Genomic DNA, 230,686 nt, shown 5'->3' with positions numbered 1-230,686 from the left:
TTCTGGAAAACAGCACGCAATTTCGTGAAGTGATTATTTTCGTCCCTAAGGAAAACTCATAGGATGCCTGCGGGTGCCTGAGACTTTCTGTTTTCAGGCTAACCGGGAATCAGAAAGACGAAGGCCCCGACCGATATTTCTATCAACCGAGGCCAACGAATGAACCAAGCAATTCAGATGTTAGCCTCTTACCCGCCATCCGGCAAGGAGAAAGGCTATGAAGCGCAACCCTCTGGTGGTGTGTCTGCTCATTATCTGCATTACGATTCTGACATTCACACTCCTGACCCGACAAACGCTCTACGAACTGCGGTTCCGGGACGGTGATAAGGAGGTTGCTGCGCTCATGGCCTGCACGTCCAGGTAAGGGCAAGCGCGGGGATTTTCCCCGCGCATCTGACTAGCAGATTCATTTTCTCATGGCACCCCTTTTACACTTCAGTTAGTGCATGTTTTTTTCGATGCACTAATAGAACCATCATTACAAACAAATTTGCCGCCTGCCGTACAGTGTGAGATCCCCCCTTTCGAACCAGAACAGGGTTTGCGCCCGGCATCGGCATAAAAGGAAACAAGCGCTCCCATAACCAAGATAAGTGCCAATTTTTTCATATAACCTCCATGGTTTATCGAATCTTATGTTCGATTTGAACGTTATACGCTGGTTTATTTTGATACCGTTGATGAGATCAAAGATCGGGTGAATTGATTAAAAATAAGCCAGATGGACGTATGGATAAGGATTATGGTTTTATTTGTCATACAAATAAATATAATAGGCGCTTCCGATGTAGACCCGTATTCTTCGCCTGTACCACGGGTCGGTTTTAGTACAGGCGTTTTCTTTAAATATCCTTCAGGAACGTTTACGCGGCATCATGCGTAGAAGTGTGTTGTCCTTCCAGAAATAGTGGTGTGCCAGTGCAGCCGCAGCGTGCAACCCGATGACAAAATATCCCAGATTCGCCAGCATTTCATGCCACGACTTTAAGCTATCAACCCGTTCGAAATTGGCCTCTGAAGCGTAAGGCATCGTCAAACCAAACGCAAACCATGGGTTACCCCGGTTATACATCATCACCAAACCAATCACTGGCAGCGCAATAAACAGGAGATAGATCACCAAATGTCCCAAATGCGCCAGTCCCGTCATCATCGGTTTTGGCTTAGGTATAATCGGCGGGGTTGGGTATTTCAGCCTTAACAAAAGACGAACCACCATCAGCACGAGAATTGATATGCCACAGGAAACATGAATCATGTTGATGAGTGGTCGATCGCTACGTGGGAAGAAACCACGAAACTCCATTGCGCAATACGCTGCGATAACCAGCAAAAAGACCAGCCAGTGAATGCTGATTTGTAACCTTGAGTATTTATTTTCCATAACATTTCCTGCTTTAAAACAATTTTCCGTTAACATAACGAGCTTTTCTTAAAATTTCATTAAATATTGTTCACCCGTTTTCAGTACGTTACGTTTCACGGCAAGAATGTAGATTGCCCATCCCGCCATCCTGGTCTAAGCCTGGAAAGGATCAATTTTCATCCGAACGTTCCTGACAGGAGAAAACCATGAGTAAAGTTGGTATTAACGGTTTTGGTCGTATCGGTCGACTGGTATTGCGTCGATTACTTGAAGTCAAAAGCAACATAGATGTTGTCGCTATTAATGATCTCACTTCCCCAAAAATTCTCGCCTACCTGCTGAAACATGATTCAAACTATGGACCGTTCCCCTGGCGCGTTGATTTTACGGAAGATTCACTTATCGTTGATGGGAAAAGTATCGCGGTTTACGCCGAAAAAGAGGCTAAAAATATTCCGTGGAAAGCGAAAGGCGCAGAAATCATTGTCGAATGTACTGGCTTTTATACCTCCGCCGAGAAATCGCAGGCGCATCTTGATGCTGGTGCGAAGAAGGTGTTGATTTCCGCCCCTGCCGGTGAAATGAAAACCATCGTTTATAACGTCAATGACGACACACTGGATGGCAACGACACCATTGTTTCCGTGGCGTCATGCACCACTAATTGTCTTGCACCGATGGCCAAAGCCTTGCACGACAGTTTCGGAATAGAAGTCGGCACGATGACGACCATTCATGCCTATACCGGCACTCAGTCACTGGTGGATGGCCCGCGTGGTAAAGATCTACGCGCTTCACGTGCAGCGGCAGAAAATATCATTCCCCACACTACGGGGGCGGCAAAAGCCATTGGTCTGGTGATCCCAGAACTGAGCGGCAAACTGAAAGGTCATGCACAACGCGTACCCGTGAAAACCGGTTCGGTGACTGAACTGGTGTCTATTCTTGGAAAAAAAGTGACTGCCGAAGAGGTGAACAACGCGCTTAAAAACGCGACAAACAATAACGAGTCATTTGGTTATACCGATGAAGAAATAGTCTCTTCTGATATCATAGGCAGCCATTTCGGGTCGGTGTTTGATGCCACGCAAACCGAAATTACCGCCGTGGGCGATTTACAACTGGTGAAAACGGTCGCCTGGTACGATAACGAATATGGCTTCGTCACACAGCTCATTCGCACCCTCGAAAAATTCGCTAAACTCTGACGCACACAGGCGGAGGAAAAAACCTCCGCCTCTTTCACTCATTACGACTGTAAATAAACCACCTGGGTCTGCAGGTATTCATGCAGGCCATGTTTGCCATCTGCGCCGCCAATACCGGATTTACGCCATCCGGCGTGGAATCCTTGCATAGCTTCGAAGTTTTCACGGTTGATGTAAGTTTCACCAAACTTCAGCCCTTTAATGGCTTTCATCGCGACGTTCAGATTTTGGGTATAGAGTGATGAGGTCAGGCCGTAATCACTGTCATTAGCCATTGAGATAGCCTCTTCCAGCGTGTCAAATGCGACCACTGGCAGCACCGGGCCAAAGGTTTCCTCGTGCATAATCGACATTTCCTGGCGAACATCCAGCAGCAATGTCGGCGGATAATAATATCCTTTCCCCTCTACTGCCTTGCCCCCCAACGCCACTCTCGCCCCCTCTTCTACTGCGCGCGCCACTTTTTGCTTGACCCTTTCCAGCGCCGCGGCGTTAATCAACGGCCCCATCGCAATGTCGTTGCGCTCAGCGGGGTTACCAAATTGCACCGCCTGCATCGCTTCACCCAGCCGATTGACGAACTGATCATAAATGCCTTTCTGTACATAAACACGTTCTGCACAGTTACACACTTGTCCACTATTAATGACGCGTGAATCAACGATGGCTTTGACTGCCAGTTCAAGATCGGCATCGTCCATTACGATAGCTGGTGCTTTACCACCCAATTCCAGACACACTTTTGTGATGTTTTTTGCTGCAGTCGCCATGATCTTTTCACCTGCAGAGACGCTGCCTGTCATACTGACCATTGCGACCTTTGGGTTACCCGCCAGTTCTTGCCCAACGGTTTCACCACGCCCCAGCACAAGGTTAAACACACCGCGTGGAAGGCCTATTTCATCGACAATTTTGGCAAAAGCAATCGCATTGTTTGGTGTAAATTCACTGGGTTTAATGACGATGGTATTACCGGTCAAAAGAGCGGGAGCCATTTTGCGGGCAATGAGGAAGAACGGGAAGTTCCACGGCAGAATGCCGGTAGTCACGCCAAGCGCACGTTTAAACAGAAGAATATTTTCTCCTGGACGATCGCTTTGAATAATCTCACCTTCATAACGCCGTGCCCACTCCGCCATGTAATCGATATAGTCCGCAGTAAAAGCCACTTCAACTTCAGCCAGCTGCTGGATCTTGCCCCCTTCTTCAACAATCAGCGCACTGATTTCACCGGCGCGTTCGCGGATCCCGGCGGAGATTTTGCGCAACCAACTGGCGCGTTCAATGGCAGGCAACGCTTCCCATTCTGGTTGTGCACGTTCTGCTGCATCGATTGCCTTACGGGCATCCTCGGCCTGACCATCGGGTATGCGGGAAATGACCGCCTCTGTAGCAGGGTTTACCACATCAATCCATGCGTCTCCACGCCAGGTAACAAACTGTCCATCGATATACATAGGATGTTGAACGGGTACTGACATGGGCGACTCCTGTGATTTATATGTTTGTTTTTGGTAAATGCATTGTTAATTAACATCAATCATCATAGAGACGGCATCGTGAAAGGACAATTCTGTGAAGGGCTTCATAAAAACAAGTGTAAAAGGAATAAAAGGCAGAAATAAACGTCAGGAGTCATGCCCGTTTGCAAACAAGTGGTTCACAAACGGGCAATTTTTAACGTAACGAGCGACTTTCCATCGCCTCGATGAGCACCGCATCGTGTTTCAGCGTTTGCCATGCCTGGATGACTTCTGCCGGAAAATCAACGTGAACAATAAAATCTCGCCCGCGGGGACCGTAGCCATCGCTATCATCGTGTAAACGCGGCAGCTCGCCAGTGAGTAGTGATAGATAACGCTCAACCGGCCATAATCCTTGTAACTGATTAATAAAGATTACACTGTCTGCGTTATTTCCTAACTGAGGAACGAATCCGGGATAACTCAACCAGCGTGGTGCATCGGGATTGTCCCCGGTCATACGGCGGAACGTCGCCATCGTGCGCCGCTGCATGGTGGGGTCCTGAACAACGATAGCTGTGTGAACTCGTTCTACGGCCTGATTCAATAGCGCGATGCTAAAGCGTGCGTTTTCACCACAGTTTGTTGACTGGTCTTCAATCCAGATTTTTTCATGCGGAATATGCCAGAACTGATGAGCGATATCCGCCAGGATGGTCGCTTCTGCTCTGCCAGTGGTGCGGATAGTGTTGTAGTGCGGATGCTGTGCGATGGCGCTATACAAAAAAGTTGTCGAGTGACCGATACCACCACTAATCAGTAAAGGAATTTGCTGATCGCGAGCAATCTTACATGCCGCGTCGATAGTCGGCATAACCGCATTGCCTGCAAGGATCACGCAATCGGCCTGATACGGCACCTCACCGGAGAAATCATCCTGCGCCAGCCACTGTCCGATAACATTTATAGCATCTATGGTTGCCGGCGAAAGCGTCGGAAACGGGGTAATGTTCATGGTTCCTCCTTATCGTTCCTTTAAGAATACTGCGTGAGATAATAGTGAGAAGCGGAGCACTCTGAAAGGAAGATGATCCTTTTTCTATCGCGCCATCGCGAACCAGACACTGGTTTTAGTCATACTGTATTTGCGGAGAAACTGTTGATAAAACATCAATAACATAATGTTCTATCATTTTTAAGTGACAGATAAGTTGGTGTGATATTTATGAAATATTCATTCTTATATTTCTCAATCAATGGGAACATTTGCAACACGCTCATTAATGGGAAATCCTTAAATTTAAATTGAATAATATCTGGCCTGAGCTATAAACTACTATCCGTCTAAGGAGACAAATTGTCCTTTTTATTCATCAACATAATACTATATGTCGAGAAACATACATGGAAAAAATGTTTCAAATTTTAGAAACCGCCTGGCCTGCCGTAAAAACAACAGGACTTACAGGTTGCGTAACCGCTCCGGAAACTGAAGATAACCTTCTTTTATTTGAGGATAAATACGCAACACATATTCCAAAAGACTATCGGCAGTTATTGTCTCATTTTGGCGCATGTCATTTTGTCGATCCTCAAATTTATACTTTGAAGGATCTGGACAGATATTACCCTCTATTTTTGCAACAATGGGAAGATTATAAAAAAGAATATCCATTATTGAACAACATTGATCCTTTTCCTGTTGGCAGTTTTGGCGATGGGAGTGTAGCTTTTCTTGACCGCAACAGCCTAAAAATTTATATTCTCATTCATGATTTTGGTATATTTTCCGATGATGTCGGTGATTTCCCTTGTGAGTTATGCTTTGAAAATTTTGGTGAGTTAGTGGAAATGCAAGTTGAAATTATTCTTTATTTACAGCAATGTGGAGTCTCATGAATAATAAAATAATCGCTCCTATTCTTACTGAAAACAAAGTGAATTCGATAGCAGAAAAATATTGTAAAAAGTATAATCTTAATGGCTCGCTGGCATACAAAATCACTGCTATTAAATTTCTTCCTGATGGTATGAAATCATACGGCCTTGATATTCCATTATGGATGGTAGTCAGAGATGTTAAAGGTTGGGATGATATGGAAATTACGATTTTTATTTCTGACAAAAACAGTGAAGTTCTTTGTTGCAGTAATATTTGGTATCCAGTATATCGTCCTCATCAAGCAGATTTGTAATAAGCACGTAAGGAGTATCTCCCTTGCTATTTTTCAGAATTCATAAAGAAAAAACCCGGCGCTAAATGCTTACCGGGTTTTAGATTTATCAGGCAAATAGCAGTGTTAACCGCTAATCTGCTCCATCGCCTGCAAAATACGCTTATCTGAAATCGGATAAGGCGTACCAAGTTGTTGAGCGAAGTAACTAACGCGCAGCTCTTCTATCATCCAGCGGATCTCTTTCACGTCTTCATCCTCACGACGTGCGGGCGGCAGTTTGTTGATCCATTGCTGCCACGCCTGCTGGACATTTTCGACTTTCAGCATCTGAGCTCGGTCGCGATGTGGGTCAACCGCCAGTTTTTCCAGCCGTTTTTCAATCGCCTGCAAATAACGCAGCGTGTCGCCCAACCGTTTGAAGCCGTTACCAGTGACGAAACCGCGATATACCAACCCGCCCATCTGCGCTTTAATGTCAGAAAGCCCCAGCGCCATGGTCATATCCACCCGCCCTTTCAGACGTTTATTGATATTGAACACCGCAGTAAGGATTTGCTCGACCTGCTTCGCAATATCCACCACCGTGTCGTTCAGTTCAGCACGGACTTTTTCATGCAGCGCAGCAAAACCTTCTTCCGTCCAGACCGGGCCACCATTGGCGTCGATCAGTTGATCCACACCGCAGGAGATACAGTCGTCTATCAGCTCCAGCACTTTGCCATACGGGTTAAAGTACAGCCCAAGTTTGGCTTTGTTTGGCAACTTCTCATGCAAATACTTGATCGGCGATGGAATATTCAGCAGCAGTAGACGGCGAAGACCGTTCCACATTGCCTGTTTTTGCTCCAGCGGGTTATCAAACAGTTTGATCGCCACACTGTCGCGCTCATCCACCAACGCTGGCCACGCCTTCACTTTGTAGTTGCCACGCTTCTGTTCGTAGCTTTCCGGCAGCTGACCAAAACTCCAGATATGTAAGCCACTCTGCTCGATACCGTCATCCGCCACGGCAGATAGCGTTTCCTGTACTTTGCCTTTCAGAGCATCTTTCAGATCTTGTAATGAGCGCCCTTCTTTTAGCTTCTTGTTTTTGTCATCCACCACGCGGAATGTGATTTTCAGGTGATCGGGCACCTGATCCCAGTGCCAGTCTTCGCGGTCAACGGTGACGCCAGTCATCCGCCGTAGCTCTCGTTCAAGGCTGTCGAGCAACGGCAATTCCAGCGGTGTGACGCGGCCTAAAAACGCTTCGGCATAGTTTGGCGCAGGTACAAAATTACGGCGTACTGGTTTCGGCAATGATTTAATCAGTGCGATGATCAGTTCACGACGCAGGCCGGGGATCTGCCACTCAAACCCACTCTCCTCAACCTGGTTAAGTAACGGCAGCGGGATATGCACAGTCACACCGTCAGCATCCGCGCCGGGCTCAAACTGATAGCTCAAACGCAGCTTGAGATTGCCCTGATGCCAGAAGTTCGGATAATCCAGCTTGCTGATCTTTTCCGCCCCTTCTTTGATCAACATGCTCTTTTCAAAGTTGAGCAAATCAGGCGTTTCGCGGCTGACTTTTTTCCACCAGCTGTCGAAGTGACGTGCTGAGATCACATCGTGGCTGATGCGCTGGTCGTAAAACTCAAACAGCGTTTCGTCATCAACCAGAATATCGCGGCGACGTGATTTGTGTTCCAGCTCTTCCACTTCGGCCCGCAGTTTCAGGTTTTCACGGAAGAATGCGTGACGCGTCTGCCAGTCACCTTCCACCAGCGCGTGGCGAATAAAGAGTTCACGACATAACGCCGGATCGATCTGGCTGTAGTTGACCTTACGCGCAGCAACAATCGGCAAACCATAAACAGTGACTTTTTCCGTTGCCATCACCGCGCCCTGCGCCCGTTCCCAGTGCGGTTCGCTGTAGGTGCGTTTAATCAAATGCTGAGCAACGGGTTCTACCCATTCAGGGTCGATACGTGCCGCAATGCGCCCCCACAGGCGGCTGGTTTCTACCAGTTCCGCCACCATTACCCATTTCGGCGGCTTTTTAAATAAGCCGGAACCGGGGAAAATGGAGAAACGCGCGTTACGTGCGCCGGTATATTCTTGTTTATCGGCATCTTTCATGCCGATATGGGAAAGTAAACCCGTCAGCAACGCAATGTGAATTTCACGATACTCCGCCGGTTCGCTGTTAACCGGAATGCCAAGTTCTTTCACCACCTGGCGCAACTGGGTGTAGATATCCTGCCATTCGCGCACGCGCAGATAGTTGAGATAATCGGTACGACACAGGCGACGGAAGGCGTTGGAAGAAAGCGCCTTTTGCTGCTCGCCAAGATAATTCCACAGATTTACAAACGCGAGGAAGTCGGATTCTTTGTCGTGGAAGCGGCGATGTTTTTCGTCCGATGCCTGCTGTTTATCCATCGGACGCTCGCGCGGATCCTGAATGGAGAGCGCGGACGTGATAATCATCGCCTCACGCACGCAGCCATGTTTTTGCGCTTCCAGCACCATACGCGCCAGACGAGGATCGACAGGCAATTGCGAAAGCTGGCGACCGAGCGGTGTCAGTTTATAGGCGCTGGCCTGTTCATCCGTGGTGATCGCGCCCAGCTCTTCGAGCAGACGCACGCCATCCTGGATATTACGTTTATCCGGTGCTTCGACAAATGGGAACGCGGCGATATCGCCCAACCCCAGCGCGGTCATCTGTAAAATAACCGAGGCCAGGTTGGTACGCAGAATCTCCGGATCGGTAAACTCCGGGCGCGAGAGGAAATCGTCTTCGGAATAGAGACGAATACAGATCCCTTCGGACACACGACCACAGCGGCCTTTACGCTGGTTGGCAGACGCCTGCGAAATGGGCTCAATCGGCAAACGCTGCACTTTGGTGCGATAGCTGTAGCGGCTGATACGCGCCGTACCTGGGTCGATAACGTATTTAATCCCCGGAACGGTCAGCGACGTTTCCGCGACGTTGGTCGCCAGCACAATACGCCGTCCGCTGTGCGACTGGAACACGCGGTTCTGTTCGCTGTTCGAAAGCCGCGCATAAAGCGGCAAGATTTCGGTATGGCGTAAGTTCAGCTTGTTCAGCGCATCGGCGGTATCGCGAATTTCCCGCTCACCACTCATAAAGATCAGAATGTCGCCAGGGCTTTCCTGACTCAGTTCGTCTACGGCGTCAAAAATCGCCTGCAACTGATCGCGCTCGGTGTCATCGGCTTCTTCAACAATCGGGCGATAGCGCACTTCCACCGGATAGGTCCGACCGGAGACTTCGATAATCGGCGCATTATTAAAGTGGCGCGAAAAGCGTTCCGGGTCGATAGTCGCGGAAGTGATAATGATTTTTAGGTCAGGACGCCGCGGCAGCAACTCTTTCAAATAGCCGAGCAGAAAATCGATATTCAGGCTACGTTCGTGCGCTTCGTCAATAATGATAGTGTCGTACTGCATCAGCAGGCGGTCTTGCTGGATCTCCGCCAGCAGGATACCGTCGGTCATCAGCTTGACCATCGTGTTATCACTTACGTGATCGCTGAAACGCACTTTGTAACCGATGCAACCGCCCGGCTCCGTTTTCAGCTCTTCCGCAATACGGTTCGCCACCGTTCGTGCCGCCAGGCGACGCGGTTGGGTATGACCGATCAGCCCTTTAATCCCGCGCCCCAGCTCCATACAGATTTTCGGTAGCTGAGTCGTTTTACCGGAACCGGTTTCCCCGGCGACGATCACCACCTGGTGATCACGAATCGCGTCGAGAATGTCCTGCTTTTTCTGACTAACCGGCAAATTGTCGGGATAAGTGATTTCCGGTCGTGCCGCTTCACGCAGCAGGACTTTCCCTGCCGCCTGGTCAATCTCTTTCGCCATCTCCTGGAAAATGGCCTGTTGTGCATCAGGATTTTTAACCTTCTTAACACCGTGCAGACGGCGAGAAAAACGCTGTCTGTCGCGCAGCATCAGCGAATCCAGCCGCTGCTGCAAGGCCGTAAAGGTCAATTTTTGTTGTTCTGTCATAACGTTAGTGGGCAGTAGGCTGCCTGATTAATTTTCTTTTAAATGATAGATATAGAGTACCACATCGCGGCTTTCTATGCGTTGTTCAATAAATTCGAACATAGGCTTCGATTTATTGCGCTATCTCTGTGGCAGGATTGTGAATAAAGTGTCAGCAAGCAACGGGGCATCGCCCATTCAAACATCTATAAGGAAACACCATGAGCAAGGTATTAGTTCTTAAATCCAGCATCCTGGCAGGGTACTCTCAGTCTAATCAGTTGTCCGATTATTTTGTTGAACAATGGCGCGAAAAGCACTCCGCTGATAAAATCACCGTTCGCGACCTGGCTGCAAATCCGATTCCGGTGCTGGATGGCGAACTGGTTGGTGCGCTGCGTCCGAGCGATGCACCGCTGACTCCGCGTCAGCAGGAAGCTCTGGCACTTTCCGATGAGCTGATTGCCGAGCTGAAAGCCCACGACGTTATCGTTATTGCGGCACCGATGTATAACTTCAACATCTCGACTCAGTTGAAAAACTATTTTGACCTGGTTGCACGTGCAGGCGTTACTTTCCGCTATACCGAGAACGGTCCGGAAGGTCTGGTAACGGGTAAAAAAGCCATCGTTATTACCAGCCGCGGTGGGATCCACAAAGATGGACCAACGGACCTGGTGACGCCGTATCTGTCCACGTTCCTTGGCTTTATCGGCATTACTGATGTGAAATTTGTCTTCGCCGAAGGGATCGCATACGGTCCTGAAATGGCAGCGAAAGCGCAGTCTGACGCGAAAGCAGCTATCGACAGTATTGTTGCTGAATAACCGGACACGATCTTGATGTGGACTGTAGATATTCAGTCCACATCTCAATCCGCTTACCTGTTTGCCCATAATTTCAGCATCGCTTTGTGCTCTTCCTTAAGCATAATCCGCGAGCGTCTGGCTCGAATATAACTAATCGCTTCATCAACGGTTTTACAATGTCCGTAACATAACAGCCATGCCGCCACTACCAGCGCACTGCGCGATAATCCCAACGCGCAATGGACCAGAACGCTGCCTTGCTCTTCGCGTAATGTTTCCAGCATCGCCACGGCCTGTCGGAGCTCCCCCTCTTCCGGAACCACCAGATCCAGCATCGGTACACAGAAATAGAGTCGATCTTTTGTCGCTCGTCCCCGAGGGAATTCAAAGGTGACGTCCAGAACCGCATTCTGTGCCGGAATATGTCGTGGAAACGCCCCTAAATAAACACCAGCAGTAATTTTGCTCACCGGCTCCAGGCGACGACAAAACCAACGCATAGACAGCCACATCCCGATGCGCCAGGGCAATGTCAGCCAGTAAACGGCGGGCGGGAGTTTCCCCTGACTATCTTTCCCTGTTGTTATCGCGCCAAGCCCACCGTACCCACGGCCAATAATGAGTAGCGATAATACTGGCCAACATAACCAGACTGACCACCATAACTGAAGCATTATCATTAGCTCCATCAACACAATGCACGAGCCCGCGCCTACGACATATGGCAGTGCTATTTTGATTCGACGTTGATCAGGTTTCTGATAATTCCAACGACGATCGACGGGCACCATCCAGTCAATCAACATACCTACCGCCAGCCCTGTGATGACATCAATAAAATGATGCTGCCAGGTCGTCAGAGTAGAAATAGCGATGAGTAAAAACCATCCGCCACAGACTTTACGCCACCTCTCAGCCAGATGCTGACGAAAGTGACGCCAAAGTAGCCAGCAGAGAATAATATGCAGCGAAGGAGACTGGTTATAAGGCAGATCAAACAGTTCAAGTTGCGAAAATAGCCATCCCGTCACCCCACTCACTTCAGGACGGATAAAACTAAACTTCAGCGGATAGAGCAAAAAACCGCAGCAGGCCATTACCGTTGCCAGAATAAGCCGGTGGACAAGTCGGCGCTGCTCAAATGTCGAGCTACAAACGAACAGCGAAAATCCATATAAAAGATCCAGACTCCAGTAAGGAAAAATAGTCCAGGGAAGAAAAGGGATCGCCGTTTCCCAACCGAATACCTGACTGGGGATATCATGGCTTTTAAGGTCCTGAACCGCGGTGAACTGATTAAGAAATCCATAGGTGAAGAAGAAAAACGGGGCCAGCAACAATAACCAGCCAGCTCCTTGTAGCAATACGTTCCGGCGTTCAGTTATCACGACGCACCGCCATCGAAACCGTAAAAATGCCCCACTCATCAATCCGTTGTGTGCATTTATCAAATCCGGCATCATGCACGAGCGAATCCATCTCCCCTTGCGAACGCACGCGCATCACCCACGGTTTACCATCTTTATGACTGGTTAACCCCCCGGCAATCAGCTCCAGTTGTGGGTGCCACGGCTGCCCGGTGTAGATGAGAATGCCACCCGGTTCGATGGCATTGGCAAGACCTGCGAGGGAGTTTTTTACCTGCTCATTTTCGGGAAAAAGCTCATACAGTCCAGAGACAATCGCCAGCGTAGGCCGCGGAGTTAACGCGCTGAGTTCCTCCGGGTTAAACGCATCGCCCTGTTCATAACGCACCCGCCCAGACATTCCCCGTTGGGCAATCATCTCTTGCCCCTGTGCAACATTTAACTCACTGTAATCACGTAACAAAATATCGCTTATGGCGGGCTCGTTTGCCAGCGCATCCAGTACATAGCGCCCATGCCCTGCGGCAATGTCAACCACGCGGACGGCTAAACCTTTGGCGTGGAGATCGGCAACGGCTTGTTTAATCAGCATTTGTAAATGGGTTTTGCGCTGGCGAATACCGCGCCAGCCAACACTGTTCAGGTAGATTTTGTCGATAAAGCGCCCGAATACGTTACTGCCTTGCGGTTGATTTTGATAGACATAATCCAGCGAACTGCCTGAATCAAAGCCGGTGCTCATTCCGAGATGCAGGCCCGCAGAGTGTGCCCCGAACAGTTTCATCGCCTTTCGCATAAAGCGATACGCCAAATCAACCGGCGATAACGGCACGGGTCCACCAGAAAGGAGCCGCCATCGATCCGCTGATGGTCCTGTGCGGTCTTCATGCTGATAATCAAATTTTTGCGACTTGTTAGCATATAAACGGCTGATAAAGCTTTGCATTTTTTCAAATGCCTGCGCCCTGTTCTCTTCACCCAACGTGTCGTGATAAAAGCCTGGCAGCAGATGCAGCTCTTTGAGAGGGCTACGTAAACGCTGATAAAAATCAATCTGCGGTTGGCGATGCACCACATAGTCATCGCCTGATATCAGAAGTTGCGTGGGGAGCGTAATCGCCGCCGCATCTCTAATAATACGTTCAGACGTTTTGTAGAGATCGAGCAAGATATTGACGGCAATCGCCCGTGTGATCAGCGGATCATTATTGAAACTCGCCACCCGTTGCCGATCGTGGGTCAGATAACGCCCTTTCACATAGGAATTAATAAAAAACAGACCACGCAGACGATGCCATAACGCCAGTCCAGGACGTGCCAGCGGCACATACAATTTAACCTTAAAGGCCGGAGATGCCAGCACCAGTCCGCGAATAGCAGGCGCATAATCATGAACCCATGTGGCAACCATCACTGCGCCGACGCTTTGCGCGATCACAACCACCTCTTCCAGTCCAACCTGGCTGTCGCTGGCAGCAAAACGGACAAATTCATCGACATCCTGCACTGAACGCGCAAGAGATGGGCTATAACCACGCGGCCCTGACGTTTTTCCATGCCCTCGGGCATCCCAGGCATAAAAAGCAGTATCTGGCATCGCCAGTTCATCAACGAGATGTTGTAGACGCCCGGAATGTTCATGACCGCGATGAAATAAGACTATGACCTTTTTCGCCCCGGGCTGTAAAGCGGGCCAGTGCCGATAAAACAACGCTGTATTATCACTGGTGGTAAAAAAATGTTCCCCAGGGATGCGTGAATTTTCCATTTTCTCTATTTTCCTTCAGTAACAGCAGTAGCGAATAAAATAAAAAAATACCGGAGCGGTGAAAATTAATGAGTCAATCCTGTCAAGGAGTCCGCCATGTCCGGGTAATAGTTTTCCACTATCTTTAACTCCAACATCTCGTTTGATGGCTGACATCACTACATCGCCGCAAAAACCACTAATACCAATTAACAAACCCGCTAATAATGCCTGTAATGTATTTAGCGGTGTCAGTAACGGTCCAATAATCAGTGACACAATCATAGTAGTGATTACGCCCCCCACCAGACCTTCCAGCGTTTTTCCCGGGCTGACTTTGGGGACCACTTTTCTTCTGCCGCAGGATTTCCCCCATAAATACTGTGCAATATCGTTTGACTCGGTTAATGCCAAAAGAAATAACACCAGTAACGCCTCGCCCTGGATATTTATGGTTGGCAACATTAACAACCAGGCGGCATGACTCAAGGCGAAAACGGTCATTATCCAGCCCCAAAAAATGGCGCTCACGGTATGCAGACAACCGGAGGGGTCACCCACAAAAACTCGCCAGGTGGCTAATATCAGAAACCCAGCCAAAGGTATAAATAACAGAAACAGCTCAAAACAATTAAAACCGATAAGCAAATAGTTAAGAGGAATACCCCAATATAACCAACGCGGAAAATGTACAGATATAAGCGTACAATATTCTTTCAATGCCAGAAAACTTATCAGCGCAAAAAACGTCAACGTCATCCAGCGTGGACCTGAAATCACCAGTGAAAAACAAATGACGATGCCCCACCAGGTACGAATACGTAATGTAACCTCCCCCCCTTTTCTCTCCGGTAACCGCCATACCAGAAAACGGTTTATCAGCGTTGCTAAAATTAACAACGCGAAAAGTGTTGCCAGAGATTTTTCCAGCATTATCTTTCAGCACTCATAAAAAGCACACTCCGACAACGATTAATCGCAGTCCAGAGAAGCAGAATTGAAGCAATGCTCCATAAAAAATTATTCCATTGCATCCATTGTGGATAAATGGCAATGGCCAGCCCCCACAGACCAAATATTAACGCGCGATCGCTTTTGCCAAATGGACCGACATAACTACGAATACCGTTAATCGTCTGCGCGAGTAAACCGCAAAACTCGGTCAATATGGTGCAAAATAACATGAGTATTACGAGTGATGCGTTACTTTCCGGTAAAAATAAAAACGGTAAATAAAGCGCAATATCGGAAATAACATCGCCTGTTTCATTCAAAATCGCCCCAAGACGTGTTTGCTGATTGCACTCACGCGCCATCATGCCATCCAGCGCATTGAGTGCCATACGGACAAAAAGCACGATGGGCAATAGCAGAAACATGCCAGGATATGGCACCAACGCCAACAACAAACCGGTGAGAAGAGAAAGTGCCAAAGCGGCAAGTGTGATCTGATTTGCAGACACTTGCAGCTTATGAAGCCAAAACATCGTCGGCCTTAACAGCGACTGAAAGAGCGGTTTTATCTGGTAGAGCGTCATTATCAATCCTTGATAATACGGTTTGCGCTATGGTGCATCAATTGCCCTGGCAGAGATATCGCAACACGCCGCTTCATTAAAAAATCAGAATATATCAAGGTACTGGGGCTCACTGTCAGGAATGATTATCCCCAATTAATCAAATAGTTAAAAATATAACGCTGTTATTCAATGCAACTCATCAAGTTTTCTCATCGCTTGTTCCCGTATTGCGCGCGTCTTACCGTTAAGCGCCAGCTGCCGAACTAAATCCAGTTCAGGGTTAACAAGCTCTAACGCCAGCAAAGGATCACGTTTCAGCCTCGCCTTCAATACATCAACTGGAAAACGGGGATTATTCATCGCCATAATCCACCACTCGGGATCAATTTCTGCCGCCAGTGCCGCAGACGGTGTATGGCGATTGTTAAGTGCGCCGAACTTGAAAAATGTAAGATTGCTTTTCGCCAGCGTACTCCACCATATACGATCCGGTTGTTTTGCCAGTACATCCAGTTGTGCTAACGCATCGGGGTCTAGTGCATAATAAACACGTAACGCTTCGTTAACCTGCGCACGAGAGCTGTTTTCCTGCTTCAGAAAAAACTTCGCCCAAATATCATTGCGTGGCATATTTTGCTGTAATTCCTTGAGGACAACAGCGGGTAAATTATCCCAACTAACTAATGCACTCTCTAAAAAGTCCCAGCCTTCCGAACGTATCAGAGAGGTGGCATTTAATAGCATCTGGTCATCAACTTCACCGTGGCTAATCAGCTCAGACAAAATCATATCAGCGCTGGTTTCATATGCTGCAGAATCTGCTTTCGGATTATTTTTTCGATGCGATAAAGCGCGATGCCAAATTTTTTGTTTCATCGCCGTACTCAGATACTGATTTTTCGCCAGATTACTCCACCCCGCAGGATCGTTGAAACGTGTCAATAACCGTTGTAAAGCAGCGTCAGAGTGAATTACCTGCATATCCCCACAGCAAAAATAGGCAGGAAATTTTTTCTCCATCTTTTTAACAAAATTAAACTGTAAGTTATCTGGCAATGCTAAAAATAACACACGTATTAGATCATCGTCATTCTCGAATTTTTGGTGTAAATATACTGCTATTTTGTCACTCTCTTGTGGCGTCATCCGCAACAATTGACCATGGTGTTTCATCTCTGCCAGCTTTGACGCTAAGCTTGTGACAACATCGTTTGATGAATCGTTCGCCAACTGCATTGCCTGATTGTAGCTGAGTTGTCCTCCAGCACCGACCTGACGAATAGAGGAATCATCACTGCGGATATAGCCATCAATAATGGATTCGGGCAATAACCACGCATCTTTATAAAGCTCCTGAATGATCATATCCCAATCTCTTTTCGCCAGAGTCATGACGATATCCAGAGGGAGATTTTCACGTAGCGCAAGATTCAACGGACCGACACCATCAGGTAGATGACTCATTCGCGTCATTATTTCGACAGAGAGCGGTTCACGGTCGAGCAACCCCAGAACAACAGGCTGGTAACCCAATTGCTGATCGGTCAACTCCAGAATCTCATTGTCAGGCATATATCTCGCCATACTTTCAATCGTTTGTTCATCATTGCTATTAATAAGTTGTTTGCGTAGGTTAGCTGAAATTCCTTTAAGCCTTGGGAGAGTTCGCATTATGGCAAGATCAAATGTCGCAATGTCTCGTCCTTCAAATGCAGCAACGTTGCCTTCATCCAGCATTTGTAATTCCTGCACTAACTCAGGAGAAGGCTTAGGGCGAAACAGCGCTTCTTTTTTCATCAGATTACAGACATTCCCTGCCATGCGAATATTGCTTCGCTTAAAAATTTCTTTCAGAGCATCTTCATCATTTATTAGGCCCCAATAATATGCATCAGGATTTATTATCATCAGCGCTTTTTTGACATTTTCAGTGTCATTTTTGTCACTCGCACGGACCATGAATTCACTATTTGTCGAAGACGCAACAACAGGTGCAATTATGTCATTGATAAATATCCCACGCGCATTAATACTCCCCTTAATCGTAGACGGATTATCGTAATATGAGTCGATAAATACCAGTCCACTTGCATTTATCGAACCGGTAATTAACAGTGGTGAATCCGTAACTATATTCGTTGCCGTCACGTTACCGAGAATAACCCATGGATTAGAAAGAGAGAAAGTGGAAATATTACCTTTGACTGTCAAATTGCCAAGAACAATCAATTTTTGATTACTCTCTATATTACCTTCTACCACTAAATCGCCACGATGCACTTTCCAGTCCGATGCAGATAAACCGAAGGGGACAAGATTCACGCTACTGTTGATAGCTTGTTCAACTTGTTGTTTATCTTCAGCGGTAGCCGCAGAAAAAAATGGTTCAATATCAACTGCATTTGCAACACATCGAAGTTCCGCCTGTACTGGAAGACTCAGCATAAACAGGGGAAGTAAACCTATCCAGCTGCAAATCCTGGGCTTAAACATATGCACTCCATGCCATTAAAAAAGAAACAAAAGGGAAATGCATCTTTCCCTTTTGTATATTCGTTATTCTCGCGAAATACCATCCAACGTAGACAACACTTCCTCAGAAAGATGCAATTTTTCAGCAGCCATATTCTCCCGTAAATGCGCAACAGAAGACGTCCCTGGGATCAGCAAAATATTCGGTGAACGTTGTAACAGCCACGCCAGCGCCACCTGCATTGGTGTTGCACCCAGGCTCGCAGCAACATCGGAAAGCGTGGAAGATTGCAGCGGCGTAAAGCCCCCGAGCGGAAAGAACGGCACGTAGGCAATGCCGTCACGAGCCAAAGCTTCAATCATTGCGTCATCAGCACGATGAGCAATGTTGTATTCGTTCTGCACACAGACGATTTCGACAATCTTGCGCGCCTCTGCAACCTGCGTCGGTGTGACGTTGCTTAGGCCAATATGTTTTACCAGGCCTTGTTGTTGCATCTCTGCCAGCACGGTCAGGCTGGCTTCTATCGATCCTTCCGCTGGGCCATGACCATCCCCCATCATAATGCGCAAGTTAACCACATCCAGTACGTCCAGCCCGAGATTACGTAGATTATCGTGCACCGCTTTTTGCAGCTCTGCCGGAGAAAATGCGGGCAACCAGGATGCGTCCTCTCCACGCCGCGCACCAATTTTAGTGACAATTGTCAGGTCGTCAGAGTAAGGATAAAGCGCTTCGCGGATAATCTGATTGGTGACGTGCGGACCATAAAAGTCGCTGGTATCAATGTGATTGACGCCCAATGCCAGCGCCTCACGCAGCACGGTTATAGCGACGTGGCGATCTCTTGGGGGGCCAAAAACCCCAGGACCTGCCAGTTGCATCGCGCCATAACCAAGACGGTTAACGGATTTTGTACCGAGAGTAAATGTATTGCTGCTCATCGCACCCTGCCCTGTAATAAAACGGATTAAGAAAAATCAGTATAGAAACGAAAAGAGATAAATAATGCGAAGGCGTAAACAAGATTACTGGATGAGTTGCTCTGTTATCCTTGAAGACACCAAAACAAAACGCCTAAAGCATCGCATCCGGCAATAAAAAACCGCAACCTGTATCAGCATTGCGGTTTGTGTATCACATGCTAAAAATTAGAACGTTTTCTTGAAGTTCAGCATCACGCCTTTATCGCTGATGCCGTCCTCTTTCCAGTGGTAAGCATCCAGATTCAGCGAACTTTCTTTGCTGCTGTACTTCACGCCGACGCTTGCCAGGCTGTTGATGCCGCCGCCCTTCTGACCGTCATCGACATTAAAGTGCTGACTGCCTGCGCCTGCCAGGCTTGCCGTACGCTGGCTCTTCGCGTAGCTCAGGTTCGGCCCGCCTTCCAGCGTAGCGCTAGCGCTCCAGCCGTCTTTACCTGCGTAATCCAGTTTCAACCCGACGATGCTGTCCACCGCCGTTTCGCTGCCACTGTTCATATTCAGGTTAAAGTCTCCGGCATTGCGCTCTTGATAGCCACCTTCCAGTGTGTGACGCAGTTTAACACCCGCATATGGCGTAACCTTCAGTCCTTCGCTCGGTTCGAAAGTCTTCGCCCCTTCGCTGCGGAACTCCAGGTACTGCTGCTTCACGTCGGTATCAGCCGTTTTGTTTGTGTTGCTAAATGCAATCGAACGGCTGCTGTCAAGGTTGTGAACGTCATAACGCAATGCGTTATTCCAGTTCATGCCGTTGTCGAAGGACATCTGATGTTTCAGGCCAAAGAACTGGCTATAACCGCCTGTAACGCCATTATCACCCGCTTTCTGCGCACCGTCGCCATCGAGGCGCGCGATACCGTACTCCAGACTCATCGTCTGGCTTTCGCTCAGGTCGATGGTTTTACGCAATGCCAGCATGTCGTACTCGGTATTGTTCCCCAGCTCCGCGCGCGGATCGCCTTTCGCAACAACGTTGAACGCCAGACCGTTACCCACTTTCGGTGCGGCATCCGCCAGCATGCTAAAGCGGTTGCTTAGCACGCGCGCTTCGCGGAATACCGTGGTCGCCTGGCTACCGCTGACCTGTTTCAGGGCACTGTTCAGTTCGGCAGTCGTGCCGACGTTCAGGCTGGTATACAGCTCGTTGTTGGTGTAACCCGCATCCAGTGCTTTCGCGACGTCATTCACCGAAGCATCGGTCGCCACATCGGTATAAGCGTTTTTGCTCATAGTGACGTCAACGTTGCCGCTGGCATCGGTGCTGCCTTTAGCGTTCCAGACAACAGTAGAGGAAACGATGTTATCCACACCGCTGATGTTTTCGCCTTTGAATACATCGTTAACGACAACGGTGGTGTCCGCAGTTCCTGCACTAAACCCGGCGTTAACACTCACGTTGTCGCCAATAACCAGGTTATTCGCGCTGAGCGTACCCGAACTCCCGTCGCTGTTGGTACCAATGGTATAGTTGCTCAGCAGTTGCGGTGCATTTGAATCGACAGGTGGCGTTGGAACATTACCTTGTGGCGGCGTGGTTGATGCCTCTGGTACGGTAATATCCGCAGTACCGTTGTGATCGTTTTGCGCCCCCGTCGTTCCTGGAGCATAAATATCGCATCCGGTGTCACACAGCAGATTAATTTCACCGTTGTTAATGATGGCTTTCGTTTGCCCACCAAACGCCCAGGAGTTATCGGCATAGACATTAATCACACCCGTTTGCGTGTTATTAATTGTCGTTTCCCGACCATTGCCCTTAATACCAATTAAACCTTCGCCGTTGGTTCCATCCAGTTGCCCCTGCTCAGTACCCACATTAATGATGCCACTGTTCACCAACTGGACAACATAGCTGGTTGTGCCGCCACTGATGCCCACTGCATTATCGCCCTGAACATTAATAACGCCAGCGTTAGCAAAGTTATAACCTCGTCCTAAATCAACCAACGGTGCAGCAGGATTAATACCATTTATCACTCCTGTTTCCGTATTCCAAATCCATTTCCCGTTACTGTTCGAGCCAGTATTTTCAGTTTTGATTGCGCTATAGCCATTTGTGGCCGTGATGGTGCCACGGTTAACCTGCGAAACAGAATCACTGGTTCTGGTTACATGAATAATCGCGTTTTCCCCGCCCGTTACCGCATTACCGCTATTTGTCAGGGTCGCGCCAGCCTCATTGAAGAACAGGAAACTTCCGTTGACGAGTGAGTGGCCATCTTCGGTCACCGTCATTTCATCGGTATTCACCACATTCTGTTGGTAGCTGTCTCCGGTAATTGAACCATTAAATTCGCCTTCATTAAAGAAGGAAACCGCGCCATTCAACGTCAGCAGATCGGTTGTTATGCTCCCTGTTTCACGGTTATATATCGTGGTTTTGCTGTTAATGCTGTCAACATCCAGGTGACCACTGTTTTCCAACCCCTGGTTTACGCTCAGTTCGCCGTTGATTGTTAGGCTGGCATCAGGTTGGTTGAATATCCAGCCATTTGCTATAACGTCGCCGTTAAGCGTTTCGTCGCCATAGTTTGCCAGGTTATTAACTGCGATAAAACCGTCGCTAGTTGTAGTTTTACTGATGCTCTCGCCGCTGCCAGACAGCTCACTGAGAATATCTTTGTCATCCGGCGTAACGCCAATGTGGGAATCACTTTCATCCATTGGATTACCGAAAAGATTAATTTTTCCATAGTTGAGAATGGTGCCGGTGCCATCTTTATAAAACGCCTGGCCAATATCAGTGTTAATATTAATAACCCCATCCTGGTCATTAATCGCCAGACCACCCTGAATGGCTCCCATCGCGAACAGTTGGTTATCTTGCTGCTTCGTCACGCCCTCATCGGCGGTGAGATTGATTGTCCCTTGGTTTACAACGGTCCCACCGTTCATCGCCAGCATGCCGAAGCCTTCATTCTTAACGTTGATGATACCGGTATTCACCGCTTTAGCATCACCGTCGCCGGTATCCGTTGAACCTGCCAACATCCCGCCCCCCATCAGATATACGGAATTGGTCTGCCAGTAAGTTTCATCAATAATATTACCGTTTTCATCTACTATTGGAACAAAGCCGTCGACATTTATCTCGCCCGCATTGGTCGCCGTTCCTTTTGAAGCGGAAACACCATAGGTTCCTGCACCATGCAAATTAATGGTTGCTCCTGTTTCATTGATTACCGATCCGTAATTACTGGCCAACAAGGCATAACCCGTGTTGTGATACCATTTGATCGGGCGCTCGTTAAATCCTCCGCTGCTAAAAGGCCGGGTAATGGATGTCAGATTGATTGTTCCTCCGGAGGCATTTTTTGCCTGCGAGTCATCGCTTCTTGCCATCATTCCAGCAAAGAAAGTGTGTGATTCAGCATCTGGCCTGATATTAATCACCCCGGCATTGACAACTTGCGCCCCCGAATTCGCCATCATTAATTCTTGAGCATCGGTTGTATTAATAATGCCGTTGTTCTGAATAACAGACTGGTTTCCCGTAGCAACAATTAACGATGCATCGAAAAAAAGATAGTCACTATCTCTCACTGAACTCTGAATCTCGGTTATCGCGTTTTCATCAAATATGACATTCCCGCCATCAGCCACCGAAATCAGAGAGAAGGATCCCAATATCTGTCGGGTATTCATTACGGAATGACCACTTATATTGACGGTATTATTTCCTGTTACCTGCACACCTTTGATAGTATGTCCACCACTATCACCAGAGATATTGATACCACCATCGAGATTGATGGTGTTGTTTGTACCCAAAACAACCACGCCGTAAAGACTGTTTTCATCCCCCAGGTAATCCGAATCGACAGTAATATTGATGTCGCCTTCCAGATCGACAGTATTGTTTTCCCCCTCGATGGTAACGCCGGTTAACGACTGGGGTGAGGTGGACGGTTGGTCCCCCATACTGGACGTCACATTAATGTTTCCCGTCAACAGCATACTGCTGTCGTTGCTCATTATGCTGATGCCCGTTCCGCCCTGGAAAGTACCGCTGCCGTCACGCTCCTGAATGACATTTATATCACCGCTCAAATTCACTTGTTCACGATCGCCGCTGATCGCAACACCCGTACCGTTCAGCGAGACATCAATCTCACCCACGGTAGTAAATTGCGCGTCATCTCCGGTGATAACGATACCGATTGAGTCTTGATCTTTTACGGTCAGTTTGCCCTGATTATTGATTGTCGTCTTACTACCGCTGACTTCAACGCCGTGCCCCGCACCGTTAACGGTAATATCACCTTTCTGTTGCAACGAAACGCGATCGCCGACAATTTTCGCCCCGACAGAGTTTTGATCAACGACCATATCACCGGTGATATCAATGGTATTATCATCACCTGTAATGGTCACCCCGGTGGACTGTTTCCCGGTGACATCCATCATATTGGTGGACAACGACAGATCATTGTTTTTACCCATCACCTCCAGCCCGGTGGAAAAATCCCCGACATGCATCGCCCCGGCCAGGGCAATGTCGCTGGCGTCACCGTTAATTTTCACCCCGGTCGCCCTGTCGTCGGCATTTAAATCTCCAACGTTGATAAAGGTACTGTTATCGCCGTTGATCTGCACACCATTAGAGTGATCGTCCGCTGCACCTCCGCTAACGTTAATATCACCCATATTAATGAATGACGCGCGATCGCCGTTCAGCAGCACGCCCGTGGAATGCGCATCCACCACCGAAATGTTGCCCTTGTTGCTGACTTCGTTATTATCACCGGTGGCATCAATGCCATGCGCGCCACCGCTGACATTGATCCCGCCTTCCATTCTGATTCTGGTTGCGTTTCCTGCAACTTTTACCGATACCGAGTTGTCGCCATCAATATCGCTTTGCCCCATGTTGTTGATAACCGCGTTGTCACCCGTCACAATGACACCCGTGCCGCCGTTAGTGATCACTGCATCACCGCGGTTATTCAGGATTGCACGATCGCCGTTAACCACGCCCGCTGTGCCGCCATCGACAACCATATGGCCGTTATTGTTAACGGTAATATCGTTTCCGGTTATCGCCACAACCACAGAATCTTTTCCCGTAGCAGAAATATCACCGTCGTTATTAAGGGCGATCCTGCTGCCGTTTATTTCAATCACCGTCGCGCCATTCAGCGCGGCATTACCGCCCTGGTCGGTGAGCACCGCATCGCTGAGGTTAAATACGTTGCTGTTCGCGGGGTCATCCACCGTTGCGCCGACGGTTTTGGTGATATAGATAATGCCGTCTTTACCGTAACACCACGTCATACCGCCAAGGTTATTCACGCCGGTAATTTCTACCGTATTGGCATCGGTGTCGACATCCCAGCCCTGCACAATAGAGGTTCGGCCATCTTCAGCCGTCAGGGTGTAACTTCCATCACTGTTTTTGCTGTAGGTAAAGGTGGCATTGCGAATTTGCAGCGTGCCTTTGTCTTCGTCGAATGTGACACTGTTATTGAAGATTTTGGGCTCTTTTGGTGGAGTGACGTCGCCACCGTCATCTGGAGGAACAGGTGTATCACCACCGTCGTCTGGTGGAACTGGTGTATCGCCACCATCGTCTGGTGGAACTGGTGTATCGCCACCGTCATCTGGAGGAACAGGTGTATCACCACCGTCATCTGGTGGAACAGGTGTATCACCACCGTCATCTGGTGGAACAGGTGTATCACCACCGTCATCTGGTTCTGAACTGTCATGATGATCACCATCATTAAGCGCCATCACCGCGGCTCCTGTAACGACTGCAACCAGGCCAGCTGCAGTCCAGCTCATTACGGCGCTGTCATCAGAATCCCGACATTCTGATGGTAATTTAGCTAACTGCTCTTTGCTAATAGAATGAATATTCGCCGGACATGTGATCTTGCTGGATTTCCGGGTGTCATCAGTTATATCCAGGATCGATGTATCAGTTGCCCATGTCTGACCGCTCAATGCCATCGCCACACACACAGACAACAATTTTTTCCTTTGCATTTATATTTCCTTAGAAATAGAGCGTTGCACGCCAGTCGACAAAAATAAAAGCGGGCCTTTTTGACGGAACGCAAGACCATGATTGGTGTTTATATTCACGAAAGAAATATAAATAAAGAACCAATCAAAAATATGTGATGTTCTAATAATTTATACTATCCGTTGAAGTCAATTCAACTTAAATGATATTTAATAAGAGGTTAAGGCATTAAAAAACAATACACCCAGTAAATACTAAATAATATAACATTTCTTACAATTATAATTACACATAAAAAACCATCAAAAATAAAATAGACACTCCCCTATATCGGACTTATAACAATTCAATAGATGCAAATAAAAATCGCCTTAGTCCAGAACTTATTTTCCCTTAAATATTCACAAAATGGCGCAACATAATGAATATGGATATGGATATGAAATTATTTTTGCAGCCATTTTCCATTAATCCCCTGCACATATTCTCCCGGCTTCGCGCGAGCAACCATTTTTTGCCCTGCCAATTTTGCTATCTCATCAGTGGATACATTATTTTGCTTTGCCAATTGTTGGTAACTCAGATTACGAGCTTCATTAATATCTTTTACTAATTCCAGCGTTTCAGCATCTGTTTTCAGCGCAACCAGATAACCATAAAATGTTTCACCTACCCGCCCCTGAGTTCTGGCTTCATCCAGAGTCAATGCCATTACATTGCTGCTTACCAGCCCAACAAGAAACGCACAAAGAAGTAATGTTTTCTTCATCATCGCCTCAGAAAAGATCGCTACGAGTCTCAAGCAGCTCTTCGACATCTTTGTCTGCCTTGATGATGATCTCATGCTCAATTTTAACGTTCATATTGATAGTGATCGGTTCCTTAGGTGCAGCGACTTCAATGCGAGGCGTACAGCCAACCAGCATAAAAGATGACGTCAACGCAGCCAGTAAAATTTTCATTGTTTTTCCTCACACTCTTTTCCTTGCGGACAGTCATTTCCCGGCAGACGTGCGTTCTGCTCCAACCATGCCTGGAGATTATCGCCAAAGCGTAAACTGCGCCACAGCGTAAAAATATTCTCTTCATGATGGTAATTAAGGTTTACCGTACCGCTTTTACCATCAACGCGACTGGTACCTGTAATGTTGGCCTGCATGGTTAATAAACCGAGATTATCTAAATTAATATTTGTCGATGAACGGCTAATTTCCATATAGCGCAACCAGTTAATTGCTGAACCCGCAGTCATATTGTCTTTCACCACCGCATCTGCGGTGTCTTTATCCAGCCGCAAGGTCATTGGCCCGCTATTTGCCAGCCAGCCATCTTTCACTATCCATTTTTCGTTGTTTAGCCATAACGGCAATGCACCACTAAATGCCCCGGACATGGCGAATTGTTTCGGATTGACGGCGCTAACCAGTTCGCTGGATGAGAGATTATTCAGCCGCAACAGCGCCGGGTCATGTTGCGGCATACGTAATTGTTTCATCAGCACGTTACCGCCTAACACATCGACGCTAACATCAGTCAACAACAATGGTTCTTCTTCTGTCCACGGATAGCGCCCTTGCAAATCAGCCGTAATATTTTTCGCTGTCACCAGATTAATCACTTCGGCAATTCGCAACGTAACGGGGCCGCGAGTCCCCAGATGCCAGGCTCCATCGGCAAAACGGAAAGGCAGGACAAAATCGACACCGTTAACCTGATTATCTGGCATCCAGGCACTACCGCCTTTCAACACACCGTGCCCTCCCGCGCGGAATCCTTGTTCAGGCGCAGCAGAAAATGCGACCTGAGCATACAGTTCGCCATCGCGTAAGTTCATCTTCCAGTCGGGTGGCACCAGCGGCTGGAATACGGTCAGTGATTGTTTAGGCCACCAGGCGTTACCGCGCAGACGAATACCGTCCCAGCGACCATTTACCCGAACCGGGCCAATCTCACCAGCATGTAAATCGCCTTTATATAGGAAATACGTCGGATCGCGTCCATCGACGCTAAATTTTAAGGTTGATGGCGGTAACACACTGCCGCCAGTGAACAGCGTTTGCCCGGCGTCCAGTGACAGCGCGCCGCTAAAGGAGGGATGCTGTGCGTCACGTACCCAGACGACGGGCTTGTCGAGAATTAATCGCGGCTTTTCTACCGTCATCGTACCGTATTGTAACTGGTCGAAACCGGTGGAGAGATCGGTCAGCGTAATCGTGCTGTCATGCCACTCACCTTTTCCTGCAACATCCCAGGTGGCATTCATCGGTGTAAAACTCCCTTTTCCCCAGTAGCGCCACTGCCAGCGGCCAGCGTCAGGGAGAAAATCATTCGCCAGCCCATCCATATGCAGCACGAAATCGCCCAGTTCATTTTCATGCGCCTGCAAAATGGCCTGCAAACGTCCGTCAACACCACGTTGGGTGACTTTTACACCCGCTAAAGGCCAGCGGATTTCATCGATGTCCAGCGAATCGATGACTCTTCCCTTCGAACGTAATAACGCGCCTGGCTCAAAGGCCAGCGTTGGGTCAGTCAGACTTCCGCTTAGCTGCGCAGGTAAGCGGGCATATAAAATGAGATCCGCCTGTTTCGCTTCACCGGTCAGCTGCAAAGGCAGCTGGCTGTTATCCATGCTTAATTTTCCAGGGCCAAAATTAAGCACCGCGTTGCCCTTACCCGCTTGCCCCTGGGTCAGCACACTCAGTCGTCCGCTGACCAGAGCGTTCTCGAGCCCTGCCTGCCAGTTGTCGACTTTGACACCCAGTCTGCCACTCAAAGGAAAACCTGCATACGGCCAGCTCCAGCGACCATCGCTTACAGTCAATTGTTGGCGAGTAATTTGCCACGGCAGATCGAGCAACGGATCGCCATTATCCCGTGCCAGCACAATCAATTGCCCGCTATTTTCCTGCCAGTCCAGCTCGGCATCCACCAGTGAAGGCTCCTGCGGCAAGTTTAACGTCGCAGTAGCATGACCACTTACAGGAAGTCCATCCGGCACTAGCGGCATAGTAAATTCCCCCACCAGTTTAACCGGCGGCTGATTTTCAAACGCGACGACATCCAGTTCGCTGACTGTAAGTTGTTGCCCTTTCAGCTGGCCTTGAAATTTAACTTTTTCGCCCTGATAACGCAGTTGCTGGATATCGGAGGTTAATGCGAGAGAGAGTTTTCCCTGCCATTCCTGCCAGGGAGAAAAAATCAGTTTATCGATATTGATCCAGGTGTTAGGCAACATGGCCTGCCACTGCGCGAGGGTTTTTGGAGCAGCTGGCGATTGCTCCGTCTGCGGCAATTTCGCCAGACAAGCAGAATCAAGTTCTACCGTACCGACGTTCAATAACCAGCGGCTGGGATGTGAAAGGCTGGCGTTGGTGATATGCGCAAGCTGACAATCTCCCACCAGATAACGGAGATCGGGGATGATTAAACCTTTACGCGTAATGCGTGGGCTTTCATCTAATGCAATACGTGTCCCGAGCGGTAGCCAGATGCCCGCCAGCGTGGGAACCCACAAGCCGAGCGTCATCAGCAGCGTCAACGGCACAAGAATAATCAGTAATAACAGCGCGAGAACGGCTTTATATTTACCCAGCATGGGTAGTTAATATCCTGATTTAGCGAAAAATTAAGCATTCAATACGGGTATTGTGGCATGTTTAACCGTTCAGTTGAAGGTTGCGCCTACACTAAGCATAGTTGTTGATGAATTTTTCAATATCGCCATGGCTTTCAATTATATTTGAAATTTTGTAAAATATTTTTAGTAGCTTAAATGTGATTCAACATCACTGGAGAAAGTCTTATGAAACTCGCCGTTTATAGCACAAAACAGTACGACAAGAAGTACCTGCAACAGGTGAACGAGTCCTTTGGCTTTGAGCTGGAATTTTTTGACTTTCTGCTGACGGAAAAAACCGCTAAAACTGCCAATGGCTGCGAAGCGGTATGTATTTTCGTAAACGATGACGGCAGCCGCCCGGTGCTGGAAGAGCTGAAAAAGCACGGCGTTAAATATATCGCCCTGCGCTGTGCCGGTTTTAATAACGTCGACCTTGACGCGGCAAAAGAACTGGGGCTGAAAGTAGTCCGTGTTCCAGCCTATGATCCAGAAGCCGTTGCTGAACACGCCATCGGTATGATGATGACGCTGAACCGCCGTATTCATCGCGCGTATCAGCGTACTCGTGACGCCAACTTCTCTCTGGAAGGTCTGACCGGCTTTACTATGTATGGCAAAACGGCAGGCGTTATCGGTACCGGTAAAATCGGTGTGGCGATGCTGCGCATTCTGAAAGGTTTTGGTATGCGTCTGCTGGCATTCGATCCGTATCCAAGTGCGGCGGCACTGGAACTCGGTGTGGAGTATGTCGATCTGCCAACCCTGTTCTCTGAATCAGACGTTATCTCTCTGCACTGCCCGCTGACACCGGAAAACTACCATCTGTTGAACGAAGCCGCCTTCGATCAGATGAAAAATGGCGTGATGATCGTCAATACCAGTCGCGGTGCATTGATTGATTCTCAGGCGGCAATTGAAGCGCTGAAAAATCAGAAAATTGGTTCGTTGGGTATGGACGTGTATGAGAACGAACGCGATCTGTTCTTTGAAGACAAATCCAACGACGTGATCCAGGATGACGTATTCCGTCGTCTGTCTGCCTGCCACAACGTGCTGTTTACCGGGCACCAGGCATTCCTGACAGCAGAAGCACTGACCAGTATTTCTCAGACTACGCTGCAAAACTTAAGCAATCTGGAAAAAGGCGAAACCTGCCCGAACGAACTGGTTTAATCTTGCCGCTCCCCTGCATTCCAGGGGAGCTTATTCAGATAATCCCCAAAGACCTTTCATCCTCTATTCTTAAAATAGTCCTGAGTCAGAAACTGTAATTGAGAACCACAATGAAGAAAGTAGCCGCGCTCGTTGCGCTAAGCCTGCTGATGGCGGGATGTGTAAGTAATGACAAAATTGCTGTAACCCCAGAACAGCTACAGCATCATCGCTTTGTGCTGGAAAGCGTAAACGGTAAGCCCGTGACCAGCGATAAAAATCCGCCAGAAATCAGCTTTGGTGAAAAGATGATGATTTCCGGCAGCATGTGTAACCGCTTTAGCGGTGAAGGCAAACTGTCTAATGGTGAACTGACAGCCAAAGGGCTGGCAATGACCCGTATGATGTGCGCTAACCCGCAGCTTAATGAACTCGATAACACCATTAGCGAAATGCTGAAAGAAGGTGCACAAGTGGATCTGACCGCGAACCAGTTAACGCTGGCGACCGCGAAACAGACATTAACTTATAAGCTGGCGGATTTAATGAATTAATAGCTGCCACAGCTCCCGGCGGCAAGTGACTGTTCGCTACAGCGTTTGCCGTTGGGTAATGCACACATCCCAATCGCCGTACCATCCAGTTGACGGGCAACAGAAAGCGAACCGCCGATCATTGCACAATTTGCTTCTCCACTACTGGACATCGACGCTTTTAAACCTGGCGCTACGTGCGCCGCAGTCGCCTGCTGAACAGGTTCACTACTACACGCCGACAATAATAAAGCGGCACACCCTACCCAAAACGCTGCTCGCATCTTTTCTTCCTCTGATCTTCAAGCCAAACGACACCGCCATAAATAATAGGCAGCACAGAGGGCGGCGTCGAGAGCTGTCCTGCGCGTTGCCCCGCATTTTTACTTTTTTATGGCTATTTTTTTGCCCTCTGTTTGATCAAAACATTCATTACGCTGATGTGGGGGACACAAAAGCGAAAATGCAGAAGAAAGCCATTTGCTAAAATTGAAAGATAACTACTGGGCGCGCAGCAATTTCGTGCGCCCCTCATTTGCGCAATGTAAGGGTGTCATATGATTACTATTGACGGTAATGGCGCGGTTGCTTCGGTGGCGTTTCGCACCAGTGAAGTTATCGCCATCTACCCTATTACCCCCAGTTCCACGATGGCAGAACAGGCTGATGCATGGGCCGGAAACGGCTTGAAAAACGTCTGGGGAGACACACCACGCGTGGTTGAAATGCAGTCGGAAGCGGGTGCTATCGCTACCGTGCATGGCGCTTTGCAGACGGGTGCCCTTTCAACATCGTTTACGTCATCGCAGGGTTTGCTGCTGATGATCCCGACGCTGTACAAACTGGCAGGCGAACTGACGCCATTTGTCCTGCATGTAGCGGCACGTACCGTTGCCACACATGCACTCTCTATTTTTGGCGATCATTCCGACGTTATGGCGGTGCGCCAGACGGGTTGCGCGATGTTGTGTGCAGCAAACGTCCAGGAAGCGCAAGACTTTGCTCTTATTTCGCACATCGCGACGCTGAAGAGTCGCGTGCCATTTATTCATTTCTTTGATGGTTTCCGCACGTCCCACGAGATCAATAAAATTGTCCCGCTGGCCGATGACACTATTCTTGAACTGATGCCGCAGGCCGAAATTGATGCTCATCGCGCCCGGGCGCTCAACCCGGAACATCCGGTGATCCGCGGTACGTCCGCCAATCCTGACACTTATTTCCAGTCTCGCGAAGCCACCAACCCATGGTACAACGCGGTCTATGACCATGTTGAACAGGCGATGAATGATTTCGCTGCCGCGACAGGTCGTCAGTATCAGCCGTTTGAGTATTACGGGCATCCGCAAGCGGAACGGGTGATTATCCTGATGGGCTCTGCCATTGGCACCTGTGAAGAAGTGGTTGATGAATTGCTAACCCGTGGCGAAAAAGTCGGCGTGCTGAAAGTTCGCCTGTACCGTCCCTTCTCCGCCAAACACTTGCTACAAGCTCTGCCGGGATCCGTACGCAGCGTGGCGGTACTGGACAGAACCAAAGAACCCGGTGCCCAGGCAGAACCGCTCTATCTGGATGTGATGACCGCACTGGCAGAAGCCTTTAATAATGGCGAGCGCGAAACCCTGCCCCGTGTCATTGGTGGGCGCTATGGTCTTTCATCCAAAGAATTTGGCCCGGACTGTGTACTGGCGGTATTTGCCGAGCTCAACGCGGCTAAACCGAAAGCGCGCTTTACGGTTGGTATTTACGATGATGTGACCAATCTGTCACTGCCGTTGCCGGAAAACACCCTGCCAAACTCGGCGAAACTTGAAGCCTTGTTTTATGGCCTTGGTAGTGATGGCAGCGTTTCCGCGACCAAAAACAATATCAAGATTATCGGTAATTCCACGCCGTGGTACGCACAGGGCTATTTTGTTTACGACTCCAAAAAGGCGGGCGGCCTGACGGTTTCTCACCTTCGCGTGAGCGAGCAGCCGATTCGTTCCGCTTATCTCATTTCCCAGGCTGATTTTGTTGGCTGCCACCAGTTGCAGTTTATCGATAAATATCAGATGGCTGAACGTTTAAAACCTGGCGGCATTTTCCTGCTCAACACGCCGTACAGCGCAGATGAAGTATGGTCGCGCTTGCCGCAGGAAGTTCAGGCCGTGTTAAACCAGAAAAAAGCGCGCTTCTATGTGATTAACGCGGCGAAAATCGCCCGCGAATGTGGTCTGGCGGCCCGTATTAATACCGTCATGCAGATGGCTTTTTTCCATCTTACGCAAATTCTGCCTGGCGATAGCGCCCTCGCAGAATTGCAGGGTGCGATTGCCAAAAGTTACAGTAGCAAAGGTCAGGATCTGGTGGAACGCAACTGGCAGGCTCTGGCGCTGGCACGTGAATCCGTAGAAGAAGTTCCGCTGCAGCCGGTTAATCCGCACAGCGCCAATCGACCGCCAGTGGTTTCCGATGCCGCCCCTGATTTCGTGAAAACCGTAACCGCGGCGATGCTCGCCGGGCTTGGTGATGCCCTCCCCGTTTCGGCGCTGCCGCCAGACGGCACCTGGCCGATGGGCACCACGCGCTGGGAAAAACGCAATATCGCCGAAGAGATCCCCATCTGGAAAGAGGAACTCTGTACCCAATGTAACCACTGCGTCGCTGCTTGCCCACACTCAGCTATTCGCGCAAAAGTGGTACCGCCTGAAGCGATGGAAAACGCCCCTGCCAGCCTGCATTCGCTGGATGTAAAATCGCGTGATATGCGCGGGCAGAAATATGTCTTGCAGGTGGCACCGGAAGATTGCACCGGCTGTAACCTGTGCGTCGAAGTTTGCCCGGCGAAAGACCGTCAGAATCCAGAGATTAAAGCCATCAATATGATGTCGCGCCTGGAACATGTCGAAGAAGAGAAAATCAATTACGATTTCTTCCTCAACCTCCCAGAAATCGACCGTAGCAAACTGGAACGTATTGATATTCGTACATCGCAGCTGATTACACCTCTGTTTGAATATTCAGGTGCTTGCTCCGGTTGTGGCGAGACGCCGTATATTAAATTGCTGACTCAGCTCTATGGCGACCGGATGTTGATCGCTAACGCCACCGGCTGTTCTTCAATTTATGGCGGTAACCTGCCCTCTACACCGTATACTACCGATGCCAACGGTCGTGGACCGGCATGGGCGAACTCGCTGTTTGAAGATAACGCCGAATTTGGCCTTGGTTTCCGCCTGACGGTCGATCAACACCGTGTCCGCATACTGCGTCTGCTGGATCAATTTGCCGATAAAATCCCGGCGGAATTACTGACTGCGTTGAAATCAGACGCCACGCCAGAGGTTCGTCGTGAACAGGTTGCAGCTTTACGCCAGCAACTCAACGATGTTGCCGAAGCACATGAACTGCTACGTGACGCAGATGCACTGGTAGAAAAATCAATCTGGCTGATTGGTGGCGACGGCTGGGCTTACGATATCGGCTTTGGCGGTCTGGATCATGTATTGAGTTTGACGGAAAACGTCAACATTCTGGTGCTGGATACGCAATGCTATTCCAATACCGGTGGTCAGGCGTCAAAAGCGACACCGCTGGGTGCAGTAACTAAGTTTGGCGAGCACGGCAAACGTAAAGCGCGTAAAGATCTTGGCGTCAGTATGATGATGTACGGCCATGTTTATGTGGCGCAGATTTCTCTCGGCGCGCAGCTGAACCAGACGGTGAAAGCAATTCAGGAAGCGGAAGCGTATCCGGGACCATCGCTGATCATCGCTTATAGCCCGTGTGAAGAGCATGGTTACGATCTGGCTCTCAGCCACGACCAGATGCGCCAACTCACTGCTACCGGCTTCTGGCCGCTATATCGCTTCGATCCTCGTCGTGCCGATGAAGGCAAACTGCCGCTGGCGCTGGATTCACGCCCGCCGTCAGAAGCACTGGAAGAAACGTTACTTCATGAGCAACGTTTCCGTCGTCTGAATTCGCAGCAGCCAGAAGTGGCAGAACAGTTATGGAAAGATGCTGCAGCTGATTTGCAAAAACGCTATGACTTCCTGGCACAAATGGCCGGAAAAGCGGAAAAAAGCAACACCGATTAAATGCACTGGATAAGGATTATCCAATTCTAAAAAAAAGCCCGGACGACTGTTCGGGCTTGTCTCATTATTTGTTGGATAAACAGTAACAAGGGTCCAACAGAAAATAATCTTTGTGACAATAAAGGCATATAACCCGCGAAGAATAACGCATCACTATTTAAATGTATAATTTTTATTTTGTATATGTCGCCAATAATATATTCACCAAACTTATCATCATTTCCGTAGAATTATTTGATTAAGGTTTTACTTAAGGCGTAACAAATGATATTTATCGGCTAACGGAACTTCTCCTTTAGGATGTTTTCACTCCCCAAAATGGGGATGAAAAGGCAAATAAAATAACTAAAGGATTTATTCAATGAAAAGCAAAGTACTGGCATTTTTAATTCCTACCCTGCTCGCCGCAGGTGCTGCACATGCAGCCGAAGTTTATAATAAAGACGGCAACAAATTAGATCTGTATGGCAAAGTTGATGGACTACATTATTTTTCTGATAATTCAGCGAAAGATGGCGACCAGAGCTATGCGCGTCTGGGTTTTAAAGGCGAAACCCAAATTAACGATCAACTTACTGGCTACGGTCAATGGGAATACAATATTCAGGCAAACAACACTGAATCTTCAAAAAACCAGTCATGGACCCGTCTGGCATTTGCCGGATTGAAATTTGCAGATTACGGTTCTTTCGATTACGGACGTAATTATGGCGTAATGTACGACATCGAAGGCTGGACCGATATGCTGCCTGAATTTGGCGGTGACTCTTATACCAATGCAGACAACTTTATGACTGGTCGTGCCAATGGCGTCGCGACTTATCGTAATACTGATTTCTTCGGTCTGGTAAATGGTCTGAACTTCGCGGTGCAGTATCAAGGTAACAACGAAGGTGCCAGTAATGGTCAGGAAGGCACCAACAACGGACGTGATGTTCGCCATGAAAACGGTGACGGCTGGGGTCTTTCCACAACATATGATTTAGGCATGGGCTTTAGCGCTGGTGCGGCATACACCTCTTCTGACCGCACCAATGACCAGGTTAACCATACTGCGGCGGGTGGTGATAAAGCAGACGCGTGGACTGCTGGGCTAAAATACGATGCTAACAATATTTACCTGGCAACCATGTATTCAGAAACGCGTAATATGACCCCGTTTGGCGACAGCGATTATGCTGTTGCTAACAAAACCCAGAACTTTGAAGTTACTGCACAGTACCAGTTTGATTTTGGTCTGCGTCCGGCAGTCTCTTTCCTGATGTCTAAAGGCCGTGACCTGCACGCTGCCGGTGGTGCAGACAACCCGGCAGGTGTTGATGATAAAGATCTGGTTAAATACGCCGATGTTGGCGCGACTTACTATTTCAACAAAAATATGTCCACCTACGTTGACTATATAATCAACCTGTTGGATGAAGATGACAGCTTCTACGCTGCCAATGGCATCTCTACCGATGATATTGTCGCTTTAGGTCTGGTTTATCAGTTCTAAATCCTCCTGCCCGCTGTTATGGCGGGCTTTTTCTGCTTATTCTTCCTCCTTTGATCTAAATTAAAAATGTGAACTCCGTCATTACACAAAAAGTGTCATCTGGCGTTACACTTTATGCGGATACTAAAACAGGAGGTTTTATGAACAGAACGATTCTTGTCCCTATCGATATTTCCGATTCAGAATTAACTCAACGCGTGATTAGCCACGTTGAGGCAGAGGCAAAGATTGATGATGCAGAGGTTCATTTCCTGACGGTAATACCTTCACTGCCCTACTATGCCTCTCTGGGTTTAGCGTATTCCGCAGAATTACCGGCAATGGATGACCTGAAAGCGGAAGCCAAATCGCAACTGGAAGAGATCATTAAAAAATTTAAACTGCCAACCGACAGAGTGCATGTCCATGTTGAGGAAGGCTCGCCCAAAGACCGCATTCTGGAATTGGCGAAGAAGATCCCCGCTCATATGATCATCATTGCTTCCCATCGACCGGATATCACCACTTATCTGCTCGGTTCTAACGCCGCAGCTGTCGTGCGTCACGCAGAGTGCTCCGTACTGGTTGTGCGCTGACACTAACGCCCGCACATTGCTGCGGGCTTTTTGATTCATTTCGCAAATGTGCTGACATTTTCCCCTCTAATCCGTACCATACACGCCACAGTTTTTATATCAGATTTCTTATGCTGGGCGTTCCGGCATGACGCATACTCTTCTGATGCCATATAACGAATTGAGTCGCTTTTAAATGTCGCAAAATCAAGAAATTAGTAAGAAAGAACAATACAACCTGAACAAATTACAAAAACGTCTGCGTCGTAACGTGGGCGAAGCCATTGCTGACTTCAATATGATTGAAGAAGGCGATCGCATCATGGTTTGCCTCTCCGGGGGTAAAGACAGCTATACCATGCTGGAAATTCTGCGCAATTTGCAGCAAAGCGCGCCAATCAATTTTTCGCTGGTGGCTGTTAACCTCGATCAAAAGCAACCGGGCTTCCCGGAACACGTTCTGCCCGAGTATCTTGAAAAGCTGGGCGTTGAGTACAAGATTGTTGAAGAGAACACTTACGGTATCGTGAAAGAGAAGATTCCGGAGGGCAAAACCACTTGCTCACTGTGTTCTCGTCTTCGTCGCGGTATCCTTTATCGTACCGCAACGGAACTGGGAGCGACGAAGATCGCGCTGGGTCACCATCGTGACGATATCCTGCAAACGTTGTTCTTAAATATGTTCTACGGCGGCAAGATGAAAGGTATGCCTCCGAAACTGATGAGCGATGATGGCAAACATATCGTGATTCGCCCTCTGGCCTACTGCCGCGAGAAAGATATTCAGCGCTTTGCCGATGCAAAAGCGTTCCCGATTATTCCGTGCAACCTGTGCGGTTCACAGCCTAACCTGCAACGTCAGGTGATTGCTGACATGTTGCGTGACTGGGATAAACGTTATCCGGGGCGTATCGAGACGATGTTCAGCGCGATGCAGAATGTGGTGCCGTCGCATCTGTGCGATACCAACCTGTTCGATTTCAAAGGCATTACCCACGGTTCTGAAGTGGTTAACGGGGGTGATCTGGCGTTTGATCGCGAAGAGATCCCTCTACAACCGGCGGGTTGGCAGCCTGAAGAAGATGAAAATCAGTTGGATGAGTTACGACTGAATGTGGTTGAAGTGAAATAACCCGGATAGCGCCCGATGCGCAAGCTTATCGGGCTACTCTTATGGAGGCCGGAGAAGACGCGGCCAGCGTCGCATCCGGCAATCCCGAAGAAGATGTTGACTCTTGCACCCTGCGATTCAACATTTCATTATTTTAATAACCGCACCCGGCACGTTTTTCCTTTAATCTTCCCGCCCTGTAACTGTTTCCATGCTTTATGAGCAACAGCCTGACGCACCGCGACATAGACATGCGCCGGATGCACGGCGATTTTGCCAATATCTGCGCCATCAAGCCCGATATCTCCTGTCAGCGCACCTAATACATCACCCGGGCGCATTTTGGCTTTTTTCCCGCCATCGATACATAACGTTGCCATTTCGGCTTCCAGCGGCACAATGGAACTATTAACTGGCGGCGTTTGCCAGTTAAGTTTTATCTGCAACATGTCAGAAATGATATTGGCCCGCTGTGCTTCTTCCGGGGCACAGAAACTGATCGCCAGACCGCTATTTCCTGCACGCGCTGTACGACCGATGCGATGTACATGAACTTCAGGATCCCACGCCAGCTCAAAGTTCACCACCAGCTCAAGCGATTTAATATCCAGACCTCGAGCAGCAACATCAGTCGCAACCAGTACACGGGCGCTACCGTTAGCAAAACGTACCAGGGTCTGATCGCGATCACGTTGCTCCAGATCGCCGTGTAACGACAATGCACTTTGCCCTACTTCATTCAGCGCGTCGCAGACAGCCTGGCAATCTTTTTTGGTATTGCAAAACACCACGCAAGAGGATGGCTGATGCAAACTTAATAACCTTTGCAACAACGGAATTTTGCCTTTGCTGGATGTCTCATAAAATTGTTGTTCAATAGGTGGCAGAGCATCTGTTGAGTCAATTTCAATCGCTAAAGGATCGCGTTGCACTCGTCCGCTGATTGCGGCGATGGCTTCCGGCCAGGTTGCCGAAAACAGAAGCGTCTGTCGAGATGCAGGCGCAAAACGGATGACATCATCAATGGCATCGCTAAATCCCATATCCAGCATGCGATCGGCCTCATCCATCACCAGCGTATTCAACGCATCCAGTGATACCGTGCCTTTTTGCAGATGATCCAACAAACGGCCCGGCGTTGCCACGATAATATGCGGCGCATGTTGCAACGAATCACGCTGCATACCGAACGGTTGACCACCGCACAACGTCAAAATTTTGGTATTTGGCAGAAAACGCGCCAGCCGACGCAATTCACCTGCCACCTGATCCGCCAGTTCACGCGTAGGACACAGCACTAAAGCCTGGGTTTGAAATAGCGACGCATCAATTTGCTGTAACAAGCCGAGGCCAAAAGCCGCCGTTTTGCCGCTGCCGGTTTTCGCCTGCACGCGAACATCTTTTCCGGCAAGGATCGCCGGAAGCGCGGCGGCCTGCACCGGCGTCATGGTTAAATAACCCAACTCATCAAGGTTCGTGAGTTGGGCGGGAGGCAAAACATTCAGGGTAGAAAAAGCGGTCACAATCTATTCTCGTGGTCATCGACGCAAAGTCAGCAGGCGCGTATCCTCGCAGATCTACGCTCACGATGCGACAATTTAATCGGTTCTTCATCGGGTGGTGGGTCAGGCATGGGTTGCGGGCGAGGGATCGGATCGGGCACTGGAACAGGATCGCCAGGAATCGGTTCAGGGACAGGAATTTGCAAATAAATAAGTGTCGTCATATTTCCCTCCGGTCATTGGGTGGACTCTTAAAGGGTAGACGCTGATAAATAACAGGCAAAAAAAAAGCCGACTCATCAAAGTCGGCGTCGTACGAATCAATTGTGCTATGCAGTAATTCAAAAAAGGAAGTAAGACAATATGGAGCGCAACGCCCATCGCTTGACGTTGCATTCACCTGCAAGAGAGATATTGCCCTGAATGGGTAGAGAGTTTATTGACTTCGCTCAAACTTTGCGGCGTTTTTGTATACAGACAGCTGGGAAAATTTCTTTTGTTACAACCATTTACTACGATGCAACCATAAAGCAACACCACCAATAAGAACAACTAACAGAATACAAAAAATTGAAAATCCGAATTGCCACCCGCCGCCAGGGATCCCACCAAGGTTGACGCCAAATAACCCGGTCAGAAAGGTACTGGGTAAAAAGACCATTGCCATCAACGACATTGTATAGGTACGACGCGCTAAATTTTCCTGCATCACCTGAGCGATTTCATCCGCCATCACGCCAGTCCGTGCTATACAGGCGTCGATTTCGTCAAGCCCGCGCCCAAGGCGATCGGCAATATCCTGCATACGACGGCGTTGGTCATCGCTCATCCACGGCAAACGTTCACTGGCAAGACGAGCATAAACATCACGTTGCGGTGCCATATAGCGACGCATCACAATTAATTGTTTGCGCAGCAGAGCCAGGAATCCACGCGGTGGAATTTGCTGATCAAGGAGATTATCTTCAAGGTCGATAATTTTATCGTGCAGCTGCTCGATAAATTCGCTGGAATGATCGGTCAACGCATCACATACATCCACCAGCCATCCCCCGCAATCGGTCGGACCCGTGCCCTCTTCCAGATCGCTTACCACATCGTCCAGCGCCAGCACTTTGCGTTGTCGGGTCGAAACAATTAACCGCCCGTCCATATATACACGCATGGCGACCAGTTGATCGGGGCGTTCATCGGTGCTGCCGTTTATACAGCGCAATGTAATCAGCGTGCCTTCACCGAGACGGCTGACTCGGGGCCGTGTGCTCTCGCCCGCCAGCGCATCACGTACGTTATTGGGAAGCAGCGGTGTTGTCGCCAGCCATTGGGCGCTATCATGGTGTACATAATTAAGGTGGAGCCAGCAGGGATGCGCTTCATCAATCACATCTGTATTTTCCAGCGGTTTAACGCCGCCTCTACCATCCAGCATCCAGGCAAATACTGCATCCGGGACATTAACGTCCGATCCCTTAATCGCTTCCACAGTGCCTCCATCATCAACGCATTATTTTGTAGTCTAGCCTTCTGGCCCTGTTACGCAACATCTCATCACCCCATTACCCTGAAATGATTAATAAAATTCTGTCTAAATTGAATACAAAAAGCAAAATGCTTTTCCGTATACAAACCGTGTGAAGTGTTAAATAGCGTCTATCATTATCAGAATTATCTGATCATATGACGTGGCTTTTTTGCGATCGGATAGCAACAAAAATTGATAAAAATAACGGGATCTCAATGATTACGCACAACTTCAATACCCTGGACTTACTCACCAGTCCTGTCTGGATCGTTTCGCCCTTTGAGGAACAGTTAATTTATGCCAATAGCGCGGCGCGACTGTTGATGCAAGACCTCACGTTTAGTCAGCTACGAACCGGTCCCTATTCCGTCTCCTCACAAAAAGAACTGCCAAAATACCTCTCCGATCTGCAAAACCAACACGATATTATCGAAATCCTCACCGTTCAACGTAAAGAAGAGGAAACAGCATTAAGCTGTCGGCTTGTTTTGCGAAAGCTGACAGAAGCAGAACCGGTGATTATTTTCGAAGGTATCGAAGCACCGGCAACGCTGGGTTTAAAAGCCAGTCGCTCGGCAAATTATCAGCGCAAAAAACAAGGTTTTTATGCGCGCTTTTTTCTGACTAACTCTGCACCAATGTTGTTGATTGACCCCTCACGAGATGGCCAAATCGTCGATGCTAACCTCGCCGCGCTCAATTTCTATGGCTATAACCATGAAACGATGTGCCAGAAACATACCTGGGAAATAAATATGCTCGGGCGACGCGTCATGCCTATCATGCATGAAATTTCGCATTTACCCGGTGGCCATAAGCCTTTGAATTTTGTTCATAAACTGGCGGATGGTTCGACTCGTCATGTGCAGACCTATGCTGGGCCGATTGAAATTTATGGCGACAAGCTCATGTTATGTATTGTGCATGATATTACTGAGCAAAAACGGCTGGAGGAGCAGCTGGAACATGCTGCCCACCATGACGCGATGACCGGATTACTGAATCGGCGACAGTTTTACCACATTACCGAGCCAGGCCAAATGCAGCACCTCGCCATCGCTCAGGATTACAGCTTATTGCTCATCGACACCGATCGTTTTAAACACATTAACGATCTCTATGGGCATTCTAAAGGTGATGAGGTGTTATGCGCCCTCGCCCGCACCCTCGAAAGTTGCGCTCGCAAAGGCGATTTGGTGTTTCGTTGGGGAGGCGAAGAGTTTGTCTTATTGCTACCAAGAACCCCACTGGATACCGCGCTTTCGCTGGCTGAAACTATCCGCGTAAGCGTGGCAAAAGTGAGTATTTCGGGCTTACCACGCTTTACCGTCAGCATTGGTGTGGCGCATCACGAAGGAAATGAAAGCATCGATGAACTGTTTAAACGCGTTGATGATGCTTTGTATCGGGCGAAAAATGATGGACGCAACCGCGTGCTGGCGGCATAAGCCGCGGATGCGTCTCGAGATCAACGACTGCGCTTAGCGTGGCGCTCCCAGTTTTCTTGCTTCGCCTGCGCCGTTTTACGTAGTGCGACGTAACACGCCCCGCTGCCGCCATGATGCGGTAGCGCGGTGCAATATGCCTGAACATCATCAAATTCGGTCAGCCAGCGCGCCACATAGCTGCGGACAATATTGGCATGCGATTTATCTTCCCGCCCTTTACCATGAATAATCAGCACATTACGCAAACCATCCGCCATGGCTTGTTGAATGAAACTGAACATCATTTTGCGGCACTCTTCCACCGGCTGGCGCAAAAGATTCAGGCTCGCCTGTTGCGGATATTTACCACTGCGCAGCTTATCCAGCACCCCATGTTGCAACCCTTCCCGCCGAAACTCCAGCGGCTGACTTAGCGGGATGATGTCGAGAAATCCAGTGGTGAGGAAATTATCAAGTTGCAGCGTGTCGATACGCTGCGGCGCACGTTGGTTACGCGTTGGATGCCAGTGGACATCTGTAGCACGTTTCAGCGGCTGGACATCTTCCATGGCGTCAAGAAACAGCGATTTGTCGTCAAGGTTCATGTTACATCCTCCCGCAATTAAGAGCGCGATATGATAACCAGACCGGGTCGGTCCAACAACGTATTACCCAAATTTCCAGTAATAAGTTCCAAATATTGCCGATATTTTAAGCAAAATGCTTATGCATGATTATTCATTCACGATATTAATAATGTAACTTATATTTTCGTGAAATCTGTCACTGAAGAAAATTGGCAACTAAAGGTTAAAACCGTTATAACACAGTCACCGGCGCAGAGGAGACCATGCCGGATTTAAGACGCGGATGCACTGCTGTGTGTACTGTAGAGTCTGGCGGATGTCGACAGACTCTATTTTTTTATGCAGTTTTAACTTTGCAGATAGCCGCATTCTCGCCGAAATTGCGTGATTAATGACGCGGTCAGTGGTGTCTGGCGACTATCACGCCGCTGAATCAAATAATAGGTCGCTTTCGGTAAAATTTCGCTAACCGGCAACATCACCAGCCCCTGTCCGTGCAAGGGATCGCAGCCCATTTCTTCAGGTAGTATGCTGAGAAAATCGCTTTTTGCCACCAGACTGATACAGGCTGAGAACGTCTCGCAGACTACGCCGACCTGTGGCGTTTGCGCCTGATCGTCAAGCAATTCACTCAAGTGTTTGTAGTAGCTGCCGTGTGGCGTCGGCATTGTCCAGCTGTAGTCCAGTAACTGTTTGATCGAACGGGCACCAATGGCGGGATGTCCCGGGCGGCAAAAGATCGCGAATTGCTTTTCCAGTAATTTCTCAAAAGTAAATTCGTGGTCGTAGGGTCCCTGATAATAGGTATTGATGGTGAAATCCAGTTCCCCCTGGCGCAATTCATTAATCATCGATACCAGTTGCCCTTCCATAATGCGTACTTTTACCTGCGGATGCTGCTGATGAAAACGAGATATGACAGCTGGCATCAGACTGCGGGAAATACTGGCCCCCATGCCGATATTAATTTGCCCTGCCAGTTGCCCTTGTCGTTGGCGAATATCCTCTTGCGCTGCGCGCAGCTCTTCAAGAATAAGACTGGCGTGCTGATAAAAACTTTCACCGGCATCAGTTAACGTCACGCCTTTACTACGGCGAAAAAAGAGTTGTGCCGCCAACCCTTCTTCCAGCTCCTGAATAGATTTACTCAGTGCCGGTTGCGACAGATTCAACATTCGGCTCGCTCCGCGAATGCTGCCCTGACGAGCCACTTCAACAAAAGCCCGAATTTGATGAATTTTTACCTGAAAAGCCATGACGCCACCGATAACCGTTATTTATCAGACCAAAGAAACTGGCATCTACTTTAATGCAGATGATTGTGTCAGGGTAATTTATGAACGGTTAAAACTGTGAAAAATCAGTTAGTGATAAGTAAAAACTATCGCTACGTGAACCGGGTCACACTTTTTACTGATGACGGGAAAGGTTATGGAGTCTTTGAATCAATTTATTAATTCGCTTGCCCCAAAATTATCGCACTGGCGACGTGATTTTCACCACTATGCAGAGTCTGGCTGGGTGGAATTCCGCACTGCCACCCTTGTTGCGGAAGAATTGCACCAGCTCGGTTATTCACTGGCGCTGGGCCGCGAAGTAGTTAATGAAAGTAGCCGGATGGGATTACCTGATGAATTCACTCTACAACGCGAATTCGAGCGCGCTCGTCAACAGGGTGCGCTAGAACAATGGATTGCGGCTTTTGAAGGCGGTTTCACTGGCATCGTCGCTACCCTGGATACCGGTCGCCCCGGTCCGGTGATGGCTTTCCGTGTCGATATGGACGCGCTGGATCTCAGTGAAGAACGGGATGTCAGCCATCGCCCCTACCGCGACGGTTTTGCGTCATGTAACGCCGGAATGATGCATGCCTGTGGTCATGATGGACATACCGCCATTGGACTTGGGCTGGCGCATACCCTTAAACAGTTCGAGTCCGGACTACATGGCGTCATCAAACTGATTTTTCAACCTGCAGAAGAAGGTACGCGTGGCGCGCGGGCGATGGTCGATGCAGGTGTAGTGGATGATGTTGATTATTTTACTGCCGTGCACATTGGCACTGGCGTACCTGCGGGCACCGTGGTGTGCGGCAGTGATAATTTTATGGCAACCACCAAATTTGACGCGCACTTCACCGGGACCGCCGCTCACGCAGGCGCAAAACCAGAAGACGGTCACAATGCCTTGTTGGCGGCAGCACAAGCAACTCTTGCACTGCATGCAATCGCCCCGCACAGCGAAGGCGCTTCCAGAGTAAACGTGGGCGTTATGCAGGCAGGAAGCGGTCGTAATGTTGTTCCCGCCTCAGCGTTGCTGAAAGTGGAAACACGCGGGGCCAGCGACGTCATTAATCAATATGTTTTTGAACGTGCACAACAAGCGATTCAGGGCGCAGCAACCATGTATGGTGTCGGCGTTGAAACTCGTCTGATGGGTGCAGCTACCGCCAGTTCTCCTTCGCCGCAATGGGTCGCATGGTTGCAAAGTCAGGCAGCTCAGGTCCCGGGGGTCAATCAAGCCATTGAACGTGTTGAAGCGCCTGCGGGTTCCGAAGATGCCACATTAATGATGGCCCGCGTGCAGCAACATCAAGGGCAAGCCTCCTATATGGTGTTTGGCACACAGCTGGCGGCAGGTCATCACAACGAAAAATTCGATTTTGACGAGCAGGTTCTCGCTATTGCCGTCGAAACGCTGGCGCGCACCGCGCTCAATTTTCCCTGGACGCGAGGTATCTGATGCAGGAAATCTATCGTTTTATCGACGATGCGATTGAAGCCGATCGCCAACGTTATACCGATATTGCCGATCAAATCTGGGATCATCCAGAAACACGTTTTGAAGAGTTCTGGTCAGCGGAGCATCTGGCTTCGGCGCTGGAGTCTGCAGGCTTCACCGTTACCCGCAACGTAGGCAATATCCCAAATGCCTTTATTGCTTCGTTTGGTCAAGGCAAACCGGTTATCGCCCTGCTGGGGGAATATGACGCCCTGGCAGGTTTAAGTCAGCAAGCAGGTTGCGCGCAACCTACATCCGCGACGCCCGGTGAAAATGGTCACGGTTGCGGACACAATTTGCTGGGAACCGCCGCCTTTGCCGCAGCAATAGCCGTCAAGAAATGGCTGGAACAATATGGGCAAGGCGGCACGGTGCGCTTTTATGGTTGTCCTGGCGAAGAAGGCGGCTCGGGTAAAACGTTCATGGTCCGCGAGGGGGTATTTGATGATGTGGATGCGGCACTCACCTGGCACCCGGAAGCCTTTGCCGGTATGTTCAATACCCGCACGCTGGCAAACATTCAGGCATCATGGCGCTTTAAAGGGATCGCAGCACATGCCGCGAATTCCCCTCATTTGGGACGCAGCGCCCTTGATGCCGTAACGTTGATGACCACTGGCACCAACTTCCTCAACGAACATATTATTGAAAAAGCGCGCGTACACTATGCCATCACAGATAGCGGCGGGATCTCGCCCAACGTGGTCCAGGCGCAGGCAGAAGTGCTTTATCTTATCCGCGCCCCCGAAATGACCGATGTGCAGCATATTTATGATCGGGTCGCCAAAATCGCCGAAGGTGCGGCATTGATGACCGAAACCACGGTTGAATGCCGCTTCGACAAAGCCTGTTCCAGTTATCTCCCGAATCGCACCTTAGAAAATGCCATGTACCGAGCCCTATCCCATTTTGGTACTCCGGAATGGAACTGCGAAGAACTGGCTTTTGCGAAACAAATTCAGGCTACGCTCACCCTCAACGATCGTCAAAACAGTCTGAATAATATCGCTGCAACCGGTGGCGAAAACGGCAAGGCTTTTGCACTACGTCATCGTGAAACGGTACTGGCGAATGAAGTCGCTCCATATGCCGCCACCGATAACGTGCTTGCGGCATCAACTGATGTCGGCGACGTCAGTTGGAAACTGCCTGTTGCCCAGTGTTTCAGTCCCTGTTTTGCCGTCGGTACCCCGCTACATACATGGCAACTGGTTAGCCAGGGGCGAACATCTATTGCTCATAAAGGAATGCTGCTGGCGGCGAAAACTATAGCAGCAACCACACTTAATCTCTTCATTGATTCAGGGCTATTGCAAGAATGCCAACAAGAGCATCAGCAAGTTACGGACACGCAACCGTATCACTGCCCTATCCCGAAAAACGTGACACCGTCACCTTTAAAATAACAACAACAACGCAAACACAACAAACGAGGAATGCCCATGAGTATGTCATCCATACCGTCGTCCTCCCAATCCGGGAAGCTCTATGGCTGGGTCGAAAGAATTGGTAACAAGGTGCCCCATCCTTTTTTGCTCTTTATCTATTTGATTATCGTACTCATGGTGACGACAGCAATTTTGTCGGCCTTTGGCGTCAGTGCGAAAAACCCGACCGATGGTACGCCGGTGGTCGTGAAAAACCTGCTCAGTGTGGAAGTATTACACTGGTTTTTACCCAATGTTATTAAAAACTTTAGCGGTTTTGCTCCACTTGGAGCGATCCTGGCGCTGGTTTTAGGTGCCGGTCTGGCGGAGCGCGTCGGCTTACTGCCAGCGTTGATGGTTAAAATGGCATCGCATGTGAATGCCCGCTACGCCAGTTATATGGTGCTGTTTATTGCTTTTTTTAGCCACATTTCTTCCGATGCGGCGTTAGTGATCATGCCACCGATGGGTGCGCTGATTTTTCTGGCGGTGGGCAGGCATCCAGTTGCAGGTTTACTGGCCGCCATTGCAGGCGTAGGTTGCGGCTTTACGGCTAATTTACTGATTGTCACAACCGACGTGTTGCTGTCGGGGATCAGCACGGAGGCTGCGGCTGCGTTCAATCCGCAAATGCACGTCAGTGTAATTGATAACTGGTATTTTATGGCCAGCTCCGTAGTCGTACTGACGATTGTTGGCGGCCTGATAACCGACAAAATCATTGAGCCACGTTTAGGTCAATGGCAGGGAAACAGCGATGAGAAACTGCAGACATTAACCGAAAGTCAGCGTTTTGGTTTACGCATAGCAGGTGTCGTATCGCTACTTTTTATTGCTGCGATTGCGCTGATGGTGATCCCGGAAAACGGGATATTGCGCGATCCGATTAATCACACCGTGATGCCATCCCCCTTTATTAAAGGTATCGTGCCACTGATCATTCTTTTTTTCTTTGTGGTCTCGCTGGCTTATGGCATCGCTACCCGCACAATTCGACGTCAGGCGGATTTACCGCATTTAATGATTGAACCGATGAAAGAGATGGCGGGATTTATCGTGATGGTTTTTCCCCTCGCCCAGTTTGTCGCCATGTTTAACTGGAGCAACATGGGGAAATTCATCGCCGTGGGGCTGACCGATATACTGGAAAGTTCAGGGCTTAGCGGCATCCCGGCGTTTGTCGGTCTGGCGTTGCTTTCCTCTTTCTTATGCATGTTTATCGCCAGCGGTTCCGCAATCTGGTCGATTCTGGCCCCCATTTTCGTACCGATGTTTATGCTACTTGGCTTTCACCCGGCATTTGCGCAAATCCTCTTTCGTATTGCCGACTCATCCGTATTGCCTTTAGCGCCGGTATCTCCTTTTGTTCCACTGTTTCTTGGATTCCTGCAACGTTACAAACCAGACGCGAAACTGGGTACTTACTATTCGTTAGTTTTGCCCTATCCACTTATCTTTTTGGTGGTATGGCTGCTGATGTTGCTGGCGTGGTATCTTGTCGGTCTGCCGATAGGTCCGGGGATTTACCCACGTTTGTCTTAAGAGAGAACGGATGCTGAGATTACTTGAAGAAAAAATTGTCACGCCACTGGGTCCACTGTGGGTGATTTGCGATGAGCAATTTCGCCTGCGGGCGGTTGAATGGGAAGAGTACAGCGAACGCATGGTGCAGCTGCTGGACATCCATTACCGCAAAGAAGGCTATGAACGCATTTCTGCCACCAACCCAGGTGGTTTAAGCGACAAGCTTCGTGAATATTTTGCCGGTAATCTTAGCATTATTGATACGCTTCCCACTGCCACGGGGGGGACGCCATTTCAGCGCGAAGTCTGGAAAACATTACGCACAATCCCCTGCGGGCAGGTAATGCATTACGGCCAACTGGCTGAACAATTGGGCCGCCCTGGTGCGGCGCGTGCCGTTGGTGCGGCAAACGGATCGAATCCCATCAGCATTGTTGTGCCTTGTCATCGGGTCATTGGCAGAAACGGTACCATGACCGGATATGCAGGCGGAGTTCAGCGAAAAGAGTGGTTATTACGCCACGAAGGTTATCTTTTGCTGTAAACATTAAACAATTTGTGCCAGCTTGTTCACACTTTTATGTAAAGTTACCCTTAACAACTTAAGGGTTTTCAAATAGATAGACATATATTTACATCTAATATCGGAATTCTCTGCTGTTAAGGTTTGCTTAGACTTACTTGCTCTCTAAAAAGATGTTAAAATTGACAAATATCAATTACGGCTTGAGCAGACCTATGATCCCGGAAAAGCGAATTATACGGCGCATTCAGTCTGGCGGTTGTGCTATCCATTGCCAGGATTGCAGCATCAGCCAGCTTTGCATCCCGTTCACACTCAACGAACATGAGCTTGATCAGCTTGATAATATCATTGAGCGGAAGAAGCCTATTCAGAAAGGCCAGACGCTGTTTAAGGCTGGAGATGAACTTAAATCGCTTTATGCCATCCGCTCCGGTACGATTAAAAGTTATACCATCACTGAGCAAGGCGACGAGCAAATCACTGGTTTCCATTTAGCGGGCGATCTGGTGGGATTTGACGCTATCGGCAGCGGTCATCACCCGAGCTTCGCGCAGGCGCTGGAAACCTCGATGGTATGTGAAATCCCGTTCGAAACGCTGGACGATTTGTCTGGTAAAATGCCGAATCTGCGTCAGCAGATGATGCGTCTGATGAGCGGTGAAATCAAAGGCGATCAGGACATGATCCTGCTGTTGTCGAAGAAAAATGCCGAGGAACGTCTGGCTGCATTCATCTACAACCTGTCCCGTCGTTTTGCCCAACGCGGCTTCTCCCCTCGTGAATTCCGCCTGACGATGACTCGTGGCGATATCGGTAACTATCTGGGCCTGACGGTAGAAACCATCAGCCGTCTGCTGGGTCGCTTCCAGAAAAGCGGTATGCTGGCAGTCAAAGGTAAATACATCACCATCGAAAATAACGATGCGCTGGCCCAGCTTGCTGGTCATACGCGTAACGTTGCCTGATTTTTCCGCATAACTCACTATCCTTCTGTCATATCATTAAATTTTTCTGATTTATTGATCTGGCAGAAGGTTCATCACTGTTTCATTCACCAGATATGGGTTAATCTTTTAATTACAAACTGCGTTGACAGTTGTTGTAAGGAGACCCTGTATGGCTATGTATCAGAACATGCTCGTTGTTATCGATCCTAACCAGGACGACCAACCAGCATTGCGGCGAGCTGTTTATTTACATCAACGGATTGGTGGCAAAATTAAAGCCTTTTTGCCGATCTATGACTTCTCATACGAAATGACCACCCTGCTCTCTCCGGACGAACGTACCGCTATGCGTCAGGGCGTCATCAGCCAGCGTACAGACTGGATCCACGAGCAGGCAAAATATTATCTCAATGCTGGCGTTCCCATTGAAATTAAAGTGGTCTGGCATAACCGTCCTTTCGAAGCCATCATTCAGGAAGTGATCAGCGGCGGGCACGATTTGGTGCTAAAAATGGCGCACCAACATGACCGTCTGGAAGCGGTGATTTTTACGCCAACGGACTGGCATCTGTTACGCAAATGCCCAAGCCCGGTGTGGATGGTGAAAGACCAGCCGTGGCCGGAAGGGGGTAAGGCGCTGGTGGCGGTGAATCTCGCCAGTGAAGAGCCGTACCATAATGCGCTCAATGAAAAACTGGTCAAAGAGACGATCGAACTGGCGGAACAAGTCAACCATACCGAAGTTCATCTGGTTGGCGCTTATCCCGTAACGCCAATTAATATCGCGATTGAACTGCCGGAATTTGATCCGAGCGTTTATAACGATGCCATTCGTGGGCAACATTTGCTGGCAATGAAAGCCCTGCGGCAGAAATTCGGCATTAATGAAAACATGACGCACGTAGAAAAAGGTCTGCCAGAAGAGGTGATTCCTGATTTGGCGGAGCACTTACAGGCGGGGATTGTGGTTCTGGGCACGGTAGGACGCACCGGTATTTCAGCAGCATTCCTCGGCAACACGGCAGAACAGGTGATTGATCATCTTCGCTGCGACCTGCTGGTCATTAAACCTGACCAGTATCAGACACCCGTTGAACTGGATGACGAAGAAGACGATTAACGACTCTTCAATAACTGACAAGGCCCGAGTTATCGGGCCTATTTTTTACTTACTGCTCTTCGCCGCCAAGGAAATAAATTCCCAACGGGATTGCCAGCAACACAGTAAAGACCAGGCTATAAACAAAAATCATTGATGACTGAATCACATACATTGATGTCGTCCACTCAGACAGCGGAATATTGTACTGTTCTATCACGCCGCCGATGGTCGCGCGAGTCACAACCGACGCCGCAATAATGAAAACCGCCAACAAACCAAAGAGAAATTTCTTCCCTTTCGCTGACTTCAGTTTCGCCATAATCATGATGTAATCCTTGTGCAGACAAATTTCTTGTTACCTAAACGTAACAATACCATGACATTTCACCGTTGTCTGCTCTGAAAACCTCACCTCTTAGCTGGATTTACAATCAACGCATTGATTAGTTAGCTAATGTTGCTACTTCCTTCCCTGACTATTGATGATCTCAATGAATTGTCGCGGTAAAATAGCCCCGCCAGGGGTTTCCGGCATGACGACAATTATCTGGAGGAGCCTGATAAAACAATGATCGCTGAACTGTTTACAAATAATGCGCTTAATCTGGTCATTATTTTCGGTAGCTGCGCAGCATTGATTCTGATGAGCTTTTGGTTTCGCCGCGGAAATCGTAAAAGAAAAGGTTTTTTATTCCATGCGGTGCAATTTTTAATCTACACCATAATTATCAGTGCTGTTGGTAGCATCATTAATTATGTTATAGAAAACTATAAACTCAAATTTATCACCCCAGGCGTTATCGATTTTATCTGTACGTCCCTGATTGCGGTTATTCTGACGATTAAGCTATTTCTGCTGATTAATCAGTTTGAAAAACAGCAGATTAAAAAAGGTCGCGATATCACCAGTGCGCGGATTATGTCGCGTATCATCAAAATCACCATTATTGTGGTGCTTGTTCTGCTTTATGGCGAACATTTCGGCATGAGCCTTTCTGGCTTGTTGACCTTTGGTGGTATTGGTGGTCTGGCTGTCGGTATGGCCGGTAAAGATATTCTGAGTAACTTCTTTTCCGGGATTATGCTCTATTTCGACCGTCCTTTTAGTATTGGCGACTGGATCCGTTCACCGGACAGAAATATCGAAGGTACAGTATCGGAAATTGGCTGGCGAATTACCAAGATTACGACTTTTGATAATCGTCCGTTGTACGTACCGAACTCGCTGTTTTCGTCAATCAGCGTAGAAAACCCAGGACGAATGACCAACCGGCGCATTACCACGACCATTGGTTTACGTTATGAGGATGCGGCAAAAGTGGGCGTTATTGTCGAAGCCGTACGTGAGATGCTGAAAAATCACCCGGCCATTGACCAGCGACAAACCTTACTGGTTTATTTCAACCAGTTTGCTGACTCCTCATTGAATATTATGGTTTATTGCTTTACCAAAACCACGGTATGGGCTGAATGGCTTGCTGCACAGCAAGACGTTTATTTGAAGATTATCGATATTGTACAGTCACACGGCGCGGACTTTGCCTTCCCCAGCCAGACGCTGTATATGGATAACATTACACCGCCGGACCAGGGTCGCTAAATCAGACATCACTGGCGTTATCCACAAGGGTAACGCCAATTCCCATCACATCAATGCTTCACAATATACATAGTCCGACTGTACGCCACATCTTCCGGGTTATTAATGGGATAACCTCTCAGCCACGGCTTGATTAATCGTCCATTGGTATATTGATAAATTGGTGCAATCGGTGCTTGCTCCATGAGGATTTTTTCTGCCGCGTTGTAATCGGCATTACGCGCTTTAACGGTATTTTCCGTTGATGCCTGGGCCAGTACTTTGTCGTATGCCGGATTGTTAAAGCGTGAAATATTTCCTGAATGCGTTGACGTTAATAATGTCAGGAAAGTGGAGGGTTCATTATAATCCCCTACCCACGAGGCTCGGATAACATCAAAATTGCCGGTGTTACGGCTATCGATATAGGTTTTCCATTCCTGATTTTGCAATTTAACATCTACGCCAAGGTTCTTTTTCCACATTGATGCTACAGCAATCGCAATTTTTTGATGGTTTTCTGAAGTGTTATACAAAAGCGTCAGCTTCAGCGGTTTTTGCGGACCATAACCAGCGGCGCTCAACAAAGTTTTTGCCTGCGCATTCAGTTCTTCCTGACTCATTTGTTCAAACGGCGAAGGTTCCGGCGTAAATCCCGCGGTAACATCTGGTGTAAAATGCCACGCTGGCTTTTCGCCCGTCCCCAACACTTTTTCGGTCATCAGGCGGCGATCTATCGTCATACTTAATGCCAGGCGAACGCGCTGATCTGCCGTCGGCCCTTTTTGCGTGTTAAACGCATAATAATAGGTCCCGAGCTGCGGCGGCGTATAAACCTGCCCCGGAATATCCTTCAACAGCTTCTGATACATATTTTTCGGGAAGGATTCGGTGATATCAATATCCCCCGCGAGGTAACGCTTAGTGGCTGCGGATTCCTGATTAATTGGCAGGAAAGTCACTTTTTGCAGCACCGTTTTGGCGTTATCCCAATAATGGGTATTCGGTACCACGACCAGTTTTTCATTGACTACGCGCTCTTTAAGAACATAAGCGCCATTACCGATCAGTTTTCCGGGTTTCGTCCACTCTTTACTGCTTTCTACGTTGGCTTTTTGCACCGGGAAGAAGGCAAAGTTAGCGGTTAAATTCACAAACCACGGCAACGGTTTATCAAGCTGGATTTTCAAAGTATGGGCATCAACTGCGGTGACGCCAAGCTGGTCAGGCGTAGCTTTACCATCAATAATCGCCTGTGCGTTGTTGATTCCCGCCAGCGCGGCAAACCATGCAAATGGCGATAGCGTTTTAGGGTCCACCAGACGTTGCCAGCTGTAGACAAAATCTTGCGCCGTTACCAGTGTGCCATCCGCCCATTTTGCGTTATCGCGCAGGGTAAAAGTCCAGATACGGTTGTCATTACTTTTCCACTGAGTCGCAACGCCGGGGACAATCTCCCCTTTCTCGTTCTGATTCACCAGTCCTTCAAACAGATCGCGAATGACCTGAATCTCTGGCAGGCCCACGGCTTTAGCGGGATCCAGCGACGCAGGCTCATCTTTAATGTGGCGCACCAGCTCCTGCTTCTCTGCCAGTACTGTGCCGCTCGGAACTTCTGCAGCATACGAAAGAGAAATGCTGCTGACCAACAGCGCACAACACGTGACTGAAACAGAGTGCTTCATAAGTTTCCCTCTAACCGACATTAAAATTGATGCGTAATTATTTGTTTCGCCTTAAAGAAATGCAAACAACTTCCATCAAAAAAGTGACAAAGGAAGCATCAAATGTTTTAAGTATCAATATATCAAATCAGATTTAGTGTAAATAATAGTCTCCAAAATGCGGTAAAGCACATAGAACTCCGAACACTACGTTCGGGCTTCGCACGTTCAAACCCGTTTTCGGTATCATAATCAGCATCTGTCGCCATTGTACGAAGAATAAAAAATGACCAAAACGTTGAAAGGAACTGAGAATACGTTAAGAGAAGAATTAAATTAATGTATCAGCAAGTAGTGCTAAACAGCACCTTTATACTTCAGCCTATCTATAAATAATGAGAATGCCGAGCCAGCATGTCGACGGTGTGGATAGTACAGGTGATAACCGGGTAAATCTGGTGTGAATTTATCCAAAACACGTATCAGTTTTTTTTCTTTAATAGCCCGCTCAACCTGATCATAAGGTAGATACGCCAATCCATGCCCATCAATTGCAGCATCAATGATCAGGTCTATCGTATTCAGTAAAAGCTGACCTTCCATGCGAACACGAACTTCACGTCCACCGCGTATTAATCTCCAGCGATTTGCTGTACCCGATGTGGGAAGATACAAATTAATTGCCTGATGATCTATTAATTGTGACACTGACGTTGGAGCACTTCGACGAGAAAAATAATCCGGTGAGCCAACAATAGCCATTGGTATATCTGGCCCGATTCGAATGGCGATCATATCTTTATCCATCTCCCCACCCAGACGGACGCCTGCATCAAAACGTTCAGAAACGACATCGGTCAAACCATAATCAATGGTAAGCTGGATATCAATTTCAGGATGCGATTTCAGGAATGTGCGCATAGCTGGTAACAATATCGTTTTTGCTGCATGTTCTACAGTAGTAATACGTATTGTCCCGGATGGGCGGTTCTGCAGATCGCTCAGGGATGTCAGGGCAGAATCTATGTCATGCAACATAGGGCCAAGAACAGACAAAAGATGCTCGCCCGCTTCAGTGGGTACAACGCTGCGCGTGGTTCGTGTCAGAAGCCGCAATCCCAATCGTTCTTCTATACGGCGCACTATCTGGCTTAAAGCTGACTGCGCCATGCTCAGGCGGGCTGCTGCGCGAGTGAAGCTACGCTCCTCTGCAACGACGACAAACGCCATCAGATCAGCGATTTCTTCACGCTTCATTCAGTATCTCCATACAATCTATTAATCATTTAAATGATAGGTCTAATCATGATTTTGGGTCTAATCAACTTAATGATCAATATCTATAGTGATATCACCAACCGTTAAAACGAACCGACAACTCCATGAGGAACGGAATGATGAATAATAAAGTCAGCTTCACTAACAGCAATAATCCAACCATCTCTTTGTCTGCAGTGATCTATTTCCCTCCAAAATTTGATGAAACCCGTCAGTATCCGGCAATTGTGGTATCTCACCCAGGTGGGGGCGTTAAAGAGCAAACGGCTGGAACCTATGCCGAAAAACTGGCGGAAAAGGGATTTGTCACTATTGCTTATGACGCATCTTATCAAGGTGAAAGCGGCGGCGAGCCGCGTCAGTTAGAAAACCCATACATTCGTACTGAAGACGTCAGTGCCGTGATTGATTATCTGACAACGCTTTCTTATGTCGACAATAGCCGAATTGGTGCGATGGGAATTTGTGCCGGTGCAGGATATACAGCCAATGCTGCAATTCAGGATCGCCGCATCAAGGCCATCGGTACTGTTAGTGCGGTCAATATTGGTTCGATGTTCCGTAATGGTTGGGAAAACAATGTGAAATCTATTGATGCCCTACCATACGTTGACGCGGGTTCAAACGCCCGAACCAGCGATATTAGCAGCGGAGAATACGCCACCATGCCACTGGCACCAATGAAGGAGTCCGATGCGCCGAACGAAGAACTGCGTCAGGCCTGGGAGTATTACCACACCCCTCGCGCGCAGTATCCAACAGCACCGGGTTACACTACTTTGCGCAGCCTTAACCAGATTATTACCTATGATGCTTACCATATGGCGGAAGTGTACCTGACTCAGCCGATACAGATTGTGGCGGGCAGCCAGGCAGGGAGCAAATGGATGAGTGACGACCTGTACGATCGAGCATCAAGCCAGGATAAACGCTATCACATTGTTGAAGGCGCAAACCATATGGATCTTTATGACGGCAAAGTCTATGTGGCTGAAGCAATTTCAGTATTAGCGCCGTTCTTTGAGGAAACTCTGTAATGAAACATATTCAAATCCGTAATAGTGATATGGCCTGGCATATTGCTGCCAATAATCTGGGAAAAGTTTCATGAAAAATGTACTGATTCTTGGTGCTGGCGGTCAGATAGCCCGCCATGTGATTAATCAACTGGCAGATAAACAAACCATTAAACAAACTTTATTTGCCCGTCAGCCAGCAAAAATCCACAAACCCTATCCAACTAATAGCAAGATTATTATGGGGGATGTACTGAATCATGCGGCACTGAAGCAGGCCATGCAGGGACAGGATGTTGTGTATGCCAACCTTACGGGGGAAGATTTAGATATTCAGGCAAATTCAGTGATCGCTGCGATGAAAGCCTGTGATGTTAAACGTCTGATCTTTGTTCTTTCCCTCGGTATTTATGATGAAGTTCCAGGAAAATTTGGCGAATGGAATAATGCAGTTATTGGTGAGCCCCTAAAACCATTCCGCAGGGCTGCGGATGCAATTGAGGCTTCTGGACTGGAATATACAATTCTTCGCCCTGCCTGGCTGACCGATGAAGATATTATTGATTATGAGCTTACCTCACGCAATGAACCATTCAAAGGTACGATCGTATCACGTAAGAGTGTCGCAGCATTAATTACAGATATCATCGATAAACCTGAGAAACACATTGGTGAGAATATAGGCATCAATCAGCCCGGGACTGATGGCGATAAGCCATTCTTCATGTAAATCAATTATATAGCTACCTTCGTACTGTACTATGTGCAGTACGATTTATTAAACTTATTAAGGTGAACTGATCAATCAGATGCGATTAACATGTGTAGAACCAGTAAGAATAAAATACGCCATGTATATAACATTACGACAATTCTAATATCTGCACATCAATGAAAATGCAAACAACTTCCGGCAAAAAAGTGATACAAGATCGATGACATAGCGTTGAAGAAAAGGATTTGATAATCCGCAAAATTTGCACAACACTGCCTGTAATACTTCCTGAACCAGAGACGATCATGACCGTAACCCGCCCACGCGCCGAACGCGGCGCATTTCCGCCCGGAACAGAACATTACGGACGTTCATTATTGGGCGCGCCGTTAATCTGGTTTCCTGCCCCTGCAGCCAGCCGCGAAAGTGGTTTGATTCTGGCTGGCACTCACGGTGATGAAAACTCTTCGGTCGTCACGCTCTCCTGTGCTCTGCGGACGTTGACACCTTCTTTGCGCCGTCATCATGTGGTGCTGTGTGTGAATCCTGACGGCTGCCAGTTGGGGTTACGGGCCAATGCTAATGGTGTGGATTTAAACAGAAACTTTCCGGCGGCGAATTGGAAGGAAGGTGAAACCGTTTATCGCTGGAACAGCGCCGCTGAAGAACGTGATGTCGTATTGCTGACAGGTGACAAACCTGGCTCTGAACCTGAAACCCAGGCGCTGTGCCAGCTTATACACCGCATTCAACCCGCCTGGGTGGTCTCATTCCACGATCCGCTGGCCTGTATTGAAGATCCCAGACACAGCGAATTAGGTGAATGGCTGGCCCAGGCGTTTGAATTGCCTCTGGTAACCAGCGTCGGTTATGAAACGCCTGGCTCTTTCGGCAGTTGGTGTGCGGATCTCAACCTGCATTGCATCACCGCAGAGTTTCCACCCATCTCCTCCGACGAAGCCAGCGAAAAATATCTCTTTGCGATGGCAAACTTGCTGCGCTGGCATCCTAAAGATGCAATTCGCCCGTTGTGAACTGAAGCGCCGGTTCCACATCTACCGCCAGCCAGGTCGGTCCGTCAAGATCGGCGAAACTGACCTGCGGCACCAGCGGTAAAGCGGCGCTAATGGCACGAGAGGTACACAACATGCAGCCCAGCATCAGACTAAAACCTTGTGCACGTGCTTCAGTCGCCAGCGCCAGCGCTTCCGTCAGGCCCCCCGTTTTATCGAGCTTAATGTTAACCATCTCATAGCGCCCTTTCAGCGCCTTCAGATTGCTACGAGTATGACAACTTTCATCAGCACAAATCGGTAACGGATGAATAAAATTCTCCAACGCCGCATCGTCCTGCGCAGGAAGCGGTTGTTCAAGCATTGCAACGCCTAAATCCGCCAATAGCTGGCAACGCGCCGCCAACCCTTCTGCACGCCAGGATTCATTTGCATCAACGATCAGCGTCGCATCGGGCACAGCGGTGCGAATTGCCACCATCCGCTCACTGATAAGATGGTTATCCAGCTTCACTTTCAGTAATTTCGCGCCTGCCTGCCAGAGTGTTGATGCACTATTGGCCATCTGATCAGGCGTACCGATGACTACCGTCTGTGCAGTGATAACTGTCCCGGGAAGCGTTATGCTGATCAAATCAGCCAGCGATTGCTGCTGTTTTCGCGCCGCCAGATCCCACAATGCACAATCCAGCGCATTACGTGCTGCGCCGGCAGGGAGAATTTTTTGCAACTCCTCCCGTGTCAGCCCTTTCTCTAATTGCGGCACGACGCTCATAATTTGCGCCATTACCGAGGCATCACTTTCTCCATAACGCGGATACGGCGTGCATTCACCGGTGCCTTTAATACCTTCTTCTTCCAGTTCAACCACCACCACGCGCGCTTCACTGCGACTTCCCCGAGCAATCACAAACGGGGTATGTAAGGGCCAGCCTTCCTCGAATACCTTAACGGTTCTCATCTTTACTCCTTGTTGTCGCGGTGGTCTGCGGATTAAGCGCAAATAGCGTTTGCTGTGTTATTGACAGTTAGCATAAACTAGGTGTGACGTTAACTATATGTAAACAGGAAAGATAATCATGTCACAAACCGTTCATTTCCAGGGCAACCCGGTTACAGTCGCCAATTCCATCCCGCAGGCGGGTAGCAAAGCGCAGACTTTTACTCTCGTGGCAAAAGATCTGTCTGACGTCACCCTCGGTCAGTTTGCGGGTAAACGCAAAGTGCTGAACATTTTCCCGAGTATTGATACCGGTGTTTGCGCCGCATCAGTACGTAAGTTTAACCAACTGGCAACCGAGATCGACAACACCGGGGTGCTGTGTATCTCTGCCGATCTGCCGTTCGCCCAGTCTCGTTTCTGCGGCGCAGAAGGTCTGAACAACGTTATCACCCTCTCCACTTTCCGTAACGCTGAATTCCTGCAAGCCTACGGTGTGGCAATTGCTGATGGCCCACTGAAAGGTCTGGCAGCGCGTGCCGTTGTGGTTATTGATGAAAATGACAATGTGATTTTCAGCCAGCTGGTGGATGAAATCACCACCGAGCCGGATTACGAAGCAGCTCTGGCTGTACTGAAAGCATAAGTTAATATGCCTGATGGTGTTGCACCATCAGGCATATTCGCGCTTACTCTTCGTTCTTCTTCTGACTCAGACCATATTCCCGCAACTTATTGGCAATCGCGGTATGCGAAACGCCCAGGCGTTTTGCCAGTTTGCGCGTGCTGGGATAATTGCGATAAAGCTGGGTTAATACCGAGCGTTCAAAACGGCTGGTGATTTCGTCCAGCGAACCTTCCATCGCATCTTCGCCCACGGCTACCGTTGTGGCGTCATAATCCGGTAACAAAATATCCTGTGGACGCAGCTCATAACCGTCCAGTTGTGTCAGTGCGCGATAAATAGCGTTCTTTAACTGCCGCACATTTCCCGGCCACGCATAACGCGTAAGTACAGTATTCAGGTCAGCGGCCAGTTTCGGACGCGGCACGCCCTGCTCGTCGGCAAAGCGGGCGACGAACAGCTCGGTTAACGGCATGATGTCCTGCGGACAGTCACGTAGCGGCGGCAGATTGAGCGTCAACACGTTCAGACGATAATAGAGATCTTCACGGAACACGCCTTTTTGCACCAGTTCGACAAGATTCTTCTGCGTCGCGCAAATCACCCGCACATCGACATGCACCTCATGGTCTTCGCCAACCCGACGGAAAGTGCCATCATTAAGGAAACGCAGTAATTTCGCCTGCATCCGTGGTGACATCTCACCTATTTCATCCAGCAGTACCGAACCACCGTTCGCCTGCTCAAAGAACCCTTTCTTCCCTTCCGGAGCATGACCAAACAGTTCACTCTCGACCGCATCTTCCGGGATAGAAGCACAGTTCAGCGCCAGATAGGGTTTGCCCGCGCGTGGGCTTGCCTGATGACAGGCATACGCAAAGAGATCTTTTCCGGTGCCGGTATCACCGGTTATCAGCAATGGCGCGCTTAGCATCGCCAGTTTCTGCGCCTGTTCGACAACATGCTTCATTTTCGGGCTGACGGCGACAATTTGACTAAAGGCGCTGACATCCTGGGCGGCGACATTTTGCAACTGACGGCCCATACGAATCGTTGATCGCAACATCACCACCGCACCGGTCAGGACGTGTTGATCATTTTCATCCTGAAGATAAACAGGCGTAATCTCCATCAGGAAATTCTGTCCATTAATAACGACATGCTCGTTATGGGAATCCTGCGGTTCGCTTTCCAGCCAGCGTAAAAAATTAAAGCCGTTAATCAATTGCGCGGCGGTATGGTTGCGCAGGCGATCCAATTTTTGCCCAAAAAGCTGACAGCTCGCCGGGTTCGCCATATCCACTTTGCTTTTCATATCGACAGAGAGCACAGGTTCAGGCAACGCTTCCAGTAACGCGCTCAACGCCAGATGCTCACGTTCAGAAGGCATCCACGGGACAGTACGGACATCGGTAACACCTGCAATACGGCGTATTTCAGCCATCAGACTGCTGAAACTCTCAAACTCCAGTTCAGCAAAATTGAGGTAGATTCGCCCAATGGGGTCAATCTCAATACCGCGTAAATCAATGCCTCTTAGCACGAGTAGATCGAGTAATTCGCGGGTCAGACCGAGTCGGTCTTCACAAAAGACTTCCAGACGCATGGGAACCTTCACCTGAAAAAAGAACAATTAATATGATGATATGACACTATTTGGATAGCAGGAAGGTTTCTGTCAACAATCATTGACACAAAGACGGAAAAACGGGCACTTCGGCGTAAAGATATCCGGTCAGCACCCGATATTGCATTATTTTTCGCTGGGCGTTTTGCCTTTTTGCAGCGTCTCTTTCACCTGACCGATAAGCTGACGACGGAAATCCCCGAGGCGAGGTTTGTCATCGTCAATCCACGGCAGAGGGCGGCAAAGCTCCATAGCTTTAATCCCCAGTCGTGCCGTCAGAAGTCCTGCACCAATCCCCTGAGCTGCCCGGGTAGACAAACGCGCAGCGAGATCTTGCGACATCCAGTCCATCCCCACTTCGCGCACCAGTTCGCTGGCTCCGGCGAAAGCGATATTCAGCAATACCAGCTTAAACAGGCGCAAACGGCTGTAATATCCCAGTTCAATGCCATACAGCGTGGCGATGCGATTGATCAAACGCAGATTGCGCCAGGCGATAAACGCCATATCGACCAACGCCAGCGGGCTGACCGCAATCATCAACGTTGATTCCGCCGCCGAACGGCTGATTTCGCGCCGCGCCTGGGCATCTAAAACTGGCTGGACCAAATGCGCATACAAACTGACCACTTCACGGTCGTTTTGCGTTTCATGGATTGAGGCATACCAGCGTTGCAGCGCTGGATGAGACTGATCAATACCCGCCTGCTGCGCCAGTTTTTCGCAAAATGCGCGGCCTTTGCCCGTGCCGTGGCTGTGCAACAAATCGCGCGCTTCGTCGCGTTCATGGGCGCGCTGTCGCAAGCGCCATAAGCGCCGCCACTCTGTTACCACAGAACCTACGCCAGCGCCGATAATCAATGCCCCAGCGGCACATCCACCCAGCGCCACCCAGTCCTGAGTTTGCCAGGCATTCATTGTCCACTGTACACCCTGCCCGACAACGCTTGCGCCAAACAGAGCCAGCCCGCCCATCACCATTTTGCGCCACAGGCTGCGTTTCGGACGTAACGCTGCATCCATTACCGCTTCAACTTGCCCCTCTTCTTCAGGCGCTTCATCGAGCGTGGCCGGGGCAAAATTTTGCGCCTGATTTTCGTCAAAGGTCTGCTGCGCCCTGAATTTTGGATTCTGATCGACCTCCAGCGGACCGTCGAAATCAATACGTGGTTTTAACGGTTCGGTCATCGCAATTTATCTCCTATTAAAAATTCCAGCGCGGCATCAAGACGAATATGCGGCAGCGGTTTGTCGACATCCATCACCTGCGGGCGAAACGCTTCAAACTGGAACCCTTGTTTGTCCCAGAACGCCTGACCGGGCAAACGCGCAGGAACTTCACCGGGATAAACGGTGAGTGGCGCACCATCGCTGAGCCGGTTACCGCGCAATGCCGGAATTTTCTCGCCGTTGACGTCAATAATGCCGCTGGTGGTCGCCTGCACCGAGGCCAGCCCCAGGCAATCCATACTAATCCCTTCAAACGCCGCATTTTGCCAGGCATCCTGAATCAGTTGTTGCAGTAATGAAACCATATTGGCGTGCTGATCGATGGTCACATGGTCCGCTTTAGTGGCAGCAAACAATAGCTTATCGATAACCGGCGAAAACAAACGCCGGAACAAGGTACGCTGCCCGTAGTGGAAACTTTGCATCAGCTGCGTCAGTGCCAGACGCATATCATTAAATGCCTGTGGCCCACTGTTGAGAGGTTGCAGGCAATCAACCAGCACAATCTGGCGGTCAAAGCGCAGAAAATGATTCTTATAGAACCCCTTCACCACCTTCTCGCAGTAATAATTAAACCGCTCGCGCAGCATTCCGGCATTGGTGTGCTTATCGGCCTGCGCCAGTTTGGACTCGCCCCAGGTATCGACATCCGGCCACGGGAAGAATTGCAGCGCGGGCGCACCTGCCATATCTCCTGGCAAGACAAAGCGCCCTGGCTGAATAAAGTGCAGCCCCTGCTGTTTACAGTGGTGGAGATAATCGGTCCACGCGGCGGCAATGTCTGCCAGCCGGTTTTCGTCGGCAGGTGCTAGCGGGTCCAGCCCTTCGCACATCATTCGCCATTTGACCGACCATTCGCCGCGCTGACCATTGAGTAAGCCCGTCATCTGGCGTGACCAGCTTAAATAGTCCTGCGCCAGCATCGGCAGGTCGAGCAACCATTCGCCGGGATAATCCACAATCTCCAGATACAGCGTGGAGGTGTCCTTGAAGTGGCGTAGCAGCGAATCGTTCGATTTAAAACGTAGCGCCAGGCGGATTTCACTGACGCCGCGCGTTGGCGTCGGCCAGGCGGGAGGATCGCCATATAACTGCGCCAGTCCTTCATCATATGTGAAGCGCGGAATGCCAAAGTCACGCTGAGGAATGCGTTTTACGCCCAGCAGGCGCTCTTCACGCACCGCGCTTAACAGCGGCAAGCGTGCTCCGGCATGAATATTGAGCAACTGATTGACCATCGCAGTGATAAACGCTGTTTTGCCGCTGCGGCTTAGTCCGGTTACGGCGAGGCGCAGATGTCTGTCGACACCCCGATTCACCAGCGCATTAAGTTCATTTTTAAGTCGCTTCATTGCTGTCCTGTGCCAGAAAGCTGTAGAAAGGATTAGATACTGGAGATAATAATGTGGGTTAATTTTGATTTATCAAATGAATAAGCGGCGTTGTTTACACCGCTCAATGAGTAATTTGTTAACCTTTGACCTTCGGCATTGCGATGTCTTTCAGGCCACCGGCGTTCTCAACGTGGGTATATCCCATCTCGCTAAGGATCTCTTTTGCCTGCCCTGACTGGCGTCCGGCATTGCAATACACTTTCACGGTGTCGTTTTTATCCGGAACGGCGGAGGCAATGCGCTCTTTTACTTCCTTCAGGGGAATATTGATGGCCCCCTGAACGTGCTCTTGCTGATACTGCTCTGGAACACGAACATCGATCCAGTGTTCAGCGGCGAAAACGGGCAGTGAAAACACCAGTGTCAGAGCAAGTAAGCCTTTTTTAAACATGTAAGCGTCCTTCTATGGATGAAAATTGCCATCCATAATATGCCTTAGCTTTAACAATTTTTGCGAAACTCCCCTCACCTTTTATAACGCTGCGCCAGTTTATTGGCAGCCCGACTTAACAGCGGTTCCAGCGCCACGGCCAGCAACATTTTCAGTGGTCGGCGAGCAACTGATTTTATCGCCCAACCAGCTACACCCGCCGGGCCATAGCGCAGTGCGGTAAGAAGTACCAGCTTGCCTGCTAATTTGAAACCAGGCTTCACCTTTTGCCCGGCCTGTTGCCAGCGAGTATTCATAACTTTCCTCACAGTTGACGGAAACGGCTACGTAACATGAAAGTATCGGAAGTGACATAACGTTCCATCTCGCGTAAACGCGTTTCACTTGCCGCCAGTTCACGGTCGACTTCATCCAGCAATTCACTGCTGGAAGGTAGCTGCTCACCAAAGGCCATGTTGTCCGGCATTGGATCAAGCGCAAATGACAAAATGATGTAAGCAACCAGGGTAAACAGCGCCAGACCGAAGAAAATCGACAGCACCACCAGGATACGCACCAGTTTTACCGGTACATCAAAATAGTTGGCAATCCCGGCGCAAACGCCGCGTACCATGCCCTGCTGCGGAATACGCCATAATTTTTTATTGAAATTAATGCCCGCCATTAGCGATCCCTCCAGTTCGGATGTTCTGCATCAAGAATAGATTCCAGCGCCTGAATACGTTCGCGCATCCGTTTTGCTTCATCAGCCAGTTGCGCTAATCGCTGCTGCTCACTTTGCGACAATTCACTGCGACCAGAACGATTGCTGTAATGCAGCCATAACCAGATCGGTAAAACAAACAGCACAAAAATGGTTAACGGAATAGCCAGAAATAGCGCGCTCATAAGGACTCCTTAGACGATGAGCGGCGGCGCGTTCGGACGCCGCCTGGATGTTATTATTGATTGTCTTGCTTCATTTTGGCTTTTAATTGTGCCAATTGTTCGCTGATTGCATCATCGGCTTTCAGTTCGGCAAACTGATCGTCCAGCGATTTTTGTTTACCGAAGCTGTGGCTTTCTGCTTCCGCTTCCATCTGGTCAATTCGACGTTCGAAAGATTCGAAACGAGCCATTGCTTCATCCAGTTTGCCACTGTCCAGCTGACGACGCACATCGCGCGACGAGTTTGCCGCCTGATGGCGTAACATCAATGCCTGCTGGCGAGCGCGTGTTTCGCTCAATTTGTTTTCCAGCTCGCCAATCTCTTTCTTCATGCGTGCCAGCGTATCGTCCACCAGCGTCACTTCATGTTCCAGGCTCTTAATCAGATCGGTCAGTTTCTGTTTTTCAATTAACGCCGCACGCGCCAGATCTTCTCTCTCTTTCAGCAGCGCCAGTTCGGCTTTTTCCTGCCATTCAACTTCACGCGCCGACGCTTGTTCTATACGGCGAGTCAGCTGTTTCTTTTCTGCCAGCGCACGCGCCGAAGTAGAACGTACTTCAACCAATGTATCTTCCATCTCCTGGATCATCAGACGCACCAGTTTCTGTGGATCTTCCGCTTTCTCTAACAGAGCGTTGATGTTGGCATTCACGATGTCGGCAAAGCGAGAAAAAATACCCATAATGTTGTCCTCTTGATTTCTGCGTTCAGGATTGTCCTGCTGAACTATTAATACAATTTGCGTGCCAATTTTTTATCTTTTTGATTTATAAAGATCTGATTGAAGAATCAACAGCAACATGCCAGGATGAGTTAGCGAATTACACTAACAAGTAGCGAATTTCATCATGGCAGAATACAAAGATAATTTACTCGGTGAGGCGAACAGCTTTCTCGAAGTGCTGGAACAGGTTTCGCATCTCGCACCGCTGGACAAACCGGTGCTCATCATCGGCGAGCGCGGCACAGGTAAAGAGCTGATTGCCAGCCGTCTGCATTATCTCTCCTCCCGTTGGCAGGGGCCGTTTATTTCCCTTAACTGCGCGGCGTTAAATGAAAATCTGCTGGATTCCGAACTGTTTGGTCACGAAGCGGGCGCGTTTACCGGTGCGCAAAAACGTCATCCAGGGAGATTTGAACGTGCCGACGGCGGTACGCTATTTCTTGATGAACTCGCTACGGCACCGATGATGGTGCAGGAGAAATTATTGCGTGTGATTGAGTACGGTGAACTGGAGCGCGTTGGCGGCAGCCAGCCATTGCAGGTGAATGTGCGGTTGGTATGCGCGACGAATGCCGATCTCCCGGCGATGGTCAATGAAGGTAATTTTCGCGCTGACCTGCTCGACCGGCTGGCTTTCGATGTAGTGCAACTGCCGCCCCTGCGCGAGCGCGAAAGCGACATTATGCTGATGGCAGAACACTTTGCCATTCAGATGTGTCGGGAAATCAAGCTGCCTCTGTTCCCGGGGTTTACGGAGCGCGCCAGAGAAACATTGCTGAATTATCGCTGGCCGGGAAATATTCGTGAATTGAAAAACGTGGTGGAACGTTCAGTATATCGCCACGGCACCAGCGATTATCCGCTTGATGACATTATTATTGATCCCTTTAAACGGCGTCCGCCTGAAGACGCTATCGCCGTTTCAGAAACCACCTCGCTTCCAACACTGCCGCTGGATTTACGTGAGTTTCAGATGCAGCAGGAAAAAGAGTTGCTGCAACTCAGTTTGCAACAAGGGAAATATAACCAGAAGCGCGCGGCTGAATTACTGGGGTTAACCTATCATCAGTTCCGCGCGTTGTTGAAAAAGCACCAGATTTAGCGAAGTTGGGCAATACAACTTGCCGGATGCGGCGTGAATGCTTTGTCCGGCATACATAATCAATACGTCGTTTGCAGGCCTGATAAGCGCAGCGCATCAGACATTATTGCGTTGGGCTATTAATCGTTCAGCGCATCCTGCAAAATTTTCATTGCCGCATCGAATTGCGCATCCGGGATGGTCAGCGGATACAGGAAACGAATCACGTTGCCGTATGCGCCACAGGTCAGCAGAAGCAGCCCCTGCGCCAGCGCGCGTTGCTGGATTTTCTGTGCAATCGCCGCTGACGGCTCGCCCGTTTGCGGATCGTTAAACTCTGCCGCAATCATAGACCCCAGACCGCGTACCGCCGCGATGGCCGGAACGCTTTCTTTGGCATCAATCAACGTGTTTGTCAGGCGCTGGCCCAGTTGATTCGCGCGTTCACAGAGTGATTCTTTGTCGATAATGTTGAGCACAGCGTGCGCGGCAGCCACCGCCAGCGGGTTCCCGGCGTAAGTACCACCCAACCCGCCCGGCGCGGGCGCGTCCATAATATTCGCGTTACCGACCACGCCCGAAAGCGGCATGCCGCCTGCGAGGCTTTTCGCCATCGTCATTAAGTCCGGCTTATCGGCGTAGTGATCCATGGCAAACAGTTTACCGGTACGCGCAAAGCCGCTTTGCACTTCATCGGCAATCATCACAATGCCGTGCTCGTCGCACAGGCGGCGAATGGCGGCAACCAGCTCTTTTGGTGCAACGTTGAAACCGCCTTCGCCCTGCACCGGTTCGAAAATAATCGCCGCCACCTGCTTCGCTTCAATGTCCGATTTAAACAAGCGTTCGATGGTGTCGAGAGAGTCCTGCGTTGAAACGCCATGTAAATCTGACGGATAAGGTACGTGATATACCGAACCGGGGAACGGGCCGAAGCCGATTTTGTACGGCGCGACCTTTCCGGTCAGCGCCATGGTCATATATGTACGACCGTGGAAGCCGCCGCTAAACGCAATCACGCCAGGGCGTCCGGTATGGGCGCGGGCGATTTTCACCGCGTTCTCAACCGCTTCCGCACCGGTGGTGAAGAACGCAGTTTTAGCCTGCCCGCTCACCGGGGCAAGGGCGTTAATTTTCTCCGCCAGGGTGACGTAGCTTTCGTACGGCACAATCTGATACGCCGTGTGGGTAAACTGTTGCAATTGCTGCTCCACCGCCGCGACCAGATCAGGGTGGCGATGCCCGGTATTCAGCACCGCAATGCCTGCGGCGAAATCGATGTATTCGTTGCCCTCTACGTCCTTCAGCGTAGCGTTTTCTGCCGACTGGGCGAAGAAGTTACACATCACGCCAACCCCGCGTGGGGTAGCAGAAAGACGACGCTGATGGAATTCATTGTTGCTCATGTTTCACACCTTTTGACTCTTCACTGTTAATCGGAAATTAAACGCCCAGACGATCGCGCAGGCTGTAATAAGCCGCGCCCATCGCGGTAAATGGCACGCGCAGCGTGCGCCCGCCGGGGAACGGGTAATGCGGCAGATTGGCGAAGGCATCGAAACGTTCGGCGTCGCCGCGCAGCAGTTCGGCAATCAAACGCCCGGCAAGATGGGTACAGGTGACGCCGTGGCCGCTGTAACCCTGCATGTAATAGATGTTGGTATCAAGGCGACCGAACTGCGGCATGCGCGACAAGGTCAGCAGGAAGTTGCCCGTCCAGCGGTAATCAATTTTCACGCCCTTCAGCTGCGGGAAGGTTTTCAGCAGTTTCGGCACCACAAGGCGCTCAACGTCATCCGGGTCGCGCGCGCCGTAGACCACGCCGCCGCCGTACAGCAGGCGGTTATCGGCGGTAAGACGGTAGTAATCAAGCAGATAGTTACAGTCTTCAACGCAGTAGTTTTTCGGGATCAGCGAACGGGCTAAATCTTCCGACAGCCGCTCGGTGGTGATCACCTGCGTGCCGCACGGCATGCTGCGTTTCGCTAGTTCCGGCTCTACTTTATCGCCCAGATACGCATTCCCGGCGACAATCACATACTTCGCCGTCACCTGACCATTGGCAGTCCGCACCACGGCTGGCGTGGTGTGCTGGATCTGCGTCACGGCGGAAAGCTCATACACGCGCCCGCCGTTCAGGCGGATGGCATCGGCTTCACCAATGGCGAGGTTTAGCGGGTGAATATGCCCACCGCTGTGATCCAGCAGCGCACCAGTGTAGCGATCGCTGGCGACCTCGCGGCGAATAGCGTTGGCGTCCAGCAGCTCCAGCTGTTTATTGCCGTAGCGTTCCCAGTTCTCTTTCTGCTCTTCCAGAGTCGCGAGCTGTTTATCATTCATCGCCACAAACAGGCCGCCGGGGCGGTAATCGCAGTCAATCTGATAACGTTTGATACGTTCGCGGATGATCTCGCCGCCTTCGAACATCATGCTGCCGAGCATACGGGCGGTGTCCATGCCGTAGCTTTTTTCGATGACGTCGATGTCGCGGCTGTAAGAGTTCACAAGCTGCCCGCCGTTGCGTCCGCTTGCGCCGAAGCCGATGCGTGAGGCTTCAAGAACCACCACGTCAAAGCCCGCTTCCGCCAGATGCAGCGCGGAAGACAGCCCGGTATAGCCGCCACCGACCACGCAAACGTCGCAGGAAATCGACTCATTCAGCGTGTCGAATGGCGCGTATTTATTCGCACTGGCGGCGTAGTAACTGCTGGTATGTTCGGTCATTTCAGGCCTCCAGGCTTATCCAGATAGTTTTCAGTTCGGTGAATTTTTCAAGGGCGTGCAGGGATTTGTCGCGACCGTTGCCGCTCTGCTTATAGCCGCCAAACGGCACGGTCATATCGCCGTCGTTGTAGTTATTGACGAAGACGGAGCCGACTTTCAGGCGGCGACTCATGCGGTGCGCGCGGGAGAGGTCGCGCGTCCATACTGCCGCGCCGAGGCCGTACTGGCTGTCGTTGGCAAGCTGTAGCGCCTGTTCTTCTGATGTGAAACGCGTGACCACCAGCACCGGACCGAAAATCTCTTCGCGGCTTAAGGACGCATTCGGGTCTACCTCCACAAAGATGGTCGGGCCGATGGCGGCAGCCAGCTCGGCGTTACGGCCATCCAGCAGCAGTTGCCCTTTGCTTTCGCCTTCCCGAATAAAGCTATGGACCGAGTCGGCGTGGGCGCAGTCGATTAAGGTGCCCATGGTGGTTGCGGGATCAAGTGGATGGCCCGGCTGCCAGTTTTGCGCCTGCTGTTTTAACAGGGCTAAGAATTCATCGGCGATGCTCTCTTCCAGCAACAAACGCGTTCCGGCGATGCACACCTGCCCCTGGTTGTAGAAAATGCCCGCAGCGGTCGCGCTCGCCGCTTTTTGCAAATCCGGACAGTCAGCGAAAACGATGTTGGCGCTTTTGCCGCCCGCTTCCAGCCAGACGCGTTTCATGTTGCTGTCGCCTGCATCTTTCAGCAGCTGTTTCCCGGTACGGGTCGAACCGGTAAAGGCGATGGCATCGATATCGTTATGACGCGACAGCGCCTGCCCCGCTTCATGACCAAAACCCGTCACCACGTTCAACACGCCATCCGGCAGACCTGCTTCTTTCGCCAGCCCGGCGAGACGAATCGCACTGAGCGGTGATTTTTCAGACGGTTTTAGGATCACGCTGTTTCCCGCCGCCAGCGCCGGGCCGAGTTTCCAGCAAGTCAGCAGCAGCGGGAAGTTCCACGGTACGATGGCGGCAATCACGCCGACCGGTTCACGCACGATCATCGCCAGCTCATGGCTACTGGTGGTCGCCACTTCGCCATACACTTTGTCGATAGCCTCGGCGTACCAGCGAATGGCGCGCGCCGCGCCGGGAATATCATCACGCAGGCTGTGACGAATCGGTTTGCCGGTGTCGAGCGTTTCCAGCAGCGCCAGTTCTTCAGCGTTAGCTTCCATTAAATCGGCGAGTTTATTCAGCACCGCTTTACGCTTAGCCGGAGAAGAGAGTGACCAGTCGCCACGTTCAAACACGCCGCGTGCTGCGCTCACCGCACGGTCAATATCGACGCTCTTGCCGCGGGCAATATTCGCCAGCGGTGCCTGGGTGACCGGATCAACGGTTTCAAAAGTTTCATTTTCCGCCGCAGCAGTATATTCACCGTTAATAAATAAGCGGGTTTCAATGGCGAGACTTAACGCTTTATCCTGCCAGTAAGCCAGATGATGAAAATTCATTATGACTCCTGTTTCACGTCTATCAGATATATGCAGTTTGTGAACGTCAGGGCGCAGAGATCCCCGGGCCGTATGCCCGTTTATTTCTGGCGACATTCTTTATAGATTGCCGGGCGCATTGCGCTTACCCGGCTTACAGAACAAAAAGATTAAAACGTGGTGGGCGTATGGGCGCTGATAATTCGGCAAATACCTGCCGACGTATTACTGAAACTGTGCGGGATGCCGGTATTAATGGCATAACTTTGCCCCGCGACGAGATGATAATCCTGACCATTAATCGTCAGAACAATTTCACCTTCCAGTACAGTGCCTATTTCCTCACCCTGATGCTTAATTCTTTCCCCAGTGGTTGTGCCCGGCTGGTAAGTTTCAAAGATCATCGCCAGCGTGCGATTCGGGTTACCGTTATGAACCAGCTTCATTGACACACCCTGACTGCCCATCTCAATTAAGTCGTCCTGATTAATGACGACCTGCGGCTCATCAGGTTTTTCCGGCTCGGAAAAGAATTCCGAGAGTGACAGACCATACACCTTCAGCAGCTTTTGCAGCGTACTGATGGCAGGGCTGACTTTATCTTGTTCTATCGTACTGATAGCACTGTGAGTCAGCCCGGAGAGTTCGGCGGCACGACGTTGTGAAAGCCCCTGCTGCTGGCGGATTTCCGACAAGCGTTTTCCTGGCGCCAGTCCCTCATCACTCATATTTGCATTTCCTTAAACTGTAGTGGTCAGAGTCGCTGTTTTTCAGCGATATGGTGCTGACAAGCGGTGATAAAGCCCTCGAACAATATACGCGAAAGCGCGTACTCGCTACTGTTCCATTCCGGGTGCCACTGTACGCCCAGCGCAAAAGGATGATTGATGACGCTAACCGCCTCAACTAAGCCATCCGGCGAGCGAGCTTCAACACGCAACCGTGGGCTAACGACCTTCGCCCCTTGTCCATGCAGAGAGTTTACCCAAAAGTTGCTACATTCAGGTAACAACGCAGACAGCAATCCCCCCTCTTCAACCTGAACTTCATGCGACGGTGCATATTGCTGCTCCACCGGCAGTTCGGGATCTTCCCGATGTTCCAGCAATTCAGGCTGTTCGCACAGCTTGCGATGCAACGAACCACCGGTTGCCACCACCAGTTCCTGTAAACCCCGGCAGATGGCGAAAATGGGGATGCGCCTTTCGAGTGCGGCATTAATTAACGCCATGCTCAGAAGATCACGCCCGGGATCGGCGTCAGGCTCATCGCCGTTTTCACCATATAGGTGCGGCTGCACATTGCTGGGACTACCAGGAAGATAAATACCATCGAGTTTCGGCAAAAGTTGTTCAAGTAACGACGGTTCCGCCAGCGCATGTGGTAGCGCAATTGGCAAGCCGCCTGCGTGGATGATGGCATTCAGGTACTTTTCTTGCAGAGTCTGGGTCGCATGACCCTTAAGCCTGTTCCTGCACATTACGACACCGATAACCGGATTGTTCATTATATTTTCCATGCTCAATCTCACAAAGTGGACTAAATTATCGCCATTACTGCGCTTTAAATGACCTTTATGTTCAATATTTTTTCAATCTAGCAGTGGGTTTTCATTTTTGCAAACTCAATTTAACATTTGACAAACATTTAGTTTGCATACAGATTCGAATAGTGGTCATTATATTTTACGCTTTGATAACGAGCGGAAAACAAACCAAAGGCGAAGAATCATGGAAACCAATATCGTTGAAGTAGAGAACTTTGTTCAGCAGTCAGAAGAGAGGCGGGGTAGCGCCTTTACGCAGGAAGTGAAACGCTACCTGGAGCGCTACCCGAATACGCAATATGTTGATGTTTTACTTACCGATTTGAATGGTTGCTTCCGTGGAAAACGTATTCCTGTTTCAAGCCTGAAGAAGCTCGAGAAAGGGTGTTATTTCCCGGCCTCGGTGTTTGCAATGGATATTCTGGGCAACGTAGTAGAAGAAGCGGGCCTGGGTCAGGAAATGGGCGAGCCGGATCGTACCTGTGTTCCTGTTCTCGGTTCCTTAACCCCTTCTGCCGCCGATCCAGAGTTTATCGGTCAGATGCTCCTGACCATGGTCGATGAAGATGGCGCTCCCTTTGACGTTGAGCCGCGGAACGTTCTTAACCGCCTGTGGCAGCAGCTGCGCCAGCGCGGATTGTTCCCGGTCGTAGCGGTAGAGCTGGAGTTCTATTTACTGGATCGCCAGCGCGACGCTGAAGGATATCTGCAACCGCCCTGCGCGCCCGGCACCGATGACCGCAATACACAAAGCCAGGTTTACTCCGTTGATAACCTCAACCACTTCGCCGACGTGCTCAATGATATTGATGAGCTGGCGCAGTTACAGCTGATTCCGGCAGATGGCGCGGTCGCTGAGGCCTCGCCAGGTCAGTTTGAAATCAATCTTTACCATACCGATAACGTGCTGGAAGCTTGCGATGATGCGCTGGCACTAAAACGCCTGGTGCGTCTGATGGCAGAAAAGCATAAGATGCACGCCACTTTTATGGCGAAGCCGTATGAAGAGCACGCGGGCAGCGGGATGCATATCCATATCAGTATGCAAAATAACCGTGGCGAGAACGTGCTTTCTGACGCGGAAGGCGAAGATTCGCCGCTGCTGAAAAAGATGCTTGCCGGGATGATTGACCTGATGCCGTCATCAATGGCGTTGCTGGCACCAAACGTGAACTCGTATCGCCGCTTCCAGCCAGGTATGTATGTACCGACGCAGGCGTCGTGGGGCCATAACAACCGCACCGTCGCCCTGCGTATTCCGTGCGGCGATCGCCATAATCACCGCGTGGAATATCGCGTGGCGGGTGCCGATGCCAACCCGTATCTGGTGATGGCGGCGATTTTTGCCGGTATTTTGCATGGCCTTGATAACGAACTGCCATTACAGGAAGAAGTCGAAGGTAACGGGCTGGAACAGGAAGGCTTACCCTTCCCGATTCGTCAGAGCGATGCCCTGGGTGAGTTTATCGAGAATGATCACCTGCGCCGCTATTTAGGCGAACGGTTTTGCCATGTCTATCACGCCTGTAAAAATGATGAGCTGTTGCAGTTTGAGCGCCTCATCACAGAAACAGAAATTGAGTGGATGTTGAAAAACGCGTAATACCCCTTGCGGGGTTGTTTCATCGGCCTGAGCGGAGCCAGGCCTGACATTTGCTGGTAATCCAGACATTTTCCGGATGTCGCGTTATGGAGCGCAGGCGGCAACGGGCTTCCGTTAACGATTAAGACTGTGACGAGGAAATGAGATGATGCCGATGATTAAATCCCCGCATGGCGAGGGAGGCTGCGTATGCGCCCCTCCTGCTACTGACTGGACTCCGCCCCCTTTGCTTCCCTTGCTAAACAGGTTTGATTTCAGGTCGACACGACCGCAAACCTTATTACGCAGGGGAGGCAGCAACTATGGCTATTAATTCACCACTAACTATTGCTGCGCAATCTGGCAAAACCCGTCTGCGAAAATCACTGAAATTGTGGCAGGTGGTGATGATGGGTCTGGCCTATCTCACGCCGATGACCGTATTTGATACTTTTGGTATTGTCTCCGGCATTAGCGACGGTCACGTTCCGGCGTCCTATTTGCTGGCGCTGGCGGGCGTGCTGTTTACCGCTATCAGCTACGGCAAACTGGTTCGCCAGTTTCCGGAAGCCGGTTCGGCCTATACCTACGCGCAAAAGTCGATTAACCCGCACGTCGGATTTATGGTCGGCTGGTCATCGCTGCTGGATTATCTCTTTTTGCCAATGATCAACGTTTTATTGGCGAAAATCTATCTCTCCGCCCTCTTCCCGGAAGTGCCGCCGTGGGTGTGGGTGGTAACCTTCGTCGCCATTTTAACCGCCGCGAATCTGAAGAGCGTCAACCTGGTTGCTAACTTCAATACCCTGTTTGTACTGGTGCAAATCTCCATCATGGTGGTGTTTATCTTCCTGGTGGTTCAGGGACTGCATAAAGGAGAAGGCGTTGGCACCGTCTGGTCACTTCAGCCGTTTATCAGCGAGAACGCGCACCTGATCCCGATTATTACCGGGGCGACGATTGTCTGTTTCTCCTTCCTCGGTTTCGATGCGGTGACCACGCTTTCGGAAGAGACACCGGACGCCGCACGCGTGATCCCGAAAGCCATCTTCCTGACGGCGGTATACGGCGGCGTTATCTTTATCGCTGCGTCGTTCTTTATGCAGCTGTTCTTTCCCGATATCAGCCGCTTTAAAGACCCGGACGCCGCACTGCCTGAAATTGCGCTGTACGTCGGCGGCAAGCTCTTCCAGTCGATTTTCCTCTGCACCACGTTTGTGAACACGTTAGCGTCTGGCCTGGCTTCACATGCCAGCGTGTCGCGTCTGCTGTATGTGATGGGGCGTGACAATGTGTTTCCGGAGCGCGTGTTTGGCTATGTGCACCCGAAATGGCGGACTCCGGCACTGAACGTCATTATGGTCGGGATTGTTGCGCTGTCGGCGCTGTTCTTTGATTTAGTCACCGCGACAGCATTGATTAACTTCGGTGCTCTGGTGGCATTTACCTTCGTAAATCTGTCGGTGTTTAATCATTTCTGGCGGCGTAAAGGAATGAATAAAAGCTGGAAGGATCACTTCCACTATTTGCTGATGCCGCTGGTTGGCGCGTTGACGGTGGGTGTGCTGTGGGTTAACCTCGAGTCAACGTCACTGACACTCGGTCTGGTATGGGCTTCGTTAGGCGGCGCATATTTGTGGTATCTGATCCGCCGCTATCGCAAAGTGCCGTTGTATGATGGTGACAGAACGCCGGTGAGCGAAACGTAATAGTCGGATGCGCGGCGCATTATCCTGCCTGAGGGTAATGCACCGCGCCATTAACTATAAAAAGATGTATGACCCGGATCACGAGTGCTATCATCCGCCCTTATGCTTAGCGCATTAACCCCAGGGGCAAATAATGAACCACGATATCCCGCTAAAATATTTTGATATTGCCGATGAGTACGCGACCGAATGCGCAGAGCCTGTCGCAGACGCTGAACGCACACCGCTGGCCCACTACTTCCAGTTACTGCTCACCCGTTTGATGAACAATGAAGAGATCAGCGAAGAAGCCCAACATGAAATGGCTGCTGAAGCGGGGATTAGTCCCGTACGCATTGATGAGATCGCAGAGTTTTTGAATCAATGGGGTAATGAGTAATTATTTCATTGCAGACGCTCGGTCAGTATCGTTGCCCGGATAAAGCGTTCACGCCGCATCCGGCTAAAAATGACACGCACTGCAGCGTGCTTTAATGGGTTTCTCACGATCGTACCGCTCTGCTCCTCGCTAAGTTGTTCTGTGAGTTATAGTTATAGAGAAATCACGGGTACGAATGTTGAACAGATGGTGACGTCACCTGTTCAACGACCAACCACACGGCCCTCATTACGACCCCTGAACACAAACGGTAATGGCAAATGTCATTAAATATTAGTAAGATAGCCTCTTTACATAAAATCCATTAATATTATGCGCCAGGTATTATCGTCTCTTTTGGTGATTGCTGGACTTGTGAGTGGTCAGGCAATCGCCGCGCCTGAATCCCCCCCGCATGCTGATATCCGCGACAGCGGTTTTGTCTATTGCGTTAGCGGGCAAGTCAACACCTTTAACCCATCCAAAGCGAGCAGTGGGTTAATTGTCGATACCCTTGCCGCCCAGTTTTATGATCGACTGCTGGATGTCGATCCCTATACCTATCGCCTGATGCCGGAACTTGCCGAAAGCTGGGAAGTTCTCGATAACGGCGCGACCTATCGCTTCCACCTGCGTCGCGATGTTCCGTTTCAAAAAACCGACTGGTTTACTCCCACTCGTAAAATGAATGCCGACGATGTGGTGTTTACCTTCCAGCGAATTTTTGACCGCAACAACCCGTGGCATAACGTCAACGGCAGCAACTTCCCCTACTTCGACAGCCTGCAATTTGCCGATAACGTGAAAAGCGTCCGCAAACTGGATAATCATACCGTTGAGTTCCGACTCGCCCAGCCGGATGCTTCTTTTTTGTGGCACCTGGCGACCCATTATGCATCGGTCATGTCGGCAGAATATGCCCGGAAGTTAGAGAAAGAAGATCGCCAGGAGCAACTCGACCGTCAACCGGTCGGCACCGGTCCGTATCAGTTGTCGGAATACCGCGCCGGGCAATTTATTCGCCTACAACGTCATGATGACTTCTGGCGCGGTAAACCGTTAATGCCGCAGGTAGTGGTGGATTTAGGCTCCGGCGGCACCGGACGTCTGTCGAAACTCCTGACCGGGGAATGCGACGTTCTGGCCTGGCCTGCTGCCAGCCAGCTATCCATTTTGCGTGACGACCCGCGCTTGCGTTTAACGCTGCGTCCTGGGATGAACGTCGCCTATCTGGCATTTAACACCGCCAAACCGCCGCTAAATAATCCCGCTGTCCGCCATGCACTGGCACTGGCGATTAATAACCAGCGCCTGATGCAATCCATCTATTATGGTACGGCTGAAACGGCGGCCTCTATTTTACCGCGCGCCTCGTGGGCCTATGACAACGAGGCTAAAATTACTGAATACAATCCGGCGAAATCGCGCGAACAGTTGAAGGCGTTGGGGCTGGAAAACTTAACGCTGAAACTGTGGGTGCCCACACGTTCGCAGGCGTGGAACCCCAGTCCACTGAAAACTGCCGAACTGATTCAGGCGGATATGGCGCAGGTTGGCGTAAAAGTGGTGATTGTGCCGGTAGAAGGTCGCTTTCAGGAGGCGCGGTTGATGGATATGAGCCATGATCTGACGTTATCCGGTTGGGCGACGGACAGTAACGACCCGGACAGTTTCTTCCGTCCTTTACTGAGCTGCGCGGCAATTCATTCACAGACCAACCTCGCCCACTGGTGCGATCCGAAATTCGACAGCGTGTTGCGTAAGGCGCTCTCCTCGCAGCAGCTGGCGGCGCGTATTGAAGCCTATGACGAAGCGCAGAGTATTCTGGCGCAGGAATTGCCCATTTTGCCGCTGGCGTCGTCATTGCGTTTGCAGGCCTATCGGTACGATATCAAAGGTCTGGTACTTAGCCCGTTTGGTAACGCCTCCTTTGCTGGGGTGTATCGCGAGAAACAGGATGAGGTGAAAAAACCATGATTATCTTCACCTTACGCCGCATTTTGTTATTGATTGTCACCTTGTTCCTGCTGACCTTTGTTGGCTTCAGCTTGAGCTATTTCACCCCACATGCGCCGTTACAAGGCGCGTCACTGTGGAATGCCTGGGTGTTCTGGTTTAATGGCCTGATCCACTGGGATTTTGGTGTTTCCAGCATTAACGGTCAACCGATTGCCGAACAGTTAAAAGAGGTCTTCCCGGCGACGATGGAACTGTGCATCCTCGCCTTCGGTTTTGCGCTGATTGTTGGCATCCCCGTGGGGATGATTGCCGGGATTACGCGCCATAAGTGGCAGGATAACTTGATCAACGCCATCGCCTTACTGGGCTTTTCAATCCCGGTGTTCTGGCTGGCGCTTCTGTTGACGCTGTTTTGTTCACTCACGCTAGGTTGGTTGCCCGTTTCAGGACGTTTCGATCTGCTCTACGAAGTGAAACCGATTACCGGTTTTGCGTTGATTGATGCCTGGCTTTCGGACTCACCATGGCGGGATGAAATGGTCATGAGCGCAATCCGCCATATGATATTGCCCGTGATCACCCTGTCGGTTGCGCCAACAACTGAAGTGATCCGACTGATGCGTATTAGCACTATCGAAGTGTATGACCAGAACTATGTTAAAGCAGCGGCGACCCGCGGTTTGTCCCGCTTTACTATTTTGCGTCGCCACGTTCTGCATAACGCGTTACCTCCGGTTATTCCTCGCCTGGGCTTACAGTTTTCTACCATGCTGACGCTGGCGATGATCACCGAAATGGTTTTTAGCTGGCCGGGTTTAGGCCGCTGGTTAATTAACGCCATCCGCCAGCAGGATTACGCAGCCATTTCCGCCGGAGTGATGGTGTGTGGCTCACTGGTCATTATTGTTAACGTGATTTCTGATATTTTGGGTGCCATGGCTAACCCTCTGAAACATAAGGAATGGTATGCCTTACGATAGCGTATACAGCGAAAAGCGCCCGCCGGGCACGCTGCGTACCGCCTGGCGCAAATTTTATAGTGACGCCTCTGCGATGGTCGGCCTGTACGGCTGCGCGGGGCTGGCTGTACTGTGTATTTTTGGCGGCTGGTTTGCGCCTTACGGCATCGATCAGCAATTTCTCGGTTATCAATTATTGCCGCCGTCATGGTCGCGCTATGGCGAAGTTTCTTTCTTCCTGGGGACTGACGACCTCGGACGCGATGTTTTAAGCCGTTTACTGAGCGGAGCTGCGCCAACCGTAGGCGGCGCATTTGTGGTGACGCTTGCCGCTACGATCTGTGGCCTGGTACTGGGCACCTTCGCCGGCGCGACGCACGGCCTACGCTCAGCGGTGCTTAACCATATACTGGATACCTTACTGGCGATCCCTTCCCTACTGCTGGCAATTATCGTTGTAGCGTTTGCCGGACCGAGTTTGTCTCACGCCATGTTTGCCGTCTGGCTGGCGCTGCTGCCTCGTATGGTACGTTCGATTTACAGCATGGTGCATGACGAACTGGAAAAAGAGTACGTTATCGCCGCCCGTCTGGATGGCGCATCAACGCTGAATATTCTCTGGTTTGCTGTGATGCCAAACATCACCGCCGGGCTGGTCACCGAAATCACCCGCGCACTGTCGATGGCAATTCTCGATATCGCCGCGCTGGGCTTTCTCGATCTCGGCGCGCAACTCCCCTCGCCTGAATGGGGAGCGATGCTCGGTGATGCGCTGGAACTGATTTATGTCGCCCCGTGGACTGTCATGCTGCCAGGTGCGGCAATTATGATTAGCGTGCTGTTGGTTAACCTCCTTGGCGACGGTGTCCGTCGTGCAATTATTGCGGGGGTGGAATAATGCCATTACTCGATATTCGTAACCTGACCATTGAATTTAAAACCGGTGATGAGTGGGTTAAAGCCGTCGACCGCGTAAGTATGACCTTAACCGAAGGTGAAATCCGCGGTCTTGTTGGCGAATCCGGTTCCGGCAAGAGTTTGATTGCGAAAGCGATTTGTGGGGTGAATAAAGATAACTGGCGTGTTACTGCTGACCGTATGCGTTTTGATGATATCGATTTGCTGCGTCTCTCCGCACGCGAACGGCGCAAGCTGGTTGGTCACAACGTGTCGATGATTTTCCAGGAACCGCAGTCGTGTCTTGACCCTTCAGAACGAGTGGGTCGCCAGTTGATGCAAAACATCCCAGCCTGGACCTATAAAGGCCGTTGGTGGCAGCGTTTTGGCTGGCGCAAACGCCGTGCCATTGAACTGCTGCACCGCGTGGGGATTAAAGATCACAAAGATGCGATGCGCAGTTTTCCCTATGAGTTGACCGAAGGTGAATGTCAGAAAGTGATGATAGCCATTGCACTGGCGAATCAACCGCGTCTGCTGATTGCTGACGAACCGACAAACTCAATGGAGCCAACAACCCAGGCGCAAATCTTTCGCCTCCTGACGCGTCTCAACCAAAACAGCAATACCACTATTTTGCTTATCAGCCATGACTTACAAATGCTTAGCCAATGGGCGGATAAAATTAACGTGCTTTACTGCGGTCAAACGGTGGAAACCGCGCCGAGTAAGGAGTTGGTGACGATGCCACATCATCCTTATACCCAGGCGCTGATCCGCGCGATACCAGACTTCGGCAGCGCGATGCCGCATAAAAGTCGCCTCAATACGCTGCCCGGCGCTATCCCACTGCTGGAACAGTTACCGATTGGGTGTCGTCTGGGGCCGCGTTGCCCGTATGCACAACGAGAATGCATTGTGACGCCACGTTTGACGGGGGCGAAAAATCATCTCTATGCCTGTCATTTCCCGCTGAACATGGAGAAAGAGTGAGATGATCGAAACGCTGCTTGAAGTGCGTAATTTAAGTAAAACGTTCCGCTACCGGACCGGTTGGTTTCGTCGTCAGACCGTAGAAGCGGTAAAACCCTTGAGCTTTACGCTACGTGAAGGCCAGACACTGGCGATTATTGGCGAGAATGGTTCGGGTAAATCCACGCTGGCAAAAATGCTGGCGGGAATGATAGAACCTACCAGCGGCGAGTTATTGATTGACGATCATCCGCTGCATTTTGGCGATTATTCCTTCCGTAGTCAGCGTATTCGCATGATTTTTCAGGATCCTTCGACATCGTTGAATCCCCGTCAACGTATCTCGCAAATACTGGATTTTCCACTGCGTCTGAACACCGATCTGGAACCGGAACAGCGTCGCAAACAGATTATTGAAACGATGCGTATGGTTGGGCTGCTACCGGATCACGTCAGTTACTATCCGCATATGTTGGCACCCGGGCAAAAACAGCGTCTGGGGCTGGCGCGCGCGCTGATATTGCGCCCAAAAGTCATTATTGCCGATGAAGCCCTCGCCTCACTGGATATGTCGATGCGTTCGCAGTTGATTAATCTGATGCTGGAGTTACAGGAAAAACAGGGCATTTCGTATATTTATGTCACCCAGCATATCGGAATGATGAAGCATATTAGCGACCAGGTGCTGGTGATGCATCAGGGCGAGGTTGTCGAGCGAGGCAGCACCGCCGATGTGCTGGCATCGCCGCTGCATGAACTCACCAAACGGCTTATTGCCGGTCATTTTGGCGAGGCATTGACGGCGGATGCGTGGCGTAAAGATCGTTAATTTTCTGAATCCTCCTTCCAGATTATTCACCTCATTCTGACAAGAGATTAAATCTTGTCAGAATGAGGTGATGGATAAAATAAAATCAAATGCGCGTGATTTAAGACGCAATCTCACTTCGCAGGAACGAAAGCTCTGGCGATATCTTCGCAGCCGACGTTTTGGTGATTTCAAATTTCGCCGTCAACATCCGGTGGGGAGCTACATTCTCGATTTTGCTTGCTGCTCGGCGCGTGTAGTAGTTGAGCTGGATGGTGGGCAGCATGATTTGGCAGTTGCCTATGATTCCAGGCGCACTAGCTGGCTTGAGTCGCAGGGCTGGACCGTGCTGCGTTTCTGGAATAACGAGATTGATTGTAATGAGGAGGCGGTGCTGGAGATTATTCTGCAGGAACTGAACCGCCTGTCACCCTCACCCCAACCCTCTCCCTGAAAGGGCGAGGGGGCCGACCGAGCCGAATAGCTGTTGTGGTGAAAACATGGAGGCGGATGATGAAGAATATTCGGCAAGGTCTGAACCACCATTCACTCTCACCCCAGCCATCGCCCTGAAAGGGTTAGGGGGCTGTATAAGCCTGTTTGTTGCTGGGGTGACAATATTTGCACAATACGGTCCCCTCGCCCCTCTGGGGAGAGGGTTAGGGTGAGGGGAAAAGCGCCCACCCTGCCCGCACCCTGCTCCGGTCGGACCTGGCAACTATAGCCACTCACAGCCAGGTTGATTATAATAACCGTTTATCTGTTCGTACTGTTTACTAAAACGACGAATCGCCTGATTTTCAGGCACAACAAGCATCAACAATAAGGATTAAAGCTATGGGTTTTCTTTCCGGTAAGCGCATTCTGGTAACCGGTGTTGCCAGCAAACTGTCCATCGCCTACGGTATCGCTCAGGCGATGCACCGCGAAGGAGCTGAACTGGCATTCACCTACCAGAACGACAAACTGAAAGGCCGCGTAGAAGAATTTGCCGCTCAATTGGGTTCTGACATCGTTCTGCAGTGCGATGTTGCAGAAGATGCCAGCATCGACACCATGTTCGCTGAACTGGCGAAAGTTTGGCCGAAGTTTGACGGTTTCGTACACTCTATTGGTTTTGCACCTGGCGATCAGCTGGATGGTGACTATGTTAATGCCGTTACCCGTGAAGGCTTCAAAATTGCTCACGACATCAGCTCCTACAGCTTCGTTGCAATGGCAAAAGCTTGCCGCTCCATGCTGAATCCGGGTTCTGCCCTGCTGACCCTTTCCTACCTTGGCGCTGAGCGCGCTATCCCGAACTACAACGTTATGGGTCTGGCAAAAGCGTCTCTGGAAGCAAACGTGCGCTATATGGCGAACGCGATGGGTCCGGAAGGTGTGCGTGTTAACGCCATCTCTGCGGGTCCGATCCGTACTCTGGCGGCTTCCGGTATCAAAGACTTCCGCAAAATGCTGGCTCATTGCGAAGCCGTTACCCCGATTCGCCGTACCGTTACCATTGAAGATGTGGGTAACTCTGCGGCATTCCTGTGCTCCGATCTCTCTGCCGGTATCTCCGGTGAAGTGGTCCACGTTGACGGCGGTTTCAGCATCGCTGCAATGAACGAACTCGAACTGAAATAATCGTTCTGTTGGTCAAGACGGGCGGCGTCCTGCCGCCCGTTATCTCTGTTATACCTTTCTGATATTTGTTATCGCCGATCCGTCTTTCTCCCCTTCCCGCCTTGCGTCAGGATAACGATTTCCTTTACGACCAAGGAGCGCCCATGGAACAACGCCACATCACCGGCAAAAGCCACTGGTATCATGAAACGCAATCCAGTACTGCGGAATATGACGTTCTGCCTCTGGTCCCGGAAGCCGCAAAGGTCAGCGATCCCTTTCTGCTCGACGTGATCCTTGATGAAGAAACGCTGTCACCCTTCCTTTCATGGCTGGTCCCTGCGCGCGTTCTTGCAGTGGAGTTGTTCCCTGACCAGCTTACCGTGACCCGTTCACAGACCTTCACCGCTTATGAACGCTTGTCGACGGCCCTGACGGTTGCTCAGGTTTGCGGCGTCCAGCGGTTATGTAACTACTATTCGGCGCGACTTACGCCGCTCCCCGGGCCTGATTCCTCCAGGGAAAGTAATCATCGGTTAGCACAAATCACGCAATATGCCCGCCAACTGGCTAGCTCGCCTTCTATTATCGACAACCGATCGCGCCAGCATCTGAATGACGTCGGTCTTACTGTCTGGGACTGTGTGATCATTAATCAAATCATTGGTTTTATTGGCTTTCAGGCGCGGACCATTGCGACATTTCAGGCTTATCTCGGGCATCCGGTACGCTGGTTACCCGGTCTGGAGATACAAAACTATGCCGACGCGTCACTGTTTGCTGATGAGTCAATACGCTGGCGAAGCAGCTATGAGGTGGAAAAACTACCTGAAGAGCACACAAAAAGTTCAACTGCAGAACTTTGCCAACTGGCCGAAACACTCTCTCTCCACCCTATTTCACTTTCCCTTCTCGAAAAGTTGCTAAACAGCACACGGGTCAATACACAGCCGGATAATCAGCTTGCGGCGTTGTTATGCGCGCGGATAAATGGCAGTCCTGCTTGTTTTGCCATCTGTATGGATTCATCAAATGAATATAAAAAAATCAGCGCCCTTCTGCGCAAGGGCGAAAATGAAATTAACCAATGGGCTGACCGTCATTCTGTTGAGCGCGCTACCGTTCAGGCGATACAATGGCTGACCCGAGCACCCGATCGCTTTAGCGCCGCCCAGTTCAGCCCTTTACTCGAACACGAAAAATCATCAACGCAGATTATTAATCTGCTGGTATGGAGCGGGCTGTGTGGCTGGATAAATCGCTTAAAAATCGCGTTGGGTGAGACATATTAACCTTGCCGCGTCAGACAGATTCGCGTAAAACTGTCAGCCGCTCTAATGGCCACCAAAATAGACAATTATGTTTCAGGACAACCCGCTGCTAGCGCAGCTTAAACAGCAACTGCATTCCCAGACGCCACGCGCTGAAGGGGTGGTAAAAGCCACAGAAAAAGGCTTTGGCTTCCTGGAAGTCGACGCGCAAAAAAGTTATTTCATTCCGCCGCCGCAGATGAAAAAAGTCATGCATGGCGACCGAATTATCGCGGTTATCCACAGTGAAAAAGAACGTGAATCCGCAGAGCCAGAAGAACTGGTTGAACCGTTCCTGACTCGTTTCGTGGGTAAAGTTCAGGGCAAAAATGACCGTCTGGCCATCGTTCCTGATCATCCACTCTTAAAAGACGCCATTCCTTGCCGCGCAGCCCGTGGCCTGAACCACGAGTTTAAAGAAGGCGACTGGGCAGTTGCCGAAATGCGCCGCCATCCTCTGAAAGGCGATCGTTCTTTCTATGCTGAACTGACACAATACATCACTTTTGGTGACGACCACTTTGTACCGTGGTGGGTTACCCTTGCGCGCCATAATCTGGAAAAAGAAGCACCAGACGGCGTCGCTACCGAAATGCTCGATGAAGGTCTGGTTCGTGAAGATCTGACCGCGCTGGATTTTGTCACCATCGACAGTGCCAGCACAGAAGATATGGATGACGCCCTTTTCGCTAAGGCGTTGCCGGATGGCAAACTTCAGCTGATTGTGGCGATTGCCGATCCAACCGCGTGGATTGCTGAAGGCAGCAAGCTGGACAAAGCCGCGAAAATTCGCGCATTCACCAACTATCTGCCTGGCTTCAACATCCCTATGCTGCCTCGCGAGCTTTCTGACGATCTCTGCTCACTGCGCGCCAATGAAGTCCGCCCGGTACTGGCATGCCGCATGACGCTCTCCGCTGATGGCACCATTGAAGATAATATCGAATTCTTTGCCGCCACCATCGAATCCAAAGCGAAGCTGGTGTATGACCAGGTCTCTGACTGGCTGGAAAATACCGGTGACTGGCAGCCTGAAAGTGAAGCAATTGCCGAACAAGTCCGTTTGTTAGCGCAAATTTGCCAACGCCGCGGCGAGTGGCGTCATAACCACGCACTGGTATTTAAAGATCGCCCGGATTACCGCTTTATTCTCGGTGAAAAAGGTGAAGTGCTGGATATCGTCGCCGAGCCTCGTCGCATTGCCAATCGTATCGTCGAAGAAGCGATGATTGCCGCTAACATTTGTGCGGCCCGCGTACTGCGCGATAAGCTCGGTTTTGGCATCTATAACGTGCATATGGGCTTTGATCCGGCGAATGCCGACGCGCTGGCAGCGTTGCTGAAAACCCACGGTCTGCATGTCGATGCCGAAGAAGTGCTCACGCTGGACGGTTTCTGCAAACTGCGTCGTGAACTGGATGCGCAACCAACTGGTTTCCTCGACAGCCGCATTCGTCGCTTCCAGTCATTTGCTGAAATTAGCACTGAACCCGGTCCTCACTTTGGCCTCGGTCTGGAGGCATACGCCACCTGGACTTCGCCGATCCGTAAATATGGCGACATGATCAACCACCGTCTGCTGAAAGCGGTTATCAAAGGCGAAACTGCGACGCGTCCGCAGGATGAAATCACTGTCCAAATGGCCGAGCGTCGCCGTCTCAACCGAATGGCAGAACGTGATGTTGGCGACTGGTTATACGCACGCTTCCTGAAAGACAAAGCCGGGACTGACACCCGTTTCGCGGCGGAAATTGTCGATATCAGCCGTGGCGGCATGCGTGTGCGTTTGGTTGATAACGGCGCTATTGCCTTTATTCCGGCACCTTTCTTACACGCTGTGCGCGATGAACTGGTTTGCAGCCAGGAAAACGGCACTGTACAAATTAAAGGTGAAACGGCTTACAAAGTGACTGACGTTATTGACGTCACCATTGCCGAAGTCCGCATGGAAACCCGCAGCATTATTGCGCGCCCGGTCGCGTAATCTCCTTTCACGGCCCATTCCTCATGAATGGGCCATTTATTTCCCCGCTCCACCTTCGTCATATCCCGGCAGATTTTTAACTGACTTTCGTTTGAAAACTGGCGTTTTTCCAAAACTGGATTACAAATAAATATATAAAAAAAACAATGCGTTTAGCCGCCGTTAATTTCATGTAAGTCATGTTGTTCCTTTTATTTAACCGCGGACTCCGCTGTTAACCGGAGGATATGCATCATGAAAACCGTTAGGGAGTCCACAACGTTGTACAACTTTCTCGGATCGCACAATCCATACTGGCGGTTAACGGAAAGCAGCGATGTTTTGCGCTTTTCTACCACCGAAACCACAGAACCTGAACGTACGTTGCAGTTATCTGCCGAACAGGCTGCTCGCATCAGGGAAATGACAGTCATCACTTCCAGTCTGATGATGAGTCTGACCGTCGATGAAAGCGATCTTTCTGTGCATCTGGTAGGACGAAAAATCAATAAACGGGAATGGGCTGGCAACGCGTCGGCATGGCATGACACACCGGCGGTTGCTCGTGATTTATCACACGGGCTTTCCTTTGCTGAGCAGGTAGTTTCTGAAGCACATTCCGCAATAGTGATTCTCGACAGTCGGGGGAATATCCAGCGCTTCAATCGGTTATGTGAAGATTACACAGGGTTGAAAGAACACGACGTCATTGGGCAAAGCGTGTTTAAACTGTTTATGAGCCGTCGTGAAGCTGCGGCATCCAGGCGCAATAACCGTGTATTTTTTCGAAGCGGCAATGCATATGAAGTCGAACTGTGGATACCAACACGTAAAGGCCAGCGGCTGTTTCTGTTTCGCAATAAATTTGTCCACAGCGGTAGTGGCAAAAACGAGATTTTTTTAATCTGTTCCGGCACCGACATTACCGAAGAGCGCCGCGCTCAGGAGCGACTGCGCATTCTGGCAAATACCGACAGTATCACCGGACTGCCGAATCGTAACGCAATGCAGGAGTTAATCGATCACGCTATTAATCAGGCAGATAACAATAAAGTTGGGGTTGTGTATCTTGATTTGGATAATTTTAAAAAGGTCAACGACGCCTATGGGCATTTGTTTGGTGACCAGCTATTACGCGACGTGTCATTGGCCATTTTAAGCTGTCTCGAACATGACCAGGTGTTGGCGCGTCCAGGTGGCGATGAGTTTCTGGTACTGGCATCCAATACCTCACAAAGCGCGCTGGAAGCAATGGCATCACGAATTTTGACCCGCTTACGACTCCCCTTCCGCATTGGTTTAATTGAAGTTTATACCAGCTGTTCAGTGGGTATTTCACTCTCTCCCGAACATGGTTCGGACAGCGCGGCTATTATTCGTCACGCCGACACAGCAATGTACACAGCGAAGGAAGGCGGACGAGGACAATTTTGCGTTTTTACCCCAGAAATGAATCAGCGGGTATTTGAATATCTCTGGCTGGATACCAACTTGCGTAAAGCACTGGAAAACGATCAGTTGGTTATTCACTATCAACCGAAAATCACCTGGCGTGGCGAAGTGCGCAGTCTGGAAGCACTAGTACGTTGGCAGTCACCTGAACGTGGGTTGATTCCACCGTTGGACTTCATTTCCTACGCCGAAGAGTCAGGGCTAATTGTGCCTTTAGGCCGTTGGGTGATTCTCGATGTCGTACGCCAGGTGGCAAAGTGGCGGGATAAAGGTATTAACCTGCGAGTGGCGGTAAACATTTCTGCACGTCAGCTCGCCGATCAAACCATTTTCACCGCCCTGAAACAGGTTCTCCAGGAACTCAATTTTGAATACTGCCCTATTGATGTTGAACTGACGGAGAGCTGCCTGATTGAGAATGATGAACTGGCACTTTCTGTTATTCAACAATTTAGCCAACTAGGTGCGCAAGTGCATCTGGACGATTTTGGTACCGGCTACTCTTCACTTTCGCAACTGGCGCGCTTTCCGATCGATGCGATTAAACTTGACCAGGTTTTTGTTCGGGATATTCACAAACAGCCTGTATCGCAGTCGCTGGTCCGGGCGATCGTCGCTGTGGCCCAGGCATTGAATCTTCAGGTGATCGCTGAAGGAGTGGAGAGTAAAAAGGAAGATGCTTTTTTAACCAAGAACGGGATCAATGAGCGGCAAGGATTTTTGTTTGCCAAACCGATGCCCGCCGTCGCCTTTGAACGCTGGTATAAACGCTATCTGAAGCGCGCATAAGTAGATGAATATATATACTTAGCGCTATATTCCGTCATTATATATCGTATTCCCGGATGATAATTAGCCGTTGCTGTTAAACACTTCTCTTTTAGCGGCAATTTTTGCATTATTCATTTTCCCCTTTTGCTATAAGGATGTCCTTGATGTCTGAATTTGATGCCCAGCGCGTTGCCGAACGTATTGATATTGTGTTAGATATCCTTGTGGCAGGCGATTACCACTCTGCGATCCATAATCTCGAGATACTTAAAGCAGAACTCTTGCGCCAGGTTGCTGAATCTACGCCAGACATCCCGAAGGCACCGTGGGAGATTTAACAATCGTGCCTTCAGGTTTTCCTATTTGAGGATGCCCGGCGCGTCAGTATTTTTTTATTTAGTATTATAACGTTATAAGAATTACAGCGATGAATTCCCGACAACAAACTATTCTACAGATGGTCATTGACCAGGGTCAGGTTAGCGTAACCGATCTGGCAAAAGCCACTGGAGTTTCTGAAGTTACCATTCGCCAGGATCTCAACACCCTCGAAAAACTGAGTTACCTCCGCCGTGCACATGGCTTTGCAGTATCGCTTGATAGTGATGACGTCGAAACTCGTATGATGAGCAACTATACGCTGAAGCGTGAACTCGCCGAGTTTGCCGCGTCACTGGTTCAACCGGGCGAAACCATCTTTATCGAAAATGGCAGCAGCAATGCCCTGCTCGCCCGGACTCTGGGCGAGCAGAAGAAAAATGTCACGATCATCACGGTCAGCAGCTACATCGCGCATTTGCTGAAAGACGCGCCTTGTGAAGTTATTTTGCTCGGTGGCGTGTACCAGAAAAAAAGCGAAAGTATGGTTGGCCCTTTGACACGCCAGTGCATCCAACAGGTGCATTTTAGCAAAGCATTTATTGGTATTGATGGCTGGCAACCTGAAACTGGGTTTACCGGTCGCGATATGATGCGTACCGATGTGGTCAATGCCGTGCTGGAAAAAGAGTGCGAAGCGATAGTCCTGACTGACAGCTCGAAATTTGGTGCTGTACATTCATACTCCATCGGCCCCGTTGAGCGATTCAATCGCGTGATTACCGATTCGAAAATACGCGCCAGCGATCTGATGCATCTTGAGCACAGTAAACTCACCGTTCACGTCGTTGACATTTAACCATTTCCCTTCTCTATGGATGATTTGCACTTTGGCAAATCATCCGCTCTAAGATGATTCCTGGTTGATAATTAAGACTATTTACCTGTTATTAACACTCTCAAGATATAAAATTATTATCAGCGATATAACAGGAAGTCATTATCACCTGCGTGATATAACCCTGCGCGCGAGCGGATTTCACGGAATAATTTCACCCGGCTTATTCTTAGCTATTATAGTTATAGAGAGCTTACTTCCGTGAATCATAAATTCAGGAGAGAGTATTATGTTTGTAACGAGCAAAAAAATGACCGCAGCTGTTCTGGCAATTACCCTGGCAATGTCTCTGAGTGCCTGTTCTAACTGGTCTAAACGAGACCGTAACACCGCAATTGGCGCGGGTGCAGGTGCATTAGGCGGTGCAGTACTGACCGATGGCAGTACGCTGGGTACATTAGGTGGCGCAGCTGTCGGTGGTGTTATTGGTCACCAGGTCGGTAAATAATCGTAAATAAATGTCGATTATCGACTCGCAATTATAATACGCTTGATTCTGTTCAGTACGAAATAACTGAATAATACACACAGTAAAATATTCGAAAGCCACGGATATATCCGTGGCTTTTTATGTTAACCGCCTGCGAGTTTTACCTTCATCCCTTTCGCTTCAAGCAGTGATTTTAATAAATCACGCTTATCGCCCTGGATTTCAATAACTCCATCTTTAACTGCTCCGCCGCAGCCGCATTTTTTCTTCAGTTCCGCTGCCAGTTTTGTCAGTTCGGCATCATCGAGATCGACACCGGTAATCAAGCAAACGCCCTTACCTTTACGTCCACTGGTCTGACGCTGAATACGCACCACACCGTCGCCTTTAGGGCGTACAGGGGCCGCTTTTGGCTCATCAATACGTCCGGTTTCCGTTGAGTAGACCAGACGGCTGTTGGAATCACTCATCATGCACTCCGCTGTAAAGAGGCGTTGATCGCTTTCAGCGTCTGCGCTGGATCTACCGATTGCGTTACCGGGCGACCAATCACCATATAATCAACACCAGCCGCCAACGCCTGTTCTGGCGTCATAATGCGGCGCTGGTCACCAGCTTCACTCCCCTGCGGACGAATGCCCGGTGTAACCAGTTTGAACTCCTGACCAAATACCTGTTTAAAGCGCACAGCTTCCTGAGCAGAACACACCACACCATCAAGGCCACATTTTTGCGTCAGTGCTGCCAGACGTTCTGCATAATCTGCAGGTGACAGTGTCACGCCAAGATCGGCCAGGTCGCTGGCTTCCATGCTGGTCAATACTGTCACAGCAATCAAAAGCGGTGCATCTTTGCCAAACGGAACCAGTGCCTCACGCGCTGCGGTCATCATACGCGCCCCACCGGAGGCGTGAACATTCACCATCCACACGCCTAAGTCAGCTGCAGCAGCGACAGCGTGCGCTGCAGTGTTGGGAATATCGTGAAATTTCAGGTCGAGGAAGATATCAAAACCACGCTGTTGAAGTTCGCGTACAAATTGAGGTCCAAACAGCGTAAACATCTCTTTGCCGACTTTCAGACGACAATCGCGTGGGTCGATCTTGTCGACAAAGGCCAGCGCGGCATCACGATTATGATAATCAAGGGCAACAACCACAGGAGAATTCGTAACAGCGCGGGAAGAAGATGAAGCAGTTAACGTCATGACCAGACCTTCTTGATGATGGGCACCGGAAGTGGCGCGAAACAGGTAAACGGCGAGCATTCTACCCGTGGAAATAAAAAATTAACAGTTGCGATTTCTCCCCTGGCAGGCTTTTCTGCGCCCGAGTTACCGGAGCACAATGGAACATCAATAATTAGTATGTTGTAACTAAAGTCGGATTTTTTTAAAAATTACAGGCCATCAAGACCGCGAATCGGTTTAATGGTTGACCAGGCCCGACAAGACGGACAATGCCAGTAGAGGGTATATGCGGTAAAACCACATTTCTGGCAGCGATAACGAGGCTTACTACGCACCTTCTCGCCAACCATGTCCCGCAGCACCATCAGACTCTCTTTGGCACGCCCTTCTTCCGCTTCATTTAAGTGGTAATCCATTAGCTTATGGAACACACGCATGGTCGGATGACGCTGAAGCTGACGCGTAATATAGACCTGTGCGGCCTCACTACCGTCGCGCGCTTCGATGATGTCCGCAAGCATTAGTTCAGCATCGGCACCGGTGTTCTCTTCCACCGCGCGCTGCAGGAATTCTGCCCATTCGGCAGTTTTACCCAACTGCTGGTAGCAGGTTTGCAGCATTTCCAGCGTTTCGCTGACCAGTTCTCTGTCCTGGGATATCACGCGTTGCAAACTTTCGACGGCTTTGGCGTATTCTCCTTTCGCCATAAATACGCGTCCCATCATGATGGATACGCGGGCGCTGTTTTTATCTGCCGCCGCACCTTTTTTTAACAAGGCCATGGCACGATCGAGATCGTCGCTGGCCATATGCTGTAGGGCTAACTCGCAGTAGAAATGAGCAATTTCGACGCGCTGCTTATCTTTACCCAGCTTCACCAGGCGTTCGGCAACATCAATTGCTTTCTGCCACTCGCTGGTAGCCTGGTAGATTTGTAGCAACTGTTGCAGCGCGCCAATGCGGAAGTCAGTTTCATCGGTCAGTTGATTGAACATGTCTTCCGCGCGGTCGTATAACCCGGCGGCCATGTAATCACGCCCCAGTTGTTGAATCGCCAACAGACGCTGTTCATAGGTCAGCGAGGCGCTTTCCATTAGGGTCTGATGGATGCGAATAGCGCGATCAACTTCGCCACGCGAACGGAACAGGTTTCCGAGCGTAAGGTGGGCTTCAACGGTACCCGTATCCTCTTTAAGCATATCGAGAAACAGGTCTACCGCTTTATCCTGTTGATTACTAAGCAGGAAGTTAACCCCCGCTACGTAATCACGCGACAAGCGGTTGGCTTCATCTTGCTTGTTTTGTTGCGCACTTCTGCGGCCCATATACCAGCCATAGGCAGCGGCTACAGGCAAAAGCAGAAACAACAACTCCAGCATAGAAAGTTATTCCTTCGCCGCTGACGAATGCGGCGCTACAGCCACGTCAGTCGCGGGTGAAAGCTGGTTTTCCAGTCGCTTTATTTTACGTTCAGCGCGCGCCAGGGAAACACGAACTCGCAGCCAGAACAGGCCGCAAATCAGCCAACCGATAGCAAACCCCGCAGCAAACAATACCGCCAGCAATGTGGAAATACGGTACTCCCCTTGCGCTAACAGATAATTAAACGTCACCTGTTGATCGTTCTGCGCACCCAACGTGACCGAAATCACGAAGATCGCTAACACCAGTAAGAAAATGAGTAAATATTTCACATTACTTCCCGTTATGTGGTTAGAGCGAATAAATTATGGTCAACTTACCGCAATAGCCCTTTAAAGTACCATTTTCGCGCCGTCTGCGAAATGGCATCCACGCGCATTGTTGATGATTTAAGGGCTAAATTCGGAAAATCAACCAGCGTTAACTTTCTTGTTCTCGTTGTGCAATTTCGCGATTTTCTTCCGCAGGTGGTGTTAATGGCCCACAAACTCGTTGCGCAAGCCACGTTGCCACCGCCACCAGCGCCCACGAAATTAACGTAGCTACCACCAGATCGCGTGGCCAATGCATCCCGAGCAGCAGGCGGCTTCCCATGACTCCGGTTGCCCAGACCAGCAAGATAGCAATAGTTAACGTTCGCCGACGCGGCCACAGCAAACCAACGGCCAGCAGCGCCCAACTGGCAGCAAACATCGTGTGACCGGAAGGAAAGGCAAACCCCGTCTCTTTCTGCCAGTGTGAACGCAAATATTGTGGGATATTATTCTCTTCAGCCAACTGTTCTTTCACTAAATTTCCGCGTTCTGCTCGCTTTAAAGTGTAGAACTCATCAACCGGAATATGATGTGTTTTTTCCAGCCAGATAACAAAAGGTCGTGGTTCCTGGACTTTGTCTTTGATCCAGGATTTAACGCCTTGTCCCACAAGGATTGCCGCCGCCAGAATGGCAAATAACATAATGGCAGCCTTAATGCGAAAACGCAGACACCAGAGAAACCAACCGAATAAAATCAAATGTGTAATGACGCCCCAGGGCTGGGTGACAGTTTCAGTAACCCAAAAAGCCGCTTTTAGTAGCCAACTTTGTTCTCCAGGTTGCCAACGCCAGCCAGATATCCATACGGCTACTGGCATAACAAGCAATAGTGCAGCTCCCACTGCGGTACGTCTGGCAATCGAACGCATGGCCTCTCCTTTTTGATAAGTCCCACAATCATAACTGAAAATGCCAGTTCCAGGAAAAATTGACAGATTTGTGCCATTCCGTGAACGATCGACGCGTCGTGATTAGGTGAACCCCTTCTCGTTATGGCAAAATAAGCCAATACAGAACCAGCATTATCTGGAGAATTTCATGCAGCTTAAACGTGTGGCAGAAGCCAAACTGCCAACCCCATGGGGCGATTTCCTGATGGTGGGATTTGAAGAACTGGCAACCGGACACGATCATGTCGCGCTAGTCTATGGCGATATTTCCGGGCATACCCCGGTACTTGCGCGCGTCCATTCCGAATGTCTGACCGGTGACGCCCTGTTCAGCTTGCGCTGCGATTGTGGCTTCCAGCTCGAAGCGGCACTGACGCAAATTGCCGAAGAAGGCCGTGGTATTTTGCTGTATCACCGTCAGGAAGGTCGTAACATTGGTCTGCTGAATAAAATCCGCGCTTATGCACTGCAGGATCAAGGTTACGATACTGTAGAGGCTAACCACCAGTTAGGCTTCGCCGCTGATGAGCGCGACTTCACTCTTTGCGCTGATATGTTCAAACTCCTTGGCGTCAATGAAGTCCGCTTGTTAACCAACAACCCGAAAAAAGTCGAAATTCTGACCGAAGCAGGGATTAATATTGTTGAACGCGTACCGTTGATTGTAGGTCGTAACCCCAATAACGAACATTATCTCGATACCAAAGCCGAGAAAATGGGTCATTTGCTGAACAAATAACCCTCTTGCATTGTGTAATTCATTTGCTTGCCGGAAGCAAAATAACCGGCAAGCAAATACTCGTTACTTCAACATATTACGAATGACATAATGCAAAATGCCGTCGTTCTGGTAGTAGGTCAACTCCGTCGCGGTGTCGATACGACAACGGCAGGGTACGACTTCCTGGCTACCATCCGCGCGCGTAAACGTCACCGGAACCGTCGCGCCGGGTTGTAGATTTTGCAGATCGACAATATCAATCTTCTCTTCCCCGGTTAGCTCTAACGTTTTACGCGTCACGCCTTGCGGAAATTCCAGCGGCAGGATGCCCATGCCAATTAAATTCGAGCGGTGAATTCGTTCAAACGATTCGGCAATCACAACACGAATACCAAGCAGACGCGGACCTTTTGCCGCCCAGTCACGGCTGGAGCCTGATCCATACTCTTTCCCGGCAATCACCGCCAGCGGCGTTTGCTCCTGCTTATAGCGCATCGCGGCATCATAAATAGAGATGACCTCGCTGTCAGGTAAATGCCGCGTCATCCCCCCTTCAACGCCAGGCACCATTTCATTACGGATGCGAATATTGGCGAAGGTGCCGCGCATCATCACTTCATGGTTACCACGCCGCGAACCGTAGGAGTTAAAGTCTTTGCGCTCAACACCCCGACCTTGTAGATATCGACCCGCCGGGCTGTCGGGCTTAATACTGCCCGCCGGAGAGATATGGTCAGTGGTGACTGAATCCCCCAGCATTGCGAGGATCCGCGCACCGTGAATATCTTCCACAGGTGCTGGTGTTGCCTGCATTTCATCAAAGAAAGGCGATAAGCGAATATAGGTTGAATCTTCCTGCCAACCGTAGGTATCGGATCGTGCGACGTTAATTTCCTTCCACTCTGCTGTGCCTTCAAAAACTTCTGCGTACTCTTTGCGGAACATTTCTGTGGAGACTTGTTCTACCGCACGGGCAATTTCTTGTGCCGAGGGCCAGATATCTTTCAGATATACCGGGTCGCCTTTACGATCGTGACCAATAGGCTCAGAAGCGAGGTTAATATTCATATTTCCCGCCAGCGCATAGGCAACCACCAGCGGCGGCGAGGCCAGCCAGTTAGTTTTAACCAGCGGATGGATACGGCCTTCAAAGTTACGGTTGCCGGACAGCACCGCACCGACGGTTAAATCGCCTTTTTTGATTGCCGTTTCGATAGGATCGGGCAATGGACCAGAGTTACCAATACAGGTGGTACAACCGTATCCCACAAGGTTAAATCCCAGTTCATCGAGATACGGTGTCAGTTTCGCTTTTGCCAGATAATCAGAAACGACTTTCGAGCCTGGTGCCAGCGACGCTTTGACCCACGGTTGCCGCTTGAGGCCCAGAGTTACAGCTTTTTTCGCCAGCAAACCTGCGGCCATCAGCACACTTGGGTTAGAGGTGTTGGTGCACGACGTTATCGCAGCAATGACCACCGCGCCATCAGGTAACTGATACTGATGTCCGTTCATAACATAATCGACCGGCTGGCGATCTTTATGCGTGGCATTCACTTCCAGTTCGTTACTGGCGGCAAATGCTTTTGGTACATCGGGCAGTGCAACGCGATCCTGTGGGCGTTTTGGCCCTGCCAGGCTCGCTTCAACGTCATTCATATCCAGTTCTAACGTACTGGTAAAAATCGGTTCATCGCCCGGGTTACGCCACATGCCCTGCGCTTTGGCATATATTTCGACCAACTCAACCTGATCTTCACTGCGCCCGCTTAAACGCATGTAATCGAGGGTGACAGCATCGATTGGGAAGAAGCCACAGGTGGCACCATATTCTGGCGACATATTGGCAATGGTGGCGCGATCCGCCAGCGGTAGTGAATCCAGCCCATCACCATAAAATTCGACGAATTTCCCCACCACGCCATGTTTGCGCAGCATTTGGGTAACGGTGAGAACCAGGTCTGTGGCGGTAATACCTTCACGTAATTTTCCGGTGAGTTTAAAGCCCACTACGTCCGGGATAAGCATGGAAACCGGCTGGCCTAACATTGCGGCTTCGGCTTCGATCCCACCAACGCCCCACCCCAGCACGCCAAGGCCGTTGATCATGGTGGTGTGCGAGTCAGTACCAACGAGTGTATCCGGATAAGCAATCCATTCACCGTCCTGCAATTCGCTCCACACTGCTTTGCCGAGATATTCGAGGTTAACCTGATGGCAAATGCCTGTGCCTGGCGGCACGACGCTAAAACGACTGAACGCCTGCTTTCCCCATTTCAGGAACACATAACGTTCGTGGTTGCGCTCCATTTCCAGGCGCACGTTTTCTTCAAATGCCTCATCATCACCAAAACGATCGACGGTCACCGAGTGGTCAATGACCAGGTCGACCGGTGAGAGCGGGTTAACCTTTGCAGTATCGCCGCCGAGGCGTTTAACCGCTTCGCGCATTGCCGCCAGATCAACAACGGCAGGTACGCCGGTAAAGTCCTGCATCAACACCCTTGCCGGGCGGTAGGCAATTTCACGGTCAGCATGAGCATTTTTCAGCCATCCCACCAGCGCGTGGATATCCTCTTCGGTAACCGAGTTACCATCCTGCCAGCGCAGCAGGTTTTCGAGCAAAACTTTGAGTGACTTAGGCAGACGGGTGATATCGCCCAGTGATTTGGCAGCAAGCGGCAGGCTGTAGTAGTGGTAAGTTTTATCTTTGGCCTGCAACGTGTCCTTACTGGCTTCTCGTAGGGTTGACGACATAGCTCCTCCTTAATGACAGGGTTGCGAAGCCCTGATTCTCTTCAGGGTGAATATTAAAGATAACACAAACATCGCGTAACGATTTGATAACAACCCAAATTGATAAAAGAGGAGAAACCTTGTGGCAAAGCAAATGAAAACCCCGCCGCAGCGGGGTCAGGGATCAGTGAGTAATGATCCAGAGGAGTTCGGCCCAGAAGAGCATCGACAGAGAAAATGCGCCCATCCAGGACCAATATTTCATATTTGTGTTGATCATAGGCTACACCCTTAACGGTTATTACTTTGTGTTGAGATAACTCAACCTGTTATTGCTGCGGTGTATTAAAAGCCCTTTAATTGATTAAAAATGGGTAATAAGAATGATGATAATTATTGTTTCGGCTGATCATCTTCACCAAACAGTTCTATAAAGGCTTGCTGCTGCGTTGTTAGTTGCCAGTCGTCTGGAATAACGACGGAACATTCCCGTTTCGTTTCTGGTTCATTGTCACTATGCTGACATAATGGTGACGACTCCAGTTGCTCCTGACCGACCATAGTTATCCCCACACTTTCCAAATCAGCAGTGCGACAACCACCCAGAAAAGTGCAGAACCAAGAAATACCGCCAGCCAGGCTTTGCGTTTTAATTCAGGGTCCCGGCGGGGTTCCTGATTTCCAGAAGGCATTGCTAACCTCATATAATCGCCATCACTTATCAGCAAGACGTTGAACGATTGGTGTAATTAATCATACGATGAGACAAATCCTAAAGAAACTTTAGTCAAAAATCCAGCGAATTTACGAATCGTCTCCAGTGAATAATTCAATCTTTTGACCTGAAATAGATATTTGAAAACTGGAGTTTGCGAGGCGGGTAATTAGACACTACTTTACAAGTAATTTACCCTATAAATATGAGGGATAAAAATATTGTGCAGCGGATACAAATAAGCAACAAAAGAGAATATATTCCGGCACCTTCTCTACATAAAAGGTGCCGGAAATAACGCAAGAAATTATTTTTCCGGCAGTTTTATATCTTTAAACATGACCTCAATTTCTTCATTGGAGCGCAATGCGACAGCCGCATCAACGACATCACGCGTTAAATGCGGTGCAAAACGCTGAATGAAATCATACATATAACTGCGCAAAAAAGTACTACGGCGAAAACCAATTTTGGTTGTACTGTGGCTGAAGATATCGTGAGCATCAACACGCACAAGATCGGGATCGGCGACCGGATCCACCGCCATGCTGGCAATGACCCCTACTCCCAGCCCTAACCGGACGTAAGTTTTAATGACGTCAGCATCCGTTGCCGTGAAGACGATACGCGGCGTTAACCCTGCGCGGTTAAAGGCAGTATCCAGTTCTGAACGTCCGGTAAAGCCGAAGGTATATGTCACCAACGGATATTGCGCCAGTTCTTCAATGGTAATGGCTTTTTTGCCTGCCAGCGGGTGATCCGGAGTGACTACAATAGCCCGATTCCAGTGGTAGCACGGTAACATCACTAAATCTTCATACAGATGCAGCGCTTCTGTGGCAATCGCGAAATCGGCATTGCCTTTAGAGACGGCATCAGCAATTTGTGTCGGCGAGCCCTGGTGCATATGCAAAGAAACGCGAGGATAACGCTCAATAAAGCCTTTGATGACGTTTGGTAACGCATAGCGTGCCTGGGTATGCGTGGTGGCGATATACAGCGAGCCTTTATCCGGCCAGGTGTGCTCTCCGGCGACCGATTTTATGGCATCGACTTTCGACAGGACTTCACGAGCGATACGAATTATTTCTTGTCCTGCTGGCGTTACCTGCGTCAGGTGCTTGCCGCTTCGGGAAAAAATTTGAATGCCTAGCTCGTCTTCCAGCATTCTGACTTGTTTACTGATCCCGGGTTGTGATGTGTAAAGTCCTTCCGCCGTTGATGAGACATTCAGGTTATGATTGACCACCTCAACAATATAGCGAAGTTGTTGTAATTTCATGTTAAACCATCCACTTAGACGCCATCAGAACATCGTTTTTTCGTCACACCTGGCGGGTGACTAATACGATTTAATAATAAAAAAGGTGCTAACTATAACCACTATATCATTTATAGCCTTAGTGTATAGGTGTGAAGAAAAAATAATATGCAATAAAAAAGGGCCGCTTTCGCGACCCTTTGTTTATAAAAACCTGACAGAATTAAAGGTTATTTTTTCCCTTCAACCCATTTGCCATCAACATAAAATGCTGACCAGCCAGTCGCCTTTCCGTCTTTTTCCGAAGAGACATATTGCTGTTTGGTTTTACGGCTAAAGCGAACCATGGTCTTATTACCTTCCGGATCCTGCTGTGGCGCATCGGCCAGATAACGCAGTTTTTCCGGCAGACGGTCGCGGAAGCGATAAAGCTCTTCCACCAGTGGCGCACGTGTTTCACGCGATTTCGGGAAGGTATTGGCCGCCAGGAACACACCGGCAGCACCGTCACGCAGCACGAAATAAGCATCTGATTTTTCGCACGGCAGCTCCGGTAATGGCACCGGATCTTCTTTCGGTGGTGCCACTTCGCCGTTACGTAAAATCTTACGCGTGTTTTTACACTCTTCGTTAGTGCAGGCCATGTATTTACCGAAACGCCCCATTTTCAGGTGCATTTCAGATCCACATTTTTCACACTCAACGATCGGGCCGTCATAACCTTTAATGCGGAATTCGCCCTCTTCGATCTCGTAACCGTCGCAGGTTGGGTTATTACCACAGACATGCAACTTACGTTTCGGATCGATGAGATAGCTGTCCATCGCCGTGCCGCATTTCGGGCAACGACGTTTTGCGCGCAGCGCGTTGGTTTCAGCGTCTTCACCTTCCAGCACGTTCAGCACTTCGTTTTCCGGCACCAGGTTGATGGTGGTTTTGCAACGCTCTTTCGGTGGCAGAGCGTAGCCGGAACAGCCAAGGAATACCCCGGTGCTCGCTGTGCGAATACCCATTTTGCGACCACAGGTCGGGCAGTCGATGCTGGTCAGAACCATCTGGTTCGGGCGCATCCCCCCCTCTTCCGGATCTTTTTCAGCTTTATCTAACTGCTGGGTGAAATCCGAGAAGAAGTGATCCAGTACAGCTTTCCACTCTGCTTCGTGATTTGCCACCTGGTCGAGGCTGTTTTCCATCTGTGCGGTGAAGTCGTAGTTCATTAACTCACGGAAATTCTCTTCCAGGCGATCGGTGACGATTTCGCCCATTTTTTCCGCATAGAAACGACGATTTTCTACTCGCACATAGCCACGATCCTGAATAGTCGAAATGATCGACGCATAGGTAGACGGACGACCGATACCGCGTTTTTCCAGTTCTTTAACCAACGATGCTTCACTGAAACGCGCTGGCGGCTTGGTAAAGTGCTGGGCTGGTGTCAGTTCAACGAGCGTCAGAGCATCGCCTTTATCGACTGCCGGTAAGATACGATCTTCATCGCCTTTACGCAGTGCAGGCATCACTTTTGTCCAGCCATCAAAGCGCAAAATACGACCGCGTGCTTTCAGGCGGAAATCGCCCGCACCAACGGTCAGCGTCGTGGAGTCATATTTCGCTGGGGTCATCTGGCAGGCAACGAACTGACGCCAGATTAACTGGTACAGTTTTTGCGCATCTGCTTCCATATCCTTCAGCGATTCCGCCATCACATTGACGTCAGAAGGACGAATCGCTTCGTGCGCTTCCTGTGAGTTTTCTTTGCTGGCGTACTGATTCGGACTTTCCGGCAGATATTTCTTACCAAAATTATCGCTGATATAACCGCGAACCATATTTACCGCGTCCTGACTCAGGTTGGTGGAGTCGGTACGCATGTATGTGATATAGCCAGCTTCATACAAACGCTGCGCCATCATCATGGTTTTTTTCACGCCAAAACCAAGACGGGTGCTGGCAGCTTGTTGCAGCGTAGAGGTAATAAAAGGAGCGCCAGGTTTACTGGTTGTCGGTTTGTCTTCACGTTCCAGCACGCTGTAGCGCGCTTTTTCCAGCAGACTTACCGCAGCCTGAGTTTGTTCTTTGTTGACCGGGCGGAACGGTTTGTCGTTCTGATGAGTCACCTGCAACGCCAACGCATCACCAGATGGCGTGGTCGTGCTGGCATCGACTTCCCAGAACTCTTCCGGTACGAACGCTTTAATTTCACGCTCACGCTCGACCACCAGGCGGACCGCCACCGACTGCACACGACCTGCAGACAGACCACGAGCGATCTTTTTCCACAGCAGCGGCGAAACCATATATCCCACCACGCGGTCCATAAAGCGACGCGCCTGCTGGGCATTAACACGATCAATATTCAGCTCACCTGGTTTGTTAAATGCCTGGCGGATCGCGTTTTTAGTAATTTCGTTAAACACCACTCGGCTATAGCGCGCATCATCACCACCAATCACTTCCCGCAGGTGCCATGCAATGGCTTCCCCTTCGCGGTCAAGGTCGGTTGCGAGATAGATGTGGTCGGCTTTTTCAGCCAGTTGTTTCAGTTCAGAGACGACCTTCTCTTTACCAGGCAACACTTCATAGTGCGCCTCCCAATTGTGCCACGGGTCAACCCCCATACGGTTGACGAGAGCGCCACGTTCATCCTTTTTAGGCTTTTTAGCCGTCTTGGTGGAGGTAGAGTCGGCACTCTTTTTGGCAGCTGAGCCACTGGTCGGCAAATCGCGGATGTGACCGACGCTGGATTTCACCACGTAGTCACTACCCAGATACTTGTTGATCGTTTTGGCTTTTGCCGGGGACTCAACGATGACAAGAGCTTTACCCATATTCACCTTACCTAATTTGATTCTTCCAGGAATGCGTCGCACGTTGATAAACCTTCCACTGGCAACGAGTTACCGATATGGACTCGCTCTCTGCGGATATCAACCCCTTGTCGTGACTCTGTTCACGAAAATTCAGGTGACTGAGTTAACAGGTCTTGGCCTACAGGCGCTATAGCACGACGGAATTTTGGTCGAATGTCAAGCAAATCTATTGCCAGATTGACGAAAGCGTCACACTGTACCTGATAAAATCCGATACGCAACTTTATTAGCATGCAAAATCCAAAGTTGCCAGTAAGGCGCTCTTGCCACCAGCGTGGTATATTTGTCTGCAAGCCATGCCTGGCGTAGACTAATGTCCTTGTTTAAGGAGTAAATAATGAACAAAGAGACACAACCCATCGACCGCGAGACGCTGTTGAAAGAGGCCAACAAAATCATTCGTGAGCATGAGGATACGCTCGCAGGGATTGAAGCCACCGGCGTCACGCAGCGTAATGGCGTGCTGGTATTTACCGGCGACTACTTTTTAGATGAACAAGGATTGCCAACAGCCAAAAGCACCGCGGTGTTTAATATGTTCAAACACCTGGCCCATGTGCTTTCAGAAAAATATCACCTGGTTGATTAAAGCAAAACGCGAGGTCTTACCCTCGCGTTTGTCTTTTACATCAATGGCTTTTGACCCCGCTGCCACCAGCGTAGCAACAATCGATCGGCGCTCTCTGCCGCGCTGCCGGTGAATCGGTCAATGAGTCGTTTACGCTGCATATAGCGTACATTGACCACTTCACGGCCTTCCATCAGGCTAAGAATAACTTCATCACTGGTGTTGATTTCATCAACCAAGCCTTTCTCTACCGCCTGTTGTCCGTACCAGTGTTCACCCGTTGCCACCTGATCAATATTCAGAGACGGACGCATACGCTTCACAAAATCTTTAAATAACTGATGCGTTTCGTTCAGCTCTTCGCGGAATTTCTCCCGCCCTTCTTCGGTGTTTTCACCCAGCAAGGTCAGCGTGCGCTTATACTGCCCGGCGGTGTGCAGTTCGATATCAATATCTTTGCTTTTCAGGAAGCGGTTAAAGTTGGGCATTTGTGCCACCACGCCAATGGAACCCACAATAGCAAACGGTGCGGAAACAATTTTGTCCGCCACACAGGCCATCATGTAACCGCCGCTGGCAGCGACTTTGTCTACCGTAACAGTTAAAGGAATGTTTTTATCACGCAGACGCTGCAGCTGCGAAGCCGCCAGCCCGTAACCATGCACCATGCCACCAGGGCTTTCCAGACGTAGCACAACCTGATCCTGCGGTTTAAATGCTGCGAGTACCGACGTTATCTCTTCACGTAGCGAGTTCACTTCATGGGCGTCCATGCTGCCTTTAAAATCCAGCACCCAGACGCGAGGTTTACTGTCAGTTGCCACCTCGCCCAGTTTGGCTTTCGCTTTTGCTGCTTTCGCTTCTTGCTTGTGCTTTTTCTTCTGCGCTTTGTGCCACTGTTTTTGCTGATGTGAGTCCATCAGCGCCGCGGCCAGTTCTTCTTTCATCTCCTTATACTGTTCGCTGAGATTGTTGACCCGTAACTCGCCACGCTGGCGTTTATTACGTTGAGCAACATTGACAATAATGGCGGCAATCGCCGCAATCGCTAGCACAACGGTAACGATTTTCGCCAAAAACAAACCATATTCAGACAACAATTCCACGAGTCCCCACCTTGGTTAAACAACGCTTTGGCTCACAGTTTACAACAGGCATGTTAAGCCGTCTCGCAGAGATGTTATTGCAGCGAAAGTATGACAAAGTATCCATTTTGCGGTGTTATCGCCCCAGGCTGATTGAAATGCCCTTCTGTTTCAGGCATAAAGCCCCAAAGTCTTAAAGTACACTGGCAGCGCGACAGACAACGTCGTTGAGGAGTAGCCATGCATTACCAGCCAAAACAAGATTTACTCAATGATCGCATTATCCTGGTGACGGGAGCCAGCGATGGGATTGGTCGTGAAGCCGCGATGACGTATGCACGCTATGGTGCGACTGTGATTCTGTTGGGCCGTAATGAAGAAAAATTACATCAGGTAGCCAGCCACATAAACGAAGAAACTGGGCGTCAGCCACAGTGGTTTATTCTCGATTTGCTGACCTGCACGTCCGAAAATTGCCAACAACTGGCACAGCGCATTGCCGTTAATTATCCACGTCTGGATGGTGTTTTGCATAATGCCGGATTGCTCGGCGATGTTTGCCCAATGAGCGAACAAAATCCGCAGGTCTGGCAGGACGTCATGCAGGTCAACGTTAATGCCACCTTTATGCTCACCCAAGCACTGCTTCCTTTATTACTCAAATCGGACGCGGGTTCACTGGTCTTTACTTCATCAAGCGTTGGACGTCAGGGGCGTGCAAACTGGGGCGCATATGCAGCGTCGAAATTTGCCACCGAAGGGATGATGCAGGTACTGGCCGATGAATATCAGCAGCGCCTGCGCGTCAACTGCATTAACCCAGGCGGTACGCGCACCGCAATGCGTGCCAACGCCTTCCCGACCGAAGATCCACAGAAACTTAAAACACCCGCTGATATCATGCCGCTCTACCTCTGGCTGATGGGCGATGACAGCCGCCGTAAAACCGGCATGACCTTTGACGCCCAACCGGGCCGTAAACCAGGAATTTCCCAATGAGTGATGAACGCTACCAACAGCGTCAGCAGCGAGTGAAAGAAAAAGTAGATGCTCGTGTGGCCCAGGCCCAGGATGAACGCGGTATTATCATCGTCTTTACCGGCAATGGAAAAGGCAAAACCACCGCGGCATTTGGTACGGCAACACGCGCAGTTGGTCACGGAAAAAAAGTGGGCGTCGTGCAGTTTATTAAAGGCACCTGGCCTAACGGCGAACGAAAACTGCTGGAACCACACGGCGTTGAATTTCAGGTGATGGCAACGGGCTTTACCTGGGATACACAAAATCGCGAATCTGATACCGCGGCCTGCCGTGAAGTCTGGCAACATGCCAAACGAATGCTGGCAGATCCTTCACTGGATATGGTTTTGCTCGATGAACTGACTTATATGGTGGCGTATGATTATTTGCCACTGGAAGAAGTGGTGAAGGCGTTAAATGAACGTCCACATCAACAAACGGTGATTATCACGGGTCGTGGTTGTCATCGGGATATTCTTGAATTGGCGGATACGGTAAGTGAATTACGCCCCGTGAAACATGCGTTTGATGCCGGTGTAAAAGCGCAGATAGGGATTGATTACTAATCTGTAAAAATGCCGGATATGACGTCCGGCATACTTTGATTAACCGTTATTATTACGTCCACCAGAGCGACGACCGCCGCTCACCTGACTGTGACGCTTAACCGCACGACGAATCTGATTCGCCTTCATACGACGACGGTCTTTTTCTACAGCGACTTTAGAGCTGGTTTCTGGCGGTAGCTCCACCAGTTCGCGCAGATAGTTAGTCTGGGCGAGATCCAGCTCTGTCCAGCCGCCGCGTGGCAGACCTTTCGGCAGTGGAATATCACCGTAACGCACACGGATCAGGCGACTTACCTGCACACCAACCGCTTCCCAAAGACGACGAACCTCACGGTTACGGCCTTCGGTCAGAGTAACGTTGTACCACTGGTTGATCCCTTCGCCGCCGCTGAACTTGATGGTTTTAAAGGCTGCCGGACCATCTTCCAGCTGCACGCCACGACTCAAATCACGCAGTTTCGCGTCGTCAACCTGACCAAATACACGCACGGCATATTCACGTTCAACTTCACGGCTTGGATGCATTAAACGGTTTGCCAGTTCACCGTCGGTGGTGAAGAGCAACAGACCACAGGTGTTAACGTCCAGACGACCTACGGCAATCCAGCGTGCGCCACGCAGTTTTGGCAGACGGTCAAACACCGTTGGACGTCCTTCCGGATCGTTACGGGTACACAACTCACCTTCCGGTTTGTAATAGGCCAGAACGCGACAAATTTGTTCAGCGGACTCACGTACCGAAATCAGGTGACCATCGATACGGATTTTCAATCCAGGGGTAATTTCAACGCGATCGCCGAGTTTAGCAATTTTGCCATCAACACTCACACGACCGGCTTCAATAATAGATTCGATTTCACGGCGAGAGCCGTGGCCGGCACGCGCCAGCACTTTCTGTAGCTTTTCGCTCATAGAGCTTCCTTTTGGTGTCGCCTTCCCAGGCGTCTGATATGCTTTTGTGCAACAGTGAGTCAGAACTTACATCTGACTCACTGATAGTAAAGTCTGTTTGAACTCTTAAGGCCTTAAGTAAACGACTCGACGTTTATCGACCTGGCTTTGAGGCGCAACATACTACACTATCTTTATGGTTAAAGCTTGTTTCGATTAACGTCGATTTGGTTACCAACCACCACCGCCTCCGCCACCCGCACCGCCGCCAGCACCACCACCGGAATAGCTTCGCCCCAACAAACTGGTATAGGCCCCGCAACTCAGGTGCGTCTGCAATGAGAATAAAACGCCACTACGGGCAATTTCCGGGGCGCTAACAGCCGCTGTGAGTGATGGGGTGATACGTTCTGCCCATTCTCTGCCAAGGTTTGCCGAGACCGCCCAACCTAACAATGCGTAATCCAGTTTCCGTGTTTCCCCTTTCCGCCGCCGCCCACTGTGTGTTGCCGCCTCTTTACGCGCAAGATAGTTAACGATAGCTTCACCGTGGGCATAACGTTGCTGCCCAGTTTGGGTAAACTTTGGCAGAAAAATATACCCTATGCCAGTGAGATAACCGGTCAGGAAAACAGCGCTAAAATAACCCGCTGGCATATACCAGTAAAAGAATACATCTCCGACATTGATATAGAGAGAATAAAAGGCCACGCCTGAACAAATCAGCGGTAAAAACAAAGTGATGATTACACAATTAACGCAAGGCTTGTCATCATCGCGGGCAAACAAAAGCTCAAGGGAACAAAATAAAAAAGGAAGAAGCCAGCAGATCATAATAAACATATCGCCCACCAGACTCATTCCTGCCCAGCCTACGGGACTCAGGTTACCGTAGAGAATAACCGCTAATATCGCCATTCCCCCCCATTGCAAAAACGCATCAGGTCGGTAAAACGAAGACTTTTTACGCGGCAGATAAAATTTCTGCATCCGTAAAAATGCACTGCGTAAGACTCTGTTGCGTCTCCCCGTAAGAACGACCTTATCGCCTTTACGAAATAACGCTTCCAGTAATAACTTCTCTGCGGGCAGTAATACCGCATTATTTCTGGTCGCGCCTTCATTAACACGAATCAGGATTTGCTGGTTCTTGTCATACTGATCTTTCAGATGAATTTTGCCTTTCACAATCAGATTTACGATATCGGCACAAAAACCTTTATCGTCGTAAACCAGCTTCGCATCGAGACGTAACATGCCGGGCGTGTAATCTGGCGGAATGACATCGGTTTCAATCACATCTACCGGCGTAAATTGCGGCCTGCGCTTCCAGAGATATAACCATCCACAAACCAGGAATAGACACGGAAACCAAATTAACAACGATGACGTGGAGGGTAAAAGAAGATGGCTGAAAATATTCGTCGTTTGTGGAGCCGGGGCATTGCTAAGTAAAGCGTGAGGCCAGCGGTAGAGTACCGTGAAATCTTCACGATAAAACGGATCGCGGGATTCAATTCTTCCGTCCTCAAGGATGCGGCCATTTCGATATGTGTCGCCCTCTTCTCCAGTAAAGAGATCGATTTCGCTAAATGGATTACCCGCGATATCAGGGAACTTGAGTGAAAATCGGGTCTTATAGATTTCAAACGGCCAGTGGTTACCAGTCACGTTCCAGATTAACAGATCTGAATCTCCCTCACGCAGGAAAGCATTTTTAACCTGATAATGAATTTGATAATGATAGTCGCCTTGAGGCAAGAAACGTTGTTTATCGCCCACGACGATACTCATTAAACCGATATGCCAGTCAAGATGCCAGGGTTCAGGAACACCATCACGGGTGACGCCAACAATATGATAGTTCAGCAGTGCAGCGTCCCCATCAGGCTGCATCCAGAGTCGTGGTAAATCACGATAAAATCCGTGCTTAATCTGCTGATTTCGCGCCTGAAAATGAATATTTTCTTTGATGTCGAGCCCCCCATCCGGTTGCAGAGTGGCTTCAACATCAAAGAGCGAGATCCCTTCTTCATAAAAAGGGATCTCCGTGTTTTTCGGATAACTCAACGAAGAGAAAAAAAGCCCAACTATCAACAGCAAAATGCAGCGATATATCCCTGCCATAGTCTTCCATCCGTGGAACGCAATTTGTTATAAGAAAGGCTTCACATCACCTACGCCTTCACGCACCACGACCGGCGTATCATCAGTAAGATCAATAACCGTTGTTGGTTTCTGCCCGAGATAGCCGCCGTGAATAATCAAGTCCACCTGTTTTTCCAGACGGTCTTTAATTTCTTCCGGATCGGATTCGGTAAATTCGCTGCCTGGCAGCATTAGCGAAGTGGAAAGCATCGGTTCGCCCAGTGCTTCAAGCAACGCCTGCGCAATCGGGTTAGAAGGCACACGCATACCGATGGTTTTGCGTTTTTCCTGCAACAGACGGCGTGGCACCTCCTTCGTCCCTTTCAGGATGAAGGTGTAGTTGCCCGGCGTGTTGTTTTTCATCAAACGAAACGCAACGTTATCCACGAATGAATAGGTCGAGAGCTCAGAAAGATCGCGACACATCAGGGTAAAGTTGTGACCGTCCGGCAGCTGGCGAATTCGACAAATACGCTCCATGGCGTTTTTATCTTCAATTTTACAGCCGAGCGCATAGCCGGAATCGGTTGGATAAACAATCACCCCGCCTTTACGCACGATCTCCACCGCCTGGTTGATCAGACGTTGCTGCGGATTATCAGGATGAATATAAAAAAACTGGCTCATAATTCCCTCTCTGTGGTGTTCTGCGGCTGTTCCCATAGCTGCCAGACGCCTTCAACGCCTGCAGGCAGCCAGAGTTTACGACCCAGTTCAATCCACGGGCACGGCTGATGAAAATCAGATCCTTGTGATGCCCATAAATGATGCTGACGCGCAAGTGTCGCCAGCTGGGTGCGTTCATTGGGCGATTGCTGGCACTGCGCGACTTCCATCGCGTCGCCGTGGTGTTCAGCAAAATGCGCAACCAATCTTTTCAGCCATTTAGCACTAAGATTGTACCGCCCAGGATGAGCTAGCACCGCCTTACCGCCAGAATGATGAATGACATCAATAGCTTGTTCTATTGTACACCACTGTGGCGGAACGTATCCGGTTTTCCCGCGCGCCAGATATTTTTTAAAGACATCCGCCATTGAACTGGCTTTGCCGCACTCCACAAGGAAACGAGCAAAATGACCGCGCGTCACCGCACCGCCCTGCGCCAGTCGTTGCGCGCCTTCCAGCGCACCTGGTATCTGCGCTTTTTCAAGTCTTTCGGCAATCAGCTGCGCCCGCTGATTGCGCCGTTCTGTCTGCTGCGCGAGGAACTCACACATTAGCGGATGAGTAATATCAATATTCAGCCCGACAATATGAATTTCATGATTTTCCCAGACCGTGGAGATTTCCACGCCGGGAATAAGATTCAGCGCCAGTCCCGAACGTGAAATTTCCTCTCTTGCTGGTGAGATTGCAGCTGTGGTGTCATGGTCGGTGATCGCCAGGGTGCCGACGCGCATCTCGACTGCACGGTGCACCAATGCTTCTGGCGTCAGGCAGCCATCGGAAGCTGTGGTATGGCTGTGCAGGTCGTAAATCACTGCGTAATTCGTGTCGCTCAAGGCGCACTCCCGTTCTGGATAATGTTTTTTGCGCCGACATCATAACGGTTCTGGCAAATATTCTGAAATGAGCTGTTGACAATTAATCATCGAACTAGTTAACTAGTACGCAAGTTCACGTAAAAAGGGTATCGACAATGAAAGCAATTTTCGTACTGAAAGGTTGGTGGCGCACTTCCTGAAACGGGCAGTGTATTCACCATGCGTAAAGCAATCAGATACCCAGCCCGCCTGATGAGCGGGCTTTTTTTTGAACAAAATTAGAGAATAACAATGCAAACACAAAAACCGACTCTTGAACTGCTAACCTGCGAAGGCGCTTATCGCGACAACCCGACTGCGCTTTTTCACCAGTTGTGTGGGAATCGTCCAGCAACGCTGCTGCTGGAATCCGCAGATATCGACAGCAAAGATGATTTAAAAAGCCTGCTGCTGGTAGACAGTGCGCTGCGCATTACAGCATTAGGTGACACTGTCACAATTCAGGCACTTTCCGGCAATGGCGAAGCCCTGTTGGCACTACTGGATAACGCCCTGCCTGCGGGTGTGGAAAATGAACAATCACCAAACTGCCGTGTGCTGCGCTTCCCCCCTGTCAGTCCACTGCTGGATGAAGACGCCCGCTTATGCTCCCTTTCGGTTTTTGACGCTTTCCGCTTATTGCAGAATCTGTTGAATGTACCGAAGGAAGAACGAGAAGCAATGTTCTTCGGCGGCCTGTTCTCTTATGACCTTGTGGCGGGGTTTGAAGATTTACCGCAACTGTCAGCGGAAAATAACTGCCCTGATTTCTGTTTTTATCTCGCTGAAACGCTGATGGTGATTGACCATCAGAAAAAAAGCACCCGCATTCAGGCCAGTCTTTTTGCTCCGAATGAAGAAGAAAAACAACGTCTCACTGCTCGCCTGAACGATCTTCGCCAGCAGCTGACCGAAACCGCGCCACCGCTGCCGGTGGTTTCCGTGCCGCATATGCATTGTGAATGTAACCAGAGCGATGAAGAGTTCGGTGGCGTAGTGCGTTTGTTGCAAAAAGCGATTCGCGCCGGAGAAATTTTCCAGGTGGTGCCATCTCGCCGTTTCTCTCTGCCCTGCCCGTCACCGCTGGCGGCCTATTACGTGCTGAAAAAGAGTAATCCCAGCCCGTATATGTTTTTTATGCAGGATAATGATTTCACCCTGTTTGGCGCGTCGCCGGAGAGCTCGCTCAAGTATGACGCCACCAGCCGCCAGATTGAGATCTACCCGATTGCCGGAACACGTCCACGCGGTCGTCGTGCCGATGGTTCGCTGGACAGAGACCTCGACAGCCGCATCGAACTGGAAATGCGTACCGATCATAAAGAGCTTTCTGAACATCTGATGCTGGTGGATCTCGCCCGTAATGATCTGGCACGCATTTGCACCCCCGGCAGCCGCTACGTCGCCGATCTCACCAAAGTTGACCGTTACTCTTACGTGATGCACCTGGTCTCCCGCGTGGTCGGTGAGCTGCGCCACGATCTCGACGCCCTGCACGCTTACCGCGCCTGTATGAATATGGGGACGTTAAGCGGTGCACCGAAAGTACGCGCTATGCAGTTAATTGCCGAGGCGGAAGGTCGTCGCCGCGGCAGCTACGGCGGCGCGGTAGGTTATTTCACCGCGCATGGCGATCTCGACACCTGCATTGTGATCCGCTCGGCACTGGTGGAAAACGGTATCGCCACCGTGCAAGCCGGTGCTGGCGTGGTACTTGATTCTGTTCCGCAGTCGGAAGCCGACGAAACCCGTAATAAAGCCCGCGCTGTACTGCGCGCTATTGCCACCGCGCATCATGCACAGGAGACGTTCTGATGGCTGACATTCTGCTGCTCGATAATATCGACTCTTTTACTTACAACCTGGCAGATCAGTTGCGCAGCAATGGTCATAACGTGGTGATTTACCGCAACCATATTCCGGCGCAGACCTTAATTGAACGCCTGGCGACAATGAGCAATCCGGTGCTGATGCTTTCTCCTGGCCCCGGTGTGCCAAGCGAAGCCGGTTGTATGCCAGAACTCCTCACCCGCCTGCGCGGCAAGCTGCCAATTATTGGCATTTGCCTCGGTCATCAGGCGATTGTCGAAGCTTATGGGGGGTATGTCGGTCAGGCGGGCGAAATTCTTCACGGTAAAGCCTCCAGCATTGAACACGACGGTCAGGCGATGTTTGCCGGATTAACAAACCCGCTGCCAGTGGCGCGTTATCACTCGCTGGTTGGCAGTAACATTCCGGCCGGTTTAACCATCAACGCCCATTTTAATGGCATGGTGATGGCAGTGCGTCACGATGCAGATCGCGTTTGTGGATTCCAGTTCCATCCGGAATCCATTCTTACTACCCAGGGCGCTCGCCTGCTGGAACAAACATTGGCCTGGGCGCAGCAGAAACTGGAACCGACTAACACGCTGCAACCGATTCTGGAAAAACTGTATCAGGCGCAGACGCTTAGCCAGCAAGAAAGCCACCAGCTGTTTTCAGCAGTGGTGCATGGCGAGCTGAAGCCAGAACAGCTCGCGGCGGCTCTGGTAAGCATGAAAATTCGCGGCGAGCACCCAAACGAAATCGCCGGAGCAGCAACCGCGCTACTGGAAAACGCCGCGCCGTTCCCGCGCCCGGATTATCTGTTTGCCGATATCGTCGGTACCGGTGGTGACGGCAGCAACAGTATCAATATTTCTACCGCCAGTGCTTTTGTCGCCGCGGCCTGTGGGCTGAAAGTGGCGAAACACGGCAACCGTAGCGTCTCCAGTAAATCCGGCTCGTCGGATCTGCTGGCGGCGTTCGGTATTAATCTTGATATGAACGCCGATAAATCGCGCCAGGCGCTGGATGAGTTAGGCGTCTGTTTCCTCTTTGCGCCGAAATATCACACCGGATTCCGCCACGCGATGTCGGTTCGCCAGCAACTGAAAACCCGCACCCTGTTCAATGTGCTGGGGCCATTGATTAACCCGGCGCATCCGCCGCTGGCGCTAATTGGTGTTTATAGTCCGGAACTGGTGCTGCCGATTGCCGAAACCTTGCGCGTGCTGGGGTATCAACGCGCTGCGGTAGTGCACAGCGGCGGGATGGATGAAGTTTCATTACACGCGCCGACAATCGTTGCCGAACTGCATGACGGTGAAATTAAGAGCTATCAGCTAACTGCAGAAGATTTTGGCCTGACACCCTACCACCAGGAGCAACTGGCAGGCGGAACACCGGAAGAAAACCGTGACATTTTAACACGCTTGTTACAAGGTAAAGGCGACGCCGCCCATGAAGCAGCCGTCGCGGCGAATGTCGCCATGTTAATGCGCCTGCATGGCCATGAAGATCTGCAAGCCAATGCGCAAACCGTTCTTGAGGTACTGCGCAGTGGTTCCGCTTACGACAGAGTCACCGCACTGGCGGCACGAGGGTAAATGATGCAAACCGTTTTAGCGAAAATCGTCGCAGACAAGGCGATTTGGGTAGAAACCCGCAAAGAGCAGCAACCGCTGGCCAGTTTTCAGAATGAGGTTCAGCCGAGCACGCGACATTTTTATGATGCACTTCAGGGTGCACGCACGTCGTTTATTCTGGAGTGCAAAAAAGCGTCGCCGTCAAAAGGCGTGATCCGTGATGATTTCGATCCGGCACGCATTGCCGCCATTTATAAACATTACGCTTCGGCAATTTCGGTGCTGACTGATGAGAAATATTTTCAGGGGAGCTTTGATTTCCTCCCCATCGTCAGCCAAATCGCCCCGCAGCCGATTTTATGTAAAGACTTCATTATCGATCCTTACCAGATCTATCTGGCGCGCTATTACCAGGCCGATGCCTGCTTATTAATGCTTTCAGTACTGGATGACGAACAATATCGCCAGCTTGCTGCCGTCGCCCACAGTCTGGAGATGGGTGTGCTGACCGAAGTCAGTAATGAAGAGGAACTGGAGCGTGCCATTGCATTGGGGGCAAAGGTCGTTGGCATCAACAACCGCGATCTGCGTGATTTGTCGATTGATCTCAACCGTACCCGCGAGCTTGCGCCGAAACTGGGGCACAACGTGACGGTAATCAGCGAATCCGGCATCAATACTTACGCTCAGGTGCGCGAGTTAAGCCACTTCGCTAACGGTTTTCTGATTGGTTCGGCGTTGATGGCCCATGACGATTTGAACGCCGCCGTGCGCCGGGTGTTGCTGGGTGAGAATAAAGTATGTGGCCTGACGCGTGGGCAAGATGCTAAAGCAGCTTATGACGCGGGCGCGATTTACGGTGGGTTGATTTTTGTTGCGACATCACCGCGTTGCGTCAACGTTGAACAGGCGCAGGAAGTGATGGCTGCGGCACCGTTGCAGTATGTTGGCGTGTTCCGCAATCACGATATTGCCGATGTGGTGGACAAAGCTAAGGTGTTATCACTTGCGGCAGTGCAACTGCATGGTAATGAAGATCAACAATATATCGACACATTGCGTGGCGCGCTGCCCGCAAACATTGCCATCTGGAAAGCATTAAGCGTCGGTGAAACCCTGCCCGCCCGCGAGCTTCAGCACGTTGATAAATATGTTTTAGACAACGGCCAGGGTGGAAGCGGGCAACGTTTCGACTGGTCACTGTTAAACGGTCAATCGCTTGGCAACGTTCTGCTGGCGGGGGGCTTAGGCGCAGATAACTGCGTGGAAGCGGCACAAACCGGCTGCGCCGGACTTGATTTTAATTCTGCTGTAGAGTCGCAACCGGGCATCAAAGACGCACGTCTTTTGGCCTCGGTTTTCCAGACGCTGCGCGCATATTAAGGAAAGGAACAATGACAACATTACTTAACCCCTATTTTGGTGAGTTTGGCGGCATGTACGTGCCACAAATCCTGATGCCTGCTCTGCGCCAGCTGGAAGAAGCTTTTGTCAGCGCGCAAAAAGATCCTGAATTTCAGGCCCAGTTCAACGACCTGCTGAAAAACTATGCCGGGCGTCCAACCGCACTCACCAAATGCCAGAACATCACGGCTGGCACTAACACCACGCTGTATCTCAAGCGCGAAGATTTGCTGCACGGCGGCGCGCATAAAACTAACCAGGTGCTCGGTCAGGCTTTACTGGCGAAGCGGATGGGTAAAACCGAAATCATCGCCGAAACCGGTGCCGGTCAGCATGGCGTGGCGTCGGCCCTTGCCAGCGCCCTGCTCGGCCTGAAATGCCGTATTTATATGGGTGCCAAAGACGTTGAACGCCAGTCGCCTAACGTTTTTCGTATGCATTTAATGGGCGCGGAAGTGATCCCGGTGCATAGCGGTTCCGCGACGCTGAAAGATGCCTGTAATGAGGCGCTGCGCGACTGGTCCGGCAGTTATGAAACCGCGCACTATATGCTGGGCACCGCAGCTGGCCCACATCCTTATCCGACCATTGTCCGTGAGTTCCAGCGGATGATTGGCGAAGAAACCAAAGCACAGATTCTGGAAAGAGAAGGTCGCCTGCCGGATGCGGTTATCGCTTGTGTTGGCGGCGGTTCAAATGCCATCGGCATGTTTGCTGATTTTATCAACGAAACCGACGTCGGCCTGATTGGTGTCGAACCAGGCGGTCACGGTATCGAAACTGGCGAGCACGGCGCACCGTTAAAACACGGTCGCGTGGGCATCTATTTCGGTATGAAAGCGCCGATGATGCAAACCGAAGACGGACAGATTGAAGAATCTTACTCCATCTCCGCCGGACTGGATTTCCCGTCTGTCGGCCCACAACACGCGTATCTTAACAGCACTGGACGCGCTGATTACGTGTCAATTACCGATGATGAAGCACTGGAAGCCTTCAAAACGCTGTGCCTGCACGAAGGGATCATCCCGGCGCTGGAGTCCTCCCACGCCCTGGCCCATGCGCTGAAAATGATGCGCGAAAACCCGGAAAAAGAGCAGCTACTGGTGGTTAACCTTTCCGGTCGCGGCGATAAAGACATCTTCACCGTTCACGATATTTTGAAAGCACGAGGGGAAATCTGATGGAACGCTACGAATCTCTGTTTGCCCAGTTGAAGGAGCGCAAAGAAGGCGCATTCGTTCCTTTCGTCACGCTCGGTGATCCGGGCATTGAGCAGTCGCTGAAAATTATCGACACGCTAATTGAAGCCGGTGCTGACGCGCTGGAGTTAGGTATCCCCTTCTCCGACCCACTGGCGGATGGCCCGACGATTCAAAACGCCACACTGCGTGCCTTTGCGGCAGGTGTGACCCCGGCACAGTGCTTTGAGATGCTGGCACTGATTCGCCAGAAGCACCCGACCATTCCCATCGGCCTTTTGATGTATGCCAACCTAGTGTTTAGCAAAGGCATTGATGAGTTTTATGCCCAGTGCGAGAAAGTCGGCGTCGATTCGGTGCTGGTTGCCGATGTGCCAGTGGAAGAGTCCGCTCCCTTCCGCCAGGCCGCGTTGCGTCATAATGTCGCACCTATCTTTATTTGCCCGCCGAATGCCGACGATGATTTGCTGCGCCAGATAGCCTCCTACGGTCGTGGATACACCTATTTATTGTCACGTGCGGGCGTGACCGGCGCAGAAAACCGCGCCGCGTTACCCCTCAATCATCTGGTCACGAAGCTGAAAGAGTACAATGCTGCGCCTCCATTGCAGGGCTTTGGTATTTCCGCCCCGGATCAGGTAAAAGCAGCGATTGATGCAGGAGCTGCAGGCGCGATTTCAGGTTCAGCCATTGTTAAAATCATCGAGCAACATATTAATGAGCCAGAGAAAATGCTGGTGGCACTGAAAGCTTTTGTACAACCGATGAAAGCGGCTACGCGCAGTTAATCCCACAGCCGCCAGTTCCGCTGGCGGCATTTTAACTTTCTTTAACGAAGCCAGAAAAATCCTAAATTCATTTAATATTTATCTTTTTACCGTTTCGCTTCCCCCTGTCAAACGTCAACTTACGTCATTTTTCCGCCCAACAGTAATATAATCAAATAAATTAATCCCGCAACATAACACCAGTAAAATCAATAATTTTCTCTAAGTCACTTATTCCTCAGGCAATTGTTAATATATCAAGAACGTTCCTCATAATATATTTTCCCTCTTTCTTCTCGTTGCGCTTAATTTGACTAATTTTCATTAGCAACTAATTTTAATGAGTGTCGACACACAACACTCATATTAATGAAACAATGCAACGCAACGGGAGAAATAACATGGCCGAACATCGTGGTGGTTCAGGAAATTTCGCCGAAGACCGTGAAAAGGCATCCGACGCTGGCCGTAAAGGCGGTCAGCATAGCGGCGGTAATTTTAAAAATGATCCGCAACGCGCATCTGAAGCGGGTAAAAAAGGCGGTCAACAAAGCGGTGGTAATAAATCAGGCAAATCCTGATTCACCGTTAATTATTAATATCAGCTGATAAAGATAATTGCATCTGCGGGCCGTATGGCTCGCAGTGATTTCACTGGAGAAAAATATGAATATGAAGACCATTGAAGATGTATTTATTCACCTGCTTTCAGATACCTACAGCGCAGAAAAACAATTAACCCGGGCACTGGCAAAACTCGCAAGAGCAACATCAAACGAAAAATTAAGTCAGGCTTTTCATGCGCACCTCGAGGAAACACATGGACAGATTGAACGTATTGATCAAGTTGTGGAATCAGAATCGAACCTGAAAATTAAGCGCATGAAATGTGTGGCAATGGAAGGTCTTATTGAAGAAGCTAATGAGGTCATCGAAAGTACCGAGAAAAACGAAGTGCGTGATGCCGCACTGATTGCCGCAGCACAGAAAGTCGAGCATTATGAGATCGCCAGTTACGGGACATTAGCGACGCTGGCTGAACAATTAGGTTATCGTAAAGCAGCGAAGCTTCTGAAAGAGACCCTGGAAGAAGAAAAGGCCACCGACATCAAATTGACTGATCTGGCCCTTAATAACGTAAATAAGAAAGCCGAAAATAAAGCCTGAAATATGAATTTTAACTTTTAGTCATTTTATAAAGAGGACATTTTCATGAATCGTATTGAACATTATCATGACTGGTTACGTGACGCCCACGCAATGGAAAAGCAAGCCGAATCTATGCTTGAATCCATGGCCAGCCGTATAGATAATTATCCTGAACTACGCGCTCGTATTGAACAACATCTTAGTGAAACCAAAAACCAGATTATTCAACTGGAAACTATTCTTGATCGTAATGACATTTCACGTTCAGTCATTAAAGATTCCATGAGTAAAATGGCTGCGCTTGGGCAGTCAATCGGTGGTATATTCCCTTCTGATGAAATAGTCAAAGGCTCTATTAGCGGATATGTCTTCGAGCAATTTGAAATCGCCTGTTACACCTCACTATTAGCAGCAGCAAAAAATGCCGGTGATACAGCTTCAATTCCAACCATCGAAGCGATTTTAAATGAGGAAAAGCAAATGGCCGACTGGCTGATTCAGCATATTCCGCAAACAACTGAGAAATTTTTAATTCGCTCTGAAACTGATGGCGTAGAAGCGAAGAAATAATACCCTTTATACCATGTCCTTATTGACCCCGTATATTACGGGGTCGTTTTTGTGCGGAATTAAAAACGATATCCTGCTGAGAACATAAACACCCACGGATCGAGGCGTACGCTATCGTGTTGCTGTGCACCGCCCAGCTTATAATTGGCGGTGGTATCGATATCCATGTACCAGACTGACATGTTTTAAAAAATGCAATAAGACATTGTATCTGAAAGAAAAAACAGGATTTTGAGGCGCTTTTTTATACCGTTTTTCCGTGTTTTTAACTGCCTGATTTTATTGAAATCTTTTTTAGTTTTGCAGAAAGGATTTTTTGCTCGATCGCTTTAATTTTATACATTCCTGATAACGGAAATTTTTTTGCCCGTTGACAGTTTTTGTTCTCCGGGGCTATATTCCTCACACAACCGCAAAATCGGTTGTCGGGATTGGCGTCTCGGATAACATCACAACGCATAGCCGCGTTTGCGGTTTTTTTTGCGTTAAGCATTGCCACATTCGCATTATGGTGGGGCGTGCAGGGGCGGAGAAATCCGCGCCGGGTTTTGTGATGACCGGTTACGCCAACCCTGTACGTCTCACCACCTCCCTGATTGGCGTCAGATGTGGTGATCATCCAATTAATTGGAGTCATCACATATGAATACAGCTATAACTTTTTCTAACGAGTCACCAAAAGTCTTTTTCAAAGATGGTCGCCTGGTTACCACCTCTCAAGCTGTTGCCGACTACTTCGATAAACAACATAAACACGTTTTAGCTAAGATTGACACACTCGACTGCTCTCCCGAATTTACATCAGCCAACTTTTCGGCCGATGTTCAGACTGTCGAAATTGGCAACGGCGCAGAACGTGAATCACGATGCTACCTGATCACAAAAGACGGCTTCATGTTCCTCGTAATGGGATTTACTGGCAAAAAAGCAGCCAGACTAAAAGAAGCTTACATTGAAAAATTTAACGCAATGGAAGAAGAACTCCACAAACGTCCTCCTGCAGCACAAAACTCCCCCGCCCCAAATAATGGATGCGCATTACTGATCCACTTCGATAAACACGGTCAGGTCGAGTTCACAGAAAAAGTCCCCGCCGATGCGATGGTATGCACGCTGGAACGGTTTAAATTTTATCTGGAGCAACATGGGTGGATCGTTGCCCGTAAAGAACAATTGGTGGAAAGGTTGATGCGGTTTTAATGAATGCAAAACCCCGGATGATCACCGGGGTTAATTTTATCGAGCGTGATTGCCGCTAATCGCCATCGCTCTGATTGAGCGTAAATCATTCAGGTTATTCAGTTCTTCCTTCTGCTCTCGCTGACGTCAATAAATCCCATCATTGCGATCAACCTCATCCTTAACCATTGATGCGAGCAGTTCTTCCAGTTTCTGCGCTGACAGCTTTACCTGGTGATCTTCAGCATCTTCCCGGGCTATTGTGGTTCGCGCAGTGGCTGATTTTGCTGACATCACCACAGGGGGCAGACGGACCATTGAACCATGGCCTCCGGAACAAATAAGGGCAAAAATAACAACCACTATCGAAAGCTCACAAACTAACCGCAGCACGTTCCTGCATACGACGTGTCTGCGGCATAATCCCAATGATTACTCCCTGACAGGATTTGCAGGCCACTCAATATCAGGTGCAGTTGATGTATCAACACGATTCAACAATACCCGATATTTATTCCATGCCTCCAGCAACGATCTTTCTTCCTCCGTTGCGATTTCCAGATCTACAGCATCCTGCAGTGGCGCAATATACTCACTGAATTCCTGGATGTAGAACTGTGTGGTGACGGTCTTCCAGCCATTCGGCTCCTGCTGTATCGAAGCATACCAGGCTATTTCAATATCGCTATGCTGCGGCAGCATTTAACCCCTTGTAATTCATCGCCATAATTGATTTAATTCACAAATAAAACTATAACATGGTGAAACCAATGAAAAAAAACACAGATGATGGGGCTAAAATTTACACACCACTTACCCTAAAGCTTTATGACTGGTGGGTTTTGGGAGTATCAAATCGGCTTGCATGGGGATGTCCTACAAAGGAACACCTTCTTCCACACTTTCTGGAACATGTAGGTAACAACCATCTGGATATTGGTGTTGGAACTGGGTTTTACCTTACTCACGTACCTGAGAGTAGTCTGATATCTTTAATGGATTTGAACGAAGCTAGCCTGAACGCGGCATCTACAAGGGCTGGGGAATCAAAAATTAAACATAAAATTAGCCATGATGTTTTTGAACCTTATCCCGCGGCGTTACATGGTCAATTTGATTCCATTTCCATGTTTTACCTTCTTCACTGCCTGCCTGGAAATATATCTACAAAAAGCTGTGTAATACGCAATACGGCGCAGGCCTTAACTGACGATGGAACTCTATACGGAGCCACAATTCTTGGCGATGGAGTTGTGCACAATAGCTTCGGTCAAAAACTGATGCGCATTTACAATCAGAAAGGCATCTTTTCAAACACAAAAGATTCCGAAGAAGGCTTAACACATATACTCTCAGAGCATTTCGAGAATGTTAAAACCAAGGTTCAAGGTACTGTAGTAATGTTTTCCGCTTCAGGGAAAAAATAGCATCCAACCGCAGCACGTTCTTGCTTAAGACGTGCTGCGGCATAATCCCAATGATTACTCCCTGACAGGGTTCGTAGGCCACTCAATATCAGGTGCAGTTGATGTATCAACACGGTTCAGCAACACCCGATACTTTTTCCAGGCTTCCAGCAATGAGGTTTCTTCCTCCGTTGCAATTTCCAGATCTGCAGCGTCCTGAAGCGGCGCAATATGCTCACTGGCTACCTGCATCAGGTTGTTTTTTGTTTCTTCCGCCTCCCGGATCCGGAACAGTTTTTCTGCTTCCGTATCCTTCACCCAGGCTGTGCCGTTCCACTTCTGAAACTCCCCTTCCGGCGATAACCAGGTAACATTTTCCGGTAACGGACCGAGTTCAGAAATAAATAACTCGTCCCCTGACGCTACGTCATAAACCGTTTTACCCCGATGGTCTTCAACGAGATGCCACGATGCCTCATCACTGTTGAAAACAGCCACAAAGCCAGCAGGAATATCTGGTGGTGCAATATCGGTACTGTTTGCTGGCAGACCTGTATGAGGCGGAATATATGCGTCACCTTCACCAATAAATTCATTAGTTCCGGCCAGCAGATTATAAATTTTTATGGTCCGTGCTTGTTCACTCATTCTGAATGCCATTATGCAAGCCTCACAATATAGTTAAATGCGATGTTTTTGACGGTGTTTTCCGCGTTACCCGCAGCGTTAACGGTGATGGTGTGTCCATGTGAACCAATCGCAACGGAGTGCGTATGCGCACCAATACCTACAGTATGTGCATGTGCGCCAGAACTTGCTGCAGTACCAGACAGCGAGTGGGTATGAGCACCTGCTGACTGTGTCTGAATACGTTGATAATACGATCTATAGGAAGAAGTCTCCGGGCTTACTTGATACTGTGAATTCTGGACATAAGTGAACCCACCGCCATCATAAAATGCTAACGCAGAACCGCCGCCTCCTGGCCAACGAATACCATTACCATGAGTATGAACACCGGCAGACCCCGTAGAGCCACTCAGACTGTGCGTATGCGCCCCGGTGTTATTCGTGGATTTAGTGCCGTAATCAAACGACGATGTGGTTTTCGTCCCCAAATCCGTACTGGATGCGCTGGCGCTGTGGGTGTGCGATTTAATGCCGTCCTGTTCCTGAGACAATACGGCCCGGCCACTGGCGGGTTTGCCCTTGATTGTCCAGCCGCGCATATCTGGAATAACACCTGAAGGATAGGCAATAGCCAGTTTCGGATATGCTGCCTTATCAAACGTCTGCCCCTGCATGATTGCATAACCTGCAGGTGGTGTATCTGATGGCCACGGCAGCGGAACACCTGGCGGAAACGCTTCAATATTTGCCGAGCCGTCAAATTTTACGCCGTTAATTGTCCTTGCAGTTTGCAATTTGGTTGCTGTGCTTGCATTACCCGATAAAGATCCAGTGATACCACCACTCGCGTTTAATTTAGTTGCAATTGTAACATTGCCAGTATGGTTACTAATTATAAACGGCCTTAAGCTATTGTGCGTACCAAGACTGTTACCCGAATCTGTCAACATAAAATATGTGTTTGATCCATCATTTCGGATAAAGAATCCATAGTTGCCATAGGCAATACGCAGACCATTTGCTGACCTTGAAATAACCTCACCAGCAGCAGTTAAACCACCTGAAAGAGTCCCTCCAGTTAATGCCAATGCCCCAATATTTGAAGGGGTCAATGTGATATTTGCACTACCATCAAATGACACACCGTTAATCGTTCTGGCTGCCTGAAGTTTCGTGGCGGTCGCAGCATTACCTGTAGTGTTTTGATTACCGGTAGCGTTGACTCCAGGCAAGTTGATATCTGCCGATCCATCAAATGCCACGCCCCCAATCTTACGTGCTGTCTTGATCTTGGTCGCAGTATCTGCGTTTCCGGTCAAATTACCAGTAACACTACCACCAACTTTTAGTCCATTACCGATGGACACCAACCCTGATCTTAAGTTTATAGAGAATGGTCTTAATGAACCGATGTCTCCATTTTCCCCCTCCCCTTCATTAGTCGGAATAAGATGAAGATGATCTTCGGAACGCCTAAAAATAAGGCCAAAGGCTTGGTTGAATATTCGAAGAGCATTTATCGTGCTGATTTTTAACTGCCCTCCCATTGTGTCGCCAGTTTTTTGAACTGAACTATCTTTAACAGTTTTAACTGCCTTTGGCGTTGCCGCCAGCTTTTCACTGGTGCTGTTTGTTGCACTGCTGAGCTGTACTATCCCCTTTTTCGTCGTGCTCGCATCCTCCAGCGCCACGGCGGATGCAATATCCTCTGCCCGTTTTGCTGCTGTCTCGGCGCGCGTTGCCGCGGATTCAGCAGCAACTTTGCTCTGAGATGCAGCCGTCGCACTGCCTGCCGCCTCTGATGCTTTCGTTGTTGCTGTCGTGGCACTACCTTTCGCTGCTGACGCTTGTCTGGTCGCCTCATCTTTTGAAGCAGACGCAGATGATGCCGATGACGCCGCTGAACTGGCTGACGATGCGGCTGCCGCCTTAGAGGAAGCAGCATTGTCTGCTGAAGTCTTTGCATTTGTTTCAGAGGTTTTTGCTGCAGAAGCAGACCTCGCTGCTGCAGTGGCTTGCTCAGTGGCTTTGCCAGCCTTCGTTGTGGCTGTTGAAGCGGATGATGCGGCGCTTTCTGCCGATTTTCCGGCGGCGGTGGCACTGGCTGAGGCCTGCCCGGCACTTGTTGACGCGGCACTGGCAGATAATGCAGCCGCTGTTTTTGAACCTGCCGCAGCTGAGGCGCTCTGTCCCGCTGCTGTTTCAGAAGACTTAGCGTTCGTCTCGGACGTTTTTGCCGCCTTCGCGGAATTTCCTGCCGCCGTTGCCGAGGAAGCTGCACTACTGGCACTTGATGATGCATTCGTTTCTGAAGATTTCGCTGCCTCTTTTGAGGCCGCCGCACCCCGTGCCGAGGTGGCAGCTTCTGACGCCTTCGTGGTCGCTGTGGATGCAGAAGTGGCTGCCGATTTTTGTGATGCTGCGGCATTCGTTTCTGACGTTTTCGCGGCACTGGCGCTGGTAGCTGCCGCGCTTTTTGATGACTCTGCAGCAGCAGCACTTTTTGCTGCTTCACGGGTCTTTGTCGATGCCGTTCCTGCGCTGGAAGACGCTGACTGAGCCGACGACGCGGCCTGTCCGGCTGACGTGCTGGCGGCACGTGCTGAGGCTGCAGCATCGGTTGCATGAGTTGCCGCCTCGCTGGCTGATGCACTGGCATCGCTGGCTGATTTTTTCGCGGCTGCCGTATTCTGTGCAACCGCGGAGGCGTTACGTGACACCTCTTCCACCATCTGCTCAAAGCGGCGCAGTGCCTCCGGTCGGACATCATCCTCCGTCATGGCACCGAGAAAATCATTCAGCGTACCTGATCTGGAACCTTCATAGACGGTAATGGTCCCGGCATGTGAAGGCGGAAAACCTTCAACCAGCAGGGTGACGCTGTACTGACCATGCTCAACATCCATGCTGTAACGTCCGGCTTCATCCGGATTTTCAGAGGCCACCGTGTTCACCACCACCGTGCTGCTGGTTCGTCTGGCCTTCAGCACAATGGTGCAGTTCTGTACTGGTTTTCCTGTGCCATCTTTAAGCACGCCAGAAATTTTTACTGTCATACTTTTCCACCAATAAAAAAAGCCCGCAGCAGTGACGCCACGGGCTTCAGGACAGTGTAACTTTACGTTTCCTCAAACGCAGTTCACCCCATAAGGTGGATGAACCTGCGTATCATAACAATATTTACAGAAGATAAATCGGCGTCTGTTGTCAGAAACGGTATCCGATACCAACAATAAATGCATCCGTTCGCCAGTCGCCACTACCGGAACCTTCATAAGCAAGGTCAATGGTCACGGATTCGGTCGGATTAAACTGCACGCCAGCCCCCCACGCCAGAGACGTGTTGCTGTGGCGACCGTCATCACTTCCGGTCAGCACATCGTGCGTTTTCCCCTTGTTGTCAGTTACGCGGAGATAATCCCCGGAGAAAGTCGACACACGGCTGTAAGCCACACCCACCATCGCATACGCGCTGAACCATTCATTCACGCGTACAGACGGCCCCGCCATCACGCTGAACCAGCGGTTACGCACGGAATCTTCATGCCAGCGGGTATCGCTGTAGCGCGTTTTTTGCTCATCCTCAGCATTGGCATAACTGAAGGACGTAATCAGCCCCAGCGCGTCCGTAAACTCATAACGGTATTTCACGTTAATCCCGTTCAGATCATCACTACCGGGAACGTTCGTCGAGGCATGGAGATACCCCGCGCTCAGCGTGGACTGATGTTCTGCTGCACTCGCTGGCGTAGCAGCGGCGACCTGCCAGACTACTGCGGACAAAATAACAGCACATAATTTACGCATAATTACCTCTCGCTTTTCTGCAATAAAAAAGGCGCCATTTCTGGCGCCCGTATCTGGGTTATAAAATTCAGCTAATCGTGATGCCTGCAGTGGCTTTCTTCATCACCACAACCAGCAAATCGCTGATACTTGCTGTGGGATACCAGTTATTTACCAGCCATGCTGACACCGAAAACTCCAGTGTCATGTGACCGTGACCGGCAGGCATATCAATAACACCACTGTAAATCAGCGTATTATCCAGCGCGGTACGGTTATAAATTTCAGCACCGTTTTTCCGCACTATCAGACGGCATGAGGAGTAAATATCAGTATGCTCTTTCTCATGTTTAGCGCCGCTGAATGCCACCGCCGGAATAACAATCTGCCGGTCAAACGGCTGATCGTCATAAACCCTGACGGTAATGGTTCCTGATGGCCACCGCTCCGGTGCACGGGAGTCCCGGGGGAAAGCTTTGCCCACTGTTTTAACGAGATCGCCTTCAATCTGGTTCGCGGACAATTTTCCCAGAACCCGACAGTTCTCGTTAATCGTGACGTTGTTGAGCGTCCCGGAGTTCGCATTCACGTTACCGCTGATATCGGCATTTTTCGCCGTCAGCCGCCCGTCCGGTGTCAGGGAAAATGCCGGAGGATTACCGCCGCTGGTAATGGTGGGAGCCGTCAGATATTTCAGGAACACTTCATTCATAAATATCTGATCGCCCTGACCAACAAACATCGGCTTTGTGTTGCCATTCGCAGGATTAATCATCGCAATCCTGTCTGCCGCCAGCAGCACCTGACTCTGCATTCCTGCTGGCGTATTCTCAATACCGGCACCGATACCCGCAATATAAAGGCGTCCGTCCTGCATCTGCTGCAGTTTCACGGCCCACATGCTGTTCAGGTTATTATTTGTATCAACCTGAACTTTCTGTATCTGCTGGATTGCCGCACTCTGATTTTCCAGTTTTTTATTGACGGTCTGCGTGATTTCATTGCTGACATTCGTAATGGACGTCCTGATTTCAGCCAGGTCCGGCGCAAGCTGACCGTTATCAATCTGCGTCCACAGCTCCTGGGCCAGATGTGTTTTCCCGATTTCTCCTTTGAAAAAATCCAGGTAACCTTCCGCATCATCGCTCGCCCGACCGACAGCCTCCACGAATGCCGATTTGCCAACAGTATTCACACTGCGGATATAAAAATAATAATCATGGCCCGGCTTGATATTGATACTGGCAGCTATCCAGTACAGCGCCGAGCCAAGATAGCGGGCTGCGGTTTCAACCTGCCTGATATCCGCAATCCGCTTTTCTGAGAACCAGAACTCAAACTGTACCGTCGGATCATAAACGGCAAGATACGGCGTGGCGGTTATCTGAAAATAGCCCGGCGTCAGCTCAATCCGCGACGGCGCTGCCGGTGCGGCAATCCGGAACGATACCGATGCCGGATCGCCCTGCTGCCCCCAGGCATTTGCCGCCCGGACTGTCAGCCTGTAGTTCCCTGGCGCCAGTTGCGTGAAGCGGTATGTGGTTTCCGTCGTCCGGGCCGTGCTGACCAGCCGCTCACTGCCGTCATCCGCTGCCACGGTCAGGCGAAGCATAAAGCTCACGCCCTTCACCACCTTCGGCGTGTCCCAGCGCGCCAGCACCTGATATTCCCCGCTGTCTGCGGTGACTTCGGCAGTCAGGTGCTGCACCGCGGGCGGCGTGACGCCATTCACCGTGCCGCTCTGGTCGCCGTCAAAGTGCGCCCCGTTATCCACGATGGCTTCTTTTTCGGGTACATGCTGCACGGCGGTGATGGCATACGTGCCGTCGTCGTTCTCACGGATACTCACGCAGCGGAACAGGCGCTGGCGCAACGTCGGCAACTTCAGCCCCCATACGCTGTATTCAGCAACGCCGTCAGGAACACGGCTCACTTTCACCTTCACGCCGTCGGTGACGGACTGGACCTCCACGCTGACCGGATTACCCTGCCCGTCAACCAGGCTTATCAGCGTGGTGCCGGAGGATGGCAGCGTGATTTCACGGTCGAGCGTCAGCGTCCGGGTCTGGCTGTTCACCGCCAGCACGCGACCACCGATGCTGATACCGGCATAGTCATCATCGCAGATTTCAATAACATCGCCCGGCACATGGCGAAGCCCTTCTGCGCCCACGCTGAAATCCACGGTCTGCGTTTCCAGCAGTTCCGTTTTAATCAGCCACAGCCCGGCTCGGTGTGCCTTCCCCCGACTGGTACAACCAAAGGCATCCATCTTCGTGACATTACGACCGTAACGGGCAATGGCCTGCGTATCTTCAACAAGCTCTGTCGCCGTCTCCCAGCCGTTATTCGGGTCAATCCAGTTCACCTCAACGGCATTATGGCGGTCCTTCAGGGCGCTGAAGCTGTAGCGGAACGGCGCACCATCATCCGGCATCACCACATTACTGCGGTTATAGGTCCACACCTTATCTGATGGTCGGTCCTGCACGAACGTCAGCGTCTGCCCGTTCCATACCGGCATACAGCGCATCGCCGAGCAGAAATCACTGAGCACATCCCACGCCTTACGCTGTGTGGTCAGGTACGCATTACAGGTAATGCGCGGCTCCGTGCCGCCAAAGCCGTCCGGCACCGACTGGTCGCAGTACTGGCCGATGACATACAGCGCCCATTTATCCACATCCGCCGCACCAAGACGTTTCCCCATGCCGTAGCGCGGGTGGGTCAGCATATCCCACAGACACCAGGCCGGGTTGTTGCTGTATGCCGGTTTTAACGTTCCGTCCCAGATACCGCTGTATTGCCGCGTCTGCGGGTTATAGTTCGACGGCACCTGCAGAATACGCCCGCGAAGATGATAATTACGGCTCACCTGCTGGCTGCCGAACTGCTCCGAATCCACCTTTACGCCGACCAGTGCCGTGTTCGGGTAGCCCTGTTTCACATCGATGATTTCGGTGTATGACGACCAGAGCGTTTTGTTCTGCAGCTGGTCTGTGGTGCTGTCCGGCGTCATTCTGCGCATCCGGATATTAAACGGGCGCGGCGGCAGGTTATCCACCACCACCGAGGCCAGATACTGCGAGGTGGTTTTGCCCTTAATGGTGATGTCTTTTTCCGTCACCCAGCCACCATTACGCTGTATCTGAACCAGCAGGCGAACTTCCGACGGATTCCGGTCCCCCTTTGAGGTGGTTTCCACCAGAGCCTGCACACCGAAGGTAAAGCGCAGACGGTCGATGTTTGCAGACGTGATGGTCCGGGTGATCGGCGTGTCATATTTCACTTCTGTACCGAGCACCGTCTCGGAGCCGGAGGATTCAAATCCCTCCGGCGGTGTCTGCTCCTGCTCACCTGCCCGGAACACCACCGTGACACCGGAGATGTTGGTATTCCCCTCACTGTCCAGCACCGGTGTACTGTTCAGCAGCACGCTTTTTAATCCATCCACCGGACCTTCAATCGGCCCTTCGCTGATGGCATCGATCACACTCAGTAATTGCGTGGATTTCAGGTTGTCCTTCGCTTCGCGCGGGGTATGCCCCTTACTGCTTCCTTTACCCATTCCTCACACTCCATAAACAACAAAGCCGCCCAAAAGGCGGCTCATGAGTTACAGCAGGATTAACTATTATTTACATGCATTAACACTATCAGCAAAAATTTTTGGCGTTAATGCTGGTACACGTTCATAAAGAGTAAAACTACTGCCATTTCCTGCTTTTTTGATATCAAGCACAACATCATATCCCCCCATAGCCTGTGGAACTAAAAGGCTTACCCCATTCTCAATAGGAAGGGATGTTATAGGTGTTCCATTACCAGCCCATTGTCTGGATATGCAGCCTGACAATTCATCAATATTTTTTAATGAATTACCTTCCATTACAGGTTTTCCGGATTTTACGTAATCCAAAGATTTACATCCTGTTAAGGCAATAATCGTGCAGAATAAAATCGTTTTGTTCATATAGCTAACCAATAGAATAATTATCAGTGTTCGATATAAATATTAAATCAGTTAGAACATGAGTAAATAATATTACCGCCCAATTACCACAACCTGACCACCATCCCCTTCATCTGCCGTGCTGATCTCCTGAGATGCCACACGTGACCCCACGCGCATTTCACCGTACAGAACAGGCAGGACATTGCCCTGGGCAACCATGTTATCCAGTGAGGAGAAATAGGTGTTCTGTTTGCCGTTATCCGTTGTCTGTGTACGTGGAGTTTTGGGTTTAGGGGCCAGCATCTGTGCGACACCACCAAGCGTCATCGCTGCCCCCATAGAAAAGAGAATGTTACTGAAAGCGATACTGATTCCTGGCATCCAGATTGCCGTAGCAATCAGCGCCGCACCCAGCACTGCCTGAAAAACACCACCACTTTTGGCACCCGCCAGACGCGGTACGATGTGGATCACGGCACCATTTGCCAGCGGCTCATTAAGACGGGATGATAATTCGGTTTCTCCTGCATCCCGCCCGGCAATCCGTACCTGATACCAGCCATCGCTCAGTTTCTGACGAAACGCCGGGAGCTGTGTGGCCAGTGCGCGGATGGCTTCAGCCCCCGTTTTCACACGAAGGTCGATGCGGCGGCCAAATCGTTGCAAATCCCCGTAAAGGCAGATGCGTGCCATGCCCGGTGACGCCAGAGGGAGTGTGTGCGTCGCTGCCATTTGTCGGTGTACCTCTCTCGTTTGCTCAGTTGTTCAGGAATATGGTGCAGCAGCTCGCCGTCACCACAGTAAATGGCGGCATGATTCGGCACCGATGAACCAAAACAGCACAGCAGCACATCGCCCGGCTGCGCCGCTGACAACGGCACCTGATACAACCCCGTTGCCTCCATATTATCCAGATAGAGATTCTGGCCGTGACGCCACCAGTCATCCCCGCGATGAAAATCCGGCATCTCAATCCCCGCCAGATGATAAGCGTCCCGGAACAGCGTGTAACAGTCCGTCACCCCGTGCTCAAAGCGCCGCCCGGTGAGATGCGGCACACAGCGGAACTTATGAATCGCCCCCCGGCAGACCAGCCACCACGGCAAATCACTCTGCACCTGCAGCCGCCGGTCAGCCTCACTCAGCCAGGGCAGACCACCGGGGTGGCTGTGGACCAGCGCCACAATCTCACCCTGCATTTCTGCCTGCAGCCAGTCCTCCGGAGCCATCCGGAAATAATCCTCCGGCTCACCGGAAATATTCACGCCGGGAAAATATCTTTCCCCCTCCGGCGCTCTCACCACGAAGCCGCACGACTCCGCTGGCGCACATCGCCGGGCGTGCGCCAGAATCGCTGATTCTGTCTCTGTCATGGGATTCACTGCGAAAGTTTGTTAATGGAAAGGAAGCCGCCAAAGTTGCCGACGTTATTGCGAAACTTACAGCCGCTCAGGCATTTGCTGCATTTATCCTTCGTGATATCGGACGTCGGCTGGTCATATTCATCCGCGACTGCCGGACCGTGATAACCGCACTCATCACCGCGATAGGTCCAGGTGCAGGTGTTGGCCAGCATGATACGCCCCGGAAAAACAGCGCCATCCGTTTCCGTCGGCGTGGACAGTACAAAGGAGGCACTCACCGCGCTCAGTTCGCTGCACTGCTCGATGCGCCAGCGGCTGATCACCTCCTGCTCCGGATCGGCGTCACTGTTTCCGTTGACGAAGTTCACCGCATCCAGAAAACGGGCGTAAACCTTACGCCGGACCACCGTTCCGCCGACCAGACTCTGCAGATCTTCCGCCATCCCGGTGACCATACCGTACAGGTTAGAAACCGTCAGCGTGGGGCGCGTACTGGTGCCTTTGCCATTCAGTTCAAAACCACTCCCCTGAATGGGATACGGCTGATACTGTCGCCCCTGCCAGGTGACCGGCTCACCTTTTTCGTTCTGCTCATTACAGAAAAAATAACGTTCTCCACCGACCTCTGTCAGGTCGATTTCCCAGAGCACCACGCTGGCCGACTGCTCCGCACGGGTGCATTCATTCAGTGTTTCCTGCCGGATATCCTGCATCAGTTCACCACCTGTTCAAACTCTGCGCTGAACTCAACACGCAGCATACTGACCCGCGACGACCATTTTGCGCAGGTCACCTTTATCTGCCGCCACTCATAAGGCGGCGTCCACAGAAAGGCTTTCCAGCCCCCGTGCTCTTCCAGAAACGACTCCAGTACCGTGGCCTCCTCACGGGGGACAGAAAGCGTCACGCTGTACGTTTTCAGGTTGGCATTCAGCCCGGCAGGCGCTCGCTGAGAATAGCCATCACCAAAGCGCACCTTTCTTACAGAAGGGGCCGAAGCCACATCCATACCGGGTTTCACTTTCCAGCGGAAGGTCTTCATCATCCACCTCCGGAGAACAGACCACCATCGCGCATCTGTGCCTGAATTTCATCACGGGCACCCTTGCGGGCCATGTCATACACTGCCTTCATCATCTGTGGACCTGGCAGACCATTCGTACCGTCGTTCTGAATCACCACGTGATTGTTCTGATTAAAATTAATGCCTTCAGCCCGCCGCATCTGCGCCGGACTTCCGGCACCGCCCACATAACCACCTTCCGCATAGCCCCGCATCAGGCGGTACAGGTTGCCGACACCAATCCGGCTGGTTGCCTCCTTCGTGAAGACAAATTCACCACGATGAACAATCCCCGCTGGCTCATATTTGCCGCCGGTTCCCGTAAATCCTCCGGTCGCAAAATGGAGTTTCGCCGCAGCGGCCTGAATGGCTGTACCGCCTGACGCGGATGCGCCGCCACCAACAGCCCCGCCAATGGCGCTGCCGATACTCCCGACAATCCCCACCATTGCCTGCTTAAGCAGAATTTCTGTCATCATGGACAGCACGGAACGGGTGAAGCTGCGCCAGTTCTGTTCACTGCCGGTCAGCATCGCCGCCATATTCTGTGCAATACCATCAAAGGTCTGCGTGGCCGCGTTTTTAACCTGCGAAAAACTGTCCGTCGCACTTTCCGCCCACTCGCCCCAGCCGGACTTCATCCCGGCCATCCAGCTTCCACGAAGCTGCTCCTCCGCAGACCAGGTGTTCTTCAGTGCCGATGTGGCCTTCGCCAGCGCAGCCGGATTATCACCGTACACCTCACGAAGGCGCTGCTCTTCCGACTCCCGCTGCGCCTGACGGTCGGTGAGGCCGCGGGCTTTTGCGCTGATTGCCGCCTGCTTCGCGCTTTGCTGCTGTTCAAACCGCGCCGCCTGCTGTGCCAGCTCATTCAGCCGCTTCTGGTGTTCAATCTTGTCTCCCAGCTCAGCCAGCTGGCGTTTGTACTCCAGCGTCTCTTTCTCATGAGCCAGCAGGGATTTTTCCTGCTCAGATAACTGCCGTTTCGTGGCGGCCTCTTTCAGGACCACATACTGATTTTCCGCTTTCCATAAATCACGGCGCTGCTGGCTGATTTTTTCATTCGCACCGCTGTGCTTCTCCAGCGTCCTGAGCTCAGTTTCAAGCGCCAGCAGGGCTGCATGCGCCTGGTCTTCCTGGCGCTCACCGGCAGACACCTTCACACCGGACGGCTTTTTCTGCGTCGACTCATAATCCTTTTTTGCCGACGCCATCAGCGTGTTGTAATCCGCCTGCAGGATTTTCCCGTCTTTCAGGGCCTTATTCAGCTCTTCCTGCCGGGCGGTATATTTCTCCAGTGGCGTCAGCAGGCGCTCATACGCCTTCTGCGCCTCTCCGGTATACTTCAGCTGTGACGACTCACGCTCAGCCCTGTCCCTTGCCGCCAGTTCACCGGCTTTTTCCATATCCGACTGCAGCGTTGCCGCTGCCAGACCCAGACGGGCATTTTCCCGGTCATCCCATGCGCCCTGAAGGTTGGCCCGGAAAGAGGAGGTTTTACCGCGGCGCTGGCTCCGACTCTGGTACCACTGCCATTTTTTATCCGCCTCATCAAATGCCTTCTGTGCACTGGCGAGCATATCCGCTGAGGATTCCGGACGACCGATATCCAGAATGGCATCCCACATCGATTTGAATGCCTTCCCTGTTTTATCCGCCCAGGTCTCCAGTGTTCCCATGTTTTCTTTCAGGCGACGGGTCTGCTCATCAAAGCCTTTCGTGGCGATATCGTTCGCCGCCTGTAAGGCCCCGGCCTCGTCTCCGGAACGCTGCAGTTGTGCAACATACGCAATCTGCTCTGCCGTCACGTTACGGAACTGGCGCGCCATCGCCATCAGTCCCGACGTCGGGTCAGTGGTCAGCTTCCCGAAGGCTTCAGCGACTTTATCTACCTCCACACCGGATGCAGACGCAAAACGCGCGACACTCTGGTTGATGGCATCAAACTGTTCACCACCACGCACACCGGCATTCACCAGGGCTGCCAGTGACTCTCTCGCCTGGTTAAACGTCAGCCCTGCTGCCTGCCCGGCTCTTGAGAGCGTCAGCATACGATCGGCAGTCAGTCCGGCCTGATTGCCGGAAAGGACCAGCGTTTTATTAAATTCTGAAAGCGTGGCGTCGCCCTGGTACCAGGCGTACGCCAGCGCACCTGTCGCCACCGCCAGCGAGGTGACCCCGACCATCGGCAGGGTGATCGCACCGGCAAGCCCCCTGAACATGGGGATCATCCCGCCGAAGGAGTCCTTCACCTGACCGCCCTGTTGCAGCAGGATCAACCAGGGATTCTGACCACCGGCAAGCTGCGTGGCGATATCCGTAAACTGTGCGGGCAGGGTTCGCATGGCCGCTTTATACTGCCCGACGGAAATCCCGGCTTTTTGTGCAGCCAGCGCCTGGCGGCTCAGGCCCTGTTCAACAGCACTGGCGGTTTTTCTGGCGTCGGTATCCAGACCTGAAAAATGACGCCTTACCCGGCTCATCTGCTCATCGAAACGGACAGCATCCAGACTAAGGTCAATAACAAGATCACCAACCGGCTGGGACATATCTCACACCTCCCGGAATCCCCGCTGAAGCCATCATTAATGCGGCATCATCCACCATGACATCCGCCACATCCGCAGACGATAAAATATCGCGCCCTCCGTCCCCACCGAACCGGACGCCTCCGGCAAGTCCTGCCGCTTTCTGCATCAGCATTTTGTCCTCATCCGGCCTCTCCACCTGCTCTTCCTCATGCCGGGGGACAAGCAGACTGAAATCAGAGGGATGCATATCCGGATCGCAAAAAAACAGGCTGAGTACAGCGTACGTCAGCCCGGAAAAATGCATATCCAGCTGGGTATCCTGAAAATAATGCGTGCGGTAAAAACGGTGCCAGTCGGCATATTCGGTGGATGTCATCCCGGCAAGCATGGCGCGCCAGTCGGGTCTCCCCATCTCACGCGCCAGTCTGAGGGCAAAGTTCAGCTCGCCGTCGAAGACTTTCCCGCAGAAAAATCATCATCAGTCAGCGTGTTATTTTTCGCCACTTCAGTAATATCAGTATCCGGACGAACAGCTTCGATCATCCCGGACAGGCACAACACCACGTCTTCCGCCCGGGCAATGGCATCGGCAGGCCAGGTGGTGAGCACTTCCTGCTCTATCTTCATCACGGCCTCATTCATTGACGGTGATCCCGTTTTCTGCGGATGGTTATGCCACAGGGACATCGCCACCAGAAACGCGCCGGTTCTGACGAGATCTTCCACGCTTACCTGCAGGTTGCCGCTGGATTCTGCCTGTTCTGCACGCCGTTTCAGGAGGGCAAGATGCTCGATACGCTGCAGCGCAGACAATTCGGAAAGCGTGACAGACACACCGTTATATTCAAATTGTTCTGTTTTCAGAAACATGTATTACCTCCGTTTACCCTGCAGCGCCCGCTTCAGTAACGGTGACTTCAGCCACTGCGGCGAACTGACCATTTCCGCTCACCACAGGGATCTGCACCTTACCTGTCGCCACGCCGTTTACCGTAATTGTCATATCTTTCACACTAATGGTGGCTTTCGACGGATCGGCGGAAACCGCTCTGAACGTCTTGTCGGTTGCACTTTCCGGCTCAAAAGAAACCGTCAGGGTGGTTGTTTTCCCTTTTGCCACCGTACCGGATGTCGGCGTCACCTTAATCGCACTGACCGGCGTAATTTTGCTGCGTTCTTCCGCTACAGAAGGTTTACCCACGTTAGTGACTTTCACCGTGCGGGTGATCACTTCTTTCGCCGTCACGGCCTTACCGATACTGCTGACCCAGCCACGAAACACATCCACCGTGCCATTCGGAAAACGGATTTTATAGGCCCGGACATCGCCGCTTTCAAACCAGCCTATAAGCCCTTTCTGGCCTTCCTCTCCCGGTTTCCAGGCCAGCGTAAAACTGGTATCACCTGCAGATTTCTGCCCCTGACCGGTCGCGGTCCAGTCCGCGTCTTCATCATCCAGGTAGTTATCATCGTAGGATTCTGCCGTCATCTCGCCCGGCGTCAGATCCTTCACCTTAGCCAGTCGCTGCCAGTCATCGTCTGACAACGGGTTTGCATAAGCATCACCCTTGCCGTTGTAAACCCACAGAGTGGTACCGGCACCTTTTACCGGCTCAAGGGGATTTGGTGTTGCCATATCGTCCTCACATCTCGTATGTAATGGAATAAGTCAGATCTGCAGAACTCCATAACGCCATATCGTCATCACGACGATACTCATAGCCCTGCGTAACCATCGTGGTAATCAGTCCTGCCAGTGCCGGGATCGCGGTCATCGCCGGGTAAATCCGGCTTTCCATCCACTGATCAAGCTCTGAATCCGGTACCTGTGCCGGTAAAAACACCTCAATATGCAGCGTGGCCCGCCAGGTATCTGCATCCAGCTCTTCACCGGTATACTCTGCATCCGTCAGATAAACCGCGATCGCAGGAAAATCCTCTTCGTCAAAAACAACGGGGCGACCATCAAACAGCGTCGCCCCGTGTTCATGCTGCTCGAGTGCATCCAGCACTGCGGCACGAATGTCAGTGTGTTTCATCGTTTTATCGCAATCCTCAGTTGTTGTTTCAGCGCGGATGCCAGTTCTCCGGGCAGGCGTTCACGCCGGATACGGTCAACATTCTCATCAAATGCCTGTTTCAGTGGGGCCGCCATCGGGATTTTCACCACCTGAATGGGAAGGCGATTACGCTTTTTCCTCCCCTTGTCGTCATTGCCCTCCTCATATCTGGCCTGGGGAAGACGTTGCATAACATGCCAGCGCCCATTATTTAATCGCTGGATAAATGCCCGCTGATAACGATGCTGACCGGCTTTGAGTATGCTGTTCGGACGACGCCCCAGCATTCTGATCCCCAGCTTAATCACAGGGAGATCACCGCGGTTAACGATAATTCTGGCATTCGGATTTCTGACCGTCGCCCGTTTCAGTCTGGACCGTTCCTTTACCAGTTTCCGTCTCACCCTGGTTTCCCGGGCAACCTGTGACGAAGACTGATTAATCGCCGTTGTGGCCACGCGGTTAATGGTCATTGCAGAAGCAGCCGGAATGGCGTTTTTACGAACCCGGCTCAGATTGTCAATCGCCTGATCAAGCCCTTTTATCGCCATAATTAACCCTGCGTTTATCGTCGCCGGTTAACTGCGGGTGGTTGCCCACGGTTGAGCCAGAGATAACAGCTACCCCCGTCATCCGGAGAAACACGATCCACCCAGAATGTCTCACCATTAATGGTCAGCGTGTCACCACGCCGCACGGCACGAACCGTATCCGTCCGCACAAATAATGACGGGCTGCTTCCTTCAATACGGACCCCGCTACCGGCAAACCCCAGCGACTCCGGATCGTCAAAAACCCCCTGAACTTCGCTGCCACACTGTGCCCCCGAGGTGAACTGCGCACAGAGCCCCATCACTTCAACAATCGTTCTGTCCACCCCGGCAAGGGCAGCATCAAAGGAATTCTCAAAATCACGCATAAACGGCCATTCCGCTCCTGACCATGTCTTTTGCCACTGAGGGGGGCATCAGAATTACTCTGCCAGCATCAACATGCTCAACAGGCTCACCTGTTTCATCGTCAACACCGCACAGGTAAAAACACTTCAGAAGCCTGATACGTTCCAGAATACCAACGTCATCCTCACCGGTGTGCCTGCATGCCTGCTCATGAACGGTATCATCAACATCTGCGATTTCATTTTCCGAGGCGCAAACCTCCTCTTCCCACTCTGCCACACGCTGTGCGATATCCGCAGCACTCCCCGACATATCCGCCTCGCGCCCCAGCAGACCAGCCAGTTCACGAAGACGTTTCTGATTTTCTTCTTTTGTTGCCATATCCAGCTCCCTGTGAAAAAAACACGGGGGCATTTCGCCCCCGCTCACGGATTATTTCACCTGTACCACCACAAACTCATCCGGATCCGGCAGCACCATCAGCGGCGCGGACTGCGTCATGGTGAATTCACAGGACGGATCGCCCACGGTCAGCCAGTGTTTCGGGTAACGGGAAGAAGCCACCACTCCTTCAGACAACGCCTGTGCATCCTTAATGGCTCCATAGCAACGAATCCCCTCTGCTGCCGTATTCCCCAGCACCAGCGTGCCCTCCGGCAGATAACGTTTTTCGGTACCGTCCTCTGCCACATAAGACGTTTTCGCTACCACAATGGCCAGATCGCCGTAATACCCCTTGAAGGATACCACTGCGCCCAGATCTTTCACTGCCGTTTCGAGTTGTGAGTTTGAACCGCGACGGGTATCCATTTTTTCGCGGAAAAGCTTAAAGCCATTCAGCAGACGCCAGACGGTACCGTCCATAATGGCAATATTCACAAGACCACTGGCCTGATCACAGAAAAGGTCGATATCATATGTCGGGTCGAACGTGTCACGATCCTGTTTTGACCACTCCTTACCGCTACCTTGTATGATGTTATTCTTCGTCGATCGGCCAAAATCGACTTCAATTTTCTCGAACTGGTCTCCTTCCATCGTATATTTGCCATACAGCACGGCATTCACCGCCTGCATTTCTTCCACCTGCACAATAGCGTGCTCTTCCTGTTTGAGGTTATCAGTGATGATACGCAGACGACGGTAGGCCGGGTCGTTCAGCTGAGCCGGATCTTCACCGGGAAGGCGCTCAACCGCCTGCTGGTAATTAAATTCGTGTTTCGGCTTGACGTAGCCCGGACGCAACACGCGGGTTTCACCACCACGATGGCGCAGCACTTTTCCTTCAACGATCGGGGAGACATAGGCCGCCACCGGCGTTTTTCCGGTAATTTTGTCCAGCATCACCTCTTCGGTGTGGAAATTCACCGTACGGCGGAAAAACAGCTCCAGAAATAGCGCACGGAATTTAACTTTTTGTTCGGTATAACCGAGTAACTGGCGGGTCGTAAACAATCCCATAAATCAGTTCCTTTCATTCAGAAATCAGTCAGGCCACCATGGTGGCCTGATAACGTGTTACGGCAGAGCCGCGTGACTCAGGGCTGTGCCGGCAAAGGCATTTGCCTTTTTGTGTTCATCCACACTGTCAGGCCAGCGGATTGCCTCCGTCGCAAAGGTCCCCGACTTGTAATAGGTCAGCACCGTCTCTGTGCCTTCAAGCGGCAGTACCAGTATGCCAACCGCACTACCGGCTTTCTGTCCATCCCAGACCACCAGTTTCCCGGTGGCTTCATCCAGCATCAGGGGCGTCAGAGCCGGTGTTGCAGAAGAAATCCCGCTGCTGCCTGTGGCGGTATGAGCCGGATCATTACCAGCAAAAATACGTACTTCCGCACGCTGTTCAGTGATGGTTTTCGTCACCATTTTGTTAAAACCTCATATTGATGGTCAGCACTGACTTCATGGCATGGCCATGAGCATTTTCACGTCCGCATCACCGTCTGCTGACGTCTGTGACACGCCACCCCGCACCGCTGCCGGTGAATGATTCGCCATGAAATGTTCAAACAGGGCGGTTGTGGATGCAGAGACCGGTTCGGCCTTACCTGATCCCGCAGCCAGCACAGCCCGGGCGTTCTCCACGGTCATTCCCGGGCAGGCCGCCAGTTTTTCAGCCTGCGCTTCTGCCCCTTTTGCCTCATCCAGGGCCATGATCTGATCACGAAGTGAGGGCCCGGCATCCGCCAGTGGTGCAGCCGCCAGGATCGGGCGGGCTTTTTCCACCGTCATCTCCGGCATCGCCGCCAGCGTTGCCGCCAGTTGTTCACGACCGTTCGCTTCTTCACACGCCATAATGCGATCGGCTTCACTCTGCGCGGATGCCACCGGCTGCTGCGGTGCCGCCGCGGCCAGAATCGCCCGGGCCTGTTCAACGCTCATGCCCTGTTGCCCTGCCAGCATCGTGGCAAGCTGTTCACGTCCTTTCGCTTCCTGGCATGTCAGGATCCCCATCACTCGCTGGTTCTCCTGCACGGCGGCTTCCGTTGCAGTTAATTGCGGCATAGTGCCTCCTCTGACATTACTGTTCAGCGCCGTGGCCATCACACTGATGGCATCCGACGCATTAATTAATTCATCCGCCAGCCCGGCCTCAATGCCGGACTGACCTTCAAAAACGGCGGCCTCTGTTCCCGTGACCACATCCACAGACAACCCGGTATACATCGCCACTTTTTCGGCAAACATCCGGTGCGCCGCATCAATCCGCTGCTGCATATCCTGGCGAACCTCTGCCGGCAACGCTTCAAACTGATTGCCATCCACCTTGTGCGCCCCGGCATAAATCAGCGTGATATCCACACCGGCCTGCGCCAGATGACCGGCATAGCTGACATGGCTCATCATCACGCCAATGGAGCCGATACGGGATGTCTGGGTAACCAGCCGTCGGGAGCAGGCCGACGCCAGCAGCATGGCTGCAGAACAGGCAGTGTCATTGCACAGTGCCCAGACCGGCTTCTGCTGACGGAGGCGGTAAATCATGTCAGCGCAGTCAAACGCGCCGGCGGCCTGCCCTCCCGGACTGTCAATGTCCAGCAGTACGCCCCGCACCTGGCTATCCGCCATTGCCTGCTGAAGACAGGCGACAATACCGTCATAGCCTGTCATTCCGGAAAATGGCCGCATACCACCCAGCCGGTGCACCAGCGTGCCGGTCACCGGCAGTACAGCAATACCGTTCACCACCCTGTAAACACGGGCCGGTCGTTTACCTCCGGCCATGTACTCATCCGTTTCAGCCAGCATTCCGGGAGCATCAAACTGTACCTGCTGTTGTGGTACCGAAAGACTTGCTGCTCCCATCTCGCGCCCGAGCGCGCAAAAGAAAACCCGCGCATAGGCGGGCTCCAGAAGCAGCGGTTCATTGAATGCTGCGGCAATAATGTGTGAAAGATTACGTCTCACGTGGTGTTGTCTCCTCTTCCGGCCTGCGACTCTCCGCTATCTGCTGCTGATACGCCTGCGCTATCCACACCGGACGTGAGAGTCCGGCTTTTTGCCGCTCAGCAGATTCCCTGACCTGCTGGCGGAAAATGTCCTGATAATCCTCGCCCATCAGCGCCAGCTCTTTCTCATACGTGCTCAGTCCGGCCTCAATGCGCATCACTGATTCCTGGACTTCCTTGAGCCCGTCAATGGCCATTCTTCCGGCACCAATCCACTCTGCCCGTGACCAGGCTGATCGCGCCTGATAAAAATCAAAACGTGCCCGTGGCGGACGAATAATCCCCCGAAGAAGTGCCTCTTCCAGCCAGCAGGAAAACATCTGCGTGGCCAGCCGGGCCGCAATAAATTTTCGCCGCCCCATAAAATAGCGCCACGACTCATTGGCGGAGGCGCGGGCACTTGAGTAACTGACCTTCGAGTAATCACGGGACAACTGTTCGTAGGAAACGCCAAGACCGGCGGCGATATACCGCAGCAGCGCCTGTTCAAGCGCAGAAAATCCATTGTCTGAATCCTGCGCAGTCTGTAGTTTCAGATCATCACCAGGGAAAAGGTGCGGAATTTTGACACCGCCCAGTGTCACGTTATTCGTGTCATACCAGCTGGAGAACTTCTCCAGAATATTAATAAGCGGATTATCCTTCTGCTCCTGTGGCGCGCCGGCGATATATTCAAAGGCCTTTTCGGTATCAAGTTCACTTTCAATCGTCGCTGCATACATCGCCTTCACTATGGCCGACTGAAGCTGTGTTGCCTGCAGGGAATCGAGCATCTTCAGCCGTTCCATGACGCTGTAAAACTGATTAGCCCCACGGGTCTGCCCGTCCTCCACCAGCTCGAAAATATGCAGCATGGCCGGACGCCCGGTGGGAAGTTCACGCGGGATCCGTTCCCATCGTCCACTACCAGAGAACGGAAAATCATCCTCACAAATATGGTACGCGACGGCACGGCCATATCGATCGACCTCCACACCGGCCCGCAGAAAACGGTTCCCCATACCGTGTCCAGGCGTGTCCACCCGTTTCGGACTCACGGCTTTAAAACGCGTACGGAATAACTGCGTGGTTTCCGTATCCCAGACCGGCTGCACAAAGATTTCGCCGTTAAACGCATGAACGCCCACACCTTCACGGATAAATTCCGTGAACGTGCGTTTTCCTTCCACGTCGATCTCGCCAAACATCCCTTCGGCGTATTCCGACCAGGCCGCCTCCACCTCATCGACAAAGCTTTTTGCTGCGGTCTCCCGCATCCCCAGCCAGCGCCAGTTCGGACGGTAGCTGATCAGAAACATATGCCCGACAATGTGATCCTTATGCAGAGCCACCGCATTAGCCGCTATTCCGTTATTGCGCACCAGATCATCTGCCCGGGCATTCCCCAGACGCAACGCGGGTAGCAGGGCCGCATCGGCACTCTGCGCCGGTGGCAACCACTCAGCCATTTGCCCGCCAAATCCTGCACCGCCCCCGTTGTAGCTGAGACTCTCACGAAGCGGAACGCCGTTCACATCAATCAGGACAGGCGTTCGTTTCATAACCTCACTCCCAGCGGACGACGGCGACGCCGGGTTGTCCCCAGTACCGACTCCGCATTATTGATCGCCCGGTTAAGCTCATCCAGAGAAGCCGCCGTATATTCAATTCTGCGACCATCTTTCTGGACAGACACCACCCGTTTACCGGTTAATAAATCAAGGCGCGCCTGACGCAGCGCCTGCAGTTCAGCGACTGTAACCATTCACTCCTCCGGACAGCTTCGCTGCCAGTTCTTTAAGGGTTGGCCGGGTCGTCTCTTCTTCCCGGGATTTTGCCAGTACAGCCAGATCAAGCTGCCAGCGTTGCACGGACACACGTAATGCCGCGTAGGCATACACCAGGCAGTCCAGCGCTTCGTTACGCCGCTTTTTGTTATCCCACAGCAGACGCATCTTTCCTTTTTCCCACTTCTCCACAAGCTCTTCCGCGACCAGTTGCTGCGCCTCTGTCTGCGAAAAAATCTCCGGATCATCAGGAAAACGGATGGCATACGACGTGGCTTCATCCACAGGCGTGGGATCGGCTTTCATACGGGCATAGAGAATTTCTTTTGCGGTGTCCGTCCCCACTTCACACAGATACACGCCCCGCTGATTGCGGGTTTTTGGCATGGTGATCACCGGCTTGCCATAGACAGATGCGCCTTTTACCGGCAGCACCCGGAAAACACCGTGTTTTTTTGACCTCTGATAAACGATTTCGCCATCGATCCCCCCGATGTCCCAGCAGACACGGGAAATAGTCATTTCGGTTCCGTCTGCATGGCGGTATTTTTTGTTGATCGCCGCATCCACACGTAACAGCGTCTCTTCCTCATCGGGACGCCCCATAATGATGATTTTATCCACCAGAAAGGCTTCCTCTCCCGGAGCCCATCCCCAGACATACATCTCAAAACGGTTTCGCTGCGAGTCAATGCCCGCCGTCAGATAAACCACCCGGGCAGGCACCGCCGCCGTGTAACGCACAACCTTATCCATCAGTACCTGGTGATCGAGTTTTTCGCCCACAGCCTCTTCCCAGGTCTCGCCCAGCGTGGTGTTCACAAAGGTTTTCAGGCCGTTGGGATCTTTCAGTGCATCCAGCCAGTCATAGACAATCTGTACCCAGGTGGTGAACGGACTGTACGCCGTCCAGATATGGAAAGTGATGGAGCGCGGCGGCGGAATTTCATCACCCCGGGCGCTGAAAAACATCAGGCCGTCACGGGTCCACATGCCCGTGTTTTCACAGATCCACCGCCCGTTACTCTGGTCAAGCTCAGACTGATGGATCACACAGCCATGATGCTCACAAAGGTAGAAAACACTTTCTGGCTTATTCTTCTCCCACTTAAGACCGAAAGGCGAGGCATCATCGCCAAATTTCAGATACTGCTCCTCCCCACAGTGCGGACAGGGCACATAAAAACGCATGAAGTGTGCCGACTCGTTAGCGGCTTTTTCGATCTGGCAGGAGCCTTTGATTTTAGGCGTCGAGCCGCGAATGGATTTTGGCCATACAGAGCCCTCAATACGTTTATCCCCCAGCAGGGTTGGCGAACCCTCTTTTTCAACATCCGGTTCGAACGAGGAAAGCTCGTCATAACAGACCACATCCACGGATTTTTCACGGTAGTTTTTTGCTGCCGCACCACCCAGACACCAGAACCCCACACCGGAGGAAAAACGCTTCAGGGTGAGCGTATTATCGCGGTGTTTTCTTCCGAACCATGGAGCCAGCTCCAGCAATGCAGGAACATCCCTTATCGTTGGCTCAACATGAGATTTCATAAAATCTTCAGCAGCTGAGTCCGTGGGCTGAAAAAGAAGGCTGTTGCGTGATTTATGCTCAATAAAATAAGCCTCCACTCCCAGCAACATCTTTGTATAACCAACACGGGCAGATTTAATCAGGTTAACCGTGCGAATCAGATCGTTGCCCATACAGTTCATGATGCCAACCTGAAACGGCAGTGTTTCCCACCGCCCCGGGGTATAAGACGACTCTTTAGGAAGGTAATAATGTTTATTGGCCCACTGAACTGTCGTCAGTGGAACAGGAATAATGAGAGATAAAAGCCCTGTAGCTATCGCACCGGCTGCATTAGCTGCCTTCTGCGCGTCTGAAATCATCGATCCACCCGCCCACGTTTTCACCGGCCTTAGCTGAAACATTGGAGGCTTTCGCGATTTCAGTTTTCACCACATCAAGGTGTGATGGTGAAATGTCCGGATATTTACGCTGTAATGTCAACGGCACACGCACAAGTATCCCCGAAATCTCCTGTGCCACACGTTGCAGAATGAAGGTAAACAGTTCAGTTTCCAGCACTACTCCGTCTTCACGGGCATTTTTCAGTTCCTGCGCATCTGCCTGCGCTTTTGTGAGCCGGTAGCGTTCATAGTCAATGGTGCCGGGTTGTAAATCTGACTCCGCTGCCGCACGCAAATCGTCCAGTTCTTTGCGGAGCTTTTCGTTTTCGATATCAGTTTCCCTCTGCGCATACCACTGAATTGCCATGGCAGTATCAAATACAGATTCAATGCCCTTACTACCTTTGGAGGCGCAAGGGAGTCCCTGAGACTGCCAGCGTTCAATCGTCCGCGGGTCCACGTTGAAAATTTCGGCAAGCCTCTTTTTATTAACCTTCATGAAAACAACCCATTATCAAATACAAGGCCCGACGTGAAAACGCCAGAAAAAGGCATTTTCGGACACTTTCATGTCGGACCTTTACGGATGCAATATTAAAAAAAACAAAAAGTTATATTCGAGAAGTACCGACACGATTTTCCCTGAAAAATTTTCATAAATAGTGAAAAACCGCGAGGTCGCCGCCCCGTAACCGGTCGGATCGCCGGAAAGGACCCACGAAAATGATAATGATTATCATCTATATAAGGTTTATCACAACATGTGTGTACGCCATCAAACCACGAGAAATAATCAATTATGACGCAGGTATCGTATTAATTGATCTGCATCAAATTAACGTAAAAGCAACTTCAGATAATACAAATCAGCAACACTGAATATGGGGAAACATTATGTCATCAAAGAACAGAACCCGCAGAACAACAACCCGCAACATCCGATTTCCAAACCAGATGATTGAACAAATTAACATCGCTCTTGATCTGAAAGGTTCAGGAAACTTTTCAGCGTGGGTTATTGAAGCCTGCAGAAGAAGGCTGTCAACAGAGAGTTCGGGTATGAATTACATAATTAAGTAACATGGTGTTCACAGAACACGCAGTTACCGGACACATCAGTTTTCCATTCGCTCCCCGGCAGTACAGGCTTCCCCTCTGACGGGATAGCCTGAAAAAATAACACAGAAAATTATTTGTTATAATTAATATAACTTACTCAAAAAAAAGCGACGAGAAAATCAGCATCAACGAACAATAAGCGCCAATACGTGATAACAAATGGCAGCCATATTTATCTGCAGTATAAGCAATGGACAGGATAACCACACCAGAAACCGTCAGCATAAAATCCATTTGAACTTCCCCGGACAAAATCGACTCATCTAAAGATTTACAGCTCTTTTTATTATCAATATGTTAAAAGTAAAATAAACAGATGTTCAATAACACGAATACAAAAACGTGCTGAAATTCAATGAATCCATTTCTGTGTCATCAATTAATAGTGATAAACATCCGGTTTCTTCCACCATCGCACCGGACAGGCGACTATGAGGGGACAACGCCGCGCTCCGTTAACGCGGTAAACCCCGGTGTGTATCGTTTTTGATTATCCCCGCATACTCGCGCAGAGGAGTCTCCCTGTCGGGCTGCGGTCTCTGTTAATGAGGGAATACAGCGACGATACGGCGCATCAACAAAACTTATTTCAGGCACTGAGTACGGATATATTCCTGCGCCCCTTCCAGTTGCTTCTGCATCGTCATCAGCCGCTCTCTGAGGGTGAAATAATCCCGTGTAACGGTGTCTGCCAGTTGGGGGCCGGTTGCATTATCCACGCGGGCGGTGCCGGTGGCTTCACGCACGGGACCTGGACAGGTGGCGTTGATACGCAGGCGCTTACGACCAGCGGCAACGTCAGCGCGAAGAGTTTCATTTTCAGCTTTCGCATCAGCTAACTCCTTCGTGTATTTTGCATCGAGCGCAGCAACATCACGCTGACGCATCTGCATGTCAGTAATTGCCGCGTTCGCCAGCTTCAGTTCTCTGACATTTTTGTCGCGCTGGGCTTTGTAGGTAATGGCGTTATCACGGTAATGATTCAGCCCCAGACTAAGCGCACCACAGGCCACCAGCAGGGCAATGATGACCACGCACAGTACGCGGTTCATTTCACCACCAGCGTATCTGACCGATGAAATAACCGGAGGCCATAATCACAAACACCAGCCAGATAAGAATGAACTTCCAGGTGGATAATTTTTCAGCCATCACTCGAATCTCCCGAATCAGTTTGCTAAAATCAAACACACTTTCTCCTTTGACTTTTCCGGAGTCAGGAAACACAAAACCCCGCTTGGTGCCAACAAACGGGGTTTTTACTTTTATTCACTTACGTTTCGCCAGTTCGCAGGATTTCATGTTATCCGCCCGCGTGGCCATGCCTTATTTTTCAGCAAAATATTCTGCTTATCTGTCGATTCCCCAGCACGCCAGCGCGCTCTCCTGGTCACGACGGGATACCTGACCATAACAGTTATTTGAGCGGATACGGCAGTCTCTGCCACCGTCCTTAATCCACCAGCGAATCGCCTCACACGCTCCCCTGCGATCACCTGCATTAATTCGTTTATAAAACGTCGACGGGAAACACTTACCGGGACCAATGTTGTACGGACAGAATGACGCGATCCCCGCTTTCTGGGGTTCGCTCAATGGCACTTTGATGTTTTTCTCCACCCATGCCAGCGCCTTATCACGCTCAATGGCGTTAACCCGGTCGCATTTTTCCTTCGACAACTTCATGCCCGGAACGACAGGTTTGCCATCCACCAGGATGGCACCGCGGCAGATGGTCCAGATACCCGCGCCATCACGGTATGCCGTGGTGTGGTTACCTTCCTTTTCATCCAGAAACTGGTCGAGAATGTCAGGCGCAGGCGCACCAGCGGCAATCAGCGCCAGAACGGCAGCCGACAGGCCGTATCTGATTTTGGTGTTCATGGATATTTATCAGGATTTATCGGTTTCTGAGCCCTGGATATGTTTATCAGTTCCAGCCTGTTGCCTCAGGCTGCTAACAGGTCAATACAATCATGAGGATTATTTATGGACAATAACACCATTTCTCTACAGGAGTTGCTCGACAGCATTTCCAGGCTTCGGGAAGACGTGAATACCCTTACCGTCGCCTTCTCATATCTGGCATTCTCAATTCCAAGGGAACAGATGCAATCAACGCTGGCATCAATCCAGTTTGAATCATGCAATCCCAAATGGTCTCAGGAACAACAAGACTCTTTCAGGCGGCTTGCTGTATTACTGGATGAAAAATATGCTGGTAAAATTACCATTTCGGCGGACTCTTCAGAGAACCCGTAATTATTCCCGGTAGTTTTCCTCTGTAGGTTATCAACACATCCTGCGCCTCTAAAATTACGGGGCGCTTTTCCGGCGACTGCTCATCCCCTTCACATAACCCGGCAGCAACATCCAGGAAGACCTGTCTGATGCTCCTTCTGGCTGCTGCCTCATAAAACTCCAGCGCGGCACCTTCAACACGGTCCAGCGAGATGTCCAGGTCAAAAATTTCACCGTCAAAGCGTTTTTTGTCCCGTAACGCTAAAGTTACCGTAACTTTATTCTCAAAATTGCGGATCCCTTTCACAATCAGTTCATAGTTTTGAGTCATTGAATTACTCTCCCCGTGCAGCCTTACGACGGTCCTCTCTGATTTTGAAATACAGGTTAGTCAGATATGTCAGCAGCCCAAACAGCAGACTCCCCAGCACGCCTATTGCCGCCCACTGAGACGGGGAAACCCTGTCCAGCAACTGCAGGAACCAGTAGCCCGTTCCCACCGCTGACGTGGTGTATGACACACCTGTTGTGATTTTTTCCATCTGGTACATACCCCGTCTCCCGTTATCCGGAAGCTGACAACAATAAAAAAGCCACCAGTTAACTACTGATGGCTCTGATAACTCATGCAAGCGTCTCAGACGATCCACTGACACTACCGGTGAGTTTAACGATACCTTCCATTTGACTGGCTCACTTTTTATGATGATGCCGGTGCATTTATCTCCAGCACCAGACTTTCTATCTCAACGCCATACGTTGCATTTTTGGTAATATCCGTCAGCGTCAGTGCATTTAGTCCCACTGCCAGACTGTCTTTTATGGCCTGGAATGCCGGGCCAGCCACTCCATTCAGTTTCGGAGTAACCGTGGCACTGCCGGCGGTGAACACCAGCTCCAGCGTCTGCCAGTCGTTACTGTAATTCCCGAACTCGCCCAACTTTGTGTTTCCTGCTTTCTTGTGATGCATCAGATTCAGTTTGCCGTCTGTGGTTTGGGTGAAGAACGACATCAGGAACGGGTTACCAGTCCCGGTCATCGCCACGACGTCAGGTAACGCTACATCGGTATACAGATAAATTCCCAGACCGAACTGGTTGTTGGTCAGTGCGCCTGACAGTCGAAACTTACAGCTCAGTCTGCCACCCCGTGTCAGCAGGGAGACTGCGTCATCCACCGGGCGCGTCAGGGACCAGGCTTTATTGCTCTGCTTGGCGATCTTAAATACACCACCCGACAACTGAATTCCGCCGTCCTTAATGCTCCAGCCCTGCGCAGCAGCATCTCCGGCTGTCGGCAACAGGGAGATTGTGCGTACGGATGCATCTTCAGACGGCCCCGATGGCGTGTCGCCGCCGGGCGAGGGTTTGATTTCCGGTGCCTTACCACTAATGAAGGCTAAGGTGCGACCGGCTACGTTCAGAATAGCAGTTGCCATACGATCGGGAATAATGCCACGACGCGCCCATGAGCTGAAATGCGTCGGGCGATTTGATGATACCCAGTTTTTGTTCGTTCGGGATGCCGAACCGTAATAACCAGACCCGGCAATAGCAGGATCTTCTGACGGGTTGTTTGTCGGTGTATTAACTCCGCTACCATCGGTCATAAAGGGAACAAAATAAATCTGCTGGGATTCTTTACCTTTATATGCACCATATACCACTTCATATTGCGTACCGTGTTCTTGTTTCCACGCGTATGTCGTGTCGCCACAAATCCAGGGGACTGATGCCGGACTTCCACCGTGACACTGCGCCGCCAGCCCGGCAAGGTCAGCACGGAACTGCTGTACCATTGCAAGAAATGCTGCTGGCTGCTGGGCGTAACTGGCATTCGTCATATCGAATTCCCCCTGCATCCAGCATATCGCCAGCAAAACGTTTTTCGGGTTTTTCTGCAATGCTGCCTTCGTGCGGAAAAGCAGATCCTGATATAACGGCTTACCCACTCCCCAGCGAGCCGAATCCTGACTGGCTCCCGTGGACTCGCTGAATGTCCCCTCCGTGCCCTGGGTGAATGCCGAACCACCACGACAGCATGGTACCAGCAGGATCCCCGCATTATTAGGGATATACGGAAGCAGTTTTTTGGCAATATGTAAGCCCTGTCCGACACAGCCGTACTGCCCTTTGCTCAGGTCAGCCCGGGGATGGTTAATCGTACTCATATCCTGAACATCATGCAGACAATGGTCAGCAGGAATGATGTCGTTAAATACGCATACTTCACCACCGGGAGTCACTGTGTTACGACGGGCCAGTTGCTTAATGCGCGGATGGGGCGCATCGTATGAATCCGGAAGCGGAAGCCCTTCACCGTAAGCCATGGCATTGGATTGCCCGGCCAGTACGATGACGTAGTACCACTCCGGCTCAGTTGCACCACTGACGACCACATCACCTTCTGCTGCAATCGCCTGCATCAGGGTATAAGGGGTTATGGCCACCGGACTACCAAACGGCTGCCAGCCCTCCTTCAGTTTTTGTGTCAGTCGTTTCGCAAGGTCTGACGGCGATGCCGCCCTGACCACGTCATAGTGTTTAAATGCCATGAATCCTCCCGGGCGGGATAATGTTGTGAGTCAGATAAGGAGCAGGCTGAAGTCCGGAAGTTACAGGACAATGGCAGAAGGGAGACTACAGCCCGCAATTCGAAAAAGACCGCGCAGTTGCGCAGAGTGATTACTATGGGGTATTATTCGCCAGCTGAAATATTACTTCACGTTTTATTGTTTATTCCTTGCCGCCCGCGTCTCCCAGCGCGGGCTTTTTTTGTCCATAAGAAAGCCCCTCCGGAGAGGGGCTAAAGCCGCGTATCTGTATCATCATGCACATGGTGCCGGGTGCCTCCCGGTGAGTTCAGCCCGGTGCCACTAAACCCGCGTCATTCTCGTTTTGATAATCAGAGATTATACCGTCACCAGTCGCCCCTCCGCTCAGGGGGATTCACCATGCGAAATTTTTTTAACAAATGCCCAGTCTGACAGGCAACTGTCAACTTACTGAATTGTGAGCAACATAGCATTTAACGGGGAACCTGTTTTCTGCAGTAAAAAGGCCCACCGGAGCGGATGGGCCTGGAAGGATAGCGGTCATGTGATGCCGGTTTCCCGGTAACTCAGCACCGGTATCTGAGTCAACGTTTTCTCTACTGGGTCATTTCCGATACGCCCTGCCTGCTGACAGGCTTTCATCACATCTGAAAATATAGCACCCTGACTGATACTGTAGTACCTAAGGTTCCAGAAACTGTGATGTATCCGGCACAGAAAAGCCCCTCCGGAGAGGGGCTGGAGAGTGGCGCTATGTGCCATTGCATGGTGCCGGGTGCCTCCCGGTGAATTCAGTACCAGCACCTGAATCCGCGATTATCCCATATACCTACTCGCTGATTGCCCCTCCGCACAGGGGGATTCACCATGCCAGTTTCTTTTAACAAACTCCCCGCAAACCAGACAACAGTCAACCGCCTGAATTGTGAGACATTTAAAAAAAAGCCCGCAAAAGCGAGCCAGGGAAAATAAGTGTGGCGCGTTGTACTGGATTCGAACCAGTGACCGATTGCTTAGAAGGCAATTGCTCTGTCCGGCTGAGCTAACAACGCAGGATACAGATAATGGACCGCCTTCGGGGACCCGAACTCCGCGCAACCAGCTTCGAAGGCTGGCGCTCTTTCCTGATGAGCTAATGGCGGTATGTGATGGTGGCCCTTGCTGGATTTGAACCAGCGACCTGGCGATTATGAGTCGCTCGCTCTCACCACTGAGCTAAAGGGCCGGGAGCAGAATAATAATGGTGCGTAATTAATTCTGCAATCTCATCCGTTTCAAACGATTAAATCCTGAACTTCCCTGACTGTCTGCTCAAAACGTCCGGTCTCCAGTTCAACGCCAATCGCACGACGCCCGAGCGCCAGTGCAGCTTTTACCGTTGAACCTGAGCCCATAAAAAAATCTGCAACCAGGTCACCCGGACGACTGCTTGCGCTGATTATCTGCTGCAGCATTTCTGCCGGTTTTTCGCACGGATGTTTCCCGGGATAGAACTGCACCGGTTTATGTGTCCACACATCCGTGTACGGCACCTGCGCCGTCACACCAAAATACCGCCGCAGATGCTTATATTCACTCTGCAGCTCCACATACTGCCGGTTCAGTGACGTATACGTATCCACCAGCTGGTGGTGGGGCTTTTCCAGTTCTCCCCGCTGATGTTTCTCTTCTGCCACCCGGGCAAACAGCGACTGTAATTTCAGATAATCGCTTTCGTTCGGTAGCTGCCACTGACTGGCACTGAACCAGTGCGACACCATGTTTTTCTTTCCTGTGGCATCTGCAATCTGTTTTGCCGTTATCCCCAGGGCCGCGCGCGCATCACGAAAGTAAGAAATCAGCGGGGCCATCACATGCTGTTTCAGTGCACTGCCCTTCGCCGCATACCCGGCATCTTTCGGACGATACGGCCCCTGATAATGTTCCGCGAACAGAATGCGCTCTGTGGCGGGGAAATACGCCCGCAGGCTTTCCTTGTTGCATCCGTTCCAGCGTCCGGACGGCTTCGCCCAGATAATATGGTTCAGCACACTGAAGCGTTCACGCATCATGATTTCGATATCAGATGCCAGGCGATGACCACAGAACAGGTAAAGACTTCCGGCAGGTTTCAGCACCCGCCAGAACTGCGCCAGACACTGGTCCAGCCACTTCAGGTAATCATCGTCGCCCTTCCACTGGTTATCCCAGCCCTCGGGCTTCACTTTAAAGTACGGCGGGTCCGTGACTATCAGGTCAACAGAATTTTCGGGTAACGACCGGATAAATTCCAGGCAGTCGGCGTTGATTAACTCACAACTGGATATTTTTACAGTGTTAAGCATGGATCATTAAGCCTGTCTCTGATAGGCTCATTCTGCTTTTGCGCAAAGCAGATGGGCCTGAGGTTTGCTTGTGACCCCAACGCATGAGCAGATGGCTGGCAGGTGCCGCTAACACCCACCAGCCGCCCATTACCACAAATAAAAAAGCCTTCAGGGCTGAAGGCGTCTGTAACAACCGAACTGATAATCTGCCAGACCCGCCATAACAAGCTGAGTCAGTATTAACTGGCAGCGTTCACGTGAAAGGTAAGTATTCTGCGCAATCTCCCCGACGGTCGCCGGTTCGGTGACGCTTAATTCATTAAACACCACTCTGGCGGTTTCGGTCATATCCTGCTGTTTTAGCATGTCTTTTCCTTTTCCGGTTAACGTGACACACCAATAACTCTTGTCGAAAAAGCCAGCAAGCTGAAAGACCCGTATTCGCAACCACCAGCGCGTTTACTGTACTGACGCGATTTCAGTCATAAAAAACCCGCCAGGCGGCGGGGTGTAAAAAATCTTCTAACGTCAGGCATAAAACGCCCATCGTTAGAGCAAATTTACCACAGATTCGGGAAAAATCAACAACACTATCGCGTTACCCTCTTTAACTGCCGCTCCGCCCATGCCTCTTCAATGTCAAACCGAACCACCAACGTATCGTAAAAGCGTTTCACTGATTTTTTCCACGTATCAAGCGTGATAGCACTCGTCACTTTGCGTATGGCATTAAATGCCTCCGTTGATGGTAGTCTTTCACAGCCACGACCACCACAACGCTGGCAGTCTCTGATAACAGGCATACCACGTTTTACCGACTCTTCACGATGAATGGCAACACCACGCCCACGACAGTCTTTACAGGCAGTGGAAATCTCCCCCTTCCCTTTACATTCAGGACAAGACACTTTCACCACCTCCCGATTTTTTTTCCATTCTTCCCAGTAAGACGGATACACACCTTTCGTACACTTTGCCCATACCGGCGGCTTACCATCCGGATACTGGACCTTGTTTGTAAAAACTACGCTTTCAATAAATTTTTCCCCATAGCAACAAGGGCACTGCTTTTTACTCGCTGCGCTGCGGGCATAATCCTCAAAAGCGTACGAAGCCATAATGCGCATCACTACCGGTTTTATTTCTGCCGGGAGTTTTCTTAACGCCGCCACGCGATCACACCGACTGAGTGCATATTCTGTCAGCAATTCTGTTGCCCGCTCTCTGTCATTCATACTAATGCCCATTTTCCCAAGGAACGCAGAAAACCCCATCTCAGCCCGATTCTGTGTCATGCCCTGCGCGGCCATCACATCAGTGATACTCAGCGCATCTTTCGACGTTGAGGCCGATGCATCAGTCAGGCCGGGGGATTTTGGGGAGTAGTATTTCGGTAAATCTTCCAGTTTCATTTTTTGACCTGCCCTTCAAGCATTATGGGGTAAATCTTCACCCCCAGACGTCCACCAGATACTGGCTGAGCACGAACGATATTGATTTCATCAAACTGCTCATCGTCCATTAGCAACCCCGCATGCGTCAGCGCATCCAGCGGCGCTTTCAGAATATTGTCCAGGTCACGGCGGCGCTTATCCGGTGGTTCTGCAATAATTTTTATTGCCAACCTTCCGGACAGGCTTAATTTCAGCCGCTGCTGGCGAACAATAAGCGCCACTGCCCGGCGATAACGCTCCCCGGCTTTTGATACAAAATATGTGCTGCCACGACGACGCCAGTAAGTGTTCACCGTTGGCGGGTAAGGCAAAACAAATTCTATGCGTTCAGTCATTTATGCTTTCCACTTCAAAACACCCGAATTTCTCGCGTGCATTAAAAAACGAATCAGCAACAACAGCTGGCTGCCGTGTTTTTCTTCAAAATCTTTTACCCCGGCGTGTAGTTCGCTATGGCATTTACGGCACAGCGGAATAACAAACAAATCATCAGCCTTTGTTCCCATCCCTCCCAGTCCATGACCAATGATGTGATGCGGATCATCTGCCTGATTGCCACACGTCATGCATTTCTGCGTTTTTACCCAACGCGTGTATACAGGCATCTCTTCCCGTTGTGATTTCTGGCGCTGGAGATACTGAGCCGGTGACTCCGGATCAACGGCAATGCTGACCACCGTCTTTTCCTGTGGCGGGTTTTGCTGGTGGGCGTGAGGCAGCGGCGCAAGATTTTTTGTGCGCTGCTTCAGTATGCTGGTGGCGGTCTGCTCTCCCGGTACGATGTCGCTTTCACGGTACATTGAGCGGATTTTTTCCGCACGCAACCCCAGCGAACGACGTAATACCGCTTCCGGTAGCGCGTCCGCCACCTGATTGCGGACCGCCCACCAGGATAATTCAGCCAGCGATAATTCCCGTTCCTGCGAGCCATTCATTGCATGGCGTATGACGTCAATCATCCATGCAAACAGGTTTTGGTGAGCAAGTTGCCCGAGTGATTCGGAGGTCTGGTCGCGCAGCTGGTTGTCGCAGTGCCAGCACAACACCATTGCGCCGGTACCATAACGGTGAATGACGGTTTCACTGTGGTGATAATCGCCGTGTGGCCACTGGCAGGATTTAACATGGCGCAGTAACCAGTCAGACAATGCGCCAGCGCCACCAGCAGCACGAATCACTCGTTCGTCGCTGAAAAATGGCAGTAATGATTTATCCTCCGCCAGCGGCTGGCGAACGGCAGGAACGACCCCGGACGGCAGATTACGCATGCTTTTCGGTTCCGGCTCCACCAGTACCCGGGTATTGTGGAATACCGGCATGGATTCACGGCCCGGCTTAACGATCACCAGCCCGAGTTCCGGTACCAGAACAGGTCGAAGTAATACCCGCACGTTACCTCCAGATGCGTTGCTGGAATGTGCGGGACGGACGCGGTGGGCGTTCAGAGTAAGGAAGCCTGACGGAGATTATCCAGTGACGATAATCGAGGCTGAGGGCTTTCTTAATCTCGTATCCGCGTCTGCGGTAGTTATGAATTAGCCATTCGGCCTGTTCTTCAGTACATGGTGGGTGTTGGTACCAGTCGGTTTTAAATGCGTGTGAACGCCGCCCATGCCGGATGGCAAGGTCGGTATCAGAATTGTGAAATTTGGTTTTGTGCGCCATCTGTTTTCTCTGCTGGCGCAGCAGGTGTCAGGTGTTCAGGCTGACGTGCGAATTGTAAACCAGAATGCCAGAAAAAAACAAAACCCGCCGAACCGGGTTAAGTGCGGGTGCGTTGAGGATGCCTGACACATCAGAGGTGGCGAGGGATTTCTCCCCCGCCAGGTCTCTTACTCCTCAGGTTCGTAAGCTGTGAAGACAGCGACCTCCGTCTGGCCGGTTCGGAGTCGTACCTCGCAGAGGTCTTTCCTCGTTACCAGTGCCGTCACTATGACGGTTAAACAGATGACGATCAGGGCGATTAACATCGCCTTTTGCTGCTTCATAGCCTGCTTCCCCTTGCCTTTCGGCACGTAAGAGGCTAACCTACATTTGTGAGACATAGATTGGGCCTCAGATTAATGTTAAGCGTCTTGCAGGACGCGAAATGTTAACTGGGGCTTTTCTCTATCTGCCTTTCAGTGTTCATGCCTGAGACAGATAGCCTCAAGCACCCGCAGCCATTCTACTTAACTCACGTCACCTCGCCAATATGAAATCAATCAGAAAGGTGATCCATAAAATCACTCCTTCTCTTCTTTTCCGTAGTGGAGTTGGCCAATTTTGATAAGAGGGCGTCCCTGAGATTTGCGGTGTAGATTGGTATCGCGCAGAGAATACACACAGCCACAATATTCCTGCTGATAGAATTTTTCGCGCTTGCTGATTTCAATCATACGGGACGAGCCGCCCTGCTTGCGCCAGTTATAATCCCAGTACACCATACCCGGATAATGCGCAACAGCTCGCCGCCCACACTCGTTAACCTGCTGCATATTTTTCCAGCGTGAAATGCCCAGTGAACTGCTGATCACACTGAAACCATTTTCAGCAGCGTACAACGCTGTCCGCTCAAAACGCATGTCAAAACACATGGTACAACGGATCCCCCTCTCAGGCTCCCATTCCATTCCTTTGGCACGTTCAAACCAGTTGTCGGTGTCGTAATCAGCATCGATAAACGGCACGCCGTGTTGTTCAGCAAAGCGAATATTTTCATCCTTACGAATTAAATACTCTTTCTGAGGATGAATGTTCGGGTTGTAGAAAAAGATGGTGTAGTCGATTCCCGAGGCCTGAAGCGCCTCCATCACTTCACCGGAACATGGAGCACAGCAAGAGTGCAGTAGTAGTTTGTTTGCCCCGTTTGGGAGCTCCAATTTAGGCCGTTTGAAATCAGCAATAGTCATAAATATTTTTATTGGGGTCATGAAAATAGCACAGAGTGTAGCATCAGAGCAGGGCTATCGGGAATATATGTCTAAATCTGGTAATATCTGGTTTTGACGCAAAGCGGACAACCACGCTGGCTCTACCCTGCGCCATGAAAATGTCAATTCACATCTGAACTAATGCTCTTTAATCTAGTAACGTCTAAAATACCTAACATTTCCTTGATAAAATGCCAGTACACGCTGCATAGCTTCGCTCTTCCGGCACTCGCGACAGATTATATTCAGGCGCCTGTCGTAGCGGCGTATTTCGCCGTCTGGTAACGACCAGATAAGGTCCGGATCAACCACTGCAGGTTTCTTCACCTTTGCCCTTGAGAGTTTTTTGCGAGCATTTTGCCAGTCCTTACGCGCCTGTTCAGACGGGAATAACCCGTAACCAGAGTTGTATACATCGCCACTGGCAACCAGCTCTCTGGCGAGAACACTCATCAGATATCTTGTCGCACCTGTCTTGGCTTCCAGTTGCCGCAACGTCTCGCGACCGCTCAGACGTACAAGTTCAACAACCTGCCCTTTAATTTTTTCCCGCTCTTCTTGTGTAAATACTTTTGCCATAAGCGCCTCCGGCAATCACTTTTCCGATACAACACGGCGGGAAGAATCAGTAATCTGTCGAACAATATCCCGGTGCTTGTTCAGCTCCCGCAGCGCGGCGCAGACTCGCTCCCACTTCTGAACATCACTTTTCGCCCTGCGCAGCGCCAGGTTTGCCCTGCGAAGGGACGGAAAAATCAGCTCATCTGCTTGCGTTTCGGTAAACGATGGCAACGGCTGCACAATGTCCGCCACAGTTTCTGTTTTAATTTCTTCCTGTGTTGCGGCTTCCCGGACTGGTAACGCAGCACCTGCTGGCTGAGGAAAGGCCTTACCATCACTTTCCGTTACCAGCGCGGCTTTCGGCTCTGCTGGTAAATTATCGCCCGGCATGCAGTAACGAAATTTACCGTTCTGATTAACGCGTGCCAGCCGCCCCGTTGCGGTTACCACCGCCAGCGTGGAAGCAACCTTGCGAGTACTGACACCGAACTTACCCGCCAGTTCCTCACACGTTTTAGCCCCATCCTGACCGATAAACTCAATCATCATGTCTGCGGTAACTTTTTGTTCGACCTCCCCGGTCAGCATATCCTGTGCTTCAGATTTTACTGGCCGCTCTTCGGTTACCCGGGATTCACCTTCGCCAGCCAGAAACCAGGTGTGACCAGTTTTATCAACGACGCCTTTTCTTTTGAGTTCCCACAGCTCGTTGACAGCCTCTTCACGACTGATTCCAAGGCGAGCTGCCACCACATGTGAAGAGGCTTTTTTCAGTGCTTTCAGTGCGTCAGATACGGTTTCCATTAAAATTTCCTCCGGACAAAATTACTTCACAACCCTCATATTGCTGACATTTGGACGCCAGCTATCCCAGTTAAACGTCACCCATCGACCACCGTTCATGGTCATGCGGTCCATAATCCTCTCACCAAGAAGCGTACTCATTGCGGCATGATTCAGGTTTGTTAACATCCCGACACTGCACAGTGATGCTGTCCGGCGATCAATTATCTGGTGCAATACCACCTGCTCGTTTTTCGTCTCCCGCTGAACGCCTATTTCATCCAGGACCAGCAAATCAACCCCGCAAAGCTCCTGTAAAAATTTTTCCCCGGATTTGCCGTTGTCGTAGCTGTCATGCAACACGCTCATGACGTCAGACACGGTGACGATAATCACGCTGCGCCCCTTCACCATCAGCCGGTTGCCCATCGCCGCTGCAAGGTGATTTTTCCCGGTGCCGGTTTTACCGCTGAACACAAAATTCGTGCACCCGGTCATCAGTTCGTCAGCTATGGATTTGGCCTGGCTCAGCGCGTATTTTTGCCCGTCGTTCTGCACCTGATAATTTGCAAACGAGCATTTGCTGTGCAGAGGCTGGATGCCCGAACGATTCAGGATTTTTTCCACCCGCAACTGGCGATTCTGGCGGTTAATCTCCTCGCTGCGTTTTCGTCCTTCAGCAAGTTGCCATTCCCGCCACTCCTCCACCGTCCGGTACGGTGGAACCGACCCCTGTGGTGCAAGTCTGCGAATACGTTCAAGAACCCCAACTGCCGCAATGTTTTTCATGACACGTCACCCCCTGAATCCCGGCGGTATTTCAGTGTCCGGTTCAGAAATGTGATTCACGCAACGCTGCGCAGGCGAACGCCCCAGGCGGATAACCAGTTCATCCCATTTTTCCCGGAGTTTTGCCGGACTCATGATGTTTTTTACCCAGAACGAATCCCGCTGGAGACGCCCAAACATTTCACAAATTTGTCTGTGAGTTCTGCCATCCAGCATCCGCATTGTGCGAACGTCATTGGCCCATGCTGTCCAGTTGGGTTCTTTCGGTCTAGTGATCTCGCCATCATAGCTGGCCGCCTGCTCGTAAAGACTCACGATTCGTCCCCAGATCCACTGTGCGCACACCAAATCTTCCTGACTTCCCCACTGGCGTTTTTTCGCACTGAACACAACCGCGTCAGGGTGTCGGGTTAAAAAATCCTGTTCAGCCGTCTGCGGGTCCGGTTGCGAAGCGTCCGGACAAGAAGATCTTTTATCTGACGGATCAGGTTTTAATACTGACGGATCGGGGTCAATCATCGCCCCCCTAATCGGCAGTTTTTTATCAACAGTTGATCCATCAAAATTTGACGGGTCAACCGTTGAGGGGTCAATATTTGACGGGTCAACTGTTAACGGGTCATTTTTTGCCGGGCTAATTTTTCTTTTCGGTTTATATGACTCACGCGCCGCCGCCGCAGCTGCTTCGAGTTTTTCCACATTAAGCCGATAGATATTGCTTACATTACGCCCACCGACCTTACGCTCTTCCTTCGTCAGCCAGCCCTCTTTCGCCAGTTCTGCAATAGCCGATTTCACTGTGGATTCACTTCTTGCACCGATCTGACGCCGGATAGTTTCAATGGCAGGCCATGACACGCCCTCGTCATTGCTGTAGTCTGCAAGACGGGCCATAACCGCCACCCTGGATAAGATCATGCCGGTGAAGGCGCACCCTTCCCAGACAAGACCATGAAGCTTGCTGCTCATAAAACCCCCGAACACCGTGCTTTTAGTGCATCACCACAGCATTCCCTGCCGGGCCGCCGCGATTCATCTGGTCATACAAAACAACCGCTGACGCAACAAAATCATCGACATCCTTCACCAGCCGATCCCTCCGTTCGACGATCTCACGGTAATATTCAGAACTGTGGCTGCGCATACGGGCCACCAGCAAAGGCGGCATCGCCTTTTCGATCGCCGGTAACAGAGCCTGCATTTTTTCAACAGCATCAGGGGTGTCTTTCTCTACCCAGCGGAAAATTTTCTGGGTATTGCGAGCCAGGGCTTCCGGATGGCTGTCGTCATACAGTTCTGGGAACGTCATACCCAACTCAAAATAAGCCTGGGTTATTCCAGCTGCTGGAACTTTTTCGCCATCAGGACGCGCCCAGGCATTCATCGCCATGCGGATGTGTTCATGCTTGATTTTCATGAATCAAGCTCCTAGAAAGTGGTTGTGTTAACGTTTTGGTATCTTCCAGCTCGGGCCAAATATTCATCCAATCAAAAGGCCTTAGTTGCTGACGTGTAACTTCACCATTACTGGCTCGCTCAATAAGGACACATAACGATGCCCCTAACACTTGACCTTTACTCAATGCCTTTCTTAGATAACCGATGCTGGTACCACACTCGCATGCAAACATACGCTGTTCATCTGACGAAAGAGAATTGAGAAATATTCTTAATTCTTCCATAGCTACTCCTTAGTAAACACAGCAAAAGAATACCCACAGGTAAACAAAAGTCAATACCCACAGGTTGTTTACCTTGCGGTAATCGCATCTATTATTTACCTATGGACAAATATGAATTTAGACGACAGCAACTCATCAAAATTCGTGATGAGAAATGCGATGGTAAAGCGGTTAACGTGGCCAGAAAGATCGGGCGCGAGCCTTCTTATGTATCAAGAATGTTGTACCCAGAGGGGAAAAAGGGAAAAAAACGGATCGCTGATGATATGGTGGAGATTATCGAAGAGTCCTTTGGGTTACCCCGGGGATGGATGGATGGTATCGTTTCATCATCAACGAACACAGCCTCCAGTTATGAAACAAGGGTTCTAACGCCACGACAACGTATTTTTTTAGATCTCTTAGACGAACTGCCAGAAAGTGAAGCGGATAAATTATTAAAAACTCTTGAAGAGAAAAAACAGTATTACAATATGATCTACGAAGAAATCCGTAAAAAGAAAGCACAAAACGCATCATAGCTCACCAAACAACTAGTCACCAGTTAAGACACCGCAAAAATTTACCCATGGGTATTTACTTTTTAAATACCTATGGGTATCCTTCTTTTCATACCAACCCACCCCGCCCCACAGAATGCAGGGCAATACTTCGAGTTACCAGGCAGTGGTCAGGGGTTAAGTAGCCAGCCCGAGGCGTAAGAACATGACGGCAGGGTTCAACTTTAATAACTATGCAGCAGGTTTTTGTTCCGCTACCCCGGCGTTAAGGGGAAATGAGGTCAGCATGGATACTATCGATCTTGGCAACAGCGAATCTCTGGTATGTGGCGTGTTCCCCAACCAGGACGGTACGTTCACCGCGATGACGTATACCAGAAGCAAAACGTTTAAAACTGAAGCTGGCGCGCGTCGCTGGTTAACCAGAAACACTGACTGATGAGGTTGACGATGGAATTTAAAGATTTACCAGTACCATTCCAGGAAATGGCATCGAATGTGGTTCGCTCTCAACTGGCGACTCTTGACCTGAGTACCGTAGAAAAGGAAACCATCGATACTATATCCGGTAACGTGCGTCGTGCCTTTATAGGTCTGTATGAAGAGAAGCGCCTATTCGGCGGACAGAATTCGCCTGAAAACAAGAATCAAGCAAATGATGAGAAGCTGAAACACATTATCGCCTTACTTTTGGAAGACGCAAAACGTCTACAGCAACTGGAACCAAATGCAGGCACAGAGGCCCGCATTTGGATTGCCATGAAATCACTCAAATGTGAAAGCAGTGATTATTTCAAAACAACAATTAAAACTACTCAACTTTCGGGAGAGCTACTGAAGAAATTGCCATAAGAGCATAGTCTTTCTCTTGTTCTGCAAGATGAGCATTAATACCTGGTATGGTTTTTTCAAATTTATCTATCTGTTGAATAACAACTTCGCGGTATACGTTTGTTTTTGTACCACCAAGCGCAGCCGTTAATGCAGAAAGCATATTTAGTATCATATCAGTGCGATATGAAAGAATCCTGATAGCTTCATCTTGTTCTTCAATAATAGATTGCAGGGCCTCAATTTGCTTTTTATCCATTTCACCCTCCTGAGGGTTGGTAATTAAGGAGTTCTCCACGGGTCAGGTGGAGTGCGTGCGCCGGACACGGGTGAGCATCCGGCACTGACAGCTTACTGAAAGGATATGTCCCTGAAAAGTCAGGGCATAACGCGAAAGCGCACGGCGAAATTGGTCTCTCTGTACGGTGTCGTTAAATTTAGTTCGACCGTGCGCTTCCGGTTGTGGCACTCCGCGAAATGGCGCGGCGGTAAGTATGGCTGGGGTTTCCTCCATTGCTCCAGAAAATGCACCGGGTTGTCAGGTTGACCATACGCTTAAGTGACAACCCCGCTACAACGCCCTCTGTTATCAATTTTCTGGTGACATTTGGCGGTATCAGTTTTACTCCGTGACTGCTCTGCCGCCCTTTTTAAAGTGAATTTTGTGATGCGGTGAATGCGGCTATGCGCACGCGGAACAGTTAAAGCAGTAAGGCGGTATTTTACGGGCGTAACGAGCATCAACTAACCCGGCGTTAATTGTTAACTGGTTAACGTCACCTGGAGGCACCAGGCACTGCATCACAAAATTCATTGTTGAGGACGCGATAATGAAAACGTTATTACCAAACGTTAATACGTCTGAAGGTTGTTTTGAAATTGGTGTCACTATCAGTAACCCTGTATTTACTGAAGATGCCATTAACAAGAGAAAACAAGAACGGGAGCTATTAAATAAAATATGCATTGTTTCAATGCTGGCTCGTTTACGTCTGATGCCAAAAGGATGTGCACAATGAATTCAGCATTTGCGCTTGTTCTGACAGTTTTTCTTGTTTCCGGAGAGCCAGTTGATATTGCAGTCAGTGTTCACAGGACAATGCAGGAGTGTATGACTGCAGCAACCGAACAGAAAATTCCCGGTAACTGTTACCCGGTCGATAAAGTTATTCACCAGTATAATATCGAAATCCCGGCAGGTCTTTAAAACAGTTCCGTAATAAATATCCGGTTTCATTCTTATATGCCAGCAATGGCAGGGATTTGTTCATCCTTAAATCTGTCATGAGGTTAAAACAAAATGAGTAAAGTCTTTATTTGCGCCGCTATTCCTGACGAACTGGCAACAAGGGAAGAAGGCGCTGTGGCTGTAGCCACAGCCATTGAAGCTGGCGACGAACGCCGTGCTCGAGCAAAATTTCACTGGCAATTCCTGGAACATTATCCGGCTGCTCAGGACTGCGCTTATAAATTTATTGTCTGCGAGGATAAACCTGGCATACCCCGCCCTGCCCTCGATTCCTGGGATGCTGAATATATGCAGGAAAACCGCTGGGATGAGGAGTCTGCTTCCTTTGTCCCGGTTGAGACTGAATCAGATCCGATGAACGTCACTTTTGACAAGCTGGCCCCTGAAGTACAGAACGCTGTCATGGTTAAGTTCGACACATGTGAAAACATCACCGTTGATATGGTTATTAGCGCACAGGAATTGTTGCAGGAAGACATGGCAACATTCGACGGACATATCGTTGAAGCGTTGATGAAAATGCCAGAAGTTAACGCCATGTATCCGGAGCTTAAGTTGCACGCCATTGGGTGGGTTAAGCATAAATGTATTCCTGGTGCTAAATGGCCCGAAATTCAGGCAGAGATGCGCATCTGGAAAAAACGTCGCGAAGGTGAACGCAAGGAAACCGGAAAATACACGTCTGTTATTGATCTCGCCCGCGCCAGAACCAATCAACAGCACAGTGAAAATTCAACAGGAAAAATCAGCCCGGTCATTGCTGCCATTCATCGCGAATACAAGCAGACATGGAAAACACTGGATGACGAACTGGCCTACGCTCTCTGGCCTGGTGATGTGGATGCCGGAAACATTGACGGCAGCATCCATCGCTGGGCAAAAAATGAAGTTATCGACAACGACCGCGAAGACTGGAAGCGTATCTCGGCATCAATGCGCAAACAGCCTGATGCCCTTCGCTACGACCGCCAAACTATTTTTGGCCTTGTCCGTGAGCGTCCGATCGACATTCACAAAGATCCCATAGCACTGAACAAATATATCTGCGAATACCTGACGACAAAGGGCGTGTTTGAGAATGAAGAAACAGACCTGGGCACTGTTGATGTTCTCCAGTCATCAGAAACACAAACTGATGCAGTGGAAACTGAGGTATCTGATATCCCAAAAAATGAAACCGCGCCGGAAGCTGAACCATCTGTAGAGCGTGAGGGGCCGTTCTATTTCCTCTTCGCAGATAAGGACGGAGAAAAATGCGGTCGCGCAAACAAACTTTCTGGTCTGGATAAGGCACTGGCTGCTGGCGCCACTGAAATCACAAAAGAAGAATATTTTGCCCGAAAAAATGGCACATACACGGGCTTACCGCAAAATGTAGATACCGCTGAAGATTCAGAACAACCAGAGCCGATAAAAGTTACCGCTGACGAAGTAAACAAAATTATGCAGGCAGCCAATATCAGCCAGCCTGACGCCGATAAGTTGCTTGCTGCATCACGTGGTGAATTTGTTGAAGGGATTAGTGACCCGAATGATCCGAAATGGGTTAAGGGGCTCCAGACCCGCGATTCTGTGAACCAGAACCAGCATGAATCGGAACGGAACTACCAAAAAGCGGAACAAAACAGCCCAAATGCGTTACAAAACGAGCCAGAAACGAAACAGCCTGAACCAGTGGCGCAACAGGAAGTGGAAAAAGTCTGCACCGCCTGCGGTCAGACCGGCGGCGGCAACTGCCCTGATTGTGGCGCGGTGATGGGCGACGCAACATACCAGGAAACATTCGATGAAGAGTATCAGGTTGAAGTTCAGGAAGATGATCCGGAGGAAATGGAAGGCGCTGAACATCCACACAAGGAGAACACTGGCGGCAATCAGCATCACGATAGCGATAATGAAACTGGCGAGACGGCAGATCGCTCAATTAAGGTGAACGGTCATCACGAAATCACATCCACCAGCAGGACGTGTGACCATCTAATGATCGACCTTGAAACCATGGGAAAAAATCCTGATGCCCCGATCATCTCAATAGGTGCAATATTTTTCGATCCGCAAACCGGAGATATGGGACCGGAATTTAGTAAGACTATCGATCTGGAAACTGCTGGCGGAGTCATTGATCGGGACACCATTAAATGGTGGTTTAAGCAATCACGCGAAGCGCAATCTGCCATTATGACCGATGAAATCCCGTTAGATGATGCACTGTTACAATTGCGGGAATTTATCGACGAAAACTCCGGTGAATTTTTTGTTCAGGTTTGGGGAAATGGAGCCAACTTCGACAACACGATTTTGCGCCGTTCATACGAACGGCAGGGGATCCCCTGCCCGTGGCGTTACTACAACGATCGCGATGTACGCACAATCGTTGAGCTGGGGAAAGCCATAGACTTCGATGCCAGAACGGCTATTCCATTCGAAGGTGAGCGCCATAATGCACTTGATGACGCCCGTTACCAGGCAAAATACGTTTCAGTTATCTGGCAAAAACTGATCCCGAGTCAGGCTGATTTTTAATGTTCAACCCCGGTCGTTGCCCACCAGCTATAGTGGCGGCGACCATGATTAGCGAACGACGCCCATGGCAAGACTTATTCTGCTCACTGAGTGGGCAAAAGAGGAATTCAGTGAACCGGTCCCTACTCCGAGTACGTTAAGTAAATACGCTAAAGCCGGAATGATATTTCCTCTCCCCAAAAAAGTTGGAAGACGCTGGCGAGTGGATCCGCAAGCTCGCTTTGTCGGAATGGTAAACAAGCCGGAGGTGATCGCCACAGATCACCCTGCTTTGAAGAGGATACTGGAAGATGGCGCGCCCGCGAAAATATAAAACCGATGTTCCGGGATTATCTCCGTATTTTGACAAAAGAAATAACAAAGTTTACTGGCGTTACAGGCATCCCATAACAGGCAAAAATCACGGTCTCGGCAGTATTGACCAGAAACTGGCAGAAACTATTGCAGCAGAAGCGAACAGCCGTCTTGCCCGGCAGCAAATGGAACAAATGCTCAGTCTGCAGGAGAAAATTATTAGTGATACCGGCGGTTCATCAACCGTTACCATTTTTCTGAATAATTACAGAAAAATTCAACAGGAAAGATATGAAAACGGCGAGATCAAACTCAACACGCTGAAACAGAAAGCAGCTCCTCTCAGGGTATTTGATGAACGTTTTGGCACCAGACCGTTAGATGCCATAACCGTAAAAGATGTGGTATCAGTACTGGAAGAGTACAAGGCCAGAGGACATAACAGAATGGGACAAATTTTCAGGAAAGTACTGATCGATGTTTTCCGGGAAGCTCAGCAAACGGGCGATGTCCCGCCAGGCTTTAACCCTGCAGAATCGGCAAAAAAACCGCAGGTGCGGATATCAAGACAGCGACTGACTTTTGATGAGTGGATGATGATTTATAACGCAGCGGAAAAGGATGGTTACTTTTTACAGCGCGGTATGCTGCTGGCACTGATGACAGGCCAGCGCCTTTCAGATATTTGCAAAATGCAATTTTCGGATATCCGGGATGGTTATCTTCATGTCGAACAGCAAAAAACAGGAACCCGGATTGCCATCCCTCTGGCTCTGCGTTGCGATAAATTAAATCTCACCCTGGATGATGTGGTGTCATCCTGCCGCGATTGCGTTCTTAGTCCGTGGCTATTGCACCACCATCACGCGAAAGGGACAGCTAAGCGCGGCGGGATGGTTAAGCCAGCAACATTAACCGTTGCATTTAAAAAAGCCCGGGATTCTGTGGATTACAACTGGCGTGCTAATGGCACCCCTCCCTCTTTCCATGAGCAGAGATCTTTATCAGAGCGATTGTTCAGAGAGCAGGGGGTTGATACCAAAATTTTGCTAGGCCATTCGAATCAAAAAATGACCGATATTTACAACGACGCACGCGGTAAGGAATGGAAAAAACTGGTCATTTGATGACCAGTTTTGCAGAGGGGTTTTGCAGAGGTTTTGCAGAGAAAATTAAAAACGATATCCTGCGGAGAACATAAACACCCACGGATCCAGTCGTACCGAGTCTTTTACGGTAGTAACACCAGATTTGTACTTAGCCGTGGTATCGATATCCATGTACCACACTGACATGTTAACCAACCAGTCACGGTTAATCAGATAATCAACCCCCACCTGCCCGGCAGCTCCCCAGGAATCTTTCAGACTGAGATCGGAAAGCCCCGCCTCTTTGCCATGATCGTTAAATCCATTATCAAAGAAGGTGGTGTAGTTAATACCTGCCCCAACGTAAGGACGGAATTTGCTGCTGGCATCACCAAAATACCACTGCGCCATCAGTGTTGGCGGCAGATGATGAACGGTTGCAATATCGCCGGTCGCCCGGGTGCCGATTTTATGGCGGAACGGCGTCGCTGCCAGCAATTCCACACCAATGTTATCGGTCGCCATATAAGTAAACGTCAGGCCCAGTTGCGTGTTATTGGTCACGCTGAATCCACCCAGACTTCCTAACGTACCACCAGCACCTTCTGTTGGACGTACGGTTGCAGACCCTGCACGCATAAAAAATTCGCCTGCTTCATGCGCATAGGCACTGCCAGAGAGAAGAGTTGTTACTGCCAAAGCCGCCACTGTTAACTTTTTCATATCCGCTCCGTCGTTATGGTTATAAAAACGTGACGAATATACCTACATTGGAGTAACAAATGATCCTACATAGGTCACATTACATATGATAATTCACCATTTATTGATCTGGATTAATTTAGAAGTTGCATTGAAAATCCTGGTTAATGTGATTTAAATCAATTTTTAAATATTTTCGCTACGCAAATATTAACTCGCTCGCCACTTGCAGCGGTTTGCCCACGCCTGAAGGCCAGCAATTACCTCCGCTTTACAAAGATATGCTTTTCCATACAAGACCTGATGCTGCCACCCGAGGCTTAACCAGGGTACAATTGCCCGCTAATTAACACCTGCATAAAACTCAAGGAGAGTGCATGTCTATCACGGCGCAGTCCGTATACCGTGACACCGGAAATTTCTTCCGTAATCAATTTATGACCATTCTGTTGGTATCGTTGCTATGTGCGTTTATCACAGTGGTGTTAGGGCATGTTTTCTCACCCAGTGATGCACAGCTTGCGCAGCTCAATGACGGCGTGCCCGTTAGCGGCAGTAGTGGGTTGTTCGACCTGGTTCAGAATATGTCACCGGAACAGCAACAAATTTTGCTGCAGGCTTCAGCGGCGTCCACTTTTTCAGGATTAATCGGTAACGCCATTCTCGCCGGAGGCGTAATATTAATTATCCAGCTGGTGTCTGCGGGTCAGAGAGTCAGTGCGCTTCGAGCTATTGGTGCCAGTGCGCCGATATTGCCAAAGTTATTTATTCTGATTTTTCTGACTACCCTTTTAGTACAGATTGGCATCATGCTGGTGGTCGTTCCGGGAATTATCATGGCCATTTTACTGGCTCTGGCACCGGTGATGTTGGTACAGGACAAAATGGGCGTTTTTGCCTCGATGCGTAGCAGTATGCGGCTGACTTGGGCGAATATGCGTCTGGTGGCACCCGCAGTACTGAGCTGGTTGCTGGCAAAGACACTGTTGCTGCTTTTTGCCTCTTCTTTTGCCGCATTAACCCCGGAAATTGGTGCCGTACTGGCGAACACCTTGAGCAACCTGATTTCAGCCGTACTGCTCATCTATCTGTTCCGCCTGTATATGTTGATTCGCCAATAACCTTAAGCATTTGATTACGGAATCGTAAAATGAAGCAGTTTCTTGATTTTTTACCGCTGGTTGTCTTTTTCGCGTTTTACAAGATTTATGACATCTATGCGGCTACTGCGGCGCTGATCGTCGCCACGGCGATTGTGCTTATATATAGCTGGGTTCGCTTTCGTAAGGTTGAGAAGATGGCCCTGATCACTTTTGTTCTGGTGGTCGTCTTCGGTGGCTTGACGCTGTTCTTCCACAATGATGAGTTTATTAAATGGAAGGTTACAGTCATTTATGCTCTGTTTGCGGGAGCCCTGTTAGTCAGCCAATGGGTGATGAAAAAGCCGCTAATTCAGCGGATGCTGGGTAAAGAACTCACGCTGCCGCAACCAGTATGGTCGAAGCTGAATCTGGCCTGGGCTGTTTTCTTTATCCTTTGCGGTCTGGCAAACATCTACATCGCATTCTGGCTGCCGCAAAATATTTGGGTCAACTTTAAAGTCTTTGGCCTGACCGCCCTTACCTTAATCTTCACATTGTTAAGCGGTATCTATATCTACCGCCACATGCCGCAGGAAGATAAATCCTAACCAGACTGCCAGTCCTTCGGGGCTGGCGCTGTATCTCCTCTGTTCTCCTCAGGAAAATCATAGTAGCATCGCGCCTGTGATTTTCCTTTTAAGTCGGTTTTACCATGTCTACAACACATAACGTCCCTCAGGGCGATCTTGTTTTACGTACTTTAGCCATGCCCGCCGATACCAATGCCAATGGTGACATCTTTGGTGGTTGGTTAATGTCACAAATGGATATTGGCGGCGCTATTCTGGCGAAAGAAATTGCCCACGGTCGCGTAGTGACCGTGCGGGTTGAAGGAATGACTTTCTTACGACCGGTTGCGGTCGGCGATGTGGTGTGCTGCTATGCACGCTGTGTCCAGAAAGGGACGACATCGGTTAGCATTAATATTGAAGTGTGGGTGAAAAAAGTCGCGTCTGAACCCATCGGGCAACGCTATAAAGCGACAGAAGCATTATTTAAGTATGTCGCGGTTGATCCTGAAGGAAAACCTCGCGCCTTACCTGTTGAGTAATAATCAAAAGCCTCCGGTCGGAGGCTTTTGACTTTATGCTTACTGAATTTCGGTGGTGCCGTTAATTTTAAACAGGATATTCACCACAATCCCACTGCCTGGCTTACCCGGCTCATAACGCCATCTGCGCATCGCATTTTTCACCTCACGCTCAAACATATTCGCAGGCTTGGCTGAGAGGATTTGTACGTTATCCACGCGACCATCCGGCGTGACGTCAAATTTAACTTTAACCTGCCCTTCAATGCGCAATGCCTGTGCTCGTGCCGGATACTGCGGCTGATTACGGCTTAATGCGCGTGGTCCTGAAGCCACACTGGTAACCGGCTTGCTGGTTGCAGCCGTCGCCGTACTTGATGTCGGGCGTGCCGGTGCCGTATTTTCAAACGGTGATGCCGGACGCGACTCTACGGGTTTGACATCGCGTTTTGGCTGTTCCTGTACCTTTTTCACCGGCTTCGGTTTTGGCTTAGGTTTCGGCTTCGGCTTTTCAATGACCACCGGTGCTTCTTTTGGCGGTTCGGGGATCGGCTCAGGTTCCGGTTCTGGCTCTACCACCGGCTCCGGTGGCGGCTGAACGGCTTGTGGCGGTTCGAGATCCGCAGGCGCAACCATCGTGACAGAAATTGGCTGCGCAGGCGCAGGTAGTTCAATAACCTGATGTACCGAGGTATAGAGCAGACCCGCCACAACAGCACCATGAATGCAGACCGAAAGTAACGTCGGCCAGGGGAAGCGGCGAGGTAAATCAAGGGTCATTGAAGTCATAATCATTTCAGTAGAAAAACCAGGCCTCGATTTTAAATGCAAATAGCAATCATATTCAATAAGGCAAGACGATCAGGATCAGTGAAAATGTCATTTTTGGCGTAATTGACCTTACTTTATGCATGGTCTTAACAAAGACATCATCTTTCCGTTGCAGATCTTCGCCCTTTCAAATAACGTACTTTACAACTTTCCCGAACAAGGAGTTGTGCCCGTGTTGTATGTTATTTACGCTCAAGACAAAGCTGATAGCCTCGAAAAACGCCTTTCCGTTCGTCCGGCACATTTAGCACGTTTACAGTTACTGCATGATGAAGGTCGTTTGTTGACAGCTGGTCCAATGCCAGCGGTAGACAGTAACGATCCAGGGGCTGCGGGATTTACTGGCTCAACCGTTATTGCTGAATTTGAATCGCTGGAAGCAGCTCAGGCCTGGGCCGATGCTGACCCGTACGTAGCGGCAGGAGTCTATGAACACGTTTCAGTGAAACCATTTAAGAAAGTGTTCTGAATAGAGATTCAATATTTAAGGGCACGGTTTTTGCAACCGTGTTCTTGTTTGGCCTTTCCTTATAGGTCGGTCAGTGCATTCACCCCCACAAGCAGATAATAACTTTATCTGTATTTCTTTATATGATGTAAGCATATTCAGGAAAAATGCCCTTTCCTGACGCAGAGTTGCTCACTCAAAACCTTTGATTACTGCGGATAAAGTCATCTACTATTGTTTAACACATTCACGCGCTGCATGTATGTTCAGAAAATGTGCACGCTCAGATAATTAAACAAAATTGTGGTTACAGAGGTATCAGTGAGTCACTGGGCTACATTCAAACAAACAGCAACTAATTTATGGGTGACCCTACGGCACGACATTCTCGCGCTGGCCGTCTTTTTAAATGGATTGCTTATTTTTAAAACAATCTATGGTATGTCGGTCAATTTGCTAGATATTTTCCATATCAAAGCATTTTCAGAGTTGGATCTCTCCTTGCTGGCAAACGCCCCACTCTTTATGCTCGGCGTCTTTCTTGTCCTGAACTCCATTGGCTTACTGTTCCGGGCAAAGCTCGCATGGGCAATCAGTATCATTTTGTTGTTGATAGCGCTAATTTACACCCTGCATTTTTATCCCTGGCTGAAATTTAGTATTGGATTTTGCATTTTTACGCTGGTGTTTTTGCTGATACTGCGCAAAGACTTCTCCCACAGTAGCGCCGCAGCCGGGACAATTTTCGCATTTATTAGTTTCACGACGTTACTGTTTTACTCCACCTACGGTGCGCTTTATTTAAGCGAAGGTTTTAATCCGCGAATAGAAAGTTTGATGACCGCGTTCTATTTTTCGATAGAAACCATGTCAACCGTCGGCTATGGCGATATTGTCCCTGTTTCTGAATCAGCACGATTGTTCACTATTTCGGTCATTATTTCCGGCATTACCGTTTTTGCCACCTCTATGACCTCAATTTTTGGTCCGCTTATCCGCGGGGGATTCAACAAACTTGTAAAAGGAAACAATCATACAATGCATCGTAAAGATCATTTTATTGTTTGCGGACATTCGATTCTCGCCATCAATACGATCCTGCAACTGAATCAACGCGGACAAAACGTAACGGTTATCAGCAACTTGCCTGAAGATGATATCAAGCAACTTGAGCAACGCTTAGGCGATAACGCTGATGTTATCCCCGGTGACAGTAATGACAGTTCAGTATTAAAGAAAGCGGGAATCGATCGATGCCGGGCCATTCTGGCGCTGAGTGATAACGATGCAGATAACGCGTTTGTTGTACTCTCGGCAAAAGATATGAGCAGTGATGTCAAAACAGTTCTCGCCGTCAGTGATAGCAAAAACCTGAATAAGATTAAGATGGTACATCCGGATATCATTCTCTCACCGCAACTGTTTGGCAGCGAAATTCTGGCGCGAGTTTTAAATGGTGAAGAGATTAATAATGATATGCTCGTTTCAATGTTGTTGAACTCCGGTCATGGTATTTTCAGCGATAACGATGAACAAGAAACGAAAGCTGACAATAAAGAATCGGCGCAAAAATAGAGTTTAAAGACGGAAGAGTAAACTTATTGGGCACCGCAATGGTGCCCAGTACATTTAGATATTGTAGATCGCAAACAATAACGAGTTCCGCTGTTTGTTTAGAATGCACTTCCTGATGCTGTGGATACGCATATTTCGGCGCGACTGCCCCTCAAGCCAACGCGATTTACGTCGGCTAGCCTGACGCTGCATGCGCCAGCGCCCCACTTCCGTTCTACTCCGCTTCATGTTAACTACTCTATGCAATAACAGAATGGTCATTATACCCCCGCCCCCGACGCTGACCAGTGCTTTTCCCGCGTTTTTATTTGCCAGATGAATCCATATGCGTAAACTCATAACAATGCGCTTTCAAAAGGATTTCTAATCTATGACAACCGTTTATACGTTGGTGAGTTGGTTGGCCATTCTGGGATACTGGTTGCTCATTGCAGGCGTAACTTTACGCATTCTAATGAAACGACGCGCAGTTCCCTCCGCGATGGCCTGGCTGTTGATTATTTACATTCTGCCGTTAGTCGGAATTATTGCCTATCTTGCTGTTGGCGAGCTCCATTTAGGCAAACGCCGCGCTGAGCGCGCCAGAGCGATGTGGCCTTCCACCGCAAAGTGGCTTAACGACCTTAAAGCCTGTAAGCATATCTTCGCCGAAGAAAATAGCAGTGTCGCTGCGCCACTATTCAAGCTTTGTGAGCGTCGTCAGGGGATCGCTGGGGTCAAAGGGAATCAGCTACAACTGATGACCGAGTCAGATGATGTGATGCAGGCGTTAATCCGCGACATCCAGCTCGCGCGCCATAATATTGAGATGGTGTTTTATATCTGGCAGCCCGGCGGCATGGCGGACCAGGTGGCTGAATCATTAATGGCCGCTGCGCGACGCGGCATTCACTGCCGATTGATGCTCGACTCCGCCGGGAGTGTGGCTTTTTTCCGCAGCCCGTGGCCCGAGCTAATGCGTAATGCCGGTATTGAAGTGGTCGAAGCCTTAAAGGTCAATCTGATGCGTGTGTTTTTACGCCGTATGGACCTGCGCCAACATCGCAAGATGATCATGATCGATAATTACATCGCGTACACCGGCAGCATGAATATGGTCGACCCTCGCTACTTCAAACAAGATGCGGGCGTAGGGCAATGGATTGATCTGATGGCGCGTATGGAAGGTCCCATCGCTACCGCGATGGGGATTATTTATTCCTGCGACTGGGAAATTGAAACCGGGAAACGTATTCTGCCGCCACCACCAGATGTCAATATTATGCCGTTTGAGCAGGCCAGCGGTCACACCATTCACACAATTGCTTCTGGCCCCGGCTTTCCGGAAGATCTCATTCACCAGGCATTACTGACTGCGGCTTATTCGGCACGTGAATATTTGATCATGACGACGCCCTACTTTGTGCCCAGCGATGATTTACTTCATGCGATTTGCACGGCGGCGCAGCGCGGGGTGGATGTCAGTATTATCCTTCCGCGAAAAAATGATTCAATGCTGGTTGGCTGGGCCAGTCGCGCGTTCTTTACGGAACTGCTGGCTGCTGGGGTTAAAATTTATCAGTTTGAAGGCGGGTTATTGCATACCAAGAGCGTGCTGGTCGATGGCGAATTAAGTCTGGTTGGTACCGTTAACCTTGATATGCGTAGTCTGTGGCTGAATTTCGAGATTACCCTGGCAATCGACGATAAAGGGTTTGGTGCTGACCTCGCCGCCGTTCAGGACGATTATATTTCGCGTTCTCGTCTGCTCGATGCCCGTTTATGGCTAAAACGTCCATTATGGCAACGTGTCGCCGAGCGACTGTTTTACTTCTTCAGCCCGTTGCTGTAAAACGTCGCCAACAGAGGTTAAACAGGTAGTGACTATGGATATGGATCTAAACAATCGCCTGACTGAAGATGAAACGCTTGAGCAGGCCTACGATATTTTTCTCGAACTGGCTGCCGACAATCTCGATCCAGCTGATGTTCTGCTGTTCAATCTTCAGTTTGAAGAGCGCGGCGGCGCGGAGTTATTCGATCCGGCGGAAGACTGGCAGGAACATGTTGATTTCGATTTGAACCCGGACTTTTTTGCCGAAGTGGTGATTGGTCTGGCGGACAGTGAAGATGGTGAAATCAACGATGTTTTCGCCCGCATTCTGTTATGCCGCGAAAAAGATCACAAACTTTGCCATATCATCTGGCGGGAATAAATAATCACTTTCGGCGTGAAAAAGGGCTGACAACTGTCAGCCCTTATTGTGTTTAAAGCGGATCGACTTTCAGGCAAGAAACGGCGTGTCTGAAACTCCCCTCCAGAACAGGACGTGTTTTGGCGCACTCCGGACCGGCAATCGGGCAACGGGTACGGAAAACACAACCGGAAGGCGGGTTGATCGGCGACGGTAATTCCCCTTCCAGTAACTGGATGGTTTTATTCTTCTCCAGATCCGGATCAGGTATGGGGACTGCCGACATCAATGCCCTGGTGTAAGGATGTAGTGGATTGTGGTAGACCTCATCATAGGTCCCCAGTTCTACCGCATGGCCGAGATACATCACCAGCACACGATCGGAAATGTGTTTTACCACGGCCAGGTCGTGAGCGATAAAAATTAATGACAATCCCATCTCGCGTTGCAGCTGCTGGAGCAGGTTGACCACCTGCGCCTGAATTGACACGTCCAGCGCCGACACCGGCTCATCACAGATAATCAGCTTCGGTTCAAGAATAAGAGCACGAGCAATCCCGATACGCTGGCACTGCCCACCAGAGAACTCATGCGGATAGCGGTTAATCAGGTTAGGCAATAACCCGACTTTCAGCATCATCGCCTTCACGCGCTCGCGAACTTCCTGGCGTGACATTTTCGGATGATAGGTACGCAGCGGTTCAGCGATAATCTCGCCGATGGTCATACGCGGGTTTAGCGATGCCAACGGATCCTGGAAAATCATCTGAATATCACTGCGAACGGCACGCCATTCATCGGGCTTCATGCCCAGCAACTCTTTACCTAACCAGGCAACATGACCGTCGGTCGCCTTGACCAAACCGATGATGGCGCGAGCAAAGGTGGACTTACCGCATCCCGACTCCCCTACCACACCTAATGTTTCCCCTTCATACAGGCGAAGAGTGACACCATCGACGGCTTTGAGCGTTTTCGGCGGTTGCCAGAACCACTGTTTGCCATCTTTGATTTCAAAGTGCACTTTCAGATCGGCGATTTCAAGGAGGACTTTTCTTCCTTCAGTTACAGCATTCATAACAGTTCCTCCACCGGTTTAAAGCAAGCACGCAGACGGCCAGGCGTAAACTCTTCCAGCGGCGGTGCGCTACTACAAATTTCCATCGCATGTGGACAACGTGGCTGGAACGGGCAACCTTTCGGTAATCGCAGCAAGTTTGGCGGATTACCCGGGATGGTCAACATTGTTTCACCTTCCGCATCGAGACGCGGCACCGCGTTGAGCAAACCGATAGAATAAGGATGAACGGGTTGATAAAAGACATCGCGCGCATTGCCATATTCCATCGTGCGCCCAGCGTACATTACCAGCACTTTGTCGCAGATCCCCGCCACCACGCCAAGATCGTGGGTGATCATAATGATGGCGGTATTAAATTCCCGCTTCAGTTCATTTAATAGCGTCATGATCTGCGCCTGTACGGTGACGTCCAGCGCAGTAGTGGGTTCATCCGCAATCAGCAGCTTAGGTCGACATAGCAATGCCATCGCAATCATGACTCGCTGACGCATGCCACCAGAAAATTCATGCGGGTACATTTTCATGCGTTTACGTGCTTCCGGCATTTTTACCGCATCGAGCATCCGCACCGACTCTTCAAACGCCTCAGCTTTGCTCATGTTCTTATGCAGCATCAGCACTTCCATCAACTGCTCACCGACACGCATATAGGGATTCAACGAAGTCATTGGGTCCTGAAAAATCATTGAGATTTGTTCAGCGCGCAGTTTATTGAGTTCATGCTCTGGCAAATTGAGGATTTCACGCCCATTGAAGGTTGCCGATCCGCCAATACGTCCGTTGGCAGCCAACAGGCCCATCAACGCAAATGCAGTTTGCGATTTACCCGAACCAGACTCACCTACAATGCCCAGCGTTTCTCCGGCACGTAGGGAAAAATTCAAATCATTGACCGCCGTGACGTCGCCGTCCGGGGTACTAAAGGTGACACGCAAATCTTTCACGTTCAGCAGTGCGTCAGCCTGTTGTTGTGCGAGCGGCACAGTTGCAGTTTCAATTACGCTCATGGCTGCACTCCTTAACGATCTTTCGGGTCGAGGGCATCACGCAAGCCATCGCCGATAAAGTTGAAACAAAACAGTGTCACCACGAGGAATCCCGCTGGGAACAACAATAACCATGGAGAGACTTCCATCGAGTTCGCGCCATCACTCAGCAATGCACCCCAGCTGCTTAACGGCTCTTGCGTACCCAACCCCAGGAAGCTAAGGAAAGATTCAAAGAGGATCATGCTGGGCACCAGAAGTGATGCGTAGACCACCACCACACCGAGTACGTTCGGCACAATGTGGCGAATAACAATGCCCGACGTCGATACACCGCCAACTTGTGCCGCCTCAATAAACTCTTTGCGCTTCAGACTCAGGGTTTGCCCACGCACAATACGAGCCATATCCAGCCAGGAAACCATGCCTATCGCCACGAAAATCAGCAGGATGTTTTGACCGAAAAAGGTCACCAGCAAAATGACGAAGAACATGAATGGGAAGGAGTTGAGGATTTCCAGCAGACGCATCATTACCGAATCCACTTTACCGCCCAGATAACCGGAAAGCGAACCATAAAGTGTCCCGACGACCACAGCCACCAGTGCCGCAGCAACACCGACCATGAGTGAGATACGCCCGCCAATCGCAACGCGCACAAGCAGGTCGCGACCGGATGAGTCAGTACCAAAGTAGTGACCGGACTCCATATCCGGGGCGCTGGACATCATCGCCCAGTCAGTATCGTCATAGGCAAACTGCGAAAGCATCGGTGCCAGGATGACAAATAACGCGATCAGCACCAGCACTATCAGACTGGCAACCGCCGCACGGTTATGCATAAAACGTCGACGTGCGTCCTGCCACAAGCTGCGCCCTTCGACCTCCAGCTTTTCACTGAAATTTTCCAGCGTCTCGCTGTTTTTCTTACTTAACATCATCGCGAGCTCCAGTATCAGTAACGGATTTTCGGGTCGATAACCGCATATAGCACATCGACAATGGCATTAAACAAAATGGTTAACGCACCAACCAGGATAGTCAGGCTTAACACTAAGGAATAGTCACGGTTCAATGCGCCATTAACGAACAGTTGCCCAATCCCCGGCAAACCATAAATGGTTTCGATAACCATAGAACCGGTAATAATGCCGACAAATGCGGGGCCCATATAGGAGAGCACGGGTAACAGAGCAGGTTTTAATGCGTGGCGTAAAATGATCCGCCGCATAGGTAACCCTTTCGCCCGGGCAGTACGAATAAAGTTGGAGTGTAAAACCTCAATCATAGAGCCACGGGTAATACGCGCAATACTGGCGATATAGGCGAGTGACAACGCCACCATCGGCAATATCATGAATTTAAGCGCACCACCATTCCAGCCACCGCCCGGCAGCCAATGCAAAATGATCGCAAATATCATGACTAATAATGGCGCAACCACAAAACTGGGGATAACAACCCCGGTCATTGCCAGCCCCATCACGGTATAGTCCCATTTGGTGTTTTGTTTTAATGCTGCAATAACGCCAGCACTAACACCCAGTATTACCGCAAGGAAAAATGCTGCGGCTCCCAGTTTGGCAGAAACGGGAAAACTGGATGCAACCAGGTCGTTGACCGAATAATCTTTATATTTAAACGATGGACCGAAATCGCCATGCGCCAGTTGTTTCAGGTAGCTGAAATACTGTGTCATGATCGGATCATTAAGATGATATTTCGCTTCGATATTGGCCATCACTTCTGGCGGTAAAGTACGTTCGCCGGTAAAAGGGCTTCCCGGCGCGAGGCGCATCATGAAGAACGAAATAGTAATAAGAATAAATAGCGTCGGAATCGCTTCCAGACAGCGACGTAGAATAAATTTTAACATTGCCCTACCTTCTGGCCTGTGCCTTCTGTAATGCGATAAAAATCAGACACCGTGGAGCAGGACACGCCTGCCCCACGTATTGCCATTAGTGCTTCACAATGTACATATTCCGGGTGTAGGTATTATCCAGCGGATCTTTGCCGGTATAGCCACCAACCCACGGTTTCACCAGACGCGCATTCACGTAGTAATAAACAGGAACAATGGCCGAATCCTTATCCAGCTGTTGTTCTGCTTTAGTGTACAGAGCTGTGCGCTGCGCCTCGTCAGTCGCTTTCAGCGTTTCCGCCATAATGCTGTCAAAGGCCGGGCTCTTATAATGCGCGGTATTCATCGAGCTGTTCGACAGCATGGTGTTCAGGAAGGAAGTTGGTTCGTTGTAGTCTGCACACCAGCCTGCACGGGCCACATCAAAAGTGCCCTGGTGACGGGTGTCGAGGAACGTTTTCCACTCCTGGTTAACCAGTTTGACGTTTACACCAATGTTTTTCTTCCACAATGAAGAGGCTGCAATCGCCAGCTTTTTATGCAGATCGGAGGTGTTATACAACAGGTTGATGGTTAACGGTTTGTCTGCGGTATAACCCGCTTCAGCCAGCAGTTTTTTCGCTTCTTCGTTACGTTTTTCCTGGCTCCAGCCAAACCATTCCGGCTGAGTCAATTTTGCGCCATCAGTATACGGTGGAGTGTAACCATAGGCGGGCATGTCGCCCTGCGCTTTCACTTTATTAACAATGATATCGCGGTCCATACCCAGTTTCAGTGCGGTACGCACACGTACATCGTTAAATGGCGGTTTCTGGTTGTTAATTTCGTAATAATAAGTGCACAGGTATGGATCAACGTGAACTTCGTCCGGGATCTCTTTTTTCAGCTTCTGGAACAATTCGATCGGCATGTTGTTATAAGTCATGTCGATTTCACCACTACGGTAGCGATTGACATCGGTAACTTCAGAAGCAATAGGCAAATAGGTTACCTGGTTAATAACGGTTTTCGCGTTGTTCCAGTAGGTCGGGCTGCGTTCAAGAACGATTCGTTCGTTTACGACCCAATCTTTTAAGGTATAGGCACCGTTGGTGACGATATTACCAGGCTGGGTCCATTTTTCGCCGAATTTCTCGATAGCGGCTTTTGGCACCGGTGAAGTTGACGGGTGAACAAGTAATTTATAGAAGTACGGAACGGGTTCACTTAAGGTGACTTCTAATGTGTGATCATCAATAGCTTTCACGCCGAGATCGGTAATCGGTTTTTTCCCTTCAAGAATTTCATCAATACCGGCGATATGCCCATATTGCAGATAACTGGCATACGGAGAAGCGGTGTTCGGATCAACAGAACGTTGCCAGCTATACACAAAGTCTTGGGCTGTGACTGGCGTGCCATCAGACCATTTCGCATCTTTACGCAAATGGAAGGTCCAGACTTTCGCATCTTTATTATCCCAGGATTCAGCGACGCCAGGTGCCGGATGGCCGTCAAGATCGCTGACCAGTAAGCCTTCAAACAGGTCTCGGCTGATATTAGACTCCGGAACACCTTCAATTTTGTGCGGATCTAATGACTGAACTTCTGAACCATTGTTACGTACCAGCGTTTGTTTTTCCGCCAGTGTGACGCCTGCGGGTACATCAGCTGCCAGCGCGACATTCCCTGCCATAAGCGCAGCCAGAACGCCAGCTGCTACTAAACTTCTCTTGGTGATGTTGGTCATTGTTTTTTGGACTCCCTCATTATAATTACTGGTATTAACCAGCATGTGTAATCCCGGATTGGGACCCTGCACAGGCTCGGAGACTTTCTGCTGTCAGGTTACTTTATCGTTACGTATTACTATCACCGACTTTATTTATTCTGGTGATTCAGACGATCACCTTATGTCGATTCGTACTGTGTCTCCCCTGTCGAGACACATTATTCTTTCGCGACGCTCTTTAATTGTTAATTATTCTCATTACCAATAAAGAATCGTCTGGCGGTTGCCCGGAAAGTACCAAATGCGCTTCTTACTCGCCAATACATTTTGCAAAATTGTTAAGCAATTCTCTTTTATTGACCGTATCAGAATCTATAGCTTGCATCCATGTCTTAACAAACATCTTTTAATTCAATCAAATAGAGATTGGTTAAGCATGTCTCTCTTTTCTGATTACAGTTCCAGTAGTGAAATGCACAATAATTTAACAATTGATTATTATTTAGCACTTTCCTCTACCAAAAGCAGTGGAATTACTAATATCATTTCAATTATTCTTCAGCAAGCCCAGGATTATGATGTGGCGAAAATAACATGATGGTGAGGAGAAGCAGTTAAGGAAATCCTTATAACCAACTGTAATTTGAGAAGAATATTTTCACCCATTCCTTTTGCTTTTGATAACTGCGCGGGAACAAAGTAAAAATAATGACGAAGTAAACGGAGCATGACAGCTCCGTTTCATTTGAAAGGAATTAATTAAGCAGGCCGGGGAAAATCCCCTTAATACCAGTAACGATAAATTCAATCCCCAATGCCATCAGCAATAGCCCCATAATACGCGTGATCACGTTGATGCCGGTTTGGCGTAAAACCCGTACCAGCCACGGTGCCATGCGGAACAATCCCCAGCAACATAAAGCGAACAATGCAATAGCCACAAAGAAACCAAACAGATAGCTAATGCTGTGATAACGCGTACCCCAGACGATGGTAGAACTGATCGCCCCTGGCCCCGCCATCAACGGCAACGCCAGTGGCACCACACCAATGCTTTCACGTACCGCGGTTTCTGATTTTTCTTGCTTGTTCTGTTTATCCTCGCCAAGCTTGCCGCTGATCATCGACATCGCTATCGTCACCACCAGGATGCCCCCGGCGATACGGAACGAATCAATTGATATACCAAAAAGTTGCAGAATCGTGTCGCCGAGAAAAAGCGAGATCCACAAGATAATGGCCACAGACAGGTTGGCTGTAAGGTTAGTTTTGTTTCGCGCTGCCGCTGTCTGATAACTGGTCATGCTGATAAAGACGGGAATAATCCCTACCGGGTTGACCAGCGCAAATAACCCGATGAAAAATTTGAAGTAAACGGGAAAATCAAAAAGGGTCTGAATCACGGTTAGCTCCGAAGCAAAAGCCGGATAATGTTAGCCATAAATAAGGTTAAAAAGACGCGCTGACAATACGCCTTTTGACAGCATTTTTCACCTCCTAACTACTTAAAATTGCTATCATTCGTTATTGTTATCTGGTTGTGCAAAACATGCTAATGTAGCCACCAAATCATACTACAATTTATTAACTGTTAGCTATAATGGCGAAAAGCGATGCTGAAAGGTGTCAGCTTTGCAAAAATTTGATTTGGATCACGTAATCAGTACCCAGAAGTGAGTAATCTTGCTTACGCCACCTGGAAGTGACGCATTAGAGATAATAACTCTAATGTTTAAACTCTTTTAGTAAATCACAGTGAGTGTGAGCGCGAGTAAGCTTTTGATTTTCATCGGTTAAGCAAATCATCACCGCACTGACTATACTCTCGTATTCGAGCAGATGATTTACTAAAAAAGTTTAACATTATCAGGAGAGCATTATGGCTGTTACTAATGTCGCTGAACTTAACGCACTCGTAGAGCGTGTAAAAAAAGCCCAGCGTGAATATGCCAGTTTCACTCAAGAGCAAGTAGACAAAATCTTCCGCGCCGCCGCTCTGGCTGCTGCAGATGCTCGAATCCCACTCGCGAAAATGGCCGTTGCCGAATCCGGCATGGGTATCGTCGAAGATAAAGTGATCAAAAACCACTTTGCTTCTGAATATATCTACAACGCCTATAAAGATGAAAAAACCTGTGGTGTTCTGTCTGAAGACGACACTTTTGGTACCATCACTATCGCTGAACCAATCGGTATTATTTGCGGTATCGTTCCGACCACTAACCCGACTTCAACTGCTATCTTCAAATCGCTGATCAGCCTGAAGACCCGTAACGCCATTATCTTCTCCCCGCACCCGCGTGCAAAAGATGCCACCAACAAAGCGGCTGATATCGTTCTGCAGGCTGCTATCGCTGCCGGTGCTCCGAAAGATCTGATCGGCTGGATCGATCAACCTTCTGTTGAACTTTCTAACGCACTGATGCACCACCCAGACATCAACCTGATCCTCGCGACTGGTGGTCCGGGCATGGTTAAAGCCGCATACAGCTCCGGTAAACCAGCTATCGGTGTAGGCGCGGGTAACACGCCTGTTGTTATCGATGAAACTGCTGATATCAAACGTGCAGTTGCATCTGTGCTGATGTCCAAAACCTTCGACAACGGCGTAATCTGTGCTTCTGAACAGTCTGTTGTTGTTGTTGACTCTGTTTATGACGCAGTACGTGAACGTTTCGCAACCCACGGCGGCTATCTGTTGCAGGGTAAAGAGCTGAAAGCTGTTCAGGACGTTATCCTGAAAAACGGTGCGCTGAACGCGGCTATCGTTGGTCAGCCAGCCTATAAAATTGCTGAACTGGCAGGCTTCTCTGTACCAGAAAACACCAAGATTCTGATCGGTGAAGTGACCGTTGTTGATGAAAGCGAACCGTTCGCACATGAAAAACTGTCCCCTACTCTGGCAATGTACCGCGCTAAAGATTTCGAAGACGCGGTAGAAAAAGCAGAGAAACTGGTTGCTATGGGCGGTATCGGTCATACCTCTTGCCTGTACACTGACCAGGATAACCAACCGGCTCGCGTTTCTTACTTCGGTCAGAAAATGAAAACGGCTCGTATCCTGATTAACACCCCGGCTTCTCAGGGTGGTATCGGTGACCTGTATAACTTCAAACTCGCACCTTCCCTGACTCTGGGTTGTGGTTCCTGGGGTGGTAACTCCATCTCTGAAAACGTTGGTCCGAAACACCTGATCAACAAGAAAACCGTTGCTAAGCGAGCTGAAAACATGTTGTGGCACAAACTTCCGAAATCTATCTACTTCCGCCGTGGCTCCCTGCCAATCGCGCTGGATGAAGTGATTACTGATGGCCACAAACGTGCGCTCATCGTGACTGACCGCTTCCTGTTCAACAATGGTTATGCTGATCAGATCACTTCCGTACTGAAAGCAGCAGGCGTTGAAACTGAAGTCTTCTTCGAAGTAGAAGCTGACCCGACCCTGAGCATCGTTCGTAAAGGTGCAGAACTGGCAAACTCCTTTAAACCAGACGTGATTATCGCGCTGGGTGGTGGTTCCCCGATGGACGCCGCGAAGATCATGTGGGTCATGTACGAACATCCGGAAACTCACTTCGAAGAACTGGCGCTGCGCTTTATGGATATCCGTAAACGTATCTACAAGTTCCCGAAAATGGGCGTGAAAGCGAAAATGATCGCTGTCACCACCACTTCTGGTACAGGTTCTGAAGTCACTCCGTTTGCGGTTGTAACTGACGACGCTACTGGTCAGAAATATCCGCTGGCAGACTATGCGCTGACCCCGGATATGGCGATTGTCGATGCCAACCTGGTTATGGACATGCCGAAGTCCCTGTGTGCTTTCGGTGGTCTGGACGCAGTAACTCACGCCATGGAAGCTTATGTTTCTGTACTGGCATCTGAGTTCTCTGATGGTCAGGCTCTGCAGGCGCTGAAACTGCTGAAAGAATATCTGCCAGCGTCCTACCACGAAGGTTCTAAAAATCCGGTAGCGCGTGAACGTGTTCACAGTGCAGCAACTATCGCGGGTATCGCGTTTGCGAACGCCTTCCTGGGTGTATGTCACTCAATGGCGCACAAACTGGGTTCCCAGTTCCATATTCCGCACGGTCTGGCAAACGCCCTGCTGATTTGTAACGTTATTCGCTACAACGCGAACGACAACCCGACCAAGCAGACTGCATTCAGCCAGTATGACCGTCCGCAGGCTCGCCGTCGTTATGCTGAAATTGCTGACCACTTGGGTCTGAGCGCACCGGGCGACCGTACTGCTGCTAAGATCGAGAAACTGCTGGCATGGCTGGAAACGCTGAAAGCTGAACTGGGTATTCCGAAATCTATCCGTGAAGCTGGCGTTCAGGAAGCAGACTTCCTGGCGAATGTGGATAAACTGTCTGAAGATGCATTCGATGACCAGTGCACCGGCGCTAACCCGCGTTACCCACTGATCTCCGAGCTGAAACAGATTCTGCTGGATACCTACTACGGTCGTGATTATGTAGAAGGTGAAACTGCAGCGAAAAAAGAAGCCGCTCCGGCTAAAGCTGAGAAAAAAGCGAAGAAATCCGCTTAATCAGTAGCGCTGTCTGGCAACATAAACGGTCCCTTCTGGGGCCGTTTTTTTGTTTTACCCAAAGCAACTTTCCCATAAACCGACAGCATTTGCCTTCATCATATTTACGGCGATGTATAACGCCTACACACAGCGATATTGTACTTTACAGGTCACAAGTCAACGTCACTGTAAAAGCGCTCTGTGAGGGGTATAGTGGCGTTAAAGAACTGTCGAGAAGGGTATATACACCGGATGAAGTGAGTAAAACGAACTGACAGGATAAAAGCGCCCTGCTCACCCTGTCAGTAAAGAAATTCTTATTAATCGTGGCGATGCCTTTCCTGAATAGCCGTTAATGAGCCGACTTCTAACGCTTCTTTATAGTGTTTACGGCATACAGAAACGTAGCGTTCATTACCACCAATAACCACCTGCTCACCTTCGTTATAAGGTCTGCCTGCTTGATCAAGACGCAGCACCATGCTTGCTTTGCGGCCACAAAAACAGATGGTTTTTAATTCAACCAGTTTGTCGGACCATGCCAGTAAGTATTGGCTGCCAATAAATAACTCACCTCGAAAATCGGTACGTAAACCATAACAAAGTACGGGTATATCGAGTTGATCGACAACCTCCGATAATTCATATACTTGTTGTCTGGTTAAAAACTGGCATTCATCAACCAGTACGCAATGAATTGCCTGCTGTTCATGTTCCGCACGAATCTCATCAAATAATGATGAATTTTGGTTAAATAATTTTGCAGGCGATGACAAACCTATACGCGAGCTGACTTTCCCGGCACCAAAGCGATCATCAATTTCTGCCGTATATACGACAGTGCGCATGCCGCGTTCCTGGTAATTGTATGAAGATTGCAACAATGCTGTAGACTTACCCGCATTCATTGCGGAATAGTAGAAATATAGCTGTGCCATCAGCCACAGGCCCTCAATGATATGAATTAAAGTTGGCTGGAGTTTATCATAATTCGTCAGTTTTTCAGCTCAACAGTATGCACAGAAGTGGTATATGCGTTCTCCCTTACGAAGCCTTGCATAATCCTTCTGAGCTATCATTACAACTGCCTCGCTTGTTATAAGCGGGTAAATGACTGCTGGTAACTATTCACAATCTTTAACCTGTTGCGCAAGTAATAGCCCTCTGTTGACCTCCTGGAGATAGTGCAATACTAAGTCCCTGCTCTTATTGCGACTGTTCTACTTTTCATCATTCGCTTAATACGGAATTCTCGTAAACACGACTAATACAGAAGACTGAAAGGTCGTCAGCCTACGATAATCTCCCCATAAAATGTGACATGAATCAGGAAGTTTTAACCTCACGTGCTGCGAAATCATCGGCGCAAATAGGGCTATATGCCGCGTCTTTTCTGGCTAATTTTATGAAAAGATATTTATTGGCGGCACAAAATAAAGAACAATTTTGAATTCCTTACATTCCTGGCTATTGCACAACTGAATTTAAGGCTCTATTATTACCTCAACAAACCACCCCAATATAAGTTTGAGATTACTACAATGAGCGAAGCACTTAAAATTCTGAACAACATCCGTACTCTTCGTGCGCAGGCAAGAGAATGTACACTTGAAACGCTGGAAGAAATGCTGGAAAAATTAGAAGTTGTTGTTAACGAACGTCGCGAAGAAGAAAGCGCGGCTGCTGCTGAAGTTGAAGAGCGCACTCGTAAACTGCAGCAATATCGCGAAATGCTGATCGCTGACGGTATTGACCCGAACGAACTGCTGAATAGCCTTGCTGCCGTTAAATCTGGCACCAAAGCTAAACGTGCTCAGCGTCCGGCAAAATATAGCTACGTTGACGAAAACGGCGAAACTAAAACCTGGACTGGCCAGGGCCGTACTCCAGCTGTAATCAAAAAAGCAATGGATGAGCAAGGTAAATCCCTCGACGATTTCCTGATCAAGCAATAATCTTTTGTAGATTGCACTTGCTTAAAAATCCCGCCATCGGCGGGATTTTTTATTGTCCGGTTTAAGACAATTTAATAAGAATAAGCTATAAATAAATATCCTCCGGCATAGCCGGAGGTTTTTCAAATGCGCCTATAAGGCTCTCTTACCAGCCGCGCCCTAACAGGCGCACACGATCTGACATTTGCATCCAACTTCGTTACTTACGGCCCGTAAACGGGCTGCCCGGATAGGGAATCGATAACTGCTCTCCCATTTTATCCTCTTCAAGCTGGTGCTTTATGTAATCCTGTATCTTCGCCGTGTTCTTACCCACTGTATCGACGTAGTACCCTCTGCACCAGAACTCCCTGTTCCTGTATTTGAATTTCAAATCACCAAACTGCTCGTAAAGCATCAGACTGCTTTTCCCTTTCAGATATCCCATAAACCCGGATACGCTCATTTTAGGCGGGATCTCCACAAGCATATGGATATGATCTGCACAGCATTCAGCTTCCAGAATCCGTACGCTTTTCCACTCACACAGCTTTCTCAAAATACTGCCTATTGCTCTACGCTTCTCTCTGTAGAACACCTGTCTTCGGTATTTTGGCGCAAAAACTATGTGATATTTACAGTTCCATCGGGTGTGCGCTAAGCTCTTTTCGTTCCCCATTGGGACCCCCTTTTGATTTCTTGTTTGACACTTGCAGTTGCCAGACCGCAAGGTGTTTTAACAAATCAAAAGGGGTTTTAATAACTGGCTCAAAGCTGAAAGCTTTCCGGAACCCCCAGCCTAGCTGGGGGTTTTCTGTGCACAAAAAAACGGCGTCGATTGCTCAACGCCGTTTCGTGGATAACATCGATACGGATGTTACTTCTTAATGCCCATCTCTTCTTCAAGCCAGGCTTTAAATTCCGTGCCAAGGGTGTTATGACGAATACCGTATTCAACGAAGGCCTGCATGTAACCTAATTTATTACCGCAGTCATGGCTCTTCCCTTTCATATGATAGGCTTCCACCGTTTCTTTTTCGATCAGCATATCAATTGCGTCGGTGAGCTGAATTTCATCACCAGCTCCCGGAGGGGTTTTTGCCAGCAACGGCCAAATATCCGCGCTAAGTACGTAACGACCCACAATAGCGAGATTAGACGGCGCAACATCCGCTTTTGGTTTTTCAACCACGCCAACCATCGGTACGCTTTCACCCGGCGCTAATTCAACGCCTTTGCAATCCACAACGCCATATGCGGTCACATCAGCAACCGGTTCAACCATGATCTGGCTATGACCCGTTTCATCAAAGCGGCGGATCATCTCTGCTAGGTTATCCTGTGACAAATCGGATTCATATTCATCCAGAATAACGTCAGGCAAAATAACAGCCACAGGTTCATCACCCACTACCGGGTGAGCACACAATACCGCGTGTCCCAGGCCTTTCGCCAGCCCCTGACGAACTTGCATAATAGTCACGTGCGGCGGACAAATAGACTGCACTTCATCAAGCAGTTGACGTTTTACACGTTTTTCCAGCATTGCTTCCAGTTCAAAACTGGTATCAAAGTGGTTTTCAATCGAGTTTTTAGATGAGTGAGTAACCAGCACAATTTCAGTAATGCCAGCCGCAATACATTCATTCACGACGTATTGAATTAATGGCTTATCGACAAGTGGCAGCATCTCTTTCGGGATGGCCTTCGTCGCCGGCAACATCCTGGTTCCTAATCCCGCAACGGGGATAACGGCTTTTTTGACTTTCGTATTAATGGCAGCCATTTAAATTCTCCTGGACTGTTCGTGTTTTGAACGTGTTCATATTTCTGTATCGCATCCCAGTATATCAGCACCCCGAAGGGGCTAAGTTCTGAAAAGGATGCGAGTTAGCATAATTAAGACAATTACTTATACGAATGGCGACGATAGTACCACCAGCCGACATTAGCTGGTAATGCAAATTTAGCCCGCGTTATCGTTTGCTCATTCTGCAGACAACATCAAGCGAAGCCGACCACCGGTTCCCCATATTTGGCATTGCCAGGCATCGCATCGCTGGCTCAATTGATTCAAATAAGCGTTACCTAAAGTGCCTAACGGAACACCATTACTGATTTGCACCTGGTGTTCGCCGGTATTTAACGTCGCATTCAGACCCGCAGAAACCAGAATGAGATTTTTCAGTTCGCGATGATAATAGCCAACTAATAGTGGAAACTGCCCCGGCAGATTGGCCTGACGGAGTAAATGGTTTACCTGCTTCAATAACGCGCCCAACTCTGGCAACCGTTGATTTTGATGTGCAAGCTGTTCCTGTAATAATCCGTTAAACAATGCGCGTAATAACAAGGCAGCAAGTACGCCATTATGTCCAGCTCGGGTGACATCAAGGCAATAAAATGCCAGATCGTTTTCCGAAAGTGCGGCAATATCAAGCACCAGGCCGGGTTTGTCCGCGGCAACCAACTGACGATAATTAACCCGGCAATGGGAAATCACCTGCTGAACCGGCGGTTGCAATTCCTGTAATAATTTCGCCGCTGCGGCAGGGTTATCAACCATTGCATCCCAGTCGCGAAAAAGCCTCTCCTCTTCCTCAACGCGGGAATTAAACATGCTGGGATAGAGACAGGCAAAAACCATCTCGCGCAAGCGATTCAGATCTTTAACTGGTTTCAGCAAAACATCTTCAACGCCCAGACGTAACGCTTTGGCAATATCTGCCATATTTTCAGTGGCAGATATCACGAGAACAGGTGTCTGGTCACCTCTGTTGCGTATATGCTCCAGCAGTTTAAGCCCGTTCATTCGTGGCATCGCGATATCACATATCATCAGGTCTGGAGTGAAACCTCCCAGCAACTCAAGGGCATCCACCCCATCAGCCGCCAGTACCGTTGTCGCTCCCAATGAGGAAAACCACGAATCCAGAAGCGAGCGAAATACCTGCTCATCTTCAACAATGAGAATCTGTTTTCCGACCAATGGCTGCGTCATGTTCTCTCCCCTGACTGGCTTTACTCAATAGTGGCATGCTATTGCCACCTGCGCCTGTCAGAATTAACTTAAGTGTAGATAAAAATTCTGGTCAAATGTTGGTGCGTACCAACGGCAAAAGTTCGTCCATTTTCTTTTCCACTGCCAGCTGCCCAGCCGCAATGGCAGCGTGCGCGCGATGGAAATCAAGCGTAGATATTTGCGGGCAAACAGGTTGAATCAGAATATCGGGCGGATCACCTGCCATGCGGTTCCTTTTAAGGCGGTTCTCCAGCACCTGGATAGAAGTGGTCATAATCTCTGTTGCCGTTGGCGCTGTCACCGCCCGACGTGTCGTTATGCTGCCCAACCTTTCTTTCAGACGCGCATGCCACGGCAGAGAATCACCATTCTCGCTATTTTCTTCACTGACATTAAAGGAGAGCAGATCTTGTTGCATCAAATGAGCATCGTGCTGCAGGTCGACCGCTATCACAATATCAGCACCCAATGCACGCGTGAGCGAAATAGGAATTGGGTTAACTACAGCGCCATCAACCAGCCAGTAGCCGTTATGCGCAACGGGTGCCATTAGTCCTGGAATACTGCATGATGCACGAATAGCAAGATGGAGATCGCCTTCAGTAAACCATAATTCGCGCCCAGTACTTAAATTGGTGGCAACAGCCGCGAAGCGACGGGAACAATTTTCGATCTCTGTTTCCGGCATTATTTCGCGATATTGATTGAAGACACGCTCGCCGCGCAGTAACCCACCGCGCTGCCAGGAGAGATCCATCAGGCGTAAAACATCCCAATAACTGAAAGAGGTCACCCAATCTTCCAGCGCAGATAGTCGATCGCATGCATAGGCAGCGCCCACCAGCGAACCAATTGAACATCCTGCAACGATATCAATTTCAATACCCACTTTTTTTAGCGCATTAATAACGCCAATATGCGACCAACCTCTCGCCGCGCCAGATCCCAGCGCCAGCCCTATTTTTATCTTTCTCATTATTCCCGCAAGATTCCCCTGGAATGCAATCGTAGCAACATCGCTACTGCTCGGTTAACATAGTGCTACTCAGGCGGTTAATACGCCGTTATTGTTTCCAGGGAGATTATTTGTGTCTCAGCTTTGTCCCTGTGGTAGTGCTGTCGAGTATAGCCTATGTTGCCACCCTTATGTGTCTGGTGAAAAGGTTGCACCTGATCCAGAACATCTCATGCGTTCGCGTTACTGCGCTTTTGTGATGAAAGACGCAGATTATTTAATAAAGACCTGGCATCCATCTTGTGGAGCGGCGGCGTTACGTGCCGAATTGATTGCCGGATTTGCGCATACTGAATGGTTGGGATTGACCGTATTTGAACATTGTTGGCAGGACGTCGACAATATCGGATTTGTCAGTTTTGTTGCGCGATTTACCGAAGGTGGCAAAACAGGTGCAATCATTGAACGTTCGCGATTTTTGAAAGAAAACGGTCAATGGTACTATATTGACGGTACACGTCCGCAGTTTGGCCGCAACGATCCCTGCCCTTGTGGTTCAGGTAAAAAATTTAAAAAGTGCTGCGGCCAATAATGGTTGACGGTACGGTTTAGCAAACACTCTCAACAAGGTTTTTCCAGCAATGCATTCACTCCAACGTAAAGTTCTGCGTACTATTTGTCCGGACCAAAAAGGTCTGATCGCACGTATTACCAATATTTGCTACAAGCACGAGTTAAATATCGTACAGAACAATGAATTTGTTGATCACCGTACCGGGCGCTTTTTTATGCGCACGGAACTGGAAGGAATTTTTAATGATTCCACCCTGCTGGCGGATCTCGACAGCGCATTGCCAGAAGGCTCCGTACGTGAGCTGAATCCTGCTGGTCGTCGCCGGATAGTGATTCTGGTCACTAAAGAGGCGCATTGCCTTGGCGATTTGTTGATGAAAGCCAATTACGGCGGCCTGGATGTCGAAATCGCGGCAGTTATTGGTAACCACGATACTTTACGTTCTCTGGTTGAGCGTTTTGATATTCCGTTTGAGCTGGTAAGCCATGAAGGGTTAAGCCGCAACGAGCACGATCAAAAGATGGCGGATGCCATTGATGCTTATCAGCCTGACTACGTGGTGCTGGCGAAGTATATGCGGGTATTAACGCCAGAATTTGTGGCACGCTTCCCGAATAAGATCATCAATATTCACCATTCATTCCTGCCAGCGTTTATCGGCGCACGTCCTTATCACCAGGCCTATGAACGTGGCGTGAAGATTATTGGCGCAACCGCTCACTATGTGAATGACAATCTGGACGAAGGTCCAATCATCATGCAGGACGTTATTCATGTCGATCATACCTACACAGCTGAAGATATGATGCGCGCAGGTCGTGACGTCGAGAAAAACGTCTTAAGTCGCGCACTCTACAAAGTACTGGCGCAGCGCGTCTTTGTTTACGGTAATCGGACGATTATTCTTTAATCGCCAGCAAAAATAACTGGTTACCTTTAATCCGTTACGGGTGAAAATTACGCAACCAGTTCATTTTTCTCAACGTAACACTTTACAGCGGCGCGTCATTTGATATGATGCGCCCCGCTTCCCGATAAGGGAGCAGGCCAGTAAAAAGCATTACCCCGTGGTGGGGTTCCCGAGCGGCCAAAGGGAGCAGACTGTAAATCTGCCGTCATCGACTTCGAAGGTTCGAATCCTTCCCCCACCACCATCACTTTCAAAAGTCCGTGAACTCTCAAACGAATCCGCGATTAAATATTCTGCCCATGCGGGGAAGGATGAGAAGCTTCGACCAAGGTTCGACTCGAGCGCCAGCGAGAGAGCGTTGCCGCAGGCAACGACCCGAAGGGCGAAGCGCGCAGCGCTGAGTAATCCTTCCCCCACCACCATCACTTTTCAAAAGTCCGTGAACTCTCAAACGAATCCGCAATTAAATATTCTGCCCATGCGGGGAAGGATGAGAAGCTTCGACCAAGGTGCGACTCGAGCGCCAGCGAGAAAGCGTTGCCGCAGGCAACGACCCGAAGGGTGAAGCGCGCAGCGCTGAGTAATCCTTCCCCCACCACCATCACTTCCTGTAAATACTCAAAACCTGTTACTCCGAGCTAATTCTACCCAATGGCACCGCGTTTACCGGACCTACAATATCCTCCCCTGTAGGTCGGATAAGCGAAGCGCATCCGACAACTCACCCCGTACCGTGCCCATAAAAAACCCCGCCGAAGCGGGGTCTATGCAAACTAAAATTCGCTTAGTGACGAGCGCGCACCAGCTGATACTTACGTGTCAGATACTCCACCGGTACGCTCCAGATGTGCACCAGACGCGAGAACGGGAACAGCAGGAATAACGTCATCCCCAACACCAGGTGCAGACGGAAGATAAATGCCACACCATCAAGGTGTTGAGAAGCACCACCGTGGAAGGTCACTACCGACTGCGCCCAGCCAACCAGTTTCATCATCTCGCTACCGTCCATATGCTGGGCTGAGAACGGAATGGTCAGCAAGCCCAGCGCGCACTGGATAACGAGCAGCGACAGGATCAGGATATCCGCTCCGGTAGTCGTTGCACGCACGCGTGGGCTGAACAGACGACGTTTCAGCAACAGCACGCCGCCAATCAGACACAGCACGCCGCTGGCACCACCAGCAAACATCGCCATTTTTTGTTTCACTTCAATCGGCAGCCAGGCTTCATACATCCAGTGCGGCGTCAGCATACCGAAGAAGTGACCGACAAAAATCCCCAGAATACCGATATGGAACAGGTTCGACGCCAGGTTCATCCCTTTGCGATCCAGCATCTGGCTGGACGCCGCGCGCCAGGTGTACTGCCCGTAGTCATAACGCAGCCAGCTACCAATCAGGAAGACCGCCCCGGCTATGTACGGGTAGATATCAAAGAAGAACATATTCAGGAATTGCATTAGTGCTGTCCTCCGGTGGTGATATTCAGATATTGCGGCGCGACGGCACCGGCAAAGCGACGCTGATGAGCAGTGATTGCTGAATCACCGCAGCCTTTGTCAGCAAAGAATTTAACCTGCTCTTCTTCCCAGACAGCATCCAGCGCCTGCGGCGTATCGTCGCGCGCTTCGTCGGCAATTTTTTCCGCCACTTTGTCACTGTCGATAGCGGTATTGGCCAGTTTCAGCAGCAGATCAAACAGCACGGCATAACGGCTTTCACGCTGTTGCAGACGCGCGCTCAGCAATGCCAGAATCGGCGCAATATCTTTCAAACCCTCCACGGCTTCGCTTTGCGGCAGCTGCGCCAGATACTCCAGATACAGCGGCAGGTGGTCCGGCAATTCGCGGCTGTTTAACTGCAAACCGTGCTGCTCGTACTGTGCCAGCAGGTCCACCATCGCCTGACCGCGATCGCGGGATTCCCCGTGAACGTGTTCAAACAGCAACAGCGACGTGGCGCGACCACGATCGAACAGTTCGCTGTACTGCGCCTGGGCATCGAGCGGATCCATCGTCGTTAAATCGCGCAGGAAAATGCCCAGCGCATGGGCATCTTCTTTCGACAGATTTTTCGACGCAGCAATTGCCTCAAACATCTCTTGTTGATGCTGCCATAAAGCAGCATCCGGATATTCAAGGAGACGCGATACAATCACGAGTTCGATCATGGGTGCGGCTCCGTTTTGCTGGTTACGTCGATGGCATCGATACGGCGGCTGTTGAACAGATTGAATTTGGTATCTGAACCGTGGCAGCCATCACCAAAGGTAAAGCCGCAGCCATTTTTCTCCGGGAAGGCTTCCCGCGCCAGTTCACGATGACTGCTCGGCACCACAAAGCGATCTTCGTAGTTAGCAATCGCCAGATAACGGTACATCTCCTGTGCCTGGGCTTCGGTCAGACCGACCTCTTCCAGCGCACGGGTATCGACTTTACCGTCAACGGTTTCAGCACGTTTGTAATGACGCATCGCCAGCATACGTTTCAGCGCGCGCAGTACCGGTTTGGTATCACCGGCGGTCAGCAGATTCGCCAGATACTGTACCGGAATACGCAGGCTTTCGACGTCTGGCAGAATGCCGTTGCTGCCCAGCTCACCCGCGTCTGCTGCAGACTGAATCGGCGACAGAGGCGGCACGTACCAGACCATCGGCAGTGTGCGATATTCTGGATGCAGCGGCAGCGCCAGTTTCCATTCCATCGCCATTTTATAAACCGGCGACTGCTGTGCGGCTTCAATAACGCTCAGCGGAATACCGTCTTTAATTGCCTGCTCGATGACTTTCGGATCGTTCGGATCGAGGAACACCTCCAGCTGACGCTGGTAGAGATCTTTCTCGTTCTCGGTGCTGGCTGCACGTTCAATGGCGTCCGCATCGTACAGCAGCACGCCGAGATAACGGATACGACCGACACAGGTTTCAGAGCACACCGTCGGCTGACCCGCTTCAATACGCGGATAGCAGAAGATGCACTTCTCAGACTTACCGCTCTTCCAGTTGAAGTAGATTTTTTTGTATGGGCATCCGGTGATGCACATACGCCAGCCACGGCATTTATCCTGGTCGATCAGGACGATGCCATCTTCTTCACGCTTGTAAATCGCACCGCTCGGGCAGGTCGCCACACATGCCGGGTTCAGGCAGTGTTCGCACAGGCGCGGCAAATACATCATGAAGGTGTTTTCGAACTGGCTATACATCGCCTTCTGGATGTTGTCGAAGTTCTTGTCTTTCGCCAGTTTGTCAAACTCACCGCCCAGGTCATCTTCCCAGTTCGGCCCTTTTTCGATTTTCGCCATCCGTTCCCCGGTAATCAGCGAACGCGGACGGGCAATCGGCTGCGATTTGCTGCCTTCCGGCGCGGTATGCAGGTTCTGATAGTCAAAATCGAACGGCTCGTAATAATCGTCGATCCCCGGCAGATGCGGGTTAGCGAAGATTTTACCCAGCAGCATGGCACGGTTACCCATGCGCGGCTGCAGTTTGCCGTTGATTTTACGAATCCAGCCGCCTTTGTATTTTTCCTGGTTTTCCCAGTCAGTCGGGAAGCCCTGGCCCGGCTTGGTTTCCACGTTGTTGAACCACGCGTATTCCACGCCTTCGCGGCTGGTCCAGACGTTTTTACAGGTAACTGAACAGGTGTGGCAGCCGATGCACTTATCGAGATTCAGCACCATGCCGACTTGTGAACGAATTTTCATTTTACGCTCTCCTGTACCTGGTCATTGCCTTCGCCATCTAACCAGTCAATGTTCTTCATCTTACGCACCACAACAAACTCATCGCGGTTAGAACCTACGGTGCCGTAGTAGTTAAAGCCGTATGCCAGATGGGCATAGCCGCCAATCATATGCGTCGGTTTCGGCGTGATACGGGTGACCGAGTTATGGATACCACCACGCTGTTGGGTAATTTCCGAACCCGGCAGGTTAACGATACGTTCCTGCGCGTGGTACATCATGGTCATCCCTGCCGGAACACGCTGGCTGACAACCGCACGGGCAGTCAGTGCACCGTTGCTGTTGAAGACTTCAATCCAGTCGTTATCGGCGATACCCAGCTCTTTGGCATCGGCTTCACTCAACCAGACCACCGGACCACCGCGACCTAAAGTCAGCATCAGCAGGTTGTCGCTGTAGGTGGAGTGGATACCCCACTTCTGGTGCGGCGTCAGGAAGTTGAGCGCTTTTTCCGGGTTACCGTTAGATTTCTGGCCCATCACCTCTTTTACCGAACGGGTGTCGATTGGCGGGCGATAAACCAGCAGGCTTTCACCGAAATCACGCATCCACTGGTGATCCTGATACAGCTGCTGACGGCCAGAGAGCGTACGCCATGGGATCAGCTCGTGAACGTTGGTGTAACCGGCGTTGTAAGAAACGTGTTCATCTTCAAGGCCAGACCAGGTCGGGCTGGAGATGATTTTGCGCGGCTGTGCCTGAATATCGCGGAAGCGAATCTTCTCGTCTTCTTTATTCAGCGCCAGATGCGTATGGTCACGACCGGTAAACTCGCTCAGGGCAGCCCAGGCTTTCACGGCTACCTGACCGTTGGTTTCCGGTGCCAGCGTCAGGATCATCTCTGCCGCATCAATTGCGGTGTTCAGCATGGGCTGGCCTTTTGCCGGACCTTCCGCTTTGGTGTAGTTGAGCTTACGCAGCAGATCCATCTCGCTCTGGGTGTTCCAGGCAATCCCTTTACCGCCGTTACCGATTTTCTCCATCAGCGGGCCGATAGAGGTAAAGCGTTCGTAAGTTGCCGGATAATCGCGCTCTACGACCATAATGTGCGGTGCAGTTTTACCTGGGATCAGGTCGCATTCGCCTTTTTTCCAGTCTTTCACATCCAGCGGTTGCGCCAGTTCAGCGGCAGAGTCGTGCTGGATAGGCAGCGTGACGATGTCAGTTTCTTTACCCAGATGACCAACGCACACTTCGGAGAATTTCTTCGCGATGGCTTTGTAGATTTCCCAGTCGCTTTTCGCTTCCCAGGCCGGATCGACCGCCGCAGACAGCGGGTGAATAAACGGATGCATATCCGAAGTATTCATGTCGTCTTTTTCGTACCAGGTCGCCGTCGGCAAAATGATGTCGGAATAGAGACAGGTGCTCGACAGACGGAAGTCCAGCGTCACCACCAGATCCAGCTTGCCTTCCAGACCGTTGTCCTGCCAGTCCACTTCTTCCGGCTTCACGCCGCCCTGCTGCCCCAGGTCTTTGCCCTGGATACCGTGCTCCGTCCCCAGCAGGTACTTGAGCATAAACTCATGACCTTTACCGGAAGAACCGAGCAGGTTAGAACGCCAGATGAACAGGTTACGCGGGTGGTTTTTACCGTTTTCTGGTTGTTCTGCCGCAAAACGGATAGAACCCTCTTTCAGGGATTTCACGGTGTAATCCACCGGATTCATGCCCGCTTTTTTCGCTTCGCCAGCGATAGTTAGCGGGTTAGTGCCTAACTGCGGCGCAGACGGCAGCCAGCCCATACGTTCTGCACGGACGTTAAAGTCGATCAAGTGTCCGGTATAACGGGATTTATCCGCCATCGGCGACAGCAACTCGTCTGCGGTCACGGTTTCATAACGCCACTGGCTGGAGTGGTTATAAAAATAAGAGGTGCTGTTCATGTGACGCGCCGGACGCTGCCAGTCGAGGGCAAACGCCAGCGGCTGCCAGCCGGTTTGCGGACGCAGTTTTTCCTGACCTACATAGTGCGCCCAGCCCCCCCCGCTCTGACCGACACAGCCGCAGAAAATCAGCATGTTGATCAGACCACGATAGTTCATATCGAGGTGATACCAGTGGTTCAGCCCCGCACCGACGATAATCATCGAACGACCGTGCGTTTTATCCGCGTTATCGGCAAATTCACGGGCGATGCGAATAATCTGGCTGCGAGAAACGCCGGTAATCTGCTCGGCCCACGCAGGGGTGTAAGCTTTCACATCGTCGTAGCTGGTTGCGCAGTTAACGTCGTTCAGGCCACGTTCCAGACCATAGTTTGCCAGCGTCAGATCGTAAACGGTGGTCACCAGAGCGGTGCGGCCATCAGCCAGTTGCAGGCGTTTCACCGGCAGCTTGTGCAGCAGAATGTTTTCCAGTTCCACTTTGTTGAAGTGTTCAGTGCCGTCGCCACCAAAGTACGGGAAGCCCACCTCAGCGATCTCATCCTGGCTACCCAGCAGGCTCAGTTGCAGCTCGGTTTCTTCGCCAGTTTTGCCGTCGCGCTGCTCAAGATTCCATTTGCCCTTCTCGCCCCAGCGGAAGCCAATAGAACCGTTCGGCGCAACCATTTCGCCATTGGTATTAAAGGCGACTGTTTTCCATTCCGGATTGTTTTCCTGGCCCAGCGCATCCACCAGATCGGCAGCGCGCAGCATACGACCCGCAGCGTAGTAACCGTCGCGCTCTTCCAGCATCACCAGCATCGGCATGTCGGTGTAGCGACGCACATAGTCGGTGAAATACTGGCTTGGGTTGTCGAGGTGGAATTCACGCAGCATTACGTGGCCCATCGCCAGCGCCATTGCCGCATCGGTGCCCTGTTTCGGTGCCAACCACAGATCGCACAGTTTGGCGATTTCAGCGTAGTCTGGCGTGACGGCAACAGTTTTGGTGCCTTTGTAACGCACTTCAGTAAAGAAGTGAGCATCCGGGGTACGCGTCTGCGGCACGTTTGAACCCCAGGCGATGATGTAGCTGGAGTTGTACCAGTCAGCAGATTCCGGTACGTCAGTCTGCTCGCCCCAGGTTTGCGGAGACGCAGGAGGCAGGTCGCAGTACCAGTCGTAGAAGCTTAAGCAAGTACCGCCAAGCAGCGAGAGATAACGCGCGCCGGAAGCGTAAGAAACCATCGACATTGCCGGAATTGGCGAGAAGCCAGCGACGCGGTCCGGGCCGTAGTTTTTGATGGTGTAAACGTTAGAGGCGGCGATCAGTTCATTCACTTCCTGCCAGGAAGAACGAACAAAACCACCGCGTCCACGCGCCTGCTTAAAGCTTTTCGCTTTATCGGCGTCTTCAATGATAGAAGCCCATGCCTCAACTGGATCGCTATGCAGCGCTTTCGCTTCACGCCACATTTTCATCAGGCGTTTGCGCATCATCGGGTATTTCAGGCGGTTGGCGCTGTAAAGATACCAGGAGTAGCTGGCACCGCGCGGGCAGCCGCGAGGTTCATGGTTTGGCAGGTCCGGGCGAGTACGCGGATAGTCAGTCTGCTGGGTTTCCCAGGTCACCAGACCGTTTTTGACGTAGATTTTCCAGCTGCAGGAGCCGGTGCAGTTTACCCCGTGGGTAGAGCGGACGATTTTGTCATGCTGCCAACGCTGGCGATATCCATCCTCCCAGTCACGGTTGGTATTGAGAAGCTGGCCATGCCCATCGGCAAAGGTTTCACCCTTCTGTTTGAAGTAGCGAAACCGGTCCAGGAATTTACTCATCGGTTTTCTCCTGTGGGAGCCTGTCGGCCCTCTGATAAATCGACATTGCTAATGTTTAAGGGCAAGGTAACGCTCTGAAACAGCGTGAGAATTGATAACGATCAAGAGTGATGGGGATGAAAAATAAAGTAAATTCCTAAGATACCCCTTTAGGATAATTAACAGCCACCACATAACAGACTGTAAATTAAGACGTTTTATACCTGTAGTTATTTAAACTATTAAGATTTTTATGCAGATGGGTATTAAGGAGTATTCCCCATGGGTAACATATTAATGGCTCTTAATGAAATCCGGCGAAATAAGCCACTCACACATAAGTATGTTGTAACTAAACGACAGATAAAAAAAAGCGCGACATCATGCCGCGCAAAGGATAATCAAATATTAAGATTTATTTTTTAGAATGCCGACCATATACCGCCCAGGTAATCACCACGCAGGCGATATAGAAAATCAAAAATACCTTCATTGCGCCGACTGGCGAACCCGTTAATGCCAGCGAGCTACCAAACGCTTTCGGGATAAAGAAGCCACCAATAGCGCCAATCGCAGAGATGAAACCCAGCGCCGCCGCCGTGTCGGTTGCCGCTTCACGCATCGCTCGTTCGTCAGAACCCCCTTCTGCTTTCACGCGATCCATTGTCAGTTTACGGAAGATCACGGAAATCATCTGGAAAGTGGAACCACTACCCAGCCCAGCTGTCAGGAACAGCGCCAGGAAGACTGCGAAGAACGCCATGAAGCTTCCGCCCTGCCCGTCAGTCGGTAAGGTCAGGAACAGCAGGCCGCTGAAAATCGCCATCAGGATAAAGTTCACCAGTGTGACACGAGTTCCGCCCAGACGGTCAGATAATGCACCACCTGCAGAACGCGCCAGCGCACCAATAAACGGCCCGAAGAAAGCGTATTGCAGAATCTGAACATCCGGGAACTGCGTTTTTGACAGCATCGCAAAGCCCGCGGAGAAGCCGATGAAGGAGCCGAAGGTTGCCAGATACAGCAGGCTCATAATCCACAGATGACCCCGTTTGAGTACCGGCAACTGCTCCTTGATGGAGGCTTTCGAGGTAGCAAGATCGTTCATGCCAAACCACGCCGCAATGGTGAAGATGGCAAGGAACGGCACCCATACCCAGGACGCATTCGCCAGATACAGCTCAGTCCCATCCGGCTGTTTGACACCCTGGCTACCAAATACTGCGAAAATCGACAGTGATACCACCAGCGGAGCAACCAACTGCATGACGCTGACGCCCATGTTGCCCAGACCACCATTCAGGCCCAGCGCGCCACCCTGCTTCTGTTTCGGAAAGAAGAAGCTGATGTTTGCCATACTCGATGCGAAGTTCGCGCCAGCAAAGCCGCACAGCAGAGAGATGATGATGAAGACGCTATAAGGCGTGGAGGTATCCTGCACGGCAAAACCCAGCCAGACGCAAGGAATAATCAGAATACCAGTGCTGAACGCCGTCCAGCGACGACCACCGAAGATAGGAACCATAAAGGAGTATGGAACACGTAATAACGCGCCAGAAACCGAAGGCAGCGCAGTCAACATAAATAGCTGATCGGTCGTAAAATTAAAACCGACTTTCGGTAAGTTCACCGCAACAGCGCTGAACAACATCCATACGCAAAACGCCAGCAGCAGACAGGGAACGGAAATCCACAGGTTGCGGCTGGCAATACGTTGACCGCGTTGTTGCCAGAACGCAGGATCTTCCGGTCGCCAATCTGTAATGACAGCTCCAGTAGCCCTTTCGGGGGCGGATGAGTGACTCATAGACACCTCTGATACTCGTTTCGATGTCTGCCACCTTAGTGTCTATAGCTAAAGGCAATTTGATGTAAATCAAACGATAAGATAACTTTATCTATCATTGATATTTATCATTACCCATAGTGAGTACAGTGATTTCATAAAAATTATGAGATTTTTCACGGTGCTGTAAAATCCCTACCCTTACCGATGTAAAGCGACTAACCACGCGGCAAATAAGGAGTAACTCTTTCCGGGTATGGGTATACTTCATCCAATAGCCGAGAATACTGCCATTCCAGAATGTATCGTCACATTCATTAAGGTTATTGCTCATTTAAAGCCTGAAGGAAGAGGTTTACATGCTTAAACGTTGTCTCTCTCCGCTCACCCTGGTTAATCAGGTTGCGCTTATTGTGTTGCTTTCTACTGCTATTGGACTGGCAGGGATGGCAGTTTCTGGCTGGCTAGTGCAAGGCGTTCAGGGCAGCGCCCATGCGATCAACAAAGCGGGATCGCTGCGCATGCAAAGTTACCGTCTGTTGGCAGCAGTGCCATTAAGCGAGAAAGACAAGCCCTTAATTAAAGAGATGGAACAAACAGCATTTAGCGCCGAATTAACCCGAGCAGCAGAACGAGACGGACAACTGGCGCAATTACAGGGTTTACAAGATTACTGGCGTAATGAACTGATCCCTACGCTGATGCGTGCACAAAACCGCGAAACGGTGTCAGCGGATGTCAGCCAGTTTGTTGCCGGGCTTGATCAGCTGGTATCTGGTTTTGACCGCACCACGGAAATGCGCATTGAGACAGTGGTACTGGTCCATCGGGTAATGGCGGTATTTATGGCACTTTTACTGGTGTTCACTATTATCTGGTTGCGGGCGCGATTGCTACAACCGTGGCGGCAACTGCTGGCAATGGCGAGTGCCGTCAGCCATCGCGATTTTACCCAACGCGCAAACATCAGCGGGCGCAACGAAATGGCGATGCTTGGAACTGCATTGAACAATATGTCTGCAGAACTGGCCGAAAGTTATGCCGTACTTGAGCAGCGGGTTCAGGAGAAAACTGCCGGGCTGGAGCATAAAAATCAGATCCTCTCTTTTTTATGGCAGGCTAACCGCCGTTTGCATTCCCGCGCCCCGCTGTGTGAACGCCTGTCACCTGTACTCAACGGCTTACAGAATTTAACCCTGCTACGTGATATCGAACTGCGGGTGTATGACACTGATGATGAAGAGAATCATCAGGAGTTTACCTGCCAGCCAGATATGACTTGTGATGATAAAGGCTGCCAGCTCTGCCCGCGCGGCGTATTACCCGTTGGCGATCGCGGCACAACCCTGAAGTGGCGGCTGGCTGACTCTCATACGCAGTACGGTATTTTGCTGGCGACCCTGCCGCAGGGGCGTCATCTTAGCCATGATCAACAACAACTGGTGGATACCCTGGTTGAACAACTCACCGCCACGCTGGCGTTGGATCGCCATCAGGAACGTCAGCAACAGTTGATCGTGATGGAAGAGCGTGCCACCATTGCGCGCGAACTGCATGATTCTATTGCCCAATCTCTCTCTTGCATGAAGATGCAGGTGAGTTGTTTACAGATGCAGGGCGATGCGCTGCCAGAAAGCAGCCGCGAACTGTTAAGTCAGATCCGTAACGAACTGAATGCATCCTGGGCGCAGTTGCGTGAATTGCTCACCACATTCCGCTTGCAGCTCACCGAGCCTGGATTACGTCCGGCGCTGGAAGCGAGTTGCGAAGAGTACAGCGCCAAATTTGGCTTCCCGGTGAAGCTGGATTATCAATTGCCGCCTCGTCTGGTGCCCTCGCATCAGGCAATCCACTTGTTGCAAATTGCCCGTGAGGCATTAAGTAACGCCCTCAAACATTCGCAAGCGAGTGAGGTCGTGGTGACGGTGGCGCAAAACGATAATCAGGTCAAACTGACCGTCCAGGATAACGGCTGCGGCGTGCCTGAAAATGCCATCCGCAGCAATCACTACGGCATGATAATAATGCGCGACCGTGCGCAAAGTTTACGAGGCGATTGCCGCGTCCGCCGTCGTGAATCAGGTGGCACCGAAGTGGTGGTCACCTTTATTCCCGAAAAAACTTTCACTGACGTCCAAGGAGATACCCATGAGTAATCAGGAACCGGCTACTATCCTGCTGATCGACGATCACCCGATGCTGCGAACTGGCGTAAAACAGCTTATCAGTATGGCACCAGATATCAGCGTGGTTGGCGAAGCGAGTAATGGCGAACAGGGTATTGAACTGGCGGAATCTCTTGATCCCGATCTGATCCTGTTAGATCTCAATATGCCCGGCATGAATGGTCTGGAAACGCTGGATAAACTCCGCGAAAAGTCCCTCTCAGGGCGCATTGTGGTATTCAGCGTCTCTAACCATGAAGAAGATGTGGTCACCGCACTGAAACGCGGCGCGGATGGCTATCTGTTAAAAGATATGGAACCGGAAGATCTGCTGAAAGCATTGCATCAGGCAGCTGCTGGCGAAATGGTATTAAGCGAAGCATTAACGCCTGTTCTGGCCGCCAGCTTGCGCGCTAACCGTGCCACTACTGAGCGCGATGTTAACCAGTTAACCCCACGCGAGCGCGATATTCTCAAGCTGATTGCCCAGGGTTTGCCGAACAAGATGATTGCCCGCCGCCTGGACATCACCGAAAGCACAGTAAAAGTGCACGTCAAGCACATGCTGAAGAAAATGAAGCTCAAGTCTCGCGTGGAAGCAGCGGTATGGGTGCATCAGGAGCGCATTTTCTGATTACGGTTCCCAGCGCAGTTCGTCGTTTGACAATGCGTCGAACGGTTCGACAAGCGTTAGCGTGATCTCATTGGAGGAGACACGCTGCCCCTGGTTATCTTCCACCACCACCGACAATCGCCAGTGATTGCTCGCCCTTTCCCCGTTCTGCCAGTCAGGCATGATCAGCGTCCAGCCCTCCGCGCTGTTGGCTTGTGCGCCCGGCGTCAAACTTAATATCTGCGTATCGCCCTGCCAAATCAGTTGCCGAATACCGTAACGACTGCGGATTTGTAATTTCAGCGGCACTGTTTCGCCAGGTTTTAGATCCCACGGCGGTGTCGCCAGAAACACCGTTAACGTTTTTCGCTGTCGGTACTCAAGAGTCGGTAGATTATTTCGCTGCGGATTATCATAGCGACTACCACGTAACGACTGACTTTCGGCAACCTCGCCCGCAGAAAGTTGTTTTTTGAGCGGGACACCAAAGCGGTAGTTAAGATTCAGCCCGAGGTTATTTTGATTCTCACCACTTTCACCCTGTTTATGCTGGGCCGTCACAGTGACTAAGGGCACAGGGGTGTAATTTAATCCCAGACTCAATGCGACGGGATTGTGATAACCCGTACCAGAGTTAAACAAATCAACACGATCACCAAAATACTGTTCTACGCTGACACTGGTATTGAGGTGTTGATAAAACGGCATGCGCATCCGGGCTGTCAGGTCGTACCCGCGCGCCATCCGTTGTTCCTGCGTGGCTGTCTGTTCATGCCATGCAGCAAACGGCTGATAAAAGTTTGCCGATAGTCGCAAATATTCGCCCCACGCTTCGGCACCGAAGCCCGCTCGCTGAAGATTTTCGTCCAGCAAGTTGTCATAAAAAGTGTTATAACCCACCAGCCAGCTGCCGCGCGCCCAGCGTTGCCCAACGCCCACATTGCTCACCAGCCCATCATCCTGCTGAGTAAGACCAAGCTGGCTCCAGGTGAGATAACGATCATTATCTTGTAACGGCACAAACCAGCTTCCACGACTGCCGGTGAAATGTCCTTCGTTATCCACTTTGACGTCAACACTGGCATTTCCCCACGCTGATAGCCAGGACTCTACGTGCTGATTAACCTGTTGACTAAGCGCATCGCGGACTTTTCCCAATGCGAAAGCTTTTGCCTGCTCGCCAGTATCCAGCCCGTTATCATTCATACTGGTTTCGCCGAAATCTTTCACAATTTCAGCAAAGTGTTTTTCCCCATCATGATTTTCAGGTGCCAAGCCTAAATCCGGCAGACCATCATTGTTATTATCAAAGGGATTTGCCGCTTTTTGCTCGAAGGTAGATTGTGCGTTAGCTGTACCGCCTGCCGCCAGCAAGAGTAAATAAAACGGAATAATGCGAGGAACGAAACGGCTCAAAACGTCGGTAACTTCCGGTAAAAAATGAAAAACCATAGCCCTAAAGAATAACGATTACTGGCAACTTTTGTCGTATTTTCTCGCGCTTTCAGGAAAATCCTTAAAAATGTGACCGATTGGTCAGACGCTGCAGAAGCAGTAAGATAGAAGATGAGTGTCTAATTCCCTGAATACAGGAGTAAATAATGCAAAAAATCGTGATCGTTGCCAATGGCGCGCCTTACGGGAGCGAATCCTTGTTTAACAGCTTGCGGCTGGCCATTGCGTTACGAGAGCAGGAGAACAATCTGGATCTGCGTCTGTTCCTGATGTCTGATGCGGTCACAGCCGGGTTGCGCGGGCAAAAACCAGGGGAAGGCTACAACATTCAGCAAATGCTGGAGATCCTTACCGCTCAGAATGTACCGGTGAAATTGTGCAAAACCTGTACCGACGGGCGCGGGATTAGCACACTTCCTCTGATTGATGGGGTGGAAATCGGTACGCTTGTGGAACTGGCGCAATGGACGCTGTCAGCCGATAAAGTGCTCACATTTTAATGTTTGAGGGGGCGTCTGACGCCCCACGATGAGGGAAGTTTACTCAGGCGAATCCCGGCCGTAACACACCATCCGGATAATTCTCCGCCAGCAGTTTTTTTACCGATACCAGTAAATCATTCAGCCCATCGTCCTGCATTCCCAGTTTGATAAGCTCCTGTTCCAGTGAAAACAGGTATTGTGCGTTGGTTCCCAGTGGACCGCTCGCCGCTGCAATCAACGGCGCGATGACCTGAGCGCGAGTGTCAGATTCATATTCTGGATGTCGCGGGTCCATAATAAACACAATGGCGTTTACTGTGCGTCCATCATCAAGATCAAGCTGACACCAGGTTGGCAGATAACAGCCGGTAATCATCTCGCGCTTCCACAACAGGGTTAGTTCCTGCTCCAGCGTCTCTTCTGGCAGTCGATAGGCGACGCCTGTGGTGCGTCCGCCCTCTTTCAGTGCAAGCATCCGTCCCGGCTGGTGCGCAGTCCCGCGCCCGGCGGTCAGGCGCAGGCAAAACGCGCGATGCCATCCAACCAGTGTACCGGTGCACGACTCGGTAAACTCCAGTGCCGGATTCCACATCAACGATCCATAACCGAAGATCCACACCGGTCCCTCATCAGGTCGACAAGCCAGCGTCGCCGCCAGCGAAGCCGCCCGTTGCTCTGCTGACCATAAGAGTGATTCTTCAATGGCACCAAATGCCGTTTTACAATCGGCATTCATCAAGAAATCACGCGTTATCACCTTACACCTCCGCCACTGCATACTTCCCTGCGACAACTTTTTGGTGTCTTCCGGACATTTTTACTGCTCATTTTGAAACCACTAACGGGACAATATGCAATCCACGGACCACTTGCAAGGCAACACCGCACGAATAGCTTTAACTAAGCTACCGGTTTTACGATTTTTTATGCCATTTATCATCATCCCCTTTGGCATATTCATGCTTCACAGCAGCCCAGGCCACTTTATGCGCGGTTTCTTCGCGACTGGCGTCATCACGCCGATCTTCTTTATCTTTATATTGATCCCATGCGCTGTTAAACGCTTCTTTATAGATATCCTGGGCATGAGACGGAAGCACGTGCTTTACGCTTTCCGGCAGATCGCTTTTCGTTTTATACGGCATCGTTGACTCCTTTTACAAAGTTGAACATTAAGTGTGGTCAACAATATCCACTCTTGCCAAAACATAAGAATTTTCATGTCAGACTCTTCTTAAGAAACGCTAAAACAAACATTGTCTAAACGCATTGCTTATTTTTATGGCCCGATGAGTAAAAAATCGACAGCGGGGTAAAAATTCGTAAAATGTTACCGATATCCAGACACTTTCTGTTATTTTTCCTACCTATTTTTTACATTTTCGATAAATTCATCTGCAAAGGGATAACCATAATGTCAAATGCTCAAGAGGCGGTAAAAACCCGCCACAAGGAGACTTCGCTTATTTTCCCGGTTCTGGCGCTGGTAGTGCTGTTCCTGTGGGGAAGCAGCCAGACACTACCAGTGGTCATTGGCATCAATCTTCTTGCTCTTATTGGTATTTTAAGTAGCGCCTTTAGTGTTGTCCGTCATGCGGACGTATTAGCCCATCGCCTGGGAGAACCTTACGGTTCGCTTATTCTTAGCCTTTCAGTGGTTATTCTTGAAGTCAGTTTGATTTCAGCTTTAATGGCAACCGGCGACGCCGCGCCAACGCTAATGCGTGATACGCTCTATTCAATCATTATGATTGTTACCGGTGGGCTGGTTGGCTTTTCATTATTGTTGGGCGGACGCAAGTTTGCCACCCAATATATGAATCTGTTTGGTATCAAGCAGTATTTAATTGCGCTGTTCCCCCTGGCGATAATCGTACTGGTATTTCCAATGGCTCTGCCTGCGGCGAATTTTTCAACCGGTCAGGCGTTACTGGTAGCATTAATTTCTGCGGCAATGTATGGCGTATTTTTGCTGATCCAGACCAAAACGCATCAAAGTTTATTTGTCTACGAGCACGAAGATGACAGTGATGATGACGACCCGCACCACGGTAAACCGTCTGCCCATAGCAGCCTGTGGCATGCTATCTGGTTGATTGTCCATCTGATTGCCGTTATTGCGGTGACCAAAATGAACGCCAGCCCGCTGGAGACATTGCTCGACAGCATGAATGCCCCTGTCGCCTTTACTGGCTTCCTGGTGGCTCTGTTGATTCTGTCGCCGGAAGGTTTAGGTGCGTTAAAAGCAGTGTTGAACAACCAGGTCCAGCGCGCGATGAATCTGTTCTTTGGTTCAGTGTTAGCAACCATTTCGCTTACCGTACCTGTCGTCACGCTAATTGCCTTTATGACGGGTAACGAATTGCAGTTTGCACTTGGTGCGCCAGAAATGGTGGTGATGGTGGCCTCTTTAGTGCTGTGCCATATCTCCTTCTCCACCGGACGTACTAACGTGCTCAATGGCGCAGCGCATCTCGCACTGTTTGCCGCCTATTTGATGACGATATTTGCCTGACAGTTATATCTCCTCCGATGACAGAAATCGGGGGAGATAATATAAATTCCTGCTTATTGTATTTCTTCATACTACCTGAACAGGTTGTTAATCAGAATTGCGAGCCTGTACCAGAACCTGCACGAAACCACTGCAACAGCTGTTGAAAAGCCGGAATGTACTCTTTATTGCAAACATTTCAGGGATGAAGTGAAGATGAATTGAGACGTAGTATCCACACCAAGCCGGCGTTATCCGGTGAGGCGCAATGTTGCGGGGGCTTTATCCCTGGTGGCATTGGTTGCTGGAAAGAGAAAACCCCCGCACGTTGAGAGGTAAAACCTGACAACAGAACGGGGGCTAATCTTGAACCATCAACAATTCAAGAATAGCCGCAAAATGTTGTCATTACAACAAGGCGGCTATATGACGCTCGCGCAGTTTGCCATGATTTTCTGGCACGACCTGGCAGCACCGATCCTGGCGGGAATTATTACCGCAGCGATTGTCAGCTGGTGGCGTAACCGGAAGTAAGGTGAAAACGGGCGTCAGGCTGCCGTGATGGCAATATGCGCCCGAAACCGGCCGCAGGGGTAACAGCCTGCGGCCTTTTTTGTCTTTATCTCTTCCACAAGTAAATATTGGCAACCCGAGCTGGAAGCATCATCCAGAGCACTCATGAAACGACTGTAACAGCTGTTGAAAAACCGGAATGCACTCTTCATTGCATACATTTCAGGGATGAAGTGAAGATTAATTGAGTCGTAGTATCCACACCAAGCCGGCGTTATCCGGTGAGGCGCAATGTTGCGGGGGCTCTATCCCTGGTGGCATTGGTTGCTGGAAAGAGAAAACCCCCGCACGTTGAGAGGTATAACCTGACAACAGAACGGGGGCTAATCTTGAACCAGAACAATTCAAGAATAGCCGCAAAATGTTGTCATTACAACAAGGCGGCTATATGACGCTCGCGCAGTTTGCCATGACTTTCTGGCACGACCTGGCAGCACCGATCCTGGCGGGAATTATTACCGCAGCGATTGTCAGCTGGTGGCGTAACCGGAAGTAAGGTGAAAACGGGCGTCAGGCTGCCGTGATGGCAATATGCGCCCGAAACCGGCCGCAGGAGTAACAGCCTGCGGCCTTTTTTGTATCCGGCCCCATGAAAAAAGCCTTAACGCAGAACGCTAAGGCTTTAGTTTTCAAGCAAAAAAGATTACTTGCTGGTATCCAGTTCTTCGAAACCTTTCACCAGATCATCAATCGCTTTCATCTGCTTGAGGAACGGTTCCAGTTTAGCCAGCGGCAGCGCGGATGGACCATCACATTTCGCATGTTCCGGATCCGGATGCGCTTCAATAAACAGCCCCGCCAGACCTACCGCCATACCGGCACGTGCCAGCTCAGCCACCTGAGCACGACGACCGCCGGAAGCTGCGCCAAACGGATCGCGGCATTGCAGTGCGTGGGTCACGTCGAAAATCACCGGTGAATTACCAGACACTTTCTTCATGATGCTGAAGCCCAGCATATCAACAACCAGGTTGTCATAGCCGAAGTTAGCACCGCGATCGCAAAGAATCACTTTTTCGTTGCCGCCTTCTTTGAATTTATCAACGATATTACCCATCTGTCCCGGGCTGACAAACTGCGGTTTCTTGACGTTAATTACCGCACCGGTTTTCGCCATGGCTTCAACCAGGTCAGTCTGGCGAGCAAGAAACGCCGGCAACTGAATCACATCCACGACATCCGCAACGGGCTGTGCCTGACTTGGTTCGTGAACGTCGGTGATAATTTTCACGCCAAAAGTCTGCTTCAACTCCTGGAAGATTTTCATCCCTTCTTCCAGGCCCGGTCCACGATAAGAGTGGATGGAGGAGCGGTTGGCTTTGTCAAAAGAGGCTTTGAACACGTAAGGGATACCCAGTTTCTGGGTCACGGTTACGTAGTGCTCGCAAATGCGCATCGCCAGATCGCGAGATTCCAGCACGTTCATACCGCCAAACAGTACGAACGGCAGGTCATTTGCTACGTTGATGTCGCCAATGCTAACCACTTTTTGTTTCATAGGATCGCCTTAATCTTGAGTAAAATGTCGATTAATTAATGCAGCACAATATGTTTATGCGCGATGTTATTTATTTGCGCACGGATCATTTCGCTGATCGGGTCTTCCGGACACTGTTCAACGAAATAACTTAAATCGTTCAACGCAACGTGTTCGCAATCCAGTTGCGCATAAATCAACCCGCGATCGCGAATTTCATAGGGATCTTCCGGGTTGAATTGTAATAAAGCTTCGCTGGTACGTAGCGCCAGCTCCATCTGATTTTCTTCCATCAACGAAGCTTTGAGTGTATCCAGCAATTTGCGGATTACCTCAATGTTATCAGCTTCATCAAGGTCTTCATAAAACAGTTCCGCAGACGGGCTGATATTTCCCTTTAACCATACGTCCAGCATATGTTCGCTTAACGATTCACCGTTAAAAGGATTAATCAGCCAAATTTCGCCATCCGGACATTCAATGCGCAATATCAGCTGCGTAGGGAAAATCACCGGCAGCAGCGGCAAATCGAGACGATTCGCGACCCATAATAAAACGGCACCTAATGATACCGCACTGCCCTGTCGATTCTTTAACACCTGGTCCAGCCATAATGCATCGGAAAGACGATAAACGCCGCGTGAGGCTTTAAATCCCCAGTCGCCGTAAAACAGCGCGATCAGTTTTTCCAGCTGCTCTTCTAAAGGCAGAAGCTGGCTGATTTCTTCCTTCGCCAGACTAACGAGACGCTCCAGTTCGTCGTAAACATCTTGCGAGGGAAAATCGCGGCGGATTGCTTCGCAAGCCAGGATCATGCCTTCGCACAATGGCGCTTTATTAAATTCGAAATCAGCTAACGATCTCATGACTTACCCCAGTAACGGTACTTTTGTGGTGGCGAGTTTAATGATGATGTACAGCACCACCAACGCCAGCGGGAAGGCAATAATGCGCGCCTGCTGACTGTGCATACGACGATAATCGAGTGCAATAAAACCCAAAACGATATAAATGATAACTCCAAACAGCTTTTCAGTCAGCCACTGTGCCTGCCCGGAAAATGGCAGGATGTGCGCTTTAGCCATCAACGCAATGCCACTTAACAATAACAGCGTATCGACAACCGGCGGCACAATGCGCGTCCAGCGCGCAAATGCCTGAGGATGCTTCTGATAACGTAGCCAGAAACGTAAGGTTAATAGCCCTACAGAAAGCGCAATGCTAATGAGATGAACGCTAAGCAGTGTAGAAAAAATTGTCATTGATAATAGCGGCCGAGCGTTACGCGCTCGTTATCACCATAGTCCCGACAGGTTTCGACGTCATGATATCCCGCGTGGATAAATGCCTGTCGCACCGCTTCGCCCTGCTGCCAACCATGTTCCAGAAGCAGAAAGCCGCCGGATACCAGCGCGTTACGCGACTGTTCGATGATATGCACGATGTCTGCCATTCCACTGTCTGCCGCAACCAGCGCAGTGAGCGGCTCAAAGCGGACATCGCCTTGTTGAAGATGTGGGTCCTGCTCGTCAATATACGGCGGATTACTGACAATCATCGCAAACTGCTGCCCGGCTAGCGCGCTAAACCAGTCGCTTTGCAGAATATGGATGTTTTTGATCGCCAGATTCTGGGCATTACGTTGCGCCAGAGAGACAGCATCTGGCATACGATCTACAGCGGTAATTTCGCAGTCCGGGCGCTCGCTAGCCAGCGCCAGCGCAATCGCCCCGGTACCCGTCCCGAGATCGAGAATACGGCAAGGTTGTTCAGGCAACCGCGCCAGTGCCTGCTCCACCAGACACTCCGTATCCGGGCGCGGAATTAAGGTCGCTGGCGAAACAAATAACGGCAACGACCAGAATTCTCGCACCCCGGTTAAATGAGCAATGGGTTCACCATCGCGACGACGTGTCAGTAGCGCATCAAGTTGCTGACATTGTTCGTCAGTCAGCTGCGTTTCACCAAAGGCGAGAATAAAAGTACGCCCTTTGCCGGTAACATGCTCCAGCAGGATTTCAGCATCACGCCGCGGGCTTTCGCTCGCCTGAAGTTGGCTTATTGCTTCACGTAACCAGTGTTGATATTCCATTATTCCTGCTCGGACAACGCCGCCAGTTGGTCGGCCTGATGTTCCTGGATAATCGGTTCAATCAGCATATCCAGCTTACCTTCCATCACTTCATCCAGGCGGTAGAGCGTCAGGTTGATGCGGTGATCGGTAACGCGCCCCTGCGGGAAGTTGTAAGTACGGTTACGGTCGCTGCGATCGCCACTCCCCAGCAGGTTACGACGGGTAGACGCTTCGGCCTGTTGCCGTTTTGCCATTTCTGCAGCGTGGATGCGAGCACCGAGTACAGAAAGTGCTTTAGCTTTGTTTTTATGTTGTGAACGTTCGTCCTGACATTCAACAACAATCCCGGTCGGCAAGTGAGTAATACGAATTGCCGAATCGGTGGTGTTAACGTGCTGACCACCCGCCCCTGACGAGCGGAAAGTATCAATGCGCAAATCTGCCGGGTTGATGTCCGGCAGTTCTGCGTCAGGCAGTTCTGGCATTACCGCAACGGTACAAGCAGAAGTATGAATACGCCCCTGCGATTCCGTAGCAGGAACACGTTGCACGCGATGACCGCCAGATTCGAATTTCAAACGACCATATACACCATCACCGCTAATTTTGGCGATGATCTCTTTATAACCACCATGTTCACCCTCGCTGGCGCTCATGATTTCTACCCGCCAGCGGCGGGCTTCGGCATAACGGCTGTACATACGGAACAGATCGCCTGCGAACAGCGCCGCTTCGTCGCCGCCGGTTCCGGCACGGACTTCGAGGAAGGCGTTACGTTCGTCATCAGGATCTTTTGGTAGTAACAGAACCTGTAATTGCTGTTCCAGTTGCTCGCTTTTTTCTTTAGCTTCACGCAGTTCATCCTGCGCCATCTCACGCATTTCAGGATCGTCGAGCATCATCTGTGCGGTTTCGATATCTTCCTGAACCTGTTGCCAGTCGGTAAAACAGCGCGAAACATCACTTAACTGCGCATATTCGCGTGATAATGCGCGAAAACGTTCCTGGTCGGCGATAGTTTGCGCGTCACCCAGCAACGCCTGAACTTCTTCATGGCGTTCATGCAGGGCTTCCAGTTTGGCAACGATAGAAGGCTTCATAGGCGTAAATGCACCCTGTAAAAAAGAAAATGATGTACTGCTACTCCAGCCCGAGGCTGTCGCGCAGAATATTCAGGCGTTCGTTATCCCCGTCACGGGCGGCCTGTTGAAGTGATTTCGTTGGCGCATGGATCAGGCGGTTAGTCAGTTTCCATGCCAGATCCTGCATAATGGCTTGTGCGTCGCCGCCCTGCTCAAGGGCCGCTAACGCTTTGGCGGTTAACTCATCGCGAACTTGCTCTGCCTGGCTGCGATACTCGCGAATGGTTTCGCTGGCGCTTTGTGCACGCAGCCACGCCATAAATTCGCTGGTTTCCTGAGCGACAATAGTTTCCGCCTCAACCGCTGCGGCTTTACGCTGCGCCAGGTTGTGCGAAATGATGCTTTGCAGATCGTCCACGCTATAAAGATAAGCATTCGCCAGTTTGCCAACTTCCGGCTCAACATCGCGCGGAACGGCAATATCCACCAACAGCATTGGTTGGTTGCGACGGCTTTTTAATGCGCGCTCCACCATGCCTTTCCCGATAATCGGTAACGGGCTGGCGGTGGAACTAATGATGATATCGGCTTCGCGCAGACGCTCGTCGATATCGCTCAGGGCAATCACTTCCGCGCCGACTTCATCTGCCAGAATTTGGGCACGTTCGCGAGTGCGGTTGGCGATAATCATCTTCTGTACTTTGTGTTCGCGCAGATGACGCGCCACCAGCTCGATGGTTTCGCCCGCACCCACCAGCAGTACCGTCACCGTAGAGAGCGATTCAAAGATCTGCCGCGCCAGCGTACAAGCCGCAAAAGCGACAGACACAGCACTGGCACCGATATCTGTTTCAGTGCGAACACGTTTCGCTACAGAGAAAGATTTCTGGAACATGCGTTCCAGTTCGCTGGCTTTCATATGACCTTTTTGCGAATCAGCAAAGGCTTTTTTTACCTGACCGAGGATCTGCGGCTCCCCCAGAACCAGTGAATCCAGGCCGCTGGCAACACGCATTAAATGGCTAACCGCGTCGTTATCCTGATGCCAGTAGAGGCTTTTGCGCAGGTCTTCTTCATTAAGATTGTGATAATCGCAAAGCCAGCGGATTAACGCCTCTTGCAGGTTATCCTGCTCTTCAACGCTAAGATAAAGTTCCGTGCGATTGCACGTCGACAGCACCACGCCGCCCTGCACCATCGGCTGCGCAAGCAGGCTGTCAAGCGCCTGATCGAGCTTATCCGGCGAAAACGATACACGTTCTCGCAGCGATACAGGTGCCGTTTTATGGTTGATACCGAGTGCTAAAAGGGTCATGTCTGCGGGAAATAATACCAACGTTGATAGGGTTAGTCTGCTTGCATCATACAGGATGCGTAAGATCAATAAAAGAGAGCGCCCCCTTTTGGAGTAATTGCCGAAAGCCGTTAGATTCTGGCAATTAAGACAACTTGAACATAGACGATAGCGGACGGTAACGCTAGCATTAAGGGTTATAACTGCAACGTATCTCAAGGACTTGTCATCACTATGCCCCTGCCCGATTTTCGTCTTATCCGCCTACTACCGCTGGCTGCTCTTGTGCTCACTGCCTGTTCCGTTACCACGCCCAAAGGTCCTGGCAAAAGCCCGGATTCGCCACAATGGCGTCAGCATCAGCAAGACGTGCGCAATCTTAATCAGTATCAAACTCGCGGCGCGTTCGCTTATATTTCTGACCAACAAAAAGTGTACGCCCGTTTCTTCTGGCAGCAAACTGGCCAGGATCGCTACCGTCTGCTGCTGACTAACCCATTGGGCAGCACGGAACTGGAGCTGAATGCTCAACCGGGTAACGTGCAGTTAGTCGACAATAAAGGCCAGCGTTATACCGCCGATGACGCCGAAGAGATGATTGGCAAATTGACCGGAATGCCAATTCCGCTCAACAGCTTGCGCCAGTGGATTTTAGGTTTACCGGGTGATGCAACCGACTACAAACTGGACGACCAGTACCGCCTGAGCGAAATCACCTACAGCCAGAATGGCAAAAACTGGAAAGTTGTTTACGGTGGTTATGACACAAAAACTCAACCTGCGATGCCAGCCAATATGGAACTCACCGACGGTGGTCAACGCATCAAGTTAAAAATGGATAACTGGATAGTGAAATAATGCGGACACAGTGGCCCTCTCCGGCAAAACTTAATCTGTTTTTATACATTACCGGTCAGCGTGCGGATGGTTACCACACGCTGCAAACGCTGTTTCAGTTTCTTGATTACGGCGACACCATCAGCATTGAGCTTCGTGACGATGGGGATATTCGTCTGTTAACGCCCGTTGAAGGCGTGGAACATGAAGATAACCTGATCGTTCGCGCAGCACGGTTGTTGATGAAAACTGCGGCAGACAGCGGGCGTCTTCCGACGGGAAGCGGTGCGGATATCAGCATTGACAAGCGTTTGCCGATGGGCGGCGGTCTCGGCGGTGGTTCATCCAATGCCGCGACGGTCCTGGTGGCATTAAATCATCTCTGGCAATGCGGGCTAAGCATGGATGAGCTGGCGGAAATGGGGCTGACGCTGGGCGCAGATGTTCCTGTCTTTGTTCGGGGGCATGCCGCGTTTGCCGAAGGCGTTGGTGAAATACTAACGCCGGTGGATCCGCCAGAGAAGTGGTATCTGGTGGCGCACCCTGGTGTAAGTATTCCGACACCGGTGATTTTTAAAGATCCTGAACTCCCGCGCAATACGCCAAAAAGGTCAATAGAAACGTTGCTAAAATGTGAATTCAGCAATGATTGCGAGGTTATCGCAAGAAAACGTTTTCGCGAGGTTGATGCGGTGCTTTCCTGGCTGTTAGAATACGCCCCGTCGCGCCTGACTGGGACAGGGGCCTGTGTCTTTGCTGAATTTGATACAGAGTCTGAAGCCCGCCAGGTGCTAGAGCAAGCCCCGGAATGGCTCAATGGCTTTGTGGCGAAAGGCGTTAATCTTTCCCCATTGCACAGAGCCATGCTTTAAGCCGGGCAAGCTGAGTTTCGGTGACAACGTCACCTTGTTCCAGACGTTGCATCGCGCTCTTTAATACACCGCCTGGAAAGAATCATGCCTGGCCCGCACAGTTTTCGGCAGATTCTTTCCACCAATGGACGCATGCCTGAGGTTCTTCTCGTGCCTGATATGAAGCTTTTTGCTGGTAACGCCACCCCGGAACTAGCACAACGTATTGCCAACCGCCTGTACACTTCACTCGGCGACGCCGCTGTAGGTCGCTTTAGCGACGGCGAAGTCAGCGTACAAATTAACGAAAATGTACGCGGTGGTGATATTTTCATCATCCAGTCCACTTGTGCCCCTACTAACGACAACCTGATGGAATTAGTCGTTATGGTTGATGCCCTGCGTCGTGCTTCCGCAGGTCGTATCACCGCTGTTATCCCCTACTTTGGCTATGCGCGCCAGGACCGTCGCGTCCGTTCCGCTCGTGTACCAATCACTGCGAAAGTGGTTGCAGACTTCCTCTCCAGCGTCGGTGTTGACCGTGTGCTGACAGTGGATCTGCACGCTGAACAGATTCAGGGTTTCTTCGACGTTCCGGTTGATAACGTATTTGGTAGCCCGATCCTGCTGGAAGACATGCTGCAGCTGAATCTGGATAACCCTATTGTGGTTTCTCCGGACATCGGCGGCGTTGTGCGTGCCCGCGCTATCGCTAAGCTGCTGAACGATACCGATATGGCAATCATCGACAAACGTCGTCCGCGTGCGAACGTTTCCCAGGTGATGCATATCATCGGTGACGTTGCAGGTCGTGACTGCGTACTGGTCGATGATATGATCGATACTGGCGGTACGCTGTGTAAAGCTGCTGAAGCTCTGAAAGAACGTGGTGCTAAACGTGTATTTGCGTACGCGACTCACCCGATCTTCTCTGGCAACGCGGCGAACAACCTGCGTAACTCTGTAATTGATGAAGTCGTTGTCTGCGATACCATTCCGCTGAGCGATGAAATCAAATCACTGCCGAACGTGCGTACTCTGACCCTGTCAGGTATGCTGGCCGAAGCGATTCGTCGTATCAGCAACGAAGAATCGATCTCTGCCATGTTCGAACACTAATCGAACCCGGCTCAAAGACCCGCTGCGGCGGGTTTTTTTGTCTGTAATATCCATTTGTATGACCTATGCCTCCTTCACCTGCCATTTAGTTGACAGATGATGCGCTCACGGATGAAACATTATTGTGAACAAAATATTTTCCTCACATGTGATGCCTTTCCGCGCTCTGATCGACGCTTGCTGGAAAGAAAAATATACTGCCGCACGGTTTACCCGTGACCTGATTGCCGGGATAACCGTCGGGATTATTGCTATCCCGCTGGCAATGGCGTTGGCTATTGGTAGTGGTGTGGCACCCCAGTACGGTTTATATACCGCAGCTGTTGCGGGGATTGTCATTGCTCTGACGGGTGGGTCACGCTTTAGCGTTTCCGGTCCGACTGCGGCATTTGTGGTAATTCTCTATCCCGTTTCGCAACAGTTTGGACTGGCAGGACTGCTGGTCGCGACACTCATGTCAGGTGTCTTTTTGATCCTGATGGGGCTGGCACGTTTTGGACGCTTGATTGAATATATTCCGGTTTCCGTGACCTTAGGTTTCACCTCGGGTATCGGGATCACCATCGGTACCATGCAGATTAAAGATTTTCTCGGTCTGCAAATGGCCCATGTCCCGGAGCATTATCTACAAAAAGTCGGCGCATTATTTATGGCGTTGCCGACCATTAATGTGGGTGATGCTGCCATTGGCATTGTGACGCTTGGCATTCTGGTTTTCTGGCCGCGTCTGGGCATTCGTTTGCCTGGTCACCTTCCGGCCTTGCTGGCTGGTTGCGCGGTGATGGGGATTGTTAACCTGCTCGGCGGGCATGTTGCTACCATCGGATCGCAATTCCACTACGTTCTGGCAGATGGTTCTCAGGGTAACGGTATTCCGCAACTGCTGCCGCAACTGGTACTACCGTGGGACCTGCCCAATTCAGAATTTACCCTCACCTGGGATTCTATTCGCACACTGCTGCCTGCGGCATTCTCAATGGCAATGCTCGGCGCAATCGAATCTCTGCTCTGCGCCGTGGTACTGGATGGTATGACCGGAACGAAACACAAAGCGAACAGCGAACTGGTTGGACAGGGACTGGGGAATATCATCGCCCCGTTCTTTGGTGGTATTACCGCTACAGCTGCCATCGCGCGTTCTGCCGCTAACGTCCGTGCCGGGGCAACTTCCCCTATCTCGGCGGTGATCCACTCTATTCTGGTTATTCTTGCCCTGCTGGTACTGGCACCGCTGCTCTCCTGGCTGCCGCTTTCCGCCATGGCTGCCCTGCTGTTGATGGTGGCGTGGAACATGAGTGAAGCGCACAAAGTGGTCGACTTGCTGCGTCATGCGCCGAAAGATGACATCATCGTCATGCTGCTGTGCATGTCGCTGACTGTGCTGTTTGATATGGTTATTGCCATCAGCGTGGGGATCGTGCTGGCATCGCTACTGTTTATGCGTCGTATCGCACGTATGACTCGCCTGGCACCGGTAGTCGTAGACGTTCCAGACGATGTTCTGGTTCTGCGCGTTATTGGTCCGCTGTTTTTTGCTGCCGCTGAAGGCTTGTTCACGGACCTGGAGTCACGTCTTGAAGGCAAACGGATTGTGATTCTGAAGTGGGATGCCGTTCCGGTACTTGATGCTGGTGGTCTTGATGCGTTCCAGCGTTTTGTGAAGCGTCTGCCCGAAGGATGTGAACTGCGCGTGTGCAACCTGGAATTCCAGCCACTGCGCACGATGGCTCGCGCAGGCATTCAACCGATCCCGGGACGCCTCGCATTCTTCCCGAATCGTCGCGCGGCGATGGCGGATTTATAAGTACGAGATTGACCAGTCAGCGCAAACTGACTGGTCAGCAAACTGCATTATTTGTTAGCTATGACGGCGATTATCGCTACGGCGGCAACGTTTGTCATAGTGGCGAACCCACCAGTAACGGTCGCACACCTGTTCATGCCCGCCAACACGGGCACCCGCCAGCCAGAGAATGGCACCGACGAAAATACTTAGCACTGCACCATGTGCGAAATACTGGGGCATATTAAACTGTGGTAACTGGTTGAGGATTGAATACCCCACGCCGACCACCATTACCACCAGACCCAACCCCATGAGCACGTTACCGAGTAACGAAGCGTTTTTGCGTTTCATATGTCACCTCCGGAACTTTCTGGGTTGTAACAGGGAATACCCCTCTTCCTTATGTGTAAAGTATAGACAACACCCTGTGGGTTATGTGCGGGCGTGATCACAATTACAACCCTTATTTCAACAAAACTTTACAAATAAACGCCTGAACACCTTGACTTTCTAATAGTCCACTCAGGCAATTATTGCGTTATCTGCATTTGATACGCAGTTTTTTGTCAAGCGGGGCCGCAACCAGTAAACTACGCGCCAGTTATGTACACACTCAGGACAAAAAAACGTGACGATTAAATTGATTGTCGGCCTGGCGAACCCCGGCGCTGAATACGCCGCAACGCGACATAATGCTGGTGCCTGGTTCGTTGACTTACTGGCAGAGCGATTGCGCGCTCCGCTGCGCGAAGAGGCTAAATTCTTTGGTTATACTTCGCGAGTCACCCTTGGAGGCGAAGATGTCCGCCTGTTAGTCCCGACTACATTTATGAATCTCAGCGGCAAAGCCGTTGCGGCGATGGCCAGTTTTTTCCGCATTAATCCGGACGAAATTCTGGTGGCCCACGACGAACTGGATCTGCCTCTTGGCGTCGCCAAATTTAAGTTGGGCGGTGGCCATGGTGGTCACAATGGACTGAAAGACATCATCAGTAAATTGGGTAATAACCCTAACTTTCACCGTTTACGCATCGGAATCGGTCATCCGGGCGATAAAAATAAAGTTGTTGGTTTTGTATTAGGCAAACCGCCTGTTAGTGAACAGAAGTTAATTGATGAAGCCATCGACGAAGCGGCGCGTTGTACTGAAATGTGGTTTACAGATGGCTTGACCAAGGCAACGAACCGATTGCACGCCTTTAAAGCACAATAAGTCGTTGTCTGCGGCATTTTTGCCGAGTGCCGTGTATAATAGGCAAAGTTATTTCCATTTCTGCAATCTGTTAGCAATAACAGGTTGATTATTAAGATATTAAGGTGATTTAAATCATGGGATTCAAATGCGGTATCGTCGGTTTGCCCAACGTCGGGAAATCTACCCTGTTCAACGCGCTGACCAAAGCCGGTATTGAAGCGGCCAACTTTCCATTCTGCACCATCGAGCCGAACACAGGCGTCGTACCAATGCCTGACCCTCGCCTGGATCAACTGGCTGAAATCGTAAAACCGCAGCGTACGCTTCCCACGACCATGGAATTTGTCGATATCGCCGGTCTGGTAAAAGGCGCATCGAAAGGCGAAGGTCTGGGTAACCAGTTCCTGACCAACATCCGTGAAACTGAAGCGATCGGTCACGTTGTTCGCTGCTTTGAAAATGACAACATCATTCACGTTTCCGGCAAAGTTAACCCGGCTGATGATATTGAAGTTATCAACACCGAACTGGCGCTGGCGGACCTCGACACCTGCGAACGTGCGATTCATCGCGTACAGAAGAAAGCCAAAGGTGGCGATAAAGACGCGAAAGCCGAGCTGGCGGTACTGGAAAAATGCCTGCCGCAGCTGGAAAACGCAGGTATGCTGCGCGCGCTGGATTTAAGCGCTGAAGAGAAAGCGGCTATTCGTTACCTGAGCTTCCTGACGCTGAAACCAACAATGTACATCGCCAACGTCAACGAAGACGGTTTTGAAAACAACCCGTATCTTGACCAGGTGCGTGAAATCGCGGCGAAAGAAGGTTCTGTTGTGGTTCCGGTTTGTGCTGCTGTTGAAGCAGACATTGCCGAACTGGACGACGAAGAACGTGACGAGTTTATGCAGGAGCTTGGACTGGAAGAGCCGGGCCTGAACCGTGTGATCCGTGCCGGTTATAAGCTGCTGAACCTGCAAACTTACTTCACCGCTGGGGTGAAAGAAGTACGTGCATGGACCATTCCGGTTGGTGCAACCGCGCCGCAGGCCGCTGGCAAAATCCATACTGATTTTGAAAAAGGCTTTATCCGTGCACAAACTATTTCGTTCGAAGATTTCATCACTTACAAAGGTGAACAAGGCGCGAAAGAAGCAGGCAAAATGCGTGCAGAAGGCAAAGATTACATCGTTAAAGATGGCGATGTAATGAACTTCCTGTTCAATGTCTAATTAATTTGTTGTCTCATGAGGTTTCGCTAAATCTCATGAAGAGCGCAAAAGTATATAAAATCCACGCAATTGCGTGGATTTTTCATTTTACCGAGTCCTAACCATTCTTATAACATCCTACACTTTTGTGCTTATTGCCTATAGTGAACCACCAGAATAATTAAAGACATAAGTGTTCAGATGAGGGATATCTCATTAGCAATGAGATAACGTAAGTTTGTGTTCCACTGCACATCAGACACCTTTTACAGCTGATCAATATTGATCACGCTCCAATATGCTGGCGAGAAAAGGACTTGCCTGAAGGGCAATATCCAGCAGATAAAGCCCCCGAATAACGTGATTACGTGCGATCCTGGCAAGATGAAAATGATAACCAGTAGCACGATAATAACGATAAGCCAGAAAATCCATTGATCAAAAATGAATATCGATGTTTTTTGCTTTTTCTTATTAGTAATGCAAAAATGGCTCATATTGTTTTTGTTATGCAGATACATCAAGCGAAAATCCCATAACTAATTAGGATTATTACCAAAAATATTCACCAAATTATTTAACCGCTGTTTGTTGTAATGTTTTTGTCATATTCATAGTAACGAATTGGAATAAGTAACGACAACTTAGGGAATAACTCGATCTAAACTCACCTTTGTAAGGAGGATGTTAAATATATATTAATTCCTGTGTTCCTGATTTTGCCCGGTAATAGAGAATTATTCTCAGAGCAGCTCATCATGATTGCACCATACAAATATCATGATGATAAGAGGATATTATTCATTGACTTAAACAAAATGACAAAATCCATAGACCCATAGCCTGGGTACTATATAGGAGTGGTATGGGCATCAAACAACACAATGGGAATACCAAAGCCGATCGTCTCGCTGAATTAAAAATCCGTTCGCCCTCCATTCAACTGATAAAATATGGCGCTATTGGTTTGAATGCAATTATCTTTTCCCCCCTGCTGATAGCTGCTGATTTAGGAAGTCAAAATGGCACCAATATTACTATTAGTGATGGTGACAGAATTACAGGAGATACCGCCGATCCATCAGGAAACCTCTATGGTGTAATGACCCCAGCAGGAAACACGCCTGGCAATATCAACCTGGGTAATGATGTCACCGTCAATGTCAACGACGCCTCTGGATATGCAAAGGGAATCATTATTCAGGGCAAGAACAGCTCCCTGACAGCTAACCGACTCACAGTAGATGTTGTTGGTCAAACCTCTGCCATCGGCATTAATTTAATTGGTGACTATACCCATGCTGACTTAGGCACAGGCAGCACCATTAAGAGTAACGATGACGGCATCATTATTGGACATAGCTCAACACTAACAGCCACTCAATTCACCATTGAAAACTCGAACGGTATAGGCCTAACCATCAATGACTATGGCACCAGTGTCGATCTTGGAAGCGGAAGTAAAATCAAGACCGATGGAAGTACAGGTGTTTATATCGGTGGTCTCAACGGCAATAACGCCAATGGTGCTGCGCGTTTTACGGCGACAGACCTGACAATCGATGTTCAGGGCTACAGCGCCATGGGGATAAACGTACAGAAAAACTCTGTTGTCGATCTCGGAACAAACAGTACCATTAAAACCAATGGCGATAATGCACACGGCCTCTGGAGCTTTGGCCAGGTGAGCGCGAATGCACTCACTGTTGATGTAACTGGAGCCGTGGCAAATGGCGTCGAAGTTCGTGGTGGTACAACCACTATCGGTGCTGATAGCCATATTTCTTCCGCGCAGGGCGGTGGCCTCGTAACCAGTGGTTCAGACGCGACAATCAATTTTTCTGGCACGGCAGCGCAACGAAACAGCATCTTTTCCAGCGGTTCTTATGGTGCCTCAGCCCAGACGGCAACGGCTGTTATCAACATGCAAAATACCGATATTACGGTTGATCGTAATGACAGTCTGGCGCTGGGTTTGTGGGCGCTCAGCGGCGGTAGAATAACCGGAGACAGTTTGGCTATCACCGGCGCGGCAGGAGCCAGGGGGATTTATGCCATGACCAACAGCCAGATCGATCTCACGAGCGATCTGGTCATTGATATGAGTACACCCGACCAGATGGCCATCGCAACGCAACATGACGATGGTTATGCCGCCAGCCGCATCAACGCTTCGGGTCGTATGCTTATCAACGGTAGCGTTCTCTCCAAAGGTGGGCTAATCAATCTGGATATGCACCCAGGGTCGGTTTGGACAGGTTCTTCCCTCAGCGATAATGTCAATGGCGGGAAACTGGACGTTACAATGAATAACAGCGTCTGGAACGTAACAAGTAATTCTAATCTCGACACGCTGGCGCTGAGCCATTCAACTGTCGATTTTGCCAGCCACACGTCAACTGCCGGCACATTCACCACATTAAACGTAGAGAACCTGAGCGGTAACAGTACCTTTATTATGCGTGCTGATGTTGTTGGCGAGGGTAATGGCGTTAATAATAAAGGGGATTTATTGAATATCAGCGGGAGTAGTGCTGGTAATCACGTATTGGCTATCCGTAACCAGGGCAGCGAGGCCACAACGGGAAATGAAGTTCTGACAGTGGTAAAAACCACTGACGGCGCGGCCTCGTTCAGCGCGTCTTCTCAGGTTGAGTTGGGAGGATATCTGTATGATGTGCGTAAAAATGGCACTAACTGGGAGCTCTACGCTTCCGGGACAATTCCGGAGCCGACTCCAAATCCTGAGCCCACACCAGCTCCCGCTCAGCCTCCCATAGTCAACCCCGATCCTACGCCTAACCCCACTCCCACACCTAAACCCACCACGACCGCAGATGCTGGCGGCAATTATCTCAATGTCGGTTACTTATTGAACTATGTTGAAAACCGTACGCTGATGCAACGGATGGGTGACCTGCGAAATCAGAGTAAAGACGGTAATATCTGGTTGCGCAGTTATGGGGGAAGCCTGGACTCCTTTGCCAGTGGCAAACTGAGCGGCTTTGACATGGGTTACAGCGGTATCCAGTTTGGTGGGGATAAACGTCTCTCTGATGAAATGCCGTTGTATGTCGGTCTGTATATTGGCTCAACACATGCATCGCCGGACTATAGCGGAGGCGACGGTACCGCACGTTCAGACTACATGGGAATGTACGCCAGTTACATGGCACACAGCGGTTTTTACAGCGATCTCGTTGTAAAAGCATCACGCCAGAAAAATAGTTTCCACGTACTGGACAGTCAGAACAACGGCGTTAATGCCAACGGCACTGCGAATGGAATGAGTATCGCCCTGGAAGCCGGGCAGAGGTTCAACCTGACCCCTACTGGTTATGGGTTCTATATAGAGCCGCAAACCCAGCTCACATACAGCCACCAGAATGAGATGGCTATGAAGGCGAGTAATGGCCTCAATATACATCTGAATCACTACGAATCGCTGCTGGGGCGTGCCAGCATGATACTGGGATATGACATCACCGCAGGCAACAGCCAGCTGAATGTCTATGTGAAGACTGGCGCTATCCGCGAGTTTTCAGGGGATACCGAATATCTGTTGAACAACTCCCGGGAGAAGTACAGTTTCAAAGGTAATGGCTGGAATAACGGCGTGGGAGTCAGTGCACAGTATAACAAACAGCACACATTCTATCTCGAAGCGGATTACACGCAGGGTAACCTCTTTGATCAGAAGCAAGTCAACGGAGGATATCGCTTCAGCTTTTAAGTGGGGGATAGACAAGCCCTTAAACGATGCTGAAAATTGTTAGCGTGCGCCGGAATGAAATACAGATCACTCTGATGTATCATAAATCGTTTCTGTCTTTCATACCCGGCGCTTAAACTGCCCTGCATCAATGCCATGTTGCTTCATTTTCCGCCACAGCGTAGTGCGGCCGATTCCAAGTAAAGCCGACATTTCCTGAATGCGACCGCCTGTGACCTGGGCTGCGTTAATAATTGCCTCTTTTTCAACTTCCGCAAATGACAGACTGGTGGAAAGGCGGGTGGCGCTGACATCATCTGTCGCCTGCTCGGTAAACAGATGTTCAGGTAAATCACTGACGCGAATGCGCCCGTTATCACTACTCAGAGCAAGATTCTCGATGACGCTGTAAAGTTCAAAATCGTTGCCTGGCCATGCACAAGAAACCAGGCGAGCGAGGGCATCGTCGTCAATTTTCAGACGCGTAGAGAAGCGTTTTTCAAGACTGCGTAATTTGTTATTCACCAGCGCCGGAATGCTGCCACGCCGCATACGCAGAGGCGGGATGGTAATTTCAAATGCATGCAGCGCGTAATACAGCTGGCGACTAAAGCGATTTTGTTCCACCAGCATTGCCAGGTCCGCGGTCGTTGTGGCAATCACTTTGACATCAATGGGTATTAAACGCCGCGCATCCAGTCGCGTGATAACCCCCTGCTTGATAACCTGAAGCAAAGCAGACTGTAACTCCACCGCCAGATATTCAATCTTTTCAAGAAACAGCGTGCCACCGTGCGCCAGTTCCAGCCGACTCAGACGGCCATTTTCATTGTCCGTGCGATCGCCGCCAATAAATTCTTCCGCCAGCGCCGCATCACCATATAACTCACAATTGACGGCGATATAAGGCCCCGCTGCACGCTCACTTTCATTATGAATGGCCTGACTTAGCAGTGCCTTACCCACGCCCTCTTCTCCACAAAGCAGGACAGGAAAGCTACTGCGCGCCGCCTGGCGACCAAAATGAATCAAGCGGCGGGTTTGCGGATCCTCTTGTGGCATATGAGCGAAAGTATGGCTGACTTTTCCTAATTGACTGGTCATTAACTGCCGCATCTGTTCCACAGGATGGAGCAACAAAATAAAGCTGGTTCCCTGCGTTTCTATTATCGGTTTAAGGGTTATCACCGCATCAATAAACTGGTGCTGACTTTCAAAGGTTGCTTCTACGTGTTTGAGCGGATGTGCCTGTTTTATTGCTTGTTGCAATACGGCGGGTAACGTTAAGAGTTCAGTGATTGCCCTTCCCTGACTTGCCGTCGCGTCAAGGCGCAAGACCCGCGCCGCCTGGGCGTTGATAAATTGCAAATTACCCTGCTCGTCCCAGCTAATCACGCCATCATCCATACTTTCTAACAGGGCATTAAGTTGATTTAAATGACGGTTAGTTTCAGCGAGCAAACTGTCCGTCAGCAGTAAATTACCGACCTCTCGGGCGATTGCCAACGTCAACGGCAAATCAGCTGCGGTAGTTTGCTCAACCGGACACGCCAGCGCTATTGTTCCCGTCAATCGGCCCTTGCTGTCAAACAACGGCGTTGCACAAAAGGCCCAGTTCCAGAGTGCCTGTTTGAAATGTTGATCGGCCATCGTTTTCACGGCCTGACCAGAGATAGCCGCTAACGATAGCGCACAAGTACCAATAATTCCCTCGGCGCAATACGTGCCGTCATTGAATCCCAGTGTACTTAGTTGCTGCAAGGTTTGCGGATCGCCATTACGGCTGAGAATGCAGGCGGTTTCATCGAGGATAAGCAACGCACACTCTCGCGGTGCCATATATTCCCAGGCATCTTCCAGCGCAGCCTGCCCGAGCGTCAGCATCGCTTTCTTACGCCGATAAATAGACGCAAATGTCACGCCCTGGGCCTGGTGTGGTACGTTCCATGTCTCCCGTTTCATCAGCTTATTGCATCTCTCCCAGGAGGTTGCAATTAAGGGAGATATGCCCCGACCATCGTTGTTAAAAGCGCCACTCATATCCCGCATCCCTTATGACAAAAGGTGTTCCGGCTCGCAATTTTAAGTATTAATACACGTAAAAGTTTCAATATGGAACATTCATTAAAGCATATGTTTCACTATGAAACATAATTTGGGCTAATTTTCTTTTCCCTTGCCTGATGCACAATGGATTCATCGGCAGTCAGTGGTCGCCGTGTCGTTGAACATCATCCATGCCCTACCGTAATTGCTGGAGCAAAATAATGAAAAAATTGATCAATGATGTGCAAGACGTACTGGACGAACAACTGGCAGGACTAGCGAAAGCGCATCCATCGCTGACACTGCATCAGGATCCGGTGTATGTCACCCGAGCTGATGCCCCCGTTGCAGGTAAAGTCGCCCTGCTGTCGGGTGGCGGCAGCGGACACGAGCCGATGCATTGTGGTTATATCGGTCAGGGGATGCTTTCGGGGGCCTGTCCGGGCGAAATTTTCACCTCACCGACGCCCGATAAAATCTTTGAATGCGCCATGCAAATTGATGGCGGCGAAGGTGTACTGTTGATTATCAAAAATTACACCGGCGATATTCTTAACTTCGAAACAGCAACCGAGTTACTGCACGATAGCGGCGTAAAAGTGACCACTGTGGTCATTGATGACGACGTTGCAGTAAAAGACAGTCTTTATACCGCCGGGCGGCGCGGCGTTGCCAACACCGTATTAATTGAAAAACTCGTAGGCGCAGCGGCGGAGCATGGCGACTCACTGGACGCCTGTGCGGAACTGGGGCGTAAGTTGAATAATCAAGGCCACTCAATAGGTATTGCTCTCGGTGCCTGTACCGTTCCTGCCGCGGGCAAACCTTCTTTTACCCTGGCGGACAATGAGATGGAGTTTGGCGTCGGCATTCATGGTGAGCCAGGTATTGACCGCCGTCCCTTCTCTTCCCTTGATCAAACCGTCGATGAAATGTTCGACACCCTGCTGGAAAATGGCTCATACCATCGCACTTTGCGTTTCTGGGATTATCAACAAGGCAGCTGGCAGGAAGAACCACAAACCAAACAACCGCTCCAGTCTGGCGATCGGGTGATTGCGCTGGTTAACAATCTTGGCGCAACTCCGCTTTCTGAGCTATACGGCGTCTATAACCGCCTGACCACACGTTGCCAGCAAGCAGGATTGACTATCGAACGTAATTTAATTGGCGCGTACTGCACCTCACTGGATATGACCGGTTTCTCAATCACCTTACTGAAAGTTGATGACGAAACGCTGGCACTCTGGGACGCCCCGGTCCACACCCCGGCCCTTAACTGGGGTAAATAAGGAGATAGCTATGTCACTGAGCAGAACTCAAATTGT

Annotated in this window: 230 protein-coding genes, 4 tRNA genes, 2 other RNA genes, 6 pseudogenes and 1 other annotated feature (1 of these 243 only partly in view); of the genes and pseudogenes, 99 read left to right on the top strand and 143 right to left on the bottom strand. The window is 50.2% G+C overall.

Annotated features, from left to right (window positions below):
- The first annotated feature begins 217 nt into the window (after positions 1 to 217).
- Positions 218 to 367 carry a type I toxin-antitoxin system toxin HokB gene (gene hokB / locus G434_RS0124720; RefSeq protein WP_001309484.1) on the top strand — a complete coding sequence of 50 codons (150 nt, stop codon included), beginning with the start codon at positions 218 to 220 and terminating at the stop codon, positions 365 to 367.
- Here hokB and yncP read toward each other — a convergent pair.
- From yncP to cybB, 3 genes are all read right to left on the bottom strand, one after another.
- Entirely contained in the window at positions 345 to 413 is a 69-nt protein-coding gene (gene yncP / locus G434_RS30430) for a hypothetical protein (protein WP_212591405.1), read from the bottom strand. The two genes, hokB and yncP, sit on opposite strands and share 23 nt — an antisense overlap.
- Before the next feature lie 25 nt (positions 414 to 438).
- A complete protein-coding gene (locus G434_RS22160; protein WP_000731856.1) occupies positions 439 to 612 on the bottom strand; it encodes a YdcA family protein in 174 nt (57 codons plus the stop codon).
- Positions 613 to 856: 244 nt separating this feature from the next.
- On the bottom strand, positions 857 to 1,387 hold the full coding sequence (cybB, locus tag G434_RS22165; RefSeq protein WP_001306523.1) for a cytochrome b561: 531 nt from the start codon (positions 1,385 to 1,387) through the stop codon (positions 857 to 859).
- 188 nt (positions 1,388 to 1,575) lie between these two features.
- Here cybB and gap point away from each other — a divergent pair, with 188 nt between their 5' ends.
- Complete coding sequence (gap, locus tag G434_RS22170; RefSeq protein WP_000048648.1) at positions 1,576 to 2,577, top strand: type I glyceraldehyde-3-phosphate dehydrogenase; 1,002 nt, start codon at positions 1,576 to 1,578, stop codon at positions 2,575 to 2,577.
- A 41-nt stretch (positions 2,578 to 2,618) separates the two neighbouring features.
- Here gap and aldA read toward each other — a convergent pair whose 3' ends face one another.
- The 3 genes and pseudogenes from aldA to G434_RS31070 all read right to left on the bottom strand — a co-directional run.
- The gene (gene aldA / locus G434_RS22175) at positions 2,619 to 4,058 is read right to left on the bottom strand and encodes an aldehyde dehydrogenase (RefSeq protein WP_016239012.1); all 1,440 of its coding nucleotides are present in this window, start codon (positions 4,056 to 4,058) and stop codon (positions 2,619 to 2,621) included.
- Positions 4,059 to 4,254: 196 nt separating this feature from the next.
- Positions 4,255 to 5,055 carry a DUF218 domain-containing protein YdcF gene (gene ydcF / locus G434_RS22180; RefSeq protein ID WP_001027939.1) on the bottom strand — a complete coding sequence of 267 codons (801 nt, stop codon included), beginning with the start codon at positions 5,053 to 5,055 and terminating at the stop codon, positions 4,255 to 4,257.
- A gap of 115 nt (positions 5,056 to 5,170) precedes the next feature.
- Positions 5,171 to 5,236: pseudogene (locus tag G434_RS31070) on the bottom strand (hypothetical protein); the annotation flags it as partial.
- A gap of 208 nt (positions 5,237 to 5,444) precedes the next feature.
- Here G434_RS31070 and G434_RS22185 point away from each other — a divergent pair.
- Positions 5,445 to 5,939, top strand: coding sequence for an SMI1/KNR4 family protein (locus G434_RS22185; RefSeq protein ID WP_000413852.1), 495 nt, complete (start codon positions 5,445 to 5,447; stop codon positions 5,937 to 5,939).
- The gene (locus G434_RS22190) at positions 5,936 to 6,235 is read left to right on the top strand and encodes a hypothetical protein (RefSeq protein ID WP_001060290.1); all 300 of its coding nucleotides are present in this window, start codon (positions 5,936 to 5,938) and stop codon (positions 6,233 to 6,235) included. The genes G434_RS22185 and G434_RS22190 overlap by 4 nt, the downstream gene beginning before the upstream one ends.
- A gap of 105 nt (positions 6,236 to 6,340) precedes the next feature.
- On the opposite strand, the gene hrpA is transcribed toward G434_RS22190, so the two are convergent.
- Positions 6,341 to 10,243 carry an ATP-dependent RNA helicase HrpA gene (hrpA, locus tag G434_RS22195; protein ID WP_000139608.1) on the bottom strand — a complete coding sequence of 1,301 codons (3,903 nt, stop codon included), beginning with the start codon at positions 10,241 to 10,243 and terminating at the stop codon, positions 6,341 to 6,343.
- A 200-nt stretch (positions 10,244 to 10,443) separates the two neighbouring features.
- Here hrpA and azoR point away from each other — a divergent pair, with 200 nt between their 5' ends.
- Positions 10,444 to 11,049: an FMN-dependent NADH-azoreductase gene (azoR, locus tag G434_RS22200; protein WP_000048975.1), complete on the top strand. Its 606-nt coding sequence runs from the start codon at positions 10,444 to 10,446 to the stop codon at positions 11,047 to 11,049.
- A 53-nt stretch (positions 11,050 to 11,102) separates the two neighbouring features.
- Here the strand turns inward: azoR and G434_RS22205 are convergent, their stop codons facing one another.
- The 10 genes from G434_RS22205 to G434_RS22250 all read right to left on the bottom strand — a co-directional run bounded on the left by G434_RS22205 (position 11,103) and on the right by G434_RS22250 (position 28,687).
- Positions 11,103 to 12,419, bottom strand: a complete 1,317-nt coding sequence (locus tag G434_RS22205; RefSeq protein ID WP_001323165.1) for a phosphatase PAP2/dual specificity phosphatase family protein — start codon at positions 12,417 to 12,419, stop codon at positions 11,103 to 11,105.
- Complete coding sequence (locus tag G434_RS22210) at positions 12,409 to 14,166, bottom strand: bifunctional alpha/beta hydrolase/class I SAM-dependent methyltransferase (protein ID WP_016239011.1); 1,758 nt, start codon at positions 14,164 to 14,166, stop codon at positions 12,409 to 12,411. The genes G434_RS22205 and G434_RS22210 overlap by 11 nt, the downstream gene beginning before the upstream one ends.
- Positions 14,167 to 14,181: 15 nt before the next feature.
- Positions 14,182 to 15,078: a phosphatidate cytidylyltransferase gene (locus tag G434_RS22215; RefSeq protein ID WP_000890943.1), complete on the bottom strand. Its 897-nt coding sequence runs from the start codon at positions 15,076 to 15,078 to the stop codon at positions 14,182 to 14,184.
- Positions 15,078 to 15,683, bottom strand: coding sequence for a CDP-alcohol phosphatidyltransferase family protein (locus G434_RS22220; protein ID WP_000177494.1), 606 nt, complete (start codon positions 15,681 to 15,683; stop codon positions 15,078 to 15,080). The genes G434_RS22215 and G434_RS22220 overlap by 1 nt, the downstream gene beginning before the upstream one ends.
- A gap of 168 nt (positions 15,684 to 15,851) precedes the next feature.
- A complete protein-coding gene (locus G434_RS22225; RefSeq protein ID WP_001323166.1) occupies positions 15,852 to 18,158 on the bottom strand; it encodes a DUF2773 domain-containing bactofilin in 2,307 nt (768 codons plus the stop codon).
- Positions 18,159 to 18,221: 63 nt separating this feature from the next.
- Positions 18,222 to 19,082 (bottom strand): pyridoxine 4-dehydrogenase, encoded by an 861-nt coding sequence (gene pdxI, locus G434_RS22230; RefSeq protein WP_000097795.1) that lies wholly within the window; start codon positions 19,080 to 19,082, stop codon positions 18,222 to 18,224.
- A gap of 207 nt (positions 19,083 to 19,289) precedes the next feature.
- Complete coding sequence (locus G434_RS22235; protein WP_001189075.1) at positions 19,290 to 25,109, bottom strand: BigA/YdbA N-terminal beta-barrel domain-containing protein; 5,820 nt, start codon at positions 25,107 to 25,109, stop codon at positions 19,290 to 19,292.
- 425 nt (positions 25,110 to 25,534) lie between these two features.
- Entirely contained in the window at positions 25,535 to 25,858 is a 324-nt protein-coding gene (locus tag G434_RS22240) for a YdbL family probable chaperone protein (protein WP_000752047.1), read from the bottom strand.
- Positions 25,859 to 25,865: 7 nt separating this feature from the next.
- A complete protein-coding gene (locus G434_RS22245) occupies positions 25,866 to 26,051 on the bottom strand; it encodes a YnbE family lipoprotein (RefSeq protein ID WP_000698145.1) in 186 nt (61 codons plus the stop codon).
- Positions 26,048 to 28,687, bottom strand: coding sequence for a YdbH family protein (locus tag G434_RS22250; protein ID WP_000900947.1), 2,640 nt, complete (start codon positions 28,685 to 28,687; stop codon positions 26,048 to 26,050). The genes G434_RS22245 and G434_RS22250 overlap by 4 nt, the downstream gene beginning before the upstream one ends.
- 207 nt (positions 28,688 to 28,894) lie before the next feature.
- Between G434_RS22250 and ldhA the strand changes: the two genes are divergently transcribed.
- A complete protein-coding gene (gene ldhA, locus G434_RS22255; protein ID WP_000762229.1) occupies positions 28,895 to 29,884 on the top strand; it encodes a D-lactate dehydrogenase in 990 nt (329 codons plus the stop codon).
- Positions 29,885 to 29,994: 110 nt separating this feature from the next.
- Positions 29,995 to 30,417 (top strand): heat shock protein HslJ, encoded by a 423-nt coding sequence (gene hslJ, locus G434_RS22260; RefSeq protein ID WP_001309480.1) that lies wholly within the window; start codon positions 29,995 to 29,997, stop codon positions 30,415 to 30,417.
- On the opposite strand, the gene G434_RS22265 is transcribed toward hslJ, so the two are convergent.
- Entirely contained in the window at positions 30,414 to 30,680 is a 267-nt protein-coding gene (locus G434_RS22265) for a putative hemolysin (RefSeq protein ID WP_001295715.1), read from the bottom strand. The genes hslJ and G434_RS22265 overlap by 4 nt on opposite strands.
- Positions 30,681 to 30,953: 273 nt before the next feature.
- Here G434_RS22265 and nifJ point away from each other — a divergent pair, with 273 nt between their 5' ends.
- The 4 genes from nifJ (at position 30,954) to ttcA (ending at position 37,659) form a co-directional block, all read left to right on the top strand.
- Positions 30,954 to 34,478, top strand: a complete 3,525-nt coding sequence (nifJ, locus tag G434_RS22270) for a pyruvate:ferredoxin (flavodoxin) oxidoreductase (RefSeq protein WP_000628222.1) — start codon at positions 30,954 to 30,956, stop codon at positions 34,476 to 34,478.
- A 361-nt stretch (positions 34,479 to 34,839) separates the two neighbouring features.
- Positions 34,840 to 35,973 carry a porin OmpN gene (gene ompN / locus G434_RS22275; protein WP_016239010.1) on the top strand — a complete coding sequence of 378 codons (1,134 nt, stop codon included), beginning with the start codon at positions 34,840 to 34,842 and terminating at the stop codon, positions 35,971 to 35,973.
- A 140-nt stretch (positions 35,974 to 36,113) separates the two neighbouring features.
- Complete coding sequence (gene uspF / locus G434_RS22280) at positions 36,114 to 36,548, top strand: universal stress protein UspF (RefSeq protein WP_001295593.1); 435 nt, start codon at positions 36,114 to 36,116, stop codon at positions 36,546 to 36,548.
- 175 nt (positions 36,549 to 36,723) lie between these two features.
- A complete protein-coding gene (ttcA, locus tag G434_RS22285) occupies positions 36,724 to 37,659 on the top strand; it encodes a tRNA 2-thiocytidine(32) synthetase TtcA (protein WP_000081418.1) in 936 nt (311 codons plus the stop codon).
- Between the two features lie 128 nt (positions 37,660 to 37,787).
- On the opposite strand, the gene dbpA is transcribed toward ttcA, so the two are convergent.
- The 4 genes from dbpA to ydaN form a co-directional block, all read right to left on the bottom strand.
- Positions 37,788 to 39,161, bottom strand: coding sequence for an ATP-dependent RNA helicase DbpA (dbpA, locus tag G434_RS22290; protein WP_000123708.1), 1,374 nt, complete (start codon positions 39,159 to 39,161; stop codon positions 37,788 to 37,790).
- A 29-nt stretch (positions 39,162 to 39,190) separates the two neighbouring features.
- Positions 39,191 to 39,364: a proline-rich small protein YnaL gene (gene ynaL / locus G434_RS30915; RefSeq protein WP_001296046.1), complete on the bottom strand. Its 174-nt coding sequence runs from the start codon at positions 39,362 to 39,364 to the stop codon at positions 39,191 to 39,193.
- 275 nt (positions 39,365 to 39,639) lie between these two features.
- The gene (gene zntB / locus G434_RS22300; RefSeq protein ID WP_000387388.1) at positions 39,640 to 40,623 is read right to left on the bottom strand and encodes a zinc transporter ZntB; all 984 of its coding nucleotides are present in this window, start codon (positions 40,621 to 40,623) and stop codon (positions 39,640 to 39,642) included.
- 13 nt (positions 40,624 to 40,636) lie between these two features.
- Positions 40,637 to 40,684: a protein YnaN gene (gene ydaN, locus G434_RS30420; RefSeq protein ID WP_211180494.1), complete on the bottom strand. Its 48-nt coding sequence runs from the start codon at positions 40,682 to 40,684 to the stop codon at positions 40,637 to 40,639.
- A gap of 193 nt (positions 40,685 to 40,877) precedes the next feature.
- Here ydaN and dgcM point away from each other — a divergent pair, with 193 nt between their 5' ends.
- Complete coding sequence (gene dgcM / locus G434_RS22305; protein ID WP_001307164.1) at positions 40,878 to 42,110, top strand: diguanylate cyclase DgcM; 1,233 nt, start codon at positions 40,878 to 40,880, stop codon at positions 42,108 to 42,110.
- A gap of 20 nt (positions 42,111 to 42,130) precedes the next feature.
- Here dgcM and smrA read toward each other — a convergent pair whose 3' ends face one another.
- Positions 42,131 to 42,694: a DNA endonuclease SmrA gene (gene smrA / locus G434_RS22310; RefSeq protein WP_001046824.1), complete on the bottom strand. Its 564-nt coding sequence runs from the start codon at positions 42,692 to 42,694 to the stop codon at positions 42,131 to 42,133.
- 329 nt (positions 42,695 to 43,023) lie between these two features.
- Entirely contained in the window at positions 43,024 to 43,932 is a 909-nt protein-coding gene (locus tag G434_RS22315; protein WP_000885440.1) for a LysR family transcriptional regulator, read from the bottom strand.
- A gap of 175 nt (positions 43,933 to 44,107) precedes the next feature.
- On the opposite strand from G434_RS22315, the gene abgA reads away from it, so the two are divergent.
- The 6 genes from abgA to uspE all read left to right on the top strand — a co-directional run bounded on the left by abgA (position 44,108) and on the right by uspE (position 51,001).
- On the top strand, positions 44,108 to 45,418 hold the full coding sequence (abgA, locus tag G434_RS22320; protein ID WP_000444920.1) for a p-aminobenzoyl-glutamate hydrolase subunit AbgA: 1,311 nt from the start codon (positions 44,108 to 44,110) through the stop codon (positions 45,416 to 45,418).
- Positions 45,418 to 46,863, top strand: a complete 1,446-nt coding sequence (gene abgB, locus G434_RS22325) for a p-aminobenzoyl-glutamate hydrolase subunit AbgB (protein WP_001156420.1) — start codon at positions 45,418 to 45,420, stop codon at positions 46,861 to 46,863. Before abgA ends, abgB begins: the two co-directional genes overlap by 1 nt.
- A 36-nt stretch (positions 46,864 to 46,899) precedes the next feature.
- On the top strand, positions 46,900 to 48,426 hold the full coding sequence (gene abgT, locus G434_RS22330) for a p-aminobenzoyl-glutamate transporter (protein WP_000062984.1): 1,527 nt from the start codon (positions 46,900 to 46,902) through the stop codon (positions 48,424 to 48,426).
- A gap of 10 nt (positions 48,427 to 48,436) precedes the next feature.
- A complete protein-coding gene (gene ogt / locus G434_RS22335) occupies positions 48,437 to 48,952 on the top strand; it encodes a methylated-DNA--[protein]-cysteine S-methyltransferase (RefSeq protein WP_000945046.1) in 516 nt (171 codons plus the stop codon).
- A 194-nt stretch (positions 48,953 to 49,146) separates the two neighbouring features.
- Positions 49,147 to 49,899: a fumarate/nitrate reduction transcriptional regulator Fnr gene (fnr, locus tag G434_RS22340; protein ID WP_000611911.1), complete on the top strand. Its 753-nt coding sequence runs from the start codon at positions 49,147 to 49,149 to the stop codon at positions 49,897 to 49,899.
- A gap of 151 nt (positions 49,900 to 50,050) precedes the next feature.
- Complete coding sequence (gene uspE, locus G434_RS22345; protein ID WP_001262145.1) at positions 50,051 to 51,001, top strand: universal stress protein UspE; 951 nt, start codon at positions 50,051 to 50,053, stop codon at positions 50,999 to 51,001.
- A 49-nt stretch (positions 51,002 to 51,050) separates the two neighbouring features.
- Here the strand turns inward: uspE and G434_RS22350 are convergent, their stop codons facing one another.
- Positions 51,051 to 51,308, bottom strand: a complete 258-nt coding sequence (locus G434_RS22350) for a DUF2534 family protein (protein ID WP_000605090.1) — start codon at positions 51,306 to 51,308, stop codon at positions 51,051 to 51,053.
- A 243-nt stretch (positions 51,309 to 51,551) separates the two neighbouring features.
- On the opposite strand from G434_RS22350, the gene ynaI reads away from it, so the two are divergent.
- On the top strand, positions 51,552 to 52,583 hold the full coding sequence (ynaI, locus tag G434_RS22355; RefSeq protein ID WP_000559903.1) for a low conductance mechanosensitive channel YnaI: 1,032 nt from the start codon (positions 51,552 to 51,554) through the stop codon (positions 52,581 to 52,583).
- Positions 52,584 to 52,633: 50 nt separating this feature from the next.
- Here the strand turns inward: ynaI and mppA are convergent, their stop codons facing one another.
- Complete coding sequence (gene mppA, locus G434_RS22360) at positions 52,634 to 54,247, bottom strand: murein tripeptide ABC transporter substrate-binding protein MppA (protein WP_000682989.1); 1,614 nt, start codon at positions 54,245 to 54,247, stop codon at positions 52,634 to 52,636.
- Positions 54,248 to 54,583: 336 nt separating this feature from the next.
- On the bottom strand, positions 54,584 to 55,483 hold the full coding sequence (gene pgrR / locus G434_RS22365; RefSeq protein WP_000817700.1) for a DNA-binding transcriptional regulator PgrR: 900 nt from the start codon (positions 55,481 to 55,483) through the stop codon (positions 54,584 to 54,586).
- Between the two features lie 137 nt (positions 55,484 to 55,620).
- Between pgrR and G434_RS22370 the strand changes: the two genes are divergently transcribed.
- The 3 genes from G434_RS22370 (at position 55,621) to mpaA (ending at position 58,269) form a co-directional block, all read left to right on the top strand.
- Positions 55,621 to 56,541 (top strand): alpha/beta hydrolase, encoded by a 921-nt coding sequence (locus tag G434_RS22370; protein ID WP_001309479.1) that lies wholly within the window; start codon positions 55,621 to 55,623, stop codon positions 56,539 to 56,541.
- A gap of 70 nt (positions 56,542 to 56,611) precedes the next feature.
- On the top strand, positions 56,612 to 57,250 hold the full coding sequence (locus tag G434_RS22375; protein ID WP_000800177.1) for an SDR family oxidoreductase: 639 nt from the start codon (positions 56,612 to 56,614) through the stop codon (positions 57,248 to 57,250).
- Between the two features lie 290 nt (positions 57,251 to 57,540).
- Positions 57,541 to 58,269, top strand: a complete 729-nt coding sequence (gene mpaA, locus G434_RS22380; RefSeq protein WP_000219121.1) for a murein tripeptide amidase MpaA — start codon at positions 57,541 to 57,543, stop codon at positions 58,267 to 58,269.
- On the opposite strand, the gene ycjG is transcribed toward mpaA, so the two are convergent.
- Positions 58,244 to 59,209, bottom strand: coding sequence for an L-Ala-D/L-Glu epimerase (gene ycjG, locus G434_RS22385; protein WP_001309478.1), 966 nt, complete (start codon positions 59,207 to 59,209; stop codon positions 58,244 to 58,246). The two genes, mpaA and ycjG, sit on opposite strands and share 26 nt — an antisense overlap.
- Before the next feature lie 118 nt (positions 59,210 to 59,327).
- Here ycjG and tpx point away from each other — a divergent pair, with 118 nt between their 5' ends.
- Positions 59,328 to 59,834 (top strand): thiol peroxidase, encoded by a 507-nt coding sequence (gene tpx / locus G434_RS22390; RefSeq protein WP_000084382.1) that lies wholly within the window; start codon positions 59,328 to 59,330, stop codon positions 59,832 to 59,834.
- A 43-nt stretch (positions 59,835 to 59,877) separates the two neighbouring features.
- Here the strand turns inward: tpx and tyrR are convergent, their stop codons facing one another.
- From tyrR to pspA, 8 genes are all read right to left on the bottom strand, one after another.
- Entirely contained in the window at positions 59,878 to 61,419 is a 1,542-nt protein-coding gene (tyrR, locus tag G434_RS22395; protein WP_001309477.1) for a transcriptional regulator TyrR, read from the bottom strand.
- Positions 61,420 to 61,566: 147 nt separating this feature from the next.
- A complete protein-coding gene (locus tag G434_RS22400) occupies positions 61,567 to 62,628 on the bottom strand; it encodes a YcjF family protein (RefSeq protein WP_000138717.1) in 1,062 nt (353 codons plus the stop codon).
- Positions 62,625 to 64,022 (bottom strand): YcjX family GTP-binding protein, encoded by a 1,398-nt coding sequence (locus G434_RS22405; RefSeq protein WP_000825790.1) that lies wholly within the window; start codon positions 64,020 to 64,022, stop codon positions 62,625 to 62,627. The genes G434_RS22400 and G434_RS22405 overlap by 4 nt, the downstream gene beginning before the upstream one ends.
- A 118-nt stretch (positions 64,023 to 64,140) precedes the next feature.
- Positions 64,141 to 64,455 (bottom strand): thiosulfate sulfurtransferase PspE, encoded by a 315-nt coding sequence (pspE, locus tag G434_RS22410; RefSeq protein ID WP_000473125.1) that lies wholly within the window; start codon positions 64,453 to 64,455, stop codon positions 64,141 to 64,143.
- A 74-nt stretch (positions 64,456 to 64,529) separates the two neighbouring features.
- Complete coding sequence (gene pspD / locus G434_RS22415) at positions 64,530 to 64,751, bottom strand: phage shock protein PspD (RefSeq protein ID WP_001295585.1); 222 nt, start codon at positions 64,749 to 64,751, stop codon at positions 64,530 to 64,532.
- Between the two features lie 8 nt (positions 64,752 to 64,759).
- Positions 64,760 to 65,119 (bottom strand): envelope stress response membrane protein PspC, encoded by a 360-nt coding sequence (gene pspC / locus G434_RS22420; protein WP_000907379.1) that lies wholly within the window; start codon positions 65,117 to 65,119, stop codon positions 64,760 to 64,762.
- Complete coding sequence (gene pspB, locus G434_RS22425; protein ID WP_001274963.1) at positions 65,119 to 65,343, bottom strand: envelope stress response membrane protein PspB; 225 nt, start codon at positions 65,341 to 65,343, stop codon at positions 65,119 to 65,121. Before pspB ends, pspC begins: the two co-directional genes overlap by 1 nt.
- A 53-nt stretch (positions 65,344 to 65,396) precedes the next feature.
- Positions 65,397 to 66,065 (bottom strand): phage shock protein PspA, encoded by a 669-nt coding sequence (gene pspA, locus G434_RS22430; RefSeq protein WP_000511025.1) that lies wholly within the window; start codon positions 66,063 to 66,065, stop codon positions 65,397 to 65,399.
- A gap of 166 nt (positions 66,066 to 66,231) precedes the next feature.
- Here pspA and pspF point away from each other — a divergent pair, with 166 nt between their 5' ends.
- Positions 66,232 to 67,209: a phage shock protein operon transcriptional activator gene (gene pspF / locus G434_RS22435; protein ID WP_000852833.1), complete on the top strand. Its 978-nt coding sequence runs from the start codon at positions 66,232 to 66,234 to the stop codon at positions 67,207 to 67,209.
- A 119-nt stretch (positions 67,210 to 67,328) separates the two neighbouring features.
- Here pspF and puuE read toward each other — a convergent pair whose 3' ends face one another.
- The 5 genes from puuE to puuD form a co-directional block, all read right to left on the bottom strand.
- Complete coding sequence (puuE, locus tag G434_RS22440) at positions 67,329 to 68,594, bottom strand: 4-aminobutyrate transaminase (protein ID WP_000069243.1); 1,266 nt, start codon at positions 68,592 to 68,594, stop codon at positions 67,329 to 67,331.
- 37 nt (positions 68,595 to 68,631) lie between these two features.
- Positions 68,632 to 69,912, bottom strand: a complete 1,281-nt coding sequence (gene puuB, locus G434_RS22445) for a gamma-glutamylputrescine oxidase (protein ID WP_000134848.1) — start codon at positions 69,910 to 69,912, stop codon at positions 68,632 to 68,634.
- A gap of 1 nt (position 69,913) precedes the next feature.
- A complete protein-coding gene (gene puuC / locus G434_RS22450) occupies positions 69,914 to 71,401 on the bottom strand; it encodes an aldehyde dehydrogenase PuuC (RefSeq protein WP_001009161.1) in 1,488 nt (495 codons plus the stop codon).
- A 149-nt stretch (positions 71,402 to 71,550) separates the two neighbouring features.
- Positions 71,551 to 72,108: an HTH-type transcriptional regulator PuuR gene (gene puuR / locus G434_RS22455; RefSeq protein WP_001278727.1), complete on the bottom strand. Its 558-nt coding sequence runs from the start codon at positions 72,106 to 72,108 to the stop codon at positions 71,551 to 71,553.
- Between the two features lie 26 nt (positions 72,109 to 72,134).
- The gene (gene puuD / locus G434_RS22460) at positions 72,135 to 72,899 is read right to left on the bottom strand and encodes a gamma-glutamyl-gamma-aminobutyrate hydrolase (RefSeq protein ID WP_001307158.1); all 765 of its coding nucleotides are present in this window, start codon (positions 72,897 to 72,899) and stop codon (positions 72,135 to 72,137) included.
- 211 nt (positions 72,900 to 73,110) lie between these two features.
- Here puuD and puuA point away from each other — a divergent pair, with 211 nt between their 5' ends.
- The 13 genes from puuA to G434_RS22520 all read left to right on the top strand — a co-directional run bounded on the left by puuA (position 73,111) and on the right by G434_RS22520 (position 87,069).
- Positions 73,111 to 74,529, top strand: a complete 1,419-nt coding sequence (puuA, locus tag G434_RS22465; RefSeq protein WP_001296746.1) for a glutamate-putrescine ligase — start codon at positions 73,111 to 73,113, stop codon at positions 74,527 to 74,529.
- Between the two features lie 148 nt (positions 74,530 to 74,677).
- Positions 74,678 to 74,842 (top strand): YmjE family protein, encoded by a 165-nt coding sequence (locus G434_RS29560; RefSeq protein WP_120795382.1) that lies wholly within the window; start codon positions 74,678 to 74,680, stop codon positions 74,840 to 74,842.
- Entirely contained in the window at positions 74,832 to 76,217 is a 1,386-nt protein-coding gene (gene puuP / locus G434_RS22470; RefSeq protein WP_001309476.1) for a putrescine/proton symporter PuuP, read from the top strand. Before G434_RS29560 ends, puuP begins: the two co-directional genes overlap by 11 nt.
- Before the next feature lie 133 nt (positions 76,218 to 76,350).
- The gene (locus tag G434_RS22475; protein ID WP_001015100.1) at positions 76,351 to 76,596 is read left to right on the top strand and encodes a YmjA family protein; all 246 of its coding nucleotides are present in this window, start codon (positions 76,351 to 76,353) and stop codon (positions 76,594 to 76,596) included.
- 312 nt (positions 76,597 to 76,908) lie between these two features.
- A complete protein-coding gene (gene sapA / locus G434_RS22480) occupies positions 76,909 to 78,552 on the top strand; it encodes an ABC transporter substrate-binding protein SapA (protein WP_001250213.1) in 1,644 nt (547 codons plus the stop codon).
- Positions 78,549 to 79,514, top strand: a complete 966-nt coding sequence (sapB, locus tag G434_RS22485) for a putrescine export ABC transporter permease SapB (protein ID WP_000583281.1) — start codon at positions 78,549 to 78,551, stop codon at positions 79,512 to 79,514. Before sapA ends, sapB begins: the two co-directional genes overlap by 4 nt.
- Positions 79,501 to 80,391, top strand: coding sequence for a peptide ABC transporter permease SapC (sapC, locus tag G434_RS22490; RefSeq protein ID WP_001146163.1), 891 nt, complete (start codon positions 79,501 to 79,503; stop codon positions 80,389 to 80,391). Before sapB ends, sapC begins: the two co-directional genes overlap by 14 nt.
- Positions 80,391 to 81,383: a peptide ABC transporter ATP-binding protein SapD gene (gene sapD, locus G434_RS22495; RefSeq protein WP_001128858.1), complete on the top strand. Its 993-nt coding sequence runs from the start codon at positions 80,391 to 80,393 to the stop codon at positions 81,381 to 81,383. Before sapC ends, sapD begins: the two co-directional genes overlap by 1 nt.
- A gap of 1 nt (position 81,384) precedes the next feature.
- On the top strand, positions 81,385 to 82,191 hold the full coding sequence (gene sapF / locus G434_RS22500) for a peptide ABC transporter ATP-binding protein SapF (protein ID WP_000573407.1): 807 nt from the start codon (positions 81,385 to 81,387) through the stop codon (positions 82,189 to 82,191).
- Between the two features lie 67 nt (positions 82,192 to 82,258).
- Positions 82,259 to 82,624, top strand: a complete 366-nt coding sequence (locus G434_RS22505) for a DUF559 domain-containing protein (protein ID WP_000968855.1) — start codon at positions 82,259 to 82,261, stop codon at positions 82,622 to 82,624.
- 383 nt (positions 82,625 to 83,007) lie between these two features.
- Positions 83,008 to 83,796 (top strand): enoyl-ACP reductase FabI, encoded by a 789-nt coding sequence (gene fabI, locus G434_RS22510; RefSeq protein WP_000506485.1) that lies wholly within the window; start codon positions 83,008 to 83,010, stop codon positions 83,794 to 83,796.
- 143 nt (positions 83,797 to 83,939) lie between these two features.
- Positions 83,940 to 85,067: a carboxymuconolactone decarboxylase family protein gene (locus G434_RS22515; RefSeq protein ID WP_001306554.1), complete on the top strand. Its 1,128-nt coding sequence runs from the start codon at positions 83,940 to 83,942 to the stop codon at positions 85,065 to 85,067.
- A 67-nt stretch (positions 85,068 to 85,134) separates the two neighbouring features.
- Positions 85,135 to 87,069 carry an exoribonuclease II gene (locus G434_RS22520; protein WP_000485008.1) on the top strand — a complete coding sequence of 645 codons (1,935 nt, stop codon included), beginning with the start codon at positions 85,135 to 85,137 and terminating at the stop codon, positions 87,067 to 87,069.
- Positions 87,070 to 87,145: 76 nt separating this feature from the next.
- Here the strand turns inward: G434_RS22520 and G434_RS0124690 are convergent, their stop codons facing one another.
- Complete coding sequence (locus G434_RS0124690; RefSeq protein ID WP_000221855.1) at positions 87,146 to 87,250, bottom strand: hypothetical protein; 105 nt, start codon at positions 87,248 to 87,250, stop codon at positions 87,146 to 87,148.
- Positions 87,251 to 87,303: 53 nt separating this feature from the next.
- On the opposite strand from G434_RS0124690, the gene pdeR reads away from it, so the two are divergent.
- A complete protein-coding gene (gene pdeR, locus G434_RS22525) occupies positions 87,304 to 89,289 on the top strand; it encodes a cyclic di-GMP phosphodiesterase (protein WP_000859966.1) in 1,986 nt (661 codons plus the stop codon).
- On the opposite strand, the gene ymiD is transcribed toward pdeR, so the two are convergent.
- Positions 89,271 to 89,399: a protein YmiD gene (ymiD, locus tag G434_RS30415; RefSeq protein WP_023148853.1), complete on the bottom strand. Its 129-nt coding sequence runs from the start codon at positions 89,397 to 89,399 to the stop codon at positions 89,271 to 89,273. The genes pdeR and ymiD overlap by 19 nt on opposite strands.
- A gap of 36 nt (positions 89,400 to 89,435) precedes the next feature.
- On the opposite strand from ymiD, the gene yciZ reads away from it, so the two are divergent.
- The 3 genes from yciZ (at position 89,436) to osmB (ending at position 90,935) form a co-directional block, all read left to right on the top strand.
- A complete protein-coding gene (gene yciZ / locus G434_RS22530; protein ID WP_001288368.1) occupies positions 89,436 to 89,609 on the top strand; it encodes a YciZ family protein in 174 nt (57 codons plus the stop codon).
- Between the two features lie 89 nt (positions 89,610 to 89,698).
- On the top strand, positions 89,699 to 90,448 hold the full coding sequence (locus tag G434_RS22535) for a DNA-binding transcriptional regulator YciT (protein ID WP_001088621.1): 750 nt from the start codon (positions 89,699 to 89,701) through the stop codon (positions 90,446 to 90,448).
- Between the two features lie 268 nt (positions 90,449 to 90,716).
- Positions 90,717 to 90,935: an osmotically-inducible lipoprotein OsmB gene (osmB, locus tag G434_RS22540; protein WP_000498253.1), complete on the top strand. Its 219-nt coding sequence runs from the start codon at positions 90,717 to 90,719 to the stop codon at positions 90,933 to 90,935.
- 125 nt (positions 90,936 to 91,060) lie between these two features.
- Here osmB and yciH read toward each other — a convergent pair whose 3' ends face one another.
- The 5 genes from yciH to pgpB form a co-directional block, all read right to left on the bottom strand.
- Positions 91,061 to 91,387 carry a stress response translation initiation inhibitor YciH gene (gene yciH, locus G434_RS22545; RefSeq protein ID WP_001295580.1) on the bottom strand — a complete coding sequence of 109 codons (327 nt, stop codon included), beginning with the start codon at positions 91,385 to 91,387 and terminating at the stop codon, positions 91,061 to 91,063.
- Entirely contained in the window at positions 91,387 to 92,124 is a 738-nt protein-coding gene (gene pyrF / locus G434_RS22550; protein WP_000176265.1) for an orotidine-5'-phosphate decarboxylase, read from the bottom strand. Before pyrF ends, yciH begins: the two co-directional genes overlap by 1 nt.
- Positions 92,125 to 92,315: 191 nt before the next feature.
- A complete protein-coding gene (gene lapB / locus G434_RS22555; protein ID WP_000891338.1) occupies positions 92,316 to 93,485 on the bottom strand; it encodes a lipopolysaccharide assembly protein LapB in 1,170 nt (389 codons plus the stop codon).
- 6 nt (positions 93,486 to 93,491) lie between these two features.
- On the bottom strand, positions 93,492 to 93,800 hold the full coding sequence (lapA, locus tag G434_RS22560; RefSeq protein ID WP_000876284.1) for a lipopolysaccharide assembly protein LapA: 309 nt from the start codon (positions 93,798 to 93,800) through the stop codon (positions 93,492 to 93,494).
- Positions 93,801 to 93,948: 148 nt separating this feature from the next.
- Positions 93,949 to 94,713, bottom strand: a complete 765-nt coding sequence (pgpB, locus tag G434_RS22565; protein ID WP_001256552.1) for a phosphatidylglycerophosphatase B — start codon at positions 94,711 to 94,713, stop codon at positions 93,949 to 93,951.
- 169 nt (positions 94,714 to 94,882) lie between these two features.
- Between pgpB and ribA the strand changes: the two genes are divergently transcribed.
- A complete protein-coding gene (gene ribA, locus G434_RS22570) occupies positions 94,883 to 95,473 on the top strand; it encodes a GTP cyclohydrolase II (protein ID WP_001176295.1) in 591 nt (196 codons plus the stop codon).
- 63 nt (positions 95,474 to 95,536) lie between these two features.
- On the opposite strand, the gene acnA is transcribed toward ribA, so the two are convergent.
- From acnA to topA, 6 genes are all read right to left on the bottom strand, one after another.
- Positions 95,537 to 98,212 carry an aconitate hydratase AcnA gene (acnA, locus tag G434_RS22575; protein ID WP_000099547.1) on the bottom strand — a complete coding sequence of 892 codons (2,676 nt, stop codon included), beginning with the start codon at positions 98,210 to 98,212 and terminating at the stop codon, positions 95,537 to 95,539.
- Positions 98,213 to 98,375: 163 nt separating this feature from the next.
- A complete protein-coding gene (ymiC, locus tag G434_RS29555; RefSeq protein WP_001310756.1) occupies positions 98,376 to 98,471 on the bottom strand; it encodes a small membrane protein YmiC in 96 nt (31 codons plus the stop codon).
- A gap of 113 nt (positions 98,472 to 98,584) precedes the next feature.
- Positions 98,585 to 98,752 carry a protein YciX gene (gene yciX, locus G434_RS22580; protein WP_001309472.1) on the bottom strand — a complete coding sequence of 56 codons (168 nt, stop codon included), beginning with the start codon at positions 98,750 to 98,752 and terminating at the stop codon, positions 98,585 to 98,587.
- Positions 98,753 to 98,754: 2 nt separating this feature from the next.
- On the bottom strand, positions 98,755 to 98,895 hold the full coding sequence (locus G434_RS22585) for a YmiA family putative membrane protein (RefSeq protein ID WP_001300896.1): 141 nt from the start codon (positions 98,893 to 98,895) through the stop codon (positions 98,755 to 98,757).
- A 318-nt stretch (positions 98,896 to 99,213) separates the two neighbouring features.
- A complete protein-coding gene (gene cysB, locus G434_RS22590) occupies positions 99,214 to 100,188 on the bottom strand; it encodes an HTH-type transcriptional regulator CysB (RefSeq protein ID WP_000776253.1) in 975 nt (324 codons plus the stop codon).
- A gap of 209 nt (positions 100,189 to 100,397) precedes the next feature.
- Positions 100,398 to 102,995 (bottom strand): type I DNA topoisomerase, encoded by a 2,598-nt coding sequence (gene topA, locus G434_RS22595; RefSeq protein WP_001309471.1) that lies wholly within the window; start codon positions 102,993 to 102,995, stop codon positions 100,398 to 100,400.
- Between the two features lie 379 nt (positions 102,996 to 103,374).
- On the opposite strand from topA, the gene G434_RS22600 reads away from it, so the two are divergent.
- Entirely contained in the window at positions 103,375 to 103,626 is a 252-nt protein-coding gene (locus G434_RS22600) for a YciN family protein (RefSeq protein WP_001031530.1), read from the top strand.
- A gap of 35 nt (positions 103,627 to 103,661) precedes the next feature.
- Here the strand turns inward: G434_RS22600 and sohB are convergent, their stop codons facing one another.
- Complete coding sequence (gene sohB / locus G434_RS22605) at positions 103,662 to 104,711, bottom strand: protease SohB (RefSeq protein WP_000422053.1); 1,050 nt, start codon at positions 104,709 to 104,711, stop codon at positions 103,662 to 103,664.
- Between the two features lie 219 nt (positions 104,712 to 104,930).
- Between sohB and G434_RS22610 the strand changes: the two genes are divergently transcribed.
- Positions 104,931 to 105,689, top strand: coding sequence for a YciK family oxidoreductase (locus G434_RS22610; protein ID WP_000559257.1), 759 nt, complete (start codon positions 104,931 to 104,933; stop codon positions 105,687 to 105,689).
- Positions 105,686 to 106,276: a cob(I)yrinic acid a,c-diamide adenosyltransferase gene (cobO, locus tag G434_RS22615; protein ID WP_001278887.1), complete on the top strand. Its 591-nt coding sequence runs from the start codon at positions 105,686 to 105,688 to the stop codon at positions 106,274 to 106,276. Before G434_RS22610 ends, cobO begins: the two co-directional genes overlap by 4 nt.
- A 39-nt stretch (positions 106,277 to 106,315) precedes the next feature.
- Here cobO and rluB read toward each other — a convergent pair whose 3' ends face one another.
- The 4 genes from rluB to rnm all read right to left on the bottom strand — a co-directional run bounded on the left by rluB (position 106,316) and on the right by rnm (position 110,823).
- On the bottom strand, positions 106,316 to 107,191 hold the full coding sequence (gene rluB, locus G434_RS22620) for a 23S rRNA pseudouridine(2605) synthase RluB (protein ID WP_001291206.1): 876 nt from the start codon (positions 107,189 to 107,191) through the stop codon (positions 106,316 to 106,318).
- Positions 107,192 to 107,401: 210 nt separating this feature from the next.
- A complete protein-coding gene (locus G434_RS22625; protein ID WP_001309470.1) occupies positions 107,402 to 109,297 on the bottom strand; it encodes a DUF2207 domain-containing protein in 1,896 nt (631 codons plus the stop codon).
- Between the two features lie 27 nt (positions 109,298 to 109,324).
- A complete protein-coding gene (locus tag G434_RS22630) occupies positions 109,325 to 109,945 on the bottom strand; it encodes an L-threonylcarbamoyladenylate synthase (protein ID WP_001295575.1) in 621 nt (206 codons plus the stop codon).
- A complete protein-coding gene (gene rnm, locus G434_RS22635; RefSeq protein WP_001285692.1) occupies positions 109,942 to 110,823 on the bottom strand; it encodes an RNase RNM in 882 nt (293 codons plus the stop codon). Before rnm ends, G434_RS22630 begins: the two co-directional genes overlap by 4 nt.
- 137 nt (positions 110,824 to 110,960) lie before the next feature.
- Between rnm and trpL the strand changes: the two genes are divergently transcribed.
- From trpL to G434_RS22675, 9 genes are all read left to right on the top strand, one after another.
- Positions 110,961 to 111,005: a trp operon leader peptide gene (gene trpL, locus G434_RS26870; RefSeq protein WP_001700591.1), complete on the top strand. Its 45-nt coding sequence runs from the start codon at positions 110,961 to 110,963 to the stop codon at positions 111,003 to 111,005.
- Positions 110,982 to 111,075: a sequence feature (Trp leader region), on the top strand. Its footprint overlaps the gene before it by 24 nt.
- A 21-nt stretch (positions 111,076 to 111,096) precedes the next feature.
- Positions 111,097 to 112,659 carry an anthranilate synthase component I gene (trpE, locus tag G434_RS22640; protein WP_001194627.1) on the top strand — a complete coding sequence of 521 codons (1,563 nt, stop codon included), beginning with the start codon at positions 111,097 to 111,099 and terminating at the stop codon, positions 112,657 to 112,659.
- Complete coding sequence (gene trpD / locus G434_RS22645) at positions 112,659 to 114,254, top strand: bifunctional anthranilate synthase glutamate amidotransferase component TrpG/anthranilate phosphoribosyltransferase TrpD (RefSeq protein ID WP_000763518.1); 1,596 nt, start codon at positions 112,659 to 112,661, stop codon at positions 114,252 to 114,254. The genes trpE and trpD overlap by 1 nt, the downstream gene beginning before the upstream one ends.
- Entirely contained in the window at positions 114,255 to 115,616 is a 1,362-nt protein-coding gene (gene trpCF, locus G434_RS22650; RefSeq protein ID WP_000983887.1) for a bifunctional indole-3-glycerol-phosphate synthase TrpC/phosphoribosylanthranilate isomerase TrpF, read from the top strand.
- Between the two features lie 11 nt (positions 115,617 to 115,627).
- A complete protein-coding gene (gene trpB / locus G434_RS22655; protein WP_000209502.1) occupies positions 115,628 to 116,821 on the top strand; it encodes a tryptophan synthase subunit beta in 1,194 nt (397 codons plus the stop codon).
- On the top strand, positions 116,821 to 117,627 hold the full coding sequence (gene trpA, locus G434_RS22660; RefSeq protein ID WP_000443081.1) for a tryptophan synthase subunit alpha: 807 nt from the start codon (positions 116,821 to 116,823) through the stop codon (positions 117,625 to 117,627). Before trpB ends, trpA begins: the two co-directional genes overlap by 1 nt.
- 380 nt (positions 117,628 to 118,007) lie before the next feature.
- A complete protein-coding gene (locus tag G434_RS22665) occupies positions 118,008 to 118,187 on the top strand; it encodes a con-10 family general stress protein (protein WP_000807651.1) in 180 nt (59 codons plus the stop codon).
- 85 nt (positions 118,188 to 118,272) lie between these two features.
- Positions 118,273 to 118,773, top strand: coding sequence for a YciE/YciF ferroxidase family protein (locus G434_RS22670; protein WP_001056491.1), 501 nt, complete (start codon positions 118,273 to 118,275; stop codon positions 118,771 to 118,773).
- Between the two features lie 45 nt (positions 118,774 to 118,818).
- Entirely contained in the window at positions 118,819 to 119,325 is a 507-nt protein-coding gene (locus G434_RS22675) for a ferritin-like domain-containing protein (protein WP_001079489.1), read from the top strand.
- A gap of 59 nt (positions 119,326 to 119,384) precedes the next feature.
- Here G434_RS22675 and G434_RS26865 read toward each other — a convergent pair.
- Positions 119,385 to 119,510 (bottom strand): annotated as a pseudogene (locus G434_RS26865) (OmpW family outer membrane protein); the annotation flags it as partial.
- A 185-nt stretch (positions 119,511 to 119,695) separates the two neighbouring features.
- Between G434_RS26865 and G434_RS26860 the strand changes: the two are divergent.
- Both G434_RS26860 and G434_RS22680 read left to right on the top strand, forming a co-directional pair.
- Complete coding sequence (locus tag G434_RS26860; RefSeq protein WP_072256401.1) at positions 119,696 to 119,971, top strand: ash family protein; 276 nt, start codon at positions 119,696 to 119,698, stop codon at positions 119,969 to 119,971.
- Positions 119,968 to 120,525, top strand: coding sequence for a Rha family transcriptional regulator (locus tag G434_RS22680; RefSeq protein ID WP_001348267.1), 558 nt, complete (start codon positions 119,968 to 119,970; stop codon positions 120,523 to 120,525). Before G434_RS26860 ends, G434_RS22680 begins: the two co-directional genes overlap by 4 nt.
- A gap of 36 nt (positions 120,526 to 120,561) precedes the next feature.
- On the opposite strand, the pseudogene G434_RS31065 reads toward G434_RS22680, so the two are convergent.
- Together G434_RS31065 and G434_RS30625 are read right to left on the bottom strand one after the other, a co-directional pair.
- Positions 120,562 to 120,840, bottom strand: a pseudogene (locus tag G434_RS31065) (DUF4376 domain-containing protein); the annotation flags it as partial.
- A 96-nt stretch (positions 120,841 to 120,936) separates the two neighbouring features.
- Positions 120,937 to 121,113 (bottom strand): annotated as a pseudogene (locus G434_RS30625) (tail fiber assembly protein); the annotation flags it as partial.
- Positions 121,114 to 121,262: 149 nt separating this feature from the next.
- Between G434_RS30625 and G434_RS22695 the strand changes: the two are divergent.
- A complete protein-coding gene (locus G434_RS22695; protein WP_122134665.1) occupies positions 121,263 to 121,931 on the top strand; it encodes a class I SAM-dependent methyltransferase in 669 nt (222 codons plus the stop codon).
- Here the strand turns inward: G434_RS22695 and G434_RS30910 are convergent.
- From G434_RS30910 to G434_RS22810, 25 genes are all read right to left on the bottom strand, one after another.
- Positions 121,876 to 122,013, bottom strand: coding sequence for a hypothetical protein (locus tag G434_RS30910; protein WP_001309429.1), 138 nt, complete (start codon positions 122,011 to 122,013; stop codon positions 121,876 to 121,878). The two genes, G434_RS22695 and G434_RS30910, sit on opposite strands and share 56 nt — an antisense overlap.
- Positions 121,986 to 122,570, bottom strand: coding sequence for a tail fiber assembly protein (locus tag G434_RS22700; protein ID WP_000885577.1), 585 nt, complete (start codon positions 122,568 to 122,570; stop codon positions 121,986 to 121,988). The genes G434_RS30910 and G434_RS22700 overlap by 28 nt, the downstream gene beginning before the upstream one ends.
- On the bottom strand, positions 122,570 to 125,596 hold the full coding sequence (locus tag G434_RS22705) for a prophage tail fiber N-terminal domain-containing protein (protein WP_001403614.1): 3,027 nt from the start codon (positions 125,594 to 125,596) through the stop codon (positions 122,570 to 122,572). Before G434_RS22705 ends, G434_RS22700 begins: the two co-directional genes overlap by 1 nt.
- Before the next feature lie 151 nt (positions 125,597 to 125,747).
- Positions 125,748 to 126,347: an Ail/Lom family outer membrane beta-barrel protein gene (locus G434_RS22710; RefSeq protein ID WP_001228316.1), complete on the bottom strand. Its 600-nt coding sequence runs from the start codon at positions 126,345 to 126,347 to the stop codon at positions 125,748 to 125,750.
- Between the two features lie 67 nt (positions 126,348 to 126,414).
- Positions 126,415 to 129,894 (bottom strand): phage attachment tail tip protein J, encoded by a 3,480-nt coding sequence (locus G434_RS22715; protein WP_016249678.1) that lies wholly within the window; start codon positions 129,892 to 129,894, stop codon positions 126,415 to 126,417.
- A 66-nt stretch (positions 129,895 to 129,960) separates the two neighbouring features.
- A complete protein-coding gene (locus G434_RS30230; RefSeq protein WP_001332187.1) occupies positions 129,961 to 130,299 on the bottom strand; it encodes a hypothetical protein in 339 nt (112 codons plus the stop codon).
- 72 nt (positions 130,300 to 130,371) lie between these two features.
- Positions 130,372 to 130,947 (bottom strand): tail assembly protein, encoded by a 576-nt coding sequence (locus G434_RS22720; protein ID WP_230058350.1) that lies wholly within the window; start codon positions 130,945 to 130,947, stop codon positions 130,372 to 130,374.
- Positions 130,911 to 131,654, bottom strand: coding sequence for a C40 family peptidase (locus tag G434_RS22725; protein ID WP_016249727.1), 744 nt, complete (start codon positions 131,652 to 131,654; stop codon positions 130,911 to 130,913). The genes G434_RS22720 and G434_RS22725 overlap by 37 nt, the downstream gene beginning before the upstream one ends.
- 5 nt (positions 131,655 to 131,659) lie before the next feature.
- Complete coding sequence (locus tag G434_RS22730; RefSeq protein ID WP_001152612.1) at positions 131,660 to 132,358, bottom strand: phage minor tail protein L; 699 nt, start codon at positions 132,356 to 132,358, stop codon at positions 131,660 to 131,662.
- Positions 132,358 to 132,687, bottom strand: coding sequence for a phage tail protein (locus tag G434_RS22735; protein WP_000847345.1), 330 nt, complete (start codon positions 132,685 to 132,687; stop codon positions 132,358 to 132,360). The genes G434_RS22730 and G434_RS22735 overlap by 1 nt, the downstream gene beginning before the upstream one ends.
- Positions 132,687 to 135,257 (bottom strand): phage tail tape measure protein, encoded by a 2,571-nt coding sequence (locus tag G434_RS22740; protein WP_016239006.1) that lies wholly within the window; start codon positions 135,255 to 135,257, stop codon positions 132,687 to 132,689. Before G434_RS22740 ends, G434_RS22735 begins: the two co-directional genes overlap by 1 nt.
- Complete coding sequence (locus tag G434_RS22745) at positions 135,238 to 135,651, bottom strand: phage tail assembly protein T (RefSeq protein WP_000533402.1); 414 nt, start codon at positions 135,649 to 135,651, stop codon at positions 135,238 to 135,240. The genes G434_RS22740 and G434_RS22745 overlap by 20 nt, the downstream gene beginning before the upstream one ends.
- Before the next feature lie 26 nt (positions 135,652 to 135,677).
- Positions 135,678 to 136,109: a phage tail assembly chaperone G gene (gene gpG, locus G434_RS22750; protein ID WP_000479111.1), complete on the bottom strand. Its 432-nt coding sequence runs from the start codon at positions 136,107 to 136,109 to the stop codon at positions 135,678 to 135,680.
- A 13-nt stretch (positions 136,110 to 136,122) separates the two neighbouring features.
- The gene (locus tag G434_RS22755; protein WP_000235110.1) at positions 136,123 to 136,875 is read right to left on the bottom strand and encodes a phage tail protein; all 753 of its coding nucleotides are present in this window, start codon (positions 136,873 to 136,875) and stop codon (positions 136,123 to 136,125) included.
- 7 nt (positions 136,876 to 136,882) lie between these two features.
- Complete coding sequence (locus G434_RS22760; RefSeq protein WP_000683079.1) at positions 136,883 to 137,278, bottom strand: phage minor tail U family protein; 396 nt, start codon at positions 137,276 to 137,278, stop codon at positions 136,883 to 136,885.
- Positions 137,275 to 137,850 (bottom strand): phage tail protein, encoded by a 576-nt coding sequence (locus G434_RS22765; protein WP_000975009.1) that lies wholly within the window; start codon positions 137,848 to 137,850, stop codon positions 137,275 to 137,277. Before G434_RS22765 ends, G434_RS22760 begins: the two co-directional genes overlap by 4 nt.
- 14 nt (positions 137,851 to 137,864) lie before the next feature.
- Positions 137,865 to 138,218 carry a head-tail joining protein gene (locus G434_RS22770; RefSeq protein ID WP_001204198.1) on the bottom strand — a complete coding sequence of 118 codons (354 nt, stop codon included), beginning with the start codon at positions 138,216 to 138,218 and terminating at the stop codon, positions 137,865 to 137,867.
- Positions 138,211 to 138,579 (bottom strand): DNA-packaging protein FI, encoded by a 369-nt coding sequence (gene gpFI, locus G434_RS22775; RefSeq protein ID WP_000201508.1) that lies wholly within the window; start codon positions 138,577 to 138,579, stop codon positions 138,211 to 138,213. Before gpFI ends, G434_RS22770 begins: the two co-directional genes overlap by 8 nt.
- Before the next feature lie 51 nt (positions 138,580 to 138,630).
- A complete protein-coding gene (locus G434_RS22780) occupies positions 138,631 to 139,659 on the bottom strand; it encodes a major capsid protein (protein ID WP_000522596.1) in 1,029 nt (342 codons plus the stop codon).
- Positions 139,660 to 139,716: 57 nt separating this feature from the next.
- Positions 139,717 to 140,064, bottom strand: a complete 348-nt coding sequence (locus tag G434_RS22785; RefSeq protein WP_000256823.1) for a head decoration protein — start codon at positions 140,062 to 140,064, stop codon at positions 139,717 to 139,719.
- Between the two features lie 36 nt (positions 140,065 to 140,100).
- Entirely contained in the window at positions 140,101 to 141,606 is a 1,506-nt protein-coding gene (locus G434_RS22790; RefSeq protein ID WP_016239005.1) for a S49 family peptidase, read from the bottom strand.
- Entirely contained in the window at positions 141,596 to 143,188 is a 1,593-nt protein-coding gene (locus G434_RS22795; protein ID WP_016239004.1) for a phage portal protein, read from the bottom strand. The genes G434_RS22790 and G434_RS22795 overlap by 11 nt, the downstream gene beginning before the upstream one ends.
- Positions 143,185 to 143,391, bottom strand: coding sequence for a phage head-tail joining protein (locus G434_RS22800; RefSeq protein WP_016239003.1), 207 nt, complete (start codon positions 143,389 to 143,391; stop codon positions 143,185 to 143,187). The genes G434_RS22795 and G434_RS22800 overlap by 4 nt, the downstream gene beginning before the upstream one ends.
- Complete coding sequence (locus G434_RS22805) at positions 143,375 to 145,303, bottom strand: phage terminase large subunit family protein (protein WP_001304453.1); 1,929 nt, start codon at positions 145,301 to 145,303, stop codon at positions 143,375 to 143,377. Before G434_RS22805 ends, G434_RS22800 begins: the two co-directional genes overlap by 17 nt.
- Complete coding sequence (locus G434_RS22810) at positions 145,275 to 145,823, bottom strand: terminase small subunit (RefSeq protein WP_000867569.1); 549 nt, start codon at positions 145,821 to 145,823, stop codon at positions 145,275 to 145,277. Before G434_RS22810 ends, G434_RS22805 begins: the two co-directional genes overlap by 29 nt.
- 395 nt (positions 145,824 to 146,218) lie before the next feature.
- On the opposite strand from G434_RS22810, the gene G434_RS0124660 reads away from it, so the two are divergent.
- Positions 146,219 to 146,404: a YlcI/YnfO family protein gene (locus tag G434_RS0124660; protein ID WP_001329960.1), complete on the top strand. Its 186-nt coding sequence runs from the start codon at positions 146,219 to 146,221 to the stop codon at positions 146,402 to 146,404.
- Positions 146,405 to 146,536: 132 nt separating this feature from the next.
- Here the strand turns inward: G434_RS0124660 and G434_RS22815 are convergent, their stop codons facing one another.
- From G434_RS22815 to G434_RS22825, 4 genes are all read right to left on the bottom strand, one after another.
- Positions 146,537 to 146,677 (bottom strand): hypothetical protein, encoded by a 141-nt coding sequence (locus G434_RS22815; protein WP_000347013.1) that lies wholly within the window; start codon positions 146,675 to 146,677, stop codon positions 146,537 to 146,539.
- A 350-nt stretch (positions 146,678 to 147,027) separates the two neighbouring features.
- Positions 147,028 to 147,495 (bottom strand): lysis protein, encoded by a 468-nt coding sequence (locus G434_RS22820; RefSeq protein WP_001082539.1) that lies wholly within the window; start codon positions 147,493 to 147,495, stop codon positions 147,028 to 147,030.
- Between the two features lies 1 nt (position 147,496).
- A complete protein-coding gene (locus G434_RS30620) occupies positions 147,497 to 147,634 on the bottom strand; it encodes a hypothetical protein (RefSeq protein ID WP_000459345.1) in 138 nt (45 codons plus the stop codon).
- Positions 147,635 to 147,793: 159 nt separating this feature from the next.
- The gene (locus G434_RS22825) at positions 147,794 to 148,327 is read right to left on the bottom strand and encodes a lysozyme (protein WP_016239002.1); all 534 of its coding nucleotides are present in this window, start codon (positions 148,325 to 148,327) and stop codon (positions 147,794 to 147,796) included.
- Between the two features lie 105 nt (positions 148,328 to 148,432).
- Between G434_RS22825 and G434_RS26840 the strand changes: the two genes are divergently transcribed.
- Entirely contained in the window at positions 148,433 to 148,705 is a 273-nt protein-coding gene (locus tag G434_RS26840) for a hypothetical protein (protein ID WP_000369850.1), read from the top strand.
- Here the strand turns inward: G434_RS26840 and G434_RS22830 are convergent.
- The 3 genes from G434_RS22830 to G434_RS22840 all read right to left on the bottom strand — a co-directional run bounded on the left by G434_RS22830 (position 148,671) and on the right by G434_RS22840 (position 151,238).
- Positions 148,671 to 149,015, bottom strand: coding sequence for a YdfR family protein (locus tag G434_RS22830; protein WP_000193278.1), 345 nt, complete (start codon positions 149,013 to 149,015; stop codon positions 148,671 to 148,673). The genes G434_RS26840 and G434_RS22830 overlap by 35 nt on opposite strands.
- A 4-nt stretch (positions 149,016 to 149,019) precedes the next feature.
- The gene (locus tag G434_RS22835) at positions 149,020 to 149,235 is read right to left on the bottom strand and encodes a class II holin family protein (RefSeq protein ID WP_000284510.1); all 216 of its coding nucleotides are present in this window, start codon (positions 149,233 to 149,235) and stop codon (positions 149,020 to 149,022) included.
- Positions 149,236 to 149,384: 149 nt separating this feature from the next.
- A complete protein-coding gene (locus tag G434_RS22840) occupies positions 149,385 to 151,238 on the bottom strand; it encodes an SASA family carbohydrate esterase (protein WP_016239001.1) in 1,854 nt (617 codons plus the stop codon).
- Between the two features lie 755 nt (positions 151,239 to 151,993).
- Between G434_RS22840 and G434_RS30615 the strand changes: the two are divergent.
- Positions 151,994 to 152,119, top strand: a pseudogene (locus G434_RS30615) (hypothetical protein); the annotation flags it as partial.
- Between the two features lie 94 nt (positions 152,120 to 152,213).
- On the opposite strand, the gene G434_RS22845 reads toward G434_RS30615, so the two are convergent.
- The 9 genes from G434_RS22845 to G434_RS0124645 all read right to left on the bottom strand — a co-directional run bounded on the left by G434_RS22845 (position 152,214) and on the right by G434_RS0124645 (position 156,663).
- Positions 152,214 to 152,290 (bottom strand) — tRNA-Arg (locus tag G434_RS22845).
- Between the two features lie 13 nt (positions 152,291 to 152,303).
- A tRNA-Arg gene (locus tag G434_RS0124650) sits at positions 152,304 to 152,380 on the bottom strand.
- A gap of 7 nt (positions 152,381 to 152,387) precedes the next feature.
- Positions 152,388 to 152,463 (bottom strand) — tRNA-Ile (locus G434_RS22850).
- 49 nt (positions 152,464 to 152,512) lie between these two features.
- Positions 152,513 to 153,562, bottom strand: a complete 1,050-nt coding sequence (locus G434_RS22855) for a DNA-methyltransferase (protein ID WP_000935516.1) — start codon at positions 153,560 to 153,562, stop codon at positions 152,513 to 152,515.
- A gap of 150 nt (positions 153,563 to 153,712) precedes the next feature.
- Positions 153,713 to 153,910 (bottom strand): hypothetical protein, encoded by a 198-nt coding sequence (locus G434_RS22860; RefSeq protein ID WP_001532433.1) that lies wholly within the window; start codon positions 153,908 to 153,910, stop codon positions 153,713 to 153,715.
- Positions 153,911 to 154,134: 224 nt separating this feature from the next.
- Complete coding sequence (locus G434_RS22865) at positions 154,135 to 154,956, bottom strand: antitermination protein (protein ID WP_001532434.1); 822 nt, start codon at positions 154,954 to 154,956, stop codon at positions 154,135 to 154,137.
- Positions 154,953 to 155,333: a RusA family crossover junction endodeoxyribonuclease gene (locus G434_RS22870; protein ID WP_000140012.1), complete on the bottom strand. Its 381-nt coding sequence runs from the start codon at positions 155,331 to 155,333 to the stop codon at positions 154,953 to 154,955. Before G434_RS22870 ends, G434_RS22865 begins: the two co-directional genes overlap by 4 nt.
- Complete coding sequence (locus G434_RS22875) at positions 155,334 to 156,389, bottom strand: DUF968 domain-containing protein (protein ID WP_001265085.1); 1,056 nt, start codon at positions 156,387 to 156,389, stop codon at positions 155,334 to 155,336. It lies immediately after the preceding gene.
- 1 nt (position 156,390) lies between these two features.
- Positions 156,391 to 156,663: a hypothetical protein gene (locus tag G434_RS0124645; protein ID WP_001329966.1), complete on the bottom strand. Its 273-nt coding sequence runs from the start codon at positions 156,661 to 156,663 to the stop codon at positions 156,391 to 156,393.
- Between G434_RS0124645 and G434_RS30905 the strand changes: the two genes are divergently transcribed.
- Positions 156,610 to 156,789, top strand: a complete 180-nt coding sequence (locus G434_RS30905) for a hypothetical protein (RefSeq protein WP_001112740.1) — start codon at positions 156,610 to 156,612, stop codon at positions 156,787 to 156,789. The genes G434_RS0124645 and G434_RS30905 overlap by 54 nt on opposite strands.
- 41 nt (positions 156,790 to 156,830) lie before the next feature.
- Here G434_RS30905 and hokD read toward each other — a convergent pair whose 3' ends face one another.
- From hokD to G434_RS22915, 8 genes are all read right to left on the bottom strand, one after another.
- The gene (hokD, locus tag G434_RS22880; RefSeq protein ID WP_000813262.1) at positions 156,831 to 156,986 is read right to left on the bottom strand and encodes a type I toxin-antitoxin system toxin HokD; all 156 of its coding nucleotides are present in this window, start codon (positions 156,984 to 156,986) and stop codon (positions 156,831 to 156,833) included.
- A gap of 237 nt (positions 156,987 to 157,223) precedes the next feature.
- Positions 157,224 to 157,889: an epoxyqueuosine reductase QueH gene (locus G434_RS22885; protein WP_000150294.1), complete on the bottom strand. Its 666-nt coding sequence runs from the start codon at positions 157,887 to 157,889 to the stop codon at positions 157,224 to 157,226.
- Between the two features lie 174 nt (positions 157,890 to 158,063).
- Entirely contained in the window at positions 158,064 to 158,489 is a 426-nt protein-coding gene (locus tag G434_RS22890; RefSeq protein WP_001151161.1) for a DUF977 family protein, read from the bottom strand.
- Positions 158,490 to 158,504: 15 nt separating this feature from the next.
- Positions 158,505 to 159,275, bottom strand: coding sequence for a DUF1627 domain-containing protein (locus tag G434_RS22895; RefSeq protein WP_000450998.1), 771 nt, complete (start codon positions 159,273 to 159,275; stop codon positions 158,505 to 158,507).
- A gap of 21 nt (positions 159,276 to 159,296) precedes the next feature.
- On the bottom strand, positions 159,297 to 160,043 hold the full coding sequence (locus G434_RS22900; protein WP_000788950.1) for an ATP-binding protein: 747 nt from the start codon (positions 160,041 to 160,043) through the stop codon (positions 159,297 to 159,299).
- A 6-nt stretch (positions 160,044 to 160,049) separates the two neighbouring features.
- Positions 160,050 to 161,012 (bottom strand): helix-turn-helix domain-containing protein, encoded by a 963-nt coding sequence (locus G434_RS22905; RefSeq protein WP_000095673.1) that lies wholly within the window; start codon positions 161,010 to 161,012, stop codon positions 160,050 to 160,052.
- Positions 161,013 to 161,034: 22 nt separating this feature from the next.
- Positions 161,035 to 161,460: a toxin YdaT family protein gene (locus G434_RS22910; RefSeq protein WP_000693888.1), complete on the bottom strand. Its 426-nt coding sequence runs from the start codon at positions 161,458 to 161,460 to the stop codon at positions 161,035 to 161,037.
- The gene (locus tag G434_RS22915; RefSeq protein ID WP_000391950.1) at positions 161,444 to 161,725 is read right to left on the bottom strand and encodes a transcriptional regulator; all 282 of its coding nucleotides are present in this window, start codon (positions 161,723 to 161,725) and stop codon (positions 161,444 to 161,446) included. The genes G434_RS22910 and G434_RS22915 overlap by 17 nt, the downstream gene beginning before the upstream one ends.
- Before the next feature lie 101 nt (positions 161,726 to 161,826).
- Between G434_RS22915 and G434_RS22920 the strand changes: the two genes are divergently transcribed.
- The 3 genes from G434_RS22920 to G434_RS22925 all read left to right on the top strand — a co-directional run bounded on the left by G434_RS22920 (position 161,827) and on the right by G434_RS22925 (position 163,077).
- The gene (locus tag G434_RS22920; protein WP_000362153.1) at positions 161,827 to 162,246 is read left to right on the top strand and encodes a hypothetical protein; all 420 of its coding nucleotides are present in this window, start codon (positions 161,827 to 161,829) and stop codon (positions 162,244 to 162,246) included.
- A 265-nt stretch (positions 162,247 to 162,511) separates the two neighbouring features.
- Positions 162,512 to 162,664, top strand: coding sequence for a DUF1391 family protein (locus tag G434_RS0124635; RefSeq protein ID WP_001725971.1), 153 nt, complete (start codon positions 162,512 to 162,514; stop codon positions 162,662 to 162,664).
- Positions 162,665 to 162,675: 11 nt separating this feature from the next.
- Complete coding sequence (locus tag G434_RS22925) at positions 162,676 to 163,077, top strand: hypothetical protein (protein WP_001339605.1); 402 nt, start codon at positions 162,676 to 162,678, stop codon at positions 163,075 to 163,077.
- Here the strand turns inward: G434_RS22925 and G434_RS22930 are convergent.
- Positions 163,037 to 163,315 (bottom strand): hypothetical protein, encoded by a 279-nt coding sequence (locus G434_RS22930; protein WP_016239000.1) that lies wholly within the window; start codon positions 163,313 to 163,315, stop codon positions 163,037 to 163,039. The two genes, G434_RS22925 and G434_RS22930, sit on opposite strands and share 41 nt — an antisense overlap.
- A gap of 571 nt (positions 163,316 to 163,886) precedes the next feature.
- On the opposite strand from G434_RS22930, the gene dicB reads away from it, so the two are divergent.
- The 5 genes from dicB to G434_RS22950 all read left to right on the top strand — a co-directional run bounded on the left by dicB (position 163,887) and on the right by G434_RS22950 (position 168,249).
- Positions 163,887 to 164,075, top strand: a complete 189-nt coding sequence (gene dicB / locus G434_RS22935) for a cell division inhibition protein DicB (RefSeq protein ID WP_000854559.1) — start codon at positions 163,887 to 163,889, stop codon at positions 164,073 to 164,075.
- Entirely contained in the window at positions 164,072 to 164,263 is a 192-nt protein-coding gene (gene ydfD, locus G434_RS22940; RefSeq protein ID WP_001083276.1) for a lysis protein YdfD, read from the top strand. Before dicB ends, ydfD begins: the two co-directional genes overlap by 4 nt.
- A gap of 93 nt (positions 164,264 to 164,356) precedes the next feature.
- The gene (locus G434_RS22945; protein ID WP_016249726.1) at positions 164,357 to 166,828 is read left to right on the top strand and encodes a 3'-5' exonuclease; all 2,472 of its coding nucleotides are present in this window, start codon (positions 164,357 to 164,359) and stop codon (positions 166,826 to 166,828) included.
- Between the two features lie 64 nt (positions 166,829 to 166,892).
- Positions 166,893 to 167,141, top strand: a complete 249-nt coding sequence (locus G434_RS0124625; RefSeq protein WP_000113189.1) for an excisionase — start codon at positions 166,893 to 166,895, stop codon at positions 167,139 to 167,141.
- Entirely contained in the window at positions 167,119 to 168,249 is a 1,131-nt protein-coding gene (locus G434_RS22950) for a phage integrase Arm DNA-binding domain-containing protein (protein WP_000113674.1), read from the top strand. The genes G434_RS0124625 and G434_RS22950 overlap by 23 nt, the downstream gene beginning before the upstream one ends.
- A 45-nt stretch (positions 168,250 to 168,294) precedes the next feature.
- Here the strand turns inward: G434_RS22950 and ompW are convergent, their stop codons facing one another.
- Positions 168,295 to 168,933 carry an outer membrane protein OmpW gene (gene ompW, locus G434_RS22955; protein ID WP_000737244.1) on the bottom strand — a complete coding sequence of 213 codons (639 nt, stop codon included), beginning with the start codon at positions 168,931 to 168,933 and terminating at the stop codon, positions 168,295 to 168,297.
- A gap of 239 nt (positions 168,934 to 169,172) precedes the next feature.
- Between ompW and G434_RS26820 the strand changes: the two are divergent.
- The 4 genes and pseudogenes from G434_RS26820 to yciA all read left to right on the top strand — a co-directional run.
- Positions 169,173 to 169,262, top strand: a pseudogene (locus tag G434_RS26820) (YkgJ family cysteine cluster protein); the annotation flags it as partial.
- A gap of 27 nt (positions 169,263 to 169,289) precedes the next feature.
- Positions 169,290 to 170,033 (top strand): YciC family protein, encoded by a 744-nt coding sequence (locus G434_RS22960; protein WP_000028546.1) that lies wholly within the window; start codon positions 169,290 to 169,292, stop codon positions 170,031 to 170,033.
- A 29-nt stretch (positions 170,034 to 170,062) separates the two neighbouring features.
- Positions 170,063 to 170,602 carry a septation protein A gene (locus G434_RS22965; protein WP_000808667.1) on the top strand — a complete coding sequence of 180 codons (540 nt, stop codon included), beginning with the start codon at positions 170,063 to 170,065 and terminating at the stop codon, positions 170,600 to 170,602.
- 104 nt (positions 170,603 to 170,706) lie between these two features.
- The gene (gene yciA / locus G434_RS22970) at positions 170,707 to 171,105 is read left to right on the top strand and encodes an acyl-CoA thioester hydrolase YciA (RefSeq protein ID WP_000108160.1); all 399 of its coding nucleotides are present in this window, start codon (positions 170,707 to 170,709) and stop codon (positions 171,103 to 171,105) included.
- 39 nt (positions 171,106 to 171,144) lie between these two features.
- Here the strand turns inward: yciA and tonB are convergent, their stop codons facing one another.
- Positions 171,145 to 171,864, bottom strand: a complete 720-nt coding sequence (gene tonB, locus G434_RS22975; protein ID WP_000171276.1) for a TonB system transport protein TonB — start codon at positions 171,862 to 171,864, stop codon at positions 171,145 to 171,147.
- Between the two features lie 223 nt (positions 171,865 to 172,087).
- Here tonB and G434_RS22980 point away from each other — a divergent pair, with 223 nt between their 5' ends.
- The gene (locus G434_RS22980; protein WP_000967595.1) at positions 172,088 to 172,384 is read left to right on the top strand and encodes a YciI family protein; all 297 of its coding nucleotides are present in this window, start codon (positions 172,088 to 172,090) and stop codon (positions 172,382 to 172,384) included.
- 300 nt (positions 172,385 to 172,684) lie between these two features.
- Positions 172,685 to 173,938 carry a voltage-gated potassium channel protein gene (kch, locus tag G434_RS22985; RefSeq protein ID WP_001306570.1) on the top strand — a complete coding sequence of 418 codons (1,254 nt, stop codon included), beginning with the start codon at positions 172,685 to 172,687 and terminating at the stop codon, positions 173,936 to 173,938.
- A 54-nt stretch (positions 173,939 to 173,992) separates the two neighbouring features.
- Here the strand turns inward: kch and G434_RS29545 are convergent, their stop codons facing one another.
- On the bottom strand, positions 173,993 to 174,166 hold the full coding sequence (locus G434_RS29545; protein ID WP_001309467.1) for a YciY family protein: 174 nt from the start codon (positions 174,164 to 174,166) through the stop codon (positions 173,993 to 173,995).
- Between the two features lie 142 nt (positions 174,167 to 174,308).
- Between G434_RS29545 and cls the strand changes: the two genes are divergently transcribed.
- Both cls and G434_RS22995 read left to right on the top strand, forming a co-directional pair.
- Complete coding sequence (gene cls, locus G434_RS22990) at positions 174,309 to 175,769, top strand: cardiolipin synthase (RefSeq protein ID WP_000214516.1); 1,461 nt, start codon at positions 174,309 to 174,311, stop codon at positions 175,767 to 175,769.
- Between the two features lie 34 nt (positions 175,770 to 175,803).
- Positions 175,804 to 176,133 carry an HI1450 family dsDNA-mimic protein gene (locus G434_RS22995; protein ID WP_000366959.1) on the top strand — a complete coding sequence of 110 codons (330 nt, stop codon included), beginning with the start codon at positions 175,804 to 175,806 and terminating at the stop codon, positions 176,131 to 176,133.
- 52 nt (positions 176,134 to 176,185) lie between these two features.
- Here G434_RS22995 and oppF read toward each other — a convergent pair whose 3' ends face one another.
- The 7 genes from oppF to ychE (G434_RS30410) all read right to left on the bottom strand — a co-directional run bounded on the left by oppF (position 176,186) and on the right by ychE (G434_RS30410) (position 183,241).
- Positions 176,186 to 177,190 carry a murein tripeptide/oligopeptide ABC transporter ATP-binding protein OppF gene (oppF, locus tag G434_RS23000; RefSeq protein WP_000994905.1) on the bottom strand — a complete coding sequence of 335 codons (1,005 nt, stop codon included), beginning with the start codon at positions 177,188 to 177,190 and terminating at the stop codon, positions 176,186 to 176,188.
- Positions 177,187 to 178,200 carry a murein tripeptide/oligopeptide ABC transporter ATP-binding protein OppD gene (gene oppD / locus G434_RS23005; protein ID WP_000110945.1) on the bottom strand — a complete coding sequence of 338 codons (1,014 nt, stop codon included), beginning with the start codon at positions 178,198 to 178,200 and terminating at the stop codon, positions 177,187 to 177,189. The genes oppF and oppD overlap by 4 nt, the downstream gene beginning before the upstream one ends.
- Positions 178,201 to 178,211: 11 nt before the next feature.
- Positions 178,212 to 179,120, bottom strand: a complete 909-nt coding sequence (gene oppC / locus G434_RS23010; RefSeq protein WP_000979661.1) for an oligopeptide ABC transporter permease OppC — start codon at positions 179,118 to 179,120, stop codon at positions 178,212 to 178,214.
- A gap of 14 nt (positions 179,121 to 179,134) precedes the next feature.
- Entirely contained in the window at positions 179,135 to 180,055 is a 921-nt protein-coding gene (gene oppB, locus G434_RS23015; RefSeq protein ID WP_000911112.1) for an oligopeptide ABC transporter permease OppB, read from the bottom strand.
- 85 nt (positions 180,056 to 180,140) lie between these two features.
- On the bottom strand, positions 180,141 to 181,772 hold the full coding sequence (gene oppA, locus G434_RS23020) for an oligopeptide ABC transporter substrate-binding protein OppA (RefSeq protein WP_000182039.1): 1,632 nt from the start codon (positions 181,770 to 181,772) through the stop codon (positions 180,141 to 180,143).
- Between the two features lie 737 nt (positions 181,773 to 182,509).
- Entirely contained in the window at positions 182,510 to 183,157 is a 648-nt protein-coding gene (gene ychE, locus G434_RS23025; protein ID WP_000616773.1) for an NAAT family transporter YchE, read from the bottom strand.
- Between the two features lie 30 nt (positions 183,158 to 183,187).
- Positions 183,188 to 183,241 (bottom strand): protein YchT, encoded by a 54-nt coding sequence (gene ychE / locus G434_RS30410; RefSeq protein WP_211180492.1) that lies wholly within the window; start codon positions 183,239 to 183,241, stop codon positions 183,188 to 183,190.
- 392 nt (positions 183,242 to 183,633) lie between these two features.
- On the opposite strand from ychE (G434_RS30410), the gene adhE reads away from it, so the two are divergent.
- Positions 183,634 to 186,309 (top strand): bifunctional acetaldehyde-CoA/alcohol dehydrogenase, encoded by a 2,676-nt coding sequence (gene adhE, locus G434_RS23030; protein WP_000301651.1) that lies wholly within the window; start codon positions 183,634 to 183,636, stop codon positions 186,307 to 186,309.
- Between the two features lie 302 nt (positions 186,310 to 186,611).
- On the opposite strand, the gene tdk is transcribed toward adhE, so the two are convergent.
- The gene (gene tdk / locus G434_RS23035; RefSeq protein ID WP_000068076.1) at positions 186,612 to 187,229 is read right to left on the bottom strand and encodes a thymidine kinase; all 618 of its coding nucleotides are present in this window, start codon (positions 187,227 to 187,229) and stop codon (positions 186,612 to 186,614) included.
- Between the two features lie 603 nt (positions 187,230 to 187,832).
- Here tdk and hns point away from each other — a divergent pair.
- Complete coding sequence (gene hns, locus G434_RS23040; RefSeq protein WP_001287378.1) at positions 187,833 to 188,246, top strand: histone-like nucleoid-structuring protein H-NS; 414 nt, start codon at positions 187,833 to 187,835, stop codon at positions 188,244 to 188,246.
- A gap of 199 nt (positions 188,247 to 188,445) precedes the next feature.
- On the opposite strand, the gene tnpA is transcribed toward hns, so the two are convergent.
- The 4 genes from tnpA to rssA form a co-directional block, all read right to left on the bottom strand.
- Positions 188,446 to 188,904, bottom strand: coding sequence for an IS200/IS605-like element IS200C family transposase (gene tnpA / locus G434_RS23045; RefSeq protein WP_000526135.1), 459 nt, complete (start codon positions 188,902 to 188,904; stop codon positions 188,446 to 188,448).
- A gap of 198 nt (positions 188,905 to 189,102) precedes the next feature.
- Positions 189,103 to 190,011 carry a UTP--glucose-1-phosphate uridylyltransferase GalU gene (gene galU, locus G434_RS23050; RefSeq protein WP_000718995.1) on the bottom strand — a complete coding sequence of 303 codons (909 nt, stop codon included), beginning with the start codon at positions 190,009 to 190,011 and terminating at the stop codon, positions 189,103 to 189,105.
- 201 nt (positions 190,012 to 190,212) lie between these two features.
- Positions 190,213 to 191,226 (bottom strand): two-component system response regulator RssB, encoded by a 1,014-nt coding sequence (gene rssB / locus G434_RS23055; protein WP_000193447.1) that lies wholly within the window; start codon positions 191,224 to 191,226, stop codon positions 190,213 to 190,215.
- Positions 191,227 to 191,317: 91 nt separating this feature from the next.
- Positions 191,318 to 192,223 carry a patatin-like phospholipase RssA gene (rssA, locus tag G434_RS23060; RefSeq protein ID WP_001226476.1) on the bottom strand — a complete coding sequence of 302 codons (906 nt, stop codon included), beginning with the start codon at positions 192,221 to 192,223 and terminating at the stop codon, positions 191,318 to 191,320.
- Between the two features lie 112 nt (positions 192,224 to 192,335).
- On the opposite strand from rssA, the gene G434_RS23065 reads away from it, so the two are divergent.
- From G434_RS23065 to G434_RS26805, 5 genes are all read left to right on the top strand, one after another.
- Positions 192,336 to 192,794 carry a YchJ family protein gene (locus G434_RS23065; RefSeq protein ID WP_001310025.1) on the top strand — a complete coding sequence of 153 codons (459 nt, stop codon included), beginning with the start codon at positions 192,336 to 192,338 and terminating at the stop codon, positions 192,792 to 192,794.
- Between the two features lie 49 nt (positions 192,795 to 192,843).
- Complete coding sequence (gene purU / locus G434_RS23070; RefSeq protein ID WP_000555849.1) at positions 192,844 to 193,686, top strand: formyltetrahydrofolate deformylase; 843 nt, start codon at positions 192,844 to 192,846, stop codon at positions 193,684 to 193,686.
- Positions 193,687 to 193,845: 159 nt separating this feature from the next.
- Positions 193,846 to 193,930 (top strand) — tRNA-Tyr (locus G434_RS23075).
- Positions 193,931 to 193,976: 46 nt separating this feature from the next.
- Positions 193,977 to 194,108: non-coding RNA, RtT sRNA (locus G434_RS26810), on the top strand.
- 47 nt (positions 194,109 to 194,155) lie between these two features.
- Positions 194,156 to 194,287: non-coding RNA, RtT sRNA (locus G434_RS26805), on the top strand.
- Positions 194,288 to 194,470: 183 nt separating this feature from the next.
- Here G434_RS26805 and narI read toward each other — a convergent pair.
- The 5 genes from narI to narK form a co-directional block, all read right to left on the bottom strand.
- A complete protein-coding gene (gene narI / locus G434_RS23080; RefSeq protein WP_001160110.1) occupies positions 194,471 to 195,148 on the bottom strand; it encodes a respiratory nitrate reductase subunit gamma in 678 nt (225 codons plus the stop codon).
- Positions 195,148 to 195,858, bottom strand: a complete 711-nt coding sequence (gene narJ / locus G434_RS23085; protein WP_000571707.1) for a nitrate reductase molybdenum cofactor assembly chaperone — start codon at positions 195,856 to 195,858, stop codon at positions 195,148 to 195,150. The genes narI and narJ overlap by 1 nt, the downstream gene beginning before the upstream one ends.
- A complete protein-coding gene (gene narH / locus G434_RS23090; protein ID WP_000702660.1) occupies positions 195,855 to 197,393 on the bottom strand; it encodes a nitrate reductase subunit beta in 1,539 nt (512 codons plus the stop codon). The genes narJ and narH overlap by 4 nt, the downstream gene beginning before the upstream one ends.
- Entirely contained in the window at positions 197,390 to 201,133 is a 3,744-nt protein-coding gene (locus G434_RS23095) for a nitrate reductase subunit alpha (protein WP_000032969.1), read from the bottom strand. The genes narH and G434_RS23095 overlap by 4 nt, the downstream gene beginning before the upstream one ends.
- 394 nt (positions 201,134 to 201,527) lie before the next feature.
- Complete coding sequence (gene narK, locus G434_RS23100; RefSeq protein WP_000019836.1) at positions 201,528 to 202,919, bottom strand: nitrate transporter NarK; 1,392 nt, start codon at positions 202,917 to 202,919, stop codon at positions 201,528 to 201,530.
- 338 nt (positions 202,920 to 203,257) lie between these two features.
- Here narK and narX point away from each other — a divergent pair, with 338 nt between their 5' ends.
- Positions 203,258 to 205,054, top strand: coding sequence for a nitrate/nitrite two-component system sensor histidine kinase NarX (gene narX, locus G434_RS23110; RefSeq protein ID WP_000918083.1), 1,797 nt, complete (start codon positions 203,258 to 203,260; stop codon positions 205,052 to 205,054).
- Positions 205,047 to 205,697, top strand: a complete 651-nt coding sequence (gene narL, locus G434_RS23115; protein WP_000070487.1) for a two-component system response regulator NarL — start codon at positions 205,047 to 205,049, stop codon at positions 205,695 to 205,697. The genes narX and narL overlap by 8 nt, the downstream gene beginning before the upstream one ends.
- Here narL and ychO read toward each other — a convergent pair whose 3' ends face one another.
- The gene (gene ychO, locus G434_RS23120; protein ID WP_001309463.1) at positions 205,698 to 207,092 is read right to left on the bottom strand and encodes an inverse autotransporter invasin YchO; all 1,395 of its coding nucleotides are present in this window, start codon (positions 207,090 to 207,092) and stop codon (positions 205,698 to 205,700) included.
- A 185-nt stretch (positions 207,093 to 207,277) separates the two neighbouring features.
- On the opposite strand from ychO, the gene ychN reads away from it, so the two are divergent.
- Positions 207,278 to 207,631, top strand: coding sequence for a DsrE/F sulfur relay family protein YchN (gene ychN, locus G434_RS23125; protein ID WP_001169659.1), 354 nt, complete (start codon positions 207,278 to 207,280; stop codon positions 207,629 to 207,631).
- Between the two features lie 43 nt (positions 207,632 to 207,674).
- On the opposite strand, the gene chaC is transcribed toward ychN, so the two are convergent.
- Together chaC and chaB are read right to left on the bottom strand one after the other, a co-directional pair.
- A complete protein-coding gene (chaC, locus tag G434_RS23130; RefSeq protein WP_001295621.1) occupies positions 207,675 to 208,370 on the bottom strand; it encodes a glutathione-specific gamma-glutamylcyclotransferase in 696 nt (231 codons plus the stop codon).
- A gap of 157 nt (positions 208,371 to 208,527) precedes the next feature.
- On the bottom strand, positions 208,528 to 208,758 hold the full coding sequence (gene chaB, locus G434_RS23135) for a putative cation transport regulator ChaB (protein WP_001146444.1): 231 nt from the start codon (positions 208,756 to 208,758) through the stop codon (positions 208,528 to 208,530).
- 269 nt (positions 208,759 to 209,027) lie between these two features.
- Between chaB and chaA the strand changes: the two genes are divergently transcribed.
- From chaA to G434_RS0124595, 3 genes are all read left to right on the top strand, one after another.
- Complete coding sequence (chaA, locus tag G434_RS23140; RefSeq protein ID WP_001309461.1) at positions 209,028 to 210,128, top strand: sodium-potassium/proton antiporter ChaA; 1,101 nt, start codon at positions 209,028 to 209,030, stop codon at positions 210,126 to 210,128.
- Positions 210,129 to 210,533: 405 nt separating this feature from the next.
- Positions 210,534 to 210,641, top strand: a complete 108-nt coding sequence (locus G434_RS0124600; protein WP_000170955.1) for a type I toxin-antitoxin system toxin Ldr family protein — start codon at positions 210,534 to 210,536, stop codon at positions 210,639 to 210,641.
- Between the two features lie 427 nt (positions 210,642 to 211,068).
- On the top strand, positions 211,069 to 211,176 hold the full coding sequence (locus G434_RS0124595; protein ID WP_000170965.1) for a type I toxin-antitoxin system toxin Ldr family protein: 108 nt from the start codon (positions 211,069 to 211,071) through the stop codon (positions 211,174 to 211,176).
- A gap of 147 nt (positions 211,177 to 211,323) precedes the next feature.
- Here the strand turns inward: G434_RS0124595 and kdsA are convergent, their stop codons facing one another.
- Genes kdsA through hemA form a run of 6 tightly spaced genes read right to left on the bottom strand, consistent with a single transcriptional unit; the run spans position 211,324 to position 216,628 of the window.
- On the bottom strand, positions 211,324 to 212,178 hold the full coding sequence (gene kdsA, locus G434_RS23145) for a 3-deoxy-8-phosphooctulonate synthase (protein ID WP_000811065.1): 855 nt from the start codon (positions 212,176 to 212,178) through the stop codon (positions 211,324 to 211,326).
- 35 nt (positions 212,179 to 212,213) lie between these two features.
- On the bottom strand, positions 212,214 to 213,023 hold the full coding sequence (gene sirB1 / locus G434_RS23150) for an invasion regulator SirB1 (RefSeq protein WP_001257044.1): 810 nt from the start codon (positions 213,021 to 213,023) through the stop codon (positions 212,214 to 212,216).
- A gap of 3 nt (positions 213,024 to 213,026) precedes the next feature.
- The gene (sirB2, locus tag G434_RS23155) at positions 213,027 to 213,419 is read right to left on the bottom strand and encodes an invasion regulator SirB2 (protein ID WP_000151883.1); all 393 of its coding nucleotides are present in this window, start codon (positions 213,417 to 213,419) and stop codon (positions 213,027 to 213,029) included.
- Positions 213,416 to 214,249 carry a peptide chain release factor N(5)-glutamine methyltransferase gene (prmC, locus tag G434_RS23160; protein ID WP_000456458.1) on the bottom strand — a complete coding sequence of 278 codons (834 nt, stop codon included), beginning with the start codon at positions 214,247 to 214,249 and terminating at the stop codon, positions 213,416 to 213,418. The genes sirB2 and prmC overlap by 4 nt, the downstream gene beginning before the upstream one ends.
- Positions 214,249 to 215,331, bottom strand: a complete 1,083-nt coding sequence (prfA, locus tag G434_RS23165) for a peptide chain release factor 1 (protein WP_000804726.1) — start codon at positions 215,329 to 215,331, stop codon at positions 214,249 to 214,251. Before prfA ends, prmC begins: the two co-directional genes overlap by 1 nt.
- Before the next feature lie 40 nt (positions 215,332 to 215,371).
- A complete protein-coding gene (hemA, locus tag G434_RS23170) occupies positions 215,372 to 216,628 on the bottom strand; it encodes a glutamyl-tRNA reductase (RefSeq protein WP_001299679.1) in 1,257 nt (418 codons plus the stop codon).
- A 213-nt stretch (positions 216,629 to 216,841) separates the two neighbouring features.
- On the opposite strand from hemA, the gene lolB reads away from it, so the two are divergent.
- From lolB to dauA, 4 genes are all read left to right on the top strand, one after another.
- Positions 216,842 to 217,465 carry a lipoprotein insertase outer membrane protein LolB gene (gene lolB, locus G434_RS23175; RefSeq protein ID WP_001130692.1) on the top strand — a complete coding sequence of 208 codons (624 nt, stop codon included), beginning with the start codon at positions 216,842 to 216,844 and terminating at the stop codon, positions 217,463 to 217,465.
- Positions 217,465 to 218,316, top strand: a complete 852-nt coding sequence (ispE, locus tag G434_RS23180) for a 4-(cytidine 5'-diphospho)-2-C-methyl-D-erythritol kinase (RefSeq protein ID WP_001260323.1) — start codon at positions 217,465 to 217,467, stop codon at positions 218,314 to 218,316. Before lolB ends, ispE begins: the two co-directional genes overlap by 1 nt.
- A gap of 150 nt (positions 218,317 to 218,466) precedes the next feature.
- Positions 218,467 to 219,414 (top strand): ribose-phosphate diphosphokinase, encoded by a 948-nt coding sequence (gene prs, locus G434_RS23185; protein ID WP_001298109.1) that lies wholly within the window; start codon positions 218,467 to 218,469, stop codon positions 219,412 to 219,414.
- A gap of 124 nt (positions 219,415 to 219,538) precedes the next feature.
- Entirely contained in the window at positions 219,539 to 221,218 is a 1,680-nt protein-coding gene (dauA, locus tag G434_RS23190; RefSeq protein WP_001033363.1) for a C4-dicarboxylic acid transporter DauA, read from the top strand.
- Positions 221,219 to 221,272: 54 nt separating this feature from the next.
- On the opposite strand, the gene ychH is transcribed toward dauA, so the two are convergent.
- Positions 221,273 to 221,551: a stress-induced protein YchH gene (ychH, locus tag G434_RS23195; RefSeq protein ID WP_000823885.1), complete on the bottom strand. Its 279-nt coding sequence runs from the start codon at positions 221,549 to 221,551 to the stop codon at positions 221,273 to 221,275.
- Positions 221,552 to 221,828: 277 nt separating this feature from the next.
- Here ychH and pth point away from each other — a divergent pair, with 277 nt between their 5' ends.
- The 3 genes from pth (at position 221,829) to G434_RS23215 (ending at position 227,333) form a co-directional block, all read left to right on the top strand.
- On the top strand, positions 221,829 to 222,413 hold the full coding sequence (gene pth / locus G434_RS23200) for an aminoacyl-tRNA hydrolase (protein ID WP_000152928.1): 585 nt from the start codon (positions 221,829 to 221,831) through the stop codon (positions 222,411 to 222,413).
- Positions 222,414 to 222,529: 116 nt separating this feature from the next.
- Positions 222,530 to 223,621, top strand: coding sequence for a redox-regulated ATPase YchF (gene ychF, locus G434_RS23205; RefSeq protein WP_000505866.1), 1,092 nt, complete (start codon positions 222,530 to 222,532; stop codon positions 223,619 to 223,621).
- Positions 223,622 to 224,465: 844 nt separating this feature from the next.
- Positions 224,466 to 227,333 carry an autotransporter outer membrane beta-barrel domain-containing protein gene (locus tag G434_RS23215; protein ID WP_001309459.1) on the top strand — a complete coding sequence of 956 codons (2,868 nt, stop codon included), beginning with the start codon at positions 224,466 to 224,468 and terminating at the stop codon, positions 227,331 to 227,333.
- A gap of 99 nt (positions 227,334 to 227,432) precedes the next feature.
- Here G434_RS23215 and dhaR read toward each other — a convergent pair whose 3' ends face one another.
- Positions 227,433 to 229,352: a dihydroxyacetone kinase operon transcriptional regulator DhaR gene (gene dhaR / locus G434_RS23220; RefSeq protein ID WP_001446681.1), complete on the bottom strand. Its 1,920-nt coding sequence runs from the start codon at positions 229,350 to 229,352 to the stop codon at positions 227,433 to 227,435.
- Positions 229,353 to 229,579: 227 nt separating this feature from the next.
- Here dhaR and dhaK point away from each other — a divergent pair, with 227 nt between their 5' ends.
- Both dhaK and dhaL read left to right on the top strand, forming a co-directional pair.
- Positions 229,580 to 230,650 carry a dihydroxyacetone kinase subunit DhaK gene (gene dhaK / locus G434_RS23225; RefSeq protein WP_000733688.1) on the top strand — a complete coding sequence of 357 codons (1,071 nt, stop codon included), beginning with the start codon at positions 229,580 to 229,582 and terminating at the stop codon, positions 230,648 to 230,650.
- Positions 230,651 to 230,660: 10 nt separating this feature from the next.
- Positions 230,661 to 230,686: the start of a dihydroxyacetone kinase subunit DhaL gene (dhaL, locus tag G434_RS23230; protein WP_001309457.1), read on the top strand. It continues 607 nt past the right edge of the window; 26 of the gene's 633 nt are visible here — the first part of the coding sequence; its start codon is at positions 230,661 to 230,663; its stop codon lies off the right edge, out of view.

Source organism: Escherichia sp. KTE172, assembly GCF_000408845.1.
GTDB lineage: Bacteria > Pseudomonadota > Gammaproteobacteria > Enterobacterales > Enterobacteriaceae > Escherichia > Escherichia coli.
The sequence above is the reverse complement of the archived record's forward strand: the minus strand, read 5'-3'. Positions and strand labels throughout refer to the sequence as shown.

Excerpts from the sequence above, each read along its gene's own strand:
- hokB (WP_001309484.1), top strand. The coding sequence starts at position 218 with ATGAAGCGCAACCCTCTGGTGGTGTGTCTGCTCATTATCTGCATTACG.
- G434_RS22160 (WP_000731856.1), bottom strand. The coding sequence starts at position 612 with ATGAAAAAATTGGCACTTATCTTGGTTATGGGAGCGCTTGTTTCCTTT.
- cybB (WP_001306523.1), bottom strand. The coding sequence starts at position 1,387 with ATGGAAAATAAATACTCAAGGTTACAAATCAGCATTCACTGGCTGGTC.
- gap (WP_000048648.1), top strand. The coding sequence starts at position 1,576 with ATGAGTAAAGTTGGTATTAACGGTTTTGGTCGTATCGGTCGACTGGTA.
- aldA (WP_016239012.1), bottom strand. The coding sequence starts at position 4,058 with ATGTCAGTACCCGTTCAACATCCTATGTATATCGATGGACAGTTTGTT.
- ydcF (WP_001027939.1), bottom strand. The coding sequence starts at position 5,055 with ATGAACATTACCCCGTTTCCGACGCTTTCGCCGGCAACCATAGATGCT.
- G434_RS22185 (WP_000413852.1), top strand. The coding sequence starts at position 5,445 with ATGGAAAAAATGTTTCAAATTTTAGAAACCGCCTGGCCTGCCGTAAAA.
- G434_RS22190 (WP_001060290.1), top strand. The coding sequence starts at position 5,936 with ATGAATAATAAAATAATCGCTCCTATTCTTACTGAAAACAAAGTGAAT.
- hrpA (WP_000139608.1), bottom strand. The coding sequence starts at position 10,243 with ATGACAGAACAACAAAAATTGACCTTTACGGCCTTGCAGCAGCGGCTG.
- azoR (WP_000048975.1), top strand. The coding sequence starts at position 10,444 with ATGAGCAAGGTATTAGTTCTTAAATCCAGCATCCTGGCAGGGTACTCT.
- G434_RS22210 (WP_016239011.1), bottom strand. The coding sequence starts at position 14,166 with ATGGAAAATTCACGCATCCCTGGGGAACATTTTTTTACCACCAGTGAT.
- G434_RS22215 (WP_000890943.1), bottom strand. The coding sequence starts at position 15,078 with ATGCTGGAAAAATCTCTGGCAACACTTTTCGCGTTGTTAATTTTAGCA.
- G434_RS22220 (WP_000177494.1), bottom strand. The coding sequence starts at position 15,683 with ATGACGCTCTACCAGATAAAACCGCTCTTTCAGTCGCTGTTAAGGCCG.
- G434_RS22225 (WP_001323166.1), bottom strand. The coding sequence starts at position 18,158 with ATGTTTAAGCCCAGGATTTGCAGCTGGATAGGTTTACTTCCCCTGTTT.
- pdxI (WP_000097795.1), bottom strand. The coding sequence starts at position 19,082 with ATGAGCAGCAATACATTTACTCTCGGTACAAAATCCGTTAACCGTCTT.
- G434_RS22235 (WP_001189075.1), bottom strand. The coding sequence starts at position 25,109 with ATGCAAAGGAAAAAATTGTTGTCTGTGTGTGTGGCGATGGCATTGAGC.
- G434_RS22240 (WP_000752047.1), bottom strand. The coding sequence starts at position 25,858 with ATGAAGAAAACATTACTTCTTTGTGCGTTTCTTGTTGGGCTGGTAAGC.
- G434_RS22245 (WP_000698145.1), bottom strand. The coding sequence starts at position 26,051 with ATGAAAATTTTACTGGCTGCGTTGACGTCATCTTTTATGCTGGTTGGC.
- G434_RS22250 (WP_000900947.1), bottom strand. The coding sequence starts at position 28,687 with ATGCTGGGTAAATATAAAGCCGTTCTCGCGCTGTTATTACTGATTATT.
- ldhA (WP_000762229.1), top strand. The coding sequence starts at position 28,895 with ATGAAACTCGCCGTTTATAGCACAAAACAGTACGACAAGAAGTACCTG.
- hslJ (WP_001309480.1), top strand. The coding sequence starts at position 29,995 with ATGAAGAAAGTAGCCGCGCTCGTTGCGCTAAGCCTGCTGATGGCGGGA.
- G434_RS22265 (WP_001295715.1), bottom strand. The coding sequence starts at position 30,680 with ATGCGAGCAGCGTTTTGGGTAGGGTGTGCCGCTTTATTATTGTCGGCG.
- nifJ (WP_000628222.1), top strand. The coding sequence starts at position 30,954 with ATGATTACTATTGACGGTAATGGCGCGGTTGCTTCGGTGGCGTTTCGC.
- ompN (WP_016239010.1), top strand. The coding sequence starts at position 34,840 with ATGAAAAGCAAAGTACTGGCATTTTTAATTCCTACCCTGCTCGCCGCA.
- uspF (WP_001295593.1), top strand. The coding sequence starts at position 36,114 with ATGAACAGAACGATTCTTGTCCCTATCGATATTTCCGATTCAGAATTA.
- ttcA (WP_000081418.1), top strand. The coding sequence starts at position 36,724 with ATGTCGCAAAATCAAGAAATTAGTAAGAAAGAACAATACAACCTGAAC.
- ynaL (WP_001296046.1), bottom strand. The coding sequence starts at position 39,364 with ATGACGACACTTATTTATTTGCAAATTCCTGTCCCTGAACCGATTCCT.
- dgcM (WP_001307164.1), top strand. The coding sequence starts at position 40,878 with ATGATTACGCACAACTTCAATACCCTGGACTTACTCACCAGTCCTGTC.
- smrA (WP_001046824.1), bottom strand. The coding sequence starts at position 42,694 with ATGAACCTTGACGACAAATCGCTGTTTCTTGACGCCATGGAAGATGTC.
- G434_RS22315 (WP_000885440.1), bottom strand. The coding sequence starts at position 43,932 with ATGGCTTTTCAGGTAAAAATTCATCAAATTCGGGCTTTTGTTGAAGTG.
- abgA (WP_000444920.1), top strand. The coding sequence starts at position 44,108 with ATGGAGTCTTTGAATCAATTTATTAATTCGCTTGCCCCAAAATTATCG.
- abgB (WP_001156420.1), top strand. The coding sequence starts at position 45,418 with ATGCAGGAAATCTATCGTTTTATCGACGATGCGATTGAAGCCGATCGC.
- abgT (WP_000062984.1), top strand. The coding sequence starts at position 46,900 with ATGAGTATGTCATCCATACCGTCGTCCTCCCAATCCGGGAAGCTCTAT.
- ogt (WP_000945046.1), top strand. The coding sequence starts at position 48,437 with ATGCTGAGATTACTTGAAGAAAAAATTGTCACGCCACTGGGTCCACTG.
- fnr (WP_000611911.1), top strand. The coding sequence starts at position 49,147 with ATGATCCCGGAAAAGCGAATTATACGGCGCATTCAGTCTGGCGGTTGT.
- uspE (WP_001262145.1), top strand. The coding sequence starts at position 50,051 with ATGGCTATGTATCAGAACATGCTCGTTGTTATCGATCCTAACCAGGAC.
- G434_RS22350 (WP_000605090.1), bottom strand. The coding sequence starts at position 51,308 with ATGATTATGGCGAAACTGAAGTCAGCGAAAGGGAAGAAATTTCTCTTT.
- ynaI (WP_000559903.1), top strand. The coding sequence starts at position 51,552 with ATGATCGCTGAACTGTTTACAAATAATGCGCTTAATCTGGTCATTATT.
- mppA (WP_000682989.1), bottom strand. The coding sequence starts at position 54,247 with ATGAAGCACTCTGTTTCAGTCACGTGTTGTGCGCTGTTGGTCAGCAGC.
- pgrR (WP_000817700.1), bottom strand. The coding sequence starts at position 55,483 with ATGAAGCGTGAAGAAATCGCTGATCTGATGGCGTTTGTCGTCGTTGCA.
- G434_RS22370 (WP_001309479.1), top strand. The coding sequence starts at position 55,621 with ATGATGAATAATAAAGTCAGCTTCACTAACAGCAATAATCCAACCATC.
- G434_RS22375 (WP_000800177.1), top strand. The coding sequence starts at position 56,612 with ATGAAAAATGTACTGATTCTTGGTGCTGGCGGTCAGATAGCCCGCCAT.
- mpaA (WP_000219121.1), top strand. The coding sequence starts at position 57,541 with ATGACCGTAACCCGCCCACGCGCCGAACGCGGCGCATTTCCGCCCGGA.
- ycjG (WP_001309478.1), bottom strand. The coding sequence starts at position 59,209 with ATGAGAACCGTTAAGGTATTCGAGGAAGGCTGGCCCTTACATACCCCG.
- tpx (WP_000084382.1), top strand. The coding sequence starts at position 59,328 with ATGTCACAAACCGTTCATTTCCAGGGCAACCCGGTTACAGTCGCCAAT.
- tyrR (WP_001309477.1), bottom strand. The coding sequence starts at position 61,419 with ATGCGTCTGGAAGTCTTTTGTGAAGACCGACTCGGTCTGACCCGCGAA.
- G434_RS22400 (WP_000138717.1), bottom strand. The coding sequence starts at position 62,628 with ATGACCGAACCGTTAAAACCACGTATTGATTTCGACGGTCCGCTGGAG.
- G434_RS22405 (WP_000825790.1), bottom strand. The coding sequence starts at position 64,022 with ATGAAGCGACTTAAAAATGAACTTAATGCGCTGGTGAATCGGGGTGTC.
- pspE (WP_000473125.1), bottom strand. The coding sequence starts at position 64,455 with ATGTTTAAAAAAGGCTTACTTGCTCTGACACTGGTGTTTTCACTGCCC.
- pspD (WP_001295585.1), bottom strand. The coding sequence starts at position 64,751 with ATGAATACTCGCTGGCAACAGGCCGGGCAAAAGGTGAAGCCTGGTTTC.
- pspC (WP_000907379.1), bottom strand. The coding sequence starts at position 65,119 with ATGGCGGGCATTAATTTCAATAAAAAATTATGGCGTATTCCGCAGCAG.
- pspB (WP_001274963.1), bottom strand. The coding sequence starts at position 65,343 with ATGAGCGCGCTATTTCTGGCTATTCCGTTAACCATTTTTGTGCTGTTT.
- pspA (WP_000511025.1), bottom strand. The coding sequence starts at position 66,065 with ATGGGTATTTTTTCTCGCTTTGCCGACATCGTGAATGCCAACATCAAC.
- pspF (WP_000852833.1), top strand. The coding sequence starts at position 66,232 with ATGGCAGAATACAAAGATAATTTACTCGGTGAGGCGAACAGCTTTCTC.
- puuE (WP_000069243.1), bottom strand. The coding sequence starts at position 68,594 with ATGAGCAACAATGAATTCCATCAGCGTCGTCTTTCTGCTACCCCACGC.
- puuB (WP_000134848.1), bottom strand. The coding sequence starts at position 69,912 with ATGACCGAACATACCAGCAGTTACTACGCCGCCAGTGCGAATAAATAC.
- puuC (WP_001009161.1), bottom strand. The coding sequence starts at position 71,401 with ATGAATTTTCATCATCTGGCTTACTGGCAGGATAAAGCGTTAAGTCTC.
- puuR (WP_001278727.1), bottom strand. The coding sequence starts at position 72,108 with ATGAGTGATGAGGGACTGGCGCCAGGAAAACGCTTGTCGGAAATCCGC.
- puuD (WP_001307158.1), bottom strand. The coding sequence starts at position 72,899 with ATGGAAAATATAATGAACAATCCGGTTATCGGTGTCGTAATGTGCAGG.
- puuA (WP_001296746.1), top strand. The coding sequence starts at position 73,111 with ATGGAAACCAATATCGTTGAAGTAGAGAACTTTGTTCAGCAGTCAGAA.
- G434_RS29560 (WP_120795382.1), top strand. The coding sequence starts at position 74,678 with ATGCCGATGATTAAATCCCCGCATGGCGAGGGAGGCTGCGTATGCGCC.
- puuP (WP_001309476.1), top strand. The coding sequence starts at position 74,832 with ATGGCTATTAATTCACCACTAACTATTGCTGCGCAATCTGGCAAAACC.
- G434_RS22475 (WP_001015100.1), top strand. The coding sequence starts at position 76,351 with ATGAACCACGATATCCCGCTAAAATATTTTGATATTGCCGATGAGTAC.
- sapA (WP_001250213.1), top strand. The coding sequence starts at position 76,909 with ATGCGCCAGGTATTATCGTCTCTTTTGGTGATTGCTGGACTTGTGAGT.
- sapB (WP_000583281.1), top strand. The coding sequence starts at position 78,549 with ATGATTATCTTCACCTTACGCCGCATTTTGTTATTGATTGTCACCTTG.
- sapC (WP_001146163.1), top strand. The coding sequence starts at position 79,501 with ATGCCTTACGATAGCGTATACAGCGAAAAGCGCCCGCCGGGCACGCTG.
- sapD (WP_001128858.1), top strand. The coding sequence starts at position 80,391 with ATGCCATTACTCGATATTCGTAACCTGACCATTGAATTTAAAACCGGT.
- sapF (WP_000573407.1), top strand. The coding sequence starts at position 81,385 with ATGATCGAAACGCTGCTTGAAGTGCGTAATTTAAGTAAAACGTTCCGC.
- fabI (WP_000506485.1), top strand. The coding sequence starts at position 83,008 with ATGGGTTTTCTTTCCGGTAAGCGCATTCTGGTAACCGGTGTTGCCAGC.
- G434_RS22515 (WP_001306554.1), top strand. The coding sequence starts at position 83,940 with ATGGAACAACGCCACATCACCGGCAAAAGCCACTGGTATCATGAAACG.
- G434_RS22520 (WP_000485008.1), top strand. The coding sequence starts at position 85,135 with ATGTTTCAGGACAACCCGCTGCTAGCGCAGCTTAAACAGCAACTGCAT.
- G434_RS0124690 (WP_000221855.1), bottom strand. The coding sequence starts at position 87,250 with ATGACTTACATGAAATTAACGGCGGCTAAACGCATTGTTTTTTTTATA.
- pdeR (WP_000859966.1), top strand. The coding sequence starts at position 87,304 with ATGAAAACCGTTAGGGAGTCCACAACGTTGTACAACTTTCTCGGATCG.
- ymiD (WP_023148853.1), bottom strand. The coding sequence starts at position 89,399 with ATGCAAAAATTGCCGCTAAAAGAGAAGTGTTTAACAGCAACGGCTAAT.
- yciZ (WP_001288368.1), top strand. The coding sequence starts at position 89,436 with ATGTCTGAATTTGATGCCCAGCGCGTTGCCGAACGTATTGATATTGTG.
- G434_RS22535 (WP_001088621.1), top strand. The coding sequence starts at position 89,699 with ATGAATTCCCGACAACAAACTATTCTACAGATGGTCATTGACCAGGGT.
- osmB (WP_000498253.1), top strand. The coding sequence starts at position 90,717 with ATGTTTGTAACGAGCAAAAAAATGACCGCAGCTGTTCTGGCAATTACC.
- yciH (WP_001295580.1), bottom strand. The coding sequence starts at position 91,387 with ATGAGTGATTCCAACAGCCGTCTGGTCTACTCAACGGAAACCGGACGT.
- pyrF (WP_000176265.1), bottom strand. The coding sequence starts at position 92,124 with ATGACGTTAACTGCTTCATCTTCTTCCCGCGCTGTTACGAATTCTCCT.
- lapB (WP_000891338.1), bottom strand. The coding sequence starts at position 93,485 with ATGCTGGAGTTGTTGTTTCTGCTTTTGCCTGTAGCCGCTGCCTATGGC.
- pgpB (WP_001256552.1), bottom strand. The coding sequence starts at position 94,713 with ATGCGTTCGATTGCCAGACGTACCGCAGTGGGAGCTGCACTATTGCTT.
- ribA (WP_001176295.1), top strand. The coding sequence starts at position 94,883 with ATGCAGCTTAAACGTGTGGCAGAAGCCAAACTGCCAACCCCATGGGGC.
- acnA (WP_000099547.1), bottom strand. The coding sequence starts at position 98,212 with ATGTCGTCAACCCTACGAGAAGCCAGTAAGGACACGTTGCAGGCCAAA.
- ymiC (WP_001310756.1), bottom strand. The coding sequence starts at position 98,471 with ATGATCAACACAAATATGAAATATTGGTCCTGGATGGGCGCATTTTCT.
- yciX (WP_001309472.1), bottom strand. The coding sequence starts at position 98,752 with ATGGTCGGTCAGGAGCAACTGGAGTCGTCACCATTATGTCAGCATAGT.
- G434_RS22585 (WP_001300896.1), bottom strand. The coding sequence starts at position 98,895 with ATGAGGTTAGCAATGCCTTCTGGAAATCAGGAACCCCGCCGGGACCCT.
- cysB (WP_000776253.1), bottom strand. The coding sequence starts at position 100,188 with ATGAAATTACAACAACTTCGCTATATTGTTGAGGTGGTCAATCATAAC.
- topA (WP_001309471.1), bottom strand. The coding sequence starts at position 102,995 with ATGGGTAAAGCTCTTGTCATCGTTGAGTCCCCGGCAAAAGCCAAAACG.
- G434_RS22600 (WP_001031530.1), top strand. The coding sequence starts at position 103,375 with ATGAACAAAGAGACACAACCCATCGACCGCGAGACGCTGTTGAAAGAG.
- G434_RS22610 (WP_000559257.1), top strand. The coding sequence starts at position 104,931 with ATGCATTACCAGCCAAAACAAGATTTACTCAATGATCGCATTATCCTG.
- cobO (WP_001278887.1), top strand. The coding sequence starts at position 105,686 with ATGAGTGATGAACGCTACCAACAGCGTCAGCAGCGAGTGAAAGAAAAA.
- rluB (WP_001291206.1), bottom strand. The coding sequence starts at position 107,191 with ATGAGCGAAAAGCTACAGAAAGTGCTGGCGCGTGCCGGCCACGGCTCT.
- G434_RS22625 (WP_001309470.1), bottom strand. The coding sequence starts at position 109,297 with ATGGCAGGGATATATCGCTGCATTTTGCTGTTGATAGTTGGGCTTTTT.
- G434_RS22630 (WP_001295575.1), bottom strand. The coding sequence starts at position 109,945 with ATGAGCCAGTTTTTTTATATTCATCCTGATAATCCGCAGCAACGTCTG.
- trpE (WP_001194627.1), top strand. The coding sequence starts at position 111,097 with ATGCAAACACAAAAACCGACTCTTGAACTGCTAACCTGCGAAGGCGCT.
- trpD (WP_000763518.1), top strand. The coding sequence starts at position 112,659 with ATGGCTGACATTCTGCTGCTCGATAATATCGACTCTTTTACTTACAAC.
- trpCF (WP_000983887.1), top strand. The coding sequence starts at position 114,255 with ATGATGCAAACCGTTTTAGCGAAAATCGTCGCAGACAAGGCGATTTGG.
- trpB (WP_000209502.1), top strand. The coding sequence starts at position 115,628 with ATGACAACATTACTTAACCCCTATTTTGGTGAGTTTGGCGGCATGTAC.
- trpA (WP_000443081.1), top strand. The coding sequence starts at position 116,821 with ATGGAACGCTACGAATCTCTGTTTGCCCAGTTGAAGGAGCGCAAAGAA.
- G434_RS22665 (WP_000807651.1), top strand. The coding sequence starts at position 118,008 with ATGGCCGAACATCGTGGTGGTTCAGGAAATTTCGCCGAAGACCGTGAA.
- G434_RS22670 (WP_001056491.1), top strand. The coding sequence starts at position 118,273 with ATGAATATGAAGACCATTGAAGATGTATTTATTCACCTGCTTTCAGAT.
- G434_RS22675 (WP_001079489.1), top strand. The coding sequence starts at position 118,819 with ATGAATCGTATTGAACATTATCATGACTGGTTACGTGACGCCCACGCA.
- G434_RS22680 (WP_001348267.1), top strand. The coding sequence starts at position 119,968 with ATGAATACAGCTATAACTTTTTCTAACGAGTCACCAAAAGTCTTTTTC.
- G434_RS22695 (WP_122134665.1), top strand. The coding sequence starts at position 121,263 with ATGGTGAAACCAATGAAAAAAAACACAGATGATGGGGCTAAAATTTAC.
- G434_RS22700 (WP_000885577.1), bottom strand. The coding sequence starts at position 122,570 with ATGGCATTCAGAATGAGTGAACAAGCACGGACCATAAAAATTTATAAT.
- G434_RS22705 (WP_001403614.1), bottom strand. The coding sequence starts at position 125,596 with ATGACAGTAAAAATTTCTGGCGTGCTTAAAGATGGCACAGGAAAACCA.
- G434_RS22710 (WP_001228316.1), bottom strand. The coding sequence starts at position 126,347 with ATGCGTAAATTATGTGCTGTTATTTTGTCCGCAGTAGTCTGGCAGGTC.
- G434_RS22715 (WP_016249678.1), bottom strand. The coding sequence starts at position 129,894 with ATGGGTAAAGGAAGCAGTAAGGGGCATACCCCGCGCGAAGCGAAGGAC.
- G434_RS30230 (WP_001332187.1), bottom strand. The coding sequence starts at position 130,299 with ATGAACAAAACGATTTTATTCTGCACGATTATTGCCTTAACAGGATGT.
- G434_RS22725 (WP_016249727.1), bottom strand. The coding sequence starts at position 131,654 with ATGACAGAGACAGAATCAGCGATTCTGGCGCACGCCCGGCGATGTGCG.
- G434_RS22730 (WP_001152612.1), bottom strand. The coding sequence starts at position 132,358 with ATGCAGGATATCCGGCAGGAAACACTGAATGAATGCACCCGTGCGGAG.
- G434_RS22735 (WP_000847345.1), bottom strand. The coding sequence starts at position 132,687 with ATGAAGACCTTCCGCTGGAAAGTGAAACCCGGTATGGATGTGGCTTCG.
- G434_RS22740 (WP_016239006.1), bottom strand. The coding sequence starts at position 135,257 with ATGTCCCAGCCGGTTGGTGATCTTGTTATTGACCTTAGTCTGGATGCT.
- G434_RS22745 (WP_000533402.1), bottom strand. The coding sequence starts at position 135,651 with ATGGGGAGACCCGACTGGCGCGCCATGCTTGCCGGGATGACATCCACC.
- gpG (WP_000479111.1), bottom strand. The coding sequence starts at position 136,109 with ATGTTTCTGAAAACAGAACAATTTGAATATAACGGTGTGTCTGTCACG.
- G434_RS22755 (WP_000235110.1), bottom strand. The coding sequence starts at position 136,875 with ATGGCAACACCAAATCCCCTTGAGCCGGTAAAAGGTGCCGGTACCACT.
- G434_RS22760 (WP_000683079.1), bottom strand. The coding sequence starts at position 137,278 with ATGAAACACACTGACATTCGTGCCGCAGTGCTGGATGCACTCGAGCAG.
- G434_RS22765 (WP_000975009.1), bottom strand. The coding sequence starts at position 137,850 with ATGGCGATAAAAGGGCTTGATCAGGCGATTGACAATCTGAGCCGGGTT.
- G434_RS22770 (WP_001204198.1), bottom strand. The coding sequence starts at position 138,218 with ATGCGTGATTTTGAGAATTCCTTTGATGCTGCCCTTGCCGGGGTGGAC.
- gpFI (WP_000201508.1), bottom strand. The coding sequence starts at position 138,579 with ATGGCAACAAAAGAAGAAAATCAGAAACGTCTTCGTGAACTGGCTGGT.
- G434_RS22780 (WP_000522596.1), bottom strand. The coding sequence starts at position 139,659 with ATGGGATTGTTTACGACCCGCCAGTTACTCGGTTATACCGAACAAAAA.
- G434_RS22785 (WP_000256823.1), bottom strand. The coding sequence starts at position 140,064 with ATGGTGACGAAAACCATCACTGAACAGCGTGCGGAAGTACGTATTTTT.
- G434_RS22795 (WP_016239004.1), bottom strand. The coding sequence starts at position 143,188 with ATGAAACGAACGCCTGTCCTGATTGATGTGAACGGCGTTCCGCTTCGT.
- G434_RS22800 (WP_016239003.1), bottom strand. The coding sequence starts at position 143,391 with ATGGTTACAGTCGCTGAACTGCAGGCGCTGCGTCAGGCGCGCCTTGAT.
- G434_RS22805 (WP_001304453.1), bottom strand. The coding sequence starts at position 145,303 with ATGATTTCAGACGCGCAGAAGGCAGCTAATGCAGCCGGTGCGATAGCT.
- G434_RS22810 (WP_000867569.1), bottom strand. The coding sequence starts at position 145,823 with ATGAAGGTTAATAAAAAGAGGCTTGCCGAAATTTTCAACGTGGACCCG.
- G434_RS0124660 (WP_001329960.1), top strand. The coding sequence starts at position 146,219 with ATGTCATCAAAGAACAGAACCCGCAGAACAACAACCCGCAACATCCGA.
- G434_RS22815 (WP_000347013.1), bottom strand. The coding sequence starts at position 146,677 with ATGGATTTTATGCTGACGGTTTCTGGTGTGGTTATCCTGTCCATTGCT.
- G434_RS22820 (WP_001082539.1), bottom strand. The coding sequence starts at position 147,495 with ATGAACCGCGTACTGTGCGTGGTCATCATTGCCCTGCTGGTGGCCTGT.
- G434_RS22825 (WP_016239002.1), bottom strand. The coding sequence starts at position 148,327 with ATGAACACCAAAATCAGATACGGCCTGTCGGCTGCCGTTCTGGCGCTG.
- G434_RS26840 (WP_000369850.1), top strand. The coding sequence starts at position 148,433 with ATGGACAATAACACCATTTCTCTACAGGAGTTGCTCGACAGCATTTCC.
- G434_RS22830 (WP_000193278.1), bottom strand. The coding sequence starts at position 149,015 with ATGACTCAAAACTATGAACTGATTGTGAAAGGGATCCGCAATTTTGAG.
- G434_RS22835 (WP_000284510.1), bottom strand. The coding sequence starts at position 149,235 with ATGTACCAGATGGAAAAAATCACAACAGGTGTGTCATACACCACGTCA.
- G434_RS22840 (WP_016239001.1), bottom strand. The coding sequence starts at position 151,238 with ATGGCATTTAAACACTATGACGTGGTCAGGGCGGCATCGCCGTCAGAC.
- G434_RS22855 (WP_000935516.1), bottom strand. The coding sequence starts at position 153,562 with ATGCTTAACACTGTAAAAATATCCAGTTGTGAGTTAATCAACGCCGAC.
- G434_RS22860 (WP_001532433.1), bottom strand. The coding sequence starts at position 153,910 with ATGCTAAAACAGCAGGATATGACCGAAACCGCCAGAGTGGTGTTTAAT.
- G434_RS22865 (WP_001532434.1), bottom strand. The coding sequence starts at position 154,956 with ATGAAACTGGAAGATTTACCGAAATACTACTCCCCAAAATCCCCCGGC.
- G434_RS22870 (WP_000140012.1), bottom strand. The coding sequence starts at position 155,333 with ATGACTGAACGCATAGAATTTGTTTTGCCTTACCCGCCAACGGTGAAC.
- G434_RS30905 (WP_001112740.1), top strand. The coding sequence starts at position 156,610 with ATGCCGGATGGCAAGGTCGGTATCAGAATTGTGAAATTTGGTTTTGTG.
- G434_RS0124645 (WP_001329966.1), bottom strand. The coding sequence starts at position 156,663 with ATGGCGCACAAAACCAAATTTCACAATTCTGATACCGACCTTGCCATC.
- hokD (WP_000813262.1), bottom strand. The coding sequence starts at position 156,986 with ATGAAGCAGCAAAAGGCGATGTTAATCGCCCTGATCGTCATCTGTTTA.
- G434_RS22885 (WP_000150294.1), bottom strand. The coding sequence starts at position 157,889 with ATGACTATTGCTGATTTCAAACGGCCTAAATTGGAGCTCCCAAACGGG.
- G434_RS22890 (WP_001151161.1), bottom strand. The coding sequence starts at position 158,489 with ATGGCAAAAGTATTTACACAAGAAGAGCGGGAAAAAATTAAAGGGCAG.
- G434_RS22895 (WP_000450998.1), bottom strand. The coding sequence starts at position 159,275 with ATGGAAACCGTATCTGACGCACTGAAAGCACTGAAAAAAGCCTCTTCA.
- G434_RS22900 (WP_000788950.1), bottom strand. The coding sequence starts at position 160,043 with ATGAAAAACATTGCGGCAGTTGGGGTTCTTGAACGTATTCGCAGACTT.
- G434_RS22905 (WP_000095673.1), bottom strand. The coding sequence starts at position 161,012 with ATGAGCAGCAAGCTTCATGGTCTTGTCTGGGAAGGGTGCGCCTTCACC.
- G434_RS22910 (WP_000693888.1), bottom strand. The coding sequence starts at position 161,460 with ATGAAAATCAAGCATGAACACATCCGCATGGCGATGAATGCCTGGGCG.
- G434_RS22915 (WP_000391950.1), bottom strand. The coding sequence starts at position 161,725 with ATGGAAGAATTAAGAATATTTCTCAATTCTCTTTCGTCAGATGAACAG.
- G434_RS22920 (WP_000362153.1), top strand. The coding sequence starts at position 161,827 with ATGGACAAATATGAATTTAGACGACAGCAACTCATCAAAATTCGTGAT.
- G434_RS0124635 (WP_001725971.1), top strand. The coding sequence starts at position 162,512 with ATGGATACTATCGATCTTGGCAACAGCGAATCTCTGGTATGTGGCGTG.
- G434_RS22925 (WP_001339605.1), top strand. The coding sequence starts at position 162,676 with ATGGAATTTAAAGATTTACCAGTACCATTCCAGGAAATGGCATCGAAT.
- G434_RS22930 (WP_016239000.1), bottom strand. The coding sequence starts at position 163,315 with ATGGATAAAAAGCAAATTGAGGCCCTGCAATCTATTATTGAAGAACAA.
- dicB (WP_000854559.1), top strand. The coding sequence starts at position 163,887 with ATGAAAACGTTATTACCAAACGTTAATACGTCTGAAGGTTGTTTTGAA.
- ydfD (WP_001083276.1), top strand. The coding sequence starts at position 164,072 with ATGAATTCAGCATTTGCGCTTGTTCTGACAGTTTTTCTTGTTTCCGGA.
- G434_RS22945 (WP_016249726.1), top strand. The coding sequence starts at position 164,357 with ATGAGTAAAGTCTTTATTTGCGCCGCTATTCCTGACGAACTGGCAACA.
- G434_RS0124625 (WP_000113189.1), top strand. The coding sequence starts at position 166,893 with ATGGCAAGACTTATTCTGCTCACTGAGTGGGCAAAAGAGGAATTCAGT.
- G434_RS22950 (WP_000113674.1), top strand. The coding sequence starts at position 167,119 with ATGGCGCGCCCGCGAAAATATAAAACCGATGTTCCGGGATTATCTCCG.
- ompW (WP_000737244.1), bottom strand. The coding sequence starts at position 168,933 with ATGAAAAAGTTAACAGTGGCGGCTTTGGCAGTAACAACTCTTCTCTCT.
- G434_RS22960 (WP_000028546.1), top strand. The coding sequence starts at position 169,290 with ATGTCTATCACGGCGCAGTCCGTATACCGTGACACCGGAAATTTCTTC.
- G434_RS22965 (WP_000808667.1), top strand. The coding sequence starts at position 170,063 with ATGAAGCAGTTTCTTGATTTTTTACCGCTGGTTGTCTTTTTCGCGTTT.
- yciA (WP_000108160.1), top strand. The coding sequence starts at position 170,707 with ATGTCTACAACACATAACGTCCCTCAGGGCGATCTTGTTTTACGTACT.
- tonB (WP_000171276.1), bottom strand. The coding sequence starts at position 171,864 with ATGACCCTTGATTTACCTCGCCGCTTCCCCTGGCCGACGTTACTTTCG.
- G434_RS29545 (WP_001309467.1), bottom strand. The coding sequence starts at position 174,166 with ATGAAGCGGAGTAGAACGGAAGTGGGGCGCTGGCGCATGCAGCGTCAG.
- cls (WP_000214516.1), top strand. The coding sequence starts at position 174,309 with ATGACAACCGTTTATACGTTGGTGAGTTGGTTGGCCATTCTGGGATAC.
- G434_RS22995 (WP_000366959.1), top strand. The coding sequence starts at position 175,804 with ATGGATATGGATCTAAACAATCGCCTGACTGAAGATGAAACGCTTGAG.
- oppF (WP_000994905.1), bottom strand. The coding sequence starts at position 177,190 with ATGAATGCTGTAACTGAAGGAAGAAAAGTCCTCCTTGAAATCGCCGAT.
- oppD (WP_000110945.1), bottom strand. The coding sequence starts at position 178,200 with ATGAGCGTAATTGAAACTGCAACTGTGCCGCTCGCACAACAACAGGCT.
- oppC (WP_000979661.1), bottom strand. The coding sequence starts at position 179,120 with ATGATGTTAAGTAAGAAAAACAGCGAGACGCTGGAAAATTTCAGTGAA.
- oppB (WP_000911112.1), bottom strand. The coding sequence starts at position 180,055 with ATGTTAAAATTTATTCTACGTCGCTGTCTGGAAGCGATTCCGACGCTA.
- oppA (WP_000182039.1), bottom strand. The coding sequence starts at position 181,772 with ATGACCAACATCACCAAGAGAAGTTTAGTAGCAGCTGGCGTTCTGGCT.
- adhE (WP_000301651.1), top strand. The coding sequence starts at position 183,634 with ATGGCTGTTACTAATGTCGCTGAACTTAACGCACTCGTAGAGCGTGTA.
- tdk (WP_000068076.1), bottom strand. The coding sequence starts at position 187,229 with ATGGCACAGCTATATTTCTACTATTCCGCAATGAATGCGGGTAAGTCT.
- hns (WP_001287378.1), top strand. The coding sequence starts at position 187,833 with ATGAGCGAAGCACTTAAAATTCTGAACAACATCCGTACTCTTCGTGCG.
- tnpA (WP_000526135.1), bottom strand. The coding sequence starts at position 188,904 with ATGGGGAACGAAAAGAGCTTAGCGCACACCCGATGGAACTGTAAATAT.
- galU (WP_000718995.1), bottom strand. The coding sequence starts at position 190,011 with ATGGCTGCCATTAATACGAAAGTCAAAAAAGCCGTTATCCCCGTTGCG.
- rssB (WP_000193447.1), bottom strand. The coding sequence starts at position 191,226 with ATGACGCAGCCATTGGTCGGAAAACAGATTCTCATTGTTGAAGATGAG.
- rssA (WP_001226476.1), bottom strand. The coding sequence starts at position 192,223 with ATGAGAAAGATAAAAATAGGGCTGGCGCTGGGATCTGGCGCGGCGAGA.
- purU (WP_000555849.1), top strand. The coding sequence starts at position 192,844 with ATGCATTCACTCCAACGTAAAGTTCTGCGTACTATTTGTCCGGACCAA.
- narI (WP_001160110.1), bottom strand. The coding sequence starts at position 195,148 with ATGCAATTCCTGAATATGTTCTTCTTTGATATCTACCCGTACATAGCC.
- narJ (WP_000571707.1), bottom strand. The coding sequence starts at position 195,858 with ATGATCGAACTCGTGATTGTATCGCGTCTCCTTGAATATCCGGATGCT.
- narH (WP_000702660.1), bottom strand. The coding sequence starts at position 197,393 with ATGAAAATTCGTTCACAAGTCGGCATGGTGCTGAATCTCGATAAGTGC.
- G434_RS23095 (WP_000032969.1), bottom strand. The coding sequence starts at position 201,133 with ATGAGTAAATTCCTGGACCGGTTTCGCTACTTCAAACAGAAGGGTGAA.
- narK (WP_000019836.1), bottom strand. The coding sequence starts at position 202,919 with ATGAGTCACTCATCCGCCCCCGAAAGGGCTACTGGAGCTGTCATTACA.
- narX (WP_000918083.1), top strand. The coding sequence starts at position 203,258 with ATGCTTAAACGTTGTCTCTCTCCGCTCACCCTGGTTAATCAGGTTGCG.
- narL (WP_000070487.1), top strand. The coding sequence starts at position 205,047 with ATGAGTAATCAGGAACCGGCTACTATCCTGCTGATCGACGATCACCCG.
- ychN (WP_001169659.1), top strand. The coding sequence starts at position 207,278 with ATGCAAAAAATCGTGATCGTTGCCAATGGCGCGCCTTACGGGAGCGAA.
- chaB (WP_001146444.1), bottom strand. The coding sequence starts at position 208,758 with ATGCCGTATAAAACGAAAAGCGATCTGCCGGAAAGCGTAAAGCACGTG.
- chaA (WP_001309461.1), top strand. The coding sequence starts at position 209,028 with ATGTCAAATGCTCAAGAGGCGGTAAAAACCCGCCACAAGGAGACTTCG.
- G434_RS0124600 (WP_000170955.1), top strand. The coding sequence starts at position 210,534 with ATGACGCTCGCGCAGTTTGCCATGATTTTCTGGCACGACCTGGCAGCA.
- G434_RS0124595 (WP_000170965.1), top strand. The coding sequence starts at position 211,069 with ATGACGCTCGCGCAGTTTGCCATGACTTTCTGGCACGACCTGGCAGCA.
- kdsA (WP_000811065.1), bottom strand. The coding sequence starts at position 212,178 with ATGAAACAAAAAGTGGTTAGCATTGGCGACATCAACGTAGCAAATGAC.
- sirB1 (WP_001257044.1), bottom strand. The coding sequence starts at position 213,023 with ATGAGATCGTTAGCTGATTTCGAATTTAATAAAGCGCCATTGTGCGAA.
- sirB2 (WP_000151883.1), bottom strand. The coding sequence starts at position 213,419 with ATGACAATTTTTTCTACACTGCTTAGCGTTCATCTCATTAGCATTGCG.
- prmC (WP_000456458.1), bottom strand. The coding sequence starts at position 214,249 with ATGGAATATCAACACTGGTTACGTGAAGCAATAAGCCAACTTCAGGCG.
- prfA (WP_000804726.1), bottom strand. The coding sequence starts at position 215,331 with ATGAAGCCTTCTATCGTTGCCAAACTGGAAGCCCTGCATGAACGCCAT.
- hemA (WP_001299679.1), bottom strand. The coding sequence starts at position 216,628 with ATGACCCTTTTAGCACTCGGTATCAACCATAAAACGGCACCTGTATCG.
- lolB (WP_001130692.1), top strand. The coding sequence starts at position 216,842 with ATGCCCCTGCCCGATTTTCGTCTTATCCGCCTACTACCGCTGGCTGCT.
- ispE (WP_001260323.1), top strand. The coding sequence starts at position 217,465 with ATGCGGACACAGTGGCCCTCTCCGGCAAAACTTAATCTGTTTTTATAC.
- ychH (WP_000823885.1), bottom strand. The coding sequence starts at position 221,551 with ATGAAACGCAAAAACGCTTCGTTACTCGGTAACGTGCTCATGGGGTTG.
- ychF (WP_000505866.1), top strand. The coding sequence starts at position 222,530 with ATGGGATTCAAATGCGGTATCGTCGGTTTGCCCAACGTCGGGAAATCT.
- G434_RS23215 (WP_001309459.1), top strand. The coding sequence starts at position 224,466 with ATGGGCATCAAACAACACAATGGGAATACCAAAGCCGATCGTCTCGCT.
- dhaR (WP_001446681.1), bottom strand. The coding sequence starts at position 229,352 with ATGAGTGGCGCTTTTAACAACGATGGTCGGGGCATATCTCCCTTAATT.
- dhaK (WP_000733688.1), top strand. The coding sequence starts at position 229,580 with ATGAAAAAATTGATCAATGATGTGCAAGACGTACTGGACGAACAACTG.